This is a genomic window from Enterobacter sp. EC_50, assembly GCF_019584525.1.
GTDB classification, from domain to species: domain Bacteria; phylum Pseudomonadota; class Gammaproteobacteria; order Enterobacterales; family Enterobacteriaceae; genus Enterobacter; species Enterobacter roggenkampii.
Genome location: NZ_VDAF01000007.1, coordinates 1 through 182,179 on the forward strand (window position 1 = coordinate 1; position 182,179 = coordinate 182,179).

Sequence of the window (182,179 nt, forward strand, 5' to 3'; positions counted from 1 at the left end):
TTACGCACCACCCCGTCAGTAGCTGAACAGGAGGGACAGCTGATAGAAACAGAAGCCACTGGAGCACCTCAAAAACACCATCATACACTAAATCAGTAAGTTGGCAGCATCACCACAAAATGGGAAGAATAGCCCTGCGCCCAAATAGCAGAATTACCGCCAGCATCACGCTGAGCGGCAGCCATGCTAAATAAACGTCATGACCATTAACAATTGCGCGTGGAGAGAGATAACGGGAGACAGGTACCGCAATCAGACAAAGTGTCAGGGCAATTATAAATATCTTTACATTATTGTACGTTTTTCTATTCATTAAGCTGATGAGTATATTATCCGTCTGAATCATTGACCGGATGGATAATAGGTTTATTAATTGCACGAATCAAGTTCAAGTCTATTTATAGACACGTTTATTGATTTCGATTGAGGTGAGGTATGGGAATACCTTCTTTTTGATAACAAAAACCAGTGGCGGGCGTTACAAACAGATAAAAAAAACCCTCGTCATTTGACGAGGGTTTACAATTTTGGTGGAGCTAAGCGGGATCGAACCGCTGACCTCTTGCATGCCATGCAAGCGCTCTCCCAGCTGAGCTATAGCCCCACATGTGACTTTACTGACCGCACTCTGTTGGGTTCAGAGTTTGGTGGAGCTAAGCGGGATCGAACCGCTGACCTCTTGCATGCCATGCAAGCGCTCTCCCAGCTGAGCTATAGCCCCATCGTAAAGCTGTCATGTTGACGGGCGGCATAATATGAATTCCGCTGCGGAGTGTCAACGGCAAAATCAATGACCGCCGTTCGATCGCCGAAAAATCATGCAAATGAATCACTTTGCGAGCGTGCTCGTAATCAGGAGTTAAGCCTGTCACGTTTTCATGTAAAACGGTGCTATAAAATGAGCCGTTAATTAACCCCACTGATATTCAGGAAATTGCATGATCAAGGAACGAATGACGCCAGAAGAGTTAGCCCTGCTCACTGGCTATAGCCGACAGACCATCAATAAATGGGTACGCAAAGAGGGTTGGATTACGTCACCAAAACCTGGCGTTCAGGGCGGGAAAGCGCGACTGGTACATGTTAACGAAAAAGTCCGCGACTTTATCCGCAGCGCACGTCGGGCAAGCGAAACGTCCGATATGGCAGAAGGTACCAGCCATAACAGTTCGCTTCACACCCTACTCCTGACGCTGGCTGATGAAATGACGCCGGAAGAGCAGAAACAGATGACATCGCTGTTACTGCGGGAAGGGATCACCGGATTGTTGCAACGTTTAGGGATTCGCGATCGGGACTGATATGAAAAAATTACGGAGCAAAATGACCACGGAAGAGCTGGCGGAGAGTTTGGGCGTTGCCAGGCAAACGGTTAATCGCTGGATTCGCCAGCAGGGCTGGAAAACAGAAGGACTCAACGGCGTGAAAGGCGGCCGCGCGAGGCTCATTCATATCGATGCACGCGTGAAGGAACACATTATGAGTCTCCCGGCGATTCGCAACCGTCAGGCGGTATACCATCTCGCGGAGGCCACCTCCGCCTACAATGCCCCCTCTGCAAACCTGTTTCCGGGCATAATTGAGACGCTGGAGAATATGACTGCAGCAGAGCAGAAGCGTCTGGACACCTTCCTGAAGCGCGAAGGCATTCACGCCTTTCTTAAGCGTCTGGGTATTGCAGAAAAAGAAGCATAAAAAAACGGCAGGTTCCCCTGCCGTTTGTTATATCTGAGACGTTATTACTGCTGATTTTCTCGTTCAGCGATAAAGTCCAGAGCCTTGTTAATGCGCGCTACGCTGCGTGATTTGCCGATAGCATGAACCGTTACGTCCAGCGCCGGAGACTGACCCGCACCGGTCACCGCAACGCGCAGTGGCATACCGACTTTACCCATGCCGACTTCCAGCTCGTCCGCCGTCGCCTGAATGGCGTGATGCACATTCTCAGCGGTCCACTCGGTAATGGCAGCCAGCTTGTCACGCACCACTTCCAGCGGCTGACGCGCAACCGGGCGGAGGTGTTTCTTCGCGGCGTCCGCATCAAACGCATCAAACTCTTCATAGAAGTAGCGGCAGCTTTCAGCAATCTCTTTCAGCGTTTTGCAGCGCTCGCCGAGCAGTTTCACCAGATCCGCCAGCTCAGGGCCTGTGCGGGTATCAATATTTGCCTGCTCAATGTGCCACTGCAGATACGTCGCCACATATTCTGGCGGCATGGTATTGATGTAGTGATGGTTCAGCCACAGGAGCTTGTCGGTGTTGAACGCGCTGGCGGATTTGCTGACAGAGCTCAGAGAGAACAGTTCGATCATCTCTTCGCGGCTGAAGATCTCCTGGTCACCGTGAGCCCAGCCCAGACGCACCAGATAGTTCAGCAGCGCTTCTGGCAGATAGCCGTCGTCGCGATACTGCATCACGCTCACCGCACCGTGACGTTTAGACAGCTTTTTCCCGTCGTCGCCGTTGATCATGGAGACGTGCGCATAAACAGGCACAGGGGCGTTCAGCGCCTTAAGGATGTTGATCTGACGTGGCGTGTTGTTGATATGGTCTTCACCGCGCACAACGTGGGTAATTTCCATATCCCAGTCGTCAACCACGACGCAGAAGTTGTAGGTTGGAGAACCATCGGTACGACGGATGATCAGATCGTCGAGCTCCTGGTTGCTGAATTCGATCGGGCCACGGATCTGATCGTCAAAAATCACAGACCCCTCTTGCGGGTTAGCAAAACGCACAACGCAAGGCTCATCTGCAGCATGCTCGCTGTGGTCGTGGCGGCAGCGGCCGTCATAACGCGGCTTTTCACCGTTCGCCATCTGCTCTTCACGCAGCGCATCCAGACGCTCTTTGGAGCAGTAGCACTTATACGCCGTGCCCGCGACCAGCATCTCATCAATGACGGCGTTATAGCGGTCAAAGCGTTTGGTCTGGAAGTAGGGACCTTCGTCCCATTCCAGGTTCAGCCAGTTCATCCCATCCATAATGGCTTCAATTGCTTCTGGCGTGGAGCGCTCAAGATCGGTGTCTTCAATACGCAGCACGAACTCACCTTTGTTGTGGCGTGCGAAAAGCCAGGAATAGAGAGCGGTACGTGCACCACCGACGTGCAGATAGCCTGTCGGGCTCGGCGCGAAGCGAGTTTTGATTTTCATGAAATGGCCTTACGTTATAAAGATGCCGGCAATCGGCAAATCCTGGGGAAAAAACGATGGGCAATATTCTATCACTGTGCGGCGATTCCTCAATGTTGTTCCCTGAATCGGGCCCGAGTTTGCGATTTTTGTTTAGAAATCATGCGCCACTGCCCATTTCGCGATCGTTTTGCTTAATTTTACGACGAACGAATAAAAACTTTAGAAAATGCGTTGACTCATTTTCAACTCTCCCTATAATGCGACTCCACACAGCGGGGGTGATTAGCTCAGTTGGTAGAGCATCTCCTTTACACGGAGGGGGTCGGCGGTTCGAGCCCGTCATCACCCACCATCTACTTCGGTAGACTCGCAGTGTAGATAAGAATTGAGATTGGGCGATTAGCTCAGTTGGTAGAGCATCTCCTTTACACGGAGGGGGTCGGCGGTTCGAGCCCGTCATCGCCCACCATTCTCACCTTATCGCAGCAGTTCCGAAATGGGCGATTAGCTCAGTTGGTAGAGCATCTCCTTTACACGGAGGGGGTCGGCGGTTCGAGCCCGTCATCGCCCACCATTTCGGGTCGTTAGCTCAGTTGGTAGAGCAGTTGACTTTTAATCAATTGGTCGCAGGTTCGAATCCTGCACGACCCACCAATGTAAAAAAGCGCCCTAAAGGCGCTTTTTTGCTATCTGCGATATAAAAAATGTGAACCTGCCGCATTTTCCTCAAGCTAATCCCGTCGGTGCCGATACCTCTGTTTTATAACGCGAGGAAAAAGTATGACGACCATTCAGGCATCAACCCAATCTATTCAAACCAGCAGTGGCGGGAATGGGGCTTCTGGCGGTAACGATATCTCTGCGCAAATCACCCGCATTCTCGACAAAATCCAAAAGCTGACTCAGCAGTTAAACGAGCTGGCGAACAGTCCCGGCAGCACGGAAGATAAGAAAAAGCAGCAGGAACTGATTCAGACCCAGATCAAAGTGCTTCAGGCGCAGCTCGCCGCACTGCAGCGCCAGCAGGCCGAAGAGGCCCAGAAAAAGCAGGATCAAAAATTGGGCAAAGTGGAAGGTGTGAATAGCCCAACAGACAATAATCAGATTGATATCTACATCTAATCTTCTGAAGCGTTAAACAGTGGATCGCGTATGCGGGCCTCAGTCAATCGCTGTGCCTGGATACGCACCACTTCCCAGATAGCCTGCGCCGCCCCCGAGAGTGAACGATTTTTTCGCCGCACCAGCATTAGCTTTCGTTCGACAACGGGCGTCAACCGCTTCACGGCCAGTCGACTTCCCTGAGGCAGGGGAAGCGCCAGGGCGGGCAACACGCTGATGCCGATCCCGGCTTCCACCATGGGAAACAGCGTTGCCGGGTGACCAATCTCCTGCACGATCGCTGCCTTTACCCCCTGATTCATCAGTGCGGAATCAATCAGCGGGCGGCTGCCCGAGGCATAATCTTGTAAAACCAGGTTTGCGCCCTGCAGTGACTGCCACCTGACGTCAGGCAACGCGGCCAGCGGATCGTCGTCACGGCAGAGCAGCAAAAAGGGCTCCGAAAGTACGCTTTCGCACTCCAGATCGCTCACCTGGCCGGGATCGATAACAATACCAAAATCGACATCCCCCTGGCGGATGCTCTCCAGTACCCACTGCTGTGGCCGATCATGCAGCACAAAGTCAATGTCCGGGTAGCGATGGTTCCCCTCGGCAATACACTGCGGGATAAGGTGTGCAGATATCGTCTGGCTGGCCGCGACCCGCACGGTACCCGAAAGCTGCTGCCCCAGCCTCCCCACGTCTCTGAGCGTGCTGTTCAGCTCATCCAGCAGCCGTTCAAGGCGCAGAGCAAGCTGCTGCCCGGCTTCGGTCAACACCACTTCGCGCGTGGTGCGGTCAAGCAACCGGACGCCGGTCTGATTTTCCAGTTCTTTCACGCTGTGGCTGACCGCCGACTGGCTCAGGCCAATCATCTCCCCTGCCCGGCTAAAGCTGCGGGCATTGGCGACGGTAACGAAAATGCGGAGCTGGCGTAAGGAAAAATTCATCTGTTTAATTCATGAATGGATGCAATAAATCAATTTTATTTCTCAAATGGAAAAAAGCACAATAGCGACATCTGTTTTCAGGAGTCATTATGAAACTATTTCGTATTGTTGATCCGTTTACGCTCACCCTGGTCGTTACCGTTTTACTGGCCTCGTTCTTTCCCGCTCGCGGCGGGTTCGTTCCGTTCTTTGAAGGGCTGACGACGGCCGCCATTGCACTGCTGTTTTTTATGCACGGCGCGAAGCTGTCCCGTGAAGCGATTATCGCAGGGGGGAGCCACTGGCGGCTGCATCTCTGGGTAATGTGCAGCACGTTCATTCTCTTCCCGATCCTCGGCGTGCTGTTTGCCTGGTGGGCACCGGTTAACGTCGACCCGGCGCTCTATACCGGTTTTCTGTATCTCTGCATTCTGCCGGCTACCGTGCAATCCGCCATTGCCTTTACCTCTCTGGCGGGAGGGAACGTTGCGGCCGCCGTCTGCTCGGCATCGGCATCCAGCCTGCTGGGGATTTTCGTCTCCCCGCTGCTGGTGGGCCTGCTGATGAACATGCACGGCGCGGAAGGTAACCTTGAGCAGGTCGGCAAAATCTGTTTGCAGCTGCTGCTGCCGTTTGTGCTGGGGCATCTCTCGCGTCCGTGGACGGGCGCATTTGTGGCAAAGCACAAGAAATGGATCTCAAAAACCGACCAGTCGTCGATCCTGCTGGTGGTCTATTCCGCCTTCAGCGAAGCGGTCGTGAACGGGATCTGGCATAAGGTGGGCGCCGGTTCGCTGCTCTTTATCGTGGTGGTCAGCCTCATCCTGCTGGCAATTGTCATTGCAGTAAACGTCTTTGTAGCACGCAAGTGCGGCTTCAACAAAGCGGATGAAATTACGATTGTGTTCTGCGGTTCGAAGAAGAGCCTGGCAAACGGTATCCCGATGGCCAACATTCTGTTCCCGACCTCGGTGATTGGAATGATGGTACTGCCGCTAATGATTTTCCATCAGATCCAGCTGATGGTCTGCGCGGTGCTGGCGCGTCGCTACAAGCGCCAGACGGAAAAACTGGCGCAGGAAGGGACCCGCGCCGCGAAGGCTTAAGGACGTTTCAGGGGCTGCACCAGCTGGGTCAGCCCCTCGGTTTTGATCAGTAACGCAATCGCCATCAGCTCGCCCAGTCGCCCTGCCGGGAATTCATCCTTACGGGCAAACCACAGCAGATACTCCTCCGGCAAATCAATCAGCCTGCGGCCCTTGTATTTACCGAACGGCATCTCCGTATTGGCGATCTCAACGAGCTGCTCTTTCTCCACGTTACTCTCCTAACAGACGCATCATTTCTGCTTCGTCGATAACCTCAATGCCGAGCTCCTGGGCTTTCGCCAGCTTCGAACCGGCGGCCTCCCCGGCAATGACCAGATCAGTTTTCTTCGACACACTGCCCGCCACTTTGGCTCCCAGCGCCACCAGACGTGCCTTTGCATCATCGCGGGATAGCTGGCTCAGGCTGCCGGTCAGCACTACCGTTTTACCAGCGAACGGGCTGTCGATCTCTTCGGCGTTGACGACGACCGGCGCAGGCCATTTGATGCCCTCTGCCAGCAGTTGGCCGATGACCTCGCGGTTGCTCTCTTCAGCAAAGAAGTTAAAGACGTGCGTGGCGACGACGATGCCGACATCCGGAACTTTCTGTAGCTCCTCGATGCTTGCCTTTTCCAGCGCCTCCAGCGTACCAAAGTACGCCGCCAGCCCTGCTGCCGTCGCTTCACCCACTTCACGAATGCCGAGCGCATAAAGGAAACGGGCGAAGGAGGTCTCTTTAGCCGCTTCCAAGGCGTTAACCACGTTCTGGGCTGATTTTGGCCCCATGCGATCCAGACCGGTTAGTTTACCTGCGGTCAGCCTGAAGAGATCCGCTGGTGTGTGGACGTACTCTTTCTCAACCAGCTGGTCGATAATCTTGTCGCCCATGCCGTCGACGTCCATTGCGCGACGGGAGACGAAGTGCTTTAGCGACTCTTTACGCTGCGCGCCACAGATTAAGCCGCCCGTACAGCGCGCCACCGCTTCACCTTCTACGCGCTCAACGTCCGAGCCGCACACCGGGCAATGGGTCGGGAAGACAACCTCGCGCGTATCGTCAGGACGTTCTGACTCAACGACGTTAACCACCTGCGGGATCACATCACCCGCGCGGCGGATCACCACTTTGTCACCGATCCGCAGGCCCAGGCGTTCGATCTCATCGGCGTTATGCAGCGTAGCGTTACTCACCAGCACGCCCGCCACCTGCACGGGCTCCAGACGAGCGACCGGGGTAATGGCCCCCGTACGTCCCACCTGGAACTCCACGTCGCGGACGAAGGTCATCTGCTCCTGGGCCGGGAACTTAAACGCCACCGCCCAGCGCGGCGCGCGCGCCACAAAGCCCAGCTGCTCCTGAAGCGCCAGCGAGTTCACCTTGATGACCACGCCATCAATATCAAAGCCGAGCGTCGGACGGTCCGCTTCCACCTTGTGGTAGAACGCCAGCACCGCTTCCGGCGAGTCGCAGAGCTGAACGCGGTTGCTCACCGGCAGGCCCCACGCCTTAAACTGCAGCAGACGCCCGAGATGGGTATCCGGCAGCTCGCCGCCCTCCAGAATACCGACGCCGTAGCAGAAGAACGTAAGCGGTCGCTTCGCGGTGATGCGCGGATCAAGCTGGCGCAGCGAGCCCGCCGCCGCGTTACGCGGGTTAGCAAACACCTTACCACCGGTGCGACGTGCCTCTTCGTTAATTTTCTCGAAGCCCGCCTGGGGCAGAAACACCTCGCCGCGCACTTCCAGACGTGCAGGAATATTGTCACCCTGCAGCTTCAGCGGGATCGCGCGAATGGTACGCACGTTGGTAGTGATGTCTTCGCCCGTCGTACCGTCGCCACGCGTCGCGGCACGCACCAGCACGCCGTTTTCATAGAGAAGACTGACCGCCAGGCCATCCAGCTTCAGTTCGCAGCACCAGGTGAGAGCGTCGCTGCTTTTCAGGCGATCCTGCACGCGCTTGTTAAACGCGAGAAAGCTCTCTTCATCGAAGACGTTATCCAGCGACAGCATCGGTACTTCATGACGCACCTGGCTGAAAGCGCCCAGCGGCTCAGCGCCGACGCGCTGGGTGGGGGAATCCGGTGTAATGAGTTCAGGATGCTGCGCTTCTAATTCGCGCAGCTCGCGCATCAGGCGATCATACTCCGCATCCGGGACTTCCGGCGCGTCCATAACATGATAGAGATATTCATGATGGCGAAGCGTGGTTCGCAGTTCAGTGAGTTGTTGTTCGATTGAGTCCATATCACACCATCAATGAGAAAAAACCCCCGACATGCGGGGGTTGAGGAGGAGTTGAAGATAACGCGTCGGTTACGCGTTGGCTTCCTTAACTTCGCGGATGCGGTCCTGATACTCACGCAGCTTCTGCGGGGTCATCATGCGACGCTGATCGTCGAGCACCACACCACCCACTTCGTCAGCGATGTGCTGAGCGGATTGCAGCATCAGCTTAAAGTTCTGCAGCTCGTCGCCGTAGGACGGCACCTGCATAAAGATAGTGACACCCGGCGTCACGAAATCGCCCGTCATTTCTGGGTCGAATGTGCCAGGGTTAACCATATTGGCCAGGCTAAATAGCGCCGGGCCGCTACCGTCCGGGCTCAGGTGACGATGGAAGATATTCATATCACCAAACTTGAAGCCGGCCTGTTGAATACTGTTCAGCAGTACGTCACCGTTCAGATGGCTGCCGTGATGGGCGGCCACGTTCATGATGATCACCGCTTCTTTACGCTGCGGTTTTTCAACAACCGGCTCTGGCTCTACAACGGGCTCAGGCTCAACGTGCGGGGCCGGAGCGGGCTGCGGCGCAGGTTGAACATGAACAGGCTGCTGCGGTTGATGTACCGGTTGCGCAGGCTGCTGTTGCACAGGCTGCTGCACGGGTTGTTGTTGAACCGGCTGTGGCGCCGCAGGCTGCTGATAGACAGGCTGTTGCGGCGGCTGGCGCACCGGTTCTTCCACAGGCTGTGGCGCTGGCTGGCGCGGCTGTGCAGAAGCATACGGCGGTTGATACTGGTGCTGCGAAGGACGAGGTGCTTCATGCTCCCCATGGCCTACGCCGGGCGCAGTATTGACCCGATGAACACGAACTTCACCCACGCCGTCATCGTCGCTTCCATCGATGTCATCTTCACTGTCATCGTCGTCACGACTGGACTTCATGCGCTTCAGTGGGCGATCGCGAAACATCGAGGAACGCTCTTTACGGCTGGTCCAGAAACCATGTACCAGTAAAGCGATTATGGCGATCGCGCCAACAATGATTAATATCAGACGCAAATCCTGCATCATTATATTCTCTGTTGTTCTAACACCTTGCCACCACGGCAAACATTTACTCACTAAGAGTATTTGCCGTTTACGTCAAGTGCAAGTGTGTGCAGAGCATTCACAGCATAAAGATAAAGGAAATCGTGCTTTTTGCTGGTTTTTCGAACATTTCCGAACTGGTCATTGGTCCGTAAGTGGATAATATAGGCGGGCAATTCCACTGGTTGTGTAAAAAGGAGTACAGCCTGGCTATGGTTTCAACATCTTCTTCTCCCCCGCGCAGCGGCGTCTGGTATTTTTCTCAGGGCTGGAAACTGGTCTCTCTGCCGGGTATTCGACGCTTCGTCATTCTGCCGCTGTTGATCAACATTATTCTGATGGGCGGCGCGTTCTGGTGGCTGTTCACAAAACTGGAAAGCTGGATCCCATCGCTGATGAGCTACGTGCCGGACTGGCTGCAGTGGCTTAACTACCTGCTCTGGCCGGTGGCGGTGATCTCCGTTTTGCTGGTATTTGGCTACTTCTTCTCGACGATTGCCAACTGGATAGCCGCGCCGTTTAACGGTTTGCTGGCGGAACAGCTGGAAGCGCGCCTTACCGGCGCAACACCGCCGGACACGGGCATCCTGGGGATCATGAAAGACCTCCCTCGCATTATGAAGCGTGAATGGCAGAAGTTTGCCTGGTACCTGCCCCGCGCGGTTGTGCTGCTTATCCTCTATTTTGTGCCCGGCATTGGCCAGACGGTGGCACCGGTGCTGTGGTTCCTGTTCAGCGCCTGGATGCTGGCTATCCAGTACTGCGACTATCCGTTCGATAACCACAAGGTGCCGTTTAAAGAGATGCGCACCGCCCTGCGCAGCCAGAAGATCGCCAATATGCAGTTTGGCGCGCTGACCAGCCTGTTCACTATGATTCCGTTCCTGAATCTGTTCATCATGCCGGTTGCCGTTTGCGGCGCGACCGCCATGTGGGTCGACTGCTACCGTGCTAAGCACGCGTTATGGAAATAATGCAAAAATGTGTAAAGCAGGGGTGGCTTATGCCGCCCCTTATTCCATACTGATCCCCATTATTTCCTTGCAGTATATAGATATGCGAATTCCTTACTTCCCCCTACCTGCTTAGCAGGTATGCTGGGTCGGTATCCCAATTTCATACAGTTAAGGACAGGCCATGAGTAAGATTTATGAAGACAACTCGCTGACTATCGGTCATACGCCCCTGGTTCGACTGAACCGTATCGGTAATGGACGCATCCTGGCGAAGGTCGAATCACGTAACCCGAGCTTCAGCGTAAAATGCCGTATCGGTGCAAACATGATTTGGGATGCTGAAAAACGTGGCGTACTGAAGCCGGGCGTTGAGCTGGTGGAACCGACCAGCGGCAATACCGGGATCGCTCTGGCCTATGTTGCTGCCGCGCGCGGCTACAAGCTGACGCTGACCATGCCTGAAACCATGAGCATCGAGCGTCGTAAGCTGCTTAAAGCGCTGGGCGCGAACCTGGTGCTGACCGAAGGCGCGAAGGGCATGAAGGGTGCCATTCAGAAAGCCGAAGAGATTGTGGCCAGCGATCCGGCGAAATACCTGCTGCTGCAGCAGTTCAGCAACCCGGCTAACCCGGAAATTCACGAGAAGACTACCGGCCCGGAAATCTGGGAAGATACCGACGGCCAGGTTGACGTCTTTATCTCCGGCGTAGGTACCGGCGGCACGCTGACCGGCGTGTCACGCTATATTAAAGGCACCAAAGGTAAAAAAGAGCTGATCACCGTTGCCGTTGAGCCGACTGATTCACCGGTTATCACCCAGGCCCTGGCGGGGGAAGAGCTCAAACCCGGCCCGCACAAAATTCAGGGGATTGGCGCAGGCTTCATTCCGGGCAACCTGGATCTGAAGCTGATTGATAAAGTAGTCACTATCACGAACGAAGAAGCCATCTCTACCGCGCGTCGCCTGATGGATGAAGAAGGCATTCTGGCAGGTATCTCTTCCGGTGCGGCCGTTGCGGCAGCGCTTAAACTTCAGGAAGATGAGGCCTTTACCAATAAGAATATTGTGGTTATCCTTCCTTCCTCGGGTGAGCGTTACTTGAGCACCGCACTGTTTGCCGATCTGTTCACTGAAAAAGAGCTGCAACAGTAGTGCCACTATGTTAATAACGCGTAAAAAAGCACCTTTTCAGGTGCTTTTTTGTGGCCTGCTTCAAACTTTTGCCCCTCCTGGCATTGCTTCACCCCGTTGGGTCTGGTATTTAAACCAGCAATTATTTTGATGCGTGAAATTAATCAGCGAACGAAATAGCCTTGCTGAATCGATTTTATGATTTGGTTCAAGTCTTGCTTTCGCTGCATAATGTTTAATGACGATCGAAACGTCAGCGCTAACAATACAGGCTAAAGTTCAGTCGCCAGGCTAGACTTTAGTTCCACAACACTAAACCTATAAGTTGGGGAAATACAATGTTCCAGCAAGAAGTTACCATTACCGCTCCGAACGGTCTGCACACCCGCCCTGCTGCTCAGTTTGTTAAAGAAGCGAAAGGCTTCACTTCTGAAATCACTGTGACTTCCAACGGCAAAAGCGCCAGCGCAAAAAGCCTGTTCAAACTGCAGACTCTGGGCCTGACTCAGGGCACCGTAGTCACCATCTCTGCGGAAGGTGAAGACGAGCAGAAAGCAGTTGAGCATCTGGTAAAACTGATGGCTGAGCTCGAGTAAGTTTCCGGGTTCTTTTAAATATCAGTCACAAGTAAGGTAGGGTTATGATTTCAGGCATTTTAGCATCCCCGGGTATCGCTTTCGGCAAAGCACTGCTGCTGAAAGAAGACGAGATCGTCATCGACCGGAAAAAAATTTCTGCCGACAAGGTTGATCAGGAAGTTGAACGTTTTCTGAGCGGTCGTGCCAAGGCATCTGCGCAACTGGAAGCAATCAAAACTAAAGCTGGCGAAACTTTCGGTGAAGAAAAAGAAGCCATCTTCGAAGGGCACATCATGCTGCTCGAAGATGAGGAGCTGGAGCAGGAAATCATAGCCCTGATTAAAGATAAAGGCATGACGGCCGACGCGGCTGCGCATGAAGTTATCGAAGGTCAGGCAACTGCCCTGGAAGAACTGGATGATGAATACCTGAAAGAGCGTGCGGCTGACGTACGTGACATCGGTAAGCGCCTGCTGCGCAACATCCTGGGTCTGGCCATTATCGACCTGAGCGCGATTCAGGATGAAGTGATCCTGGTTGCCGCTGACCTCACCCCATCTGAAACCGCACAGTTGAACCTGAAAAAGGTCCTCGGTTTCATCACCGATGCGGGCGGCCGTACCTCCCACACCTCTATCATGGCGCGTTCTCTGGAACTGCCTGCCATCGTGGGTACCGGTAGCGTCACCTCTCAGGTGAAAAACGGCGATTATCTGATTCTGGATGCCGTAAACAATCTGGTTTACGTCAACCCAACTAACGAAGAGATCGAAAAACTGCGCGCGGTTCAGGAGCAGGTTGCGACTGAAAAAGCGGAACTCGCTAAGCTGAAAGACCTGCCAGCCATCACTCTGGACGGCCATCAGGTAGAAGTGTGCGCAAACATCGGTACCGTCCGCGACGTTGATGGCGCTGAGCGCAACGGTGCGGAAGGCGTTGGTCTCTATCGTACAGAATTCCTGTTCATGGACCGCGACGCGCTGCCAACGGAAGAAGAGCAGTTTGCTGCGTATAAAGCCGTTGCTGAAGCCTGTGGCTCTCAGGCGGTTATCGTCCGTACCATGGACATCGGTGGCGACAAAGAGCTGCCGTACATGAACTTCCCGAAAGAAGAGAACCCGTTCCTGGGCTGGCGTGCCGTGCGTATTGCGATGGATCGTAAAGAGATCCTGCGTGACCAGGTTCGCGCAATCCTGCGTGCCTCTGCGTTCGGTAAGCTGCGCATCATGTTCCCAATGATCATCTCTGTTGAAGAAGTGCGTGCACTGAAGAAAGAGATCGAAATCTACAAGCAGGAACTGCGCGACGAAGGTAAAGCATTTGACGAGTCAATCGAGATCGGCGTGATGGTGGAAACACCTGCGGCGGCGACCATTGCGCGTCATTTAGCCAAAGAAGTTGATTTCTTTAGTATCGGCACCAATGATTTAACGCAGTACACCCTGGCAGTTGACCGTGGTAATGATATGATTTCACATCTCTACCAGCCAATGTCACCGTCCGTACTGAACTTGATCAAGCAAGTTATTGATGCTTCTCATGCAGAAGGTAAATGGACTGGCATGTGTGGTGAGCTTGCAGGCGACGAACGTGCTACACTTCTGTTGCTGGGTATGGGTCTGGACGAATTCTCTATGAGCGCCATTTCCATCCCGCGCATTAAGAAGATTATCCGTAACACGAACTTCGAAGATGCGAAGGTGTTAGCAGAGCAGGCTCTTGCTCAACCGACAACGGACGAGTTAATGACGCTGGTTAACAAGTTCATTGAAGAAAAAACAATCTGCTAATCCACGAGATGCGGCCCAAATTACTGCTTAGGAGAAGATCATGGGTTTGTTCGATAAACTGAAATCTCTGGTTTCTGATGATAAGAAAGACTCCGGAACTATTGAGATTGTTGCTCCGCTCTCCGGCGAGATCGTCAACATCGAAGACGTGCCGGATGTAGTGTTTGCTGAGAAAATCGTTGGTGATGGCATTGCTATCAAACCAACTGGCAACAAAATGGTTGCTCCAGTTGACGGCACCATCGGTAAAATTTTTGAAACCAACCATGCGTTCTCTATCGAATCTGATAGCGGTATCGAACTGTTCGTTCACTTCGGTATCGACACCGTTGAACTGAAAGGCGAAGGCTTCAAACGTATCGCGGAAGAAGGCCAGCGTGTTAAAGTTGGCGACCCGGTGATTGAATTCGATCTGCCACTGCTGGAAGAAAAAGCCAAGTCTACCCTGACGCCGGTTGTTATCTCCAACATGGACGAAATCAAAGAACTGATCAAACTGTCTGGCAGCGTCACCGTGGGTGAAACCCCGGTTATCCGCATCAAGAAGTAATTCTTGCCGCACAGTAAAATGGCGCCTTCGGGCGCCATTTTTGTTTATGCCGGGAGGATAAGCTCGTCGTAGCCTTTCGACTGGGTATACAGCATCACGTCAGTCACCCGATCGCCGGCCATGCGAATGGCATCGGCAACGGTTTTCCCCTCAACAATGCCGCTCACCAGCTCTGAACAGAACAGGTCGCCCGTCCCTTTCAGATCGGTTTCTACGCGCGGATGCGCGCTGACGGTGACGCCCTCGCTTGAGACCAGCACCACGTGGATGTTTTGCGGATCGTCGGCAACCGGCGCACTGGTGATCGCCACCCATTTCAGGCTGTCTGAGAGCAGTCCCTGTGCCGCCGCGATGGCGCTTTCCGGCGTGCGGCACGGCTTGCCGCTTAACACTTCCAGCTCGTAGACATTGGGCGTGATCCCCTGCGCCAGCGGCAGCAGGTGCTCCCGATACGCTTCGGGGATCTCAGGCTTCACGTACATCCCGCTGTCGATATCGCCGATAACCGGATCGACCAGCACCAGCAGGTCAGGATGCTGCGCTTTGACCGCCTTCAACCACTGCGCCAGCAGGACAATCTGGCTGGCACTGCCCATATAGCCGGTGGTGACCGCCCTAAGCTCGCGCAGGATCTCTCGCTCTTCCAGCGCCTTCAGGTAGCCGCTGAACCACTCGTCGGGGATCACGCCGCCGTAGAAGGTGTCATAGTGTGGCGTGTTGCTGAACAGTACCGTCGGCACGGCGGTAACGTTCAGCCTGTGGGTACGAATATTCGGTACCGCAATGCTGTTCCCCACGCTGCCGTACACCACCTGAGACTGCACCGCGACAATATCGGTTTGCTGCGCCCGGGTATTATCCCGGAATAGAATCATCTCCATGACGCTTAAATCCCCGCCCCCTGCGAATAACTCTCTTCACCAAAGACGCCAGTAGACAGATAGCGATCGCCGCGATCGCAAATAATCGCCACCACTACTGCACCCGGGTTTGCCTGCGCCACCCGAATCGCACCCGCTACCGCGCCGCCCGAGCTGACGCCGCAGAAGATACCTTCGCGCACGGCCAGCTCACGCATGGTATTTTCCGCCTCGCGCTGGTGAAGATCCAGCACCTGGTCCACAAGCTGTGCATTAAAAATGCCGGGCATATACTCCGCTGGCCAGCGGCGAATGCCCGGAATGCTGCTCCCCTCTTCCGGCTGCAGGCCAACGACGGTGACGGCTTTATCCTGCTCGCGCAGAAAACGGGATACGCCGGTAATGGTTCCCGTGGTGCCCATGCTGGAGACAAAATGGGTGATGCGCCCGTCGGTTTGCTGCCAGATTTCCGGGCCGGTGGTGGTGTAGTGCGCGTACGGGTTGTCCGGGTTATTAAACTGATCGAGCAGTTTACCTTCACCGCGCTCGGCCATTTCTAACGCCAGGTCGCGCGCGCCTTCCATCCCCTGCTCTTTGGTCACCAGAATCAGCTCGGCTCCGTAGGCACGCATCGCGGCGCGGCGCTCCTGGCTCATGTTATCCGGCATCAGCAGCTTCATGCGGTAGCCTTTCAGCGCCGCAATCATGGCCAGGGCGATACCGGTGTTGCCGCTGGTGGCTTCAATCAGCACGTCGCCCGGCTTGATTTCACCACGCTTTTCGGCCTGGACGATCATCGACAGCGCGGCACGGTCTTTCACCGACCCCGCCGGGTTATTACCTTCGAGTTTGACCCAGATTTCGCTGCCGTTGTCTGGCCCCATGCGCTGAAGCTTGACCAGAGGCGTGTTGCCGATGGTATGTTCGAGTGTATTCACGATTTTTACTCAATAAAAAAGCCGGGTTGCGCGCAGCGATCCCGGCCTACAAGACACAGTTTTAGCTGTATGCCCGGTCAGCGCAGCGCCACCGGGCGATAAACATCCTAATAACCTATCAGGCTGACTCCGCCAGAGCAATATCCTCGCGCGTCTCGATGCGTTCCTTGCCGTGATAAATACGGGCATGCTGCAGACCGACAAACAGGCGTTCTCCCCGATGCGGCGGGACGTCGTCGCGCATGACCACGGTCAGCGGCTCGGTATACCAGCCCAGCGGCTGTACCACCAGTTGGGTGTAGTGACCTTTAGGGCTCGCTTCCAGCACCTGTACCGGCAGCGGTGAGTCCAGGCTGGTTCGACGACTGACGTCCACTTCCCACGGACGCAGGAACAGATCGACCGGGCCCTGGTGCGCGGAGGTATAGCCCATCGGCCAGCGGTGCGCGCCGACGTGGAACTGCCCACCGCGAATGGTGCCCTGCAGGCGGTTCACCTCGCCCATAAACTCCAGCACGAAGCGGGTCGCCGGTTCACGCCAGAGCTGCTCCGGCTCGTCAACCTGCTCAATGTTGCCCTGGCTCATCACCACCACGCGATCCGCAACTTCCATCGCCTCTTCCTGGTCGTGGGTCACGAAGACGCTGGTGAATTTCAGCTCTTCATGCAGCTGACGCAGCCAGCGGCGCAGCTCTTTACGCACCTGTGCATCCAGCGCGCCGAAGGGTTCGTCCAGCAGCAGAATTTGCGGCTCAACGGCCAGCGCGCGCGCCAGCGCCACGCGCTGTTTCTGCCCGCCGGACAGCTGGGCCGGGAAACGGTCCGCCAGATGCGTCAGCTGCACCATCTCCAGCAGTTTGGTCACTTTCGCCTTAATGGTTGCCGCATCCGGACGCTCACGACGCGGCAGCACGGTCAGGCCAAACGCAATGTTGTCGAACACGGTCATGTGGCGGAACAGCGCGTAATGCTGAAACACAAAGCCCACCTTACGATCGCGGGCGTGCAGGCGGCTCACGTCAGTGCCGTGGAAGCGGATGTGCCCGCTGGTCTGGTGCTCAAGCCCGGCGATAATACGCAGCAGCGTGGTTTTGCCCGAGCCAGACGGCCCCAGCAGCGCCACCATTTGTCCGGAAGGGATATCCAGCGAGATATCATTCAGCACCTGGGTGCGACCAAAAGACTTCTTAATATTGGCAATCTCAATGCTCATGATTTCCCTCCTGATGCTGACGTTTTTCCTGATTTTCTAAACGCCACTGCACCACACTCTTCAAAAACAGGGTCAAAATCGCCATCAGCGTCAGCAACGCTGCGGCAGTAAAGGCGCCGATGGTGTTGTAGTCCTGCTGCAGGAGTTCAATCTGCAGCGGCAGCGACAGGGTTTCACCCCGAATGGAGCCAGAGACGACGGAAACGGCACCGAATTCACCAATCGCGCGGGCATTGGTCAGCACCACGCCATAAAGCAGCGCCCAGCGGATGTTCGGCAGGGTCACGCGGCGGAACATTTGCCAGCCTGAAGCCCCCAGCAGCACCGCCGCTTCGTCTTCGTTGCTCCCCTGGCTTAACATCACCGGCACCAGCTCGCGCACCACAAACGGACAGGTCACGAAGATGGTGACCAGCACCATACCCGGCCAGGCGAACATGATCTGCAGGTTATGCGCATCCAGCCAGCCGCCCAGCGGTCCGTTGGAGCCGTAAAAGAGCAGATACACCAGGCCCGCCACCACCGGCGACACGGCAAACGGAATATCCAGCAGGGTCAGCAGCAGCTGACGTCCCGGGAAATTAAAGCGCGTCACCAGCCACGCCAGCAGGGTACCGAACACCAGGTTCACCGGAACGGTGATCAGGGCAATCAGCACGGTCAGCCAGATGGCGTGCAGCATATCCTGGTTCGCCAGGTTTTCCAGCGCGGGCATCAGGCCCTTGCTGAACGCCTGAACGAAGATATAAATCGTCGGCACGACGAGAATGAGGGCGGAAACCAGCACGCCCGCCCCAATCAGAAACCATTTACCCCAGTTGATGCGGGGCGCATCGTATCGCTTCAATTGCGTAACTTCCGCCATCAGTGACCTACCACACGTCGACCAAAGCGACTTTGCAGAGTGTTAATCGAGTACAGCAGCAGCAGCGATGCCGCGAGGATCACCGAAGCGATCGCGCTCGCCGCCGGATAATCAAACTCCTGCAGGCGAATGAAAATCATCAGCGAGGTCACTTCCGTTTTCCAGGCGATGTTCCCGGCGATAAAAATCACCGCACCGAACTCGCCGAGGCTGCGGGTAAACGACAGCGCGATGCCCGCCATCAGCGCCGGAGACAGCTCCGGCAGCACCACTTTGCGGAAACTCTGCCAGCGCGTGGCGCCCAGCGTTTCCGCCGCTTCTTCGTATTCCGGACCTAACTCTTCCAGCACCGGCTGCACGGTACGCACCACAAACGGGATGCTGGTAAAGGCCATCGCCACCGCGATACCAAGCCAGGTATAGGTCACCTTGATGTCAAATTTCGCCAGCCACTCGCCGTACAGCCCGTTCACGGAGAAGAGCGACGCGAGGGTTAAGCCCGCGACCGCCGTCGGCAGCGCAAACGGCAGATCCATCAGGGCGTCAAGCAGCGTGCGGCCCGGGAAGCGATAGCGGGTCAAAATCCACGCCATCAGCAGGCCGAACACGCCGTTAAAAATGGAGGCGACAAACGCCGACAGCAGCGTCACCTTATAGGCCGCCACCACCTGCGGGTTGGTGATCACGTCCCAGTACTGCGCCCAGCTCATCTGCGCAAGCTGCATCACCAGCGCGCTGAGCGGCAACAGCAGAATCAGGCAGACGAACAGCAGGCTGGTTCCGAGGCTTAGGGTAAAGCCCGGCAGCACGCGTTTGGTCGAGACTGCAAACATTACTTATGCCCCGCCGCCAGCAGTTTGTCTAACTCACCGCCGCTGGCAAAATGCGTTTTCATCACGTCTGGCCAGGAGCCGAAATGGTCTTCCACGCGGAACAGCGCGGTCTGCGGGAACTTATCTTTCAGCTTGTTCATCACGTCCGGATTGTTTACGCGGTAGTAGTAATCGGTAATGATGGTCTGCGCCTGAGGGCTGTACAGGTAGTTGAGATAGGCTTTTGCCGCTTTCTCGGTACCGTTCGCCTGCACGTTTTTATCCACCCATGCGACCGGGAACTCGGCCAGAATGTTGGTTTTCGGGATAACCACCTCAAAGCCCTGCGCTTCATACTGCTTGCGGATGTTGTTCACTTCCGATTCAAAGCTGATCAGCACATCGCCCAGGCCGCGCTCTGCGAAGGTCGTGGTCGCCCCGCGGCCGCCGGTATCAAACACTTCGACGTTTTTCAGGAACTGGGTCATGAACTGCTCGGTTTTGGCTTTATCGTTGCCGTCAGCCTTGTCCGCCGCGCCCCACGCCGCTAAATAGGTGTAACGCGCGTTACCGGAGGTTTTTGGGTTCGGGAAAATCAGCTTCACGTCGGAACGCACCAGGTCGCTCCAGTCGTGGATATTCTTCGGATTGCCCTTGCGCACCAGGAAGCCCATGGTGGAGTAGAACGGCGAGCTGTTGTTCGGCAGACGGCTCTGCCAGTCCGCCGGGATGAGCTTGCCTTTGTCATGCAGGATCTGCACGTCAGTCACCTGGTTGTAGGTCACCACATCCGCTTTCAGCCCCTGAAGGATGGCCAGCGCCTGCTTGGACGAACCGGCGTGAGACTGCTTGATGGTCAGCTTGTCGCCGTTATTGTCTTTCGCCCACTGCTGTTCGAACGGGGGGTTAAGGGCGGCAAACAGCTCGCGGGAGACGTCATACGAACTGTTCAACAGTTCAGTCGCCTGCGCCTGTGCCACCAGCAGTAAACCTGCCAGCGCCAGAGTTCCTTTTTTCAGTACAGTAACGGCCATTGCGCACCCTTATAAATGTGATGACTATCTTATAGTCATAATATTTATAACGGTGATGAAAGGAGTAACGGTTTTATATACCGTTTGGTGATTTAGAAGCAGAAAAGGGAATAAGGAGCGGGGAAAATTGCCGGGTGGCGCTAACGCTTACCCGGCCTACGTATGGAAAGCGGTTTTACAGCGCCAGCAGACGCTCGACGGACGGCGCGAAGTAGTAGCCGCCGGTCACCGGTTTGGTGAAGCGCAGCATGGCGTCGCGCTTGCCGTCGGTATCGCCGAACATGCTCAGCAGCTGCTGTTCAATGTTATGCAGGCGCGCGCAGTAGGCGCAGAAGTAGAGGCCGTGCGTACCGCTTGCGGTACCGTACGGCAGACTCTGGCGGACAATCTTCAGCCCTTTGCCGTCTTCTTTGAGGTCAACGCGGCTCAGGTGCGAGGTGACCGGACGGTCATCGCCGTCGATCTCTTCGTTAGCTTCTTTGGTGCGGCCAATCATCATCTCCTGGTCATGCACGCTCATGCGGTTAAGCTGCTTGAGGTTATGCTCCCAGCGCTGCACGAACACGTAGCTTCCGCCCGCGTCCACGCCGTCTTTGATTACCGCGACTTCACGACGCGTCTCTTCACCCACCGGGTTTTCGGTTCCGTCGACAAAGCCGCTCAGATCGCGCTCTTCGACCCAGCGGAAACCGTGAACCTCTTCCTGCACCTCGATGCTGTCGCCAAAGGCCGCCACCGCCGCCTGCGCAACCGAGAAGTTCACGTCGTGACGCAGAGAAAGGATATGGATCAGCACGTCGTACTGGGTCGCAGGTGCAAGGCCTTTGCCGTAAGGAATGAAGTCCTTCAGCTCTTCTGCCCCTTCACCGCCGCTCAGCTGACGCCAGACGTTATTACCAAATGCAACAACGGCGCCGAGGTGGGCTTCCGGGAATTTGGCCTGGAAGGTCGCCAGTTTATCAATAAATGCTTTACTGGCCGCACGCAGGGCATCCACGTCCCCTTTGACATTGGCTTCAATCCAAATCGCCGCGCGGCAATGTTCTGGCAAAATGCCACTCTGAACCTGAGACATCGCTCCTCCTGAAATAAAGATGCCACGTCAGCGTGGCATTGATGGCGGCTATTATACCCGGATTTCAGCGAGGCGGTTTGTTCAGACGCAAATTACTGCTTCCAGAGTATTTTGCTCACCTTCCAGCTCTTCAGGGTGTCGTCAGACGGCATCAACCCTTCCGGGCCGCTCCAGGTGCCGGTAAAAACATAGCTGATGTGCTGGCTGCCTTCCGCCTTACACTCCACCGCCACCTCATCGTCGGATGGCACGCTGGTGCAGTTGCCAAAGGCCTGCTTATAAAGCTCGCTAAACGGCGTTCCGACCTTCACGCCGCTGGCGGTCGGAATATCTTCATCCATCACCGCGATCCGGTTTACCGTGCCTTTGTCACCGTTGATCACCAGCGCCAGCTTGTCGCCCTTCAGCGCCTCGTAATAGCGAACAATATTGCCATTCTCTGTTTTCATGCCGCTGCGCAGGCGGTAGTCACTGCTGAGCGCATCCTGAATAGCATTCTGATCCAGCGCCGTCGCGGCGGTAATTTTACCCACGCCCTGCTCGGTCACTTCCGTTGATGAGCCAAACCAGTTCCACGGATACGCAGCGGACCAGTTAATGGAGGAGAGCGTCGAACAGCCGGTCAATGCCAGCGGAAGAGCGCATAAGAGTAAACGCAGCGATTTCATTGAAACGTCCTTACGTGTTAAATCAACGCTTGTTGGAGTGCGACATCGGCAAAAAGTGCCGGATTAATCATCCTGAGGCACAAAACAGGCGCGAAGGCGCGGGTTGGTCACTAGCCACATTAGCGCCACGATATCGGCAACCACCAGCGCAACGCCGATGCCCGTCAGCGGTTCACCGTACCACCAGAGTACCGGCTGCCAGAAGAGCAGCGCAATCTGGGCAAGGATCAGCAGCCCGCGAAGCGCGCGCCACAAGCGCGGGATTACGTGCCGCCGACCGCTGCACAAGAAAGCCACCACCGCCGGTACGCCCGGCAGCAAGCCGAGCCAGAAGGCATCGTGATCGGGATAGAAGAGCGTCAGCAACGTGTCGCCCTGCCCGCGCGACGCGGCGGCCATCACAAACAGCACCCAGGTGCGGGCCTGAAGCAGCAGAACGCACCAGAATAAAAAGGGCAGCCTGACGCGACCCTGCGCGTCATAATCTGCCGGATGGATCTCAGTACTCTTCATCTTCGATGAGACGCTTTCCTAAATTCAGCACGTCAGCGTGTACGTAGCCCAGGCGTTCATACATGCCCAGCACCACGTCGTTATCTTCCCGCACCATGATCTGGATTTTCGGACAGCCGCGGGCAATCAGCTTCTTCTCGAGCCGGTTGAGCAGCGCATTGGCAATACCGCGACCACGGTATTCCGGATGGACGCCCAGATAATAGGCCGAGCCGCGATGGCCGTCATAACCGCCCATCACCGTCCCCACAACCTCGCCATTGACTTCCGCAACCAGAAACAGACTGACGTCGTGATTCACCTTACGTTCGATATCCATTTCCGGATCGTTCCACGGACGCAGCAGATCGCAGCGCTCCCAAAGGGTGATCACCTCTTCGAAATCTTCCTGGCGAAAAACGCGTATCTCCATGGTATTAACCGCCTTTTCGGGTTTAAAAACAGTGATTATGGCGCGAACCACGCCTTTAGCCAATAACCGGGGAAAATCTCGCCAAAATTTGGCATAATGTCACTTTGTCACGTATTGAAATGAAAAGTAAAACAATTCTCAATAAGGACTGTCGTAACGCTAAACGCGATACGATATAACACCAGGACCCCTTTTTTTAGTATTCAGGCCGCATGAGCACATTCAAACCATTAAAAGCACTCACATCGCGTCGTCAGGTTCTCAAAGCGGGGCTGGCGGCCTTAACGTTAACGGGCATCGCAAAGCAGGCTCAGGCAAAAGACGAGAGCACGCTTAAAACCAGTAACGGACACAGCAAACCGAAAACCAAAAAGCCGGGCGCAAAGCGCCTGGTGATGCTCGACCCGGGCCACGGCGGTATTGATACCGGCGCCATCGGCAAAAACGGGTCGAAAGAAAAACACGTCGTGCTGGCGATTGCAAAAAATGTGCGGGCGATTTTACGCAGCAACGGCATTGACGCGCGTCTGACGCGCTCTGGCGACACCTTTATTCCGCTGTACGATCGCGTAGAGATCGCCCACCAGCACGGGGCGGATCTGTTTATGTCGATTCACGCGGACGGCTTTACCAACCCGTCTGCCGCCGGTGCCTCGGTGTTTGCGCTGTCCAACCGCGGCGCCAGTAGCGCCATGGCAAAATACCTCTCCGACCGCGAAAACCGGGCGGATGAAGTCGCCGGGAAAAAAGCCACCGACAAAGACCACCTGCTACAGCAGGTGCTGTTCGACCTCGTGCAGACGGATACGATCAAAAACAGCCTGACGCTCGGCTCGCACATCCTGAAGAAGATTAAGCCAGTGCATCGCCTGCACAGCAGGAGCACCGAACAGGCGGCGTTTGTGGTGTTGAAATCACCGTCTATCCCGTCCGTCCTGGTGGAAACGTCGTTCATTACCAACCCGGAAGAGGAGCGACTCCTCGGCACCACGGCGTTTCGTCAGAAGATCGCCAACGCCATCGCCTCCGGCATTATCAGTTACTTCAACTGGTTTGATAACCAAAAAGCGCACTCCAGGAAACGTTGATGAAACCCAATGCTCAACTGGTCAAAACCTTCCTGCTGCAGCTGCAGGACGAAATTTGCCAGAAACTGGCCGCCGCTGACGGCGGAGAATTTCAGGAAGACAACTGGCAGCGCGAAGCCGGCGGCGGCGGGCGTAGCCGCGTGCTGCGTAACGGCGGCATCTTCGAACAAGCGGGCGTGAATTTTTCCCACGTTCATGGCGACGCGATGCCCGCGTCTGCAACGGCACATCGTCCCGAGCTTGCGGGCCGCAGCTTCGAAGCGATGGGCGTTTCGCTGGTGGTGCATCCGCACAATCCGTTTGTGCCGACCAGCCATGCCAACGTGCGCTTTTTCATTGCGGAAAAAGCGGGGGCCGATCCGGTCTGGTGGTTTGGCGGCGGTTTCGACATGACGCCCTACTACGGCTTCGAAGAGGATGCCGTGCACTGGCACAGCACCGCGCGGGATCTTTGCCTGCCGTTTGGCGAAGACATTTACCCGAAATTTAAAAAGTGGTGCGATGACTACTTTTACCTGAAGCACCGCGACGAGCAGCGCGGCATCGGCGGGCTGTTCTTTGACGATCTCAACACGCCTGATTTTGATACCGCATTTAGCTTTATGCGCGCGGTGGGCGAAGGCTATACCGACGCGTACCTGCCCATCGTCGAACGCCGTAAAGACACCAACTATGGCGTGCGCGAGCGCGAGTTCCAGCTCTACCGTCGCGGGCGCTACGTGGAGTTCAACCTGGTATGGGATCGCGGGACGCTGTTTGGCCTGCAGACCGGCGGGCGCACGGAGTCGATTCTGATGTCGATGCCGCCGCTGGTGCGCTGGGAGTACTGCTACGAGCCAAAAGAAGGCAGCCCGGAGGCTGCCTTGAGTGAGTTCCTTAAAGTACGCGACTGGGTTTAACTGCCTGATGGCGCTGCGCTTATCCGGCCTGCTCAACCCGTAGGTCGGGTAAGCGAACGCGCCACCCGACTCACAAGGCTTACAGCGGCTGCGTCTGCGCCTCAACCACCGCCAGCGCCACCATATTCACGATACGGCGCACGGAGGCAATCGGCGTTAACACATGCACCGGTTTCGCCACCCCCATCAGCACCGGTCCTACGGTCACCCCTTCAGAGCTGGAGACGCGCAGCAGGTTATAGCTGATACGCGCCGCCTCCACGTTCGGCATAATCAGGATGTTTGCCGATCCCTTCAGCGGGCTGTCAGGCATACGTTCGTTACGGATGCTCTCCACCAGCGCCGCATCGCCGTGCATTTCCCCGTCAATCATCAGCTCCGGCGCGCGCTCGCGCACCAGCGCCAGCGTCTCACGCATTTTGCAGGCCGCCGCTGATTTGGACGAACCGAAGTTAGAGTGCGACAGCAGCGCCACCTTCGGCTCGATACCGAAGCGGCGCACGGTCTCGGCGGCCATCACGGTGATCTCCGCCAGCTCGTCCGGGCTCGGATCGTCGTTAACATAAGTGTCAGCGATAAAGGTGTTCCCGCTCGGCAGCAGCAGGGCATTCATCGCCCCGGCGGTATGGACGCCGTCGCGATAGCCGAAGATCTCCTGCACCACGCTAAAGTGCTCGTGGTAGTCGCCGATGGTGCCGCAGATCAGCGCATCCGCCTCGCCGCGATGGACCATGATCGCGCCGATCACCGTCGTGTTGCTGATGACGGCTTTCTGCGCCTGTTCCTGAGTGATCCCCCGACGTTTCATGATCGCGTAGTATTCGCTCCAGTACTCTTTGAAGCGCGGATCGGATTCGTTGTTGACGATCTCGAAGTCGACGCCCGGCTTAATCTGCAGGCCCAGCTTCTGGATACGCATTTCAATCACGCTCGGACGACCAATCAGGATCGGTTTCGCCAGGCCTAAGGTGATCAGCTCCTGGGTGGCGTGCAGCACGCGCGCCTCTTCCCCTTCCGCCAGCACCACGCGCTTCGCGTCGGCGCGCGCCTGAGAGAAGATCGGCTTCATGAACAGGTTGGTTTTATAGACAAACTCGGTGAGCTTATCGACGTAAGCGTCGAAGTCTTCAATCGGACGCGTCGCCACGCCGGAATCCATCGCCGCTTTTGCCACCGCAGGGGCAATTTTGACAATCAGACGCGGGTCGAACGGTTTTGGAATGATGTAGTCCGGGCCAAAGCTCAGATCCTGATCGCCATAGGCTGAGGCAACCACTTCACTCTGCTCGGCGTGGGCCAGCTCCGCAATGGCGTGCACCGCGGCCAGCTTCATCTCTTCGTTGATCGCCGTCGCGCCGACGTCCAGCGCGCCGCGGAAGATGAACGGGAAGCAGAGCACGTTGTTCACCTGGTTCGGGTAGTCGGAACGCCCGGTGCAGATAATGGCGTCTTCACGCACCGCTTTCGCCAGCGGCGGCAGAATTTCCGGCTCAGGGTTCGCCAGGGCCAGGATCATTGGCGCGCGCGCCATCTTCTTCACCATCTCCTGGGTCAGCACTTTCGGACCCGAGCAGCCGAGGAAGATATCCGCGCCGTCAATCACGTCCTCAAGCGTGCGCTTGCCGTCGTCTTCTACCGCATACGCGGCTTTGGTTTCCGCCATGTTCGGCTCGCGATCTTTGTAAATCACGCCCTTGGAGTCGCAGACCACAATGTTGTGTTTCTGCATCCCCAGCGCCACCAGCAGGTTCATACAGGCGATGGCCGCGGCGCCAGCGCCGGAGACCACCATGCGCACATCGGAGAGATTTTTCTCTACCACGCGCAGGCCGTTGAGAATGGCGGCGGTGCTGATAATGGCCGTTCCGTGCTGGTCGTCATGGAACACGGGAATGTTCATACGCTCGCGCAGCTTCTGCTCGATATAGAAACATTCCGGCGCTTTGATGTCTTCCAGGTTGATCCCACCGAAGGTCGGCTCCAGCGCGGCCACCACGTTGATGAATTTGTCAGGATCGAGCTCGTCCACCTCGATATCAAACACGTCGATACCGGCGAATTTCTTGAACAGCACCCCCTTGCCTTCCATCACCGGCTTACCGGCCAGCGCGCCGATGTTACCGAGCCCCAGTACCGCCGTGCCGTTAGAGATCACGGCAACAAGGTTGCCGCGCGCGGTGTATTTATAGGCCGCCAGCGGATCTTTTTCGATCTCCAGACACGGGGCCGCCACGCCCGGCGAGTAGGCCAGCGCCAGATCGCGCTGTGTCGCCAGCGGCTTGGTTGGGGAGACCTGAATTTTGCCCGGGACAGGGAACTCGTGAAAATCGAGGGCACTCTGTTTCAACTGCTCATCCATCTTATTTTTCCTTTCACGTATCGGTCAAAAGGGTGACGAAAACGATCCGGTTGCACACCCTGGTGTGCCGCCTAGTATCGCCTCAGGCCGCCTCCTAAACTTTGAAGGCTGCCAAACTCTCACCATCACACATTAAAAATTGTTATCAATTTATAACAGCCATGTTACCCGTCTCAAAAGCAATGCCTCCCCCGTCTGCTATGCTTTTTTGTTAAGTCCATCATGATTTTCTCAGAAGTGTGAACTAACGCACTCAGCTAACGCTTTTATTTCCAAGGAGTAATCATTTATGAACCAGCTAGACGGCATCAAACAATTCACCACGGTGGTGGCAGACAGCGGCGATATCGAGTCGATTCGCCACTATCAGCCGGAGGATGCGACCACCAACCCTTCGCTACTGCTCAAGGCAGCCGGGCTTACCCATTTTAGTCATCTGATTGATGACGCCATTGCCTACGGAAAACAGCGCGGGAAGACGCAGGAACAGCAGGTCGCCGAAGCCAGCGACAAGCTGGCAGTTAATTTTGGTGCGGAAATTCTTAAAAGCATTCCGGGGCGCGTCTCGACCGAAGTTGACGCCCGCCTTTCGTTCGATAAAGAAAAGAGCATCAACAAGGCTCGCCGCCTGGTGGAACTCTACCAGGAGCAGGGGATCGATAAATCACGCATTCTGATCAAGCTGGCGTCGACGTGGGAAGGCATCCGCGCGGCAGAGGTGCTGGAAAAAGAGGGAATTCACTGCAACCTGACGCTGCTGTTCTCCTTTGCCCAGGCTCGCGCCTGTGCCGAAGCGGGCGTGTTCCTGGTGTCACCGTTTGTTGGCCGCATCTACGACTGGTACCAGGCGAAACAGCCGATGGATCCGTACGTGGTGGATGAGGACCCGGGCGTGAAATCGGTGCGCAATATCTACGACTACTACAAGCAGCATCGCTACGAAACCATCGTGATGGGGGCCAGCTTCCGCCGTACCGAGCAGATCCTCGCCCTGGCGGGCTGCGACCGCCTGACCATCTCCCCTAACCTGCTCCAGGAGCTACAGGATAAAGAAGAGACGGTCATCCGCAAGCTGATCCCCACCTCTACCGTTCTGCCAAAACCGAAAGCCATGACCGAAGCCGAATTCCGCTGGGAGCACAATCAGGACGCCATGGCCGTGGAAAAACTGGCGGAAGGTATCCGCCTGTTCGCTGTCGACCAGCGCAAACTTGAAGATCTTCTCGCTGCCAAACTTTAACCTTGCCACGGAGTGAACTATGTCCCGTAAAGAGCTCGCCAATGCCATCCGCGCCCTCAGCATGGATGCCGTGCAGAAAGCCAATTCTGGCCATCCCGGCGCACCGATGGGCATGGCCGATATTGCCGAAGTGCTGTGGAACGACTTCCTGAAGCACAACCCTAACGATCCCACCTGGTACGACCGTGACCGCTTTATTCTCTCCAACGGCCACGCCTCGATGCTGCTCTACAGCCTGCTGCACCTGTCCGGTTACGATCTGCCGCTTGAGGAGCTGAAAAACTTCCGCCAGCTGCACTCCAAAACCCCGGGGCACCCGGAGATCGGCTATACGCCGGGCGTGGAAACCACCACCGGGCCGCTAGGTCAGGGGCTGGCAAATGCGGTCGGGCTGGCGATTGCCGAGCGTACGCTGGCGGCACAGTTCAACCAGCCGGACCACGAGATTGTCGATCACTACACCTACGTGTTTATGGGTGACGGCTGCCTGATGGAGGGGATTTCCCATGAGGTCTGCTCCCTGGCGGGCACCCTGGGGCTCGGCAAGCTGATTGGCTTCTACGATCACAACGGCATCTCCATCGACGGGGAAACCGAGGGTTGGTTCACCGACGACACGGCAAAACGCTTCGAGGCCTACCACTGGCACGTGGTGCACGAGATCGACGGCCACGATCCTGAGGCGGTGAAAAAAGCGATTCAGGAAGCGCAGAGCGTGAAGGACAAACCGTCCCTGATTATCTGCCGTACGGTTATCGGCTTCGGCTCGCCGAACAAGGCGGGCAAAGAAGAGGCGCACGGCGCGGCGCTGGGTGACGAAGAAGTGGCGCTGACCCGGCAGAAGTTGGGCTGGAAATACCCGCCGTTTGAGATCCCGAAAGAGATCTACCGGGCGTGGGATGCCCGTGAAGACGGTGAGAAAGCCCAGCAGGCCTGGAACGAGAAGTTTGCCGCCTACAAAAAAGCGTACCCGGAGCTGGCCGCCGAGTTTTCCCGGCGCATGAGCGGCGGTCTGCCGGAGGACTGGGACGATAAAACCCAGGCGCTGATTGAAAACCTGCAGTCCAACCCGGCAAAAATCGCCACCCGTAAGGCGTCGCAAAACACCCTGAATGCGATTGGCCCTCTCCTTCCTGAGCTGCTGGGCGGCTCAGCGGACCTGGCACCGAGTAACCTGACCATCTGGTCGGGCTCGAAATCGCTGAAAGAGGACATTGCCGGGAACTATATCCACTACGGCGTGCGCGAGTTCGGGATGACCGCGATCGCCAACGGCATCGCCCACCACGGCGGCTTCGTACCCTACACCGCCACCTTCCTGATGTTCGTCGAGTACGCCCGTAACGCGGCGCGCATGGCAGCGCTGATGAAGGCGCGGCAGATTATGGTCTATACCCACGACTCCATCGGTCTGGGAGAAGACGGCCCCACCCACCAGGCGGTGGAACAGCTGGCGAGCCTGCGTTTAACGCCCAACTTCAGCACCTGGCGCCCGTGCGATCAGGTCGAAGCGGCAGTGGGCTGGAAGCTGGCGGTAGAACGCCACAATGGCCCGACGGCGCTGATCCTGTCACGCCAGAACCTGACGCAGATTGAGCGCACGCCGGAGCAGGTGAAAAACATTGCCCGCGGGGGCTATATCCTGAAAGACAGCGGCGGCAAGCCGGACGTGATCCTGATTGCGACCGGTTCCGAGGTGGAAATCACGGTGAAAGCGGCGGAAAAACTGACCGCCGAAGGCCACGCGGTGCGCGTGGTGTCCCTGCCCTCAACGGATATCTTTGACGCCCAGGACGAGGCGTACCGGGAATCGGTGCTGCCCTCTAACGTCGCGGCGCGCGTGGCGGTGGAAGCCGGTATTGCCGACTACTGGTACAAGTATGTCGGGCTCAAAGGGGCGATTGTTGGGATGCGGGGCTACGGTGAGTCCGCCCCTGCCGACAAGCTGTTCCCGTACTTTGGCTTTACCGTTGAGAACGTGGTAGAGAAGGCGCTGAGCGTGATTTAGTGCGGTCTGCGTTGCCGGGTGGCGGCTACGCCTTACCCGGCCTACAAAACCACCAAACCGTAGGCCGGGTAAGCGACAGCGCCACCCGGCAAAAAGCTACCGCGTGATCCACAGCGTGGGCCAGGCGTCAGGCCCGTTCCAGTTATCACAGCTGGGTTCCTCGGCATAGCGCACCAGGCGGAAACGCTGGCCGTCAAACCGCCAGCGCGTCTGGATCCCACAATCCCCCATACCGCGCCCCAGCGAGAGCGTGGTCAGCTCGCGCGTCTTTTCATCAAAGCTGGCGTTCATCAACTCGATTTCGCTGCTGTCGCCTGACGGCGTAAACGGCAGACGCAGCCTCACGCTGCGGGCAGAGAACGGTTTTTTACGTGACACCAGCCACGCCAGATCGACCGTGTTATAGGCCCCCGCCTCGCAGCTGACGATCAGCAGCGCTTTGTCATCGGTTAACGCGGTGACGCGCACTTCGCGACGGTTAGGATCCAGCGAACACTGGCTGCTGTTCATCCTGCCGGTACCATAATCCAGCAGATCGTTCAGTTCAGCGTGGGAAAGCGGTGTTGGGGTAGGATTAACGATCGCCACCTTTTTCAGGGCAGGTGCGGGCGGCACGCTTAACGGCGGATCGTCACCTTTCTTGATCCACGCGGTTTCGCTGCCAACGCGCTTTTGCTGGGCATCAATGAACAGCAGCGCGGCTTTCAGACCGGCCAGTGAAATCACCTGCTTACCGCCTCGCAGAGTCAGGGCTTTTCCTTCCTGGATGTTTTTCAGAAAGGCGGTGATGGTGGCCGCATCGTCCGTTTTCAGATGCCAGGGGGTGAGCTGCCAGCGCTGTTTGTCGAGCTTCAGGGGAACATTATCCAGCAGCAGCCGCGGGGCAATATCCGGCTCTTTCACGGAAGGCGTATCAAGACCGCCGAGATCGATACGCAGCGTGGCATCCGTTTTCGCCCCGGCGCTCCGGGTGAGCGTCATGACCAGACCGCGGTGTTCGCCCGTGTTGCGGGCAAGGCAAAAGTTCTGGTTATTGCAGGTCACCTGCCAGTCAGAGAAGGCTTGCTGCGCGGGTGCAGCCCGCACCTGCGGCGCGAGGAGCACACAAAACAGGGAAAATAAAAAGACGCTGTAGCGCATGAATGACACAATCCCGGAACGAAAACGCATAACAGGGCAGTATCTTCGTGTTCCCGCCGGGGTTGCTCAATCGGATTTATCAGATATACCTGAAAAACAGGCTATATCCGTTCGAAAGGGGTGTTCATCAGCCCGGTTGTCTGTAAATACTGCAGCAATATCACCGCTTTACCATCCCTGATTTCGCCTGAACGCACCATCTCCAGCGCTCGGGCAAAAGGAAGCTCCAGCACGTCGATATCTTCATCCTCTACGCCACCGCCCCGGTGCGTGCGCTGTGCGTCGCTGTATTCAGCAATGAAGAAATGGACAATTTCCGTCACGCCGCCCGGGGACATGTACAGCTCGAAGACCTTTTTGACCTCGCCCACTTCAAAGCCGGTCTCTTCGACGGCCTCTTTGCGGATGCAGACTTCCGGCTCATCGTCATCGAGCAGGCCCGCGCAGGTTTCAATCAGACGTCCGTCAGGATTGCCATTGACCCATGTTGCCACCCTGAACTGACGGATCAGCACCACGCTCTGCTTTTCACGGTTATAGAGCAGGATGGTTGCTCCGTTACCACGGTCATAGACCTCGCGCTTGTGGCGGATCACTTCACCGTTGTTACGTGTAAGATCATAGGTGATGTTACGCAGGACAAAGTAGTTTTCAGAGAGAATTTTGTCTTTGATAACGTCAATTTTCAGGGTCATACGGGCTCCACGGCACAATGAGTCGTCCTATACTACGCCGTGAATCCCGCTTTGTCGTCCGCCGGATTAATGATGTTGTGATACATCCACTCCCAGCCAGTCGAGTATCCCCTGCGCGGCATGACGCCCTTCCGCCATCGCGGTGACGACCAGATCCGCGCCGCGTACCGCATCGCCCCCGGCGAAGATCTGCGGGTTGGTCGTCTGGTAACGATAGCGGCTCTCGACCGAGGCCACGATCCGCCCCCAGTCATCCGTTTCGACACCCTGCGCCTGCAGCCACGGCATCGCGTGCGGATTAAAGCCAAACGCCATGATGACTGCATCCGCGGTCATCACAAACTCGCTGCCCGCCACCGGAACGGGCCGACGACGCCCCTGCGCATCCGGCTCACCGAGCGCGGTACGCAGCATCCGGATACCGTTGACCTTACCGTTCGGATCCAGCGTCAGCTCAACCGGCTGGACGTTAAACTCAAATGACGCCCCCTCTTCTCTGGCGTTCTGCACCTCTTTCTTCGAGCCCGGCATGTTGGCCTCATCCCGACGATAGGCGCAGGTGACCGTCGCCGCGCCGTGACGTAACGCCGTGCGGACGCAGTCCATCGCGGTATCGCCTCCACCCAGCACCACTACGTTCAGGCCACGGGTGTCGATGAACGGCTCGCTGGCCGTCGCCTCCAGCCCCATAACATGCCGCGTGTTGCCCACCAGGAAAGGCAGCGCGTCGTAGACCCCTGGCGCATCCTCGTTCGGGATACCCGCTTTCATCGAACGATAGGTACCCACGCCAATAAACAGGGCGTCGTAATCGCTCTTGAGCTGCGACATCGACACGTCCTGGCCCACCTCGCAGTTCAGCTCGAAGCGGATCCCCATCGCGGTAAAGATCTCTCTGCGCCGGGCGAGCAGCGATTTATCGAGCTTAAATGCCGGGATGCCAAAGGTCAGCAAACCGCCGATCTCCGGATGCCGGTCATAGACCGTCACGCTCACGCCGCGGCGCGCCAGCACGTCGGCGCACGCCAGCCCGGCGGGCCCCGCGCCGACAATCGCGACACGTTTACCTGACGGCGTGACGGCGGACATATCCGGCCGCCAGCCCATCGCCAGCGCCCGATCGGAGATGTAGCGCTCGATGTTGCCTATCGTCACGGCCCCCGCCGCGTCACGAAGCGTGCAGGCTCCCTCGCATAGCCGGTCCTGCGGGCAGACGCGACCGGTAATTTCAGGTAAACAGTTGGTCTGATGAGAAAGCTCGGCCGCGCCGGTGATATCCCCCGCGTTGAGGCGCTCAATCCACTGCGGGATGTGGTTGTGCAGCGGGCAGGTCCATTCGCAAATGCTGTGCTCTCCGCACTTCAGGCAGCGCGACACCTCGCGGGCGGCCTGTTCGGCCCGGAACGGCAGGTAAATTTCGTTAAAATGGCCCACGCGCTCTGCGCCAGCCAGCTTGTCGGGCTCGCCGCGGGGCGGGGTCGTTTGCATCTGCTGCAGTTTAGTACGCGGCGCGTCCACGCTGACGGCCTCGGCACCATGCCAGGGCTGCGCCTCCAGGCAGGCCGTGCGCTGTCGGCGCGATTTCGCCAGGTTTTCCAGCGCGGCAGGCGTCGCCAGGGTGAGGACATCCGCCGGGCAATTTTCGATACAGGCCGGGCCGTGTGGACGCGTCAGACAGAGATCGCATTTATTCGCCGAGGCCTTCACGCTGCCATTGTCGAGCGGAGTGACGATAATCTCCATCGTGCCAAACGGGCATGCCACCGCGCAGGCCTTACAGCCGATGCATTTTTGTTGATTCACCTGTACGCTGTCATCGCATTTGCTGATGGCGCCGTTCGGGCAGCTTTGCGCGCAGGGTGCATTTTCGCAATGATGACAGGTCACGGGGTGGCTCTTCTCGCCGGATCTCAGGACCGTGATACGGGGATGAAAATGGCGCTCGCTCAGGGCATGCTGCTCACCGTTGTGCGCCATCACGCAGGCGACTTCGCAGGCGCGACACCCAATGCACTGCTGGCTGTTAGCCATAATAAAACGATTCATAACCACACCTGTTTTTGGTTCAATAACCTTTCTCTTTATAAGAGTATGGTATTTACGCATCACGGTGCGTTCGGGCAATGTTCAAATGCCTGAAGCGCCCAATTATTTCCAGTGAACCTGTGGCAGATCAATTTTATTCAGAGAGCCGTTCTGTGACCGTTAAACGACCCGTTTCCGGAAGCCTTGCCTGGGCTTTCTTTTCGATCATTGCCCTATCCGTACTCAGCAGCACCGTCGCGTTGCTGACGCTGGCCAGCAGCCAGCGCGATGCCGAAGCCATCAACATCGCTGGCTCACTGCGCATGCAGAGCTATCGTCTGGGCTACGAGATGCAGCGAAACAGCCCTTCCCTTGCGGCACATCGCGAGAGCTGGCAACAGACGCTCGGCGCGCCTGCCCTGCAGAAGCTGGATCGCTGGTACGTCCCGGACAATGTGAAAGCACGCTATCAGCAACTGCATGTGGCCTGGCAGGAGATGGATGCGCATATCGCCCGCGGCGACAGCGCGTGGTATCAACGCAATATTGAGGATTTTGTGGGCCGCATTGATGCCTTTGTGCTCGCCCTCCAGCACTACACCGAACATAAAATTCAAACGGTCACCCTGCTCTCGCTGGCTGGCGCACTCGGGATCCTGCTGATGACGCTGTTTACCCTGCGACGCATCCGTCGTCAGGTGGTGCTGCCGCTGAATAACCTGGTGGCGGCCAGCGAACGCATTGAGCGCGGCGAATTTGCCACTCCTGCGCCGGATAGCGCCCTGCCGAACGAGCTGGGCCAGCTTTCGCGCGCCTTTAACCACATGTCAGCCGAGCTCGATACGCTCTACCGTTCGCTCGAGGCCTCGGTTGCGGAAAAGACGCGGCACCTGCACGAAGCCCACCAGCAGCTCGACATGCTGTTCAAGTGCTCGCAGGCGCTCAATACCGGCCAGATAGACAGCCACTGTTTCCGGCATATCCTGCAGATTGTCCATGACTATACGCAGATGAATTATCTGGAACTGCGCACCAGCGACGACTGGCGGCTATGCGAAGGGACGGAGGCTGAGGGTATCCCTCTGCAAAACCTGCCGGTACTGATGCAGGACACGCTCTACGGCGAGCTGCGCTGGCAAAGCGAGGCGGACAGCGTCCCCCTTCCGCTGATGAGAAGCGTGGCGACCATGCTCGGGCGCGGGCTGTACTTTAACCAGGCGCAAAAGCATTACCAGCAGCTGCTGCTGATGGAAGAGCGCGCCACCATTGCCCGCGAGCTGCACGATTCGCTGGCGCAGGTGCTGTCGTATCTGCGCATTCAGCTTGCGCTGCTCAAACGCGCCGTGCCGGAAGAAAATACCCAAGCGCAGGCCATTATCACCGACTTCTCCCGCGAGCTGAACAACGCCTGGCAGCAGCTGCGCGAGCTGCTGACCACCTTCCGCCTGACGCTGAACCACGCGAATTTACCCGCGGCGCTGCAGGAGTCACTCGATGTCCTGCAGAGCCAGACGCAGGCGAAACTGCATCTCGACTGCCGCCTCTCCTCGCTGGCGCTTGACGCGCAAAAGCAGGTGCACCTGTTACAGATCGTGCGTGAGGCGGTGTTGAACGCCATTAAGCACGCGCAGGCGAGCGAAATCACCGTGAGCTGCGTGACCGCAGCGGACGGTACGCACAGCGTCAGCATTCGCGACAACGGCATCGGGATTGGCGAGGCCAGCGAGCCGCCGGGACACTACGGTCTGAACATTATGCGCGAACGCGCGCAGCGGCTTGGAGGAGTGCTGCACTTTTCACAGCCGCAAAACGGCGGCACGCTGGTCAGCGTGACGTTTCCGGCGCCCACGCCGTTAACGGGTAAATAACGGTAAAGAGGGAAGCGCAGGGAAAAGCGCATGATAATTTACACTATCTCCTTTATTTCTCCACGTTTGACCTGGGCCTTACCGCTAAAGTTATGCGGGCAATAAACAATAATGACGTGCAGCAAAACGAGGTCACACTTTCATGGCGAATTTTTTCATCGATCGCCCCATTTTTGCCTGGGTGCTTGCCATCCTGTTGTGTCTGACAGGTGTCCTGGCGATTACGTCACTTCCCGTTGAGCAATACCCCGCCCTGGCACCGCCGAACGTGCGCGTCACCGCAAACTACCCCGGCGCATCGGCACAGACGCTGGAAAATACCGTGACGCAAGTTATCGAGCAGAACATGACGGGTCTGGATAACCTGATGTACATGTCCTCGCAAAGCAGCGCCACGGGACAGGCGACGGTGACCCTGAGCTTTAAGGCGGGCACCGACCCGGACGAAGCGGTGCAGCAGGTCCAAAACCAGCTGCAGTCGGCGATGCGCAAGCTGCCCCAGGCAGTGCAAAACCAGGGCGTGACCGTGCGTAAAACCGGCGATACCAACATATTGACCATCGCGTTTGTCTCGACAGATGGCTCGATGGATAAACAGGACATCGCGGACTACGTCGCCAGTAATATTCAGGATCCCATCAGCCGTATCAACGGCGTCGGGGATATCGACGCCTACGGCTCACAGTACTCCATGCGTATCTGGCTCGATCCCAACAAGCTGAACAGCTACCAGATGACGGCAACCGACGTGACGGATGCTATCAAAGCCCAGAACGCCCAGATTGCCGTAGGGCAACTGGGGGGAACGCCTTCCGTTGATAAGCAAGCCCTGAACGCCACCATTAATTCGCAATCCCTGCTGCAGACGCCGGACCAGTTCCGCAATATCACCCTGCGCGTGAATCAGGACGGGTCGGAAGTGCGTCTGGGCGATGTCGCCACGGTGGAAATGGGGGCGGAGAAATACGACTACCTGAGCCGCTTTAACGGCAATCAGGCCTCCGGTCTGGGGATTAAGCTGGCCTCCGGCGCGAACGAAATGGCGACGGCAAAACTGGTATTAGACCGTCTGGACGAGCTGTCGCAGTATTTCCCGCACGGGCTGGAGTACAAAGTCGCCTATGAAACCACCTCCTTCGTTAAAGCCTCCATTGAGGACGTGGTGAAGACTCTGCTGGAAGCCATCGCGCTGGTGTTCCTGGTCATGTACCTGTTCCTGCAAAACTTCCGCGCGACGCTGATCCCCACCATTGCCGTCCCCGTGGTGCTGCTGGGGACCTTTGCGGTGCTCTACGCCTTCGGGTACAGCATTAATACCCTGACGATGTTTGCGATGGTGCTGGCAATCGGCCTTCTGGTGGATGATGCCATCGTGGTGGTTGAAAACGTCGAGCGCATCATGAGCGAAGAAGGGCTCTCTCCGCGCCAGGCGACGCGCAAGTCTATGGGGCAAATTCAGGGGGCGCTGGTCGGGATTGCGATGGTGCTGTCGGCCGTCTTTATCCCGATGGCCTTCTTTGGCGGCACCACCGGGGCGATTTACCGCCAGTTCTCGATCACCATCGTCTCGGCGATGGTGCTCTCCGTGCTGGTCGCGCTGATCCTCACCCCCGCGCTGTGCGCCACCATTCTGAAACCGCTGCACAAAGGGGAGCATCACGGGCAGAAAGGGTTCTTCGGCTGGTTTAACCGGATGTTCAACCGCAACGCCGCGCGCTATGAATCTGCCGTGGGTCGCGTACTGCACCGCAGCCTGCGCTGGATGATGATTTACGTTGTGCTGCTGGGCGGGATGGTGTGGCTGTTCCTGCACCTGCCCACCTCGTTCCTGCCGATGGAAGACCGGGGGATGTTCACCACCTCGGTGCAGCTTCCGAGCGGCGCAACGCAGCAGCAGACGCTGAAAGTGGTGCAGAAAGTGGAGCAGTACTTCTTCACCAAAGAGAAAGATAACGTTGTCTCGGTCTTCTCCACCGTCGGTTCCGGCCCGGGCGGAAACGGGCAGAACGTTGCCCGCATGTTTGTCCGCCTGAAGGACTGGGACGAACGCGATACCCGGACGGGCACCTCGTTTGCCATCATTGAACGTGCGACAAAAGCCTTTGCGCACATCAAAGAGGCGCGCGTCTTTGCCAGCAGCCCACCGGCGATAAGCGGCCTGGGCAGTTCAGCCGGGTTTGATATGGAGCTGCAGGATCACGCCGGGGCGGGCCACACGGCGCTGATGGCGGCACGCGATAAGCTGCTAGCGCTGGCAGGCAACGATCCCGGCCTGACCCGCGTTCGCCATAACGGCCTCGACGACAGCCCGCAGCTTCAGGTTGATATCGATCAGCGTAAGGCGCAGGCGCTGGGTGTGTCGATCAACGATATCAACGACACCCTGCAAACGGCGTGGGGGTCGAGCTATGTGAATGACTTTATGGATCGCGGCCGCGTGAAAAAAGTGTATGTCCAGTCCGCCGCGCCGTTCCGCATGCTGCCGGATGATATTAACCGCTGGTTTGTCAGAAATAATGCTGGCGGCATGGTGCCGTTCTCTGCCTTTGCGACTTCGCACTGGGAGAGCGGATCGCCACGCCTGGAACGCTATAACGGCTATTCTGCGGTTGAAATCGTCGGGGAAGCCGCGCCGGGCGTCAGCACCGGTACCGCCATGGACACCATGGAAAAACTGGTGCAACAGCTGCCCGCCGGTTTTGGTCTCGAGTGGACGGCCATGTCTTACCAGGAGCGTCTCTCAGGGGCGCAGGCCCCCGCCCTTTACGCGCTCTCTCTGCTGGTGGTCTTCCTCTGCCTTGCCGCCCTGTATGAGAGCTGGTCGGTCCCGTTCTCGGTCATGCTGGTCGTGCCCCTTGGGGTTATCGGTGCGCTGCTCGCAACGTGGATGCGCGGCCTGGAGAACGATGTCTACTTCCAGGTGGGCCTGCTCACCGTCATTGGGCTGTCGGCGAAAAACGCCATTCTGATCGTTGAGTTTGCTAACGAGATGAATGCCAAAGGCCACGAGCTGATGGCCGCCACGCTGCACGCCTGCCGTCAGCGCCTGCGTCCGATCCTGATGACCTCGCTGGCGTTTATTTTTGGTGTACTCCCGATGGCGACCAGCACCGGTGCAGGTTCCAGCAGCCAGCATGCCGTCGGCACGGGGGTGATGGGCGGCATGATTTCGGCCACCATCCTGGCCATTTACTTCGTTCCGCTGTTCTTTGTGCTGGTGCGTCGCCGCTTCCCGCTAAAGGAACGTCCTGAGTAAGTGGTTGAAATAAAAAAAGGCGGCTTTATCGGCCGCCTTTTTACTGTGTGATTAATTCACACTATGGTTATTTTACTTATTTTAGTGCTCTTGCAATTCCTACTGAATGTCATTTACGAAGCATGCCTTCGATAAAATCTTTCCAGTTCCCCAGTTCACGTTCAATCATAACAACCTCTCTTATTATTATGCGCATTCTACAAAAACGTACCATCATTGTGAAGACTATTTAACCAATTGCTGTGATTGTACCCTACGTCCTGCGGGGATTTATGATAAATATGAACGGAGAGCCCTCAATTTTTTGTGACGGTCAGCAATATTTTGAAATAACCCTACAAACGGGTGAGTTTTATTTTATTTGCTGAGTTTATTGGATTTTTAAAGTTAATGGACATCTATGCTTAAATGATGAAAGAATATTCAGCGTACAGTTGTGAGTCGAATTAAGAAGACGTATTAATCCAGACAATTCCTGAATGTGTTATATTCCACTTAAGGATATATCTTCGAATTTACTGAACATTTAATTATCAGAACATCAAAAGGATTCACCATGGTTGTGATGTACGGCATTAAAAATTGCGACACCATCAAAAAAGCCCGCCGCTGGCTGGACGCTAACAGCGTGGAGTACCGCTTCCACGATTACCGTGCCGACGGGCTCGATGCAGAATTTCTGCATAGCGCTATCCGCGAACTGGGTTGGGAAGCCCTGCTGAACACCCGCGGCACCACCTGGCGTAAACTGGACGACTCTCTGCGCGCCAGCATCACCGATGCCGACAGCGCGGCAAAACTGATGCTCGAGATGCCGGCAATTATCAAACGCCCATTGCTCTGCGCGCCAGGGCAGCCTATGCTGCTGGGTTTCAGTGAAACCCTTTATTCCGACTTTTTTCGTTGAGGTGTAGTTTATGTCATGCCCGGTCATTGAGCTGACTCAGCAGCTTATTCGCCGTCCTTCCCTTAGCCCGGACGACGCAGGTTGTCAGGCTCTTATGATTGAACGCCTGCGTGCCATCGGTTTTACCGTTGAACGCATGGACTTTGGCGATACCCAGAACTTCTGGGCGTGGCGCGGACAGGGCGAAACGCTGGCCTTCGCCGGGCATACTGACGTCGTTCCCGCCGGTGACGCGGATCGCTGGATTAACCCGCCGTTTGAGCCGACCATTCGGGATGGCATGCTGTTTGGCCGCGGCGCGGCAGACATGAAAGGTTCTCTGGCGGCGATGGTCGTGGCGGCAGAGCGCTTTGTGGCGCAGCATCCCAACCACAAAAACCGTCTCGCGTTTTTGATCACCTCCGACGAAGAAGCCAGCGCGCACAACGGCACCGTGAAGGTCGTCGAAGCGCTGATGGCCCGCAACGAGCGTCTCGACTACTGCCTGGTCGGTGAGCCGTCCAGCACCGAAGTGGTGGGTGACGTCGTCAAAAACGGACGCCGTGGCTCGCTGACCTGTAACCTGACCATTCACGGTGTGCAGGGCCACGTCGCTTATCCGCATCTGGCCGATAACCCGGTCCACCGCGCCGCGCCAATGCTGAGCGAACTGGTGGCGATTGAGTGGGATAAGGGCAACGAGTTCTTCCCGCCGACCAGCATGCAGATTGCGAACGTCAAGGCCGGGACCGGCAGCAATAACGTGATCCCGGGGGATTACGTCGTCCAGTTCAACTTCCGCTTCAGCACGGAACTGACCGATGAGATGATCAAGGCGCGCGTTATCGCCCTGCTGGAAAAATATCAGCTGCGCTATACCGTGGAGTGGTGGCTTTCCGGCCAGCCGTTCCTGACGCAGCGCGGCAAACTGGTGGATGCGGTGGTGAACGCCATCGAGCACTATAATGAAATTAAGCCACAGCTGCTGACAACGGGTGGCACCTCAGACGGACGCTTTATCGCCCGTATGGGTGCTCAGGTTGTCGAACTGGGGCCAGTGAACGCAACCATTCATAAAATAAATGAGTGTGTCAATGCGGCAGATTTACAACTGCTGGCCCGTATGTATCAACGTATTATGGAGCAAATCGTCGCCTGACGAACGCTCTGAGAGGAATAGCGAATGGATTGGCTTTCAAAGTACTGGTGGGTTCTGGTGTTGGTTTTTCTGGTCGGCGTACTGCTGAACGTGATTAAAGACCTTAAGCGCGTGGACCATAAAAAATTTCTCGCCAACAAGCCGGATCTTCCCCCGCACCGTGATTTCAACGACAAGTGGGACGATGACGACGACTGGCCGAAGAAGGATCAGAAGAAGTAATCGATCCGATTCCCCCTCTCCATGGGAGAGGGGGAAGAATCACATAAACTCAACAATATCATCGTCATCCGGCTTACCGCCGCTGAGCGCTTCATCAAAGTAGTGCTTCGGTACGGTATAGCGCAGATGGTCAAGCGCAAACTGCATGCTGCGGTCGTCAATGGCGTGGCCCAGATCGTCAACGATATCCAGCGTCACATCCCCACCCTCACGCATCAGCGCTTCCTGGGCAGCAACCGCATGCGAGAGCTCAATCACCCGGTCTTCACCGCCGTGGATTAAGTGGATCGTGGTCTGCGTGGTTGCGCTTGTCGGTAACGTCGCAAAACGGCCGTTAAACGCGATCACCCGTGAAACCAGACCCGGCTGTGCCTTTACGCTTTCCAGCGACATGATTGACCCCTGCGAGAAGCCAATCAGCGCGGTCGCTTCGGCTCCTACGCCGCTCTGCTGCTGCCAGTAGCGGACGACGTCGATAAAGGCCGGCATGATGGCGTCGATACGCGCCTGACGGTTCTCTTCCGTCACGCCCTGAACCGAGAACCACTGGCGCCCGTTCGGGCCGCATGGCTCTACGCCGCCGATGCTGACAATCAGCGCTTCCGGGAAAACGGGCGCAAACCAGCTGCCAATCTGCCCCATATTGACGGCATTATCGCCAACCCCATGAAACAGAAGCAGTAACTGTTTAGCCGGTTTGTCAGGGCTTTGAACAACAAAATGGTCATGTTTCATGGTGGTCTCCTTAATAGATGACCTGGATTCTACGCCTCCCGGCGGGAATGACCATGCCACTTTACTGAAGAAGTCATTGAAAAAATTGCCATTGCAAAATGGCTTCCTTCAACTGCTGGCAGCGCGGATAATCAACGGTTTCAAGCGCTTGCGCGGTTTCAGAGCGCAGCTTTGCCAGCAACGCTTTTCGCCCGAGCTCATCCGTTTTCCCTGCTAGTTTCCCCCGCAGGGCCGGAAGCGGCATATCAACATTGAGCAACAACCGCGTCAGCGCGGCAACCGAGGTTGAAAACGCGCGATGGGCAAAAGCAAACCCCGCCAGCTCCCGCCAGTCATCACTATTAAGGGTAGCTTCCCAGCCGTCGTCCACCGGGATCTTTTCACCGTTCCAGGCCGACAGGACGCGCATATCCCGGCATAAACGGTGATGTTCCTGCGCGCACAGCCGACGCCCGGCCTCGCTCAGCGGCAGCAGCGCCATCGCCGTGTAGCAGCCGCTGCTGGCTTCCCGATGGCTCCCCATCCGCACCAGCACAAACCCGCACCGCTGCCAGAAACGCCACAGCTCGTCGGTATAACCAAAACTCACCGACAGATAATCTTCCCCGCTGGCGCTAAGGATAAGCCGTTGCCCGATGCCTTCCCGCTGGCGCAGGGGGTGAACCGCAATGCGGCTAACCCGTCGCCCTTTCAGCGTCGCCGCGAGCGGAGAGCCGCCGTGCGCCGCCAGCGACTGCGCCACGAGATTCCCGCGTGGACGCCGGTATCCCGCCCACACGGCGCGGCTAAGTTCCGGTGACAACCCGCCCTCTTCCACCAGCCAGAGCGCGCCTGCAATATCAGCCCCCGTCTCTGCAACAGCAAAGTGCTGGCCGGGCGCGTCCATCATCCGGCGTAAATCGAGTGGTGACGTGCGGTAGTGTGCAGCACACAGCAGTTCATATACGCTTGCCGCGCGTGCCGGGTCGCTCTCCCACATCCGCGGCGCCAGCGGCGTTATACGAACCTCACCTTCCGGTTTGCGATCGATAAGCGCATCATCAAATAACAGAGCATTTGCCACGAACCGCTCAAGCGGACATCCGGCGGCCCAGCGAATGGGGGTCGATAAGGCATAATGCCGCAGTTCGCTGAAACGGGCGCAGAACTTCAGCAGGAACCCCCTGCCCGTCCCTTCATAACCCTGCACCGTGGTGGTTAATAATACGCGCGAAAAGCGCGTCACCAGCTTCTCCAGCAGCGGACCCGGGATGGCAGCCGCTTCATCGACAATCAGCCAGTCGGCCTGCAGCGTGGAGGCCAGCAGCGCATCCGGGGCCATAAAGTGGAAATGCTCGCCCGCAAAGCGCGCAATGACATCCGTTGCCCCTTTAGCCGGTGCCGTGACCACCGCACTCCCCTGAATGCTATTGAGCAGCATCCCCGCCAGCGCTGACTTTCCGCGCCCGCGCGGTGCCGTTACGGCAGCGATGCCCGCAGGCATGGTCAGAAGCGCGTCGAGGATCTCCGCCTGCTCGCGCTGCGGTGCGCCGCTGGCAGGCTGCCAGTCGGGTAAATCCGGCGTAACGGGAACGGACAAAGGACGATGCTGCTGCCAGACAATCGCATCCGAATCGGCGGCAAGCGTCCGGCAGAAGTGGTGCACAAAGTGTGGAGTGGCGATCGGCTCCGCGCTGTCGCTCCAGCGCAAAGAATCGCTGTCTGGCCTGTCGGCCCAGTCAGCAAGCGGAGGAACCAGCAGCACCAGGAGGCTTCCGGCGCGCAGCGTCCCGCTGAGCGCGGCGAAGGCTGAGACGTCAAACCCGGCACGCGCGTCAAAAACGGCGTGAAGGTATTCGCGTCCCAGCAGTCCGCTGAGGGTTTTAGAGGGATTGTCATCCAGCCACAGCCAGTCTCCCGGCAGGGTATTACGCAGGTCAGTCGCCTGACTCAATGTCCACTGCGCCTCGCCGCTGAGCACCACCAGCCGACGATGGCCGGTGCGCTCAAGCTCGCGTATCAGCTGTTCAAACGCCAGCATTACATCGCTTTACCGAAGGTATTACACTGCGCCGGGTCGCCGCTGTCGAAACCGCGTTTAAACCAGCTGTAGCGCTGCTGCGAGGTACCGTGAGTGAAGCTGTCCGGCACGACGCGCCCCTGGCTCTGCTGCTGAAGACGGTCGTCACCGATTGCCTGAGCGGCATTCAGCGCCTCCTCAAGATCGCCGGATTCCAGCACGCCCTGCTGCTGCATGCTGTGGCCCCAGACGCCCGCGAAGCAGTCCGCCTGCAGCTCCATTTTAACGGACAGGCGATTCACGTCAGCCTGCGACGCATTTTGCTGCAGCTGGCGCACTTTTGGCTCAATTCCCAGCAGCTTTTGCACGTGATGGCCGACTTCATGCGCGATCACGTAGCCCTGGGCAAAATCGCCGTCAGCGCCAAGCTTGCGTTTCATGTCATCGTAAAAAGAGAGATCGATATAGACGGTGCCGTCCGCCGGGCAGTAGAACGGCCCCATCACGGACTGCCCGGTGCCGCATCCGGTGCGGGTTGCGCCCCGGTACATCACCAGTTTCGGCTGCTGGTAGGTACGCCCCATCTTCTCAAACAGCTGACCCCATGTGTCTTCCGTTGTGGCGAGGATCACGGAGGTAAATTTGGCCGCTTCATCTTCATTCGGGCTGATGGAGCGCTGAGAATGCTGCTGCTGTTGCAGCGGCTGACCGGTCATTAACCCGGTGAGATCGACGCCGTAATAGCCCGCGACCAGCACCACAATCAGCAGAATGATACCGCCCTTGCCGCTGGGTAACCGGAAGCCCGGTCCGCCCATGGAAGGACCGCCGCCGCCATCACTGCGTCTGTCTTCTACATTGTCACTTTCACGACGCCCTTGCCAGCGCATAACCACCTCTAACTATTCCATTTATAATAGCTATGATCGTAGGCGGTTAACGGCAAGATTACCATAGGAAACAAAGGTAAGACGCCAAAGGATGCGAACATCCTTTGGCAAGTGAGGGAGTTAGTCGAGCTTAACGCCTAAACGGTGAGCAACCGCTTCGTACGCTTCAATCAGGCCACCCAGGCTCTGACGGAAACGGTCTTTGTCCATTTTATCCAGGGTTTCTTTGTCCCACAGGCGGCTACCGTCCGGTGAGAACTCATCGCCCAGCACCACTTCGCCTTTGAACAGACCAAACTCCAGCTTGAAGTCAACGAGGATCAGGCCCGCGTCATCAAACAATTTTTTCAGCACGTCGTTGGCTTTGTAGGTCAGCTCTTTCATGCGCGCCAGGTTCTCTTTGTTCACCCAGCCGAAGGTTTCGCAGTAGGAATCATTGACCATCGGGTCGTGCATGGCATCGTTTTTCAGGAACAGATCGAACAGCGGTGGATTCAGTTCGATACCTTCTTCAATGCCCAGACGCTTCACCAGGGAGCCCGCCGCACGGTTACGAATAACGCACTCAACCGGAACCATATCCAGTTTTTTCACCAGACATTCCGTATCGGACAGCAACGCTTCCATCTGAGTCGGGATACCCGCTTCGGCCAGTTTGGTCATAATGAAGTGGTTGAACTTGTTGTTCACCATGCCTTTACGATCGAACTGCTCAATGCGCGCGCCATCCCCTGCTGACGTATCATTGCGGAACTCGAGCACCAACAGATCCGGGTTTTCCGTGCTGTATACGGTCTTCGCTTTGCCACGATACAACTCAGCTTGCTTCTGCATCTTCATTACTCCTGGTGTGATGATTTGTGTTCAAAACTGGGGATATTATGCCACGCACACGTTTGCGTAGCACGAAAATAAAAAGGGCTGGATTCACCAGCCCTCGTATTTATTTGCTGAATGCTGCCTGGAAAACAGCGACCAGCGCATCGTTCTGCGACTGGGTCAGCGTGTGACCTTTTGGATCGATAAACTGCAGGCTACTGCGGTTATCAAGGTCACCGACCTGAATCTTGTAGTCACCGGAGGCAAGCTGAGGATCTTTCGCGCCCAGTTCCTGCCACGCGCTGTCGGAGAGCGGCTTATAGGTTGCCGTCATGCTGCCGGTTGAGCGGGTGCTGTCGGTCACTTTCATGCCCACTTTTTCCAGCGTCGCTGGCAGACGCTGCCAGGTCTGGTTAAACGGTGCACGCACCACCAGCATTGGCAGGCCGGTATCATCCGCGCCGCTCTGGACATCGAAGGTCACACCGTTGCGGCTCTGCGCGGCGTTGGCAGCATCGGTCGCGTTTTTATCCAGGCCTGCGGCAATCACGTTCAGCATTTCGGTGCTGTAACGCTGCAGGGATGCGGCATCCGCAACCGGTTTACCCGCCTGCTCCAGGTTCAACAGCTTAACGTTAACCGCCTGCTGATAACCCTGTGGTTTAACGGAGACTTGATAACGACCGCGGTACTGCTGGTCTTCATCCAGACGGTTCCATTCGATCCAGTCGGTGGTTAACGTCTGGCTGGCATCATCGCGTTTATCGATGGTGTAGTTCTTCGCCTGAATGACGCTGACAACCTGCGGCCACAGGGTGCTACCGCGCGCGCTCTCAACCATCAGAGACGCCGTATCACCGGTGAACTGGGTACGCGCCCCGCTCACCAGCGCCAGAGGCTGTGCTGGTGGACGAATATCAAGCGCTTTACCGACCAGGCCGCTGCCGTTGGTCACGGGAATATTATAATCGCCGTTCTGAATCGGCAGGATCATACCAGCCGGTGCGTGAAGTTCAGCAAGCGGGGTCGCATCCAGATAGGATTCATCACCGCTCACCTGGCGCTTGTAGCGCGAGTCTGAACTACAGGCAGCGAGCAGCATAACAAGCGAAACACTCGCAACCTTCGCCAGGCGCGACTTCTGTACTGAATAAGCCATCAAATCTCCCTAAACTTTACAGCAAACCGGCATGCTTCAGCGCTGCCCTGACGATATCACGACCGTGGTCGGTAATCGGTGTCATTGGCAGACGCAGCGTGTCGGTTGCTACAAGCCCCAACTCCTTACATGCCCATTTCACTGGGATCGGATTGGGTTCGACAAATAATTTATTGTGCAGCGGCATCAGACGCTGATTTATGACACGCGCTTCATCAAAGTGACCGGCCGCGGCCAGTTTGCACATTTCAGCCATGTCGCGCGCCGCAACGTTTGCCGTTACGGAGATCACGCCATGACCACCGAGCTGCATAAAGTCCAGCGCGGTCGCATCATCACCGCTCAACAGGATAAAGTCGTCTGAAACCAGCTCTTTGATCTGATGAACGCGGCTTAAGTTCCCTGTCGCCTCTTTAATACCGATAATATTTTTGACTTCCGAGAGACGACCAACGGTTTCCGGCAGCATATCGCAACCGGTACGGGACGGCACATTATACAGAATTTGTGGCAAGTCAGTATGTTCAGCGATGGCTTTGAAGTGCTGGAACAAACCTTCCTGAGTAGGACGGTTATAGTAAGGGGTCACCGTCAGACAGCCGACAATGCCGCTGTCGTTAAAACGTTTAGTCAGGCTGATCGCTTCTGCGGTGGCATTCGCGCCTGTGCCCGCGATGACCGGAATACGTCCGTCAGCCAGTTCCAGGGTCAGCATAACCACATCGCCGTGCTCGTCGTGGCTCAGCGTTGCAGATTCACCGGTAGTCCCTACCGAAACGATCGCCGAGGTTCCATTGGCGACATGGTAATCAATCAGCTTCTTCATGCTAGACCGGCAGACGTTACCTTTTTCATCCATCGGTGTTACAAGCGCGACAATACTTCCCGTGAACATGAGCCATCCTCTGTGCGAACAAGAGTCTCAATGGTACGTTTGGAACTGTAATAAAAGCAAGCGACCTGAGGCCCTCAGGCGGTTGTATGCATGTTTTTTTTATGCTTTCCTTAGGAAGACTTAACCATGCAAAGGAAGAACAGGTTTGACAACCTCATCACAACATTACCTGGTTATCACTGCGCTGGGTGCCGACAGGCCGGGTATCGTGAACACCATCACCCGCCACGTAAGCAGTTGCGGCTGTAATATTGAAGACAGCCGTCTGGCCATGCTCGGCGAAGAGTTCACATTCATTATGTTGCTTTCAGGGACATGGAACGCCATCACGTTGATTGAATCGACCCTGCCGCTGAAAGGTGCCGAGCTGGATTTGCTGATCGTCATGAAGCGCACCACCGCGCGCCCTCGCCCGGCCATGCCTTCTACCGTCTGGGTGCAGGTTGAAGTGCCTGATTCTCCACATCTGATAGAGCGCTTCACCGCGCTGTTTGACAGCCATCAGATGAACATCGCCGAGCTCGTTTCCCGCACACAGCCGGGCGACGCAAGCACGGTTCCCACGCTATTTATTCAAATTACCGCGCACAGTCCTGCATCACAGGATGCGTCAAATATCGAGCAAGCGTTCAAAGCCCTCTGTACAGAATTAAACGCGCAGGGCAGTATAAGCGTCGTCAATTATTCGCAGCACGAACAGGATGGAGTTGAGTAATGAATCCACTGAAAGCCGGTGACATCGCACCGAAATTTAGCTTACCGGATCAAGACGGCGAGCAAGTAAATTTGACCGACTTCCAGGGACAGCGTGTTCTGGTCTATTTCTACCCGAAAGCCATGACCCCCGGCTGCACCGTACAGGCCTGCGGCTTACGCGATAACATGGATGAGTTGAAAAAAGTCGGCGTGGAAGTGCTGGGTATCAGCACCGATAAACCAGAAAAGCTGTCACGATTTGCTGAAAAAGAGCTGCTGAACTTCACGCTGCTTTCTGACGAAGATCATCAGGTATGCGAGCAGTTCGGCGTCTGGGGCGAGAAGACGTTTATGGGTAAAACCTACGACGGTATTCACCGCATCAGCTTCCTGATTGACGCCGACGGTAAAGTTGAACACGTGTTTGACGACTTCAAAACCAGCAACCACCACGACGTGGTGTTGAACTGGCTGAAAGAAAGTGCCTGAAAGTGAGTGTCGGGTGGCGGCTTCGCCTTACCCGACCTACAAGGATAAATAGGCCGGGTAAGCGCAGCGCCACCCGGCAAAACTTACTGCTCTTCTACCGCCGGCACATCCGGCCACGCGTGGACGACCGCTTTAATCAGCGTCGCCAGCGGAATGGCGAAGAACACGCCCCAGAATCCCCACAGCCCGCCGAAAATCACCACCGATAAGATAATCACCAGCGGATGCAGGTTCACCGCTTCGGAGAACAGCACCGGTACAAGCAGGTTACCGTCCAGCCCCTGAATAATCAGATACACCGCGAAGCAGCTCCAGAACTCGGTACCCAGCCCAAACTGGAACAACGCCACGCCAACCACCGGAATGGTCACCACAAACGCGCCGATGTAGGGGATCAAAACCGAAAATCCGACCAGCACGGCCAGCAGCAGCGAGTAGTTCAGGCCGAAAATCAGGAAGCCAATCCAGGTGGCGACCCCCACCACAATCATCTCCAGCACCTTGCCGCGAATGTAGTTGGTGATCTGCTGGTTCATCTCTTCCCAGACCTGCCCCGCCAGCCCGCGGTTGCGCGGCAGAATACGGCGTACGGCGTTGAGCATCTGGTCTTTATCTTTCACCAGGAAGAAGACCATCAGCGGCACGAGGACAAGGTAAACCGCCAGCGTCAGCAGTCCGACCAGGGACGCCAGAGAGTACTTCACCACCGAATCGCCCATCGTCATGATGCGGGCGCGCATATTTTCGGCCATCGCGTCGATAATCCCGGCATCCATCAGCGCAGGATAACGGCGCGGCAGCGTGGCGGCGAAATCAGAAAGCTTATTCAGCATGCCGGGCATATCGCGGATCAGGTTAATTCCCTGTTGCCAGGCTACCGGCATCACCACAAAGGCCATCAACAGGAGAATGCCGACAAACAGCACCAGCACGATGCTGGTCGCCCAGCGGCGGGAACACCCAATATTCTCCAGGCGCGCCGTTGGCCACTCCAGCAGGTACGCCAGCACAATCGCTACCAGCAGAGGGGCGAGCAGGCCGCTGAAGAAGAACAGGATACCGAACCCGGCGACCAGAATAACCAACAAAGCAATGGCTTCCGGGTCGCTGAACCGACGCCGGTACCACTGCATTAACATTTCGAGCATACAACCCTTCCCTGAATCGAATGGCGGGAGTGAGAGGGTGAATTGTATCTAACTGTCACAAAAAAGACTTTCGCTTTTTGTATCCCGATCGCAATCCGCAAAAGCCTGATGAATGGGATTTTCTTCATGCTACAACACGGCTACACTCCCATGGCAGCAGAGATGAACGATATGCCGGTTCATCGGTCAAACTAGCACATCTAACATACAGGACAGTGGTTATGTTCAGGCAGTTGAGAAAAACACTGGTTGCAACACTGATTGCCGCGGTGACGGTCGGTCAGGTGTTGCCCGCTTTTGCTGACTCGTCCGATACATTGCCGGACATGGGCACCACGGCAGGAAGCACGCTCTCTATCGGGCAAGAGATGCAAATGGGCGACTACTATGTCCGCCAGCTGCGCGGCAGCGCCCCGCTGATTAACGACCCTTTGCTGGTACAGTACATAAACGGGCTGGGAATGCGCCTGGTGGCGCACGCCGACTCGGTAAAAACCCCCTTCCATTTCTATTTAATCAATAATGACGAAATCAACGCCTTCGCCTTCTTTGGCGGTAACGTGGTGCTGCATTCGGCGTTATTCCGTTATTCGGACAACGAAAGCCAGCTGGCCTCGGTCATGGCGCACGAAATTTCGCACGTCACCCAGCGGCACCTGGCGCGTGCGATGGAAGACCAGAAACGTAACGCTCCCCTCACCTGGGTGGGCGCACTGGGTTCCATTCTGCTGGCGATGGCCAGCCCGCAGGCCGGGATGGCGGCGCTGACCGGTACGCTGGCCGGAACGCGCCAGGGGATGATCAGCTTTACCCAACAAAATGAGCAGGAAGCGGACCGTATCGGCATTCAGGTGTTACAGCGCTCAGGCTTTGACCCGCAGGCCATGCCGAGCTTCCTCGAAAAACTGCTCGATCAGGCGCGTTATTCTTCCCGTCCACCGGAAATTTTGCTCACGCACCCGCTGCCTGAAAGCCGTCTGTCGGACGCGCGTAACCGTGCCAACCAGATGCGCCCGGTCGTGGTCCAGTCTTCGCAGGATTTCTACATGGCGAAAGTGAGAACGCTGGGGATGTACAATTCCGGGCGTAACCAGCTCACCAGCGACCTGCTGGATGCCCTGGCGAAAGGCAACGTGCGTGAGAAAAACGCCGCGCAGTATGGTCAGGCGCTCCAGGCGATGGAAGCCAGCAAATACGACGAGGCGCGTAAAGCGCTGCAACCGCTTCTGGCTGCCGACCCGAACAACCCGTGGTACCTCGATCTGTCGACGGATATCGATCTGGGGCAGAAGAAGCCTGCCGATGCAATTAACCGCCTGAAAGGGGCGAAAGACGTCCGCACCAACCCGGTGCTGCAGCTTAACCTGGCGAACGCTTACCTGCAGGGCGGCCAGCCGGGTGAAGCGGCGACCATCCTGAACCGTTACACCTTTAACAATAAAGACGATCAAAACGGCTGGGATCTGCTCGCTCAGGCGGAAGCCCAGCTTGGCAACCGCGACCAGGAGCTCGCGGCGCGTGCCGAAGGCTTTGCCCTGGTGGGCCGCCTCGATCAGGCCATTTCCGCGCTCAGCAGCGCCAGCTCGCAGGTCAAACTCGGCAGCCTCCAGCAGGCCCGATACGACGCGCGTATCGATCAGCTTCGCGGCCTGCAGCAGCGCTTCAAGCCGTACGAGAAGATGTAATCAAGGAGAATTCACGTCATGACCGACGCCGTAAAAATTTATCACAACCCGCGCTGCTCCAAGAGCCGCGATACCCTGAGCCTGCTGAAGTCTAACGGCGTGGAGCCGGAGGTGGTGCTGTACCTCGACACCCCACCGGACGCGCAAACCCTCCGCCAGCTGCTGCATATGCTGGGCATGGGCAGTGCACGGGATTTGATGCGCAAGAAAGAAGATCTGTATACGTCGCTTAACCTGAATGACGACCGTCTCTCCGAGGAGCGGCTGATACAGGCGATGGTTGAAAATCCAAAGCTGATTGAGCGCCCGATTGTGGTGGCGAACGGCCAGGCGCGCATTGGACGCCCGCCGGAAGACGTGCTCGAGATCCTCTGATGGTTTCGCCCGGTGGCGCTGCGCTTACCGGGCCTACGGGTGCCATATGTAGGCCGGGTAAGGCGCAGCCGGCACCCGGCACAACTATAACTTCAGAATATCTTTCACAAACGGAATGGTCAGCTTGCGCTGGGCGGTAATCGAGGCGCGATCGAGCTGATCCAGCGTGTCGAACAGCGTGCGCATTTCGCGGTCCAGCCGCTTCAGCAGGAAACGGCCCACGTCTTCCGGCAGCTCAAACCCACGCTGCTTTGCACGCAGCTGTAGCGCCTGAAGCTTATCTTCATCCGACAGCGGCTGGAGCTTGTAGATTTGTCCCCAGTCCAGGCGAGACGCCAGATCCGGCAGGCCCAGATTCAGCTGCCGAGGCGGGCGATCGCCAGTGATCAGCAGCCGGGTTTTGCCCGATTCCAGAATGCGGTTGTAGAGGTTAAAGATCGCCATTTCCCACGGCTCATCCCCTGCCACGCATTCGATGTTATCGATGCAGACCAGGGAGAGATGTTCCATCCCCTCCAGCACGTCAGGGACAAACCAGGTTCGTTTATCCAGCGGCACGTAGCCTACCGCATCACCGCGCGCAGAAAGCTCCGCACAGGCGGCATGCAGCAGATGGCTGCGCCCCGCACCTTCGCGTGACCAGATATAGATGTATCCGCTGTGTTCCTGACGCAGCACGTTTTGCAGTGCAGCCAGTAAAGAGGGGTTATCACCCGGCCAGAAACTTGCAAACGTTTCGTCGTCAGGGAGATAGAGTGGCAGAGAGAGCTGTGCCGGTCCGTTCAGAAGTACCTCAACCAGATCTGACATAAAATCGGCATGGAGTTTAACACGGAACCTGCAAGGAGAGAACCGGGCGGATCGTCCGCCCGGTTAAAGGATCACTGTGACGCTTTTTCGCTTTCGTCAGCGTCCAGCACCACCTCTTCCGGGCGGATCACGGAGATCAGCTTGAAAATGAGGCTCAGGCCCACGCCGACGATGGTCGCCAGCGCCATGCCTTTCAGCTCGGCCGCCCCGATGTGCACCTTCGCGCCGCTCACGCCGATAATCAGGATCACCGACGTCAGGATCAGGTTCTGCGCTTTGCTGTAATCCACTTTGGATTCAATCAGCACGCGAATACCGGAGGCACCGATGACCCCGTACAGCAGCAGAGACACGCCGCCCATCACCGGCACCGGGATGATCTGAATCGCTGCCGCCAGCTTGCCGACGCAGGAGAGCAGAATGGCGATGATCGCCGCGCCGCCGATAACCCAGGTACTGTAGACGCGGGTAATCGCCATCACGCCAATATTTTCACCGTAGGTGGTGTTTGGCGTAGATCCAAAGAAACCGGAAATGATGGTGGAGAAACCGTTCGCAAACATGGAACGGTGGAGGCCCGGGTCGCGGATCAGGTCACGTTTGACAATGTTTGCCGTCACCACCAGGTGGCCGACGTGCTCTGCAATCACCACCAGCGCCGCAGGCAGAATGGTGAAAATCGCAAACCATTCGAAGCGCGGCGTATAGAAGGTAGGCAGCGCGAACCAGTGCGCCTGCGCAATCGGGGTGGTATCCACCACGCCCATCATAAAGGAGAGCGCATAGCCCGCCAGCACGCCGATCAGGATCGGGATAATCGCCATAAAGCCGCGGAACAGCACGGAGCCAAAGACCGTTACGCCCAGGGTCACCAGCGAGATGATAATGGTTTTGGAATCCGGCGACTGGCCGTCTGCTGGCAGCAGGCCGGCCATGTTCGCCGCCACGCCCGCCAGCTCAAGACCGATGACGGCCACGATGGCGCCCATCGCCGCAGGGGGGAACATCACGTCCAGCCAGCCGGTACCGGCTTTCTTCACGATGAAGGAGACCAGGCAGAACAGCACGCCACACATGATAAAGCCGCCCAGCGCGACCTCATAACCCAGCGGCAGCAACAATAACACCGGAGAGATAAAGGCGAAGCTCGACCCGAGATACGCCGGGATTTTGCCTTTACAGATAAAGAGGTACAGCAGCGTACCGATGCCGTTGAACAGCAGCACGGTTGCCGGGTTAATGTGGAACAGGATTGGCACCAGCACGGTTGCGCCAAACATGGCGAACAGGTGCTGCAAACTAAGCGGGATAGTCTGTAAAAGCGGCGGTCTTTCACTCACCCCGATAGCACGGCGCGTCATAGTGTTTTCCTCTGAGTAGTATCGTTGTTGGTGTTTTATTCAAAAAAAAGCCGACTATCAAAGTCGGCTTATTTATCGTTATTCGATTATTTCGTACCAAAGATCTTATCGCCGGCATCGCCGAGCCCCGGGATGATGTACCCGTGCTCGTTCAGGCCCTGGTCGATAGAGGCGGTATACAGCTCAACGTCCGGGTGCGCTTTTTCCAGTGCCGCGATCCCTTCTGGTGCCGCAACCAGCACCAGCACTTTAATGCTGCTGCAGCCCGCTTTTTTCAGCAGGTCGATAGTGGCAATCATTGAACCGCCGGTTGCCAGCATCGGGTCAACCACCAGCGCCATACGCTCGTCGATGTTGGACACCAGCTTCTGGAAGTAAGGAACCGGCTCGAGGGTTTCTTCGTTACGGTAGATCCCCACCACGCTGATGCGCGCGCTTGGCACATGCTCCAGCACGCCTTCCATCATGCCGAGACCGGCACGCAGGATTGGCACAACGGTAATTTTCTTACCTTTGATCTGCTCAACCTGTACCGGACCGTTCCAGCCTTCGATGGTGACTTTTTCTGTCTCCAGATCGGAGGTCGCTTCGTAAGTCAGCAGGCTGCCGACTTCAGAGGCCAGTTCGCGAAAACGCTTCGTGCTGATGTCATGCTCACGCATCAGGCCCAACTTGTGTTTAACGAGTGGGTGTTTCACTTCCACAATCTTCATTCTCTTTCTCCTCTGAATGGCATCCGCAAAAAAATCGCGGGATTATACCGCTTTTTTCGGATTAGGCCATACCCATGTTGCTTGATGTACATCAATCAAAAACAAAAAAGCCAGAGGCTGGGCTCCGGCTTGGGTGCGGGTTCTGCCGGGTGGCGCTAACGCTTACCCGGCCTACACGTCCCGTAGGCCCGGTAAGCGCAGCGCCACCGGGCAATTATAGCTGCTCGCCGTTGCTCGCAATCACCTGCTTATACCAGTCGAACGACTTTTTCTTGCTGCGGTTCAGCGTGCCGTTGCCTTCATTGTCTTTATCGACAAAGATAAAGCCGTAGCGTTTTTTCATTTCACCGGTACCGGCAGATACGAGGTCGATGCAGCCCCACGGGGTGTAACCCATCAGATCCACTCCGTCTTCCACCACCGCTTTTTTCATCTCGCGGATGTGGGCGGCCAGGTAGTCAATGCGGTACTGATCGTTCACGGTGCCGTCGCTCTCCTGCACGTCGATTGCGCCAAAGCCGTTTTCAACGATAAACAGCGGCAGCTGGTAGTGATCCCAGAACCAGTTGAGGGAGTAGCGCAGCCCCACCGGGTCAATCTGCCAGCCCCAGTCAGATTTCTGCACGTACGGGTTAGAGACCAGGCTCTTGCTCTCGTCATAGTCCAGCTGCGGGTTGTCCGCCGTCGCCTTGGTGGCGAAGGACATATAATAGCTAAACCCGATGTAATCCACGCAGCCCTGCGTCAGCGCGACTTTATCTTCTTCGGTGATATCCAGCGCGAAGCCGCGACGTTCAAAGTAGTTGAGCAGATGCTGCGGATACTTGCCGCGCACATGGACGTCGGTGAACCAGTAGCGGCGGTGCATGGCGTTCATCGCCATCATCATGTCGTCCGGCGCGCAGGTCAGCGGGTAGATGGGGCACATGGCAATCATGCAGCCGATCTGCAGGGACGGGTTAATCTCGCGCCCCGCCTTCACCGCCAGGGCGCTGGCCACCAGTTCATAGTGCGCGGCCTGGAACATCACCGGCTCACGATCTTCACCCGGCGCGTACTTCAGCCCGGAGTTGGTAAACGGCGCAAAATCTTCATGGAAGTTGGCCTGGTTGTTGATCTCGTTAAAGGTCATCCAGTACTTCACTTTATGCTGATAGCGCTGGAAAACCACTTTCGCAAAACGCACAAAGAAGTCGATCAGCTTACGGTTGCGCCAGCCGCCGTATTCCGTGACCAGGTGAAAAGGCATCTCAAAGTGGGAAAGCGTAATCACCGGTTCGATGCCGTACTTCAGGCACTCGTCGAACAGATCGTCATAGAATTTCAGACCGGCCTCGTTCGGCTCAAGCTCGTCCCCTTTCGGGAAGATACGCGTCCAGGCGATGGAGGTACGGAAGCATTTGAACCCCATCTCAGCAAAGAGTTTGATGTCTTCTTTATAGCGGTGGTAGAAATCGATGGCTTCATGGTTAGGGTAATTTTTCCCCTCAAGCACGCCGTTGGTGATTTCGCGCGGTACGCCGTGCGCGCCCGCCGTCATCACATCGGCAACGCTAACGCCCTTGCCGCCCTCTTTCCAGCCGCCCTCAAGCTGATGCGCCGCAACGGCACCCCCCCACAGAAAATCTGCTTTAAATCCTGACATTTGCTTTCCCTCATTCTGCGTTATTTTCTGCAAAAACAATTACAGAAACCGGTTTCAGTTCGATGATGTGCAAAGGGGATAGCCGTTGCAAGCAGAACGCCGAAACCGGTTTCATTTTCGTGAACAGAGTCAAGTTTGTCGCCCTGCCTAAGCCAGAGAGAAAAAAAGATCCCCGCACCGAGAATAGGCTCGCAAACGTTTGCCTGGACTGTTAGAATTGCGCCGATTTTTCTTACTAGCTATGCAATCGCGTGGGGACTTGAGCCGTGACCAACAAAACTTCTCTCAGCTACAAAGATGCCGGTGTTGATATTGACGCAGGTAATGCGCTGGTTGACCGAATCAAAGGTGTGGTGAAAAAAACCCGCCGCCCGGAAGTGATGGGTGGTCTGGGTGGATTCGGCGCACTGTGCGCGCTGCCGCAAAAATATCGTGAACCTGTTCTGGTCTCGGGTACTGACGGTGTAGGCACCAAGCTGCGCCTGGCGATGGATTTAAAACGTCACGACACGATCGGTATCGATCTGGTCGCGATGTGTGTGAATGACCTGGTGGTTCAGGGCGCAGAGCCGCTGTTCTTCCTCGATTACTACGCGACCGGCAAACTGGACGTGGATACCGCGGCCAGCGTCATTAACGGTATCGCCGAAGGCTGTCTGCAGTCCGGCTGTGCGCTGGTCGGCGGCGAAACCGCTGAAATGCCGGGTATGTATCACGGCGAAGATTATGACGTCGCGGGCTTCTGCGTCGGCGTAGTAGAAAAATCAGAAATTATCGACGGCAGCAAAGTGGCGGATGGCGATGTGCTGATCGCGCTGGCTTCCAGCGGCCCACACTCCAACGGCTACTCCCTGGTGCGTAAAATCCTCGAAGTGAGCGGCTGCGACCCGCTGACCACCGAGCTTGACGGTAAACCGCTGGCAGACCATCTGCTGGCACCGACCCGCATCTACGTGAAAAACGTGCTGGAACTGATTGAGAACGTTGACGTGCACGCTATCGCCCACCTGACCGGCGGCGGCTTCTGGGAAAACATCCCGCGCGTGCTGCCGGACAACACCCAGGCCGTAATCGACGAATCCTCATGGCAGTGGCCAGCGGTCTTTAACTGGCTGCAGACCGCAGGCAACGTGAGCTCTCACGAAATGTACCGCACCTTTAACTGCGGCGTGGGCATGGTTATCGCCCTGCCAGCAAGCGAAGCGGATAAAGCGGTTAAACTGCTGACCGAAAAAGGTGAAAACGCGTGGAAAATCGGTACGATTAAAGCCTCCGATTCCGAACAGCGTGTGGTCATTGAATGAAAAACATCGTGGTGCTCATTTCCGGCAACGGAAGCAATTTGCAGGCCATCATTGAAGCCTGCAAACAGAAGAAAATCAACGGCACCATTCGGGCAGTATTCAGCAACAAGGCCGACGCGTTCGGCCTTGAGCGCGCGCGGGAAGCGAACATTCCCGCGCACGCGCTGGAAGCCAGCCAGTTCGCCGGGCGTGAAGCCTTTGACCGCGAGCTGGTTCAGGAGATTGATGCCTACGCACCGGACGTGGTGGTGCTGGCGGGCTATATGCGCATTCTGAGCCCGGCTTTTGTCGCACACTACGCCGGACGTCTGCTGAATATTCACCCTTCTCTTCTGCCGAAATATCCCGGCCTGCACACCCATCGTCAGGTTCTGGAAAACGGCGATGAGGAGCACGGCACCTCCGTGCATTTCGTGACCGACGAGCTGGACGGCGGTCCGGTGATCCTGCAGGCCAAAGTCCCGGTCTTTGACGGCGACAGCGAAGAAGACGTGACCGAACGCGTGCAGACCCAGGAACACGCCATTTACCCGCTGGTGGTAAGCTGGTTTGTCGACGGGCGCCTCGAAATGCGCGACGGCGCTGCCTGGCTGGATGGCGTGAAGTTACCCCCGCAGGGCCATGCGGCGGAAGAGTAGTTTGTTATGTCGGGTGGCGCCGCGCTTACCCGACATCTACCTTGCATTACCCGATATTCCCTTCTCCAACCTTCTAAATTCCCCAACAAAAAAAATAACTGTCATACTTTTCTGGCACTGTTGGACATATCGTGGAAATGCTCGCCATAATAAGGACGAGACGGATTTACCACGTCCTGTGATTGAACTGGAGTGTGAGCTGTAATGGGTCAGGAAAAGTTATATATCGAGAAAGAGCTAAGCTGGTTAGCATTTAACGAACGTGTACTCCAGGAAGCGGCTGACAAAAGTAACCCGCTGATCGAACGCATGCGTTTTTTGGGCATCTATTCCAACAACCTGGATGAGTTCTACAAGGTTCGCTTTGCCGAGCTGAAAAGACGGATCATCATCAGCGAAGAACAGGGCTTAAACTCTCACTCGCGGCATCTGCTGGGCAAAATCCAGTCCCGCGTGTTGAAAGCCGATCAGGAATTTGACGGCCTGTATAACGAACTGCTGCTGGAGATGGCGCGCAATCAAATCTTCCTGATTAACGAACGTCAGCTTTCCGTTAACCAACAAAACTGGCTGCGCCACTATTTTAAACAGTACCTGCGCCAGCACATTACCCCGATTCTCATCAACCGCGAAACCGACCTGGTGCAGTTCCTGAAAGATGACTACACCTATCTGGCCGTAGAAATTATTCGCGGTGAATCCATTCGCTACGCGCTGCTGGAGATCCCGTCCGACAAGGTCCCGCGCTTCGTGAACCTGCCGCCGGAAACCCCGCGCAGACGTAAGCCGATGATCCTGCTGGATAACATCCTGCGCTACTGTCTCGACGACATTTTCAAAGGCTTCTTCGATTACGATGCGTTAAACGCCTACTCGATGAAGATGACCCGTGACGCCGAATATGACCTGGTGCACGAGATGGAGGCCAGCCTGATGGAGCTGATGTCCTCCAGCCTGAAACAACGCCTGACGGCTGAGCCGGTGCGCTTTGTTTATCAGCGCGATATGCCGGACGCCATGGTAGAAATGCTGCGCGAGAAGCTGACCATTTCGCGCTATGACTCCATCGTGCCGGGCGGCCGTTACCACAACTTTAAAGACTTCATTGGCTTCCCGAACGTCGGCAAGGCCAATCTGGTGAACAAGCCGCTGCCGCGCCTGCGCCATCTGTGGTTTGATAAATTCCGCAACGGGTTCGACGCCATTCGCGAGCGCGATGTTCTGCTCTACTATCCGTATCACACGTTTGAACACGTGCTGGAGCTGCTGCGACAGGCCTCGTTCGACCCGAGCGTGCTGGCGATCAAAATCAACATCTACCGCGTGGCAAAAGATTCCCGCATCATCGATGCGATGATCCACGCCGCGCACAACGGCAAAAAAGTGACCGTGGTGGTTGAGCTGCAGGCGCGCTTCGACGAAGAGGCGAACATTCACTGGGCGCGCCGTCTGACGGAAGCGGGCGTGCACGTGATCTTCTCCGCGCCGGGTCTGAAAATTCACGCCAAGCTGTTCCTGATCTCCCGTAAAGAGGGCGACGACGTGGTGCGCTATGCCCACATCGGTACCGGGAACTTTAACGAGAAAACGGCGCGGATTTATACCGACTACTCGCTGCTGACCGCCGATGCGCGCATCACCAACGAGGTACGCCGGGTCTTTAACTTCATTGAGAACCCGTACCGCCCTGTCAGCTTCGACTATCTGCTGGTCTCGCCGCAGAACTCGCGCCGTCTGCTGTACGATATGATTGATAAAGAGATTGCCAATGCCCAGAAAGGGCTGTCGTCCGGCATCACCCTGAAGCTTAACAATCTGGTCGACAAAGGACTGGTGGACAGGCTGTACGCCGCGTCCAGCTCTGGCGTACCGGTTAACCTGCTGATCCGCGGCATGTGCTCGCTGATCCCGGAACTGGAAGGCATCAGCGACAATATTCGGGTGATCAGCATTGTTGACCGTTACCTGGAACACGATCGGGTCTATATTTTCGATAATGCAGGCGACAAACAGGTCTATCTCTCTTCGGCAGACTGGATGACGCGCAATATTGACTACCGAATTGAAGTCGCAACCCCGCTGCTGGATCCACGTCTGAAACAGCGTATTCTCGACATTATCGAGATCCTGTTCAGCGATACGGTGAAGGCGCGCTATATCGACAAAGAACTCAGTAACCGCTATGTACCGCGCGGCAACCGCCGTAAAGTGCGGTCGCAACTGGCGATTTACGACTATATCAAATCACTCGAGCAACCCGATTAACCTATGCCGATAAATGATAAGACCCCACGCCCGCAGGAATTCGCCGCGGTCGATCTTGGCTCTAACAGTTTCCACATGGTCATCGCCCGTGAGGTGGATGGCGCGCTGCAGATCATCGGTCGTCTGAAGCAGCGCGTACACCTGGCGGATGGCCTTGATGAACGCAGCATGCTCAGCGAAGAGGCGATGGAGCGCGGGTTAAACTGCCTGTCGCTGTTTGCTGAACGCCTGCAGGGCTTCTCGCCCTCCAGCGTATGCATCGTGGGCACCCACACCCTGCGCCAGGCGCTGAATGCGCCAGAGTTTCTCAAGCGGGCCGAAAAGGTGATCCCCTACCCGATTGAGATCATCTCCGGTAACGAGGAAGCGCGTCTGATTTTCATGGGCGTCGAGCACACCCAGCCGGAAAAAGGGCGCAAGCTGGTGATCGACATCGGCGGCGGTTCTACAGAGCTGGTGATCGGCGAAGACTTTGAGCCTCGCCTGGTGGAAAGCCGCCGTATGGGCTGCGTCAGCTTCGCGCAGATGTATTTCCCGGGCGGCACCATCACCCGCGAGAACTTCCAGCGTGCACGTATGGCTGCAGTCCAGAAGCTGGAAAACCTGGCCTGGCAGTACCGTATTCAGGGCTGGAACGTGGCGCTGGGCGCGTCGGGCACCATCAAGGCGGCGCATGAAGTGCTGCTGGCAATGGGTGAAAAAGACGGGTTCATCACGCCCGAACGCCTGACGCTGCTGACCGACGAAGTGCTGAAGCATAAAAGTTTTGACGCCTTAAGCCTGCCGGGGCTTTCCGACGAGCGTAAGGCGGTCTTCGTGCCGGGGCTGGCCATTCTCTGCGGCGTGTTTGATGCGCTGGCCATTAAAGAGCTGCGCCTGTCCGACGGCGCGCTGCGCGAAGGCGTGCTGTACGAAATGGAAGGCCGCTTCCGCCATCAGGATATTCGCAGCCGCACCGCGCAAAGCCTGGCCAACCAGTACAACATCGACCGCGAGCAGGCGAAGCGTGTGCTGGACACCACGGTGCAGATGTATGAACAGTGGGAAGAGCAGAATCCGAAGCTGGCGCACCCGCAGCTTGCCGCGCTGCTGAAATGGGCCGCGATGCTGCACGAGGTGGGGCTGAACATCAACCATAGCGGGATGCACCGCCATTCGGCCTATATTTTGCAAAACAGCGATCTGCCTGGCTTCAACCAGGAGCAGCAAACCATGATGGCGACCCTGGTGCGCTATCACCGCAAAGCCATCAAGCTCGACGACCTGCCGCGCTTCACGCTGTTTAAGAAAAAGCAGTTCCTGCCGCTGATTCAGCTCCTGCGTCTGGGCGTGCTGCTCAATAACCAGCGTCAGGCGACCACCACGCCGCCCACGCTGAAGCTGAAAACCGACGACCATCACTGGACGCTGAGCTTCCCGCACGACTGGTTCAGCCAGAACGCGCTGGTCCTGCTGGACCTGGAAAAGGAGCAGCAGTACTGGGAAGCGGTCACCGGCTGGCTGCTCAAAATCGAGGAAGAGAGCGCCGACGTCGCCGCGTAACGGTTCAGGCGTCCGCGCAGGACGCCTCTGTTTCCAGCAGTGACTCAAGCGGTGCCGGTCTGCCAATCAGATAGCCCTGCACATAATCGATACCTAGCGCGTGAACCGCGCTACGTATCTCTTCGGTCTCGACATATTCCGCCACCACCAGCATCTTTTTCATGCGCGCCAGATGGCAGATAGACGCCACAATCTGATAATCCAGGCTGTTGTTGACGATATTTCGGATGAAGTCGCCGTCGATTTTAAGAATATCCGCGTCCACGCTTTTTAGCCGCGCGTAGCTTGCATAGCCGGTACCAAAATCATCAATCGCAATGCGTACCCCCATTTTCTGCAGCTGACTGAGGATATGCTGCGCCTGCTCGGCGTTGCAGAAGTTGCTGCACTCCGTCACTTCAAAGATCAGCTGCCACGGCTCAATAGCGTATTTCGCCAGCACGCGGCTCACCTCAAGCGGGAACTGCACCCGGCACACTGTTGAAGGCGCCAGATTAATAGCAAAGCGCTGGCCGGGCAGTCTTTCCCGATGCGCGGCCAGGAAGCGCAGCGTATGCTCAAGCACCCACAGATCCACCCGGGAGGACAAACCAAACTCCTGCGCGACAGGCAGGAACTGATCGGGGGAGATCAGTATCCCATTGGTGTCCGGCATCCGCAGCAGGACTTCGTGATAGCAATCGCCACGCAGGCCGCGAACGGGTTGAACCAGCAGGATGAATTCGTCGTTGTCGAGCGCCTTCTGCAGGCGGCTCATCATCGCGACTTTATCCTTCAGGCTGCGCTGCAAATGGACGGCACCGCGCTGCTGAAGATTTTCCGGGTGATTAGAGGAGAGTGACAGATCGGCCACCACCGCCAGCTCCCCCAGCACCAGATAAAGATGGTTAACCGGGGACCGGACATAGCAGTAGCTTACGCCAACCTGCGGCTGCAGCGGCATGCCGTCCCAGACAAAGCGGAACTGCTTGATATGCTCGTCCAGGGCGTCAATCCGCTGCTGGTGCGATTCCGCGTTGAGCCGCACCGCCATGTCATATCCGGTGAGGTGATACACCTGCTCATTGGGCTGGAGCGTAGCGTTAACCCACTGCGCCAGCTGCTGTTTGTACTGAATACGCAGCTGCACGCCGTAATTTCGGCCCAGAATTTCCAGCTCCGGAATGCGCAGCAGGCATAGCGCCGACCACGGATTCTTCGCCAGATCGCGCGACAGCGCCCGCAGGTTAGGCATATGGACAACCGGATCGAGCAGTGCCAGCCTGCGGGCGTGTTTGTTCACCGCGCGCTGCCGGGTCGCCAGCATCGACATATAAATCACCACAAACGAAAAGACCAGGTAACTGGAAGAGGTGATCGCCAGCTGAATATCGTACCCCGCGTTCACTGGGATATAGCGGTAAAAATAGTGAATGGACACCAGCAGTATCGGGGTCCAGATCAGCGAAATCAGCTTATAGCCAAAACGCATCGCGCCCCAGAGCATCACCGGCATCAGCAGCGACAGGGTATAGTTAGTGGTGAAGATGGAGCTGTTTTCATTTATCGGGAGCAGCAGCAGCGACAGCAGCCCGCCAAGCGCAATCGCCCAAAGCAAAAACTCCGCGGCCGTCACCTTTTTATCTATCTGGAAACGGATCTGCGAGAGAAGACTTTTGATATAGCGCGGATGACGGATCAGGCGGATCAGCAGATAGCTCAACGGCACGCCCGTCAGCCCGCTGACCAGCAGCGCCTGGTAGTTAATGAGCGTACGAATGTTAAGAGGGTTCAACCCCGCGAGGCTCTGGCGACTCTCATACACGCCCAGATACACCGCAAACTGAAACAGCACCAGAAACAGCGTCGCGGGGCAGATGACCTGCCAGAAGATGCGCTGCGCCATCAGCCGGATGTCGCCGTACGCCGTCATATTGCGTCTGGGCGCAAACACCCGGTAGCCGCCCCAGCTGAGGACTAAAGGGACAATAAAATGGAGCACCCCGGCAACCGTTTCGAACATCCCGACCGACGGGTAATAGCGGATAAACAGCGACAACACGATCCCGGGAAGGGCTTCCAGGCCAAAGAACATCATCAGCGAGAGCAAAAAGGAGAGCGGTAAATAATAAAGCGCCGCGATACCGTCCCCCAGCTGCGTGAACGTATTTGCCACGCTCAGCACGGGAAGCAAAACCACCGGTAATAGTAGCGGCAATGCCCACCAACGGTATTTATTGTTTTTCAGAAAAGCGAAAATCTTCATAGATGCCCGGTTAAACCCCTTTTTCTCCAGAGGGAAGATAAAGACAGGCATCCAACCTGACCTGGCGCCACCCCGCGACGTGCAGAGTGAACAGTGTGGAGGAGGGATTTTAAATATCAGAGCCGGGAATCCGTTGACTTAAATCAAACTATTTCACGCAAATAAGCCTTGCAGAAGAATTTTGTGAAATAATTTTCTTCATATTATCAATATGGTAAATGCAATTATTAATTTCAATAACAATAGTTAATGCAAACGTTGACGGTTATTTACACATCACAGAATTGACCCCATCTTCCCGCTGTGCCTTAATATCCTTATCGCCCGGGAGGGCTTATCCAGGAAAAACAGAGTGAGTCAGGTCACGCGTATGCGCAAACGCCATCGATTTAACACCCGAATGACCCGCATCATACTGCTTATCAGTTTCCTGTTTTTCTTTGGCCGCTTCGTTTACTCTTCGATTGGCGCCTGGTACCACCATCAGGACAAAACCCAATCACAGCAATCCAGCCTGACCGCCGACACCGCTGACCGCTAACCCCCCAAAGGATGTTGTACGAGCCGAATAAGGGCCGCGATCCCTTTGCTGAGGATTTTATCCTGCCGCATCACCACCGCCAGCTGCCGCTGCAGCATGGGCGTCAGCGACATCACGCACAGCCCCTCGCGATCGGCATCCTGTTCTACCGCCATTCGCGGCACGATGCTGTAGCCCAGCCCCGCGCGAACCATGCGTTTGATCGCCTCGATGCTGCCAAGCTGCATCACCGGCGCCATCGCTACCCCATGGGCGGCAAACCAGCCATCGATCAGCGCCCGGGTCCCGCTGCCTGTCTCAAAGGCGATCAGCGGCTGGGCATGGAGCGCCTCCGGGGTTAACTCCCTGAAAGCGTCCTGCTGCTCCCTTGAGGCGATAAAGACAAACTCTTCGTCCATCACCGGGATGACGTCCAGCGCTCTGCCGCTCACCGGCAGGGTCACCAGCCCCATATCGAGACGGTTCTCTTCAATGGCCCTGACGATGTCGAGGGTGTTGCCCGTCGTGACTCCCACGCTCAGGAGCGGATAGTCGCGGCGTAGCTGCTCCAGCAGCGGCGGCAGAAGATGAATGCAGGCCGTCGCCCCCGTGCCAAGGGTAATGGTGCCGCTCACGTCGTGGCTAAACGCATTCACGGCCCGGATGGCGTCATCCACCACCTGCTGAATACGCTCCCCGTGCGCCAGCAAGGTTTCTCCGGCAGCCGTCGCCTTAATCCCTCGCCCGGTACGCTCCACCAGCCGCGTTTGCAGAAACTGCTCCAGCTGGCGTATTTGCAGGCTGACGGCGGGCTGGGAGAGGCCCAGAACGTCCGCTGCCGCTGAAAAGCTGCCGCGCTGGTGAACCAGGCGGAAGGTGGCGAGATAGCCCAGATTAAGCGTCGTCATTCAAAGTTTCTCTTATACCGTGCATAAGGTTGCAGCCCTGCCAGCACAATACCGCGCCCGTTATGCTCAGGACAACTGCATAACGGAATGAAAACTCATGGAAACTTCTGCCCTTCCTCGTCGCCTCGCCCTCACCGCCGGGTGTAGTCAACTCATCAACTGGGGGATCTCGTTTTATATGCCCGGCACCTTTGCGCGGGCCATTTCAGCCGACCGGGGATGGTCGTCACCGCAGATTTACCTCGGCCTGACGCTGGCGATGCTGGTGATGGCGGCGGTATCTCCTTTTGTCGCCCGCCTGCTGGCACGCTTTGGCGGTCAAAAAGTGGTGATGGTCGGAACGCTGCTGATCGCCGCAAGCTGCGCAGAAATGGCGTATACCCGGACGCTTTATGGCTGGTACGGCGCCTGGATTGTCGCCGGCACTGGGATGCGCCTGTCGCTGTACGATGCGCTGTTCGCCGCGCTGGTCAACCTCTACGGGCAGCAGGCGCGAAGAACGATCTCACACGTCACGCTGGCGGGCGGGCTGGCCTCCGCCGTCTTCTGGCCGCTGGGCGATGGCCTGCTTCACATCATGAGCTGGCAGGACGCGTTACGCATTTATGCCCTGCTTGGCCTGCTGAGCGCAGTGCTGATCCGCACGCTTCCCCGGCAGCGGCTGACGGAAAACACGAAGGCCATCGCGCCGCCCCTGCGCAACGAGCGGCGTAATGCCTGGCTTTATGCGGCCTTCATCGCCCTTATCACCTTTGTCTCTAACGGTACCTCCACCCATCTGCCGGAGTTTATTGCCCACTTTGGCCTGCCGGTCGCCATCGGCATGCTGTGGGGGATCGGCCAGACGGGCGCGCGCTCGCTGGAGGTGCTGGCAGGTGGCCGCTTAACCCCCTTCAAACTTACGCTCTTTACCGCTCTTGCTATGCCGCTGTGTTTTCTTGTGGGAATAAGCAGCGCCCTGTTTGTCTGGTGCGCGGCCGGGTTTGTGCTGGGCTACGGCGCCATCAACGGGCTGGTCACCATAGTAAAAGCCACGCTGCCACTGGAGCTGTTTAGCGCGGAAAGCTATGCCCGCCGCACGGGCATGCTGCTTATCCCGGGCCAGCTGATGGCCGCAGCCGCACCGTTTGCCTATGCATGGCTGAACAAAACGCTGGGGATCGCGGGTGCAATGGGAGTGTCGACGGGGTTAACGCTGGTGATTGCCGGGCTGGCGATAGCGATCGTGCGCCGTCCCGGGAGGCAAACTGTATCGCACTGTATCCCGCGCGACGCGCTGACAAACGGGTACAAAACGCCCCCTCCGGCAAATATCTCCGATACATAAAAATGGTTTTCTTTCCCTGTTGTCATTCAGAACCGATGAGGAGAGAACCATGATTCGTCGTTACGCAATTTTACCCCTGCTCGTCCTGGCCTCTGTAACACATGCCCAGGCCACGCCGCTGGACAACCTGAGCGCCGCGGACGTTAACGGCCCCGCCGCCGTTGCCCCGCTGGCGCAGCCGCAACCGCCGGCAAAACTGATCGTCGATCCGCCGCTTTCCGGGCCGCTGAGTAAAGGCGCGGTGTTTATCCAGTACCGTGCCGAAAACCTGCGCATCGAGCCGGTATTCGGACCTGAAGCGCTCAAGGTCACCCCGCGCATCGGGCACATTCACGTGGTGGTGGATGACGCGCCGTGGCACTGGGCTGACGCCAGCGGAGAGCCGGTGATTCTGGTGGGACTCCCCGCCGGTAAACACAAGGTGACGATTATTCTGGCCGACCCGACGCACAAGCCGCTCGACCACAAAACCATCGAATTCACCGTACCGCCTCATGCGGCGGTCCACCATTTTTAAGGAGTCTGAAGATGAAAGCACTGACTGTACTGACGGCAGGCCTGCTGGCGCTTTCCGCCAGTGCCTTTGCACAGAGCAAAACCAGCGTCGTGCTGGTCCACGGCGCGTTTGCCGACGGCAGCAGCTGGAATAAGGTGATTACCCTGTTGCAGAAACAGCACGCAGAGGTCATTGCCGTCCAGCTGCCGCTCACGTCGCTTAACGATGACGTTGCCGCCACAAAGCGGGCCATCGCCCGCGCGCAGGGGGATGTCGTGCTGGTGGGTCACTCCTGGGGCGGCACCGTGATTAGCGAAGCGGGCAACGATGCGCGGGTGAAATCGCTGGTGTATGTGGCGGCGTTCGCGCCGGATGCCGGCCAGTCGACGGCGGACCTCGCGGGAAGCTACCCGCCGCCGCCGGGCAGCGCGGGCATCGCCAAAACGGCGGACGGCTATTTATATCTGCCAACGGACGCCGTCAGGAAGGATTTCGCGCCGGACGTGAAGCCCGAGGAACAAACTGCAATCGCGGCCACGCAGGGGCCAATTAAGGCCGATGCGTTTGGTGAAAAGGTGACCCACGCGGCGTGGCATGATAAGCCGAGCTGGTTTGTGGTCAGCAAAAATGACCGAATGATCAACCCCGATCTTGAACGTGCGATGGCGAAGACGATCCATGCGAAAACCACCGAGGTCTCCGCGAGCCACGTGTCGATGGTGAGCCAGCCGGAGGCTATCGCCCGGACGATTGAGCAGGCGATTGAAGCAAAATAGTATTTTGTAAATTGTAGGCCGGGTAAGCGCAGCGCCACCCGGCAAAAAATAGCCTCAGTGCCCGCCATCCACGGGATAATCCCGATTAATCCACGCGTGGTCCTCTTCCCAGGTGAACATCCATTTGCGCACCGGCCCGGCCATCACGTTGAGATAATAGCTGTCATACCCGGCCATCGTCGCCACCGGGTGGTAGCCCTTCGGCACCATGACCACGTCACGGTTGTAGACCGCCATGCACTCATCCAGCGCTCTGTCGTCGGTGTAAACCCGCTGCATGCAGAACCCCTGTTCCGGGTTGAGGCGATGGTAGTAGGTCTCCTCCAGGTAAGTCTCCCGGGGCGGGTTATCCGTGTCGTGCTTGTGGCTCGGGTACGAGCTGGTGCAGCCCTCGTTGGTCCAGACCTCCACCACCAGCAGGCTGTCGGCGGGCTTATCTTCCGGCAGAATGTTGTGCACGTAGCGCTGGTTGTGGCCCTTGCCGCGCGCCTCAGCGTCGATATCCTGCGGCGCAATCAGCCGCGTCGGATACGTGCCCTTGCCGGGGGCGGCGCAGACCGCCAGCTCGAGCCTCGTCAGCGCCTTCACCTGCACCGTCTCCTGCGGGGTAACGTACACCGCCCACGGCTTGATGCGCTCGAACGGGCTCATCCGCTCGCCGATGTCGTTAAACTGCGCGGAAGGCGTGCTGATGGAGGCGCGTCCGGCGACCAGCACCAGGCAACGCTCTTCGCTGACGGCGGGCAGCGTCAGCTGCTGCCCCTCATGTAGCTCATACGCCTCAAAGCCGACGTATCCCCACCCTGCGCGTTCCGGCGTGACGGACTGAGTGCGCCCCTCCGCGTTTGGCTGTTGCCAGCGTGATAACAGACGTGACATGTCACCTCCTCAAATCAGTCCGGCGTCGCGCGCCAGGCGGCTCAGGTTGTTATACCCCAGACGGGCGTAGGTCAGCGGATGGGCAACCGCCGGGTCCTGCTCCGCCTCCACCACCAGCCAGCCGTGATAGTCCTGCGCCTTCAGCAGCCGCATGATCGGCGGGTAATCCACGCAGCCGTCGCCCGGCACCGTAAACACGCCGCTCAGTACCGCATCAAGGAAGCTGGTTTTACGGTTTTTCACGTCCGCCAGCACGTCGGCGCGCACGTCTTTGCAGTGAACGTGGTTGATACGCGACGCCCAGCGCTGCGCCACCGCCAGCGGATCGGCCCCGGCAAAGGTCAGGTGGCCGGTGTCCAGCAGCAGTCCAACCTCTTCGCCGGTATGGGTCATCAGGTTGTCCACGTCGTCAGCGGACTCAATCACCGTCCCCATATGGTGGTGATAGGCAATCTGCACCCCCTGCTGCTGGGTGTAGCGGGCAAATTCCGTGAGCTTCTCGCCATACTCCTTCCAGCGTGCCTGCGGGAAACGCGGGCGCAGATGTACCGGGGTCTGCTGCTCGCCGTGAATGCAGCCGCTCACTTCCGCAAACACCAGCACCTTCGCCCCCAGCTCGCGCAGCAGCGTCAGGTGGGACTGCACGGCGGCGATCTCCGCCTCCACGCTGCGCTCCAGCAGTCGGCCGGAGTACCAGCCGGAGACCAGCTGCAGGTCATGGCGCTGCAGGATGGGGCCAAGCAGCCGCGCTTCGCGCGGGAATTTATTGCCCAGTTCGAACCCTGCAAAACCGGCCTCTTTACCTTCGCTCAGGCAGGTCTCCAGCGACGTCTCTGCGCCCAGAGAAGGCAGATCGTCGTTCGTCCACGTCAGCGGGTTAATGCCCAGTTGTACACTCATTGTCGTCTCCATTATGCGTGTCCGCGCTCGCGCCACCAGGCGATAAGCTGCAGGTAGTTGTCCCGGATGCGCGCCACCAGCTGCGCATCGTCAATATCGTGTTTCAGCCACGCGCGGGAGGCATCGCCGAACAGCGTGCGCCCTACGGCGAAGCCTTTTACTACCGTCTGCCCCGCTGCGGCCCTGAAGTCGGCGCGCAGCTGTTCTGCCGGGGCATCCAGGCCGAGGATCACCACCCCGCGGCAGTGCGGGTCACGGCGTTCGATAATCTCGCTCAGTGCCGTCCAGCCCTCGGCGGAAAGCGGCGGCAGCTTCCACCAGTCCGGGTAAATGCCGAGGTTGTAGAAGCGGGAGATGGCGCGCAGGTAGAGCTCGTCGCTGCGCGGCATGGTCGCAGGCAGGATCACCTCCAGCAGCAGCTCGTGCCCGGACTGACAGCAGGCGTGGTACACCTCAGCGATTTTCTGCTCCTGCTCCAGGCGCAGGCCGTGGGCATCTTCCGGATGGAAAAAGACCAGGCACTTCACCACGTGCTCCTGCGGCCAGCTGATGAGCTGGGTGCCGATGTTGCCGTGCTCCATCTCCAGCGGACGCGAGCCAGGCAGCTCAATGGGGCGACCAATCCACCACCCCTCGCCGGTGATGGCGTTCAGCGCGTCCTGTCCAAAGGTGCCGTCGCACAGCAGGCCCGCTTTGCCCTCCAGCCCGGCCCGGCTCGCCGCCTCGCGGCTGGCCTGCAGGATCAGCTGCTTGAGGGCAGGAATACGTTTGAGCGACGCCCCGCACTGCAGCGCCATATCCTCAAGCTGGCTGCGGTGGTCGAAGGCCATCACGCACAGCTCCGGCCACTCGCGGCGACGAGTAGTGACCCGGTGCAGATGGTTCAGACGCGGGTCGAGATCCGGACGCGGCACATCCGCAGCGCGAGAGAGATAGTCATCCAGCTCGATTTTGCTCGGCATCGCCGGGGCGCAGCCGTGGCGCGAGACCACCAGCGCGCCGCAGGCGTTGGCATAGCGACACGCCTGCTCCCAGCCCTCGTCGTTCAGGTAGCCGCGCAGTAGGCCGGACATAAACGCATCCCCCGCGCCGAGGACGTTCAGCACCTCCACGCGCACGCCGGTCACCGTCAGGCCGTCGTCCAGCCGGGGCGGAATGGCGTCGGTATAAACCGAGCAGCCGAGCGCGCCGCGCTTGCAGACCAGCGTGGCCTGACTCACCGCACGCACCTGCCCCAGCGCCTGCAGGGTCTCCGTGCTGCCGCCCGCAATGTGAAACTCCTCCTCGGTGCCGACAATGACGTCGAAGAGGTGCAGCACCTCCTGCAGCTCGCGGGTGACCTTATCCGCGGCGATAAAACGCGTTTCACCGTCGCCTAAGGAGGTCAGCCCCCACAGCACCGGACGGTAGTCGATGTCCAGCACCGTGCGCACGCCGTGACGGCGGGCATAGCCCAGCGCCGTCAGCACCGCCTCGCGGGTCTGAGGATGAGAAAGGTGAGTCCCGGTGATGGCAAGACACCGTGCGGAGGCAATGTAGCTTTCGTCCACATCGCTGGCCGTAATGGCCATATCCGCGCAGTTATCGCGATAAAAAATCAGAGGAAAGGTGTCCCGGTCTTTAATGCCGAGTAGCACCAGCGCCGTGAGGCGGTCTTTATCGGTAATCAGATGGCTGGTATCGCAGCCCACCTGGCTGAGCTCTTCGCGCAGGAAGCGGCCCATATGCTCGTCGCCCACGCGCGCCAGCATCGACGAGCGCAGCCCCTGGCGCGCGGTGCCGTACGCCACGTTGCCGGACGAGCCGCCGAGGTATTTGGCGAAGCTCGACACATCCTCCAGACGGGCACCAATCTGCTGACTGTAGAGGTCTACCGCCACGCGGCCCATGCATATCACATCAAACTGCTTTTCCACGTTGATACCTCATCAGACAATGTCGTTCACGTTCAGCCAGCGGCCTGCCCGGTGCGAGAGCGCGATCGCGTCCAGCACGCGCGACACCTTCCAGCCCTCTTCGAAGTCCGGCCACATCGGCGCGTCGGCGGCAATCCCGTCCACCAGGTCGCGCACCTCCACCGTTTTTTGATCGTTAAAGCCAATCCCATGGCCTGCACCCATGCAGAACGCGGCATAGTCCGGGTGTGCCGGGCCGACGAGCAGGGTGCGGAACCCCTGACGGTTTACCGGATCGTCATGCAGATAGAGCTTCAGCTCCGCCATGCGCTCCTGGGTAAAGCTGATGGCGCCTTTGGTCCCGGTAATGACGTACGACAGCCCCATCTTGCGGCCGCAGGCGACGCGGGAGGTTTCAATCACGCCCTGCGCCCCGCCCGCGAAGCGCACCATCGCGTGGGCCTGGTCCTCGTTTTCGACGGCAATCATGTCTGACGATCCGGCCTTCGCCGGACGTGCCGGGACCACAATCTTCAGGTCGCCGCAGACCTGCTCAATCTCCCCGACCAGGTACTGGGCCATGTTGACGATATGCGCCGCGAGGTCACCCAGCGCCCCCAGCCCGGCGGTCTCTTTGAAGCAGTGCCAGTGAATGGGCGAGCGCGGGTCGGCCATATAGTCTTCGTTGTGGGTGCCGTAGAAGTGGATCACCTCGCCAATCTCGCCGCGGGCAATAATCTCCTTCGCCAGCTGCGCCGTCGGGTTCTTCATGTAGTTGAACCCCACCAGCGTTTTCACCCCGGCCCGCTTCGCGGCGTCGACCATCTCCCGCGCGTCATGGGCGTTAAGCGCCAGCGGCTTCTCCGAGTAGACGTGCTTGCCGTGGCGAATCGCCTCCAGCGCCATCTCTTTATGCAGGTGGTTAGGTGAGCAAATATCCACCACGTCAATGGCCGGGTCGGCCACCAACGCCCGCCAGTCGCCCGTGGAGCGGTTGAAGCCAAACGCCCGCGCGCGCGCTGCCGCCAGCTCCGGCGTGACTTCCGCCACCATCTCGCGCACCAGCCTGCCGCGCAGGTTGAACACCGTCGGGGCCTGGGCATAGGCGATAGCGTGCGCCTTGCCGATATACCCGGTGCCAATCAATCCAATACGAACCTCTTTCATCGTGATCCTCACAGTGCGCCGCGACGGCTCTTGGCGTAGGTATCAAACGCCACCGCCAGAACGATAATTAACCCGGTGATAATCTGCTGGTAGTAGGCCGAGACGTTCATCAGCACCAGGCCGTTAATCAGAATCCCCATGATGATGGAGCCGATGATGGTGCCGCCGATGCGCCCGTAGCCGCCCATCAGCGAGGTGCCGCCAATCACCACCGAGGCGATGACGCGCAGCTCAAAGGAGATCCCGGCCACCGCCTCGGCGCTCCCCAGACGCGCGCTCAGAATGAAGCCCGCCAGCCCCGCCAGGCAGCCAATCAGCACGTAGACGCTGACCAGCACGCGCTTGACGTTGACCCCCGCCAGGCGCGCCGCCTCCGGGTTACCGCCGATGGCGTAGACGAAGCGGCCCCAGCGGGTTTTATGCAGCGCCAGATAGCCGCCGAGGGCGACGATGGCGAAGATCCAGATCGGAATGGAGATGCCGAGCAGCTCCCCGCGCCCCCACCAGCGGTAGCCCTGATCGAACCCGGCGATCGGCGCGCCGTCGTTGATCACCAGCGTCAGGCCGCGCCAGATGGTCATCCCGCCGAGGGTGACGATGAACGGCGGCAGGCGCAGGCGGGTCACGCCCAGACCGTGCAGGAAGCCAATCGCCGTGCCCATCGCCAGACAAATCCCCAGCCCAATCAGCCAGCTCATGCCGCCCCAGGCGTTCGGGTCGACGGTGGTGAAGTTGTCGCCCTTAATCACGTACGCCGCGGTCATGGCGCACACCGCCAGAATGGAGCCCACGGAGAGGTCAATCCCGGCGGTCAGGATGACGAAGGTCATCCCCACGGCCATGATCCCGTAGATGGAGACTTCGGTCAGGATGTTGAAAATATTGCGTTCAGAGAAAAAGTTGCTGTTCTGCGACTGGAAGAAGATCAGCAGCAGGATCATGAAAATCAGCACCCCGAAGCGCTCAAAGAAGGCGATGGGATCGATGCGTCCGGCGCGTTTGACCGGGGCCTGCGTTTTAGAAATCATCTGCGTCATGAGAAACTCCGTTATGCCGCGTTCAGGGCGTTGTGGTTGATGGCCATCATCGTCATCAGCCGTTCTTCGTTAGCGTCGTCACCGTGGATCTCGCCGGTCACTCGCCCTTCGCTGAGGGTGATGATCCGGTCTGACACCGCCATCACTTCAGGCAGATCGGAGGAGATCACGATCACCGCCACGCCCTTTTTCGCCATGTCAAACAGCACCTGGTGCACTTCCGATTTGGTCCCCACGTCGATGCCGCGCGTCGGCTCGTCGACGATCAGCACCCGCGGGTTGAGCGCCATGCAGCGCGCGAGGATCACCTTTTGCTGGTTACCGCCGGAGAGCTTGCGCACCTCCTGCGCGCTGTTGACCATTTTGATCTGCAGCGCCTTGCGGTAGGACTCGATCAGGTCGTCCTCTTTGCGGGTATTCACGAACCAGCGCCACTGCAGCAGCGAGGAGAGGCATGAGAGCGACAGGTTGTCGCGAATCGACAGTCCCAGCACCGCCCCCTCTTTTTTGCGGTCTTCCGGTACCAGCGCCACGCCCTGGTCAAGGGCATAGAGCGGGTCGCGCGGCTGGTACGGTACGCCGTCCAGCTCAAAGCTGCCCGAGGTAAACGCGTCCGCGCCAAACAGGCAGCGGGCCACCTCGGTGCGCCCGGCGCCCACCAGTCCGGCAATGCCTAAGACCTCCCCGGCGTGGACGTGGAAGCTGATGTCGTGCAGGGCGATGCCGTGCGGATCCAGCGGCGGCTTTTCGCGGCTCAGCCCCTTCACCGCCAGGCGGACGGGTTTGTCCTCATGATGCGTTTCGCTGGCGGGACGGCGATTAAAGGCCACGTCGCGCCCGACCATCAGGCGGATCAGCTGTTCGACGTTGGTCTCCGCCACCGCGCCGGTGCCGGTGAAGCGGCCGTCCTGGAAAACGGTGAAGCGGTCGCAGAGCTGGAAAACCTCGTGCAGGCGGTGGGTAACGTAAATAATGCTCACGCCACGGTTTTTAAGCTCGCGCACCACGCGGTGCAGGCTTTCCACCTCGCTGTCGCTCAGCGCGGCGGACGGTTCGTCCATAATGATTAGCCTGGCGTTGAGGGTCAGCGCCCGGGCGATCTCCACCATCTGCTGCTGGGCCACGCTCAGGCGGGCGACCGCGGTGGTCGGCGCAACGTTCAGCTGCAGATAGTCGAGAATGACCTGCGCCTCCTGGTTTACCGCCTTTTCGTCGACGATCAGGTTACGTTTACGCGGCTCGCGCCCGAGAAACATGTTTTCCGCGACGGTCATGTTGGGCAGCAGGTTGAATTCCTGATAGATGGTGATAATGCCCTTGTTCTGGCGCTCCACCGGGGAGTCGTCCACCGGCAGCGTTTCGCCGTTGAACCAGATCTCCCCGCGGGTTTGCGGCTGCGCCCCCGCGAGCGCCTTCAGCAGCGTGGATTTACCCGCCCCGTTCTCCCCCAGCAGGGCGTGGATCTCGCCCGCGCCGACGGTCAGCTGGGCGCTGCTTAGCGCCCAGACGCCGGAAAAGCTTTTTGCCAGGTCGGTCACTTTCAGTAAGGGTTGCGACATCGGTCTGCTCCTCCTTTAGAGTGAGCCGCCGCGCCAGCGACGGCTGCGGATAAATCAGTTACCGGCCTCACCGATACGCTCAGCCTGCTGCAGGTTCTCTTTGGTGATCAGCGTCGGCGGGTAGTCGGCCCCGGTGATGGCCTTCTTCTCGCGCACGTTGGCCACCAGCTGGCTCATCGCCGTCTGCACCGCAAAGCCCGGACGCTGGTCCGCCGTTACCGCCAGCCAGCCGTCGCGCACGCGGGCCAGCGCTTCCGGTACCGCGTCAAAGCCGGTGACCAGAATTTCGCCCGGCTTCACGCCCTGGCTCTGCAGGGCTTCGATCGCCCCCAGCGCCATATCGTCGTTGGCGGAGAGGATCACCTGCGGGCGTTTCGGCAGCGATGGCAGCACGCTTTCCACGATGCGCATCCCTTCAGAACGCATCCAGTTGCCGGTCTGATCGGCGACGATCTTGTACTTATCGCCACCCGCCTTCAGGCTGTCGCGGATCCCTTTGGTGCGTTCGATGTTGGAGGAGGAGCCCGGCTGGCCGGTCAGCAGAATGATTTCCGCCCCGTCGGGGAATTTGGTTTTCACAAAATCGCCAATCGCCTGACCGCCCTTGTAGTTGTTGGCGCCAAAGTGCGGCACTTTTTTCTGGCTGTCGACGGAGCGGTCAAGGGTGACCACCGGCAGCTTCGCATCCTGAATTTCATCCACCGCGCTGGAGACCGCGTTCACGTCGTTCGGGGAGACGATAAAGCCCTGCGCCCCGCGGGTGATGGCGTTTTCCAGGTCAGCCACCTGCTTCGGTGAACTGCCCTGCCCGTCCAGCACCTGAAGCTTCACGCCCATCTCTTTTGCGGCTTTTACCGCCGTGCGCTGCATGTGAACTTCAAACGGCATGGCCAGGTTTGGCGTACTGAACACAATTTGCTCGTTTTCGGCGAGGGCGGCCCCGGACGTCATGGCGATGAGGGCGGCTACGATCAGTTTTTTCATTATTATGTCTCTCTGTGTAGGGTTGTTGTGTTTAGAGGACGATCTCGCGCTGGCTGCGCAGTGACTCCAGCGCTTTATCCGCGAGGTACAGCGCACGTTCACCATCATCGCCGCTGCAGTCAGGCACCGCTTCGCCGCGCAGGACCGCAACAAAGTGTTCCCATTCCGCGGCGTAAGCGGATTTGTAGCGCTGCAGGAAGAAGTGTTCCGGCAGCGCGCTGGTGCAGCCCTGTTTGCCGTAGTGCTGCACCTGGTTTTCAAGAATGTTGCCCGCGCAAAGCAGCCCTTCGGAGCCGTGCAGTTCCAGGCGCTGGTCGTAGCCGTAAGATGAACGGCGGCTGTTAACGATGGTCGCCATCGCGCCGGAGGCATATTTCAGAACGATAAACGCGGTATCGATGTCCCCCGCCTCGCCAATCGCCGGATCGACCAGGTTGCTGCCCTGGGCATACACCGACACCGGCTCTTCGCCCATGATGAAGCGCGCCATGTCAAAGTCATGAATGGTCATATCGCGGAACATGCCGCCGGAGACGCGCACGTACTCCGCGGGCGGCGGAGACGGATCGCGGGAGATGATGAGCAGCGATTCCGGCTTGCCGATGCGCCCAGCCTGCGCGTCGGTTTTCACGCGGCGGAACTGTGGGTCAAAGCGGCGGTTAAAGCCGATAAACAGCGGCACGTCGTACTCTTTGACCACCTTCAGGCAGTCGCGCACGCGGGCGAGGTCGAGGTGTACCGGCTTTTCACAGAAGATGGCCTTGCCGTGGCGGGCGGCCATTTCAATCAGGTCCGCGTGGGTATCGGTGGCGGAGGCGATCAGCACGGCGTGAACGTTAGGGTCGGTCATCGCTTCATCCAGGCTCTGCTGGCGGGCCTGATACTGCGTGGCGAGGCGGGTGGCAAATTCCTGATTCGGGTCAACCACGGACCAGAGCGTGGTCGCGCCGTGGCTGGCGATGTTAGCTGCATGTACCTGGCCAATTCGGCCAGCGCCCAGTAAAGCAATGTTAAACATAACGGCTCCCGGTGTTGGTGAATGCTGTGAACTAACGACTCTACAAATAAAACATTTATTTCATTTTTATAAATAGTGAAAATTATGTTTTTGAGTGCGGGTTAACACTTTTGAGATGAATGAGATAAATTTTGTTATCAATCTCACAACATAGGTGAACGTGCGGCAACTCCCCTCACCCCGGCCCTCTCCCTCAGGGAGAGGGAGTAAAAAACCACACCGAGCCGTCCCCTCTCCCTGAGGGAGAGGGTTAGGATGAGGGGAAAACAAAAATGAAATGAAAATTTCGTTACTTCGGGAAAACTCAATACTGACGGGCTTTTTTCACCTGCGACTGCGTTTGCTCCGCGGCCTCACGCACGGCAGACGACTCTGCCACCTGCGCATCACCGGTTCGCCACCAGGAGGCGTAGTCGTGGGTCATGGTCTTCGGCAGCACCTTGATGTCCAGCAGCGTCGGGCCAGGATGGGCGCGGGCCGCCTCCAGCGCCGCCAGCAGGCTTTGCTCATCGTTTACCCGCCACGCGCGACAGCCGTAGCTTTCCGCGTTTTGTGCGAAATCGACCTTCACCAGCGGTCCGTCAAGCTGCCCGGTTTGCGGGTTACGGTGGCGATTTTCCGTGCCAAAGCTGCCCATTCCATGCCCCATCTGCAGGTTGTTAATGCAGCCGAAGCTGGCGTTATCAAACAGCAGAACGGTGATCTTAATGCCCTCCTGCACCGCGGTTTGCAGCTCGGAGTGCAGCATCATGTAGGAGCCATCCCCCACCATGGCGTATACCGGCTGCTCGGGTCGGGCAAGCTTCGCGCCAAGCGCCGCCGCAATCTCGTAGCCCATGCAGGAGTAACCGTACTCCAGATGATAGGTATCAGGCGTTTTGACCTGCCAGAGGCGCTGTAAATCGCCCGGCAGCGAACCGGCTGCGCCCACCACGATGGCGTTATCTTCAACATGCTGATTAATCAGCCCCAGCACCCGCGTCTGGGTCAGGCGGGTGTTGAGCGCCTCGCCGTATTCCGCCAGCCGCGCATCCAGGTGCCCCGCCACTTCGGGCGCGTCGTCCGGACGCCACTGGCGATCCCACAGGCGACGGCACTCGTCGCGCCAGGCGGATTTCGCCTCAGCGATCGCCTCTCCCCAGCCGCTGCGGTAATCACCAAGCGCGTGGGTCAATGCCTCAAGCCCGGTTTGAGCGTCGGCAATCAGCGCCGTCGCGTCCAGCTTCAGGGCATCAAACTCGGCCACGTTCAGCAGCAGGAATTCCACGTCCGGATGGGAAAAGAGCGCCTTGGAGCCGGTGGTAAAGTCGGTCAGGCGCGTGCCGATGCCGATCACCAGGTCGGCCTGCGGCGCGAGCTGGTTGGCCGCCATCCCGCCCGTCACCCCTACGCCACCGAGGTTAAGTGGGTGGTCACTTACCAGAGCCCCCTTTCCGGCCTGGGTTTCGGCAAACGGCAGCTGCAGCGTCTCGACAAAGTCGCGAAACGCCTCATGTGCGCCGGAATAGCGCACCCCGCCGCCGCACACCACCAGCGGACGACGCTTGCGGGCGATCAGCGCCCGCGCCTGCGCCAGACGCTGCGGATCGGGCGGACGACGCTCGATGTGGTGCACGCGACGCGCGAAGAAGCTCAGCGGGTAATCCCACGCTTCCCCCTGCACGTCCTGCGGCAGGCAAATCGTCACCGCACCGGTATCTGCCGGGTCAGTAAGCGTTCGCATCGCGCTGAGCATCGCGCTCATCAGCTGCTCGGGGCGGTTAATGCGGTCCCAGTAGCGGGAGACCGGACGGAAACAGTCGTTGGTGCTGATGCTGAGGTCGTGATACTGCTCAATCTGCTGCAGCACCGGGTCCGGCTGGCGGCTGGCGTAGATATCGCCCGGAAGCAGCAGCAGCGGGATGCGGTTCGCCGTGGCGGTTGCTGCGGCCGTGACCATATTGGCGGCGCCCGGCCCGACGGAGGAGGTGACGGCAAAGATGCGCTGACGGCGGTGCTGTTTGGCAAATCCCGTCGCCATATGGGCAATGCCCTGCTCGTTGCAGCCCTGCATCACCTGCAGATGGCCCGGATCCTGCTCCAGCGCCTGGCCGATACCCAGCACGTTGCCGTGCCCAAAGATGGTGGCGACGCCCTCCACGAAGGGCGTTTCGTGACCATCCACGCTAATGTACTGTTGATTCAGGAACCGGACCAGCGCCTGGGCCATGGTCATACGTTCGGTTTGCATAAAATCTCCTGTCAGCCCAGCGTCGGCATGGAGAACGCAGCGCCTGTCTCCTGCTGCATTTCCGGCCAGCGCGCGGTGATGGTTTTCATTCGGGTGTAGAAGCGCACGCCGTCGTTGCCGTGGACGTTGAGCGCGCCGAAGATGGAACGCTTCCAGCCGCCGAAGCTGTGGAACGCCATCGGCACCGGGATCGGCACGTTGACCCCCACCATGCCCGCCTGCACCTCTTCGCAGAAGCGACGCGCGCAGCCGCCGTCGCGGGTGAAGATTGCCGAGCCATTACCATATTCATGGCGGTTAATCAGGTCCACCGCGCTGGCGTAATCTGCTACGCGCACCACAGAAAGCACCGGACCAAAAATCTCTTCTTTATAGATGGTCATCTCCGGGGTGACGTTATCGAACAGCGTCGGCCCGACGAAGTAGCCCTGCTCGTGGCCCTTCACGCTGAAGCCGCGACCGTCCACGCGAAGCGTCGCCCCCTGTGCTTCTCCGCTGTCGATGTAGCCCAGCACCTTGCTGCGGTGCGCGGAGGAGATGAGCGGCCCCATTTCGTTTTCCGGCGTCTGGTCCAGCCCCGGCCCGACGCGCAGCGCGGCAATCTGTTTTTCCAGCCGGGTGCAGAGGTCATCGGCGGTGTTATCCCCCACCGCCAGCACCACCGAGAGCGCCATGCAGCGCTCGCCCGCCGCACCGTAGGCCGCGCCCATGATGGCGTTGGTCGCCATCTCCATGTCGGCATCCGGCATTAAAATGCAGTGGTTTTTCGCACCGCCAAGCGCCTGGCAGCGCTTACCGTGGGCGGACGCGGTCTGGTAGATGTACTCCGCAATCGGCGTGGAGCCGACAAAGCTCACCGCCTGCACGCGCGGGTCGGTCAGGAGCACGTCAACGGACTCTTTATCGCCCTGCACCACGTTGAAGACGCCGTCCGGCAGGCCGGCCTCTTTCAGCAGCTGCGCCAGCGCGAGCGCCAGAGAAGGGTCTTTTTCCGACGGTTTCAGCACGAAGGTATTCCCGGTCGCCAGCGCAATCGGGAACATCCACATCGGCACCATCGCCGGGAAGTTAAACGGCGTGATCCCGGCGCAGACGCCGAGTGGCTGCATCAGCGAGTGGCTGTCGACGCCGGTCCCGACGTTCGCCGAGTGTTCGCCCTTTTGCAGATGCGGAATACCGCAGGCAAACTCCACCACTTCCAGGCCGCGGGTCAGTTCGCCCACCGCGTCGGAGAAGACCTTACCGTGCTCTTCGCTGATGAGGCGGGCCAGGCGATCCATGTTCTCTTCCAGCAGCGCTTTGAAGCGGAACATCACGCGCGAGCGCTTAAGCGGAGCATGACGCGCCCACGCCGGAAACGCCTGCTGCGCGGCGGCAATCGCCTGCTCCGTTTCCTGTGCCGTACTCATCACCACCTGGCGGATCTGCTCGCCGGTGGCCGGGTTGAAGATCGCCTGAACGCGCTGGCCTGAACCGGTGACACATTCGCCGTGAATAAAATTCGCTACCGTCTCCATCCTTAACCTCTCGCTGTTGATACGTGACTGTGACCTGAACACTGTGTGCTGAACACTATATATGAAACAAACATTCCATTTTAAGTTGAAATAAAATAAATGATGATTATTGTGATCAAGGATGGATTTTTATGTTAACAGCCAGCACCACTGACGCCGCGTGCGCTATTAAGGGATTTCGGGCGAGGAAATGACTGAAGCTTCTGTTTCATTTTTGCTGCCAGATGGATGGCCGACATTTAAAAGACGCGGTTTTGCGTTTAGAATCATATGACTGTATTTGGGGGAAAAGATGACGACAGCAACCAGCCTGAACGAACTGCAGCAGCAAATCCGCGATCGCTACGATAGCCTGAGCAAGAGGCTGCAGCAGGTCTCCCGCTACGTGCTGGACAACACCAACAGCGTGGCCTTCGATACGGTTGCCGTCATTGCCGAGCGCGCCGACGTGCCGCCTTCGACGCTGATCCGCTTTGCCAACGCCTTTGACTTCACCGGCTTCAACGAAATGAAACAGCTGTTTCGCATGAACCTGGTGGAGGAGACCGCCAGCTACAGCGACCGCGCGCGGCTATTTCGCGAGATGGAGAGCGAGGCCGTGCCGGAAACGCCGCTCGATATCCTGCAGGAGTTTGCCCGCTCGAACGCGCAGGCGCTGCAGCAGCTGGCCGCCCGCGCCGAGCCGGAGATGCTGGAGCGCGCGGTACAGCTGCTGGCCGACGCCGACACCATCTACATCGCCGGACTGCGTCGATCCTTTAGCGTCGCCGCGTACCTCACCTATGCTCTGAGCCATCTGGAGTGCCGTCCTATCCTGCTCGACGGCATGGGCGGGATGCTGCGCGAGCAAATCAGCCGCATTAAGGCGCGCGACATCGTGGTGTCGATAAGCTTCTCGCCGTACGCGGAAGAGACGGTGATGGTCAGCGAAACCGCCGCCAGCGTCGGCGCGCGGCAGATCGTGATTACGGACAGCCAGATCAGCCCGCTGGCGACGTTCAGCGACCTCTGCTTTGTGGTGAAAGAGGCGCAGGTGGATGCGTTTCGATCTCAGTCGGCGACGCTGTGCCTGGTGCAATCGCTGGTGGTGGCGCTGGCGTATCGCCGGGATAACAGCGAAAAATAGCTCACTTCCGGCCCGGTCCCCCGGGCCGCGGATTTAATCAGTGAATGCTCTCCTCCATCACGAAAAACAATAAAATAATTCCCCTCCGTAACAACATTTAATCAATTGATTTTCATAATCTAATTGCCATTTCATTTCCGATTCCTTTTGCTTTGCCAATCAATCTGTGAATACCCTCAAGGAATTAACACCACTGAAACAATAATATAACTTTCAGAGGTGACATCATGCTCAATAAAGAACGTCATTACGCAATACTGACCTACCTCAACCGATATGAGCGCGCGACGGTAAGCCATCTCGCTAAAATTTTTGGCGTCACCCGCGAAACTATTCGCAGTGACCTGAATATATTATCGAAAGAAGGGAGCGTTGAGCGTTGCCATGGTGGCGCCCTTATTAAGCGCCGTATTTTTCACACCCAGTCCGTCAATAACCTTGATAGCAATATCATTCATTTTTTTGAATCTGCTCAGTCAAAAAAAACAGCCAAATCTCGACATAAAGGGCGAAAGATGAAAGGCAAAGTCTGTATTTTAGGGTCGTTCAACGTCGATATTATTGCGAATGTGGATCGTTTTCCACAAAGCGGTGAATCGATATTTTCAGAAAATACCATTATCGGGCCGGGGGGAAAAGGCGCGAACCAGGCGCTGGCAGTGAGTAAATGTAATGTGAAAACGCACTTTGTCGGGAAAGTAGGAAACGACCAGTTTAGCCAGATGGCCTATGAGCATCTTACCTCGTCGGCAATTAACAGCTTTATGCTTTATCAGGACAAAGACAAGAAAACCGGCACGGCGCTTATTTATGTTTGTCAGGGCGACGGTGAAAATATGATTGCCATTAGCCCGGGAGCTAATCAATCGATTACCGCAGATGAGGTTGAAGCCATTATTCCGGAGTTAAAAAACTCGGATATCTTTTTAACCCAACTGGAAAACAATTTACCCGCCACGTTCCGGGCCATTGAACTTGCTCGTTTCTGCGATATTAAGGTGGTTTTAAACCCGGCCCCCTTCTCTTCTGAGGTGGCAAGCTGTCTAAAAAACGTTGATTTTCTTACGCCTAATGAAACAGAAGCATCTTTGCTATCGGGTATTGCCGTTACTGATATGGCCAGCGCGAAAGCGGCAGCAAAAGCGATAAAAGCCAAAGGCGTGGGCTGCGTCATTATCACGATGGGAGCCAAAGGCGCGCTTATTTATGACGGCGAGCAGTTTATTCATATTCCTGCGCTAAAAGCGTTATGCGTGGATACAACAGGGGCGGGGGATGCCTTTAACGGTGCATTTACGGCCAGTATGGCCAAAGGAGAGTCTCTCGTTCAGGCCGCAAAATTTGCCTGCGCCTTTGCCTCCCTGGCCGTCGAAAAAGAAGGAGCGTCAAATATGCCAGAGTACAAAGATGTGCTCACTCGTCTGACGCAATATGAAAACATCGCGATTCACATTGAGAAAAATTAACACCACGTTTTTTTTCGCTTTTTTACGTCCGATGCAGGTTATACATTGCATTCGCTGCAACCATTAAAGTAATGGGAGTAAGTTCGATGAAGGCTTTAACTGAAACAAAACCCAGCGAGCGGATATCCCTTGCAAGCCACATGTCACAGCAACGAACCGTTACTCGCGCCGCACGCTTTCGTCAAAAGATGCGCAGGTGGTGGCCATTTTATGTGATGGCGCTGCCGGGAGTGATTTACTTTTTTATCTGGCACTATTTACCCATCTGGGAAACGAAAATCGCTTTTGAGCAATACCGGATCATTCCTCCCAATATTTGGGTTGGCATGCAGTATTTCACCACGCTGATGTCTTCTCCCGTTTTCTGGCAGGTAATACAGAATACGGTCATCATTGGCGCGATGAAACTGGTCTTTATTTTCCCGGTACCCATTATTCTCGCCCTGCTGCTCAATGAGGTGCGTTCATCCGGTTATCGTAAATTCGTCCAGTCGGTCATTTATTTACCGCACTATTTATCATGGGTTGTTATTGCCAGTATTGCTATCGCCACGCTGTCGCCCGTCGACGGCGCGATTAACGACGTCATTAAATCTATGGGATACGACCCGATTCCGTTTATGACGGATACTGGCACGATTCGCTGGGTGCTGGTTTTCACTGAAATGTGGCGCAGCGCCGGATGGGATTCTCTGCTCTATATCGCGGCAATTCTGGCCATTGACCCGCAGCTGTACGAAGCGGCGGAGATGGACGGCGCAGGCCGCTGGCGAAAAATCTGGCATATCACTCTGCCAGCCATTACGCCCACTATCGCAACGCTGTTCATCCTCAACGTCGGGCTGTTCCTGAGCCAGGGCTTTGATCAGGTGTTCAACATGAGCAACGACGTGGTGAACGGGCAGATAGATATCATCGACACCTATGTATACCGCATGGGCCTGCGCACCGGCGAATTCTCACTAGCAACGGCGGCAGGGTTATTCAAAGGCGTGATTGGCATGGTCCTTATCGTGCTGGCTCACAACGTCTCTAAACGCCTGACGGGTAAAGGAGTCTGGTAATGCGCTGGTCATCTCGAAGCACCCCATTTGAACGCATTGAATATGTTCTTATTCTCTCCGTTCTGCTGTTGCTGGTCATCGTTACGCTTCAGCCTATTCTGAATCTGGTAGCCGTCTCCTTCTCAAGCCCGGCGAAGGTCGCAGGCATGAGTGGCCTTGCCATTATCCCGGAGGGTTTCTCACTCGATGTCTGGAAGCTGCTGCTGAGCAATAAGGCCGTTCTTCGCGGGTTTGGAAACGCGATGCTCATCACCGTGGTGGGCACGATCGTCAACGTGATTTTCACCGTGCTGCTGGCCTGGGCGCTGGCGCAAAAACGCCTGCCGGGGCGCCGCCTGCTGTTTATGTTCGTGCTCTTCACGATTGTTTTTGAGCCGGGCATCATTCCCGATTTTTTGGTGATGAAGAAGCTGGGCCTGCTGAACAGCTATTGGTCGGTCATTCTCTATCGCGCTGTTTTCGCATGGTACCTGATCATTCTGGTGCGTCTGTTCGAAGAGATCCCGGAAGAGCTGCTGGAAGCCGCCGAGCTGGATGGCGCGAATCCTTTCCAGACGCTATGGCACGTCATTCTGCCGGTTGCCAAATCCTCTATTGCCATGATCACGCTGTTTTATATGGTGCTGCACTGGAACGAATTTTTCCGCGCCATGGTGTATCTCAACGATCCGGACAAGTGGCCGCTGCAGGTTGTGCTGCGTCAGTTTGTCGTTGAGGGAGATAAGTTATCCATGGTCGGTGTGGAAAGTATGTCTAACTACACTGATGCCAGCCAGATCAGTATCAAGGCGCTCAAAGCCGGCATGATTACGCTGACGATTGCCCCCCTTATCGCCATCTACCCCATTATTTTGCGCTTCTTCACCAAAGGCACCATGTCCGGTGCGGTGAAGGGTTAACAAGGAGCGATGACGATGAACGTATTCAATACCCTTACCCGCGTCCTGCTGGGCAGTCTGCTGCTGTGTCAGGTTGCGCAGGCAGAGCCGGTGACGATCAGGGTGGTGGAGAAAGATCTGCTCACCACCAACCGGGAAGACGTGGAGCATATCCACCGCATAGAACAGGCGCTGGCGCGGCAGGGTCACGATATCAAAATTGAGATCGTGAATCTCTCCTCCTCCGGCTATTCCGACGTGCTGAACGTGATGCTGCTTTCCGGCACTATCCCAGACCTGATCTACTTCAACGGCAGCGATCAGAAAATGGTTGAGCAAGGCATTCTTGAGGACTGGCGTCCGTGGATCGCAAAGACCCATTATCTGAAAGAGGCGCTGTGGCCGCACAACAAGCTGCGGCTGCAAAACCATCCGACGCTGCTTTATGTCTATCCGCTGCGGGCGCGCCAACCGGTGATCCGCGAAGACTGGCTGCAAAAAAGTGGCTTCGGCGCGTCCCCCAAAACGCTGGAGGAGTACGTTACGCTGTTTAGCGCCATTCACAGCGGTGATTTCAACGGCGATGGCAAAGCGGATACGGCCGGGATCACCTCTGAAAAAGATCTCCGCGATCTGGATGGTTTTTTAAATCCGGCCTTTGGGCTCCGCGCTACGTGGCTTAAGGACGCGCAGGGTCAGTGGACACACGCGCAGATTAGTCCGCAGGAGCGCGACAAGCTGCAGTATTACCACTCACTATATGAGAAAGGACTGCTCTCTTCGCAGTACATCACCACCAACTGGGAGCTGAAAGAAGATCAGTTTTACACCGGTAAAGTGGGCGTCGTTTCCGTCTCATCACCGGGGAACGTGGGGGTCTATCAGGAGAAAATGCGCCAGGTCCACCCGGATGCCACGCTGATGCTGCTCGATCCCCCCAAAGGTCCGGGAGGGCAAGGTCTAGCAGCGGTGGATGTGTCGATGGAGACCCGCGGTTTCGCAATGTCGACGCTGTCGAAGCATAAGAAAGAGGTCATGATTTTGCTTGATTTCCTGGCAAGTCCGGAAGGGCAAATGATGGAGCAGATGGGGTTTGAAGGCACTCACTACGTTCGTAAAGGCGATGCGGTTACCGTCACGCCAAAGATTAATGCCTGGTATCCGCGATTTATCTATGCCGCAAACTGGAAACCGCCAGTGGAGTGGCGCTCGCCCGCCATGCTGCGCTACATCGACAATTCACAACGCTATTTTGCGGCAGACAACGCGTTTATTTTCCCGTCAACCTTTGCGGCCGCGCTCGATTCCACCAGCAGCATTTATAACGAATGGACCTACAAATTTGTCTCAGGCAAGGCCTCGTTCGATATGTGGGATCAATACGTCAATGCCTGGAAATCTGCCGGGGGTAACGCCATGACTCAATACGCACAGGAAAAATTAAAATGACAGATAACTTATCTTTCAGCTCCCGGGTTCTTGGCATGCTCTACGGCGTTGCATTTGGTGATGCGCTGGGTGGCCCGGTCGAGAAACTGTCCGCTCGTCAGATTCAGGAAAAATATGGCAAAGTCACCTCCATCAACCAGCGCTGGCACCGGATGGACGAGCCGTCCTCACGTCGCAATAACCGCATTCGCGGTAATGGGATCATTACCGATGACACGTTAATGACGCTGTGTCTGATGGAGGTGTACGACGAGCTGGGCCGCCATATTGATGCCTGGGACATGGCGGGACCGTTTGTCCGGAAAATCGCCTGGGAACCCCGCTGGGTGCCGGAACTGGACAGAGAAGCGCTGGTCATTGAGCGCCTGTTTTACCCAGAAAAATGGATATTTCACCGTCTGCAGCTTGCGGCCTGCGATCCTCGTCAGGGCGGGGTTGGTAATATGGTCAACTGCGGTGCCGCCATGTACGCCGCGCCCATCGGCGTAATTAACGCCTGTAACCCCACCGCCGCCTATCAGGAGGCTATCAACTTTACGCTGGGGCACCAGCAGAGCTATGGGCTGGAAGCAGCTGGCGTGTTCGCCGCCTGCGTCTCGGCGGCGTTCATCCCGGGGATCACCCTGGATGCCATCATTGATATTGCCCTACAGCTGGCAAAAGACGGCACGCGTAAGGCTATCAACGCCACGCTGGATGTCGCCTGCTGCTACCGCGGGCAACCCTGGGATTACCTGCAGGTTGTCGATGCGCTCCACGAGGCGCTTCTGCCCTGGTCTCCAATGGGTGATGACCTGATGCACGGACCGGAAAAAGCCGGGGTGCCGACCATGGCGTACCAGCCTTCACGTCTGATGTCGATCGAAGAACTCCCCATGGCGCTGGCGTTCTGCCTGCTTCGGGAAGGCGACTTCCGTGGCGCGGTAGAAGATTCCATCAACTCGGGGCGCGACACAGATTCTATCGGGGTCATGAGCGGAGCCATTCTCGGTGCCCTGCACGGTAACACCATTATCGAGCCGGACGTGCTTGCCGGGATTGAACACGCCAACCGCCTCGATCTTCGCGACGCCGCGCGACGCTTTACTGAAACAGCGCAGCGCATTATTCAGCAGGATCTCTGTGCCGCAGAGGAATACCGCCAGCACGTCACCCCGTTTTTGCAACCGGAGCATCGCGCCGGTCGAGGAGAGTAACATGAGCCAAATCGTATTGAACCACCTGGGTAAATCCTACGGCAACGTCAGCATCATCAAAGACATCTCGTTGAATATTCATGAAGGTGAATTTATTGTGCTGGTCGGCCCTTCCGGGTGCGGTAAATCCACGCTTTTGCGGATGATAGCCGGACTTGAGGATATCACCTCTGGCGAGCTGCTCATGCAGGGCGAAGTGGTGACCACCCTGCCCGCAAAAAAACGCGATATTGCGATGGTATTCCAGAGCTACGCGCTCTACCCGCACATGAAAGTGCGGGACAACATGAGCTTTGCCTTAAAACTCGCCAACGTGCCCAAAGCAGAGCGCATGGCGCGGGTTGAAGAAGCGGCTGAAATTCTCGGGCTGACACATCTCCTTGACCGGGTGCCGCGTGAGCTTTCCGGGGGTCAGCGCCAGCGCGTCGCAATGGGCCGGGCCATTGTCCGCGATCCGAAAGCCTTTTTGTTCGATGAACCGCTGTCCAACCTGGACGCTAAACTGCGCCATAAAATGCGCGGCGAAATTCGCAAGCTCCACCAGCGAATCGGGCGCACGACAATCTATGTCACCCACGATCAAACCGAAGCAATGACCATGGCGGATCGCATCGTGGTGCTGAATGCAGGCAATATTGAACAGGTCGGGACACCGGAAGAGCTTTATCATAATCCGGACAACCTCTTTGTCGCAGGATTTATTGGCACCCCGGAGATCAACACCCTAAAAGGCGTAATCCAGGCCGATAGCGTGGTGCTGGCGAACGGCTACCGCTTCCCCTGCCCGCTCAAGTCCTATATTGACGGGATGAAGATCGTCTGCGCTATTCGTCCACATCACCTTCGAATCAGCAATACCGGGGTAGCAGCAGAAATTGTACTGGTCGAGATGACCGGCGAAGGGCAGGAGATTCTGGTTCGCGTCGGCGACCAGGAGATGATTGTCGTGTCGCATGAAAAACTGGATGTCAGCCCTGGCGATGCGGTATTGCTGGAAGCCGAGCTCTCCAGGGTCTTCCTGTTTGAGGAGAAAAGTGGGCGCAGGTTGCGTACGTAAATTACAAAAAAGCCCGCATCATGCGGGCTTTTTTTAATGCAGGGGGATTATTCCCACTCAATCGTAGCCGGTGGCTTACCGCTGATGTCATACACCACGCGGGAAATGCCGTTCACTTCGTTGATAATGCGGTTAGACACGCGGCCCAGGAAGTCATACGGCAGGTGCGCCCAGTGCGCGGTCATGAAGTCGATGGTTTCTACCGCACGCAGGGAAACAACCCAGTCGTACTTACGGCCATCGCCCATCACGCCAACGGAGCGAACCGGCAGGAACACGGTGAACGCCTGGCTTACTTTGTTGTACAGGTCAGCTTTGTGCAGTTCTTCGATGAAGATCGCGTCCGCACGACGCAGCAGGTCGCAGTACTCTTTCTTCACTTCACCCAGCACGCGCACGCCAAGACCCGGGCCCGGGAACGGGTGACGGTAGAGCATGTCGTACGGCAGACCCAGTTCCAGACCGATCTTACGCACTTCGTCTTTGAACAGCTCGCGCAGCGGCTCAACCAGGCCCATCTTCATCTCTTTCGGCAGGCCACCCACGTTGTGGTGAGATTTGATGACGTGTGCTTTACCGGTTGCGGAGGCCGCAGACTCGATCACGTCAGGGTAGATGGTACCCTGCGCCAGCCACTTCACGTCGTCCAGCTTCAGCGCTTCTTCGTCGAACACTTCAACGAACACGCGGCCGATGATCTTACGTTTCGCTTCCGGATCGTTCTCGCCTTTCAGCGCGTCCAGGAAGCGCTGCTCGCCTTCCACGTGAACGATGTTCAGACCGAAGTTGTCGCCGAACATGTCCATAACCTGCTGGGCTTCGTTCAGACGAAGCAGGCCGTTGTCCACGAAGACGCAGGTCAGGTTTTTACCGATGGCGCGGTGCAGCAGCATCGCGGTCACGGAGGAGTCCACGCCGCCGGAGAGGCCGAGGATCACTTTGTCATCGCCAACCTGCTGGCGGATACGCTCAACGGCGTCGTCGATGATTTTTGCCGGGGTCCACAGGGCTTCACACTGGCAGATGTCGCGCACGAAGCGCTCCAGCATGCGCATACCCTGACGGGTGTGGGTCACTTCCGGGTGGAACTGCACGCCGTAGAAACGTTTTTCTTCGTTCGCCATGATGGCAAACGGGCAGCTCTCGGTGCTGGCAACGGTCACGAAGTCAGACGGGATAGCGGTGACTTTGTCGCCGTGGCTCATCCACACGTCCAGCAGCGGTTTGCCGTCTGCGGTCAGGGAGTCTTCGATACCGCGCACCAGCGCGCTGTCGTTAACCACTTCAACCTGCGCATAGCCGAACTCGCGCTCGCTGGAGCCTTCTACGTGGCCGCCCAGCTGCATGGCCATGGTCTGCATACCGTAGCAAACGCCGAATACCGGCACGCCAGCTTCGAATACGTACTGCGGCGCGCGCGGGCTGTTTTCTTCGGTGGTGCTTTCCGGGCCGCCGGACAGGATGATGCCGCTTGGATTGAATTCGCGAATCTGTGCTTCCGTGACATCCCACGCCCACAGTTCACAGTAAACGCCCAGTTCACGCACGCGACGCGCCACCAGCTGAGTGTACTGAGAACCAAAGTCCAGGATGAGAATGCGATGTTTATGAATGTTTTCCGTCATTGACGCTAATTCCGAGGCAAGTGAAACAAAAACAGAGCGCCCGGCAGAAGCCGGGCGCGGAAATTAATCAGGAGCCCAGACGGTAGTTCGGGGACTCTTTGGTGATCGTCACGTCGTGAACGTGGCTCTCCTGGATACCCGCACCGCTGATGCGTACGAATTCCGCTTTAGTACGCAGCAGGTCAATGGTACCACAGCCGGTCAGACCCATACAGGAGCGCAGGCCGCCCATCTGCTGGTGAATGATCTCTTTCAGACGGCCTTTATAGGCAACGCGACCTTCGATACCTTCCGGCACCAGTTTGTCAGCGGCGTTATCGGTCTGGAAGTAACGGTCAGAGGAACCTTTGGACATCGCGCCCAGGGAACCCATACCGCGGTAAGATTTGTAAGAACGGCCCTGGTAGAGTTCGATTTCACCCGGGGATTCTTCGGTACCGGCCAGCATAGAGCCTACCATCACCGCCGCTGCGCCCGCAGCGATCGCTTTCGCGATGTCGCCAGAGAAGCGGATACCGCCGTCAGCGATAACCGGAATACCGGTGCCTTCCAGCGCTTCAACCGCGTCAGACACCGCGGTGATCTGCGGAACGCCCACGCCGGTCACGATGCGCGTGGTACAGATAGAGCCAGGACCGATACCTACTTTCACCGCGCTGCAGCCAGCGTCAGCCAGCGCGCGAGCGCCTGCGCCCGTTGCCACGTTACCGCCGATGATCTGCAGATCAGGGTATTTGGCACGGGTATCACGGATACGCTGCAGAACGCCTTCAGAGTGGCCGTGAGAGGAGTCAATCAGCAGGACGTCAACGCCCGCGGCAACCAGCGCGTCAACACGCTCTTCGTTACCGGCACCTGCGCCAACCGCAGCGCCAACGCGCAGACGGCCATGCTCGTCTTTACAGGCGTTAGGCTTACGTTCTGCTTTCTGGAAATCTTTAACGGTGATCATGCCGCGCAGGTGGAAGTTGCTGTCAACAACCAGCGCTTTTTCAACGCGTTTTTCGTGCATTTTTGCCAGCACCACGTCGCGGGTTTCACCTTCGCGAACGGTAACCAGACGCTCTTTTGGCGTCATGTACACGCTGACAGGCTGGTTCAGGTCAGTCACGAAACGCACGTCACGACCGGTAATAATACCGACCAGCTCGTTCTCTTCGGTCACCACCGGGTAACCGGCGAAGCCGTTACGCTCGGTCAGGGCTTTCACTTCGTGCAGGGTGGTGGTTGGCAGAACGGTCTGTGGATCGGACACGATGCCGGATTCATGTTTCTTCACGCGGCGAACTTCTTCCGCCTGACGTTCGATAGACATGTTTTTGTGAATAAAGCCAATGCCACCTTCCTGTGCCAGGGCAATTGCCAGGCGCGCTTCAGTCACGGTGTCCATTGCCGCAGAGAGCATAGGAATGTTCAGGCGAATGGTTTTCGTCAACTGCGTGCTGAGATCGGCAGTATTCGGCAGAACGGTGGAATGAGCGGGAACGAGGAGGACGTCGTCAAACGTCAGTGCTTCTTTAGCGATACGTAGCATGGGCAATATCTCTGACCTGGGTGGTTAAATATTGCCGTGGCATTATACAGAGCGTAACCGATTGCATCTACACTTTTTTATAAAAAAGCTTGCGATTGCCTCTCAGCAGGTTACTATCGACTGAATAACTTGCTGATTTAGAATTTGATCCCGCTCACATGTTATCCTCTCAATCCCCCTCAATTTATACCGTCAGCCGCCTTAATCAGACGGTGCGTTTGCTGCTTGAGCAGGAAATGGGGCAGGTCTGGATCAGCGGTGAAATCTCTAACTTCACGCAGCCCTCCTCCGGCCACTGGTACTTTACGCTAAAAGACGATACCGCCCAGGTGCGCTGTGCGATGTTCCGCAACAGCAACCGCCGCGTGACGTTCCGTCCACAGCACGGCCAGCAGGTTCTGGTGCGCGCCAATATCACCCTCTATGAGCCGCGTGGTGATTATCAGATTATCGTCGAGAGCATGCAGCCTGCGGGCGAAGGTCTGCTGCAGCAGAAGTACGAACAGTTAAAGGCTAAGCTCTCGGAAGAGGGACTTTTCGACCAGCAGTTCAAAAAGCCGCTGCCCTCCCCTGCCCACTGCGTGGGGGTCATCACCTCGAAAACCGGTGCGGCACTGCACGATATTTTGCACGTTCTGAAGCGTCGCGACCCTTCCCTGCCCGTCATTATCTACCCGACCGCCGTGCAGGGTGACGATGCGCCGGGGCAGATTGTGCGCGCCATAGCGCTGGCGAACGCGCGTCAGGAGTGCGACGTCTTAATCGTCGGACGCGGCGGCGGCTCGCTGGAAGACTTGTGGAGCTTTAACGACGAGCGCGTGGCGCGGGCAATCTTTGCCAGCCTTATCCCCGTGGTGAGCGCCGTCGGCCACGAAACGGACGTGACGATCGCCGATTTTGTCGCGGATCTCCGCGCGCCGACGCCGTCCGCGGCGGCGGAAGTGGTCAGCCGCAACCAGCTGGAGCTGCTGCGTCAGATCCAGAGCGGCCAGCAGCGTCTGGAGATGGCGATGGACTACTACCTCGCCAACCGGACCCGGCGCTTTACCCAGCTTCATCACCGTCTACAGCAGCAGCACCCGCAGCTGCGCCTGGCGCGTCAGCAGACCGTACTGGAGCGCCTGCGCCAGCGCATGAACGTGGCGGTGGACACCCAGATCAAGCGCGCGGTGTCGCGCCAGCAGCGCGTGACGCAGCGTCTGAACCAGCAGAATCCGCAGCCGAAAATTTATCGTGCGCAAACGCGGATTCAGCAGCTGGAGTACCGTCTGGCGGAAACTCTCCGCGCGCGACTGAGCGCCACCCGGGAACGCTTTGGCAATGCGGTGACCCACCTTGAAGCGGTCAGCCCTCTCTCCACGCTGGCGCGCGGCTATAGCGTGACGACGGCAACGGACGGCAAGGTGCTCAAGCAAACCAAACAGGTGAGTACTGGTGATGTGCTGACGACGCGTCTGTCGGACGGCTGGGTAGAAAGCGAAGTGAAATCAATTAAACCGGTGAAAAAGACGCGTCAGCGTAAAACCGGATAATTCTTCGCCGGTTACTTACTATACTGCTGCTATTCCCTTTTTTAATAAGGAGAGCAGCATGCCCCATCTTCATAGCGTTATTCCCCCGTATATTCTTCGCCGTATTATCGAAAGCGGTTCCGAACCGCAGCAGCGCTGTGCCCGCCAGACCTTAACCCACGTCCAGACGCTGATGGCCCATATGCCGGGCAAACCCGCCGCGCCGCACGTGAATAAAGCCGGACAGCTGGAGCGTGATATCTACGACGCGAAGCAGACCCAGGAGCTGCCGGGTACGCAGGTGCGTTATGAAGGTCAGCCGTCGAACGGCGATGTGGCGGTAGACGAAGCGTACGAGTATTTGGGTATTACCCATGATTTCTTCTGGAAGGAATATCAGCGCGATTCGCTCGATAACAAAGGGCTTATTTTAACCGGCACCGTTCACTACGGTCGGGAATATCAGAACGCCTTCTGGAACGGTCAGCAGATGGTATTTGGCGACGGCGACGGGGAAATATTTAACCGCTTTACCATCGCCATAGACGTCGTGGCGCATGAGCTGAGCCACGGCGTGACCGAGACCGAAGCCGGGCTTATCTACTTTGAGCAGTCCGGCGCGCTGAACGAGTCGCTGTCGGACGTGTTTGGCTCACTGGTGAAGCAGTACCGTCTGAAGCAAACCGCCGATAAAGCGGACTGGCTGATTGGTGAAGGGCTGCTGGCAAAAGGCATCAACGGCAAAGGGCTGCGCTCGATGTCTGAACCGGGCACCGCCTACAACGATCCGCTGCTCGGCAAAGACCCGCAGCCTGCACACATGAAGGATTTCATCAAAACGCGTGAGGATAACGGCGGCGTGCACTTGAACTCCGGCATCCCCAACCGGGCATTTTATCTGGCCGCGACGGCGATCGGTGGCTACGCCTGGGAAAAAGCGGGGTATGCCTGGTACGACACGGTTTGCGATCGCAATCTGGCGCAGGATGCGGATTTTGAGGCCTTCGCAAAACTGACGGTAGCACACGGAGAAAAACGCTCCGGCGGTGACGTTGGGGCGGCCATAAAACAAGCCTGGGAACAGGTGGGAGTGTTGTAAATGCAGGTTCCGGAACTGACGGATGACGCCGTGGTTGAGCTGGCCCGGGAAGGCGGCGTCGCCTATATTCCCAAGCTGAGCGGCCAGCGCACCATCGCGCTCTCCTCGCTCAATGAGGCCCAGCGCCAGCGCCTGGTCAGCATCCTGGAGCAGGCCTTTCCGCGCGGTCAGCCGCCGGGACAGGCCTCGTCACCCGGCAGCGGCGACCAGCGCTATTTCCGCATCCAGATTATCTGGACCGGGCAAAATCAGGCGCACTATGCCGATATCATCGTGCTGGTGCCGGAGCAGGAAGCACCCGAGTCGCTGGTCGAGCTGTGGCAGAAAGGCGAAGGCTGCGTGTGTGATTAACCTTCGGCCCGAACAAACTCCACGCGTTTTTTGGAGATAAGACCGTGGCCGTTCTGGCAGAAATAATCCACGGCCCCGCAGGCTTTTAAGACCTGGAGTGGCTGATGGCACTCCGGGCAGCGGGCTTCAAGCGCAATATCCTTATTACAGCTCTCGCAGTGTGCCATCCCGTTCAGGGGCTCAAGCGGTGCCTGGCAATCCGGGCAGGTAATCGTCATGGTGACTCCTTAAAAGCATTCTGGTCTGCGATCATTTTACCACGTCGCGTTCAGTGCGGGCCACGCAGCTGTTGCTGCAAGGTCAGCAGCAGCTCAACTTCCTCGACTCGGCGACGCGTCGTGCGGCTCACCTCGTGCGGATCCCGTTCAAAAAGACTGCTGGTGCCCAGAATGTGCCCGGCAAGACAGTGCTCGTAGAGTGTCCCGGGGATATGCCAGCGCTCAATATCCTTACCCTCAATCAGCTCAAGCACATCCTCCGCGCCGCGCCGGTCGTAGCTAATGATGCGCCCGTCGCGCAAACAGAGCCGTAATCCTTTTTGCCCGCCCGCGGGTCCCGCGTATTTGTTCAGCCAGATATCCACCGGCACGCCGCTGATGCGGCCCTGAAGATGCGCCTCGCCCTCCGCCGTGGACATGTCGCCTTTTGCGATAGCGCGGCCCAGGCGATCTTTAGCCGTGACGACCTGCAGGGTCATATCATCACTTCCGCCCAGATAACGCACCGTTTCGCGCAGCATCGCCAGCACGTGCGTACCGATATCCAGAATCACGCCGTCCGGGTGGCGAAGCGTACGCGCGTCCGGCTCGCCGGTAGCAAAGTTAAGCGCGATGGGTTCTCCTGCGGCGTTAACTCCGCTCGGCTCCTGCAAAAAGCCGTCTATTTTGACGATGTCAGAGACGCTGCCAACCAGCGACCGCTTTACCGTTTCGATGCGCGCCATCCAGTGATCGAGCGCCAGCACGCGGGAAGCAGCGTCGGGGTTTGCCAGAAGCGCGTTGAGCTTTTCGATTTGGGGAAGCGTGGCGACGATCGGTTTTTCAATCACAATCCGCGGAACGGCCGAGGCTATGGCCTGTTCCAGCACCTCGAGGTGGTGCAGCGATGCGGTGGTAATAAAGAGAGTATCAAGCGGTACGGCGAGAAGTTCCGTAAGCGAAGCGCAGCGCGTGACGCCTTCAGGCTGCCTGGTGGGGAGAACATCAAATCCAAAACAATGAACCGCGTGACCATAAAGGCGACGTAAGGCGGGCAGATACGCGGTTTCCACGACCGCACCAAGACCGACAAATCCTAACTGCATAGTTTCACCTCAGGGAATCGATGCCGGGGCATAACGCCGCCCCGGCAAGCCCGAGGTTTATGAGGCGTTAGCAGCCGGTTTAGTCTGCGCATTTTCCAGCATGCGACGTACCGGAACAATGAGGACGATCAGTACCGCGGCACAAATCAGCAGTGCGACGGAGCAGCGCGCAAAGAGATCCGGCAGCATATCCAGCTGGTCGGCCTTCACGTGGCCGCCAATCAGACCCGCCGCCAGGTTACCCAGCGCGCTCGCACAGAACCACAGCCCCATCATCTGGCCGCGCATTCTCTCCGGCGCCAGCAGCGTCATGGTCGCCAGGCCAATCGGGCTGAGACACAGCTCGCCGAGCGTCAGCATCAGGATACTGCCCACCAGCCAGAACGGCGATACGCCCGCCCCACCGCTGCTCAGCACGTTCTGTGCCGCCAGCATCATCAGGCCAAAGCCCGCTGCGGCACACAGGATACCGATAACAAACTTGGTGATGCTGCTCGGACGAATGTTCATGCTCGCCAGCTTCGGCCACGCCCAGCTGAACACCGGTGCCAGCAGGATGATGAACAGGGCGTTGATTGACTGGAACCACACCGCCGGGATTTCGAAATCGCCGATCATGCGGTTAGTGTAGTCGTTGGCAAACAGGTTGAACGAGGTTGGCTTCTGCTCGAACGCGGACCAGAAGAACGCCGCGGAGATCAGCAGAATAAAGCAGACCAGCAGTCTGGCGCGCTCTTTACGGTTCAGTCCAGCAAAAACAAACAGATAAATAAAGTAGAGGGCAACGGATGCCGCAATCACGTAGACCAGCACGCTGGCTACCGCGACCGGATTAATCACAATCACGCCCTGCGCAATCAGCGTCACGATCGTTGCCACGCCTGCCGCCAGCGCCAGCAGCCAGGCGCCCACGCCGTTACGCTTCACCACCGGGCTGTTCCAGGTGGAGTCGAGACCGACTTCGCCGTCATAGCGTTTCATGGCCGGAACGGCAAACACGCGGAAGATAATCAGCGCCACCAGCATCCCGATACCGCCAATGCCAAAGCCCCAGTGCCAGCCGTGGGTTTTAATCAGCCAGCCGGAAATCAGCGGCGCGATGAACGAGCCCATGTTGATACCCATATAGAACAGCGAGAAGCCGCCGTCGCGACGCGCGTCGCCTTTTTTATAAAGGGTACCGACCATTACCGAGATACAGGTCTTAAACAGCCCGGAGCCGAGCACGATGAACATCAGGCCGATAAAGAACAGGTTATTGCCCATGATGGCCGAGAGCGCAATCGACAGGTGACCGAGCGCAATCAGGATCGAACCGTACCAGACGGCTCTCTGCTGGCCGAGCCAGTTATCCGCCAGCCAGCCGCCCGGCAGCGCGGCCAGGTACATGGTGCCGGCAAAGATACCGACAATCGCCGAGGCGTTTTCACGCGCCAGGCCCATCCCGCCGTCATAGACGGTGGCGGCCATAAACAGGATCAGTAACGGACGAATGCCGTAAAACGAGAAACGCTCCCACATCTCGGTGAAGAACAGCGAACCGAGCGGATACGGGTGGCCGAAGAACGTTCGGCTTTCTTTTTGATTAACAGAGGATTGCATAATTCTCCCGAAAGGTATGTCGTCGTGCTTGTAAACACCAGCATGTACGCCGGCCAGTTACGTATCTGGCCGATTTTTTACATGCGGCGAAAAGTTGGTTAACCATTTGATAACCAGGCGCTAGTTTTGTCTAGTACCGGGCCCTGGACTTTAAGATGAAAATTCGACGATTGTCTACTTTCTTAGATTTAAACTTGGTTAAAAGTGAATAGTGATTGACTTCACACAGAGAAAACCGGCGGTATGAATGGGCAAAAAAAAGCCCGCGAGAGTCGCGGGCTTTCGTGCGTTCAGCAAAGCTTATTTGCTTTTCTTAATGTGCTTAATCAGACGCTTACGCTTGCGCATCTGGTTCGGCGTCAGGGTGTTGCGCTTGTTGGCGAACGGGTTTTCCCCTTCCTTGAACTGGATACGGATAGGCGTGCCCATCACGTCCAGCGATTTACGGAAGTAGTTCATCAGATAGCGCTTGTAGGAATCCGGCAGGTCTTTCACCTGGTTGCCGTGGATCACCACAATTGGCGGGTTATAACCACCGGCGTGGGCGTATTTCAGCTTCACGCGACGGCCGCGCACCAGCGGCGGCTGATGGTCTTCCGCAGCCATATTCATGATACGGGTCAGCATGGCGGTGCTCTGACGACGGGTGGAGCTGTCGTACGCTTCGCGCACGGATTCGAACAGGTTACCCACGCCGCTGCCGTGCAGCGCAGAGATGAAGTGTACGCGAGCAAAGTCGATAAAGCCCAGACGGAAGTCGAGGGTCTCTTTCACCTGCTCTCGCACTTCATTGCTCAGGCCATCCCATTTGTTGACCACGATAACCAGTGAGCGCCCACTATTGAGGATAAAGCCGAGCAGAGAGAGGTCCTGATCGGAGATCCCTTCGCGTGCGTCGATAACCAGCAGCACGACGTTGGCATCTTCAATCGCCTGCAGGGTTTTGATAACGGAGAATTTTTCCACCACATCGGTGATTTTCCCGCGCTTACGCACCCCGGCGGTGTCGATGAGGACATACTCACGCTCATCGCGCTGCATCGGGATGTAGATACTGTCGCGGGTGGTACCCGGCATATCGTAAACGACCACGCGCTCTTCACCCAGAATACGGTTAGTAAGTGTAGACTTACCTACGTTTGGACGGCCTACGATGGCCAGCTTGATCGGCAGATCCTGCGGGTTGAAGTCGTCTTCAGGCTCTTCTTCTTCGCCCGCTTCGCCGTCTTCAAACTGCGCCCAGTATTCCGCGTCTTCGTCCACCTCTTCCGGCGGGTTCACTTCGTCAACCCACGGCAGCAGAACGGTTTCCAGCAGGCTGGTGACGCCACGGCCATGCGATGCCGCGATAGGGTAGATCTCACCCAGACCCAGTGACCAGAAATCTGCGATGGCCTGATCGGCATCGATGCCGTCAGTTTTGTTCGCCACCAGGAAGGTTGGCTTTTCGCGTGAACGCAGGTGTTTAGCGATAGCGGAGTCCGCCGGCATCAGGCCAGCGCGCGCGTCCACCATGAACAGCACCACGTCCGCTTCTTCAATCGCCAGCAGCGACTGTTCCGCCATGCGGGTTTCCACGCCGTCTTCTGTGCCGTCAATACCACCGGTATCAATACAGATGAACTCGCGTCCTTCCACCTCTGCACGACCGTACTTACGGTCACGCGTCAGCCCCGGGAAATCCGCAACCAGCGCATCACGGGTGCGTGTTAAACGGTTAAAAAGAGTGGATTTTCCAACGTTAGGGCGCCCGACAAGCGCGACCACAGGTACCATGTTTGAAGCCTCATAAAATTCAAAATAACGTCGCTTTCGCGGCGTTTTTAAAAATGTCAAAACGGCTCCTGAGTGAACAGGAGCCGTTTAGTATACTACAACCGCCGGGTAATTAACGCGTGATCGCGTACAGCGTGCCGTCTTTTGCCTGAATCAGCAGTTTGCCGTCGGCCACAACCGGGTCGGTCAGGAAACCGGAGCTGTCGACTTTTTGCTGCGCAACAAAGCGGCCGTTATCCGGATCGATCCAGTGCATATACCCTTCGCTGTCGCCCACAACCAGACTACCGTTGTACAGCGCTGGCGCAGTCAGCAGACGGTGCAGCAGATCGCTTTGCGTCCACAGCGTCACGCCGCCTTCGGTGCTCAGGGCCAGCAGACGGTCGTTCTGGTCAACCATATAGATGCGGTTACCCTCAACGATGAAATCATTCACCGAGCCCAGCTCACGTTTCCACATGATCTGGCCGCTGCGCAGATCCAGCGCGGTCAGGTTGCCGTTGTAGGCCAGCGCGTAAACCACACCGTTAACGATGACCGGCGTTGTGTCCACGTCGCTCAGACGGTCAATTTCCGTTGAGCCAGTGGCCTGAGAGATACGCTGCTGCCAGATCATCTGGCCCTGCTGCATCAGCACGGCGCTTACGCGACCGTTGTCGCCGCCGACAATGGCAGCACCAAATGCGGTAGCCGGGGCAGATTCGCCACGCAGAGAGAGCGCAGGCATATCCAGGTTAACGGTCCATTTCACCAGGCCGTCCGCTTCGTTCAGCGCCTGCAGCTGGCCGTTGCTGGTATGAATCAGCACCAGGCCATCGCTCACCACCGGACGAGAGAGGGATTCACCCGCCACGGTCGTTTGCCAGGCAATGGAACCGTCGCTGCTGTTCAGGGCATAAACCTGCGCTTTTTCGCTGCCCACGTAGACGTGGCCACCGGCAACGGTCAGGCCGCCAGACAGCAGTGCAGGCTTACGGGAGAACCAGCCGTCTTTTTCCGCCAGGTTAACGGACCACACTTCTTTTCCGTCATCCGCGTTCACCGCTTTCACGGTACCTTTGCGATCGGCCGCATAGACAACGCTGTCTGCATATGCAGGATGAAGGTTGGAATAGAAATCACCAATCCCATTGCCCACGGAGACATCCCACGCGGTGGATGGGGTAAACTGGTTTTCAACCGTCGGCAGTGGGGACATTTTCACAACGTCTTCTTCGCCACTGAACAGTGAACAACCACTCAATAACGTAACAGAAAGCAGTCCTGGCAGAAGTAATTTACGCAATTGCATCGGGTCCCTCTCAGACGGACAAATTATTTATTTTCATCTGCATCATTTCGCTCAGCGCAGGTGAGGCATTGCTCTCGACGCCAGCTTGCCACGCTTTACGCGCGCCCGCTTTGTCACCTTTGCTCAGCAGTGCTTCACCGCGCAGATCGGCAACGATGGCAGCAAAACCTTCGCCTTTGATGGTATCGAGCGTTTTCAGCGCATCGTCAGCTTTTTTCTGCTGAACCTGAATACGTGCCAGGCGCAGATTGATCACCGCTTTCAGATTTTCATCACTGGCGGCAGCAAGGCCCTGAGACAGCTGAGCAACGGCTTTATCCAGTTCGTTCTTATCAACGTACTGCTGAGCCACTTCCAGCGCAGCCAGTGCACCGTAGGTGTTTTTGTTGTCAGCCGCAAATTTTTCTGCTGCCGTCAGCGTTTGCGGCTGATCGGCACGAATTGCGCTCACGGTATTTTCATAGGACAGGGACGCGCCGCGCGCGGAATCCGCCTGATGATTGTTCCAGTAACGCCAGCCTACCAGCGCACCGACACCTAAAATAACCCCAACAACCAGCGCTTTGCCGTTTTCAGCAAAGAAGCGTTTAATCGCGTCGACCTGATCGTGTTCGTTCTCGTAAATTTCCACGCAGTCCTTCTCCTTAGCCCAATAGAGTGCGCAAGTGCGCCGCAACGCCGTCCTGCGTTACTGTTGTCTGCTCACCAGAGCGCAGGTCTTTCACCACCACTTCGCCGTTGGCCACTTCGGACTCACCCAGCACCAGTGCGATACTTGCGCCCCACTTATCGGCACGAGCAAACTGTTTTTTGAAGTTGCCGCCGCCATGGTTGGTCATCAGCTTAACGCCCGGCAGCGCATCGCGCACGCGTTCGGCAAGCTGCATCGCCGCAGACTGCGTTTCCGCACCTGAGGCCACCAGGTATATATCGACAACGGAATCTGCTTTAAATTCCGGATTAACTGCCTGAACCAGCAAAACAAGTCGCTCAAGACCCATCGCGAAGCCAACCGCAGGCGCAGCGCGACCGCCAAGTTGCTCAACCAGACCGTCGTAACGGCCGCCCGCGCACACGGTGCCCTGAGAGCCGAGGCTGGTGGTGACCCACTCAAACACGGTACGGTTGTAGTAGTCCAGACCGCGCACCAGACGCTGGTTTACGGTGTAGGCGATGCCCGCCGCTTCAAGCAGCTTGCACAGGCCCGCGAAGTGTTCGCGAGATTCTTCATCCAGGTAATCACCCAGCGCAGGCGCATCGTTCAGCAGTGCCTGAACATCGGCGTTTTTGGAATCCAGAACGCGCAGCGGGTTGCTGTACATGCGACGTTTGCAGTCTTCGTCCAGTTTCTCTTTATGCTGTTCCAGGAACGCCACCAGCGCATCGCGGTAGTTCGCACGCGCTTCCAGAGAACCGATAGAGTTCAGCTCGAGGGAAACGTGATCGGCGATACCGAGCGCACGCCACCAGCGGGCGGTCAGCATAATCAGTTCAGCGTCGATGTCCGGGCCCTGCAGGCCAAAGACTTCCACACCCAGCTGATTAAACTGGCGATAACGCCCTTTCTGAGGACGTTCGTGGCGGAACATCGGGCCGATATACCACAGACGCTGCTCCTGATTGTACAGAAGACCATGTTCGATGCCGGCGCGTACGCAGCCCGCCGTACCTTCCGGACGCAGGGTCAGGCTGTCGCCGTTGCGGTCCTCAAAGGTGTACATCTCTTTTTCAACCACGTCGGTCACTTCACCGATCGCGCGTTTGAATAACGGGGTCTGCTCTACAATCGGCAAACGGATTTCGCTGTAACCGTAGCTGCCGAGCACCTGCTTCAGTGTGCCTTCAATGCGCTGCCAGATGGCGGTTTCGCCAGGCAGATAATCGTTCATGCCGCGGATGGCTTGAATGTTTTTTGCCACGTTTATTCTCTTTCTATATACAAAAAAAACCCAAAGAATGGGTTCAATCATACATGGGAAGCGGCACGCTTCCCATCACGTTATTTTTCAACCTGCTGAACGCTGATACGCTGTGTTTCGTCCATCATGGCGGCTTTGGCGCGGATGCGGGCTTCAAGCTGGTCGATCATGTCGCTATTATCCAGACGATCTTTTCGAACGCCATCTTCATAGAGACCACTTTTCTTGTTACCGCCGGTCACGCCCAGGGTTGACACCAGGGCTTCACCCGGACCGTTCACCACGCAGCCGATGATGGAGACGTCCATCGGGGTGATAATGTCTTCCAGACGTTGCTCCAGGGCATTCACCGTACCGATCACATCGAACTCCTGACGTGAACAGGTTGGGCAGGCAATGAAGTTGATCCCACGCGCGCGAATACGCAGTGATTTCAGGATATCGAAGCCGACCTTGATCTCTTCGACAGGATCCGCCGCCAGCGAGACGCGCAGGGTGTCACCGATCCCTTCAGAGAGCAGCAGCCCCAGACCGATCGCGGATTTTACCGAGCCGCTACGCAGGCCGCCCGCTTCGGTGATCCCGAGGTGCAGAGGCTGATCGATCTGCTTTGCCAGCAGGCGATAAGATTCTACGGCCAGGAACACGTCGGACGCTTTTACGCTGACTTTGAACTGATCGAAGTTAAGGCGATCGAGATGATCGACGTGACGCATCGCGGATTCGAGCAGCGCCTGCGGCGTAGGCTCACCGTATTTTTCCTGCAGATCTTTTTCCAGGGAACCGGCGTTAACGCCGATACGGATAGGAATATTTTTATCGCGGGCGCAGTCCACGACCATGCGGATACGCTCTTCGTTACCGATGTTGCCCGGGTTAATACGCAGGCAATCGACGCCGTATTCGGCCACTTTCAGTGCGATGCGGTAGTCGAAGTGAATATCCGCCACCAGCGGAACGCTGACCTGCTGTTTGATCAGTTTGAACGCCTCAGCCGCATCCATGGTCGGGACGGAGACGCGAACAATGTCCGCGCCGACACGTTCTAATGCTTTGATTTGATTGACCGTCGCTTCCACATCGGTGGTGCGCGTATTGGTCATCGACTGAACGGCGATAGGTGCCCCATCGCCGATTGGCACATTCCCAACGTAAATCCGTTTCGATTTTCTACGTTGAATCGGAGCCTGGTTATGCATGAAAAATCTCCCGCGTTGCCCGTCTGTTACTGTACTGCTGATTGTTCGGCATTAACGGTAAGACGTGCAACCTGGTTAGTTCTGATAAAGCGGCTCAGGTCGACAGGTTTTCCTTGATACTGGATCTGTACCGCTGCCGGAGCGCCGATTTTAAGTTTATAAGGCGCCTGGCCCGTTAGGTTTAACGTGCCATCTTTGCGCTGCAGGCCGCTGAACAGTTTTTTACCTGTCGCGTCAGTCACTTCCAGCCAGCAGTCGGCGCTGAAGTTCATTACCAGCGCGTTAGGATCGGCTGCGGGTGTCGCCGTACCCGCCGGGCTGGTTGGCAGAGACGCTGCGGTATTGTCTGCAGGCTGAGTAGCCGCAGGCGCGTTCGCCGCAGTATCAACATTCGCCTGAGAAGGGGCAACCACCGCGTTTTGATCCTGGGCCTGAGGCGCAGCGGTGTTAGCCGTTGCTGCAGGAGCCTGCGCAGCATTGGTCGCTGTCGCATCTGGCGCTGCGGTCTGTGGCTCGCTGGAAGTCGCTGCACCGTCGGTATTCAGCGGCACGCTCTGGGCGTTATCCGTTCCGGCCTGGTTGAGTTCGGCGGAGGATTGATCGGCCATAGTGGTGATCTCTTCCTGCTGCGCCTTGTGGTTTTGCCACCACCACGCACCGGTCAGACCGACCACCACAAACAGCACCAACCAGGTAAAGCTCATCAGCCAGCCATCACGTTTTTTACGACGTTTCCCCAGGGAGAAGGTCTGCATCGGCGCAACTTTTGCTGCACGGACCGGCGCCTGCTTCTCCATCATTGGCAGTAATTCGTTTTCGGGGATGTGCACCAGTTTTGCGTAAGAGCGGATATAACCGCGCAAGAACGTTGAAGCCAGATCGGCGGGTGCCTTATCTTCTTCAATATCGCGAACCGTGGAAACCTTCAGGCACAAGCGTTCTGCGACGGCTTGCTGGCTGAGTCCGAGTTGTTCACGGGCGTTGCGAAGACGAACGCCAGTGGAGAGTGCTTCATGTTGGTCGTGAGTGGCTTCAGTATTCATTCGCTACAACTACTGGTACGTGAAAAAAAGGGTTCAGGCGCCGGTGAGTCACAATGCCACCCGCACCGCGAAACTTCTGGTCAGTTAACCTTGAACACAGAGTATAAGACTGTCAGCCCGGAGATGACAGTACAGCCCTGCCCGTACGGCTAAACTGTTGTTACGTCGTTACATACTGCCCGAAAGTCGGATGAAACGCACCGTAATTATTGATCAGTCTTCACGAATCTGACTGATTATTCAGTAAGGTTATGTCTCACGGCGCAGATAATGCGCCGTGAGTGCATAATAATCAAACAGCTTTAACCGCGATCGTCTCGCCCTGCATGCGTTTACGCAGGGTACGCTTGGTACGGTCAATAACATCACCAGCCAGCTGTCCACATGCGGCATCAATATCATCACCACGCGTTTTACGCACGATGGTGGTGAAACCATACTCCATCAGCACCTTGGAGAAACGGTCGATACGGCTGTTCGAGCTACGGCCATACGGCGCGCCCGGGAACGGGTTCCACGGGATCAGGTTGATTTTACATGGCGTATCTTTCAGCAGTTCAGCCAGCTGATGCGCATGTTCGGTACCGTCGTTGACGTGGTCCAGCATCACGTACTCGATAGTGACGCGACCCTGGTTGGCGTTGGATTTCTCCAGATAGCGACGTACGGCAGCGAGGAAGGTTTCGATATTGTACTTTTTGTTGATTGGCACAATTTCGTCACGAATTTCATCGTTTGGCGCGTGCAGGGAGATCGCCAGCGCGACGTCAATCATATCGCCGAGCTTGTCCAGCGCAGGCACAACGCCTGAGGTCGACAGCGTGACGCGACGCTTGGACAGACCAAAGCCGAAGTCATCCAGCATGATTTCCATCGCCGGAACGACGTTGGTCAGGTTCAGCAGCGGCTCACCCATCCCCATCATCACCACGTTGGTGATTGGGCGAGTGCCGGTCACTTTTGCCGCGCCTACGATTTTCGCAGCACGCCAGACCTGGCCGATAATTTCTGAAACACGCAGGTTACGGTTAAAGCCTTGCTGCGCGGTTGAGCAGAATTTGCACTCCAGCGCACAGCCCACCTGAGAGGAGACGCACAGCGTCGCGCGGTCTTCTTCCGGAATGTAGACGGTTTCAACGCGCTGATCACCCACCGCAATCGCCCATTTGATGGTGCCATCCGCGGAGCGCTGCTCTTCCACCACTTCCGGGGCGCGGATTTCAGCCACTTCTTTGAGCTTATTGCGCAGGACCTTGTTGATGTCAGTCATGTCATCAAAATTGTCGCTGCAGTAATGGTACATCCACTTCATGACCTGATCGGCACGAAACGGCTTTTCGCCCATCTCTTTGAAGAACTCGCGCATCTGCTGACGGTTCAGATCCAGCAGGTTGATTTTTCCATTTTTATTGGGAACCGCAGGAATGGCGACTTCGGAGGTATTCACTAATTCAGACATAATATTTACCGGCCTCGTTGTTACACGTTATGGCCCATGGAGGGTTGAATAGAAACGCCCCGGAAAGCGATCTGCTCGTCCGGGGCGTTGCATTGTACAAAGTCTGGCGCAGGGATGCCACGTCTGGACGCGGCATTTACGAAAATAATGTGTAAACGAAACCGTTAAATTAACGGGTACGTGGACACACTTCGCCTTCTGCGAAGAAGAAAGCGATTTCGCGTGCAGCAGATTCAACAGAGTCAGAACCGTGGGTACCGTTCTCGGTGAAGCTGTCAGCGTAGTCAGCGCGCAGAGTACCTGCCAGCGCGTTGTCCGGGTTGGTTGCGCCCAGCAGGTCGCGGTGACGCTGTACGGCGTTTTCGCCTTCCAGTACGGATACCACGATTGGACCGGAGGTCATGAACTCCACCAGGCCGTCAAAGAATGGGCGACCTTCGTGCTCAGCGTAGAAGCCGCGCGCCTGCTCAACGGTCAGGTGCAGCATTTTGGTACCAACAATTTTGAACCCTGCAGATTCAAAGCGAGCGAAGATGCTGCCAATAACGTTTTTTGCCACCGCGTTTGGTTTGATGATGGAAAAAGTACGTTCAATAGCCATGATAACCTCTGTCAATGTTCTGTTGTTTTGCATACCTGAGTATGGTGTGGCGCGGATTATAAAGAGCTATAGCGCTATTGCCTATGGTTCTGCATAACATTTTTTTAAAATGAGACGAAGATTAGCAACAGTCCGGGTTTCGCATATCGTGTTGATGGTGAAAACAGAGCGGACACTGCTTTTCATCAGGCGTAAATGACCAGAAATGACGGTGGCACGTCAGGCAAACGGCTTCATATGCCAGTATGGCCACGTTTTTCGCCGTTCCTTCTGTTTGCGTCACTTTTATCGCCGCATGCTGGCATACCGCTTCGCAGCCGCCGCAACCGGTACAACGTCCGGTTTCGACGACCAGTTCAGCGTTCTCAAACCGAATCGCGTTTTCCGTACAACTCCGCCAGCACGCGCCGCACAATACGCACGTTCCGGCGTCGAGATCTATCTCTGCCTCACTAACCCCAGAAAACGCTCTGCGCAGTTCACGCTGACCGGGCACGACGCTACAGGTCCGGACATCCTCACGGGGAACGTGCATCAGCGCACGGCGGGCGATATTAACCTCGTTGACGGGGAAAAGTTTAAACGCCCATGCCGCTTCACCGCGTTGACGAAGCACAAGATTAAGCCGGGCAATCGCCAGCAGCCAGTCAGGATACTGCTCCACGTCGATACTGATAAAACGAACATGGTGCTGTGCATGCCAGAGCAGCAGCTCATTCACATCCGGCGCACGTTCAGTAAAAGGCCTGACAAGCGTATCGCCACACAAAAAGCGTTTTCGCGGCGTGATGCCGGTGATGGCCTCAGTGGGGCAAACAAACAGGCAGTCACCGCATTCAATACAGCGGTTCTCATCAACCGAGATATCTGCGTCCGTAAAAGAAAAAGCCTGCACGGGACAAACGTCTGCGCAGGCGCAACAGGAAGCATGGCGAAAACGGCGACGGACGCACGCATGCGTCACGTCCATCGCCGGGCCAAACGTCAATCTGCCCATCAGCCAATACTGAAGAAAACGAAGCGCAGCATCAGCTCACCCGCAATCAGCAAGGCGCTGCCCAGCAGCATCGTGCCTCGCGCCGCTTTTAACCCGCCTGCAGCAAAGCACAGCATACCCATGACAGACACACACCAGCTCAGCAAATGCACGGTGCGCAGTTGTTGCAGCATCTGTAACGGCGCATGAGGGAACGTCACCACGGTGTTGTCCATAGCCGAGATGTCGGCCAGCCAGACGGGCTGCATCACCAGACGCACAAGCACCAGCAGCGTGATAATGACCACCGCCGCACGCAGAGTAGCCCGGGAACGCATCCCAACCGCCATGCAGGCTGAACCAATAATGCCCACCGAGCCGATAAACAGCACCAGCGTGTTGATATGCTGCCACGTCACCACGGACGCATGCATGTAGATCTGCGCCATGCAGAACACATCCACCAGCCCGACAAGGCCCGCCGCCGCCAGAAGCAGCTTCCAGCCTGGCTTTTTGGCGAACATCAGCAGCGTCGCGAGCCCCAGCGCCGCCAGGTAAAGGCTGGCAAAGATAATCTCACGGCTCAGCCAGGAGCTGGAGACATGGCGCAGCGCGTTGAGAGCATTGAGCGGATAGCCCATGTGCAGCGCCGAGGCGAGCAATCCGAGGCTTGCGAGCACAAACGCCCCGGCAGCAGGCAGAAGCGCGCTACGCTGCAAAACATGCGCCCCCCCGAACGCCAGCCAGAGCGTCACGCCTACCGAGCCCTGCAGGAACAGTGTAAAAATCAGCAGCGGTAACTCATGCATGGCGTTTGCCCTCTTTCTCTGCACCCTGATGCGCTTTGATCACCAGATTCGGTTTTGTGATGGAAGAATCAGGCAAGCCTTTCACGTCACAGACCGCACCATACTTCGCCCGCAGTTCATCAATCGGCCCGAATTTAATCGCTTCGAGTGGACAGGTTGCCACACAGACGGGCTGCTCCCCCTTCGCCTGGAGATCCACGCAGAAATCGCATTTTGACATCTGCCCGGTCTGCTCGTTGAGCTGTGGCGCGCCGTAAGGGCATGACCACGCACAGTAGCCGCAGCCGACGCACTTATCTGTATCAACGCGCACAATGCCGTCTCCCGGACGCTTGTGCATCGCCGTGGTCGGACAGTTTTTAGTGCAGATGGGGTCTGCACAGTGGTTACAGGAAATAGAGAGCGTGTAGGCAAACACATTGTTGCTGACGCCGCCCTGCCCGGTTGGGATGAAATTCCCGCCGTTGACTTCGTACACGCGACGGAAACGACATCCGACCTCAAGGTTGTTTTTATCTTTGCATGCCACCTGGCAGGCTTTACACCCTGAGCAGCGTGAAGAGTCGATGTAAAAGCCCAGCTGTTTGTCGCTCACCGGCGCGTAGTGTTTAAACTGACTCATGCTTTTGCCACCTCCACCAGCATGGTTTGATGTGAATTCCCTTTCGCAAGCGCGGTAATACGAGCCGAACTGAGCACGTTCGCGCAGCCGCCTTTATCAATGCCCTTCTCATCCGGCTGCCACCAGGCACCTGCCTGCATGGCTACCACCCCAGGAATGATGCGCGGCGTAACCTCCGCCGGGATCTCGCAAATGCCGCGCGCGTTATGGATACGCACGGTATCTCCCTGCGCAATGCCGCGCTTCTGCGCGTCCTGAGGGTTAATCCACAGCTTCTGCTGCTGTGCTTCAATTAGCCACGGGTTGGCGTACTGGGTAGAGTTGGCGCGGTTTTTCCCTTTCCAGGTGATCAGCTGTAGCGGGAAGGTTTTTGCCAGCGCGTCTTCCGGCCCTTCATGGGCAGGCACGTAGTGCGACAGCGCCGGGATCTCCGGGTGCTGCATGTCGTACAGACGCTTTGAGAAGATCTCAATTTTCCCGGACGGCGTCGGGAACGGATGATTTTGCGGGTCGCGAATGTTGTCTTCAAAGGCGACAAACGGCGCGCTTTTGAAGAGATGCTGACGCGTCTTTTGCAGCGTCGCGAAGTCTGGCAGGTTTTCCTCCGGCATCGACAGCTTTGTCTGCTCCCAGATGTGCTCAATCCACGCCTTTTCGTCACGCCCTTCGCTGAATGCCGGTTCGACACCAAGCTTAGCAGCGACCTCCCGCAGCCAGTCGTAGTCTGAACGGCGCTCAAATTCAGGCTCAATCAGCTTTTCCGACAGGATCAGATAGCTTGCGGTACCCCAGGTTTCGCCGATATTCCAGCGTTCCATAAAGCTGGTTTCCGGCAGGAGAAGATCGGCGTATCGGGCGCTCGGCGTCATAAACAGATCGCTCGCGACGATAAACTGGATTTTCGACTCGTCTTCCAGCACGCGGGTTGCCTGATGAAGATCCGGGTTCTGGTTAGCCAGATAATTGCCCGCCAGCGAGAAGAGGATGCGGATATTGCTGTCCAGCTTTTCGGCATCCTTCAGGCCGACTTCCGCCGTTACCTTAGAGGCATCGTCGGCGGCCTGCACCCAGTTCATCACCGATATTTTGGCTTTCACCGGGTTATCCGGCATCTCCGGGCCTGCGGCAAATTTACGGTTTGCACAGCCGCCGTAGCCAGCCGCCCAGCCGCCTTTCACCCCGACGTTACCCGTTAGCGTGGCCAGTATTGTCGAGCCGCGCGCGGTGCGCTCGCCGCAGTTATGACGCTGCGGTCCCCAGCCCTGGATCAGCGCGGCGGGTTTGGTGGTTGCGTAGTCGCGCGCCAGCTGACGAATGGTCTGCGCAGGCACGTGGGTGATCTTCTCTGCCCACTCAGGCGTTTTTGCGACGCCATCTTTTGCCCCGTTCAGGTAAGCCATCAGGGATTCATTGGCCGGAACGCCTTCCGGCATAGCGTCTTCATCAAAGCCCAGGGTATAGCGCAGAATAAAGTCGCGATCGTGCAAGTTCTCCGTGACGATCACGTACATCATGGCGTCCATCAGGGCGTTATCGGTTGTTGGCAGCAGCGGGATCCACTGGTCAGCAAGGGAGGACACCGTATCTGAATAGCGCGGATCGACAACGATGAAGCGGGTGCCGTTTTGCTTCATCTTCTGGAAGAAGTAGTTGCTGTGACCAAAAATCGTTTCCGTCGGGTTATGTCCCCAGAGGATGACCAGTTTGGTGTCCAGTAACGTGTCCAGCGAGCTGCCGCTGGCGGCGGTACCGTAGGTATAGGGCGTTGCCGCTGCGGTGTTGCCCATACTGACCGAGTGATAGCTTTCGAGATAGCCACCCGTTAAATTAAGCAGACGACGAACCATTTTATCGCCGGAGAACGTTCCTCCCGAAACTGCGGTGCCAACATGCACATAGCGCGAAGCAGCACCGTATTTTTGCGTAATGGTTTTTAATTGATTCGCAATAAGCGTTGTAGCTTCATCCCAGGTAATACGTTCGAATTTTCCTTCGCCACGTTTACCCACGCGTTTCATTGGATATTTAAGCCGATCGGGATGATAAACAAATTTCCGATACGCGCGTCCGCGAACGCAGGCGCGCATCACCGGCATTTGAAGATCCAGTTCATTATCCGGACGCGTAGAGATGCGTGTGACCACGCCGTCGCTGACGTGCGCCCGAATATCGCATTTCCCGCCACAGTCAAAGGTGCTGCAGGTTTGAATGACTTTTTCTTCGGGTTCGTTCACTGCCGCAGGCATTGTCGCCGCCTGCGCTTTTCCGCCTTTTACCACAAACGGCAGAGCGGCAAGCGCGGACCCGGCCTGAATAAAGTGACGCCGGGAGAGAGCGGGATTAAGACTATCTCTCAGTTTATTATTTTTTTTCATTGCTCGTTCCTTCAAATAAAAACGCATTCTCGTTTTTTTGCAGAACCGAACATTGATAATTATCAAGCTAACCCTTCTGGATTATTTTAATAAGCCATTTCGAAATTCACCGTCGCTATTTGGCCGGTTTCATCCATTACCATTAATTGATATTCACCCGGCAAATATAATTTCAGTGAATATTTATATTCATGTCCCTCTAAAGGCTCGCCATTTAAAAACCACCATCGCTGCCCTTCTCCACCGCTGGTTGAGAGAGAAAGCGTTATAGTTGTCTCACCCGGAAGACGCTTGATGACGGCCCCCTCTCTGACCCCTGACAGCATAAGCGGCGCGATATTGCTGTTATCCAGAGGCGGACAAACTGTTGATGCTGCCGGGAGACGCGCCGCCCTTTTTTCCGCAGCGGGCAGCCACGGCTCCAGCGGCAGCGGCCAGACATCCAGGACTTTTTCAGTAGCATCAGGGCAATCTGCGGCCACGCGTTTGCCGGTTTTATCCAGCCAGACCGGGAAACGAATGCCGCGTATGCCCTCCTGTTCAGGGAGAAGCAGCGTGGGCGGTTCACTCCCTTCCAGCAGCCAGGTCGACAGGCGACGTCGACAGTTTTCACTGCCTTCCGGTAGCGACTGGCCGCCCGGCCAGCAGATCACGCCCCGCCCGACGCTCTCCGGACGCGGATCGCGCGGCAGGCGGGCTTCGTCTACCGTTGAACGTGACTGAAGCAGATTATTGACCTGGTTTAACAGCGGAACCGCGCTGGCAAACCCAAACTGTCCCGCCACGGGCGTGCCGTCCGGTCGTCCGGTCCAGATGCCTATCACATAACGGGCATTCAGACCGATGGCCCAGGCATCACGGTACCCGTAGCTGGTGCCGGTTTTCCACGCCAGCGGCGCAACCTGCGGCAGCGCATTATCCGGCAGCGGCTGCGCTTCATTGGCCAGAATACGGCGAATAATCCACGCCGAGCCTGGCGATAACAGCGGGCGTTCAGTCAGCGGATCGCCCGGCTGTAACCGCAGCCTTCCCGCCTTACCGTGTCGGGCAAAGGCACTATAGGCCGCAGCGATATCTGCCAGCCGCGCGCCCGCCCCGCCGAGGATCAGAGACAGATTCGGCTGTGCCCCCGCAGGCAGGATCAGCGGCAAGCCTGCGTTGCTTAGCATCCCGGCAAATCGTTTTGGTCCGTAGGCTTCCAGCACCTGAACGGCCGGCAGGTTGAGGGAGCGGACCAGCGCTTCACTCATGCTGACCGGCCCATGGAACCCGCTGTCAAAATTCCCGGGACGATAATCACCGGTTTTTCTTGGCACATCCTGAAGCAGCGAGGCGGGATGGATCAGGCCATCATCCAGCGCCATGCCGTAGATAAAGGGTTTTAACACCGATCCCGGGGATCGGATCGCATTGACCATATCCACATGGCTAAAACGCGTGTCATCGTTGATATCCACCGATCCAACCCAACCGCGCACTTTCATATCGGTATGATCGACCACGATCATCGCCAGCGAGCTGCGGGCCGGCAGACGCGATTTCCAGTTCATCGCCAGCTCTTCCAGCTGCCGCTGCAGTCCGGCATCCAGCGTGGTGACAATTTTCGTGTCGCGACTTTTGCCGAGCATCATCCGAGCAAAGAGCGGCGCCAGCTGCGGCATCTGCCGGGGCGCCAGCCATACTGATTCCTCACGGGACTCTTTGACCTGCTTTGCGGACCAGACCCCCTGCGTCGCCATGCGGTCGAGCACTTTATTGCGCGCCGCTTCGGCCCGTTCAGGCCAGCGGTCCGGACGTAAGCGGCTCGGCGCCTGCGGCAGTACAGCCAACAGCGCCGCGTCGGAATAGCTGAGCTGCGACGGCGGCTTGCCCAGATACGTCCAGCTTGCCGCTCCCACGCCCTGCAGCGTACCGCCAAAAGGGGCGCGATTGAGATAGAGCGTCAGGATTTCGCGTTTGGAAAGATGCCACTCCAGCTGCATGGCACGCCAGAGCTGGCGAATTTTGCCGCCAAAGGTGCGCGGATGCGGGTCCAGCAGTCGCGCGACCTGCATGGTGAGCGTGCTTCCGCCAGAGATGACTTTCCCGGAACTGAGATCCTGCCAGGCGGCGCGCAGGACAGAGAGCGGGTTTACGCCGGGGTGATCCCAGAACCAGCGATCTTCGTACTGGATCAGCGCCTCAAGATAACGGGGAGAGACCTCTTCGATCGTCACCGGATAGCGCCAGATCCCGTCGCTATCGGCAAAACGCCAGAGCGGCGTGCCCTTCTCATCCACCACCACCCGGGCAGGGTTAACCTCTTTCAGCGGCAACGGCCACAGGCGGTCGGCGGCGACAATCAGCCCCCCTAAAACGAGAAGCGCTCCCGCCAGCCATAGCCAGCGGGAGCGTGTCAGACGTGCCATTCGCATATTACGGAACAACAATCAGCGGGCCGCTGGCCGCACCCGTTGCCCGCCACTGCGGCACATACATAGACTCGACCATCGGCACCGGCACCTGGTAGGTTCCCGGCGTCACGGCGCGCGCCAGATAAACCAGCGTGACCGGCTGACCTTCATTTACCGGCACGGCGGCCACAAAGCGGTCGTCGCGGAATTCCATATGCTGAATGTCCGCCTGCTGCATCTGGCTGAGCAGGTTCTGCACCTCACTGCCGCTGTCCTGCAGGCTGGCGCTGCTGCTTGCCAGGTTCTGGTTTTCCAGCTCCAGACCCGCAGGCAGGAGATCTACCACCAGCGCGTCCGGCACGTTCTGGCTGGCTTTAACTTCCAGCCACACCAGCACCAGCTCGCCGCTCTTCAGCGAAGAGAGTGATTTCGTACTGCCGTCGGTTGCCAGGATATGACGTTCGACCTGCAACACGTTCGCGCTCGGCTGAGGGGCATATTCCGGATAGCCGGTGCTGTCCAAACGTACCCAGAGCGGTGTCGTTCCGGTATTGGTGACCTGCAGCGCGCCAAGCTGGTCGCCGCTCACGTTTTGTACCTGCGCTTTATCGCCACCTGATGCGGAATCTGACAGGGAGGTTTTCGCCTGCCATGCACCGGACAGAGTTTGCAGCGAACGTCCGGCCAGGAACAGCGCGTTGCTCTCCTGAGTGGACAACCAGCGCTGGCTGAAGGCCTGTTCAGACAGGGCATTCAGCAGCGTATTTTGCGCATCCGGCAGCAGTTTGTACTCCTCCAGCAGGGAGAGCATCAGCGCGTTATCGCGAAGCTGGCTGCCGTAATCGGCCATCCAGGTTTTGCTATCGTTGCGCGGCGTTTTGAGCGCCAGATCCAGCGCCTGCTGGCTGCGCGGGGCATCGCCCATCAGCCTGAGCGCCATGCCCAGTTGCATCAGCGGAAGGCCGGACGCCGCCTGAGCGTGACGATCCAAGATTTCACGCAGCGCGCCCAGCGGCGCTTTTTGCTGACGAGACAGCACCAGCGCGGCATAGGCCTGAACGGCAAATTTACTGGCCTGAGTATCATCGCTGTAGCGGATGGACATCATGCCCGGGTCCTGCAGATAGCGCAGCAACCGGCTATTGGCGTTATTCACCGCATCGGCAGGCACGCTATAGCCCTGCTCGCCCGCCCGCACCAGGAAGTCGGTCACGTAGGCCGTCAGCCAGTACTCTTCCGGACCGTTTTTATCCCACAGCGCAAAACCACCGTCTTCACGCTGCATCTGCAGCAGACGGGAAATACCGATATCAATGGCGGCACGGCGTTTATCGTCCGTATCACCTTTGATGCCAAGCGCCGTCAGCTGCGCCGCGTTGGTGTAGAGCGACGGGAACAGGCCGCTGGTGGTCTGCTCCAGGCAGCCATACGGATAGGCCTGCAGTTCGCGAATATAGCGCGCCAGGTTGAGCGGTGGTTTGCCGCTCAGCAGCAGTTGCCCCTGCAGAGTGGCAGGAGAGAAACCGTTACTGTGCTGCGCCGGTGCGGTCCAGGATTCGCCAGGGTTGAGCATGGCACCGGTATTCACCGTCTGTGCCGGGAATGCCGGACGCACGCCGATTTTCCAGCTCTTCTGCTGTGGTGCAAAGGTCTCGCCCGGAAGCTGCAGGCCGGTAACCTGTGCTGTTACCTCTCCGTCACCATACCCCTCCAGCGCACGCACCGGAATAAACAGGGTGGTCCGCGCCCCCGGAGGCAGCTGCACCGGCTGCGGCTGTCCACCTTCCAGCGACAGTTTGCCTGTCGCGGTCAGGGCAACGTTCAGCGTTTGCGGCTGGTCGGTCAGGTTGGTGAGATCCAGCGTCAGGCGTGAGGTGTCTCCACTTGCCAGGAAGCGCGGCGTGTTGAGCTCGGTAATAACCGGTGCGGCCACCACAACCTTGCTTTCGCTGCTGCCGAAATCGTCTTCTGTCCAGGCCTGCGCCATCAGACGCAGTTCGCCGTTGAAATCACCAATCGGCAGCGTAATCGTGCCTTCCCCGTTGGCATCCAGCGTAACCGGCTGTGCCTGCTGGGCAATGATGGTGACGTGGTTCACCGGCGGTTTGCCGCCGCGCTTCAGTTCATCCCCATCGCCACCGAAGCGCAGCGCGGCCAGACGGCCCTGCCCTTCAATGACCTGGCCGTATATATCGTAGATATCCGCGCCGTAGCGCTTCTGGCCAAAGAAAGCCTGCCACGGATCCGGCGTGACGTAATCGGTAATGTTCAGCACGCCGCTGTCTACCGCCGAGACCAGCACGTTCACCTTCTGCGGCACGGCCCCCTCTTTCACGCTGGCTTTCACCTTCACCGAGAGCGTCTGGTTTGGACGCATTTTCTGCGGGTTATCGAGCGCAATATTCAGACGGCGATTTTCATCGCCCATCGGCAGATGCAGCAGACCGACCGCACGTTTCGGCGTGGCGGATTTGGATTTATCTCCGGGACGTACCACCAGCGTACTCAGGTAGAGGTCGTGACGCTTCCAGGCCTTGTCGACCGGGATAGCGAGATCCAGTCCGTTTGCCGGTACGTCGATCTCTTTCCACCACAGCGGCCCTTCGCTGGATTCGATCATCGCATAGCCCTTGCCTGCGGCCGGCGCGGCGATGTGCAGTTGGATGGTGTCGCCCGGCTGATAGGCTGGCTTATCCAGTTTCAGCGTCACGCGGTCAGGGCGCGCGGCCCCAGTGCCATCGCTGTTATCCTGCCAGCTGTAGCCTGCCCAGAAGCGCACGCTGCTGACCATTTCATCAGGCGCTTTGACTTCCAGACGATAAGAGCCCCACTCTACCGGGAAGGTAACTTTACCCGTTTCATCGGCCTTAAGCGTCAGCTCCTGCTCGCCTTCGACCAGGTCTTTCTGATCGAACTGAGACTGCCAGCCTTCGCTCTCAGACCAGTTCCAGAAGTAGTCCCGACGCTCGCGAATCAGACGAACCTGTAACCCGGAAACGGCCTTTTTCGCGCCGCTGGCATCGGCATACACGATGTCGAAACTGGCGTTGCCGTTCTCATCAACAATCGGCTGGTTGACGGTCGTATCGGTGCGGTAGTCGTAAACGGCTTTACTGGCGAACTGAGGGCGAATACCCGGCAGCTCAGCCGCCGGCCAGATAGCCTGCTCAGCGCGACGCGTTACCGGACGACCGCCCGACTCCAGCAGGCTGGCCTGCAGGATCAGCTGCAGCGGAGAGTGCACCTCTTTCCACTGGCTTTCGGTAGAAACCTGCCCACGCCCCTGCTCGTCCAGCGTAAGCTGAACTTCATCCAGGCTGCGGCTCAGGTTCTCTTCGGCGATATCACCAAACTGGAAGCCCGGCAGCGCGGCCACCGCGTCACGCAGCGGACGCAGGAAGAGCTGGCCCTGCAGAGAGTTACCGTTGGCCGGTGCGCCATACAGGTAATAGCCGACCACGTTAAAGTCGACGTTATCCTGCGGTGAAACCGGCGTTTTTTGTCCACTCAGGTTGAGCGCCATGCGCTCTGGCATGAAGTCTTCGACGTGGAAGTCCCACAGGCGCTGCAGGTTATCGCCCGTGTTGGCGCGGATATGCCACATGCCGGTCTGCGCCCCGCTGGCCAGCGGGTAGTTGAATCGGTAGAGACCGTTTTCAGGCTGAACAACGATCGAGCGAGCCACCTGACCGTCAGGGCGCAGCACGTCAAGCTTCACGGGCTGATCGGGAAGCGGCTTACCGTCACTGTCGCGCAGCAGGCCGTTGAGGATCACCGTTTCACCCGGGCGATAGAGATCGCGTGGGCCAAACATGAAGAACTGCTTGCTGTAGCCCGGACTCCCGGCGATATCAAACTCCGCCAGGTCGAGGGCCGGTAGCTTGAGGTCAAGCAGCGTGGTCTGGCCGTCTTTACTGGCCAGAATCAGGGCAGCCTCTTTGTCGGTCTCAAGCTTTGCGTGGCCATCGCCGTCGCTGTTCGCTTCGGCAAGGGTCTGCCCTTTGTCATTCAGCAGGGTGACGGTGACGCCAGACTGCGCCGCACCGTTCTCCAGACTCTGGGTGAAGATGTCCAGGCGATTATGATAACGGTGAGCGGACAGGCCAATATCGCTTAAGGTAAAGAGCGTCGCGGCGTTGCTGTAGTTATAGTGCCCGGCCTGGTTCATGACCGCGATGTAAACGCCAGACTGCTGGAGCGGTTTAATATCCTTCAGGGGCAACAACAATTTTTCGCGCGTGTTGCGCGCCGGATTAAGATCGAAGCGACCGGTGTAAACCAGCTCCGCCATCTTTAGCAGGTTGTCGGATTCCCAGTTGGTGAGGGAGTTGCGGTATTCCCACTGGCTGACAAAAGAGGCCAGCGATTCCGGCTTCACGCGGTAGAAATTGACGTCCACGTTGTTGACGTTAAGCGCCATCACCGGCAACCCTTCCACCACCTTGCCCGGCAGCAGCGAGCCGCGGCTGGCAAACCCGACGGTAGGCTCGACGTCCCGGGTGGTGAGGGCTTTTTCATAATCAATGCCGAACGTCGCCTTGTTCAGCGCCTGCAGGCCCCGTTCAACGGTGACGACCAGGTTGCGGTTGGGCTCCAGATGACGCAGGCGAAGCTCTTTCAGGTTAGGCGCAAGTTCCCACGCCCCGTCAACTTTGCCGCTTTTTTTGTCCACGACATGCACGGTTTTCGCGAAATCCTGATCGGGATTCAGCGGAACCGAGAATGTCAGCACCAGCGTGGCGGCACCGTCGAGCTGAACTTCAGAAGCATCCAGCAGGGTCAGCGCTTTTCCCTGACTCTGGGCGGCTAGCTTAGCCAGCGTTTCAGCATTTGGCTTTTCCGCGGCTTTTGGTGTGGATGCAGTGGATGCCGCGGGAGCCGCAGCCTGAGGTTTATCGTCGCTGTTATCACAGCCGACAAGCGTAAACGTGGTAAGCAGCGCAAGAGAGAGCGCGGCTAAGCGAAACGGTTTCATCCTTTGTCCCTGGCCCAGAGGGGGCCTGTTGGTCGTCGTCCGGATAAGTATTATCCGCAAGTTTCATTAATTCAAAAAGTCCAATTTTAGAATCTGGAAAGCGCCTCGCAGAATGGCATCACGCCGCTACGCCGTGATGGAACCGCGATCACAGCGCATAACGTCACATGTTACCTTTCACGTCATTTGTTTTTAAAACAAGAGGATAGCTGGATAAGCGTCCCTGAAGGCTGCTAGTTTTATAACCATGACGCACCCCGAGTGCGCGGTTCAAAAAGAGAGAAAGCCATGAAACGAGCCGTGAACGCCCTACAAAATTTCGGAAAATCATTGTACGGACCGGTGCTTATCTTACCGATCGTCGGTCTGTTTATCGCCTTTGGTAACGTGCTGGGTAACGGTAATCTCGCCGAGTACCTGCCGTTTCTCGGTCATCCGCTGATTCAGCATCTTGGTCAGTTGATCGCAAAATCTGCCGTGTCGGTGCTGGTTAACCTAGCGCTGGTGTTTGCCGTCGGTATTCCGATTGGCCTGGCAACGCGCGATAAAGGCTATGCCGCGCTGATTGGCCTGGTCACCTTTGTCGTATTCATCAACGCCATGAACGTCACGCTGCAGCTGCAGGGCGCACTGGCGCCAGCGGCGCAGATGAAAGCGGCCGGACAGACGATGGTACTGGGCGTGCAGGTGCTGGAGATGGGGGTCTTTGCCGGGATACTGACCGGAGCGCTTTCCGGCTATCTGTACAACAAATATTCCGGCGTACAGTTTAACGGCGCGATGGCGATTTACTCCGGCCACTGTTTTGTCGCCATTATGATGCTGCCCGTCTCCATGCTGCTCGGCGTGGTGTTGAGCGAACTGTGGCCCTTTGCCCAGCATGGCATTAGCGCCCTGGCGCTGGCCATCAAAGGCTCCGGGCCGTTTGGCGTGGCCATCTACGGTTTCCTGGAACGCATTCTGGTCCCCACCGGCCTGCACCATCTGGTTTATACGCCGTTCCTCTATACCGAGCTGGGCGGCACGCAGGAGGTATGCGGCGCAACCTATCAGGGTGCGCGCAATATCTACTTTGCCGAGATGGCCTGCCCGGACGTGAAGCAGCTCAGCAGCACCGTGGTGTGGGACGCACGCGGCATCAGCAAAATGTTTGGCCTGCCTGCCGCGGCGCTGGCGATGTATATGACCGCTAGGCCAGAGCGTAAAGCGGCGGCGAAAGCGATTCTGATCCCGGCGGCACTGACTTCGCTGCTGGTCGGCGTGACCGAGCCGATTGAGTTCTCCTTCCTGTTTGTCGCCCCGCTGCTGTTCGTGGTGCACGCGGTGCTGACCGGCATCGGCATGATGCTGTTCTCGCTGCTGGGCGTTCACGCCATCGGCGCCAACGGGATTATCGACTTCATCCTTTACAACCTGCCGCTCGGCACGGCCAAGTCCAACTGGCCGATGTACATCCTGGTCGGGCTGATCATGTTCGCCCTCTACTACGTGGTGTTCCGCTTCCTGATCCTGCGCTTCAACATGAAAACGCCGGGCCGCGAAGATGAGGACCAGGAGACGCGCCTCTACAGCAAGCAGGAGTACCAGGCCAAAGGCAATAACGACGGGCTGGGCGAATCCATCGTGGTGGGGCTGGGCGGTCGGGAAAACATTGAAGTGGTGGATAACTGCTACACCCGCTTACGCGTCACGGTGAAGGACGTCGACATCATCGACGAGCCGCGCCTGAAGGCGACCGGCGCGAAAGGGATTATCAAACAAGGTAACAACGTTCAGGTGGTCTACGGGCTGCACGTCAAAAAAATGCGAGAAGCCGTTGAGACGTTTCTCTGAAAGGAGCTAAAGATGTTTACACCCCCATTCATTCTGTCGATCGCCGGCGGCGGCAGCACCTACACGCCGGGTATTGTGAAAAGCCTGATGGTGCGCCTGCAGGATTTCCCGCTGGCCGAAATTCGCCTCTATGATATCGACGAGGCGCGTCAGAACACCATTGCGCCGGTCGTCGAGAAGGTCATTCGCGACCACAGTCAGCGCATCACATTTACCGTCACCAGCGACCCGGAAGTGGCCTTTAGCGGCGCGCATTTTGTCTTCGCCCAGATGCGCGTCGGCCAGTACAAAATGCGTGAGCAGGATGAGAAGATCCCGCTGCGTCACGGCGTGGTGGGCCAGGAAACCTGCGGCCCCGGCGGGCTGGCTTACGGCCTGCGCACGATCCTGCCGATGGTGGAGCTTATCGATCTGGTCGATCGCTACGCGCACCAGAAAGCCTGGATCGTGAATTACTCCAACCCTGCCGCGATCGTCGCGGAAGGCGTGCGCCGCCTGCGCCCGAACGCAAGGGTGCTGAACATCTGCGATATGCCGGTTGCCGCGATGCGCAATATGGGCGCCATTCTGGGCGTTGATCGTCATAAACTGGAAGTGGACTACTTCGGCCTGAACCACTTCGGCTGGTTTACCCGCGTGCTGGTGGACGGCGAAGACAAGCTCCCGGCGCTGCGTAAGCATATCGCGAAGTTTGGCCTGCTGACGGAAGATGCGGCTAAAACCGACCCGCAGCACTCGGATCCGTCGTGGGTGAAAACCTGGCGCAATATCAAGCCGATCATGGACAACTTCCCCGAGTATCTGCCGAACCCGTATCTGCAGTATTACCTGATGCCGAACCAGATTGTGGCGCATCAGAACCCGGACTATACCCGCGCCAACGAAGTGATGAACGGGCGCGAGAAAAAGCTGTTCGCCGCCGCCGAAGAATATCAACGCACCGGAATTTTACCGGATGCCTTCCACGTGGGCGTCCACGGTGAATTTATCGTTGACGTCGCCTGTTCGCTGGCGTTCAACCTGCGAAGCCGCCATCTGGTGATGGTGGAAAACCGCGGGGCGATTACCAACCTGCCGTACGATGCGGTGGTGGAAGTTCCCGCTTATATCACCGCCGAAGGCCCGGAACCGATTCGCGTCGGCCAGGTGCCGCTGTTCCATCAGACCCTTTTACAACAGCAGCTCGCGTCTGAACAGCTGCTGGTGGAGGCGACTATCGAAGGCAGCTATGAAAAAGCGTTGCAGGCATTTACCCTGAACCGCACCGTGCCGACCATGGAACATGCAAAAGCGATTCTGGATGAGATGATTGAGGCCAACCGCGACTACTGGCCAGCGCTGCAAAAAGCCTGGCAGGACGGCGAACCGGTGAAAAAATAGGGGCTTGCTCGCGAGTTGAACGTGGTTTGCTTGTCGGTGTCAGAAAAAACACCGACAATCCTTTTTTACGGAAAAGAATGGAGGCAACCCATGTCCACCTCATATTTTGTCGCCGCCGACTGGCTGATTGAGCACGGCGACGATCCGGAAGTTCAGATTATCGACGCGCGTATGGCCCCGCCGGGGCAAGAGCATCGTGACGTGCCCGGTGAATACCGCGCAGGGCATCTGCCGGGTGCGGTATTTTTTGATATCGAAGCCCTCTCCGATCACACCTCTCCCCTGCCGCACATGCTGCCGCGCCCGGAAGCGTTTTCCGTGGCGATGCGCGAGCTGGGCGTCAGCAAAGACAAACACCTCGTTGTCTATGATGAAGGTAACCTCTTTTCCGCGCCGCGCGCGTGGTGGATGCTGAAAAACTTCGGCGTGGAAAAAGTCTCGATTCTGGCGGGCGGCCTCGCGGGCTGGAAACGTGACGAGCTGCCGCTTCAGCAGGGTGACGTCACGCTGCCGGAAGGCGAATTCGATGCGACCTTTGACGCCCACGTGGTAAAACGCCTGACCGACGTGCTGGTCGTGAGCCATGAAAAAACGGCGCAAATCGTCGATGCCCGTCCTGCGCCGCGCTTTAATGCCGAAGCGGATGAACCGCGTCCGGGGCTGAAGCGTGGACATATTCCGGGCGCGCTGAACGTGCCGTGGGGCGACCTGGTGTTTGAGGGCGAGCTGAAAACCACCGACGAGCTGCGCGCCATTTTTGAACGTCAGGGCGTGGATTTGCATCGTCCGATTATCGCCAGCTGCGGTTCCGGCGTAACGGCCTGCGTGGTCATTCTGGCGCTCGCCACACTCGGCGTAAGCGACGTCACGCTCTACGACGGCGCCTGGAGCGAATGGGGCGCGCGTGACGACCTGCCGGTTGAACCCGCGAAATAATGGATAACCGCCTCGCCACGCTGTTAACGCGCGGGGCGTCATTGACCCGCGCGGAGTATCGCGTCCTCGCCCACCTCACGGAGCATCCGCTGCTGGTGGGCAACATCACGGTTCGCGAGCTGGCAAAGGCGACATTCGTTTCTACCGCCACCATCATGCGACTGTGCCAGAAGCTGGGGTTCAGCGGCTTCAGCGAGTTTATCTGGCACTGCAAGCAGCTGCTCTCCGACACGCCGCATATTGCCGCTCAGGCGCAGTCGCGCCCTGAACTCCCGGTGTTGTTTAACCAGTTTATCGCCAACTATCAGCACACCTTTCAGTGGGTTACCCAGGACAAACGCCAGCAGTTTTCCGACCTGCTGCGCCAGAAAGAGAGCTTCTTTCTCTACGGGGCCGGGTTTTCTTATCTGTTTGCGGAGTACCTGACCAAGAAGCTACAGGTAATGGGCAAAACGGCGTTTATCTCCGGACCGGGCGACAGCCGGAACATTTTTCTTAGCAATGCCGCCCGCTATCAGGTGTTTATTGCCGTCTCGCGCAGTGGCGAAACGGAGCAGGTGCTGGATAAAGCGCGGATAGCCAAAAACGTCGGCATGACGATCGTCGCGTTTACCCGCGCCTCGGCCAACACGCTGGCGGAGATGGCCGACGTGCACTTTGCGCTCTATGACGAAGCGGTGCACTTTGCCGCCGAAGCCGCAGGGGTGACGTCGTTTGAGTCGAATCTGGTGCTGCTGATGGATTTACTGCTGCTGGAAGCAACGGGGTGATATTCACCCCGCTGTCATCAGATAATGCGGTTGGTTTTGAGATCGCGCAGGAAGCCGCCCCAGCGACGCTCGTAGAACGGCGTAATGTGCTCGGTAATAAAGTGGCTGATGCCCTTCTCACCGTTTTTCACCTGGCAGATATCAATTGGTTCATCGCCCGGTAGCGTGTCGGTCGCCACGCTGCCCGCTGCCTGAACGATCTCGTCGAAATCGCCATCAGCTTCAATACCGATCAACAGCACCGGCTTTTCGTCCGCGCGCTCTTTAATGGAGCAGAGAAAGGCGCGCCTGACGGGCTTGAGCGTTTTGAACAGCGTCGTCAGGGAATCAATCATCTGCGCGGGCGGCTCGGCCACTTCAGAGAGCAGCAGCGTTTCGCCCCCTTCCAGCACTTCCTGCGTGCTGAGCGGGTTGCCCTCTTCGCCAATCAGGTGGCTGATTTCGCGCGGCGTGAACTCTTTTCCGGTCGGCAGCTTCGCGTTGAGGAACAGCGTCTGGCCCAGCGTCATTTCAAACAGGGTGCGCACCGGCATCACCACGAACGCCTGTTCGTCTTCTACCGCTTTCTGCAGCGCGTCCAGCGAGGTGAAGAACGGGATCACCGACGTACCGTCGTCTTTCTCCCAGTGCAGCAGATCCAGCGCGCTGTCTTCTACGACCTGTTCACCTTCCGCGGCGGTACCCGGCACCCAGACGGTAGATTCCAGCAGCGTGCGGAAAAAGGCCGGACGGTGGGCGGGCTCGGTCGCCGCCTGCTCCAGCAGGGTTTCTAATTCGTTTTTGGTATCTGACATAGTTTGGCTACTTCACACTTGCCCGGCGGCGCTACGCTTGCACGGGCCTACGGGTTTTGTAGGCCGGGTAAGCGTAGCGCCACCCGGCAAAAAAGATTACGCAGCCGTCAGCAGGTTCGCCACGGTACGCACGCCCAGACCGGTCGCGCCTGCGGACCACTGCTCAACCGCCGCTTTACGGTACGTCGCGGAGCAGTCGATGTGCAGCCAGCCCTCGTGGTAGTTCTCAACGAAGTGAGACAGGAAGCCTGCCGCCGTGCTTGCACCCGCCGGGTATGCCGCGCTGGCAGTGTTGTTCAGCTCGGCAAAGTTAGACGGCAGCTGGCTGCGGTGGAACTCGGCCAGCGGCAGGCGCCAGAACGGCTCGTTCTCTGCGGCAGCGCTCGCCAGCAGGCGTGCGGCCAGCTTGTCGTCGAAGCTGAACAGCGCATGGTAGTCGTTACCCAGCGCGGTTTTCGCCGCGCCGGTCAGGGTCGCCATATCGATAATCAGCTCTGGCTTCTGGGCAGACGCGTCGATCAGGCCATCGGCCAGCACCAGACGGCCTTCGGCGTCGGTATTCATCACCTCAACGTTTTTGCCGTTACGGTAGCGAATGATGTCACCCAGCTTGAAGGCGTTACCGCTGACCATGTTGTCCGCGCAGCACAGGTACAGCTTCACGCGCTTTTTCAGACCGCGGGTGATGGCAAAGGCCAGCGCGCCGGTGATGGTGGCCGCGCCGCCCATGTCGGACTTCATGGAGTCCATGAACGCGCTCTGCTTCAGGCTGTAGCCGCCGGTGTCGAAGGTGATGCCTTTACCTACCAGGCAGGCAAAGACAGGGGCGTCTTTATCGCCGGTTGGGTTGTAGTCCAGCGCCAGCAGCACCGGAGGACGCTCGGAGCCGCGGCCCACGGTGTGGATACCCATGTAGTTCTGCTCGCGCAGGTCTTCACCCTTGGTGATGCGGTAGGACATCTTGTCGCCCGCCACGCCGCACAGGAGATCAACGGCGCGCTGCGCCAGTTGCTCAGGGCCTAATTCTTCCGCCGGGGCGTTGATGGTGTCGCGTACCCAGTCGATAATTTGCAGGCGGCTTTCCAGCTCTTTCTGACCGGCTTCGTCGAGGTTCGCCCACTCAATTTTGCGGGTGCCTTTCGGCCCTTTATAGCCCGCCCAGAACGCCCAGCTGCGGTCGGTGTCCCACCCTTCGCCTTCCAGCGAGACATGCTTAATGCCCAGACCGTCAATTTTACGCGCGGCGCGTTGGATCAGACCCAAATCATCATTGCCCGTCAGGTGCAGGGTAAAACCGTCGTTATTAATGCTGTAGGTGGCTTTCTCGCCCCAGCGCGCGTCGGCAGGCTGATTCGAGAGCGTAATCTTCATCGCTTCGGTCATTTTATTTTTCCTTATTAGCAACTAGCAAACGGGCCGCCTGAAGGCAGCCCGTTTTGTTATTTATTCTGCTTCATCTAACCAGACTAACAGAATCGCCTCCAGAATTTTTTCATTGGATGCGTTTGGATCGTCGTCGAAATCCTCTAAATCGCAGATCCACTGATGCATATCGGTGAATCGTACGGTCTTCGGATCGAGATCCGGGTTCGCGTCGTAGAGCGCTTCGCCGATTTCACGGCTGTCTGTCCACTTCAGTCCCATATTAATGCTCGCGTGCGTGGTTGATGGTGTAGCGTGGGAACTCCACGACCAGATCTTCATCGGTCACCGCTGCCTGGCAGCTTAAGCGGCTGTCTGGCTCCAGACCCCATGCTTTATCCAGCATGTCGTCTTCGTCTTCGGTGCTCTCGGCAAGAGAGTCAAAACCTTCACGCACGATGCAGTGGCAGGTGGTGCAGGCACAGGATTTTTCACAGGCGTGTTCCACTTCGATACCTGCACGCAGGGCAACATCGAGAATGGTTTCACCGGTCTTCGCTTCCAGAACAGCGCCATCCGGACAGAGGTCCGCATGAGGCAAAATTACAATCTTTGGCATATTAAACCTCGTCCACGGACTGGCCTTTCAGCGCGACGCGGACAGATTTGTCCATGCGGCGAGCAGCGAAGTCCTGGGTTTGTTTATCAACGTTTTTAATGGCTTCTTCTATTGCGTCAGCGTCATCGCCTACTGCGACAGCGCTTAAGCGCGCGGCAGCGTCGTCAATCACCTGGCGCTCAGCGGCGCTTAACAGCGCGGCATCGGCAGCGAGCGCGCCGTTCAGGCTCTCCAGCACGCGGGCGGCTTCAACTTTTTGTTCAGCCAGCATACGCGCCTTCACATCCTGCTCGGCGTAGCTCATTGAGTCCTGAATCATGGAGGCGATTTCGCCATCGGTCAGGCCGTAGGACGGCTTAACCTGAATAGACGACTCGACACCGGTCGATTTTTCCATCGCCGTGACGCTCAGCAGGCCGTCGGCATCCACCTGGAAGGTGACGCGAATATGCGCCCCGCCCGCCGGCAGCGCCGGGATTCCGCGCAGCGCAAAGCGCGCCAGAGAACGGCAGTCCTGCACCAGCTCGCGTTCGCCCTGCATCACGTGGATGGACATCGCGGTCTGGCCGTCTTTAAAGGTGGTGAACTCCTGCGCGCGCGCCACCGGAATGGTGGTGTTACGCGGGATCACTTTCTCCACCAGGCCGCCCATGGTTTCTAAACCCAGCGACAGCGGGATGACGTCCAGCAGCAGCATTTCGCTGTCCGGCTTGTTGCCAACCAGAATATCGGCCTGAATCGCGGCGCCGACGGCAACCACTTTGTCCGGGTCGATGGAGGTCAGCGGCGTGCGGCCAAAGAATTCGCCCACGCGCTCGCGCACCAGCGGCACGCGGGTCGAACCGCCCACCATGACCACTTCCAGCACCTCGTTCGCCTCAACGCCGGCATCTTTCAATGCGCGACGGCAGGCCAGTAAGGTGCGTTTCACCAGCGGGGCAATCAGATCGCTGAACTGGTCGCGGGTGATGTCACCCTGCCAGCCCGCAACATTGACGGTAACCGTCTGCGCATCGCTCAGGGCGATTTTGGCGTCGATGGCCGCATCCAGCAGTTCACGCTGTACGCGCGCATCGCTGCGATCGCTGATGCCCGCCTGCTCGCGGATGTAGTCCGCCAGCAGATGGTCGAAGTCATCGCCGCCCAGCGCGGAATCCCCGCCGGTCGCCAGCACTTCAAATACCCCGCGGCTCAGGCGCAGGATAGAGATATCAAATGTCCCGCCGCCGAGATCGTAAACCGCGATCACCCCTTCCTGACCGGAATCGAGGCCGTAGGCAATCGCCGCCGCCGTCGGTTCGTTCAGCAGACGCAGAACGTGCAGGCCCGCCAGACGCGCGGCGTCTTTGGTGCCCTGACGCTGTGCATCATCAAAGTAAGCAGGAACGGTGATCACCACGCCGTCCAGATCGCCGCCGAGCGTGGCCGTAGCACGCTCCGCCAGCGCTTTGAGAATGTCAGCAGAAACACGAATCGGGTTCAGCAGACCGGCCGCGGTCGCAATCATCGGCAGGCCGTTTTCACTGGCCTGCAGCTGATACGGCAGATGCGGGTAGCGGGTCTGAATATCGGCCAGCGAGCGGCCCATCATGCGCTTGACGGAGCTGATGGTATTCGCCGGATCGCGCGCGGCGTTAGCGCGGGCGTCATAGCCGACCGCGTGACCCTGCTGCTGGTAGTGGACCACGGAAGGCAGCAGATGACGGCCCTGCTCGTCAGCCAGCGTTTCCGCCTGGCCGCTGCGCACGGTCGCCACGAGGGAATTGGTGGTGCCCAGATCGATACCCACCGCCAGACGACGCTGGTGCGGTGCGGCACTTAAGCCAGGCTCACTAATTTGTAATAAGGCCATAATTGCTTCCGAAATTAAAAATCGAGCAGCTTTTCTTCGAGTTGTTCAGCACTGCTTCGCAGTTTATCGAGAAAACGGAGTTTGCGCACAGTGTCTGCCGCCACGTCCCAGGTCTCGTTGTTCAGTTGCTCCACCATCTGCTGATGGCGGGTATCGAACATGCCCTTCACGCGCGTGATGAAGCTTTCCAGACGCGCTTCGTCTTTGGCCTGTTCAATCTCATCCAGCTCTTCGCGCAGCTCCAGCTGCTCCATCAGAAACGCCGTGTCGCGCACGGTGTGCTGTTCGCTCGCCAGATCAAAACCGTGGAGCGAGAGCAGATACTCAGCGCGCGCCAGCGGATGGCGCAACGTCTGCCAGGCCTGGTTGATGGTCGCGGATTGCGACACCGCAGCCAGCTGCTCTGCCTGAGTACCGCTCGCGAATTTGTCCGGATGGTACTGACGCTGCAGATCCTGAAAACGGATCGTCAGCGCCTGGAGATCGATCGGGTATTGAGCGGGTAGTCCGAAGAGAGTGAAGTAATCCATAACAATCTCAGGGGTAGCCTGTTAGAACAAACCCCACGCGTAGCGGGTAACGCCACGGTGGGGTTTCGGATGACGCGCGGTTAAACGTGGAAGCTTTCGCCGCAACCACACTCGTCTTTGACGTTCGGGTTCGTAAATTTGAACCCTTCGTTCAGGCCTTCTTTGACGAAGTCCAGCTGAGTGCCGTTGAGGAATTGCAGGCTTTTGCCATCGACCACCACCTTCACGCCCTTGTCTTCAAACACGATGTCGTCAGACGCCGGCTCGTCAACAAACTCCAGTACGTAAGCCATACCAGAACAGCCGGAGGTACGTACGCCCAGTCGCAGGCCAAAGCCTTTACCACGGTTCGCCAGAAAAGAGCTTACTCGCGCGGCAGCGCTGTCGCTAAGGGTAATCGACATACTCAAACCTCAATTATTTTGCTTCACGTTTGCTTTTGTAATCCGCAATGGCGGCTTTGATCGCGTCTTCTGCCAGAATTGAGCAGTGAATTTTCACCGGTGGCAGTTCGAGTTCTTCAGCAATATCCGTGTTCTTGATTGCCTGTGCTTCGTCCAGAGACTTGCCCTTCACCCATTCGGTGACGAGGGAGCTGGACGCGATAGCAGAACCGCAGCCGTAGGTCTTGAAGCGCGCGTCTTCAATGATACCTTCATTGTTGACTTTAATCTGCAACTTCATCACGTCGCCACACGCTGGCGCACCGACCATGCCGCTACCAACAGATTCGTCGCTGTTGTCAAAAGAGCCAACGTTGCGCGGGTTTTCGTAATGATCGATGACTTTTTCGCTGTATGCCATGATTGAATTCTCCTTATGTACCGATTAGTGATGTGACCATTCAATGCTGTTCAGATCCACGCCCTGCTTGAACATTTCCCACAGTGGAGAAAGGTCGCGCAGACGGCCAATGGAGTTGCGAACCAGCTTGATGGTGTAGTCAATCTCTTCTTCGGTAGTGAAACGACCTAAAGAGAAACGGATAGAGCTGTGTGCCAGCTCGTCAGTCATACCCAGCGCGCGCAGCACGTAGGATGGCTCAAGGCTTGCAGACGTACAGGCAGAACCGGAAGAAACCGCCAGGTCTTTCAGCGCCATGATCAACGACTCGCCTTCAACATAGTTGAAGCTGACGTTGAGGATGTTCGGTGCGCCCTGCTCGAGATCGCCGTTCAGATACACTTCTTCCATATCTTTCACGCCGTCCCACAGACGGTTACGCAGCGTGCGCAGGCGTGCCATCTCGGTTTCCATCTCTTCTTTTGCAATGCGGTAGGCTTCGCCCATGCCCACGATCTGGTGAACAGGCAGCGTACCGGAACGCATGCCGCGCTCGTGACCACCGCCGTGCATCTGTGCTTCGATGCGGATACGCGGTTTACGACGAACGTACAGCGCGCCGATGCCTTTCGGGCCATAGATTTTGTGGCCGGAGAAGGACATCAGGTCAACTTTCAACTGGCTCAGGTCGATAGGCAGTTTGCCCACGCTCTGGGTCGCGTCCACGTGGTAGATGATACCGCGCGCGCGGCACATTTCGCCGATGGTCGCGATGTCTTGTACCACGCCGATTTCGTTGTTGACGTGCATGATGGAGACCAGAATGGTGTCATCACGCATGGCCGCTTCGAGCTCTTTCAGATCGATAATGCCGTTGCTCTGTGGCGCCAGATAGGTGACTTCGTACCCTTCACGCTCCAGCTGGCGGCAGGTGTCCAGCACGGCTTTGTGTTCGGTTTTGCTGGTGATAATGTGCTTGCCTTTTTTCTGATAAAAGTTGGCTGCACCTTTGATCGCCAGGTTGTCGGATTCGGTCGCACCGGAGGTGAAAACAATCTCACGCGGGTCGGCACCCACCAGGTCAGCAATCTGATTACGGGCGATATCAACCGCCTCTTCAGCATGCCAGCCAAAACGGTGTGAACGGGAAGCTGGGTTACCAAAGTTTCCGTCCAGGGTCAGACACTGCATCATTTTCTCGGCAACACGCGGGTCCACCGGCGTGGTTGCGGAGTAATCGAGATAAATCGGTAATTTCATTGCTCTTTAAACTCCGTACATCGCTTCAATGCAAGGAATCAGGCAACCGGCTGGATGTACGACCGAGTACACGGGGCGAGTCTACGCCCCGGCCTGATTCTGAAATACTTATCGTTTTATTACGCGCGTAATTTGACGTCGATAGCGTCCTGCGCGCGGGTGCTGCGTTGGGAATCATGGCTGTGCTGACGGCCCGAAACATCCAGAACTTCCTGGTTATTCACCAGCTCACCGAGGGTGATGTTGTTCAGGAAGCCGGTCAGACGGTCGCTCAGATCGCGCCACAGCGCGTGGGTCAGGCATTTATCGCCGCCCTGGCAGCCGCCTTTACCCTGGCAACGGGTCGCGTCAACGGATTCGTCAACGGCGCTGATCACTTCGCCAACTGCAATACTGCCCGCGTCTTTACCCAGCAGATAACCGCCGCCTGGGCCACGAACGCTGGAAACCAGTCCATTTTTACGCAGTCTGGAGAACAGCTGTTCCAGATAAGAGAGGGAGATCCCCTGTCGTTCAGAAATATCAGCCAACGGAACCGGGCCCGCTTCGGAGTTGAGCGCAACGTCCAGCATCGCGGTCACGGCATAACGCCCTTTAGATGTCAGTCTCATGTCTTACTTAACCTCAAACTCGCCCCTGCCCGGGGTTTTTTATTGTAAAATGGGGTATTGCATAGCAGGGCCAAGTCTGACATTCCTGACTAAAATGGTCAACTATTTACTTGACTGTTTTAGTCAGGTATTTAACCTTCTGTGCCGTTTTTTGTCGGGTGGCGCTTCGCTTACCCGACCTGCGGTTTTGTAGGCCGGATAAGCGAAGCGCCACCCGGCGAACAGACGACACTACTCTTTATTTTTCTGCTCAATCGACGCCAGGATCCCGCGCAGGATGTTCAGCTCCTGGCTTTCCGGACGCGCGCGGGTGAACAGACGGCGCAGCTTGTTCATCACCTGACCCGGGTGGCCTTCGCGGATAAAGCCGGTCGAGAGCAGCGTCTGCTCCAGGTGACCGTAGAAACGCTCAAGGTCGTCCACCAGCGGGTAAGCCGTCTCTTCTTTAGGCTCAACCTCTTTTTCCTGCGTTGCCAGCCACGCCATACGCACTTCATAGGCGATAACCTGCACCGCCATCGCCAGGTTCAGCGAGCTGTACTCCGGGTTTGCCGCAATTGCCACGTGATAATGACACTTCTGCAGCTCGTCGTTGGTCAGGCCAACGCGCTCGCGGCCGAACACCAGCGCAACCGGTGCTTGTTCAGCCTCAGAGACACTTTTCAGGCCGCATTCACGCGGATCGAGCATTGGCCACGGCAGCGTGCGCGAACGCGCGCTGGTACCGACAACGAGGCTGCAGCCGGCCAGCGCTTCGTCAAGGGTATCGACGATCTGGGCGTTGCCGATCACGTCGCTGGCTCCGGCCGCCAGGGCGATGGCCTGCGAGTCTGGCTTCACCAGCGGGTTAACCAGCCACAGGTTCGTTAAGCCCATGGTTTTCATAGCGCGGGCAACGGAGCCCATGTTGCCGGTGTGCGATGTTTCGACCAGCACGATTCGAATGTTTTGCAGCATAATTTTTAATGTCTGGATTCAGTGTCTGAAGAATATTCGGGCATATTATCATAAACGGGAGACATAATCCGATCCCGCTGCTATACTCTGCGCCGATTTTCCTGTTCTTTAACATCCAGTGAGAGAGACCGATGCATCCGATGCTGACCATCGCCGTGCGCGCAGCGCGCAAGGCGGGTAATGTAATTGCCAAACACTACGAAACGCCAGACTCCGTAGAAACCAGCCAGAAAGGCAGCAATGATTTCGTGACGAACGTCGATAAAGCCGCAGAAGCGATTATTATCGAAACGATCCGCAAATCTTACCCACAGCACACCATCATCACCGAAGAAAGCGGTGAACATGAAGGTACCGATCAGGATGTTCAATGGGTTATCGATCCACTGGATGGCACCACCAACTTCGTCAAACGCCTGCCACACTTCTCTGTGTCTATCGCCGTACGCATTAAAGGCCGTACTGAAGTCGCCGTTGTGTACGATCCAATGCGTAACGAACTGTTCACCGCGACCCGCGGTCAGGGCGCACAGCTGAACGGCTACCGTCTGCGCTGCAGCAACGCACGCGATCTGGACGGCACCATCCTGGCGACCGGTTTCCCGTTCAAGGCGAAACAGCACGCGACCACCTATATGAATATCCTCGGCAAACTGTTCACCGAATGCGCGGACTTCCGTCGCACCGGTTCTGCTGCGCTGGATCTGGCCTACGTTGCCACCGGCCGCGTTGACGGTTACTTCGAACTCTCACTGAAGCCATGGGATTTTGCAGCGGGCGAGCTGATCGCGCGTGAAGCAGGCGCCATTGTGTGTGACTTCACCGGCGGCCATAACTATATGTCTACAGGCAACATTGTTGCGGGTAACCCACGCGTTGTTAAAGCCATGCTGGCCAACATGCGTGATGAACTGAGCGATGCGCTGAAGCGTTAATCCAGTTTGTTAAGCCCGGTGGCGCTACGCTTACCGGGCCTACAAAATCCCTCAGTACGCTAGAAAGGCCGCAATCCCCTTCCCACCGGCACCGCGCTCATCCACATCGTCACCGCCGCCACCAGCAGAATCACTCCCCCCGCCAGCGCAAGCGTTGTCCACCCTATCTGTCGCCACAGCACCGGCGTTTTACTGCCGCTGAGTTTGACCGCCAGCTGACGGAAGCTGTGAACCAGCAGCGCTAAAGACGAAATGGTGAGAGAGGTTCCTGCCGCCATCGCCAGCGCCGAGAGCATTCCCCAGCCAAAGACACCTATTATCTTACTGAACAGCAGCACCATAATGGCACCCGAGCACGGGCGCATCCCCATCGAGAGAATAATCATCAGCCGGGCGCGCCAGTCGTCGCCGTTCTGTAATTGTTCCTGCGTGGGCAGATGCTGATGACCGCAGCCGCAGTGTTCATCATGAACGTGGTGCGGCGTAAAGGATTTGAACGTGGGCTTTTTCAGCAGCGCGCGGAGTTTTTTCAGCGCCCGCCAGCAGAGGATCAGCCCCAGCACGCCCACCAGCGCATAGCTGCCCTTCTCCAGCCAGAAGCTGCTCATGTGCAGCTGGCGCGCCGGAAGCTGTAATAGCGAAAGCACAACAACAACCAGCGAAATCGCCACGCCGCCCTGAAGCAGCGAAGAGGCCAGCGTCAGGCCGATGCTCGATTTCAGCTTAGACGGATGGGTGGCAAGCCAGGTGGTGATGACGATTTTGCCGTGCCCCGGCCCCAGCGCGTGCAGAACGCCATAGACAAAACTGAACGCCAGCAGCGAGCCGCCCGCTTTGGCCGGGTTCTCGGCCACCGCCTTCAGCAGTCCGCTCATCTGCTGGTTGACCTCACGCTGCCAGATAATGCTTTTCATCATCACCTGCGGCCAGGCCTGCCACAGCCACAGCGCCCCGCAAACCGCGAACAGCAAAAAGAGCGCCAGCGGCCAGAGGTGTAGCCAGCGGCGAGACTTCCGAACTGGAGAGGAGATCACTGACATTGTAACGTCACCTCCTGCGCGAACTGTTTACCCAGCTCCATGTCCTCAGGCGGGGCATCTGCTTTATCCAGCGAGATCGCAAAGTTCAGCGTCTCTTCGCTGGGTTTCGGGGTGTGCACGCCAATTTTGCAGCTTTTTTGCAGCGCGTCCGGCAGCCGTACGTCGCTGTCTTTGTCATAGCGCATGTCGACATAGTAGGTAGGGTCAAAAGTGGAAAAGCGGTACGTTTGCCCCGCCAGCGGCTGAGGATGCGCCAGCGGAAGCACGAACGTCAGCACCGCCTGATGCCCGTCACGCGTCATCCCGTATTCCGTTGGACGGTTCTGAAATTTGACCTTTTGTCCGTTATGCCAGAATTCGGTGAAGTAGTGCTGGCCGAGCACGTTGGCCATTACTTCCGCCGCCAGTTTTTTCCAGATGTCGTCGCTGGGCTTCGCGTTTCCCGCATCATAGAGCAGGTCAGCCGAGGTGATTTCATCCATCGTCCAGCGCATTTTCAGGCCGCTCAGCTGCGTGCCGTCGGTGACCAGCTCGGTCTGGAGGCCAATAAAACTGTGAGGGTGGGCGCTGGCGGTGAAGGTGATAACCGCCAAAAATAACGCCATCGCACTTTGTTTAACTGTTTGCATCAATTCCTCACGTCAAAAATTCTGTGATGTTCCCCTGCAATCCTGAGTGAAAGGCCTGCCGGCGCGCTTTTCAGCGCTCATCCTTTAGCTATTCTTATCAAACATTCACACTGGATACCCGACAGATGATGACGACGCTTGAAATTCCATCTGTGCTTTCCAGTTCGCAGCGCCGCTGCCAGGTGCTTTTGATGCTTTACCTGCCCGATGCTGCCGTCACCGCACAGAGCATAATCGCTGCCAACGGCGTGGACGACGCGATGGCACGGCAAGATATAGCCGAGACGCGCGATGAAATCCAGCGCTATCACCGGCTGGATATCGTCACGCACCACGACGGCTGCTACCGGATTGAAGGCACAGCCCTGAATCAGCGTTTATGCCTGCTGCACTGGCTGCGCCGGGCGCTGCGGCTTTGTCCGCAGTTTGTCTCGCACCAGTTTACCCCCGCATTAAAAACCGCGCTTAAACAACTCGGCATCGCGCGCCCGCTTTACGACGATGCGAACCTGCGGGCGCTGATCGGCTTCTGCTCACGCAAGCTGCAGCGCCAGTTTGAATGCCGCGATGTGCAGTTTTTACAGCTCTATCTGCAATATTGTCTTATTCAGCACCAGCTCGGGAATACGCCGCAGTTTTCGCATGCCCAGCGCAGCTGGACCCAGTCGCGGGGAGAGTATTTTACGGCGCAGGAGATTGTCCGCCACTGGAAGCGGCGCGTGCCGCAGGGCGCGCATGTGGATGAACAGCTGTTTCTGGCGCTGCTGTTTATGATGCTCCGCACGCCCGATCCGGTTCTTGATAAGCACCAGCAGGATCAGCGTCTACGCCGGGCCATCGTGCGCATGGTGGCCCGTTTTCGCTCGCAGACCGGAATGAACTTCAGCGATGAGCAGGGGCTGACCGATCAGCTGTATATCCATCTGGCTCAGGCGCTGGACCGTTCGCTGTTTGAGATCGGCATCGACAACAGCCTGCCGGAGGAGATCCATCGCCTTTATCCCCGGCTGTTACGTACCACGAAAGAGGCGCTGTTTGAGCTGGAGGCGGAATTCGGGCTGCGTTTTTCCGACGAAGAGATGAGTCTGGTGGCGGTAATTTTCGGTGCCTGGCTGATGCAGGAGACCGATCTGCATGAAAAACAGGTGATCCTGCTGACGGGAGACGATAAAGCCAGTGAGGAACAGATCGAACAACAGCTTCGCGAGCTGACGCTGCTGCCGCTCAACATTCGCTACCTGACGCTGCAGGCCTTTCAGAAAGAGGGGGCGCCGCGCGAAGCCGCGCTGGTAATCACCCCCTACCCGACGGCCCTGCCGCTGTTCTCGCCGCCGCTGATCCATGCCGTTGAGACACTGAACGCGCAGCAGCAAGAACATATTCGCGCCATGCTGGAATCATAGCGACGCGCGGGCGGCCACTTTAGGTCGAACAACAATGGCGGGCAAGGCGACGAGCGCCATCACCCAGAAGACGCCGTGCCCCAGGTGCTGGTAAAGGAACCCCGCAAACACCGTCATGATCGCGATACTGCCCCCCATTGCCACTGCCGAATAGACGGCCTGCAGGCGAATCACGTCCCCGCCCTCGCGCGCTGCGATATAGCGCATGGCCGCCAGATGGCACACGGTAAAGGTGCCGCAGTGAAGAATTTGCGCCACAATTAGCCACGGCAGATCGGTCGTCCAGCCCATAATCCCCCAGCGCGCCACGCCGCACACGGCGGAAAGCAGCAGCAGGTCACGCGCGCCAAAGCGACGGAACAGTTTTTTGCTCAGGGCAAAGATAATGACTTCGGCCACCACGCCCAGCGACCACAGATAGCCCACGGCGGAAGCGGAATATCCTGCCCCCTGCCAGTAGATGGCGCTGAAACCGTAGTACGCCGCATGTGCCCCCTGAAGGAGGCACACGCACGCCAGAAAACGCCAGCTCTGTGCGACCAGGCTCTGCCATGCGGGCCAGCCCGCGCTCTCCTGATGGCGACTTTCCCCCTGCGGCATCACCGACGGTCGCAGAAGCATGCCCAGCAGCATCGAGGCAATACCGATACTCAGCAGGGCAAGAATGGCGCGGTAATCGTAGAGGCTGACCAGTTTCCCCACCAGCGCCGAGCCAATCACAAAGGCGATAGAACCCCACAGGCGCACGCGACCGTAGTCCATGGTGATCTGCTTTTGCCAGGTGTTCGCCAGGGCATCCGTCAGCGGCACCAGCGGTGAGAAGAACAGGTTAAAGCCAACCATCACCACCATCAGCCAGGCAAACTGATGGCTGACCCAGAAGCAGGCCACAAAGACCAGGGTCAGCAGAGCCAGAATGCGTACGGCCTTGATCAGTAAGGAGGGATCGCTGACGCGCGGGGCGATCAGCAGGCTGCCGAGGAAACGTGCCACCAGCCCGGCCCCCAGCAGGACACCGATGGTCTCAGGCGTCAGGCCGATACCCTTAAGCCAGACGCTCCAGAAAGGCAGAAAAATGCCGTAGCTAAAGAAATAGGTGAAATAACTGAGCGCCAGCCAGCGCGTGGAATGCAAGACCATGAATCCCTCCCGAAATCGAGGCCATAGTCTGGCGAGAATATAAAAATTAAGCAAGTAGATAGCCTGCTATAAATTAACGAAAAATTAACATCTTGTGCAGTCGTCTGGCTTATGGCAGGGAATGAAAATGTGTATTACGTTTAAATTACTCCACTTGCAGAGGTATTTCTGCCATGAACTCACTACGTTATCTCGATTTTGGTCAGTCGCGTCATCTGCTGCTGCTCATTGGCCGCATCGCGCTTGTCGTGCTGTTTATTATCTTTGGTTACCCGAAACTGACGGGGTTTAGCGGTACCGTACAGTATATGACCTCGCTGGGTACGCCGATGCCCATGCTGGCGGCCATTATTGCGGTGGTGATGGAAGTGCCTGCTGCGATCCTGATCGTACTGGGCTTTTTCACCCGCCCTCTCGCGGTACTGTTTGTGTTCTACACCCTCGGAACGGCGGTGATTGGGCATCACTACTGGGATATGACCGGTGATGCAGTCGTACCGAATATGATTAATTTCTACAAGAACGTCAGTATTGCTGGCGCCTTTATTTTGCTGGCGATTGTCGGACCTGGCGCCATCTCCCTGGACCGGCGTTAAGCCATAAAAAAAGGCCGCATGCGCGGCCTTTTTTATTTCTGCAAAGCAGAGGAATTATGCGTATACCGGGAAGCGTGCGCAGATATCCAGAACTTTACCTTTGACGCGCTCGATAACCGCTTCGTCATTGATGTTGTCCAGAACGTCACACATCCAGCCAGCCAGCTCTTTCACTTCCGCTTCTTTGAAGCCGCGGCGAGTCACGGCCGGAGAACCGATACGGATACCGGAGGTCACGAACGGGCTCTTCGGATCGTTTGGCACGCTGTTTTTGTTCACGGTGATGTTGGCGCGGCCCAGGGCAGCGTCAGCTTCTTTACCGGTCAGGTTCTTATCAACCAGATCCAGCAGGAACAGGTGGTTTTCAGTCCCGCCGGATACCACTTTGTAGCCACGGTTCAGGAACACTTCCACCATCGCTTTGGCGTTCTTAGCAACCTGCTGCTGGTAAACCTTGAACTCTGGCTCCATCGCTTCTTTCAGCGCGACCGCTTTTGCCGCGATAACGTGCATCAGCGGGCCGCCCTGCGCGCTTGGGAACACCGCGGAGTTCAGTTTTTTGTACAGCTCTTCGTCACCGCCTTTCGCCAGGATCAGGCCACCGCGTGGACCCGCCAGGGTTTTGTGGGTGGTGGTGGTCACAACGTGAGCGTGTGGAACCGGGTTTGGGTAAACGCCTGCGGCAATCAGACCGGCAACGTGCGCCATGTCGACGAACAGATAAGCGCCGATGCTGTCTGCGATTTCACGCATTTTTGCCCAGTCAACGATACCGGAATAAGCAGAGAAACCACCGATGATCATCTTCGGCTTGTGCTCTTTGGCCTGCTTAGCCATGTCTTCGTAGTCAATTTTGCCGGACTCATCAATACCGTAAGGGATGATGTTGTACAGTTTGCCGGAGAAGTTAACCGGGGAGCCGTGAGTCAGGTGGCCGCCCTGCGCCAGGTTCATACCCAGAACGGTATCGCCCGGCTGCAGCAGCGCGGTGTAGACCGCGAAGTTAGCCTGGGAGCCAGAGTGCGGCTGGACGTTTGCATAGTCAGCGCCAAAAAGTTCTTTCGCACGATCGATAGCCAGTTGCTCAACGATATCAACGTACTCGCAACCGCCGTAATAGCGTTTGCCCGGGTAACCTTCAGCGTATTTGTTGGTCAGCTGAGACCCCTGCGCCTGCATCACGCGCGGGCTGGTGTAGTTTTCGGAGGCGATCAGTTCGATGTGCTCTTCCTGACGTACTTTTTCCTGCTCCATAGCCTGCCACAGTTCGGCATCATAATCGGCAATGTTCATTTCACGCTTTAACATCCGCATCTCCTGACTCAGCTAACAAGTAAATTTTGGCCTGAAAAGGCAGTCCTGTTGGACGACGGGCAACAGTATAACTGATTAGTTCTGTGATAACAGGTCTTGACAAACGATTTTACGCAAACGTTTTCCTACCCGCCACGCAAGGGTTTGAGGAATAAAGCGCTCGCCCTTTCCAGCGGATTTCTTTTCAGGTTTGTGATGCATATTTTTCATCTTGCAAAGAACCATTTACAACGCAGGGGTATTTTTTATAAGATGCATTTAAAATACATCATTTAAATAACATCAGAAGGACGCGCTCATGCTCGACGCTCAAACCATCGCTACCGTAAAAGCCACTATTCCCCTGCTGGTGGAAACCGGCCCTAAACTCACCGCCCATTTCTACGATCGCATGTTCACGCACAACCCGGAGCTCAAAGAGATTTTCAACATGAGCAACCAGCGTAACGGCGATCAGCGTGAAGCGCTGTTCAACGCCATCGCGGCTTACGCCAGCAATATTGAAAACCTGGCTGCGCTGCTGCCCGCGGTGGAAAAAATCGCGCAGAAACATACCAGCTTCCAGATCCAACCCGAGCAGTACAACATCGTCGGTACTCACCTGCTGGCGACGCTGGACGAAATGTTCAGCCCAGGGCAGGAGGTGCTGGACGCGTGGGGTAAAGCCTACGGGGTGCTGGCAAACGTGTTTATCAACCGTGAAGCACAGATTTACAGCGAAAACGCCAGCAAGAACGGCGGCTGGGAAGGCACCCGCGCGTTCCGCATCGTTGAGAAAACCCCGCGCAGCGCGTTAATCACCAGCTTCGAGTTTGAGCCGGTGGACGGTCAACCGGTGGCCGATTACCAGCCAGGGCAGTATCTGGGGGTGTGGCTGAAGCCTGAAGGTTTCCCGCATCAGGAGATCCGTCAGTATTCTCTTACCCGCAAGCCAAACGGTAAAGGCTACCGCATTGCGGTGAAGCGTGAGGACGGCGGTCAGGTTTCCAGCTGGCTGCATAACGAAGCGAACGTAGGCGACGTGGTCCATCTGGCCGCGCCGGCGGGCGACTTCTTCATGGCCGTTGAAGCGAATACCCCGGTGACGCTGATCTCTGCGGGTGTCGGCCAGACGCCGATGCTGGCGATGCTTGATACGCTGGCAAAATCACACCACGGTGCACAGGTTAACTGGTTTCATGCCGCCGAAAACGGCGACGTGCACGCCTTTGCGGATGAGGTGAAAACGCTCGGAGCCTCCCTGCCGCGTTTCACCGCGCATACCTGGTATCGTCTGCCGACGGAAGCGGATCGCGCTGCCGCGCAATTTGACAGCGAAGGGTTGATGGATTTACGCCAGCATGAAGGTGCGTTCAGCGCACCGGAGATGCAGTTCTACGTCTGTGGACCGGTGGCGTTTATGCAGTATGCCGCGAAGCAGCTGGTTGAGCTGGGCGTGAACAAAGACAACATTCATTACGAATGTTTCGGGCCGCATAAGGTGCTGTAATGCAAAAAGCCCCTCGTTTGAGGGGCTTTTTTCCGTCGGGTGGCGGCTGCGCCTTACCCGGCCTGGAAAATGCTTAAATCGCGGCGTCGTCTTCTTCGCCGGTACGGATACGGATAACGCGCGCCACGTCAAAGACGAAGATTTTACCATCGCCAATCTTGCCGGTCTGCGCCGTGCGGATAATGGTATCCACACAGGTATCGACGATATCGTCGCTGACCACGATTTCAATTTTCACTTTCGGCAGAAAGTCCACCATGTACTCTGCGCCACGGTAAAGCTCGGTGTGACCTTTCTGACGACCAAAACCTTTCACTTCCGTCACGGTCATCCCGGTGATGCCGACTTCCGCCAGCGCTTCACGCACATCATCCAGTTTGAAAGGTTTAATAATCGCATCAATCTTTTTCATGGTGGGTCCTTAAACTCTTGCCTGTAAGCTGCTTCGTAATCGGTTGCTCACAGTACCATACGGCATTACTCTTTAAAATCGTTTGCTTCCAGCTCATGGCGTGAGAGCAGTTTATAAAACTCGGTGCGGTTGCGCCCGGCCATCCGCGCCGCGTGGGTCACGTTGCCTTTGGTGATCTGCAATAGCTTGCGCAGATAGTTCAGCTCGAACTGGTTACGCGCTTCGGCAAACGTCGGCAAGGCCGTGTTTTCCCCTTCCAGCGCCTGCTCCACCAGCGCGTCGCTGATGACCGGTGAGGAGGTCAGCGCCACGCACTGCTCAATCACGTTGACCAGCTGACGGACGTTACCCGGCCAGCTTGCGGCCATCAGCCGCTTCATCGCATCGGTGGAAAACGCGCGCACGAACGGTTTATGGCGATCGGCCGCCTGGCGCAAAAGATGGTTCGCCAGCAGCGGGATGTCTTCCGCACGTTCGGCCAGCGCCGGGATCTTCAGGTTGACCACGTTCAGGCGGTAGTAGAGATCTTCGCGGAACTCGTTGCGGGCCATCACTTTTGGCAGATCGCGGTGGGTAGCGGAGATAATTCGCACGTTAATATCGATATCGCGGTTGCTGCCCAGCGGGCGCACTTTGCGCTCCTGCAGCACGCGCAGCAGCTTGACCTGCAGCGGCGCGGGCATATCGCCAATTTCGTCCAGGAACAGCGTGCCGCCTTCCGCCGCCTGGAACAACCCTTCACGGCTGCTTACCGCACCGGTGAATGCGCCGCGGGCATGACCAAACAGTTCGGATTCAAGCAGCTGCTCCGGGAGCGCGCCACAGTTAATCGCAATAAAGGCGTTCTTGCTGCGCGGGCTGGCGTTATGAATTGCCTGCGCGAGGATCTCTTTCCCGGTTCCGCTCTGGCCGTTGATAAGCACGCTGACGTCCGACTGCGCCACCATCCTCGCCTGTTCCAGCAGACGCAGCATCACGGGGCTGCGCGTGACGATAGATTCCCGCCAGGCTTCATCCCCCGCCGGAGCGGCATGTTCCAGCGCGCTGTCGATAGCCTTATACAGTGCGTCTTTGTCCACCGGCTTGGTCAGGAAGCTGAACACCCCCTGCTGCGTCGCGGCAACCGCATCCGGGATCGACCCGTGCGCGGTCAGGATAATCACGGGCATACCCGGCTGCTGCTTCTGGATCTCCGCGAACAGCTGCAGGCCGTCCATTTCATCCATCCGCAGGTCGCTTATCACCAGATCGATTTTTTCGCGGCTGAGAATTTTCAGCCCCTCCAGCCCGCTTTCCGCGGTCACGACGCTATAGCCTTCACTCACCAGACGCATCCCCAGCAGCTTTAACAGCCCGGGATCGTCATCCACCAGTAAGAGATGGGCTGGTTTACGGCTCGTCATGCTTCACATCCTCTTGTTTCGGCGTATCGCTGTCCGGCGCAGCGGATGAACTCCCCGGCTGATATTTACGCGACGAGAGCTGTCTTTCGATATCGGTCAGGTTCTCCAGCTTGCGCGTCGTGGTATCCAGCTGGGTACGTAAATGTTGCTGCTGTTGACGCAGCGTATCCAGCTCGCTGTCGGTTGACTGTTGCAGCTTGCTGTAGCGGGAGCGCTCTTCAGAAAGCTGAAGCTGTAGCGTCTGCCCCTCGCGCCAGAGCTGGTATACCGGGCGAATTTGTACCGGAAGATTGACGACAAAGGTGTCCAGCCGGGTCACGTTGGCGCGGCGTTCGACGGGGGTAATTTTCGCATCTGCGAGTAAAATCCCACGCTTGAAGGCGTCCTGCCAGGTGTCATCATCCAGCATCGCCGCTTTCGCGCGGGCGTCGACCGGCGCCAGACGCTGTGCGCAATCTATCCCGCGCAGCCAGAACAGCGGGTTAGTTTCGACGTCATGGCCTGAGAGGTTCCAGATGTCGTCACAGCGGGTTGAGAGGAAATCAGCCAGCTGGTTATCGGGCCATTTATCTTCTTGTTTATCGCTAATCGCACTTTGCGGCACATGGGAAACACACCCTGCCAGAAATACACAGGGCAGGCTCAGGCGAAGCGTGCTGCGGGAAAACACCGCGCGTACGGCGCGGGAAAAGACGTGTGACATACTCACCAGACATAGATTCATTTTATTGATTTTTCCGGCTCAGGGGCAGTTCAATACGGAAGCAAACATCCGAGCGTTCGTCCGTGGCGATGTTAAGCTCACCCTGCATGCGTCGTATGCAGTCCCGGGCGATGCTTAAGCCCAGACCACTGCCTTTCACCGCACCTTTCCGCTGATGACTCCCCTGGAAAAAGGGCTCGAAGATCATGGTTTTTTCGTCATCGGGGATCGGGGTGCCGGTGTTAGCGACGTCTATAAACACCCGGGAACCCTTCGTATAGCTTCGGATATAAATGTTACCGGATTCAGTACCATAGTGCACCGCATTGGAATAAAGATTATCCAGCACGCTCATTAACAGCATGGGTTCAGCGAGACAGGTCGGCGCATTCAGCTCTACACCGGTATGCATCATTTTAGCTCTTGCTGGCAGGCTATGGGCGGAGATCACCATATCCACCAGCGGTTCAATGTCGACGTTTTCCAGTACGACCGCTCCGTCAGCCAGCTTGCGGTTGTAATCCAGCAGCTGCTCAATCAGCTTCTGCAGATTGCGGCTGCTGTTATCCAGGATCTCGACAATTTCTTTCTGTTCGGGCGTAAGCGGCCCAGCCACTTCGTCCGCCAGCAGCTCCGTCCCTTCGCGCATGCTGGCAAGCGGCGTTTTAAGCTCATGGGAGATATGGCGCAGGAACTGATGACGCTGTGATTCAAGCCACGCCAGGCGCTCGGACAGCCAGATGATACGCTGACCGACGGAACGCAATTCGCGGGGACCTTTAAAAGCGACCGTATCCCCGAGCGATTTCCCCTCCCCCAGGCGGTTGATCATCCGCTGGATACCCTTCACCGGGCCGATGATCATGCGGGTAAAGAGCAGCACCAGCCCGAGGCTCACGAGGAACAGCACCAGCGCCTGCCAGCCGAAGAACTGGCCGCGCTCGGCAATCTCCTGCTGAAGCTGCTGGCCACGAGAGAAAATTACCGTGCGGGTTGACTGCACCATCTCGGTATTGGCGTTGGCGAAGGCTTCCAGGCGCGCGGCGGCGGCGGCATCGGGTCCACTGTTGTGGCACTGCAGCTGCGCAAGATCGTTCAGATCCTGACGTAACGCCTGATACAGCTTGTCGTCAGGCAATACGCCGGCGTGGGCATCCAGCATTTCGCTGTAGCGCTTGCGCTGACTCTGGTACACCTTTTCCAGCGTGCGATCGTCAAGCACGCAGTACTGACGATAGCTACGCTCCATCTCAAGCGCGGCGTTGGTCATGGCTTCACTGCGTCTTGCGTCAATAAGCGTCGTGCGGTTCGTCAGTGCCGCCTGGGCACTCAACGCGTTCAGGCTTTGCCAGGCCTGCCAGGCAAGGATCAGCAACGGCAGCAGGATCAGCAGAAAGGCCATCATGACGAGCTGTCGCAGGGAACGGGGAAAAACGGGCCAGCGTTTCAACGCATTACTCTCTTAATGGGGATATACGCAGAGCGTAACTGAGTCTGCCCTTTAGATACAACAAAGCCGGGTAAAAACCCGGCTTTGTCATGGAATGAGGCGGTGCCTAACTCGACGTTTCGCCCTGGCCTGATAAAGCATCGCTATGATCAGTAGTTGGACGGCAGGCACCTTTTTGTGCGTCATTCGAAGTTTATGTAGCGCGTCCCGAAGGGGCTGACATAAGAAGGTGAATGAGCCACTGGTTAATATTATGCAACACACGTGCCAGAACGCAAAACAAAACTTTAACACATTGAAATATATAATTTTTACTCGTTTAACCGGTTAATTATCGGTTGAATGATTTTCAGGCTAAGTGTCGCTATTAAGCAACACCTTAACGGGAACCTTTTCTGCCACATATAAATCAATAGGTTAAATGTCTCCTTTTGGAGACACTCAAACCAGAGGGTTGTCGCGATTTTGCGACAGAGACAAAAAAGCCCGGTGGCGCTCGCGCCTACCGGGCCTACAGTCAGGATGCTGAAACTTAACCCAGCTGCTTACGGGCGTTGCGGAAGATGCGCATCCACGGGCTGTCCTCGCCCCAGTTTTCCGGGTGCCAGGAGTTGCTCACGGTGCGGAACACGCGTTCCGGGTGCGGCATCATGATGGTAGCACGACCGCTTTCGCTGGTCACCGCCGTAATACCGTTGACGGAACCGTTCGGGTTAGCCGGATAGGTTTCTGTGACCTTGCCGAAGTTATCGACAAAGCGCAGCGCAACCAGGCCTTTGCTCTCCAGCTGAGCCAGATGCGCCGCATCGCGCACTTCCACCTGACCTTCACCGTGTGAAACGGCGATTGGCATCTGTGAACCGACCATACCCTGCAGCAGCAGAGACGGGCTCTGAGTCACTTCCACCAGGCTGAAGCGCGCCTCAAAGCGGTCTGACTGGTTACGCACAAAGCGCGGCCAGGCTTCGCTGCCCGGGATCAGCTCGCGCAGGTTAGACATCATCTGGCAGCCGTTACACACGCCCAGCGCCAGCGTCTGCGGACGGTGGAAGAAGGTTTCGAATTCGTCGCGCACGCGGCTGTTGAACAGAATGGACTTCGCCCAGCCTTCGCCCGCGCCCAGCACGTCGCCGTAGGAAAAGCCGCCGCACGCCACCAGCGCCTGGAAATCTTCCAGACCGGTACTGCCTGCCAGCAGGTCGCTCATGTGGACGTCGATAGCGTCAAAGCCCGCGCGGTGGAAGGCAGCCGCCATCTCAACGTGGGAGTTAACGCCCTGCTCGCGCAGCACGGCCACTTTCGGACGCGCACCGGTCGCAATGTACGGCGCGGCAATGTCTTCGTTTATGTCGAAGCAGAGCTTCACGTTCAGGCCAGGATCCTGGTCATTGGCCTTCGCGTTGTGCTCCTGATCGGCACATTCCGGGTTATCACGCAGGCGCTGCATCTGCCAGGTGGTTTCCGCCCACCACATGCGCAGCGTGGTGCGGCTTTCGCTGAACACGGCGTAACCGTCAGCTTCAATGACGAAGCGGTCGCCCTGAACGGCTTTACCCAGATAGTGTACGCAGTCAGCCAGGCCATGCTGCGCCAGAATCGCTTCAACCGCATCGCGATCCGCCGCACGCACCTGAATCACGGCGCCCAGCTCTTCGTTGAACAGCGCCGCCAGACGGTCTTCGCCAAGCGTCGCAATGTTCGCTTCCACGCCACAGTGGCCGGTGAAGGCCATCTCTGCCAGGGTCACCAGCAGGCCGCCGTCGGAACGGTCGTGGTAGGCCAGCAGCTTACGCTGCGCCACCAGCGCCTGAATCGCGTCGTAGAAGCCTTTCAGCTGGGCCACGTCACGCACGTCGGCTGGCTTGTCGCCGAGCTGGCGGAAAACCTGCGCCAGCGCGGTAGCGCCCAGCGCGTTGTGACCTTTACCCAGGTCAATCAGCAGCAGGGCGTTGTCTTCGGTCGCAAGCTGCGGCGTAACGGTGTGACGCACGTCTTCCACGCGGGCAAACGCGGTGATGACCAGCGACAGCGGAGAGGTCATCTCGCGCTGCTCGCTGCCTTCCTGCCAGCGGGTTTTCATCGACATGGAGTCTTTGCCCACCGGAATGGTCAGGCCGAGGGCAGGACACAGCTCCTCACCCACCGCCTTCACGGCTTCATACAGGCCCGCGTCTTCGCCTGGGTGACCGGCAGCGGCCATCCAGTTTGCGGAGAGCTTAATACGTTTGATATCGCCAATCTGCGTCGCGGCGATGTTGGTCAGCGCTTCACCGACGGCCAGACGGGCAGAGGCCGCGAAGTCCAGCAGCGCGACCGGGGTGCGTTCACCCAGCGCCATCGCTTCGCCGTAGTAGCTGTCGAGGCTCGCGGTGGTCACGGCGCAGTTCGCCACCGGGATCTGCCACGGGCCGACCATCTGGTCACGGGATACCATACCGGTCACGGTACGGTCGCCGATGGTCACCAGGAAGGTTTTCTCCGCCACAGCTGGCAGGTGCAGCACGCGATTAACGGCTTCAGCTACGGTAATGCCCTGGCGATCCAGCGCTTTGCCCGCCGCTTTACGGGTCTGCACGTCGCGGGTCATCTTCGGCGTTTTACCGAGCAGGACGTCGAGCGGCAGATCGATCGGCTGGTTGTCGAAATGGGTGTCGCTCAGAGTCAGGTGCTGCTCTTCGGTCGCTTCACCGATGACGGCATACGGCGCGCGCTCGCGGCGGCACAGCTCGTCAAACAGCGGCAGCTGATCCGCCGCAACGGCCAGCACGTAGCGCTCCTGGGATTCGTTACACCAGATCTCCAGTGGGCTCATGCCAGGCTCATCGCTCAGGATGTCGCGCAGGTTGAAACGGCCACCGCGGCCGCCGTCGCTCACCAGTTCCGGCATGGCGTTGGACAGACCACCCGCGCCCACGTCGTGGATAAAGAGGATCGGGTTAGCATCGCCCAGCTGCCAGCAGCGGTCGATCACTTCCTGGCAGCGACGCTCCATCTCCGGGTTGTCACGCTGCACGGACGCGAAGTCGAGATCCGCATCAGACTGGCCTGAGGCCATCGAAGAGGCCGCACCGCCGCCCAGACCGATGTTCATCGCCGGGCCGCCGAGCACGATCAGCTTCGCGCCGACGACGATCTCGCCTTTCTGCACGTGATCGGCACGGATGTTGCCGATCCCGCCCGCCAGCATGATCGGTTTGTGGTAGCCGCGCAGCTCTTCGCCGTTGTGGCTGTCCACTTTCTCTTCATAGGTACGGAAGTAACCGTTCAGCGCCGGACGACCAAATTCGTTGTTAAACGCCGCGCCGCCCAGCGGGCCTTCGGTCATGATATCCAGCGCGGTCACAATGCGCTCTGGCTTGCCGAAATCTTCTTCCCACGGCTGTTCAAAGCCCGGGATACGCAGGTTGGAGACGGAGAAACCGACCAGACCCGCTTTTGGTTTTGCACCACGACCGGTCGCCCCTTCGTCACGGATTTCACCGCCGGAGCCGGTCGCCGCACCCGGCCACGGGGAGATCGCCGTCGGGTGGTTGTGGGTTTCAACCTTCATCAGGATATGCGCGGGCTCCTGATGGAAGTCATAGCGCCCTGCTTCGCGATCGGCGAAGAAGCGGCCCACCTCAGAACCTTCCATCACCGCGGCGTTGTCTTTATAGGCAGACAGCACGTGGTCAGGGGTTTGCTCCATGGTATTTTTGATCATTTTGAACAGCGACTTTGGCTGCTGTTCGCCGTCAATAATCCAGTCGGCATTGAAAATCTTGTGGCGGCAGTGCTCCGAGTTCGCCTGCGCGAACATGTAGAGTTCAATGTCGTTCGGGTTGCGGTTGAGCTTAACGAACGCATCCTGCAGGTAGTCGATCTCGTCTTCTGCCAGCGCCAGGCCGAGACGCAGGTTGGCGTCAATCAGCGCCTGACGGCCCTGCCCCAGCAGGTCCACGCTCTGTACCGGCGCAGGCTGATGGTGGGAGAAAAGCTTCTGCGCGTCATCAAGAGAGGCAAATACGCTCTCCATCATGCGGTCGTGCAGTTCAGCCGCAACCGCCTGCCACTGCGCGTCGCTCAGGGTAGAGGCTTCCACGTAGTACGCTACGCCGCGCTCCAGACGGTTAATCTGGCTCAGGCCACAGTTGTGGGCGATGTCGGTGGCTTTGGAAGACCAGGGGGAGATGGTGCCCGGACGCGGCGTCGCAAGGATCAGTTTGCCGGTTGGCGTATGGCTGCTGAGGCTTGGGCCATACTTGAGCAGGCGTTCCAGCTGTACGCGCTCCTCTGCATTCAGGGGGGCATTCAGGTCAGCAAAATGGACATACTCAGCGTAAATATTGCTTACCGGAAGGTCGGCAGCCTGAAAACGTGCCAGCAGTTTGGTAATACGGAAGGCAGACAGTGCAGGCGAACCACGCAGAATTTCCATCATAAGTCTCTCGTCTTCGAAGCGCCGGGGCGCTTACAGTGTGCGCAAGGGGGGAAAACGGGCGTCATTATAGAGAATCCTGAGCGCCGACGAAACCGTTTGCGTCGAAATAAAATTGACGAAGAGATTTAACAATAGATGTGACCTGTCTCTCTAATTGGTTGCCAAGTGGCGCAAGTTTACGCAAAATGCCGCTCATTCAATGGCAAACCTTATTGTTAACATGGCTACAGCAGACTGAGGCAACCGGCGTCGCAGAGAATTAACTAATTGAAAAAATTAAAGATTAATTATCTGCTCATCGGCATTGTAACGTTGCTGCTGGCAGTGGCCCTCTGGCCTTCCATCCCCTGGATCGGCAAAGCCGAAAACCGTATCGCCGCCATTCAGGAGCGGGGGGAATTGCGCGTCAGTACCCTTAACTCTCCGCTGATTTACAGCGACATCAACGGCAAAATCATTGGTCTGGATTATGAACTGGCACAACAGTTCGCCGATTATCTTGGCGTGAAGCTAAAAATCACCGTCCGCCAGAATATCAACCAGCTGTTTGACGACCTCGATAACGACGATGCCGATATGCTGGCCGCCGGGCTGGTGTATAACAGCGAGCGCAGCAAAAACTATCAGCCGGGCCCGACCTACTACTCCGTTTCGCAGCAGCTGGTTTATCGCGTCGGGAGCCTGCGCCCGCGCTCGCTGGCGTCGATTAACGATCGGCAGCTGACGATTGCCCCCGGCCACGTGGTGATTGACGATCTGCGCGAGCTCAAGGAGAAGAAATATCCCGACCTGAGCTGGACGGTGGATGCGAAACTCGGCACGACGGAGCTGCTGGAGCAGGTAAAAGATCAGAAAGTCCCTTACACCATCGCCGATTCGGTCGCGATCAGCCTGTTCCAGCGCGTGCATCCTGAAATCGCCGTGGCGCTGGACGTCACCGACGAGCAGCCAGTGACCTGGTTTACTCAGCTCGACGACGATCAGACCCTCTCTGCCGCGATGCTCGATTTCTTCAATACCATGAATGAAGACGGTACGCTGGCGCGCCTGGAGGAGAAGTACCTCGGGCATGGTGATGACTTTGACTACGTTGATACCCGCAGCTTCCTGCGTGCGGTAGACAGCGTCCTGCCGGACCTGCAGCCGCTGTTCGAAAAATACGCCCAGGAAATTGACTGGAAACTGCTGGCGGCTATTTCTTATCAGGAATCCCACTGGGATACCCAGGCCACGTCTCCGACTGGCGTACGTGGTTTGATGATGTTAACCAAAAATACCGCGCTGAGCCTGGGCGTCAATGACCGTACCGATGCGGAGCAGAGCATCAGCGGCGGCGCGCGCTACCTGCAGGATATGATGGCCAAAGTCCCGGAAACGGTGCCGGAAGAGGAGCGGATCTGGTTCGCGCTGGCGGCCTACAATATGGGCTATGCGCATATGCTGGATGCGCGAGCGCTGACGGCCAAAACGAAAGGCAACCCGGACAGCTGGTCAGACGTAAAGCAGCGCCTGCCGCTGCTTAGCCAGAAGCCATGGTATAACAAGCTGACGTACGGCTACGCGCGCGGGCATGAAGCCTACGCCTACGTGGAAAATATCCGTAAATATCAGATCAGCCTGGTCGGTTATCTGCTGGAGAAAGAGAAAGAGGCGACAGAGGCCAAACGGCTGGCCCAAAGCTACCCTGTCGTGGCGCCGGACGAGCTTAACCGTCCGTCGGCTTCAATTCTGCCTTTTGCTGCTTTTTCTGCTGACGGCGCATTCGAAAGAAATCGCTTAATAGCCCCGAACACTCTGGTGCAAGCACCCCGCCGATAGTCTTCACCTGGTGGTTCATCCCCGGGTGACCCAGCACGTCCATCAGCGAACCGGCCGCACCGGTTTTTTCATCTCGCGCACCGAAGACCAGAGTTCCGATCCGGCTGTGTACCATCGCCCCGGAGCACATCACGCACGGCTCCAGCGTCACATACAGCGTGGTATCAAGCAGGCGATAGTTTTGCAGCACCAGACCGCCCTGACGAAGCGCCATGATTTCGGCGTGCGCCGTCGGATCGTGGCGGCCAATGGGACGGTTCCACCCTTCACCAATCACCTGGTTATTATGGACCAGCACGGCGCCCACGGGCACTTCGCCCTCGTCCCAGGCACGCTGAGCGAGCGTTAGCGCGTGGCGCATCCAGTATTCATGTGAGAATTCAGGGTTGGACAACGGTTGATACTCCAGTCGAAAAGCGGGCGGCATTATACACACCCCTTATAGATAAGACTATTCGAGTTGCTGAAGTTCACCTGATGGCGTGACGCGCCAGCGGTGCTGGCAAAAATAGAGCAGCGGGTTGTCCTGCTTGCTGTCGCTGTAGCCGCTGTACAGGCGCAGTGGCGTGCCGATACGTTTTTCCAGCTGGACCACTTTTTCATGACCCAGGCAGCGCATCGTCAGCACCCAACCGCCGTAACCGCGGGCAATTTGCGTGGCGATAAGATTCACGCGCGAAAGCCAGGGGGTATTAAAGTAGACCTGCTCCACCAGCGTCTGCGGGGAGCCGGTAATCAGCCAGATGTCGGCATCGTTCGCGTCGAGATAGCCGGTCAGGCGCGCCTGCACCACCGGGAATACGGCAACGTGGCCGCGGAACCACTGCGCAAAATCCTGCTCGAGCTGTTTGAGGCGCGCTTCGCTGTGCCCAAACGTACATCCCCACAGCAGCAGGCTCATCGGCCATCGCGCCGCACGGCCCTTCACCAGCAGCGCGATCCCAATAACCGGTAAGAGCGGTAGCACGAGCAGCGCATTCAGAGGCTGACGCCGCAGCAGGTAACGCATAAACGTACCAAACATATCCTGCTGATGCAGCGTGCCATCCAGGTCGAAAAAGACAACGCGACGCCCGTGATTTGCCAAACCTTACTCCTCTGGGTCGTTGAAACCTAACAGCCAGGTAAACAGGAACCCGGCGATCACCGCTACTAAATAGCCTAACAGATAGAGCACCACTTTTCCGGTCACGATGGTTAATGCCAGCGGTAACCCCGAGAGACCAAAGGTGATGACGGTGGCAACTTTCCAGTAGCTGATCAGCGCCCCGCCTACCGCGCCGCCCAGACAGGCCGCGAGGAACGGTTTACCCAGCGGCAGCGTAACACCGAAAATCAGCGGCTCGCCAATGCCGAGCAGTCCGACCGGGAGTGCGCCTTTAATCATTTTTTTCAGACGCGCGTTGCGGGTTTTCATCAGTACCGCAATTGCCGCGCCGACCTGCCCTACACCCGCCATCGACAGGATAGGCAGCAGCGCGTTATAGCCGTGCGCCTGCACCAGCTCGACGTGGATCGGTACCAGCCCCTGATGCAGGCCGGTCAGCACCAGCGGCAGGAAGGTACCCGACAGCACCGCGCCCACTAACAGGCCGCCGCGGTCAATCGCCAGCGACGCACCGTGGGCAATGGCCTCAGAGATCCACCCGCCTAACGGCTGGAGTGCCACAATCGCTACGCTACCGGTAATCAGCGTGGTCAGCAGCGGGTTGAGAATCAGCTCGATAGAGCCTGGCAGAACCGCGCGCAGCCGTTTCTCGATCCAGCACATTAGGATGACTACCAGCAGCACCGCGATCACCCCGCCGCGGCCCGGCTGAAGCGCCTCACCAAACAGCGTAATCTGCGCCAGCTGCGGGCTGGACAAGATGCCCGCCATCACCCCGCCCATTGCCAGCGATCCGCCAAACACCTTCGCGGTATTCACCCCGACCAGAATGTTCATGATGGCGAACACCGCGCTGCCGAAGATCCCGAGAATCCCCAGCAGGTTCGGATACTGCGTGGCGAAATCCCCCACAATATCCGGCCGCTTGAGGATATTGATGATCCCGGTGATCAGGCCTGAGGCAATAAACGCCGGGATCAGCGGAATAAAGACGTTTGCCAGCTGTCGCAGCGCGTCGCTCATCGGGGCTTTGTATTTCGCCTTTGCCTGGGCTTTGGTGCGCTCAGCATCGTCAATCGATACGCTCGCACTCACGCCCATCAGCGCGCGCATGACATCGACAACCTGCGCCGCTTTCCCTGGGCCGACGATCAGCTGGTGCTGCTGCCCCTGTTTCACGTAGCCGCTGACGCCGGAAAGCTGCTTCAGACCCGGCACGTCGAGCTGGTCGTCGTCATGCACCTCGACGCGCACGCGCGTCATGCAGTTTTCGAGACGCTGAATATTTTGTTCCCCACCAATCCCCTGCAGGATACCGCTGGCGAGCGCTGCTGTTTTGTCCATACACGCCTCTGTTAGTGTTCTAATGCCGCCCGTAAGAAACCGTTATGCGCATCGAGTTTGGCTCTTGCGGCCGCCGCATCCAGCCCGCTTAAGATCATCAAAATGGCCGGTTTAACATCGTGATCGGTCTGTTTGAGTACCGCTTCCGCCTCTTCGCGGCCTGCGCCCGTCGCCTCCATCACCATGCGGCAGGCTCTGTCCACCAGCTTGACGTTGGTGGCCTGCATATCCACCATCAGGTTCTGATACACCTTGCCGAACTTCACCATCGCGCCGGTGGAGATCATATTGAGCACCAGCTTTTGCGCGGTCCCGGATTTCAGGCGCGTGGAGCCGGTGAGCGCTTCCGGCCCGACAACTGGCGAGATAGCAATAGCGGCCACCTGCGCAATCGGTGAGCCAGGGTTGCAGGAGATGGCGACCGTCGTGCAGCCGGTCTGGTTGGCGTATTCCAGCCCGCCAATCACGTACGGCGTACGCCCGGATGCCGCCAGCCCGACCACCAGATCCTTCGCGGTCAGATTAAGATCCTTCAGGTCATCCTCGCCCAGCTGTTTGTTGTCTTCCGCCCCTTCAACGGCTTTCAGCAGCGCACCGGGGCCACCGGCGATCAGCCCAACTACCAGACCATGCGGGACCCCAAAGGTTGGCGGACATTCTGACGCGTCCAGGACCCCTAAACGCCCGCTGGTCCCCGCCCCCATGTAAATAATGCGTCCACCGGCCTTGAGGGCTTCCGCAGCCGCATCGACCGCTTTCGCCACCTCTGGTAATGTCTCTTTCACTGCCTGCGCGACCAGCGTATCCTGTTGATTAAAGCGGTTAACCAGCTCCAGGGTGGAGAGCGCATCCAGATCCATGGTTTGCGGGTTACGTGTTTCAGAAACAAGTGAGCCAAGATTCATTTTTGTACCTCAAGAATTTTTAATTCATAATAATCACACTATAATGGAATATAAAATTCATTCAGGCGAGCAAAATCCGTATTTGCGCAGATAATCACATTTTCGCCAGGAGACCGTATGAACTGTTTAATTCGCATTCGCCAGCGCTACGCAGGCTTTGCCCAAAGCGACAAGAAGCTGGCGGATTTTCTGCTTTCTCAACCCGATCGCGCGCGCCATCTCAGCTCGCAGCAGCTGGCGAGTGAAGCCGGGGTGAGCCAGTCCAGCGTGGTGAAATTTGCGCAGAAGATTGGCTTTAAGGGATTCCCTGCCCTCAAGCTGGCGATCAGTGAAGCGCTGGTCAGTAACCCTAACCCGCAGTCCATGCCGGTGCATAATCAGATCCGCGGAGACGATCCGATGCGGCTGGTCGGCGAAAAGCTGATCAAAGAGAACGTGGCGGCCATGCATGCGACGCTCGATGTGAATACGGAAGAGAAGCTGCTGGAGAGCGTGGCGATGCTGCGCGGCGCGCGGCGGATCGTTCTGACCGGCATCGGCGCGTCCGGACTTGTGGCGCGTAACTTTGGCTGGAAGCTGACAAAAATTGGCCTTAACGCCATCGTCGAGCAGGATATGCACGCCCTACTGGCGACCGTACAGGCGATGGATCCTGACGATCTGCTGCTGGCGATCTCCTATTCCGGCGAGCGCCGTGAGATCAACATGGCCACCGACGAAGTCCTGCGCGTCGGCGGTAAAATTCTGGCGATCACCGGTTTTACGCCGAATGCCCTACAGCAGCGGGCCACGCGCTGTTTATATACCATTGCCGAGGAACAGGCCACGCGCAGCGCGGCTATCTCGTCCACCAGCGCACAAATGATGCTGACGGACCTGCTGTTTATGGCGCTGGTGCAGCAGGATCTGGAGCGTGCGCCCGAGCGCATTCGCCACAGCGAAGAACTGGTAAAGAAACTGGTTTGACGCGTATAATGCCCGCCCAGTTTGTGTTGTTTCTGAGAATTTCCTGATGGCGCTGTTAATTACCAAAAAATGCATTAATTGCGATATGTGCGAGCCCGAATGCCCGAACCAGGCCATTTCGATGGGCGACAGCATTTATGAGATTAACAGCGACCGCTGCACCGAATGCATCGGCCACTATGAAACGCCGACCTGTCAGAAAGTGTGCCCGATCCCCAATACCATCCTGAAGGATCCGGCACACGTCGAGAGCGAAGAGCAGCTGTGGGATAAGTTTGTCCTGATGCACCACGCGGACAAACTTTAACTTTCGATGATCACCGTTGCGCTGGCATAGTGACGCTCATCCGCGATCGTCACGTGGACGTGATTCACGCCGAGCTTCTCTGCCAGCTTTTGCGCCTCGCCCCATAAACGCAGGCTTGGCTTACCCAGCTCATCGTTAAACACTTCAAACTGGTTGAACGCCAGACCGTTACGAATGCCGGTCCCCAAGGCTTTGGCGGCCGCCTCTTTTACCGCAAAACGCTTCGCCAGAAAACGCACCGGCTGCTGATGCGCTTCCCAGATGGCCCATTCGTTATCGCTCAGCACGCGCCTTGCGAGGCGATCGCCGCTGCGGGCGATCACCGCTTCAATGCGGGCTATTTCCACGATATCGGTGCCTAAGCCCAGAATGGCCATTACTGACGCGCTTCCAGCATCAGGCGTTTCATTTCTGCGACCGCCTCTTTCAGGCCGCTCATCACCGCGCGGCCAACGATCGCGTGACCGATGTTCAGCTCGTGCATTTCCGGGATGGCGGCAATGGCCTTCACATTATGGTAGGTCAGGCCGTGACCGGCATTGACCTTCAGACCCAGGCTCGCCGCGTAGGTGGCCGCTTTAGCAATACGCTCCAGCTCTTTCGCCTGCTCGGCATCGTTTTTGGCATCGGCATAGCAGCCGGTGTGAATTTCGATATACGGCGCGCCCACGTCGGCTGCCGCTTTAATCTGGGTGAAGTCGGCGTCAATAAACAGCGAAACCAGGATACCGGCATCAGCCAGGCGCTTGCAGGCATCGCGCATTTTGTCGAGCTGGCCGGCCACGTCCAGACCGCCTTCGGTCGTGACTTCCTGGCGTTTTTCCGGCACCAGGCAGCAGAAGTGCGGCTGGGTCTCACAGGCAATCGCCAGCATCTCTTCGGTGACCGCCATCTCCAGATTCATACGGGTGTCCAGCGTCTGACGCAGAATGCGAACGTCGCGGTCAGTGATGTGGCGACGGTCTTCACGCAGGTGAACGGTAATGCCGTCGGCGCCAGCCTGTTCAGCGATAAACGCCGCCTGAACCGGATCGGGATACGCCGTGCCGCGCGCATTACGCAGCGTGGCGATATGATCGATGTTGACGCCTAACAGTAATTCAGCCATGACAATCCTCGGTTTTCTTTTCGATTCTGTGGTCTAACGTTTCGGCACAAACTGCCTGAATAATTCGCGGCTCTTTAAGGGTTTGCCGCCAAGATACGGCTTGAGGGCAATCCGGGTAAAGCGTTTTGCTGCGCGCAGGGTATCCTGATCGGGAAACTCGCGCTCATAAAGCGCCCTGAGCTGACGCCCGGTAAAGGTGCTGTTGTCGATCACGACGCTGGCAATGAAGCCTTTTTCTTCACGGTAGCGGTAGGTCATGGTGTCTTCCACTTCGTCACCGCTGCCCGCACAGTGCAGAAAATCGACCCCGTACCCAAGATGGCCCAGCAGCGCCAGCTCAAAACGCCGCAGCGCAGGCTCGGGCGTACCGGTTGCGCCAGCCAGCGCCTGGATACAGTGCAGATAATCAAAGAAAAGTTCAGAGAAGCGGGTCTCATGTTCTAGAACGCGTGAGATGAGTTCATTGACATACAGACCGCTGTAGAGCGTGATGCCGGAGAGAGGAAGCGCCAGGGAGACGGCTTCGGCGCTGCGCAGGGTTTTGACTTCCCCTCGCCCACCAAAGCGGACCAGCAACGGCGTGAAAGGCTGTAAGGCACCTTTCAGGTTAGAACGTTTGGAACGTGCGCCTTTTGCAACAAGGCGCACGCGGCCCGACTCTTCCGTGAAGACGTCCAGCATCAGGCTGGTTTCGCTCCAGGGACGACTATGCAGGACAAAGGCGCGCTGCCATCCATCCATATGCTCGTCGTCTTGTGTTACTGGTCTTCGCCGTAACCGAGGCTGCGCAGAGCACGCTCATCATCGGCCCAGCCAGATTTCACTTTCACCCACAGTTCAAGGTGAACCGGCGCTTCGAACATCTCCTGCATGTCCTTTCGGGCTTCGATGCCGATGGTTTTGATCTTGGCGCCTTTATTGCCGATCACCATCTTCTTCTGCCCTTCACGCTCAACGAGGATCAGGCCGTTGATGTCGTAGCCGCCGCGCTCGTTGCTCTGGAAACGCTCGATCTCCACCGTCACAGAGTACGGCAGTTCAGCGCCCAGGAAACGCATCAGCTTTTCACGGATAATTTCAGACGCCATAAAGCGCTGAGAGCGATCGGTGATGTACTCTTCCGGGAAGTGATGAATCGCTTCCGGCAGATGTTTGCGCACGATGCCCGCGATGGTATCCACGTTCAGACCCGTCTCCGCAGACAGCGGAACGATGTCGAGGAAGTTCATCTGGCTACCGAGCCACTGCAGATGCGGCAGCAGATCGGTCTTTTCCTGCACGTTGTCAACTTTGTTGACGGCGAGGATGACCGGCGTTTTGCCGTCGCGCAGCTTGTTCAGCACCATCTCGTCGTCCGGCGTCCAGCGGGTGCCTTCCACAACGAAAATCACCAGCTCCACGTCGCCAATCGAGCTGCTCGCCGCCTTGTTCATCAGACGGTTGATGGCACGCTTCTCTTCCATGTGCAGGCCAGGGGTATCGACGTAGATCGCCTGATACGCGCCTTCAGTATGGATACCGACGATGCGGTGACGCGTGGTCTGCGCCTTACGCGAGGTGATAGAAATCTTCTGCCCAAGCAGATTATTCAACAGGGTGGATTTGCCGACGTTCGGACGTCCGACGATGGCAATAAATCCGCAATAGGTCTTTTCTTCGCTCATTCCAGCTCCAGCATTTTTAACGCCTGTTCGGCGGCAGCCTGTTCAGCCTTACGACGGCTTGAACCTGTGCCCACCACCGGTTCACTCAGGCCACTGACCTGGCAATGGATGGTAAATTCCTGATCGTGCGCTTCGCCACGAACCTGCACCACCAGATAAGATGGCAGCGGCAGATGACGGCCCTGCAAATATTCCTGCAGACGCGTTTTGGGATCTTTTTGTTTATCGCCCGGGCTGATTTCGTCCAGACGGGTCTGATACCAGTTCAGGATCAGCTTTTCGACGGTCTGGATATCGCTGTCCAGGAACACACCACCAATTAATGCTTCGACCGTATCGGCAAGAATAGATTCACGACGGAAGCCGCCGCTTTTCAGTTCACCCGGCCCAAGACGCAGACATTCGCCCAGCTCAAATTCGCGCGCGATTTCCGCAAGGGTATTACCCCGAACCAGCGTGGCACGCATGCGGCTCATATCACCTTCATCCACGCGCGGGAAACGATGATAAAGCGCATTCGCAATCACGAAACTTAAAATAGAGTCGCCTAAAAACTCGAGACGCTCATTATGTTTGCTGCTGGCACTGCGGTGGGTTAATGCCTGTTGCAACAACTCCTGATGATGAAAAGTGTAGCCCAGCTTCCGTTGAAGCCGATTAATTACGATGGGGTTCATGCGATACCAATAAATGAATGCGTCAAAAATGCAGCACACGAAACCGACCTGAGAAAACCAACGCGGTTTCGTGTGCCGTGGCACCCTTGCAGGGCCAACCTTAAACTTCGGGGGAATATTCTATACACAACGACAGGGGATGTCGTTAGTTCGAAGAGATTTATCGGTGAAATAATTCGTGTAGCCGCGTTAATTCGCGGCTACACGTTCATTTAGTGAGAATTAATGGATTCCGCCAATACGATTCAGGCGTACGCCGGTCGGCCATTCGCCTTCCTGCTTCTCAAAACTCATCCAGATTGCGGTCGCTTTACCCACCAGATTCGCTTCCGGCACAAAGCCCCAGTAACGGCTGTCCGCAGAATTATCGCGGTTGTCACCCATCATGAAGTAATGGCCTGGCGGTACAATCCAGCTTGCCAGCTGCTGGCCCGGCTGACGATAGTACATACCCACTTGATCCTGCGCGATTGGCACGGTGAGGATCCGGTGCGTCACGTCACCCAGCGTCTCTTTGCGCTCAACCAGACGAATACCGTTATCTTTGGTTTCGCCTTTCGGTACCTGGAAGAATCCGCTGCTCGCTTCGCCGCCGTTGTGACGGGCAAAGGTCTGCACAAAATCACTTGGCTCAACGTTCGAGTAAGTGATTGGCAGCGCGTTTTCACATGCAGTACCGGAGCTGCAGCCTGGCTGAACGGTGACTTCTTTCGCAACCGGATCGTAAGTCACTTTGTCACCCGGCAGACCTACCGCGCGCTTGATGTAGTCCAGGCGCGGATCTTCCGGATATTTGAACACCACGATGTCGCCACGTTTCGGATGACCGGTCTCGATCAGCGTTTTCTGGTAGATCGGATCTTTAATGCCGTAGGCAAACTTCTCTACCAGAATAAAATCACCAATCAGCAGCGTTGGCATCATTGAACCTGATGGGATCTGGAACGGTTCGTAAATAAACGAACGTACCACCAGCACAATCGCCAGCACCGGAAACACCGAGGCGCCCGTTTCCAGCCAGCCCGGTTTCGGACCGACTTTCTTCAGGGTTTTCGCGTCAATACCATCGCCAGTGGCTGCCTGTGCGGCAGCCTGACGTTCACGACGTTTTGGGGCGAAGATAAACTTATCCAGACACCACAGCAGACCTGTCACCAGGGTAGCAATGACCAGGATCAGGGCAAACATGTTCGCCATGCCAACTCCTTAGGGTTATTTGCCGTCTTTACCAACATGAAGGATGGCAAGGAATGCTTCCTGCGGCAGCTCGACGTTACCGACCTGCTTCATACGCTTCTTACCTTCTTTCTGCTTCTGCAGCAGCTTTTTCTTACGGCTGACGTCACCGCCATAGCACTTCGCCAGAACGTTCTTACGCAGCTGTTTCACGGTAGAACGCGCGATAATGTGGTTGCCAATCGCCGCCTGAATCGCGATATCGAACTGCTGACGCGGGATCAGATCTTTCATCTTCTCAACCAGCTCGCGGCCACGGTATGGCGCATTGTCGTTGTGGGTGATCAGCGCCAGCGCATCCACACGCTCGCCATTGATCAGCACGTCCACACGCACCATGTTGGAGGCCTGGAAGCGTTTGAAGTTGTAATCCAGTGACGCATAGCCACGGGAGGTGGACTTCAGACGGTCGAAGAAGTCGAGTACCACTTCCGCCATCGGGATTTCGTAGGTCAGTGCGACCTGGTTACCGTGGTAAACCATATTGGTCTGCACGCCGCGCTTCTCAATACACAGCGTAATGACGTTACCGAGGAATTCCTGCGGCAGCAGCATGTGACATTCGGCAATAGGCTCACGCAGCTCGTGAATATTGTTCAGCGGCGGCAGCTTGGACGGGCTGTCGACGTAGATCACTTCTTTCGAGGTGGTTTCAACTTCATACACTACCGTCGGCGCGGTGGTGATGAGGTCCAGATCGTATTCACGCTCCAGACGTTCCTGAATGATCTCCATGTGCAGCAGGCCGAGGAAGCCGCAGCGGAAGCCGAAGCCCAGCGCCGTTGAGCTTTCTGGCTCGTAGAACAGGGAGGCATCGTTCAGGCTCAGCTTGCCAAGCGCATCACGGAAGTTTTCGTAGTCGTCAGAGCTGACCGGGAACAGGCCCGCGTAAACCTGCGGTTTCACCTTTTTAAAGCCTGGCAGCGCTTTTTCTGCCGGGTTACGCGCACCTGTCAGGGTATCGCCCACCGGCGCACCGAGGATGTCTTTGATGGCGCACACCAGCCAGCCTACCTCGCCGCATGTCAGCTCGGTACGGTCAACCTGTTTTGGCGTGAAGATACCCAGACGGTCGGCGTTATAGACCTGTCCGGTACTCATAACCTTGATTTTGTCGCCTTTGCGCATGGTGCCGTTTTTAATACGCACCAGGGAGACAACGCCCAGATAGTTATCGAACCAGGAGTCAATAATCAGCGCCTGCAGCGGGGCATCCGGATCGCCTTCCGGGGCCGGAATATCACGTACCAGACGTTCCAGAACGTCGGTCACGCCGACGCCGGTTTTCGCAGAGCAGCGCACGGCATCGGTCGCGTCAATGCCGACAATATCTTCAATCTCTTCCGCGACGCGCTCAGGATCGGCGGCTGGCAGGTCAATCTTGTTCAGAACCGGCACAACTTCGAGATCCATTTCCATCGCGGTGTAGCAGTTTGCCAGGGTCTGGGCTTCTACGCCCTGCCCGGCATCGACTACCAGCAGCGCGCCTTCACAGGCCGCGAGCGAGCGTGAAACCTCATAGGAGAAGTCAACGTGGCCTGGGGTGTCGATAAAGTTCAGCTGATAGGTTTCGCCATCAGCCGCCTTGTAATCCAGCGTGACGCTCTGCGCCTTGATGGTGATACCGCGTTCGCGTTCCAGGTCCATGGAGTCCAGAACCTGGGCTTCCATTTCACGATCAGACAGGCCACCGCAAATCTGGATAATACGGTCAGACAGCGTCGACTTACCGTGGTCAATGTGAGCAATGATCGAAAAGTTACGTATGTTCTTCATATAGTTAAATAATTATGCCTTACGAATTCCTGGAGGCCGCTGTTCTTAGCCTGACGTTTTTCAGTGCGAAAACGCAGCATTCTACACTACATCTCCGCTACCTGGAAATGGACTTAGCGCCAGGTATAGCGTGAAGAAAGGACGTTTTCTGTTTTAAGACGTAAAAATGACAAAGCCCGATGAATCACCGGGCCTCAGAAGAGAGCGTCTCAACGCGAAGCTGGTCTGGCGCCAGCCCAACGCTGAGAATGACAGGCTGCCACTCCTCGCGCGCGGCAAGCGTCGGGGAGAGGCCTTTGGCAAGCCAGAATCCCCCCAGACCACCTAATGCGGCACCGCACATGGCGGCACCGTCGGTGCCAAACAGCATCTGGAAAACGCCGCCCATGATAAACAGCCCGAGCAGCGGAGAGAGATAGACCAGCATGGCGGAACTGAGCAGGCTGCCTTCCGCGATGCCGAGTTCAACCTTCTGCCCGGCCATCAGCGGCTGTTCGCTCGGCACAGAAATCGTGTGCGAGGTTTGCGGCCCGAGCTTATTCAGCACGCGGCTGCCGCAACCGGCTCGGGATGCGCAGCTATTGCATGAGGCTTTTACATCGCAGCTCACCAGCGCGATGCCGTTTTGCCACGAGACTACCGTCGCCCATTCTTTGATCATTGTGCGGCCCTGAATTTAATGCTGTCGGAGATGCGCTTCGCCGTTTGCGGAGGAAGTTCCCCCACAATGGTGATCTCTGCATTATCGCGTACCGTTGTGCTCACCGTACGGCGCCCGGTACGCAGAATTTGTTCAGTGCTGTTTGCCGTTGCGCGATTGATATTCACCGAGAAGCTGAACAAACCATCGGAATAGAGGCGTGATTCCACCGGCGTTTCAATCGTTGGCAGCTGGCGACGGCTGCTGGACACTTCGCTAAATCCTTGCGGGATCCAGGCAGGTACCCAGTTGAAATTAACGGAATCGCCTGCCGGAACGGAAAGCAGCGGCGGCAGGCTGGCCTTAGCCAGATTCTGCATGCTGTTGCCAACCTGGTTATTCACGCTAAAGGAGATAACGCGGAACTGTTCCAGCGTTTCACCGTCACGGTCAAGCAGGTCTACACGCATGGGGAGTTTGGTTTCCGCGTCAATCCAGACAATATAGCTGTAGCGCGTTCCATCCCGGGCGACAACGCGGATCACCTCACACAGTCTGTCCGCAATACGTGTACGCCCTACCGAAATAAAATCGTAGTAAGGGGCAAGCCGTTTGAAGTCGGTGTAAATGAGTGACGGCAGGGAATCAACGATATAGTCGCCATTGAGCGTGAAAGGCTCCAGGCCGGGTTCGAAATAGCTGATTTCGTTACCACGCTGGACAACTTCCCGACGCGGGCCATCCATCTGTAAAAGCTGGGCGAGCGGCTGATTATCAAGACGGGCATGGCGATAGCGTAACGACTCGACGCCCTGCTTATTGATGCTGATAAATGCCAACTCGTAATTGAGTGACTGGCTGGCCAGATTCATTTGCTGCAACAACGCCCCGGATGATACATCAGCCGAGGCGTTGGCAGAGAAGAACAGGCTACCCGCCATCAGAGACATGGCGAACCAAAGTTGCTTCATTACTGCGATTGCGTTCCTAAAGTTTGGTTTCCGGGCACCTGCACAGCAGCTTGCTGTGTCTGCGCCTGCTCAAACTGAAGCTGTTCAGAGTGCAGACGACGCTGCAACTCGTAATCCTGCAACATCGCATTAATGCGACGGCGCTGCTCCTGAACCTGCTGTTGCTGGCCGCCGCTGGCGGAAGCATCAGCCGGTACGCCCAGGCTTACCGGGCTGGCTTTGCCCATCATCGGCAGTGTGTTAAACACTGGCGCTTCTGGCTGCTGATTAGTTTCAGACTGAGTATTATAGTGCTGGACGCCAACGATAACTGCAAGCGATACGCATGCAGCCACACCCATTTGGGTAAGCTGGCTGGCCCACGGACGCACCTTTTGCCAGAATGGCATTTTCTGCCACTGGTGAGGTGCGGGTTGAGCTTCAGGAATCAGCGGAGTGGTCTGATGAACAGGCTCATTCTCAATCGCCGCCATGACGCGGGCTGAGATATCGAAATGGAGAACCTCGCCGGTGTCACCGCGAAGGGTGTCACGGATGAGATGGTAACTCTCCCAGGTCTCTTGCATTTCGGGAGAATGAGACAGCTCGTTGAGCAGCTCACTATCCACCGTTTCACCATCCATTAAAGCGGAAAGTTTTTCTTTCTGCATGCCTAATACCTTTTCCAGTATCCCGCTATCGTCAACGCCTGATAAGCGGTTGAACTTTATTATCAATAGCTTCTCGCGCACGGAAAATTCGTGAACGTACCGTGCCGACCGGACAATCCATGATAGCGGCTATCTCTTCATAGCTCAGACCATCCAGCTCCCGTAACGTAATTGCCATGCGTAAATCTTCCGGGAGCGACTCGATCGTGCGAAAAACGATTTGTCTCAGTTCTTCTGACAACATTAAGTTCTCAGGGTTCGAAATTTCTTTCAATGCGCCGCCACTTTCGAAGTTTTCGGCGTCGATTGCGTCCACATCACTAGAAGGCGGACGACGGCCCTGAGCGACCAGATAATTCTTTGCCGTATTGACCGCAATACGGTACAGCCAGGTATAAAAAGCACTATCTCCCCGGAACGAATCCAGCGCGCGATAGGCCTTAATAAAAGACTCTTGCACCACATCAGGCACATCACCTGACGGTACATAGCGGGAAACCAGGCTCGCCACCTTATGCTGGTAGCGCACCACCAGTAAGTTAAAGGCTTTCTGATCTCCCTTCTGGACCCGTTCAACCAGGACCTGGTCCGTTAACTGCTCGCTCATCCGAGGTAATGTCTCCCCAAACCTAAATTCCACGCGTTATCGAAACGCCACTCTAAAAATACCGCACTTTGAGCAAGCACCGAATTAGAGTGTCTGATCTTCAATAAGTTCCGTAACGCCTTTGTTTTTGTTCATCGCGCCGCAGACTGTTCATTTTCTCTCATTATAAGTCTGTTCACGATACGCACCACTTTCTGACAAGAAACATCTTTTTCCCGCCAGAAGAGTAACGCAACCCAGTCTTTATTTCATCACAAAATCTGACGCTAACGATCTGCTTCGCAAAATAATTTCACTCATTTACCCTCCGTTTACCTCCGCTTACGCGTTTAGCCATTGCAACACCCGTTAAAAAAAACGTGCGATAAATCGCATTCAGGTGCTATTCTGAGCCAACACTGTTTAGTAAATTAAACAACAATCATGAACACAACACCTGAACTCCATTGTGATGTACTGATCATCGGCAGCGGCGCTGCCGGTCTCTCTCTGGCGCTACGCCTGGCGGAGCATCAAAACGTTATCGTTCTGAGTAAAGGGCCGATAAGCGAGGGTTCCACGTTTTATGCCCAGGGCGGGATTGCCGCCGTGTTTGATGAGACAGACAGCATTGCCTCCCACGTCGACGATACGCTGATTGCCGGGGCCGGGATCGTGGATGCGCACGCCGCAGAGTTTGTCGCCAGCAATGCCCGCCATTGCGTGCAGTGGCTCATCGACCAGGGCGTCTTATTCGATACGCAGGTTCAACCCAACGGTGAAGAGAGCTATCACCTGACGCGCGAAGGCGGCCATAGCCACCGCCGCATCCTGCACGCAGCGGATGCCACCGGAAAAGAAGTGGAGACCACGCTGGTCGGCAAGGCGCTGAGCCATCCTAATATTCGGGTGCTTGAACGAAGCAATGCCGTTGATCTGATTATCTCCGACAAGATTGGCCTGCCGGGCACGCGTCGCGTGGTGGGCGCCTGGGTGTGGAACCGCAATAAAGAGAAGGTGGAAACCTGCCAGGCGAAGGCTGTGGTGCTGGCTACGGGCGGCGCCTCTAAAGTGTATCAGTACACCACGAACCCGGACATTGCCTCCGGAGACGGTATCGCGATGGCCTGGCGCGCCGGCTGCCGGGTGGCGAATCTTGAGTTCAATCAGTTTCACCCAACCGCCCTGTTCCATCCTCAGGCGCGCAACTTCCTGCTGACGGAAGCCCTGCGCGGCGAAGGCGCCTATCTGAAACGCCCTGACGGCACCCGCTTTATGCCGGACTTTGACGCCCGTGGAGAACTGGCCCCGCGCGATATCGTTGCCCGCGCCATCGACCATGAAATGAAGCGTCTTGGCGTGGACTGCATGTATCTTGATATCAGCCACAAGCCAGCAGAGTTTATTCGTCAGCACTTCCCGATGATTTACGAAAAACTGCTCAACCTTGGCATCGATTTAACCCGCGATCCGGTACCCATTGTGCCAGCCGCCCACTACACCTGCGGTGGGGTGATGGTTGACGATCATGGGCGTACCGATGTGGATGGTCTTTATGCTATTGGTGAGGTCAGTTATACCGGACTTCACGGCGCGAACCGTATGGCCTCTAACTCGCTGCTGGAGTGCCTGGTCTACGGCTGGTCGGCCGCAGAAGACATCACGAAACGCATGCCCTACGCCCGCGAAACAGAGCGCCTGCCTGCCTGGGATGAAAGCCGCGTGGATAACCCGGACGAGCTGGTCGTGATCCAGCACAACTGGCATGAGCTACGGCTGTTTATGTGGGATTACGTGGGGATTGTGCGCACCACGAAACGTCTGGAACGCGCCTTGCGCCGCATCACTATGCTGCAGCAGGAAATTGACGAGTATTATGCCAATTTCCGCGTATCGAATAATCTGCTGGAGCTGCGCAACCTGGTGCAGGTTGCCGAGCTAATCGTTCGCTGCGCGATGATGCGTAAAGAGAGCCGCGGGTTGCACTATACCCTGGACTACCCGGATCAGCTTGCTGAATCCGGCCCGTCGATCCTCGCCCCGCAGGTTTACATAAACAGATAAAACGCCTGGGTCAGGGCAGTGTAATCTTCGGAATAACGCTGGTCTGGCCCACGGATCACCATTCGATCGTTAAAGCATTCCCCCTCTTTCGGCGAGAGCGCCAGCAGCACGCGGTGCGGCAGTCGGCCTTCCGTATCCGAAATGTCGGTACGCAGACGTAACGTCCAGCCGATCTCCTGCGCGATACCGATGAACGTGTTGCCCGTACTCTCAGGCAGGACCACGCAGAAAAAACCCTCTTCGGAGATAAGCTCGGCCGCGCTGGTGAGCAGCGCTTTATGATCGAGGGAACGGGTATAACGCGCCTGTTCGCGCTCGGGTGTCCCGCACTCAACGCCGGGCTCGTAGTAGGGAGGGTTGCTGACGATCAAATCGTAACGCGCGGTTTGTTCAGGCGCCCAGGCGAGCACATCCGCACATTCCACTTTCATGCGGGCTGCCCAGGGCGATTCGGCCATATTGTCACTCGCCTGCTCTGCCGCCTCCGCGTCCAGTTCGACGGCATCAATGGTGACATGCTCGTCCGTGCGCTGCGCCAGCATCAATGCCACCAGCCCGCTGCCAGTACCGATATCAAGAATACGCTTAACCCCTGCGACAGGCGCCCACGCTCCCAGTAAAATACCGTCTGTACCGACCTTCATGGCACAGCGATCGTGAGCGACAAAAAATTGTTTAAACGTAAAACCATCGCGGCGCAGTTGCGCTTTGAGTTGAGACATGTCGGGGCAACCTTCTAAGTGAAACTGGAGTAGCATAGGGGAAAGCGAAGTGGCCGAAAAGCGATATCCGTACAAACAGATGAAGATTACAGCCGTAACGTCTATAATCAGCGCCCCACACAGAGGTAGAACATGACTGTAACGACTTTTTCCGAACTTGAACTCGATGAAAGCCTGCTCAATGCACTTGAGAGCAAAGGCTTCACACGCCCGACCGCCATTCAGGCAGCGGCCATTCCGCCTGCGCTTGAGGGCCGCGATGTGCTCGGTTCTGCGCCAACCGGTACGGGGAAGACTGCAGCCTATTTGCTGCCTGTGTTGCAGCATCTGCTCGACTTCCCACGCAAAAAATCTGGCCCGCCGCGTATTTTAATCCTGACGCCGACGCGCGAACTGGCCATGCAGGTGGCCGATCACGCGCGTGAACTCGCGGCAAATACCCATCTGGATATCGCTACCATCACCGGCGGCGTTGCGTATATGAACCACGCCGAAGTGTTCAGCGAAAACCAGGACATCGTCGTTGCGACGACAGGCCGCCTGCTGCAGTACATTAAAGAAGAGAACTTTGACTGCCGCGCGGTTGAAACGCTGATCCTCGACGAAGCCGACCGTATGCTGGACATGGGCTTCGCACAGGATATCGAGCACATTGCCGGGGAAACGCGCTGGCGTAACCAGACGATGCTGTTCTCTGCCACCCTCGAAGGGGAAGCGATTAAAGACTTCGCAGAGCGTCTGCTGGAAGATCCGGTAGAAGTGTCGGCAACGCCGTCCACCCGTGAGCGTAAGAAGATCCACCAGTGGTACTACCGCGCGGACAACCTTGAGCACAAGGTCGAATTGCTCAAACACCTGCTGAAGCAGGAAGACGCGCTGCGCACAATCGTGTTTGTGCGTAAGCGCGAGCGCGTGCACGAGCTGGCAGAAATGCTGCGTAACGCCGGGATCAATAACTGCTATCTTGAAGGCGAGATGGCGCAGATCAAGCGTACCGAAGGCATTAAGCGTCTGACCGACGGTCGCGTTAACGTGCTGGTTGCCACAGACGTGGCCGCTCGCGGGATCGACATTCCGGACGTCAGCCACGTCATTAACTTCGATATGCCGCGCAGCGGCGATACCTATCTGCACCGTATTGGCCGTACCGGCCGCGCGGGCCGCAAAGGTATTGCGATTTCACTGGTCGAAGCGCATGACTACCTGCTGCTGCAGAAAATTGGCCGCTATGTTGATGAGCCGCTGAAAGCGCGGGTTATTGATGGCTTGCGCCCAACCACACGTGCGCCGAGTGAAAAAATGACGGGTAAACCGTCCAAGAAAGCGCTTGCGAAACGTGCTGAGAGAAAAGAGAAAGAAAAAGAGAAACCGCGCGTGAAGCAGCGTCACCGCGATACCAAAAATATTGGTAAACGCCGTAAGCCAAGCTCTGCCGCATCAGAGACAAAAACGGAAGAGTAAAAAAAGCCGGGGACAATCCCCGGCTTTTTTATTCACCCCCGTAGCTGAAGCCTTACAGGCTTTCAGTAAAGGTACGCGCGATAACGTCGCGCTGCTGTTCTGGGGTCAGAGAGTTGAAGCGTACCGCATAACCAGACACGCGAATGGTCAGCTGCGGGTATTTTTCTGGGTGCTCAACCGCGTCCATCAGCGTTTCGCGGCGCAGTACGTTTACGTTCAGGTGCTGACCACCTTCCACGCGCACTTCTGGCTTCACTTCCATTGGAATTTCACGGTACTCGATTTCGCCCAGTTTGCTCACCGGCACGATTTCATCTTCAGCAAAACCCGCTTTCGCGACGACACAGCGCGCTTCGTTTTTCTCGCTGTCCAGCAGCCAGAAAGAGTTGAGCAGATCGTCATTTGCAGCTTTAGTAATCTGGATACCTGTAATCATGTGTTGCCTCCCTTAGGCTACATAAACTGATGTCGGCCACTCGCGGCCAATTGGTAAAACCATTGTTTCTTGTGTGTATATATATCATTCACACCCCGGTGATTTATTGATTTAAATCAACAAAAACATCAACCACATAAAGAGTGTGGTTCGAATTTATTGCTTTAGATCAATTTCACCACTTTACCAATTCAATTTAACCTGCACATTTTCAACATAAATTTAGCGACTTAGCGCACATTTCGGCGTGGAATTTTGCTCACCGGGCTTTAGCAGGTAAGCTAGTCAGAGATTGAGATTCGCAGGAGAGCGAGATGACGACACCTTTAACCTGGCATGACGTGCTGGCAGAAGAAAAGCAGCAGCCCTATTTTATCAATACGCTCAACACCGTTGCGGCTGAGCGTCAGTCCGGACAGACGATTTACCCACCGCAGAAAGATGTGTTCAACGCCTTTCGCTACACCGAACTGAGCGATGTGAAAGTGGTCATTCTGGGCCAGGATCCCTATCACGGTCCGGGCCAGGCGCATGGGCTGGCGTTTTCCGTACGTCCGGGCGTGGCGATCCCCCCTTCTCTGCTCAATATGTACAAAGAGCTTGAAGGAACCGTGCCCGGGTTTACCCGACCAAACCACGGCTACCTGGAAAGCTGGGCGCGCCAGGGCGTGCTGTTATTGAACACGGTACTCACCGTGCGGGCCGGCCAGGCGCACTCGCATGCCAGCCTGGGCTGGGAGACGTTCACCGATAAAGTCATCAGCCTGATCAACGAACACCGTGAAGGGGTCGTGTTTTTACTCTGGGGATCGCATGCGCAGAAGAAAGGGGCGATTATTGACCGCCAGCGTCATCACGTGTTGAAAGCGCCGCACCCGTCACCGCTGTCTGCACATCGCGGTTTCTTTGGCAGTAATCATTTTGTTCTGGCGAACGAATGGCTGGAAAAACGTGGCGAAACGCCAATTGACTGGATGCCTGTGTTACCGGCAGAGAGCGAGTAGTATTTGAATGTGCCGGGTCAGGCCCGGCACATGAAGAGGCTTATGCCTTATTCTGACGCCACCATTCGGCCAGCAGTACGCCGGTTGCAACGGATACGTTCAGACTTTCCACATTGCCTGTCCCATCGATTGAGACGCTCAGATCCGCACTGGAGAGCGCCGCATCAGACAGACCATCGCGTTCCTGACCCAGCACCAGCACCATCTTGCGTGGCAGCGTCGCTTTAAACAGCGGCGTACCGGCATGGCTCGAGGTGGTCACGATGGAATAACCCGCTTTGCGGAACTGCTCAAGGGCATCCAGCACGCTGTCGCCGGTGATCGGCTGTACGTGCTCGGCTCCGCCTTCCGCAGTACGGATCGCGGCACCGGATTCCAGCAGCGCGGCATCCTGCAACAGTACGCCTTTCACGCCAAAGTGCGCGCAGCTACGCATCATCGCACCCAGGTTATGCGGGTTGCCCACATCTTCCAGCGCCAGCACGCAGTCATCGGCATCCGCCTGACTGACCCACTGCTGCACGGTGGTGCCGTTACGTTTTTTGATCAGGAAGCAGACGCCGCCGTGGTGTTCGGTACCGGATGCTTTGGTCAGCTCGGCATCATCAACCACGTGGTAGGCTTTGCGGTTTGCCGCCATCCAGCGCAGCGCTTCTTTAAAGCGCGGGGTTACGCTCTGAATAAACCAGGCGCGGACGATACATTCAGGACGGCTCTGGAACAGCGCCTGGCAGGCGTTCTCGCCATACACGCGGGTCTCTTCCGCACGCTGACGGCGCAGCACTTCCGGGTCGATAAAGCTTTTACCGCTGATACCGCCGTGATCGGCCTTTTCTGGCGTTTCGTCGCCAGGTGCACGAGAAACGGTGCGCCACGGGGAGGCGTTATCACGTGAGAAGTCATCCCGCGGACGGTCATCGCGTTTGCGATCGTCACGCTTGCGGTCATCACGTTTGCGGTCATCACCGCGGTTGTTTCTGTCATCGCGGGCGGGGCGACGGCCACCGTCTGCACGAGAAGACGCCGGACGCCCGCCACCTTTTCCGGTACGCGGATTTTGGGTGCGTTTATCAGAGTCATCATCACTGCGGACATACATCACTTTGACCTTGCCGCTTTTGTTTTTCATTTCGTCGTTCATGCTTTTCTCCACCAGCGCTGCGCGAAGCGCGCAGATTACCCGATGTGCCAGCGCATAGCCATAATTTCGTACAAAAGCCTGTGACTATTGTTCTCATTGAATAAAACGCATTGTTGTTTCAAACAGGCTCATTGATAATATGTAACATATTAGAAACATTATCGGCGTCTTGCCGCTGTCCCACGGCTCTATCAGAGGTTAGTTATGAATACCGTATGTGCCAACTGTCAGGCTCTTAACCGCATTCCGGACGATCGGATTGAAGATGGTGCGAAATGCGGACGTTGTGGCCATGAATTGTTTGATGGCGATGTCATTAACGCGACGGGTGCTACGCTGGACAAACTCCTCAAGGACGATCTGCCTGTCGTAGTGGATTTCTGGGCGCCCTGGTGTGGCCCATGCCGAAGCTTCGCGCCGATCTTCGAAGACGTGGCCGAAGAGCGCAGCGGGAAAATACGTTTCGTTAAGGTCAATACTGAAGCTGAACCTGAACTGAGCGCCCGTTTTCGCATTCGCAGCATCCCGACGATTATGATTTTCAAAAAGGGTGAAGTGGTCGACATGCTCAACGGTGCGGTGCCTAAAGCCCCGTTTGATAGCTGGCTTAACGAATCACTGTAACATTCACGGGGCACATCTTGTGCCCCGTTCCCGCCTCTGCGAAAATAGGGTTTTTCCTGCATTTCGCCCATGACTGATAACGCTGTTCTTCAATTACGCGCCGAACGCCTTGCGCGCGCCACCCGTCCGTTCCTCGCGCGCGGAAACCGTATTCGCCGCTGTCAGCGTTGCCTGCTGCCGCTGAAGGTTTGCCTGTGCGAGACGCTGGCCCCGAGTTCGGCACAGAGCCGTTTTTGTCTGGTCATGTTTGATACCGAGCCGATGAAGCCCAGCAATACTGGTCGCCTGATTGCCGATATTCTGCCGGATACCGCGGCGTTTCAGTGGTCCCGCACGGAGCCCCCTCAGGCCCTGCTCGACTTAGTGGCAAACCCGGACTATCAGCCGATGGTCGTTTTCCCTGCGTCATATGCAGGTGTCGATCGCCAGGTGCTTTCGACGCCGCCATCCGGTAAACCGCCGTTGTTTATTATGCTGGACGGCACCTGGACCGAAGCGCGAAAAATGTTTCGCAAAAGCCCTTATCTCGACGCACTGCCGGTGATTTCTGTCGATCTTTCCCGCGTCTCCGCCTACCGTCTGCGTGAAGCGCATGCTGACGGGCAATACTGCACCGCCGAAGTGGCCATTGCGCTTCTGGATCTGGCGGGTGATACCGCTGCGGCTGGCGCCCTGGGCAACCATTTCTCCTGTTTCCGGGAACGCTATCTGGCAGGAAAAACCGTTCATAAGGGCAGCGTCACAGCAGCCGAGACGGAAAGCGTTTAAAATCATCAGGTCGCTTGCATTCACAGGAGGCCTGCATGAGCCAGCGAGGGTTAGAAGCGCTACTTCGTCCTAAATCCATTGCCGTCATCGGCGCATCAATGAAACCGGATCGTGCTGGCTATCTGATGATGCGCAACCTGCTGGCCGGAGGATTTAATGGGCCCGTCATGCCCGTCACGCCCGCGTATAAGGCAGTTCAGGGAGTGCTTGCATGGCCTGATGTACAGAGCCTGCCTTTCGTACCGGATCTGGCCGTACTTTGTACAAACGCGAAACGGAACCCGGAACTGCTGGAATCACTCGGCAAGAAAGGCTGTAAAACCTGCATTATTCTCTCGTCTCCGCCTGAACAGAAAGCCGAGCTTCTGGCCTGCGCCAGCCGCTATCAAATGCGCATTCTTGGACCAAACAGTCTCGGCCTGCTCGCCCCCTGGCAGGGCTTAAATGCCAGCTTCTCTCCGGTTCCGATCCGCAAAGGCAAGCTCGCGTTTATCTCGCAGTCGGCTGCGGTATCGAACACCATCCTCGACTGGGCGCAGCAGCGTGAAATGGGATTCTCCTACTTCATTGCTCTCGGCGACAGTCTGGATATCGACGTTGATGAGCTGCTGGATTTTCTGGCGCGCGACGGTAAAACCAGTGCGATCCTGCTTTATCTTGAGCACCTCAGCGACGCGCGTCGTTTTGTCTCGGCGTCGCGAAGCGCGTCGCGCAATAAGCCGATCCTAGTAATCAAAAGCGGGCGCAGCCCTGCGGCTCAGCGTCTGCTGCAGTCGCATTCCGGCATGGATCCCGCCTGGGACGCCGCTATTCAGCGCGCGGGTTTGCTGCGGGTGCAGGATACGCACGAGCTTTTTTCCGCCGTTGAAACGTTAAGCCATATGCGCCCGTTGCGCGGCGAGAAGTTAATGATTGTCAGTAACGGCGCCGCTCCTGCCGCACTCGCGCTGGATGAGCTGTGGCGGCGCTTCGGCAAGCTGGCCACGCTGAGTGAAGAGACGCTGCAGCGCCTGAAAGATGCGCTTCCGACCAGCGTGACGCCCGGCAATCCGCTTGATTTACGCGATGACGCCAGTAGCGACCGCTATATCAGGGCCATTTCCATTTTGCTGGATAGCCAGGATTTCGACGCGCTGATGATTATCCACTCCCCCAGCGCGGTCGCGCCGGGCAGCGAAAGCGCGCGCGCGCTCATTGATGCCGTGCGCAATCATCCGCGAGGCAAATATGTCACCCTGCTCACCAACTGGTGCGGTGAGTTTTCTTCGCAGGAGGCGCGACGCCTGTTCAGCGAAGCCGGACTGCCAACCTACCGCACGCCGGAAGGCACCATAACCGCGTTTATGCATATGGTGGAATATCGCCGCAACCAGAAACAGCTCCGCGAGACGCCGGCGTTGCCCGGGAATTTGACGGCCAATACCGTTGACGTTCACCGGCTGTTGCAGCAGGCGATTGAAGAAGGCGCGACGTCGCTGGATACGCATGAGGTCCAGCCCATTCTGGGCAGCTGCGGGATGCAGACCCTGCCGACCTGGATCGCCAGCGACAGCGCTGAGGCCGTGCATATTGCCGAGCAGATTGGCTATCCGGTTGCCCTGAAGCTGCGTTCGCCGGATATTCCGCATAAGTCTGACGTTCAGGGGGTGATGCTCTACCTGCGGACGGCGGCAGAGGTGCAGCAGGCAGCCGATGCCATCTTCGATCGGGTCAAAATGGCCTGGCCGCAGGCAAGGATCCACGGCTTGCTGGTGCAAAGCATGGCTAACCGCGCAGGCGCTCAGGAGTTACGCGTGGTGGTCGAACACGATCCCGTTTTCGGCCCGCTCATCATGCTGGGTGAAGGCGGCGTGGAGTGGCGCCCGGAGGAGCAGGCCGTGGTGGCGTTACCGCCGCTGAACATGAACCTGGCGCGTTATCTGATCATCCAGGCGATTAAAAGCAAAAAGATCCGCGGCCGGAGCGCGCTACGTCCGCTTGATATTGCCGGGCTAAGTCAGTTCCTGGTACAGGTCTCTAACCTGATTGTGGATTGTGCCGAGATCCAGCGGCTGGACATTCATCCGCTGCTCGCCTCCGGGAATGAGTTTACGGCGCTGGACGTGACCCTCGATATCGCGCCATTCGAAGGAGACAGCGAGAGCCGTCTGGCGATCCGCCCGTACCCTCTGCAGCTGGAGGAGTGGGTTGAGATGAAAAATGGGGAACGCGCCCTGTTCCGCCCTATTCTGCCGGAAGATGAGCCCCAGCTGCGGGCCTTTATCTCTCAGGTCACGAAAGAGGATCTTTATTATCGCTATTTTAGCGAAATCAACGAATTTACCCACGATGATTTAGCCAATATGACCCAGATCGACTACGATCGAGAAATGGCGTTTGTTGCCGTTCGTCGCGCCGATAAGGGTGATGAGATCCTCGGCGTCACGCGTGCCATTTCTGACCCGGATAACGTCGATGCGGAGTTTGCCGTGCTGGTGCGCTCCGATCTTAAAGGTCTGGGCCTGGGAAGACGACTGCTGGAAAAACTCATCAGTTATACGCGAGATCACGGATTGTTACGCCTTAATGGCATTACTATGCCTAACAATCGCGGTATGGTGACCCTGGCGCGAAAACTTGGGTTTGACGTTGATATTCAGCTGGACGAAGGTATTGTTGCCTTATCCCTCAGTCTGACATCAGCAGACAAACGCGAGTAAGCTACTGGAAATGTTACCCACTTTGGACGGGACTGGTGGTATCATTGTCCGCTTATGTTGTTTGCATAGTACAGACAACCCTTCAATGAACAGAGAAGAAACGCACTGTGATGTTGTCAAAATTTAAGCGTAATAAACATCAACAACACCTTGCTCAACTACCGAAGATTTCTCAGTCAGTTGATGATGTAGAGTTCTTTTACGCTCCCGCTCATTTTCGGGAGACGCTTCTGGAAAAGATTGCCAGCGCCACGCGACGCATTTGCATTGTGGCACTGTATCTTGAACAGGATGAAGGCGGGCGCGCGATCCTGAACGCGCTCTATGAAGCCAAACGTCAGCGTCCGGAACTGGATGTTCGCGTGCTGGTAGACTGGCATCGCGCCCAGCGTGGCCGTATTGGCGCTGCAGCATCAAACACCAATGCTGACTGGTATTGCCGCACGGCGCAGGAAAATCCTGGCGTTGACGTGCCTGTTTATGGCGTCCCGGTGAATACCCGTGAAGCGCTCGGCGTTCTTCATTTCAAGGGGTTCATCATTGATGACAGCGTGCTTTACAGCGGCGCCAGCCTCAATGATGTCTACCTTCATCAGCTCGATAAATATCGCTACGACCGCTACCATCTGATCCGTAATCCGCAGATGGCCGATATCATGTTCAACTGGGTTGATAAAAATCTGGTTCATGGCCGTGGCGTTAATCGTCTTGACGATCCCGAGCGCCCTAAAAGCCCGGAGATCAAAAACGATGTTCGCGCCTTCCGCCAGGAGTTGCGCGATGCGGTCTATCATTTCCAGGGCGATGCGAACAACGAAGAGTTATCCGTTACCCCGCTGGTAGGGCTCGGCAAATCAAGCCTGCTGAACAAAACGATCTTCCATCTGATGCCGTGTGCGGAGCAGAAACTGACTATCTGCACGCCATACTTCAATCTTCCTGCCGTGCTGGTGCGTAATATCATTCAGCTGCTGCGCGAGGGTAAAAAAGTGGAAATCATCGTGGGTGATAAAACGGCAAATGACTTCTTCATTCCCGAAGATCAGCCGTTCAAAATCATTGGTGCGCTGCCTTATCTCTATGAGATTAACCTGCGTCGTTTCCTGAGCCGCTTACAGTATTACGTCAACACTGACCAGCTGGTTGTGCGTCTCTGGAAAGATGAAGACAATAGTTACCATCTCAAAGGCATGTGGGTCGACGATGAGTGGATGCTGCTGACAGGTAACAACCTGAACCCGCGCGCATGGCGACTGGATCTGGAAAACGCTATCCTGATTCATGACCCGCAGCATGAGTTAGCCGCCCAACGTGAGCGCGAGCTGGAGCTGATTCGCACCCATACGACCGTGGTGAATCACTACCGCGAACTGCAGAGTATTGCCGATTATCCGGTAAAAGTTCGCAAGCTTATTCGCCGCTTACGTCGTATCCGTATCGACCGACTTATCAGCCGTATTCTGTAATATCCAGGCCCTGTCACCCGCAGGGCTTTTTTATGGAGCCCGTTGATGCGTATTCCTCTGGTACTGAGTGTGCTCTTCCTGAGTGGCTGTAGCCATATGGCTAACGATAGCTGGTCCGGACAGGACAAAGCACAGCATTTCCTCGCTTCCGCGATGTTGTCCGCAGCCGGTAATGAATATGCCCAGCACCAGGGATACAGCCGGGATCGTAGCGCGGCGATCGGGTTAATGTTCTCAGTAGGTCTTGGGGCATCAAAAGAACTGTGGGATAGCCGCCCCGCAGGGAGCGGCTGGAGCTGGAAAGATTTCGCCTGGGATGTCGCCGGCGCAACGACCGGCTATGCCGTATGGCAGATGGCGCGCTATTAAAGTCGAATGCCTTTCCCTTTGCGATGCAGCATCAGGGAGACAACAAACGCCAGTGCCCCCATTCCCGTTACGTACCAGAAGAATGTCGTTTCGCTTCCCCATGATTTAAGCGACAGCGCGACGTACTCCGCCGATCCGCCAAACACCGCGTTGGCTACCGCATAAGAGAGCCCTACCCCTAACGCACGGACCTGCGCCGGGAACATCTCGGCTTTCAGTATCCCACTGATGGAGGTATAGAAACTGACAATCACCATCGCCACCATCACCAGCGCAAAGGCGGCATACGGTGAAGAGACATGCTGAAGCGCTGTCAGAATGGGAACGGTACATAATGCCGATAATCCGCCAAAAATGAGCATTGAGGTACGTCGGCCAATTTTATCCGAGAGCGCACCGACGATCGGCTGTATGAGCATAAAGACAAACAGCGCCGCGGTCATGACCACACTGGCGACGTTGGCGTGCATGCCGGTGGTATTCACCAGGTACTTTTGCATATAGGTGGTGAACGTATAAAAACTGAGAGAGCCACCCGCAGTGAAGCCCAGCACCATCAGGAAAGCTTTGCGGTTACGCCATAACCCTTTGAATGTTCCCGCCTCCTTCAGCATCCGGACCTCTTTCTGAGAGGTTTCATCTAACTGACGGCGTAGCCAAAGTGCGACAATCGCCAGCACGGCCCCCATTGCGAAGGGAATTCGCCATCCCCAGGCGTGAAGTTGTTCGTCCGTCAAAATCTGCTGCAGGATCACCACCACAAGAATGGCCAGCAGTTGACCGCCAATCAGCGTGACGTACTGGAATGAGGCGTAAAAACCTTTACGGCCTTCCAGTGCAATTTCGCTCATGTAGGTCGCACTGGTACCGTATTCACCGCCCACCGATAATCCCTGAAATAAGCGGGCCAGCAAAAGCAGCGCCGGTGCCCAGGTGCCAATCGATTCATATCCCGGTAAGCAGGCGATCACCAGCGAGCCAAAGCACATCATACACACCGAGATCAGCATCGAGGCCTTACGCCCGCGACGATCCGCAATACGGCCGAACAGCCAGCCCCCGATGGGTCGCATTAAAAATCCTGCGGCAAAAACCCCAGCCGTTTGTAGCAGCTGTGTAGTGGTGTTGCCGGATGGGAAGAAAATATGTGCGAAGTAGAGTGAACAGAATGAGTAGACGTAAAAGTCGAACCATTCAACCAGATTCCCTGAAGAGGCGCTGATGATTGCCCATACCCTTCTTCGGGTATCACTGTGAGCCAGCGTCCCGTGTGATGTCATGCTTTCTGTCATTGTGATTATGCTCCTGCCATAAACTGCGGCGTATTGAGCCAGAAGGCTCAATAACCTCGTAAATGAAATGTTATAATTTTGTTATAAATAACATTGCGACAGGGATCACACATTCCATTAGCAGGATAAGGGATTAAGAGAAAGGCCAGGATGGAGATAAAAGCAAAAAACCCCGCACCTTCCGGTACGGGGTTCTTCTTGTTTGATGCCTGGCAGTTCCCTACTCTCACATGGGGAGACCCCACACTACCATCGGCGCTACGGCGTTTCACTTCTGAGTTCGGCATGGGGTCAGGTGGGACCACCGCGCTAAAGCCGCCAGGCAAATTCTGTTAATCTGTATCAGGCTGAAAATCTGTCTCTTCGCCAAAACATCTTCGGCGTTGTAAGGTTAAGCCTCACGGTTCATTAGTATCGGTTAGCTCAACGCATCGCTGCGCTTACACACCCGACCTATCAACGTCGTCGTCTTCAACGTTCCTTCAGGAGACTTAAAGTCTCAGGGAGAACTCATCTCGGGGCAAGTTTCGTGCTTAGATGCTTTCAGCACTTATCTTTTCCGCATTTAGCTACCGGGCAGTGCCATTGGCATGACAACCCGAACACCAGTGATG

Annotated in this window: 162 protein-coding genes, 6 tRNA genes, 2 rRNA genes and 1 pseudogene; 63 read left to right on the forward strand and 108 right to left on the reverse strand. The window is 57.3% G+C overall.

Annotated features, from left to right (window positions below):
• From FHC48_RS23785 to FHC48_RS07545, 4 genes and pseudogenes are all read right to left on the reverse strand, one after another.
• Positions 1-59 (reverse strand): IS1 family transposase (locus FHC48_RS23785; RefSeq protein ID WP_097491765.1); only part of this gene is annotated, 59 nt, incomplete at its 3' end.
• 56 nt (positions 60-115) lie between these two features.
• Positions 116-313, reverse strand: a pseudogene (locus FHC48_RS23460) (hypothetical protein); the annotation flags it as partial.
• A gap of 215 nt (positions 314-528) precedes the next feature.
• A tRNA-Ala gene (locus FHC48_RS07540) sits at positions 529-604 on the reverse strand.
• Positions 605-645: 41 nt separating this feature from the next.
• Positions 646-721: transfer RNA gene (locus FHC48_RS07545), tRNA-Ala, on the reverse strand.
• A 217-nt stretch (positions 722-938) separates the two neighbouring features.
• Here FHC48_RS07545 and FHC48_RS07550 point away from each other — a divergent pair.
• Positions 939-1,301 (forward strand): YfeC-like transcriptional regulator, encoded by a 363-nt coding sequence (locus FHC48_RS07550; RefSeq protein WP_008501593.1) that lies wholly within the window; start codon positions 939-941, stop codon positions 1,299-1,301.
• A 1-nt stretch (position 1,302) separates the two neighbouring features.
• Positions 1,303-1,695, forward strand: coding sequence for a YfeC-like transcriptional regulator (locus FHC48_RS07555; protein ID WP_059362700.1), 393 nt, complete (start codon positions 1,303-1,305; stop codon positions 1,693-1,695).
• A 44-nt stretch (positions 1,696-1,739) separates the two neighbouring features.
• On the opposite strand, the gene gltX is transcribed toward FHC48_RS07555, so the two are convergent.
• A complete protein-coding gene (gene gltX, locus FHC48_RS07560) occupies positions 1,740-3,155 on the reverse strand; it encodes a glutamate--tRNA ligase (protein WP_023294239.1) in 1,416 nt (471 codons plus the stop codon).
• 258 nt (positions 3,156-3,413) lie between these two features.
• On the opposite strand from gltX, the gene FHC48_RS07565 reads away from it, so the two are divergent.
• The 5 genes from FHC48_RS07565 to FHC48_RS07585 all read left to right on the forward strand — a co-directional run bounded on the left by FHC48_RS07565 (position 3,414) and on the right by FHC48_RS07585 (position 4,259).
• A tRNA-Val gene (locus FHC48_RS07565) sits at positions 3,414-3,489 on the forward strand.
• 41 nt (positions 3,490-3,530) lie between these two features.
• Positions 3,531-3,606, forward strand: a tRNA-Val gene (locus FHC48_RS07570).
• A 29-nt stretch (positions 3,607-3,635) separates the two neighbouring features.
• A tRNA-Val gene (locus FHC48_RS07575) sits at positions 3,636-3,711 on the forward strand.
• 4 nt (positions 3,712-3,715) lie between these two features.
• Positions 3,716-3,791, forward strand: a tRNA-Lys gene (locus FHC48_RS07580).
• Positions 3,792-3,917: 126 nt separating this feature from the next.
• Positions 3,918-4,259 carry a FlxA-like family protein gene (locus tag FHC48_RS07585; RefSeq protein WP_023294240.1) on the forward strand — a complete coding sequence of 114 codons (342 nt, stop codon included), beginning with the start codon at positions 3,918-3,920 and terminating at the stop codon, positions 4,257-4,259.
• Here the strand turns inward: FHC48_RS07585 and FHC48_RS07590 are convergent.
• Complete coding sequence (locus tag FHC48_RS07590) at positions 4,256-5,191, reverse strand: LysR family transcriptional regulator (RefSeq protein ID WP_039024776.1); 936 nt, start codon at positions 5,189-5,191, stop codon at positions 4,256-4,258. The genes FHC48_RS07585 and FHC48_RS07590 overlap by 4 nt on opposite strands.
• Positions 5,192-5,280: 89 nt before the next feature.
• Between FHC48_RS07590 and FHC48_RS07595 the strand changes: the two genes are divergently transcribed.
• Positions 5,281-6,276, forward strand: coding sequence for a bile acid:sodium symporter family protein (locus tag FHC48_RS07595; RefSeq protein WP_008501598.1), 996 nt, complete (start codon positions 5,281-5,283; stop codon positions 6,274-6,276).
• Here FHC48_RS07595 and FHC48_RS07600 read toward each other — a convergent pair.
• The 3 genes from FHC48_RS07600 to zipA all read right to left on the reverse strand — a co-directional run bounded on the left by FHC48_RS07600 (position 6,273) and on the right by zipA (position 9,558).
• The gene (locus tag FHC48_RS07600) at positions 6,273-6,488 is read right to left on the reverse strand and encodes a DUF3820 family protein (protein WP_008501599.1); all 216 of its coding nucleotides are present in this window, start codon (positions 6,486-6,488) and stop codon (positions 6,273-6,275) included. The genes FHC48_RS07595 and FHC48_RS07600 overlap by 4 nt on opposite strands.
• Before the next feature lies 1 nt (position 6,489).
• Complete coding sequence (gene ligA / locus FHC48_RS07605) at positions 6,490-8,505, reverse strand: NAD-dependent DNA ligase LigA (protein WP_059362703.1); 2,016 nt, start codon at positions 8,503-8,505, stop codon at positions 6,490-6,492.
• Positions 8,506-8,574: 69 nt separating this feature from the next.
• Positions 8,575-9,558, reverse strand: coding sequence for a cell division protein ZipA (gene zipA, locus FHC48_RS07610; RefSeq protein ID WP_021241791.1), 984 nt, complete (start codon positions 9,556-9,558; stop codon positions 8,575-8,577).
• Positions 9,559-9,788: 230 nt separating this feature from the next.
• Between zipA and cysZ the strand changes: the two genes are divergently transcribed.
• The 5 genes from cysZ to crr all read left to right on the forward strand — a co-directional run bounded on the left by cysZ (position 9,789) and on the right by crr (position 14,582).
• The gene (cysZ, locus tag FHC48_RS07615) at positions 9,789-10,550 is read left to right on the forward strand and encodes a sulfate transporter CysZ (RefSeq protein WP_008501602.1); all 762 of its coding nucleotides are present in this window, start codon (positions 9,789-9,791) and stop codon (positions 10,548-10,550) included.
• Positions 10,551-10,713: 163 nt separating this feature from the next.
• Complete coding sequence (cysK, locus tag FHC48_RS07620; RefSeq protein ID WP_008501603.1) at positions 10,714-11,685, forward strand: cysteine synthase A; 972 nt, start codon at positions 10,714-10,716, stop codon at positions 11,683-11,685.
• A gap of 317 nt (positions 11,686-12,002) precedes the next feature.
• Positions 12,003-12,260: a phosphocarrier protein Hpr gene (gene ptsH / locus FHC48_RS07625; RefSeq protein WP_000487600.1), complete on the forward strand. Its 258-nt coding sequence runs from the start codon at positions 12,003-12,005 to the stop codon at positions 12,258-12,260.
• Positions 12,261-12,304: 44 nt separating this feature from the next.
• A complete protein-coding gene (gene ptsI / locus FHC48_RS07630) occupies positions 12,305-14,032 on the forward strand; it encodes a phosphoenolpyruvate-protein phosphotransferase PtsI (RefSeq protein ID WP_008501604.1) in 1,728 nt (575 codons plus the stop codon).
• A gap of 40 nt (positions 14,033-14,072) precedes the next feature.
• On the forward strand, positions 14,073-14,582 hold the full coding sequence (gene crr, locus FHC48_RS07635; RefSeq protein ID WP_003861316.1) for a PTS glucose transporter subunit IIA: 510 nt from the start codon (positions 14,073-14,075) through the stop codon (positions 14,580-14,582).
• Positions 14,583-14,626: 44 nt separating this feature from the next.
• Here crr and pdxK read toward each other — a convergent pair whose 3' ends face one another.
• From pdxK to FHC48_RS07685, 10 genes are all read right to left on the reverse strand, one after another.
• Positions 14,627-15,463 carry a pyridoxine/pyridoxal/pyridoxamine kinase gene (pdxK, locus tag FHC48_RS07640; RefSeq protein ID WP_059362706.1) on the reverse strand — a complete coding sequence of 279 codons (837 nt, stop codon included), beginning with the start codon at positions 15,461-15,463 and terminating at the stop codon, positions 14,627-14,629.
• A gap of 5 nt (positions 15,464-15,468) precedes the next feature.
• Positions 15,469-16,380: a cysteine synthase CysM gene (gene cysM, locus FHC48_RS07645; protein ID WP_059362709.1), complete on the reverse strand. Its 912-nt coding sequence runs from the start codon at positions 16,378-16,380 to the stop codon at positions 15,469-15,471.
• A gap of 118 nt (positions 16,381-16,498) precedes the next feature.
• Positions 16,499-17,593: a sulfate/thiosulfate ABC transporter ATP-binding protein CysA gene (cysA, locus tag FHC48_RS07650; RefSeq protein WP_059362712.1), complete on the reverse strand. Its 1,095-nt coding sequence runs from the start codon at positions 17,591-17,593 to the stop codon at positions 16,499-16,501.
• A complete protein-coding gene (cysW, locus tag FHC48_RS07655; protein WP_059362715.1) occupies positions 17,583-18,458 on the reverse strand; it encodes a sulfate/thiosulfate ABC transporter permease CysW in 876 nt (291 codons plus the stop codon). Before cysW ends, cysA begins: the two co-directional genes overlap by 11 nt.
• Positions 18,458-19,291, reverse strand: coding sequence for a sulfate/thiosulfate ABC transporter permease CysT (gene cysT / locus FHC48_RS07660; protein ID WP_045351592.1), 834 nt, complete (start codon positions 19,289-19,291; stop codon positions 18,458-18,460). Before cysT ends, cysW begins: the two co-directional genes overlap by 1 nt.
• Complete coding sequence (locus FHC48_RS07665) at positions 19,291-20,304, reverse strand: sulfate ABC transporter substrate-binding protein (protein WP_023344640.1); 1,014 nt, start codon at positions 20,302-20,304, stop codon at positions 19,291-19,293. Before FHC48_RS07665 ends, cysT begins: the two co-directional genes overlap by 1 nt.
• 175 nt (positions 20,305-20,479) lie before the next feature.
• Positions 20,480-21,379, reverse strand: a complete 900-nt coding sequence (locus FHC48_RS07670; protein ID WP_059362718.1) for a Dyp-type peroxidase — start codon at positions 21,377-21,379, stop codon at positions 20,480-20,482.
• A 92-nt stretch (positions 21,380-21,471) separates the two neighbouring features.
• Positions 21,472-22,047 carry an RpoE-regulated lipoprotein gene (locus FHC48_RS07675; protein ID WP_059362721.1) on the reverse strand — a complete coding sequence of 192 codons (576 nt, stop codon included), beginning with the start codon at positions 22,045-22,047 and terminating at the stop codon, positions 21,472-21,474.
• Between the two features lie 63 nt (positions 22,048-22,110).
• On the reverse strand, positions 22,111-22,560 hold the full coding sequence (locus tag FHC48_RS07680) for a DUF2919 domain-containing protein (protein WP_044597834.1): 450 nt from the start codon (positions 22,558-22,560) through the stop codon (positions 22,111-22,113).
• Positions 22,547-22,972 (reverse strand): GNAT family acetyltransferase, encoded by a 426-nt coding sequence (locus FHC48_RS07685; RefSeq protein WP_008501614.1) that lies wholly within the window; start codon positions 22,970-22,972, stop codon positions 22,547-22,549. Before FHC48_RS07685 ends, FHC48_RS07680 begins: the two co-directional genes overlap by 14 nt.
• A gap of 212 nt (positions 22,973-23,184) precedes the next feature.
• Between FHC48_RS07685 and amiA the strand changes: the two genes are divergently transcribed.
• Positions 23,185-24,060 (forward strand): N-acetylmuramoyl-L-alanine amidase AmiA, encoded by an 876-nt coding sequence (gene amiA / locus FHC48_RS07690; RefSeq protein ID WP_008501615.1) that lies wholly within the window; start codon positions 23,185-23,187, stop codon positions 24,058-24,060.
• Positions 24,060-24,959, forward strand: coding sequence for an oxygen-dependent coproporphyrinogen oxidase (gene hemF, locus FHC48_RS07695; RefSeq protein ID WP_045418306.1), 900 nt, complete (start codon positions 24,060-24,062; stop codon positions 24,957-24,959). The genes amiA and hemF overlap by 1 nt, the downstream gene beginning before the upstream one ends.
• Before the next feature lie 79 nt (positions 24,960-25,038).
• Here hemF and maeB read toward each other — a convergent pair whose 3' ends face one another.
• Positions 25,039-27,318 carry an NADP-dependent oxaloacetate-decarboxylating malate dehydrogenase gene (gene maeB, locus FHC48_RS07700; RefSeq protein WP_008501617.1) on the reverse strand — a complete coding sequence of 760 codons (2,280 nt, stop codon included), beginning with the start codon at positions 27,316-27,318 and terminating at the stop codon, positions 25,039-25,041.
• Positions 27,319-27,607: 289 nt separating this feature from the next.
• Between maeB and tal the strand changes: the two genes are divergently transcribed.
• The gene (tal, locus tag FHC48_RS07705; protein WP_008501618.1) at positions 27,608-28,558 is read left to right on the forward strand and encodes a transaldolase; all 951 of its coding nucleotides are present in this window, start codon (positions 27,608-27,610) and stop codon (positions 28,556-28,558) included.
• A gap of 19 nt (positions 28,559-28,577) precedes the next feature.
• A complete protein-coding gene (gene tkt, locus FHC48_RS07710; protein WP_008501619.1) occupies positions 28,578-30,566 on the forward strand; it encodes a transketolase in 1,989 nt (662 codons plus the stop codon).
• 96 nt (positions 30,567-30,662) lie between these two features.
• On the opposite strand, the gene FHC48_RS07715 is transcribed toward tkt, so the two are convergent.
• From FHC48_RS07715 to aegA, 3 genes are all read right to left on the reverse strand, one after another.
• The gene (locus FHC48_RS07715; RefSeq protein ID WP_045335351.1) at positions 30,663-31,706 is read right to left on the reverse strand and encodes a DUF1176 domain-containing protein; all 1,044 of its coding nucleotides are present in this window, start codon (positions 31,704-31,706) and stop codon (positions 30,663-30,665) included.
• A 101-nt stretch (positions 31,707-31,807) separates the two neighbouring features.
• On the reverse strand, positions 31,808-32,401 hold the full coding sequence (gene nudK / locus FHC48_RS07720; RefSeq protein WP_025912781.1) for a GDP-mannose pyrophosphatase NudK: 594 nt from the start codon (positions 32,399-32,401) through the stop codon (positions 31,808-31,810).
• 66 nt (positions 32,402-32,467) lie between these two features.
• Positions 32,468-34,447 carry a formate-dependent uric acid utilization protein AegA gene (gene aegA, locus FHC48_RS07725; protein WP_059363989.1) on the reverse strand — a complete coding sequence of 660 codons (1,980 nt, stop codon included), beginning with the start codon at positions 34,445-34,447 and terminating at the stop codon, positions 32,468-32,470.
• 152 nt (positions 34,448-34,599) lie between these two features.
• Between aegA and narQ the strand changes: the two genes are divergently transcribed.
• Positions 34,600-36,294: a nitrate/nitrite two-component system sensor histidine kinase NarQ gene (gene narQ, locus FHC48_RS07730; RefSeq protein ID WP_059363997.1), complete on the forward strand. Its 1,695-nt coding sequence runs from the start codon at positions 34,600-34,602 to the stop codon at positions 36,292-36,294.
• 142 nt (positions 36,295-36,436) lie between these two features.
• Positions 36,437-39,550, forward strand: coding sequence for a multidrug efflux RND transporter permease AcrD (gene acrD, locus FHC48_RS07735; RefSeq protein ID WP_059363991.1), 3,114 nt, complete (start codon positions 36,437-36,439; stop codon positions 39,548-39,550).
• 109 nt (positions 39,551-39,659) lie between these two features.
• On the opposite strand, the gene ypfM is transcribed toward acrD, so the two are convergent.
• A complete protein-coding gene (gene ypfM, locus FHC48_RS07740) occupies positions 39,660-39,719 on the reverse strand; it encodes a protein YpfM (RefSeq protein ID WP_015572204.1) in 60 nt (19 codons plus the stop codon).
• A 387-nt stretch (positions 39,720-40,106) separates the two neighbouring features.
• Between ypfM and FHC48_RS07745 the strand changes: the two genes are divergently transcribed.
• The 3 genes from FHC48_RS07745 to FHC48_RS07755 are packed head-to-tail and all read left to right on the forward strand — an operon-like array spanning position 40,107 to position 41,817.
• Positions 40,107-40,457, forward strand: coding sequence for an ArsC family reductase (locus FHC48_RS07745; RefSeq protein WP_008501625.1), 351 nt, complete (start codon positions 40,107-40,109; stop codon positions 40,455-40,457).
• A 10-nt stretch (positions 40,458-40,467) separates the two neighbouring features.
• Positions 40,468-41,595, forward strand: a complete 1,128-nt coding sequence (gene dapE / locus FHC48_RS07750; protein ID WP_008501626.1) for a succinyl-diaminopimelate desuccinylase — start codon at positions 40,468-40,470, stop codon at positions 41,593-41,595.
• 24 nt (positions 41,596-41,619) lie between these two features.
• The gene (locus FHC48_RS07755; RefSeq protein ID WP_008501627.1) at positions 41,620-41,817 is read left to right on the forward strand and encodes a YpfN family protein; all 198 of its coding nucleotides are present in this window, start codon (positions 41,620-41,622) and stop codon (positions 41,815-41,817) included.
• Between the two features lie 39 nt (positions 41,818-41,856).
• Here FHC48_RS07755 and ypfH read toward each other — a convergent pair whose 3' ends face one another.
• The 6 genes from ypfH to dapA form a co-directional block, all read right to left on the reverse strand.
• Positions 41,857-42,552, reverse strand: coding sequence for an esterase (ypfH, locus tag FHC48_RS07760; RefSeq protein WP_023325843.1), 696 nt, complete (start codon positions 42,550-42,552; stop codon positions 41,857-41,859).
• 73 nt (positions 42,553-42,625) lie between these two features.
• Positions 42,626-44,572, reverse strand: coding sequence for a tRNA(Met) cytidine acetyltransferase TmcA (locus FHC48_RS07765; RefSeq protein WP_059363994.1), 1,947 nt, complete (start codon positions 44,570-44,572; stop codon positions 42,626-42,628).
• Positions 44,572-45,441, reverse strand: a complete 870-nt coding sequence (locus FHC48_RS07770) for a neutral zinc metallopeptidase (RefSeq protein WP_008501630.1) — start codon at positions 45,439-45,441, stop codon at positions 44,572-44,574. The genes FHC48_RS07765 and FHC48_RS07770 overlap by 1 nt, the downstream gene beginning before the upstream one ends.
• A 120-nt stretch (positions 45,442-45,561) precedes the next feature.
• A complete protein-coding gene (gene purC / locus FHC48_RS07775; protein ID WP_008501631.1) occupies positions 45,562-46,275 on the reverse strand; it encodes a phosphoribosylaminoimidazolesuccinocarboxamide synthase in 714 nt (237 codons plus the stop codon).
• Between the two features lie 109 nt (positions 46,276-46,384).
• Positions 46,385-47,419: an outer membrane protein assembly factor BamC gene (bamC, locus tag FHC48_RS07780; RefSeq protein WP_008501632.1), complete on the reverse strand. Its 1,035-nt coding sequence runs from the start codon at positions 47,417-47,419 to the stop codon at positions 46,385-46,387.
• Positions 47,420-47,435: 16 nt separating this feature from the next.
• Positions 47,436-48,314, reverse strand: coding sequence for a 4-hydroxy-tetrahydrodipicolinate synthase (gene dapA, locus FHC48_RS07785; RefSeq protein ID WP_008501633.1), 879 nt, complete (start codon positions 48,312-48,314; stop codon positions 47,436-47,438).
• Positions 48,315-48,459: 145 nt separating this feature from the next.
• On the opposite strand from dapA, the gene FHC48_RS07790 reads away from it, so the two are divergent.
• On the forward strand, positions 48,460-49,029 hold the full coding sequence (locus FHC48_RS07790; protein ID WP_023325845.1) for a glycine cleavage system transcriptional repressor: 570 nt from the start codon (positions 48,460-48,462) through the stop codon (positions 49,027-49,029).
• Entirely contained in the window at positions 49,029-49,499 is a 471-nt protein-coding gene (gene bcp, locus FHC48_RS07795; RefSeq protein WP_008501635.1) for a thioredoxin-dependent thiol peroxidase, read from the forward strand. The genes FHC48_RS07790 and bcp overlap by 1 nt, the downstream gene beginning before the upstream one ends.
• 83 nt (positions 49,500-49,582) lie before the next feature.
• Here the strand turns inward: bcp and FHC48_RS07800 are convergent, their stop codons facing one another.
• Positions 49,583-50,647, reverse strand: a complete 1,065-nt coding sequence (locus tag FHC48_RS07800; protein WP_008501636.1) for an AI-2E family transporter — start codon at positions 50,645-50,647, stop codon at positions 49,583-49,585.
• Positions 50,648-50,868: 221 nt separating this feature from the next.
• On the opposite strand from FHC48_RS07800, the gene bepA reads away from it, so the two are divergent.
• Entirely contained in the window at positions 50,869-52,332 is a 1,464-nt protein-coding gene (gene bepA, locus FHC48_RS07805; RefSeq protein ID WP_021241809.1) for a beta-barrel assembly-enhancing protease, read from the forward strand.
• Positions 52,333-52,350: 18 nt separating this feature from the next.
• The gene (gene arsC / locus FHC48_RS07810) at positions 52,351-52,707 is read left to right on the forward strand and encodes an arsenate reductase (glutaredoxin) (protein ID WP_032652948.1); all 357 of its coding nucleotides are present in this window, start codon (positions 52,351-52,353) and stop codon (positions 52,705-52,707) included.
• An 84-nt stretch (positions 52,708-52,791) separates the two neighbouring features.
• Here arsC and FHC48_RS07815 read toward each other — a convergent pair whose 3' ends face one another.
• From FHC48_RS07815 to FHC48_RS07830, 4 genes are all read right to left on the reverse strand, one after another.
• Positions 52,792-53,493 (reverse strand): DnaA inactivator Hda, encoded by a 702-nt coding sequence (locus FHC48_RS07815; RefSeq protein WP_213014348.1) that lies wholly within the window; start codon positions 53,491-53,493, stop codon positions 52,792-52,794.
• A 95-nt stretch (positions 53,494-53,588) separates the two neighbouring features.
• A complete protein-coding gene (uraA, locus tag FHC48_RS07820; RefSeq protein WP_023294266.1) occupies positions 53,589-54,878 on the reverse strand; it encodes a uracil permease in 1,290 nt (429 codons plus the stop codon).
• Between the two features lie 86 nt (positions 54,879-54,964).
• Entirely contained in the window at positions 54,965-55,591 is a 627-nt protein-coding gene (upp, locus tag FHC48_RS07825) for a uracil phosphoribosyltransferase (protein WP_008501641.1), read from the reverse strand.
• Between the two features lie 214 nt (positions 55,592-55,805).
• Complete coding sequence (locus FHC48_RS07830; protein ID WP_008501642.1) at positions 55,806-57,236, reverse strand: 6-phospho-beta-glucosidase; 1,431 nt, start codon at positions 57,234-57,236, stop codon at positions 55,806-55,808.
• 266 nt (positions 57,237-57,502) lie between these two features.
• Between FHC48_RS07830 and purM the strand changes: the two genes are divergently transcribed.
• From purM to ppx, 4 genes are all read left to right on the forward strand, one after another.
• Positions 57,503-58,540 (forward strand): phosphoribosylformylglycinamidine cyclo-ligase, encoded by a 1,038-nt coding sequence (purM, locus tag FHC48_RS07835; RefSeq protein WP_008501643.1) that lies wholly within the window; start codon positions 57,503-57,505, stop codon positions 58,538-58,540.
• Positions 58,537-59,178, forward strand: a complete 642-nt coding sequence (gene purN / locus FHC48_RS07840; protein ID WP_008501644.1) for a phosphoribosylglycinamide formyltransferase — start codon at positions 58,537-58,539, stop codon at positions 59,176-59,178. Before purM ends, purN begins: the two co-directional genes overlap by 4 nt.
• Positions 59,179-59,382: 204 nt before the next feature.
• Positions 59,383-61,443, forward strand: coding sequence for a polyphosphate kinase 1 (gene ppk1 / locus FHC48_RS07845; RefSeq protein WP_008501645.1), 2,061 nt, complete (start codon positions 59,383-59,385; stop codon positions 61,441-61,443).
• 3 nt (positions 61,444-61,446) lie between these two features.
• On the forward strand, positions 61,447-62,985 hold the full coding sequence (gene ppx, locus FHC48_RS07850) for an exopolyphosphatase (RefSeq protein ID WP_008501646.1): 1,539 nt from the start codon (positions 61,447-61,449) through the stop codon (positions 62,983-62,985).
• A gap of 4 nt (positions 62,986-62,989) precedes the next feature.
• Here the strand turns inward: ppx and FHC48_RS07855 are convergent, their stop codons facing one another.
• On the reverse strand, positions 62,990-65,230 hold the full coding sequence (locus FHC48_RS07855; protein ID WP_059363998.1) for an EAL domain-containing protein: 2,241 nt from the start codon (positions 65,228-65,230) through the stop codon (positions 62,990-62,992).
• A gap of 352 nt (positions 65,231-65,582) precedes the next feature.
• Here FHC48_RS07855 and FHC48_RS07860 point away from each other — a divergent pair, with 352 nt between their 5' ends.
• On the forward strand, positions 65,583-65,771 hold the full coding sequence (locus tag FHC48_RS07860; protein ID WP_052686627.1) for a YfgG family protein: 189 nt from the start codon (positions 65,583-65,585) through the stop codon (positions 65,769-65,771).
• Here FHC48_RS07860 and FHC48_RS07865 read toward each other — a convergent pair.
• Complete coding sequence (locus FHC48_RS07865) at positions 65,768-66,658, reverse strand: LysR family transcriptional regulator (RefSeq protein WP_059363995.1); 891 nt, start codon at positions 66,656-66,658, stop codon at positions 65,768-65,770. The genes FHC48_RS07860 and FHC48_RS07865 overlap by 4 nt on opposite strands.
• Positions 66,659-66,755: 97 nt before the next feature.
• On the opposite strand from FHC48_RS07865, the gene FHC48_RS07870 reads away from it, so the two are divergent.
• Genes FHC48_RS07870 through FHC48_RS07880 form a run of 3 tightly spaced genes read left to right on the forward strand, consistent with a single transcriptional unit; the run spans position 66,756 to position 69,257 of the window.
• Complete coding sequence (locus FHC48_RS07870; protein ID WP_059363996.1) at positions 66,756-67,985, forward strand: MFS transporter; 1,230 nt, start codon at positions 66,756-66,758, stop codon at positions 67,983-67,985.
• A 49-nt stretch (positions 67,986-68,034) separates the two neighbouring features.
• Entirely contained in the window at positions 68,035-68,502 is a 468-nt protein-coding gene (locus FHC48_RS07875) for a DUF6130 family protein (RefSeq protein WP_023294273.1), read from the forward strand.
• A gap of 11 nt (positions 68,503-68,513) precedes the next feature.
• The gene (locus FHC48_RS07880; RefSeq protein WP_023294274.1) at positions 68,514-69,257 is read left to right on the forward strand and encodes an alpha/beta fold hydrolase; all 744 of its coding nucleotides are present in this window, start codon (positions 68,514-68,516) and stop codon (positions 69,255-69,257) included.
• A gap of 54 nt (positions 69,258-69,311) precedes the next feature.
• Here the strand turns inward: FHC48_RS07880 and iolB are convergent, their stop codons facing one another.
• From iolB to FHC48_RS07930, 10 genes are all read right to left on the reverse strand, one after another.
• Complete coding sequence (iolB, locus tag FHC48_RS07885; protein ID WP_059364361.1) at positions 69,312-70,136, reverse strand: 5-deoxy-glucuronate isomerase; 825 nt, start codon at positions 70,134-70,136, stop codon at positions 69,312-69,314.
• A gap of 9 nt (positions 70,137-70,145) precedes the next feature.
• The gene (gene iolE / locus FHC48_RS07890; protein ID WP_059364364.1) at positions 70,146-71,036 is read right to left on the reverse strand and encodes a myo-inosose-2 dehydratase; all 891 of its coding nucleotides are present in this window, start codon (positions 71,034-71,036) and stop codon (positions 70,146-70,148) included.
• Between the two features lie 11 nt (positions 71,037-71,047).
• Positions 71,048-72,952, reverse strand: coding sequence for a 5-dehydro-2-deoxygluconokinase (gene iolC, locus FHC48_RS07895; protein WP_059364366.1), 1,905 nt, complete (start codon positions 72,950-72,952; stop codon positions 71,048-71,050).
• 12 nt (positions 72,953-72,964) lie between these two features.
• Positions 72,965-74,098, reverse strand: a complete 1,134-nt coding sequence (locus FHC48_RS07900) for a Gfo/Idh/MocA family protein (RefSeq protein ID WP_059364368.1) — start codon at positions 74,096-74,098, stop codon at positions 72,965-72,967.
• A gap of 8 nt (positions 74,099-74,106) precedes the next feature.
• Positions 74,107-75,135, reverse strand: a complete 1,029-nt coding sequence (locus tag FHC48_RS07905) for an ABC transporter permease (RefSeq protein WP_008502116.1) — start codon at positions 75,133-75,135, stop codon at positions 74,107-74,109.
• A gap of 11 nt (positions 75,136-75,146) precedes the next feature.
• Positions 75,147-76,694 (reverse strand): sugar ABC transporter ATP-binding protein, encoded by a 1,548-nt coding sequence (locus FHC48_RS07910; protein ID WP_059364370.1) that lies wholly within the window; start codon positions 76,692-76,694, stop codon positions 75,147-75,149.
• Between the two features lie 54 nt (positions 76,695-76,748).
• Entirely contained in the window at positions 76,749-77,678 is a 930-nt protein-coding gene (locus FHC48_RS07915) for a sugar ABC transporter substrate-binding protein (RefSeq protein WP_008502118.1), read from the reverse strand.
• A gap of 31 nt (positions 77,679-77,709) precedes the next feature.
• Positions 77,710-78,696 carry an inositol 2-dehydrogenase gene (gene iolG / locus FHC48_RS07920; RefSeq protein ID WP_023294280.1) on the reverse strand — a complete coding sequence of 329 codons (987 nt, stop codon included), beginning with the start codon at positions 78,694-78,696 and terminating at the stop codon, positions 77,710-77,712.
• 304 nt (positions 78,697-79,000) lie between these two features.
• Positions 79,001-80,926: a 3D-(3,5/4)-trihydroxycyclohexane-1,2-dione acylhydrolase (decyclizing) gene (iolD, locus tag FHC48_RS07925; protein ID WP_119312209.1), complete on the reverse strand. Its 1,926-nt coding sequence runs from the start codon at positions 80,924-80,926 to the stop codon at positions 79,001-79,003.
• 11 nt (positions 80,927-80,937) lie between these two features.
• Positions 80,938-82,443, reverse strand: coding sequence for a CoA-acylating methylmalonate-semialdehyde dehydrogenase (locus FHC48_RS07930; RefSeq protein WP_059364374.1), 1,506 nt, complete (start codon positions 82,441-82,443; stop codon positions 80,938-80,940).
• Positions 82,444-82,735: 292 nt separating this feature from the next.
• On the opposite strand from FHC48_RS07930, the gene FHC48_RS07935 reads away from it, so the two are divergent.
• From FHC48_RS07935 to FHC48_RS07965, 7 genes are all read left to right on the forward strand, one after another.
• Complete coding sequence (locus FHC48_RS07935) at positions 82,736-83,569, forward strand: MurR/RpiR family transcriptional regulator (protein WP_021241828.1); 834 nt, start codon at positions 82,736-82,738, stop codon at positions 83,567-83,569.
• 227 nt (positions 83,570-83,796) lie between these two features.
• A complete protein-coding gene (locus FHC48_RS07940; protein WP_025912804.1) occupies positions 83,797-85,035 on the forward strand; it encodes a PfkB family carbohydrate kinase in 1,239 nt (412 codons plus the stop codon).
• A gap of 140 nt (positions 85,036-85,175) precedes the next feature.
• Entirely contained in the window at positions 85,176-86,099 is a 924-nt protein-coding gene (locus FHC48_RS07945; RefSeq protein ID WP_045351537.1) for a sugar ABC transporter permease, read from the forward strand.
• A complete protein-coding gene (locus FHC48_RS07950; protein ID WP_021241831.1) occupies positions 86,099-86,998 on the forward strand; it encodes a carbohydrate ABC transporter permease in 900 nt (299 codons plus the stop codon). The genes FHC48_RS07945 and FHC48_RS07950 overlap by 1 nt, the downstream gene beginning before the upstream one ends.
• A 15-nt stretch (positions 86,999-87,013) precedes the next feature.
• Entirely contained in the window at positions 87,014-88,426 is a 1,413-nt protein-coding gene (locus FHC48_RS07955) for an extracellular solute-binding protein (RefSeq protein WP_059364376.1), read from the forward strand.
• Positions 88,423-89,622, forward strand: coding sequence for an ADP-ribosylglycohydrolase family protein (locus FHC48_RS07960; protein ID WP_032667598.1), 1,200 nt, complete (start codon positions 88,423-88,425; stop codon positions 89,620-89,622). Before FHC48_RS07955 ends, FHC48_RS07960 begins: the two co-directional genes overlap by 4 nt.
• Before the next feature lies 1 nt (position 89,623).
• A complete protein-coding gene (locus FHC48_RS07965) occupies positions 89,624-90,679 on the forward strand; it encodes an ABC transporter ATP-binding protein (RefSeq protein ID WP_059364377.1) in 1,056 nt (351 codons plus the stop codon).
• 47 nt (positions 90,680-90,726) lie between these two features.
• On the opposite strand, the gene guaA is transcribed toward FHC48_RS07965, so the two are convergent.
• Together guaA and guaB are read right to left on the reverse strand one after the other, a co-directional pair.
• Positions 90,727-92,304 (reverse strand): glutamine-hydrolyzing GMP synthase, encoded by a 1,578-nt coding sequence (guaA, locus tag FHC48_RS07970; RefSeq protein WP_220420518.1) that lies wholly within the window; start codon positions 92,302-92,304, stop codon positions 90,727-90,729.
• A gap of 67 nt (positions 92,305-92,371) precedes the next feature.
• Positions 92,372-93,838 (reverse strand): IMP dehydrogenase, encoded by a 1,467-nt coding sequence (gene guaB / locus FHC48_RS07975; RefSeq protein WP_008502128.1) that lies wholly within the window; start codon positions 93,836-93,838, stop codon positions 92,372-92,374.
• Between the two features lie 158 nt (positions 93,839-93,996).
• Between guaB and xseA the strand changes: the two genes are divergently transcribed.
• The 3 genes from xseA to FHC48_RS07990 are packed head-to-tail and all read left to right on the forward strand — an operon-like array spanning position 93,997 to position 96,799.
• The gene (gene xseA / locus FHC48_RS07980) at positions 93,997-95,370 is read left to right on the forward strand and encodes an exodeoxyribonuclease VII large subunit (RefSeq protein WP_021241846.1); all 1,374 of its coding nucleotides are present in this window, start codon (positions 93,997-93,999) and stop codon (positions 95,368-95,370) included.
• A gap of 58 nt (positions 95,371-95,428) precedes the next feature.
• Positions 95,429-96,448, forward strand: coding sequence for a M4 family metallopeptidase (locus tag FHC48_RS07985; RefSeq protein WP_032663055.1), 1,020 nt, complete (start codon positions 95,429-95,431; stop codon positions 96,446-96,448).
• A complete protein-coding gene (locus tag FHC48_RS07990) occupies positions 96,449-96,799 on the forward strand; it encodes a protealysin inhibitor emfourin (protein WP_023617312.1) in 351 nt (116 codons plus the stop codon).
• Here the strand turns inward: FHC48_RS07990 and FHC48_RS07995 are convergent.
• The 17 genes from FHC48_RS07995 to FHC48_RS08075 form a co-directional block, all read right to left on the reverse strand.
• Positions 96,796-97,017, reverse strand: coding sequence for a zinc ribbon domain-containing protein (locus tag FHC48_RS07995; protein WP_008502131.1), 222 nt, complete (start codon positions 97,015-97,017; stop codon positions 96,796-96,798). The genes FHC48_RS07990 and FHC48_RS07995 overlap by 4 nt on opposite strands.
• Positions 97,018-97,067: 50 nt before the next feature.
• Positions 97,068-98,102 (reverse strand): oxidoreductase, encoded by a 1,035-nt coding sequence (locus FHC48_RS08000; RefSeq protein ID WP_059364378.1) that lies wholly within the window; start codon positions 98,100-98,102, stop codon positions 97,068-97,070.
• A gap of 57 nt (positions 98,103-98,159) precedes the next feature.
• Positions 98,160-99,704, reverse strand: coding sequence for a peptide MFS transporter (locus FHC48_RS08005; protein WP_008502133.1), 1,545 nt, complete (start codon positions 99,702-99,704; stop codon positions 98,160-98,162).
• A gap of 300 nt (positions 99,705-100,004) precedes the next feature.
• Entirely contained in the window at positions 100,005-101,480 is a 1,476-nt protein-coding gene (gene der / locus FHC48_RS08010; RefSeq protein WP_008502134.1) for a ribosome biogenesis GTPase Der, read from the reverse strand.
• Positions 101,481-101,592: 112 nt separating this feature from the next.
• On the reverse strand, positions 101,593-102,771 hold the full coding sequence (bamB, locus tag FHC48_RS08015) for an outer membrane protein assembly factor BamB (protein ID WP_008502135.1): 1,179 nt from the start codon (positions 102,769-102,771) through the stop codon (positions 101,593-101,595).
• A gap of 10 nt (positions 102,772-102,781) precedes the next feature.
• On the reverse strand, positions 102,782-103,402 hold the full coding sequence (locus tag FHC48_RS08020) for a YfgM family protein (RefSeq protein ID WP_008502136.1): 621 nt from the start codon (positions 103,400-103,402) through the stop codon (positions 102,782-102,784).
• A 13-nt stretch (positions 103,403-103,415) separates the two neighbouring features.
• Entirely contained in the window at positions 103,416-104,690 is a 1,275-nt protein-coding gene (hisS, locus tag FHC48_RS08025; protein WP_032622984.1) for a histidine--tRNA ligase, read from the reverse strand.
• 80 nt (positions 104,691-104,770) lie between these two features.
• Positions 104,771-105,889, reverse strand: a complete 1,119-nt coding sequence (gene ispG, locus FHC48_RS08030) for a flavodoxin-dependent (E)-4-hydroxy-3-methylbut-2-enyl-diphosphate synthase (RefSeq protein ID WP_023308814.1) — start codon at positions 105,887-105,889, stop codon at positions 104,771-104,773.
• Between the two features lie 26 nt (positions 105,890-105,915).
• Entirely contained in the window at positions 105,916-106,932 is a 1,017-nt protein-coding gene (gene rodZ / locus FHC48_RS08035; protein ID WP_059363047.1) for a cytoskeleton protein RodZ, read from the reverse strand.
• Positions 106,933-107,224: 292 nt separating this feature from the next.
• Positions 107,225-108,391: a bifunctional tRNA (adenosine(37)-C2)-methyltransferase TrmG/ribosomal RNA large subunit methyltransferase RlmN gene (locus tag FHC48_RS08040; RefSeq protein ID WP_014171168.1), complete on the reverse strand. Its 1,167-nt coding sequence runs from the start codon at positions 108,389-108,391 to the stop codon at positions 107,225-107,227.
• A gap of 169 nt (positions 108,392-108,560) precedes the next feature.
• Positions 108,561-108,992 carry a nucleoside-diphosphate kinase gene (gene ndk / locus FHC48_RS08045; protein ID WP_003860625.1) on the reverse strand — a complete coding sequence of 144 codons (432 nt, stop codon included), beginning with the start codon at positions 108,990-108,992 and terminating at the stop codon, positions 108,561-108,563.
• 121 nt (positions 108,993-109,113) lie between these two features.
• Positions 109,114-109,989 carry a 4Fe-4S binding protein gene (locus FHC48_RS08050; RefSeq protein WP_059363049.1) on the reverse strand — a complete coding sequence of 292 codons (876 nt, stop codon included), beginning with the start codon at positions 109,987-109,989 and terminating at the stop codon, positions 109,114-109,116.
• Positions 109,989-110,777 carry a DmsC/YnfH family molybdoenzyme membrane anchor subunit gene (locus tag FHC48_RS08055; RefSeq protein ID WP_059362179.1) on the reverse strand — a complete coding sequence of 263 codons (789 nt, stop codon included), beginning with the start codon at positions 110,775-110,777 and terminating at the stop codon, positions 109,989-109,991. Before FHC48_RS08055 ends, FHC48_RS08050 begins: the two co-directional genes overlap by 1 nt.
• Positions 110,770-111,399: a DMSO/selenate family reductase complex B subunit gene (locus tag FHC48_RS08060; RefSeq protein WP_059362176.1), complete on the reverse strand. Its 630-nt coding sequence runs from the start codon at positions 111,397-111,399 to the stop codon at positions 110,770-110,772. Before FHC48_RS08060 ends, FHC48_RS08055 begins: the two co-directional genes overlap by 8 nt.
• Positions 111,396-113,774, reverse strand: a complete 2,379-nt coding sequence (locus tag FHC48_RS08065; RefSeq protein WP_059362173.1) for a DMSO/selenate family reductase complex A subunit — start codon at positions 113,772-113,774, stop codon at positions 111,396-111,398. Before FHC48_RS08065 ends, FHC48_RS08060 begins: the two co-directional genes overlap by 4 nt.
• 86 nt (positions 113,775-113,860) lie before the next feature.
• Entirely contained in the window at positions 113,861-116,188 is a 2,328-nt protein-coding gene (pbpC, locus tag FHC48_RS08070) for a peptidoglycan glycosyltransferase PbpC (protein ID WP_059362170.1), read from the reverse strand.
• A gap of 1 nt (position 116,189) precedes the next feature.
• Positions 116,190-121,142 carry an alpha-2-macroglobulin gene (locus tag FHC48_RS08075; RefSeq protein WP_220418894.1) on the reverse strand — a complete coding sequence of 1,651 codons (4,953 nt, stop codon included), beginning with the start codon at positions 121,140-121,142 and terminating at the stop codon, positions 116,190-116,192.
• Positions 121,143-121,430: 288 nt separating this feature from the next.
• Between FHC48_RS08075 and FHC48_RS08080 the strand changes: the two genes are divergently transcribed.
• From FHC48_RS08080 to FHC48_RS08095, 4 genes are all read left to right on the forward strand, one after another.
• Positions 121,431-122,975 (forward strand): PTS transporter subunit EIIC, encoded by a 1,545-nt coding sequence (locus FHC48_RS08080; RefSeq protein WP_059362164.1) that lies wholly within the window; start codon positions 121,431-121,433, stop codon positions 122,973-122,975.
• Between the two features lie 12 nt (positions 122,976-122,987).
• The gene (locus FHC48_RS08085; protein WP_059362161.1) at positions 122,988-124,355 is read left to right on the forward strand and encodes a 6-phospho-alpha-glucosidase; all 1,368 of its coding nucleotides are present in this window, start codon (positions 122,988-122,990) and stop codon (positions 124,353-124,355) included.
• Between the two features lie 90 nt (positions 124,356-124,445).
• Positions 124,446-125,291, forward strand: a complete 846-nt coding sequence (gene sseA, locus FHC48_RS08090; protein WP_045406041.1) for a 3-mercaptopyruvate sulfurtransferase — start codon at positions 124,446-124,448, stop codon at positions 125,289-125,291.
• Positions 125,291-126,061 (forward strand): MurR/RpiR family transcriptional regulator, encoded by a 771-nt coding sequence (locus FHC48_RS08095; protein WP_008502150.1) that lies wholly within the window; start codon positions 125,291-125,293, stop codon positions 126,059-126,061. The genes sseA and FHC48_RS08095 overlap by 1 nt, the downstream gene beginning before the upstream one ends.
• Before the next feature lie 17 nt (positions 126,062-126,078).
• Here FHC48_RS08095 and sseB read toward each other — a convergent pair whose 3' ends face one another.
• The 11 genes from sseB to trmJ all read right to left on the reverse strand — a co-directional run bounded on the left by sseB (position 126,079) and on the right by trmJ (position 134,829).
• The gene (gene sseB / locus FHC48_RS08100; protein ID WP_063417956.1) at positions 126,079-126,855 is read right to left on the reverse strand and encodes an enhanced serine sensitivity protein SseB; all 777 of its coding nucleotides are present in this window, start codon (positions 126,853-126,855) and stop codon (positions 126,079-126,081) included.
• Between the two features lie 96 nt (positions 126,856-126,951).
• A complete protein-coding gene (gene pepB, locus FHC48_RS08105; protein ID WP_059363870.1) occupies positions 126,952-128,238 on the reverse strand; it encodes an aminopeptidase PepB in 1,287 nt (428 codons plus the stop codon).
• A gap of 60 nt (positions 128,239-128,298) precedes the next feature.
• Positions 128,299-128,499 (reverse strand): Fe-S cluster assembly protein IscX, encoded by a 201-nt coding sequence (iscX, locus tag FHC48_RS08110; RefSeq protein ID WP_003860650.1) that lies wholly within the window; start codon positions 128,497-128,499, stop codon positions 128,299-128,301.
• Position 128,500: 1 nt separating this feature from the next.
• Positions 128,501-128,836, reverse strand: coding sequence for an ISC system 2Fe-2S type ferredoxin (fdx, locus tag FHC48_RS08115; RefSeq protein ID WP_003860652.1), 336 nt, complete (start codon positions 128,834-128,836; stop codon positions 128,501-128,503).
• Position 128,837: 1 nt separating this feature from the next.
• Complete coding sequence (hscA, locus tag FHC48_RS08120; RefSeq protein WP_059363869.1) at positions 128,838-130,688, reverse strand: Fe-S protein assembly chaperone HscA; 1,851 nt, start codon at positions 130,686-130,688, stop codon at positions 128,838-128,840.
• A gap of 14 nt (positions 130,689-130,702) precedes the next feature.
• Positions 130,703-131,218 carry a co-chaperone HscB gene (gene hscB / locus FHC48_RS08125; RefSeq protein WP_008502155.1) on the reverse strand — a complete coding sequence of 172 codons (516 nt, stop codon included), beginning with the start codon at positions 131,216-131,218 and terminating at the stop codon, positions 130,703-130,705.
• An 80-nt stretch (positions 131,219-131,298) separates the two neighbouring features.
• Complete coding sequence (iscA, locus tag FHC48_RS08130; protein WP_008502156.1) at positions 131,299-131,622, reverse strand: iron-sulfur cluster assembly protein IscA; 324 nt, start codon at positions 131,620-131,622, stop codon at positions 131,299-131,301.
• A 13-nt stretch (positions 131,623-131,635) separates the two neighbouring features.
• On the reverse strand, positions 131,636-132,022 hold the full coding sequence (iscU, locus tag FHC48_RS08135) for a Fe-S cluster assembly scaffold IscU (protein WP_003860661.1): 387 nt from the start codon (positions 132,020-132,022) through the stop codon (positions 131,636-131,638).
• Positions 132,023-132,046: 24 nt separating this feature from the next.
• On the reverse strand, positions 132,047-133,261 hold the full coding sequence (gene iscS, locus FHC48_RS08140) for a cysteine desulfurase (protein WP_008502157.1): 1,215 nt from the start codon (positions 133,259-133,261) through the stop codon (positions 132,047-132,049).
• Between the two features lie 119 nt (positions 133,262-133,380).
• Complete coding sequence (gene iscR, locus FHC48_RS08145; protein WP_008502158.1) at positions 133,381-133,872, reverse strand: Fe-S cluster assembly transcriptional regulator IscR; 492 nt, start codon at positions 133,870-133,872, stop codon at positions 133,381-133,383.
• A 231-nt stretch (positions 133,873-134,103) separates the two neighbouring features.
• Positions 134,104-134,829 carry a tRNA (cytosine(32)/uridine(32)-2'-O)-methyltransferase TrmJ gene (gene trmJ / locus FHC48_RS08150; RefSeq protein WP_008502159.1) on the reverse strand — a complete coding sequence of 242 codons (726 nt, stop codon included), beginning with the start codon at positions 134,827-134,829 and terminating at the stop codon, positions 134,104-134,106.
• 131 nt (positions 134,830-134,960) lie between these two features.
• Here trmJ and suhB point away from each other — a divergent pair, with 131 nt between their 5' ends.
• Complete coding sequence (gene suhB / locus FHC48_RS08155; RefSeq protein ID WP_003860668.1) at positions 134,961-135,764, forward strand: inositol-1-monophosphatase; 804 nt, start codon at positions 134,961-134,963, stop codon at positions 135,762-135,764.
• A gap of 59 nt (positions 135,765-135,823) precedes the next feature.
• On the opposite strand, the gene FHC48_RS08160 is transcribed toward suhB, so the two are convergent.
• Both FHC48_RS08160 and FHC48_RS08165 read right to left on the reverse strand, forming a co-directional pair.
• The gene (locus tag FHC48_RS08160; RefSeq protein WP_059363867.1) at positions 135,824-136,804 is read right to left on the reverse strand and encodes a nickel/cobalt transporter; all 981 of its coding nucleotides are present in this window, start codon (positions 136,802-136,804) and stop codon (positions 135,824-135,826) included.
• Positions 136,795-137,433 (reverse strand): DUF1007 family protein, encoded by a 639-nt coding sequence (locus FHC48_RS08165; protein ID WP_059363865.1) that lies wholly within the window; start codon positions 137,431-137,433, stop codon positions 136,795-136,797. Before FHC48_RS08165 ends, FHC48_RS08160 begins: the two co-directional genes overlap by 10 nt.
• A gap of 125 nt (positions 137,434-137,558) precedes the next feature.
• Between FHC48_RS08165 and csiE the strand changes: the two genes are divergently transcribed.
• Positions 137,559-138,836, forward strand: coding sequence for a stationary phase inducible protein CsiE (gene csiE / locus FHC48_RS08170; protein ID WP_008502162.1), 1,278 nt, complete (start codon positions 137,559-137,561; stop codon positions 138,834-138,836).
• Here csiE and FHC48_RS08175 read toward each other — a convergent pair.
• The gene (locus FHC48_RS08175; protein WP_039266861.1) at positions 138,831-139,976 is read right to left on the reverse strand and encodes a 3-phenylpropionate MFS transporter; all 1,146 of its coding nucleotides are present in this window, start codon (positions 139,974-139,976) and stop codon (positions 138,831-138,833) included. The two genes, csiE and FHC48_RS08175, sit on opposite strands and share 6 nt — an antisense overlap.
• 173 nt (positions 139,977-140,149) lie before the next feature.
• Here FHC48_RS08175 and FHC48_RS08180 point away from each other — a divergent pair, with 173 nt between their 5' ends.
• Positions 140,150-140,572 (forward strand): DoxX family protein, encoded by a 423-nt coding sequence (locus tag FHC48_RS08180; RefSeq protein ID WP_008502164.1) that lies wholly within the window; start codon positions 140,150-140,152, stop codon positions 140,570-140,572.
• A 54-nt stretch (positions 140,573-140,626) separates the two neighbouring features.
• On the opposite strand, the gene glyA is transcribed toward FHC48_RS08180, so the two are convergent.
• Positions 140,627-141,880, reverse strand: coding sequence for a serine hydroxymethyltransferase (gene glyA / locus FHC48_RS08185; protein ID WP_008502165.1), 1,254 nt, complete (start codon positions 141,878-141,880; stop codon positions 140,627-140,629).
• Between the two features lie 304 nt (positions 141,881-142,184).
• Here glyA and hmpA point away from each other — a divergent pair, with 304 nt between their 5' ends.
• The gene (gene hmpA / locus FHC48_RS08190) at positions 142,185-143,375 is read left to right on the forward strand and encodes an NO-inducible flavohemoprotein (RefSeq protein WP_059363862.1); all 1,191 of its coding nucleotides are present in this window, start codon (positions 142,185-142,187) and stop codon (positions 143,373-143,375) included.
• Positions 143,376-143,448: 73 nt separating this feature from the next.
• Here the strand turns inward: hmpA and glnB are convergent, their stop codons facing one another.
• The 5 genes from glnB to purL form a co-directional block, all read right to left on the reverse strand.
• The gene (glnB, locus tag FHC48_RS08195; RefSeq protein WP_003860685.1) at positions 143,449-143,787 is read right to left on the reverse strand and encodes a nitrogen regulatory protein P-II; all 339 of its coding nucleotides are present in this window, start codon (positions 143,785-143,787) and stop codon (positions 143,449-143,451) included.
• Between the two features lie 65 nt (positions 143,788-143,852).
• Positions 143,853-145,190, reverse strand: a complete 1,338-nt coding sequence (gene glrR / locus FHC48_RS08200; protein ID WP_021241871.1) for a two-component system response regulator GlrR — start codon at positions 145,188-145,190, stop codon at positions 143,853-143,855.
• The gene (gene qseG, locus FHC48_RS08205) at positions 145,177-145,914 is read right to left on the reverse strand and encodes a two-component system QseEF-associated lipoprotein QseG (RefSeq protein ID WP_055321217.1); all 738 of its coding nucleotides are present in this window, start codon (positions 145,912-145,914) and stop codon (positions 145,177-145,179) included. The genes glrR and qseG overlap by 14 nt, the downstream gene beginning before the upstream one ends.
• A 1-nt stretch (position 145,915) precedes the next feature.
• Positions 145,916-147,343 (reverse strand): two component system sensor histidine kinase QseE/GlrK, encoded by a 1,428-nt coding sequence (gene qseE, locus FHC48_RS08210; protein WP_021241873.1) that lies wholly within the window; start codon positions 147,341-147,343, stop codon positions 145,916-145,918.
• Between the two features lie 532 nt (positions 147,344-147,875).
• Positions 147,876-151,763 (reverse strand): phosphoribosylformylglycinamidine synthase, encoded by a 3,888-nt coding sequence (purL, locus tag FHC48_RS08215; protein ID WP_059363860.1) that lies wholly within the window; start codon positions 151,761-151,763, stop codon positions 147,876-147,878.
• Between the two features lie 267 nt (positions 151,764-152,030).
• Between purL and mltF the strand changes: the two genes are divergently transcribed.
• Positions 152,031-153,581: a membrane-bound lytic murein transglycosylase MltF gene (gene mltF / locus FHC48_RS08220; RefSeq protein ID WP_021241875.1), complete on the forward strand. Its 1,551-nt coding sequence runs from the start codon at positions 152,031-152,033 to the stop codon at positions 153,579-153,581.
• Here mltF and tadA read toward each other — a convergent pair.
• From tadA to murQ, 4 genes are read right to left on the reverse strand one after another with little or no spacing between them, the layout of a single operon-like run.
• Positions 153,469-154,008 (reverse strand): tRNA adenosine(34) deaminase TadA, encoded by a 540-nt coding sequence (gene tadA / locus FHC48_RS08225; RefSeq protein WP_008502172.1) that lies wholly within the window; start codon positions 154,006-154,008, stop codon positions 153,469-153,471. The two genes, mltF and tadA, sit on opposite strands and share 113 nt — an antisense overlap.
• Before the next feature lie 24 nt (positions 154,009-154,032).
• Positions 154,033-154,668, reverse strand: a complete 636-nt coding sequence (yfhb, locus tag FHC48_RS08230) for a phosphatidylglycerophosphatase C (protein WP_220420519.1) — start codon at positions 154,666-154,668, stop codon at positions 154,033-154,035.
• A gap of 3 nt (positions 154,669-154,671) precedes the next feature.
• Entirely contained in the window at positions 154,672-156,033 is a 1,362-nt protein-coding gene (locus tag FHC48_RS08235; RefSeq protein WP_119312212.1) for a PTS transporter subunit EIIC, read from the reverse strand.
• Between the two features lie 11 nt (positions 156,034-156,044).
• The gene (murQ, locus tag FHC48_RS08240; RefSeq protein ID WP_021241879.1) at positions 156,045-156,938 is read right to left on the reverse strand and encodes an N-acetylmuramic acid 6-phosphate etherase; all 894 of its coding nucleotides are present in this window, start codon (positions 156,936-156,938) and stop codon (positions 156,045-156,047) included.
• Positions 156,939-157,055: 117 nt separating this feature from the next.
• Here murQ and FHC48_RS08245 point away from each other — a divergent pair, with 117 nt between their 5' ends.
• Together FHC48_RS08245 and FHC48_RS08250 are read left to right on the forward strand one after the other, a co-directional pair.
• The gene (locus tag FHC48_RS08245) at positions 157,056-157,904 is read left to right on the forward strand and encodes a MurR/RpiR family transcriptional regulator (RefSeq protein ID WP_008502176.1); all 849 of its coding nucleotides are present in this window, start codon (positions 157,056-157,058) and stop codon (positions 157,902-157,904) included.
• Positions 157,905-157,950: 46 nt separating this feature from the next.
• The gene (locus tag FHC48_RS08250; protein ID WP_008502177.1) at positions 157,951-158,211 is read left to right on the forward strand and encodes a YfhL family 4Fe-4S dicluster ferredoxin; all 261 of its coding nucleotides are present in this window, start codon (positions 157,951-157,953) and stop codon (positions 158,209-158,211) included.
• Here FHC48_RS08250 and acpS read toward each other — a convergent pair.
• From acpS to rseD, 12 genes are all read right to left on the reverse strand, one after another.
• On the reverse strand, positions 158,208-158,588 hold the full coding sequence (acpS, locus tag FHC48_RS08255; RefSeq protein WP_032653060.1) for a holo-ACP synthase: 381 nt from the start codon (positions 158,586-158,588) through the stop codon (positions 158,208-158,210). The genes FHC48_RS08250 and acpS overlap by 4 nt on opposite strands.
• Positions 158,588-159,319: a pyridoxine 5'-phosphate synthase gene (gene pdxJ / locus FHC48_RS08260; protein ID WP_023325885.1), complete on the reverse strand. Its 732-nt coding sequence runs from the start codon at positions 159,317-159,319 to the stop codon at positions 158,588-158,590. Before pdxJ ends, acpS begins: the two co-directional genes overlap by 1 nt.
• 33 nt (positions 159,320-159,352) lie before the next feature.
• On the reverse strand, positions 159,353-160,060 hold the full coding sequence (recO, locus tag FHC48_RS08265; RefSeq protein WP_008502180.1) for a DNA repair protein RecO: 708 nt from the start codon (positions 160,058-160,060) through the stop codon (positions 159,353-159,355).
• A 17-nt stretch (positions 160,061-160,077) separates the two neighbouring features.
• Positions 160,078-160,983 carry a GTPase Era gene (era, locus tag FHC48_RS08270; RefSeq protein WP_220420520.1) on the reverse strand — a complete coding sequence of 302 codons (906 nt, stop codon included), beginning with the start codon at positions 160,981-160,983 and terminating at the stop codon, positions 160,078-160,080.
• Entirely contained in the window at positions 160,980-161,660 is a 681-nt protein-coding gene (gene rnc, locus FHC48_RS08275) for a ribonuclease III (protein WP_003860711.1), read from the reverse strand. Before rnc ends, era begins: the two co-directional genes overlap by 4 nt.
• 222 nt (positions 161,661-161,882) lie before the next feature.
• Positions 161,883-162,857 (reverse strand): signal peptidase I, encoded by a 975-nt coding sequence (gene lepB, locus FHC48_RS08280; protein ID WP_008502182.1) that lies wholly within the window; start codon positions 162,855-162,857, stop codon positions 161,883-161,885.
• A 15-nt stretch (positions 162,858-162,872) separates the two neighbouring features.
• Entirely contained in the window at positions 162,873-164,672 is a 1,800-nt protein-coding gene (gene lepA, locus FHC48_RS08285; protein ID WP_008502183.1) for a translation elongation factor 4, read from the reverse strand.
• Between the two features lie 184 nt (positions 164,673-164,856).
• Positions 164,857-165,333, reverse strand: a complete 477-nt coding sequence (gene rseC, locus FHC48_RS08290; RefSeq protein ID WP_008502184.1) for a SoxR-reducing system protein RseC — start codon at positions 165,331-165,333, stop codon at positions 164,857-164,859.
• Positions 165,330-166,283 carry a sigma-E factor regulatory protein RseB gene (gene rseB, locus FHC48_RS08295; protein ID WP_008502185.1) on the reverse strand — a complete coding sequence of 318 codons (954 nt, stop codon included), beginning with the start codon at positions 166,281-166,283 and terminating at the stop codon, positions 165,330-165,332. The genes rseC and rseB overlap by 4 nt, the downstream gene beginning before the upstream one ends.
• On the reverse strand, positions 166,283-166,933 hold the full coding sequence (rseA, locus tag FHC48_RS08300) for an anti-sigma-E factor RseA (protein WP_008502186.1): 651 nt from the start codon (positions 166,931-166,933) through the stop codon (positions 166,283-166,285). The genes rseB and rseA overlap by 1 nt, the downstream gene beginning before the upstream one ends.
• A gap of 31 nt (positions 166,934-166,964) precedes the next feature.
• Complete coding sequence (rpoE, locus tag FHC48_RS08305) at positions 166,965-167,540, reverse strand: RNA polymerase sigma factor RpoE (RefSeq protein ID WP_006176728.1); 576 nt, start codon at positions 167,538-167,540, stop codon at positions 166,965-166,967.
• Entirely contained in the window at positions 167,537-167,620 is an 84-nt protein-coding gene (gene rseD, locus FHC48_RS23790; RefSeq protein WP_223605340.1) for a rpoE leader peptide RseD, read from the reverse strand. Before rseD ends, rpoE begins: the two co-directional genes overlap by 4 nt.
• Positions 167,621-167,963: 343 nt before the next feature.
• Here rseD and nadB point away from each other — a divergent pair, with 343 nt between their 5' ends.
• Positions 167,964-169,583, forward strand: coding sequence for an L-aspartate oxidase (gene nadB / locus FHC48_RS08315; protein WP_008502187.1), 1,620 nt, complete (start codon positions 167,964-167,966; stop codon positions 169,581-169,583).
• On the opposite strand, the gene FHC48_RS08320 is transcribed toward nadB, so the two are convergent.
• Positions 169,568-170,305, reverse strand: coding sequence for a tRNA(1)(Val) (adenine(37)-N(6))-methyltransferase TrmN (locus FHC48_RS08320; RefSeq protein WP_059360696.1), 738 nt, complete (start codon positions 170,303-170,305; stop codon positions 169,568-169,570). The genes nadB and FHC48_RS08320 overlap by 16 nt on opposite strands.
• Before the next feature lie 132 nt (positions 170,306-170,437).
• On the opposite strand from FHC48_RS08320, the gene srmB reads away from it, so the two are divergent.
• Positions 170,438-171,766 carry an ATP-dependent RNA helicase SrmB gene (gene srmB, locus FHC48_RS08325; RefSeq protein ID WP_008502189.1) on the forward strand — a complete coding sequence of 443 codons (1,329 nt, stop codon included), beginning with the start codon at positions 170,438-170,440 and terminating at the stop codon, positions 171,764-171,766.
• Positions 171,767-171,818: 52 nt separating this feature from the next.
• On the opposite strand, the gene grcA is transcribed toward srmB, so the two are convergent.
• Positions 171,819-172,202, reverse strand: coding sequence for an autonomous glycyl radical cofactor GrcA (grcA, locus tag FHC48_RS08330; RefSeq protein ID WP_008502190.1), 384 nt, complete (start codon positions 172,200-172,202; stop codon positions 171,819-171,821).
• A 314-nt stretch (positions 172,203-172,516) separates the two neighbouring features.
• Between grcA and ung the strand changes: the two genes are divergently transcribed.
• Positions 172,517-173,206 carry a uracil-DNA glycosylase gene (gene ung, locus FHC48_RS08335; protein WP_023294333.1) on the forward strand — a complete coding sequence of 230 codons (690 nt, stop codon included), beginning with the start codon at positions 172,517-172,519 and terminating at the stop codon, positions 173,204-173,206.
• Between the two features lie 40 nt (positions 173,207-173,246).
• Here ung and FHC48_RS08340 read toward each other — a convergent pair whose 3' ends face one another.
• Positions 173,247-174,347 carry a tRNA/rRNA methyltransferase gene (locus FHC48_RS08340; protein ID WP_008502192.1) on the reverse strand — a complete coding sequence of 367 codons (1,101 nt, stop codon included), beginning with the start codon at positions 174,345-174,347 and terminating at the stop codon, positions 173,247-173,249.
• Between the two features lie 204 nt (positions 174,348-174,551).
• On the opposite strand from FHC48_RS08340, the gene trxC reads away from it, so the two are divergent.
• The 5 genes from trxC (at position 174,552) to FHC48_RS08370 (ending at position 180,273) form a co-directional block, all read left to right on the forward strand.
• Entirely contained in the window at positions 174,552-174,971 is a 420-nt protein-coding gene (gene trxC / locus FHC48_RS08345; RefSeq protein WP_021241886.1) for a thioredoxin TrxC, read from the forward strand.
• 69 nt (positions 174,972-175,040) lie between these two features.
• Positions 175,041-175,739: a tRNA-uridine aminocarboxypropyltransferase gene (gene tapT, locus FHC48_RS08350; protein WP_032653070.1), complete on the forward strand. Its 699-nt coding sequence runs from the start codon at positions 175,041-175,043 to the stop codon at positions 175,737-175,739.
• 35 nt (positions 175,740-175,774) lie between these two features.
• On the forward strand, positions 175,775-178,438 hold the full coding sequence (gene pat, locus FHC48_RS08355) for a bifunctional acetate--CoA ligase family protein/GNAT family N-acetyltransferase (RefSeq protein WP_059362906.1): 2,664 nt from the start codon (positions 175,775-175,777) through the stop codon (positions 178,436-178,438).
• A gap of 110 nt (positions 178,439-178,548) precedes the next feature.
• Positions 178,549-179,904: a CDP-diacylglycerol--serine O-phosphatidyltransferase gene (gene pssA / locus FHC48_RS08365; protein ID WP_023294337.1), complete on the forward strand. Its 1,356-nt coding sequence runs from the start codon at positions 178,549-178,551 to the stop codon at positions 179,902-179,904.
• A gap of 45 nt (positions 179,905-179,949) precedes the next feature.
• A complete protein-coding gene (locus FHC48_RS08370) occupies positions 179,950-180,273 on the forward strand; it encodes a YfiM family lipoprotein (protein ID WP_008502197.1) in 324 nt (107 codons plus the stop codon).
• Here the strand turns inward: FHC48_RS08370 and FHC48_RS08375 are convergent.
• From FHC48_RS08375 to FHC48_RS08385, 3 genes are all read right to left on the reverse strand, one after another.
• Positions 180,270-181,565, reverse strand: coding sequence for an MFS transporter (locus tag FHC48_RS08375; protein ID WP_008502198.1), 1,296 nt, complete (start codon positions 181,563-181,565; stop codon positions 180,270-180,272). The genes FHC48_RS08370 and FHC48_RS08375 overlap by 4 nt on opposite strands.
• A 207-nt stretch (positions 181,566-181,772) precedes the next feature.
• Positions 181,773-181,888: ribosomal RNA gene (gene rrf, locus FHC48_RS08380) — 5S ribosomal RNA — on the reverse strand.
• Positions 181,889-181,952: 64 nt separating this feature from the next.
• Positions 181,953-182,179, reverse strand: a 23S ribosomal RNA gene (locus FHC48_RS08385); the annotation flags it as partial.

Coding starts and splice junctions, on each gene's coding strand:
- FHC48_RS07550 (WP_008501593.1), top strand. CDS start 939: ATGATCAAGGAACGAATGACGCCAGAAGAGTTAGCCCTGCTCACTGGC.
- FHC48_RS07555 (WP_059362700.1), top strand. CDS start 1,303: ATGAAAAAATTACGGAGCAAAATGACCACGGAAGAGCTGGCGGAGAGT.
- gltX (WP_023294239.1), bottom strand. CDS start 3,155: ATGAAAATCAAAACTCGCTTCGCGCCGAGCCCGACAGGCTATCTGCAC.
- FHC48_RS07585 (WP_023294240.1), top strand. CDS start 3,918: ATGACGACCATTCAGGCATCAACCCAATCTATTCAAACCAGCAGTGGC.
- FHC48_RS07590 (WP_039024776.1), bottom strand. CDS start 5,191: ATGAATTTTTCCTTACGCCAGCTCCGCATTTTCGTTACCGTCGCCAAT.
- FHC48_RS07595 (WP_008501598.1), top strand. CDS start 5,281: ATGAAACTATTTCGTATTGTTGATCCGTTTACGCTCACCCTGGTCGTT.
- ligA (WP_059362703.1), bottom strand. CDS start 8,505: ATGGACTCAATCGAACAACAACTCACTGAACTGCGAACCACGCTTCGC.
- zipA (WP_021241791.1), bottom strand. CDS start 9,558: ATGATGCAGGATTTGCGTCTGATATTAATCATTGTTGGCGCGATCGCC.
- cysZ (WP_008501602.1), top strand. CDS start 9,789: ATGGTTTCAACATCTTCTTCTCCCCCGCGCAGCGGCGTCTGGTATTTT.
- cysK (WP_008501603.1), top strand. CDS start 10,714: ATGAGTAAGATTTATGAAGACAACTCGCTGACTATCGGTCATACGCCC.
- ptsH (WP_000487600.1), top strand. CDS start 12,003: ATGTTCCAGCAAGAAGTTACCATTACCGCTCCGAACGGTCTGCACACC.
- ptsI (WP_008501604.1), top strand. CDS start 12,305: ATGATTTCAGGCATTTTAGCATCCCCGGGTATCGCTTTCGGCAAAGCA.
- crr (WP_003861316.1), top strand. CDS start 14,073: ATGGGTTTGTTCGATAAACTGAAATCTCTGGTTTCTGATGATAAGAAA.
- pdxK (WP_059362706.1), bottom strand. CDS start 15,463: ATGGAGATGATTCTATTCCGGGATAATACCCGGGCGCAGCAAACCGAT.
- cysA (WP_059362712.1), bottom strand. CDS start 17,593: ATGAGCATTGAGATTGCCAATATTAAGAAGTCTTTTGGTCGCACCCAG.
- cysW (WP_059362715.1), bottom strand. CDS start 18,458: ATGGCGGAAGTTACGCAATTGAAGCGATACGATGCGCCCCGCATCAAC.
- cysT (WP_045351592.1), bottom strand. CDS start 19,291: ATGTTTGCAGTCTCGACCAAACGCGTGCTGCCGGGCTTTACCCTAAGC.
- FHC48_RS07665 (WP_023344640.1), bottom strand. CDS start 20,304: ATGGCCGTTACTGTACTGAAAAAAGGAACTCTGGCGCTGGCAGGTTTA.
- FHC48_RS07670 (WP_059362718.1), bottom strand. CDS start 21,379: ATGTCTCAGGTTCAGAGTGGCATTTTGCCAGAACATTGCCGCGCGGCG.
- FHC48_RS07675 (WP_059362721.1), bottom strand. CDS start 22,047: ATGAAATCGCTGCGTTTACTCTTATGCGCTCTTCCGCTGGCATTGACC.
- FHC48_RS07680 (WP_044597834.1), bottom strand. CDS start 22,560: ATGAAGAGTACTGAGATCCATCCGGCAGATTATGACGCGCAGGGTCGC.
- FHC48_RS07685 (WP_008501614.1), bottom strand. CDS start 22,972: ATGGAGATACGCGTTTTTCGCCAGGAAGATTTCGAAGAGGTGATCACC.
- amiA (WP_008501615.1), top strand. CDS start 23,185: ATGAGCACATTCAAACCATTAAAAGCACTCACATCGCGTCGTCAGGTT.
- hemF (WP_045418306.1), top strand. CDS start 24,060: ATGAAACCCAATGCTCAACTGGTCAAAACCTTCCTGCTGCAGCTGCAG.
- maeB (WP_008501617.1), bottom strand. CDS start 27,318: ATGGATGAGCAGTTGAAACAGAGTGCCCTCGATTTTCACGAGTTCCCT.
- tal (WP_008501618.1), top strand. CDS start 27,608: ATGAACCAGCTAGACGGCATCAAACAATTCACCACGGTGGTGGCAGAC.
- tkt (WP_008501619.1), top strand. CDS start 28,578: ATGTCCCGTAAAGAGCTCGCCAATGCCATCCGCGCCCTCAGCATGGAT.
- FHC48_RS07715 (WP_045335351.1), bottom strand. CDS start 31,706: ATGCGCTACAGCGTCTTTTTATTTTCCCTGTTTTGTGTGCTCCTCGCG.
- nudK (WP_025912781.1), bottom strand. CDS start 32,401: ATGACCCTGAAAATTGACGTTATCAAAGACAAAATTCTCTCTGAAAAC.
- aegA (WP_059363989.1), bottom strand. CDS start 34,447: ATGAATCGTTTTATTATGGCTAACAGCCAGCAGTGCATTGGGTGTCGC.
- acrD (WP_059363991.1), top strand. CDS start 36,437: ATGGCGAATTTTTTCATCGATCGCCCCATTTTTGCCTGGGTGCTTGCC.
- FHC48_RS07745 (WP_008501625.1), top strand. CDS start 40,107: ATGGTTGTGATGTACGGCATTAAAAATTGCGACACCATCAAAAAAGCC.
- dapE (WP_008501626.1), top strand. CDS start 40,468: ATGTCATGCCCGGTCATTGAGCTGACTCAGCAGCTTATTCGCCGTCCT.
- FHC48_RS07755 (WP_008501627.1), top strand. CDS start 41,620: ATGGATTGGCTTTCAAAGTACTGGTGGGTTCTGGTGTTGGTTTTTCTG.
- ypfH (WP_023325843.1), bottom strand. CDS start 42,552: ATGAAACATGACCATTTTGTTGTTCAAAGCCCTGACAAACCGGCTAAA.
- FHC48_RS07765 (WP_059363994.1), bottom strand. CDS start 44,572: ATGCTGGCGTTTGAACAGCTGATACGCGAGCTTGAGCGCACCGGCCAT.
- FHC48_RS07770 (WP_008501630.1), bottom strand. CDS start 45,441: ATGCGCTGGCAAGGGCGTCGTGAAAGTGACAATGTAGAAGACAGACGC.
- purC (WP_008501631.1), bottom strand. CDS start 46,275: ATGCAGAAGCAAGCTGAGTTGTATCGTGGCAAAGCGAAGACCGTATAC.
- bamC (WP_008501632.1), bottom strand. CDS start 47,419: ATGGCTTATTCAGTACAGAAGTCGCGCCTGGCGAAGGTTGCGAGTGTT.
- dapA (WP_008501633.1), bottom strand. CDS start 48,314: ATGTTCACGGGAAGTATTGTCGCGCTTGTAACACCGATGGATGAAAAA.
- bcp (WP_008501635.1), top strand. CDS start 49,029: ATGAATCCACTGAAAGCCGGTGACATCGCACCGAAATTTAGCTTACCG.
- FHC48_RS07800 (WP_008501636.1), bottom strand. CDS start 50,647: ATGCTCGAAATGTTAATGCAGTGGTACCGGCGTCGGTTCAGCGACCCG.
- bepA (WP_021241809.1), top strand. CDS start 50,869: ATGTTCAGGCAGTTGAGAAAAACACTGGTTGCAACACTGATTGCCGCG.
- arsC (WP_032652948.1), top strand. CDS start 52,351: ATGACCGACGCCGTAAAAATTTATCACAACCCGCGCTGCTCCAAGAGC.
- uraA (WP_023294266.1), bottom strand. CDS start 54,878: ATGACGCGCCGTGCTATCGGGGTGAGTGAAAGACCGCCGCTTTTACAG.
- upp (WP_008501641.1), bottom strand. CDS start 55,591: ATGAAGATTGTGGAAGTGAAACACCCACTCGTTAAACACAAGTTGGGC.
- FHC48_RS07830 (WP_008501642.1), bottom strand. CDS start 57,236: ATGTCAGGATTTAAAGCAGATTTTCTGTGGGGGGGTGCCGTTGCGGCG.
- purN (WP_008501644.1), top strand. CDS start 58,537: ATGAAAAACATCGTGGTGCTCATTTCCGGCAACGGAAGCAATTTGCAG.
- ppk1 (WP_008501645.1), top strand. CDS start 59,383: ATGGGTCAGGAAAAGTTATATATCGAGAAAGAGCTAAGCTGGTTAGCA.
- ppx (WP_008501646.1), top strand. CDS start 61,447: ATGCCGATAAATGATAAGACCCCACGCCCGCAGGAATTCGCCGCGGTC.
- FHC48_RS07855 (WP_059363998.1), bottom strand. CDS start 65,230: ATGAAGATTTTCGCTTTTCTGAAAAACAATAAATACCGTTGGTGGGCA.
- FHC48_RS07865 (WP_059363995.1), bottom strand. CDS start 66,658: ATGACGACGCTTAATCTGGGCTATCTCGCCACCTTCCGCCTGGTTCAC.
- FHC48_RS07870 (WP_059363996.1), top strand. CDS start 66,756: ATGGAAACTTCTGCCCTTCCTCGTCGCCTCGCCCTCACCGCCGGGTGT.
- FHC48_RS07875 (WP_023294273.1), top strand. CDS start 68,035: ATGATTCGTCGTTACGCAATTTTACCCCTGCTCGTCCTGGCCTCTGTA.
- FHC48_RS07880 (WP_023294274.1), top strand. CDS start 68,514: ATGAAAGCACTGACTGTACTGACGGCAGGCCTGCTGGCGCTTTCCGCC.
- iolB (WP_059364361.1), bottom strand. CDS start 70,136: ATGTCACGTCTGTTATCACGCTGGCAACAGCCAAACGCGGAGGGGCGC.
- iolE (WP_059364364.1), bottom strand. CDS start 71,036: ATGAGTGTACAACTGGGCATTAACCCGCTGACGTGGACGAACGACGAT.
- FHC48_RS07900 (WP_059364368.1), bottom strand. CDS start 74,098: ATGAAAGAGGTTCGTATTGGATTGATTGGCACCGGGTATATCGGCAAG.
- FHC48_RS07905 (WP_008502116.1), bottom strand. CDS start 75,135: ATGACGCAGATGATTTCTAAAACGCAGGCCCCGGTCAAACGCGCCGGA.
- FHC48_RS07910 (WP_059364370.1), bottom strand. CDS start 76,694: ATGTCGCAACCCTTACTGAAAGTGACCGACCTGGCAAAAAGCTTTTCC.
- FHC48_RS07915 (WP_008502118.1), bottom strand. CDS start 77,678: ATGAAAAAACTGATCGTAGCCGCCCTCATCGCCATGACGTCCGGGGCC.
- iolG (WP_023294280.1), bottom strand. CDS start 78,696: ATGTTTAACATTGCTTTACTGGGCGCTGGCCGAATTGGCCAGGTACAT.
- iolD (WP_119312209.1), bottom strand. CDS start 80,926: ATGCAAACCGAACGTATGACCATGGCCCAGGCGCTGGTCCGGTTCCTG.
- FHC48_RS07930 (WP_059364374.1), bottom strand. CDS start 82,443: ATGGAGACGGTAGCGAATTTTATTCACGGCGAATGTGTCACCGGTTCA.
- FHC48_RS07935 (WP_021241828.1), top strand. CDS start 82,736: ATGACGACAGCAACCAGCCTGAACGAACTGCAGCAGCAAATCCGCGAT.
- FHC48_RS07940 (WP_025912804.1), top strand. CDS start 83,797: ATGCTCAATAAAGAACGTCATTACGCAATACTGACCTACCTCAACCGA.
- FHC48_RS07945 (WP_045351537.1), top strand. CDS start 85,176: ATGTCACAGCAACGAACCGTTACTCGCGCCGCACGCTTTCGTCAAAAG.
- FHC48_RS07950 (WP_021241831.1), top strand. CDS start 86,099: ATGCGCTGGTCATCTCGAAGCACCCCATTTGAACGCATTGAATATGTT.
- FHC48_RS07955 (WP_059364376.1), top strand. CDS start 87,014: ATGAACGTATTCAATACCCTTACCCGCGTCCTGCTGGGCAGTCTGCTG.
- FHC48_RS07960 (WP_032667598.1), top strand. CDS start 88,423: ATGACAGATAACTTATCTTTCAGCTCCCGGGTTCTTGGCATGCTCTAC.
- FHC48_RS07965 (WP_059364377.1), top strand. CDS start 89,624: ATGAGCCAAATCGTATTGAACCACCTGGGTAAATCCTACGGCAACGTC.
- guaA (WP_220420518.1), bottom strand. CDS start 92,304: ATGACGGAAAACATTCATAAACATCGCATTCTCATCCTGGACTTTGGT.
- guaB (WP_008502128.1), bottom strand. CDS start 93,838: ATGCTACGTATCGCTAAAGAAGCACTGACGTTTGACGACGTCCTCCTC.
- xseA (WP_021241846.1), top strand. CDS start 93,997: ATGTTATCCTCTCAATCCCCCTCAATTTATACCGTCAGCCGCCTTAAT.
- FHC48_RS07985 (WP_032663055.1), top strand. CDS start 95,429: ATGCCCCATCTTCATAGCGTTATTCCCCCGTATATTCTTCGCCGTATT.
- FHC48_RS07990 (WP_023617312.1), top strand. CDS start 96,449: ATGCAGGTTCCGGAACTGACGGATGACGCCGTGGTTGAGCTGGCCCGG.
- FHC48_RS07995 (WP_008502131.1), bottom strand. CDS start 97,017: ATGACGATTACCTGCCCGGATTGCCAGGCACCGCTTGAGCCCCTGAAC.
- FHC48_RS08000 (WP_059364378.1), bottom strand. CDS start 98,102: ATGCAGTTAGGATTTGTCGGTCTTGGTGCGGTCGTGGAAACCGCGTAT.
- FHC48_RS08005 (WP_008502133.1), bottom strand. CDS start 99,704: ATGCAATCCTCTGTTAATCAAAAAGAAAGCCGAACGTTCTTCGGCCAC.
- der (WP_008502134.1), bottom strand. CDS start 101,480: ATGGTACCTGTGGTCGCGCTTGTCGGGCGCCCTAACGTTGGAAAATCC.
- bamB (WP_008502135.1), bottom strand. CDS start 102,771: ATGCAATTGCGTAAATTACTTCTGCCAGGACTGCTTTCTGTTACGTTA.
- ispG (WP_023308814.1), bottom strand. CDS start 105,889: ATGCATAACCAGGCTCCGATTCAACGTAGAAAATCGAAACGGATTTAC.
- rodZ (WP_059363047.1), bottom strand. CDS start 106,932: ATGAATACTGAAGCCACTCACGACCAACATGAAGCACTCTCCACTGGC.
- FHC48_RS08040 (WP_014171168.1), bottom strand. CDS start 108,391: ATGTCTGAATTAGTGAATACCTCCGAAGTCGCCATTCCTGCGGTTCCC.
- ndk (WP_003860625.1), bottom strand. CDS start 108,992: ATGGCTATTGAACGTACTTTTTCCATCATCAAACCAAACGCGGTGGCA.
- FHC48_RS08050 (WP_059363049.1), bottom strand. CDS start 109,989: ATGGGCAGATTGACGTTTGGCCCGGCGATGGACGTGACGCATGCGTGC.
- FHC48_RS08055 (WP_059362179.1), bottom strand. CDS start 110,777: ATGCATGAGTTACCGCTGCTGATTTTTACACTGTTCCTGCAGGGCTCG.
- FHC48_RS08060 (WP_059362176.1), bottom strand. CDS start 111,399: ATGAGTCAGTTTAAACACTACGCGCCGGTGAGCGACAAACAGCTGGGC.
- FHC48_RS08065 (WP_059362173.1), bottom strand. CDS start 113,774: ATGAAAAAAAATAATAAACTGAGAGATAGTCTTAATCCCGCTCTCTCC.
- pbpC (WP_059362170.1), bottom strand. CDS start 116,188: ATGCGAATGGCACGTCTGACACGCTCCCGCTGGCTATGGCTGGCGGGA.
- FHC48_RS08075 (WP_220418894.1), bottom strand. CDS start 121,142: ATGAAACCGTTTCGCTTAGCCGCGCTCTCTCTTGCGCTGCTTACCACG.
- FHC48_RS08080 (WP_059362164.1), top strand. CDS start 121,431: ATGAAACGAGCCGTGAACGCCCTACAAAATTTCGGAAAATCATTGTAC.
- FHC48_RS08085 (WP_059362161.1), top strand. CDS start 122,988: ATGTTTACACCCCCATTCATTCTGTCGATCGCCGGCGGCGGCAGCACC.
- sseA (WP_045406041.1), top strand. CDS start 124,446: ATGTCCACCTCATATTTTGTCGCCGCCGACTGGCTGATTGAGCACGGC.
- FHC48_RS08095 (WP_008502150.1), top strand. CDS start 125,291: ATGGATAACCGCCTCGCCACGCTGTTAACGCGCGGGGCGTCATTGACC.
- sseB (WP_063417956.1), bottom strand. CDS start 126,855: ATGTCAGATACCAAAAACGAATTAGAAACCCTGCTGGAGCAGGCGGCG.
- pepB (WP_059363870.1), bottom strand. CDS start 128,238: ATGACCGAAGCGATGAAGATTACGCTCTCGAATCAGCCTGCCGACGCG.
- iscX (WP_003860650.1), bottom strand. CDS start 128,499: ATGGGACTGAAGTGGACAGACAGCCGTGAAATCGGCGAAGCGCTCTAC.
- fdx (WP_003860652.1), bottom strand. CDS start 128,836: ATGCCAAAGATTGTAATTTTGCCTCATGCGGACCTCTGTCCGGATGGC.
- hscA (WP_059363869.1), bottom strand. CDS start 130,688: ATGGCCTTATTACAAATTAGTGAGCCTGGCTTAAGTGCCGCACCGCAC.
- hscB (WP_008502155.1), bottom strand. CDS start 131,218: ATGGATTACTTCACTCTCTTCGGACTACCCGCTCAATACCCGATCGAT.
- iscA (WP_008502156.1), bottom strand. CDS start 131,622: ATGTCGATTACCCTTAGCGACAGCGCTGCCGCGCGAGTAAGCTCTTTT.
- iscU (WP_003860661.1), bottom strand. CDS start 132,022: ATGGCATACAGCGAAAAAGTCATCGATCATTACGAAAACCCGCGCAAC.
- iscS (WP_008502157.1), bottom strand. CDS start 133,261: ATGAAATTACCGATTTATCTCGATTACTCCGCAACCACGCCGGTGGAC.
- iscR (WP_008502158.1), bottom strand. CDS start 133,872: ATGAGACTGACATCTAAAGGGCGTTATGCCGTGACCGCGATGCTGGAC.
- trmJ (WP_008502159.1), bottom strand. CDS start 134,829: ATGCTGCAAAACATTCGAATCGTGCTGGTCGAAACATCGCACACCGGC.
- suhB (WP_003860668.1), top strand. CDS start 134,961: ATGCATCCGATGCTGACCATCGCCGTGCGCGCAGCGCGCAAGGCGGGT.
- FHC48_RS08160 (WP_059363867.1), bottom strand. CDS start 136,804: ATGTCAGTGATCTCCTCTCCAGTTCGGAAGTCTCGCCGCTGGCTACAC.
- FHC48_RS08165 (WP_059363865.1), bottom strand. CDS start 137,433: ATGCAAACAGTTAAACAAAGTGCGATGGCGTTATTTTTGGCGGTTATC.
- csiE (WP_008502162.1), top strand. CDS start 137,559: ATGATGACGACGCTTGAAATTCCATCTGTGCTTTCCAGTTCGCAGCGC.
- FHC48_RS08175 (WP_039266861.1), bottom strand. CDS start 139,976: ATGGTCTTGCATTCCACGCGCTGGCTGGCGCTCAGTTATTTCACCTAT.
- FHC48_RS08180 (WP_008502164.1), top strand. CDS start 140,150: ATGAACTCACTACGTTATCTCGATTTTGGTCAGTCGCGTCATCTGCTG.
- glyA (WP_008502165.1), bottom strand. CDS start 141,880: ATGTTAAAGCGTGAAATGAACATTGCCGATTATGATGCCGAACTGTGG.
- hmpA (WP_059363862.1), top strand. CDS start 142,185: ATGCTCGACGCTCAAACCATCGCTACCGTAAAAGCCACTATTCCCCTG.
- glnB (WP_003860685.1), bottom strand. CDS start 143,787: ATGAAAAAGATTGATGCGATTATTAAACCTTTCAAACTGGATGATGTG.
- glrR (WP_021241871.1), bottom strand. CDS start 145,190: ATGACGAGCCGTAAACCAGCCCATCTCTTACTGGTGGATGACGATCCC.
- qseG (WP_055321217.1), bottom strand. CDS start 145,914: ATGAATCTATGTCTGGTGAGTATGTCACACGTCTTTTCCCGCGCCGTA.
- purL (WP_059363860.1), bottom strand. CDS start 151,763: ATGATGGAAATTCTGCGTGGTTCGCCTGCACTGTCTGCCTTCCGTATT.
- tadA (WP_008502172.1), bottom strand. CDS start 154,008: ATGCCGCCCGCTTTTCGACTGGAGTATCAACCGTTGTCCAACCCTGAA.
- FHC48_RS08235 (WP_119312212.1), bottom strand. CDS start 156,033: ATGGACAAAACAGCAGCGCTCGCCAGCGGTATCCTGCAGGGGATTGGT.
- murQ (WP_021241879.1), bottom strand. CDS start 156,938: ATGAATCTTGGCTCACTTGTTTCTGAAACACGTAACCCGCAAACCATG.
- FHC48_RS08245 (WP_008502176.1), top strand. CDS start 157,056: ATGAACTGTTTAATTCGCATTCGCCAGCGCTACGCAGGCTTTGCCCAA.
- FHC48_RS08250 (WP_008502177.1), top strand. CDS start 157,951: ATGGCGCTGTTAATTACCAAAAAATGCATTAATTGCGATATGTGCGAG.
- acpS (WP_032653060.1), bottom strand. CDS start 158,588: ATGGCCATTCTGGGCTTAGGCACCGATATCGTGGAAATAGCCCGCATT.
- pdxJ (WP_023325885.1), bottom strand. CDS start 159,319: ATGGCTGAATTACTGTTAGGCGTCAACATCGATCATATCGCCACGCTG.
- recO (WP_008502180.1), bottom strand. CDS start 160,060: ATGGATGGATGGCAGCGCGCCTTTGTCCTGCATAGTCGTCCCTGGAGC.
- era (WP_220420520.1), bottom strand. CDS start 160,983: ATGAGCGAAGAAAAGACCTATTGCGGATTTATTGCCATCGTCGGACGT.
- rnc (WP_003860711.1), bottom strand. CDS start 161,660: ATGAACCCCATCGTAATTAATCGGCTTCAACGGAAGCTGGGCTACACT.
- lepB (WP_008502182.1), bottom strand. CDS start 162,857: ATGGCGAACATGTTTGCCCTGATCCTGGTCATTGCTACCCTGGTGACA.
- lepA (WP_008502183.1), bottom strand. CDS start 164,672: ATGAAGAACATACGTAACTTTTCGATCATTGCTCACATTGACCACGGT.
- rseC (WP_008502184.1), bottom strand. CDS start 165,333: ATGATCAAAGAATGGGCGACGGTAGTCTCGTGGCAAAACGGCATCGCG.
- rseB (WP_008502185.1), bottom strand. CDS start 166,283: ATGAAGCAACTTTGGTTCGCCATGTCTCTGATGGCGGGTAGCCTGTTC.
- rseA (WP_008502186.1), bottom strand. CDS start 166,933: ATGCAGAAAGAAAAACTTTCCGCTTTAATGGATGGTGAAACGGTGGAT.
- rpoE (WP_006176728.1), bottom strand. CDS start 167,540: ATGAGCGAGCAGTTAACGGACCAGGTCCTGGTTGAACGGGTCCAGAAG.
- nadB (WP_008502187.1), top strand. CDS start 167,964: ATGAACACAACACCTGAACTCCATTGTGATGTACTGATCATCGGCAGC.
- FHC48_RS08320 (WP_059360696.1), bottom strand. CDS start 170,305: ATGTCTCAACTCAAAGCGCAACTGCGCCGCGATGGTTTTACGTTTAAA.
- srmB (WP_008502189.1), top strand. CDS start 170,438: ATGACTGTAACGACTTTTTCCGAACTTGAACTCGATGAAAGCCTGCTC.
- grcA (WP_008502190.1), bottom strand. CDS start 172,202: ATGATTACAGGTATCCAGATTACTAAAGCTGCAAATGACGATCTGCTC.
- ung (WP_023294333.1), top strand. CDS start 172,517: ATGACGACACCTTTAACCTGGCATGACGTGCTGGCAGAAGAAAAGCAG.
- FHC48_RS08340 (WP_008502192.1), bottom strand. CDS start 174,347: ATGAACGACGAAATGAAAAACAAAAGCGGCAAGGTCAAAGTGATGTAT.
- trxC (WP_021241886.1), top strand. CDS start 174,552: ATGAATACCGTATGTGCCAACTGTCAGGCTCTTAACCGCATTCCGGAC.
- tapT (WP_032653070.1), top strand. CDS start 175,041: ATGACTGATAACGCTGTTCTTCAATTACGCGCCGAACGCCTTGCGCGC.
- pat (WP_059362906.1), top strand. CDS start 175,775: ATGAGCCAGCGAGGGTTAGAAGCGCTACTTCGTCCTAAATCCATTGCC.
- pssA (WP_023294337.1), top strand. CDS start 178,549: ATGTTGTCAAAATTTAAGCGTAATAAACATCAACAACACCTTGCTCAA.
- FHC48_RS08370 (WP_008502197.1), top strand. CDS start 179,950: ATGCGTATTCCTCTGGTACTGAGTGTGCTCTTCCTGAGTGGCTGTAGC.
- FHC48_RS08375 (WP_008502198.1), bottom strand. CDS start 181,565: ATGACAGAAAGCATGACATCACACGGGACGCTGGCTCACAGTGATACC.